Source organism: Donghicola eburneus (assembly GCF_900115865.1).
Lineage (GTDB): Bacteria > Pseudomonadota > Alphaproteobacteria > Rhodobacterales > Rhodobacteraceae > Donghicola > Donghicola eburneus.
Genome location: NZ_FOXY01000002.1, coordinates 341,067 through 549,690, shown reverse-complemented (window position 1 = coordinate 549,690; position 208,624 = coordinate 341,067). Strand labels below are relative to the sequence as shown.

Below are 208,624 nucleotides of genomic sequence, written 5' to 3'. Positions count from 1 at the left end.
AATAGGCCAATAAGCGTCGCGGGATGGAGCAGCCCGGTAGCTCGTCAGGCTCATAACCTGAAGGTCGTAGGTTCAAATCCTACTCCCGCAACCAACGCTTTCGACTGAGGTGATACAGCAATGCGCCGCTCACGGGTCGGAGCATCTAAATCACCAGAACACAGTGATAAAATCCCTGCTAGCGCCCCATGAAGCTCAATGGCGTGGTTGTTGGGCTCGTCCGCGTCAGCATGAAGAACGACTTTGTCGATAAGGCTCCGGAGGATCTCTGTCGCTTCAGAGCGAAGAAAAGGGTCGTTGAGGGTGTCGATCAGGTTGGTGATCTTCCGGGCATAAACGTCGGCCAAGCGCGGGTGCAACAAGATCGGGTCAGGATCGGGCGTGCCCGAGAGTTGTGCTTCCAGATCGGCCTTGTGCGCCTCCAGGGAGCTCATCTTCTCCTTCATACTCGCGTGAAACATCCCCTCGGTGATGGCCTCGACGAGGTTCGCGATCTGGCGTTCTGTTTTGGCCAGGTCGCTTTCCATCTGTGCGCGGTGGGCGGCGGCGGACTTGCGGGCTTTGTTCAGTTCTTCTGTATAGGCCTGTGCAAATGCGTGGACGAGATCCGGGGCCATGAGGCGGGACTTCAGGCCCGAAAGAACGCGGTCTTCAATGTCCGTGCGTTTGATGCTGCGGCGGTTGGGGCAGGTGCCTTTGTTCCGCGCGGCTGAGCAGCCCATGCGCTCTTGATTGATCATGCTGTAGCCGGAGCCGCAGTCCGCACATTCCAGAAGGCCTGACAAGAGATATGAGGGCCGTCGCGCCGTCTCGGTGCCGGGGGTATGTCCGGCGTTACGCGTCTTAAAGACCTCTTCGCGGAGTTTGGACTGGCGCAGTTTGACCTTATCCCAGAGCGCATCGTCGATTATGCGCAGGTCCGGGGTAATCCACCCAGATCTTAAGGGGATGCGGAAGTAGAATTTTCAGGGCAGGATGAACGAGGAGATTCTGACGAAGATGACACGATTTACCGAAGCGCAGATCATGGCAGTGCTGCGCTAGATGGTTGGCGGAGTGCCCGCCGCCGAGCTGTGCCGCGATCACGGGATGAGCAGTGCGACACTGTACAAATGGCGTGCGAATTACGGCGGCATGGAGGCCAGCCTCATCAGCGAGATGAAGTCCATGGCTGAGGAGAACCGGCACCTGAAGCGCATGTCAGCATGCAGAATGACCTGCTGAAGGGTAAGCGCTGTCAATGGCAGGTCAAAAATCCCCAGAACGGGCAAGTTAAGATTCCCCAGTTTGGTGTCTCGGTTGTCTGCGGGATTATAGACTGGCAGCTCCATTTTTGATTTTGGGTGGGCGCCCTCTGCGCTTTGGAGGTGGGGGCGGCGCAATGGGCGCATTTGCACGCACATGCTCTGGAATGAGATCGGCATGACCACGCAGGCGGTAGCTTGCTCCTTCGATGTGCATGACGACAGCGTGATGGAGGAGACGATCCAGCAAAGCGGTCGCCACGACTGGATCTCCAAAGACTTCACCCCACTCCGCGAAGCCACGGTTGGAGGTCAGGATCATCGCGCCTTTTTCATAGCGCGCGTTAACGAGCTGGAAGAACAGATTGGCACCACCCTGTGTGATTGGGAGGTATCCGATCTCATCGACAATCAGCAGTGAAGCGCGTGTGTAGAAGCGGATCTTCTCGATCAGCCGACCCTCTCGTTCGGCTTTCGACAGGGCTTCGACCAATTCAGCCAGGGTGGCGCGATACACACTGCGCCCCGCTTTGACGGCTGCGACCCCAAGCGCTGTGGCCAAGTGGGATTTCCCTGTGCCCGGCGGCCCCAGAAAGTGAACCACCTCAGCTCTGCGAATGAAGTCCAGCTGCGCCAGGGCGGCCACCCGCTCTCTGTCGATCGACGGCTGGAAGGCAAAGTCAAAGCCCTCCAGCGTCTTGATCGGAACAAGGCGTGCTGTCTTGAGTGCGACATCAATCCAGCGCGTCTCACGCGTGGAATATTCCTCGCTCAAGAGCGTGTCGATGGCTTCCAAGGCCGTGATTTCCCCTTGCTCGAGGCGATGCAGGGTATGATCAAGCGCCTCCAGAGCTCGAGGCATCTTCAACCCCACCAGTGCGCCGCGGACGCGGTCCAGAAGCCCGCTCATCGCGACACCTGTCCAGTTGATAGCCGACGCCCAACCGCATCGTAAAAGTCGAGGGATCGGTGAAGGCCTGATGGCCGCTCCGAGCGCACGACCTGCCGCTTCGGAGGGGCTTTGCGATGGCTCGGATCAACACGCCGTTGGTTTTTGCCCTCGAGCACAGGATGTCGGGCAATTTCCACCCCATCCTCAAAGATGCGGATATCCCGCGTATGGTTCTGGACTTCCAGCGTGCGCCTGCGTGCCGTATCCGGTACGCTGTAAAGGTTGCCATCGACCGAGATCATGCCGTCCTTGCTGACCCGGCGCTCCACACTGAGCACAGCATCATACGGCAGGGCCGGTAAGGCGATCAGCGCTGGTTGCTCCAGGGCAAAGGCGTCATCAACGACACGGCCCGTGGTCGCATGAACACGCGGGTTGGCAACGGTTGCCCGCCATGCGGAGAACTGCCCATTCAAATCCTGTAAATTGCGGAAGTTGCGTGCCAGGAAGAAGTCTTGGCGGATGTACCGGAAAGGCCGCTCAACTTTTCCCTTCGTCTTTGCACGATAGGGTTTACAAGCCTTAGGGGCAGCGCCGTAGTGCGTCAGCAAGGCCACGAGTGACCTGTTGTACGTCACCACACCTGCTGCGTCTTCGCCGATGACCCCGTCTTCATCCGGTCATACAGGATTTCTTCTGGCGTCCCTCCTAGGGCCTCGAAGGTGGCGATGTGACATCGGAGGACTGTCTGCAGGTTCTGACTGTCGGCGAACCTGCCCCACATCCAGCGGCTATGCCCAAGGACCAGACTGAAGAGCCAGACTTTGCGCACTGTATCTGGCTCGTCGGTAAAGCAAACCGGAAACTCGGCGAAGTCGACCTGCGCCTGTTGACCTGGCGGGGTCTCGAACCGGCGTTCGAAAGGCGTTTGGGCAGGTGGCCGGATCTCTCGCAAAAATCCCTTCACGGTGGAATAGCTGCCTTCATACCCAAGCTCCTTGATCTCACGGAAAAGGCGTCGCCCGGACAGCCCCGGAAACTGGGTCACGCGCTCTTGCAAATAGTGCTGGTATCCATCCAGTTTGCTCCCACGAAGGGGGCGCGGCCCATAAATCGGCGGCTCAAGTCCAAGATCAAGGTATTTGCGGACGGTCTTGCGATCGCAGCCCATCTGTCGGGCAATTGCACTTACGCTCAGCCCCTGACGCTTCAAATCATGTATCAACACAAGGTTTCTCAGTTGGATCACCCGGCAATCCTCCCATCCAATAGAGAGCATTGCGGGGTAGATTTTGGCGAAAGCCAATTCTGAGGGGGCATGCCCCCTCAGAATTGGCCACTCAGTGCCTCAACTGGGGAAAATTCACTTGCCCGTTTTGGGGAGAATAAGCCTGCCACTTACAAGCGCCGCCTGATCACCCACTGAGTTTCGGCTTGACGACACTTGGGTTGGTGGCAAGCGCTCAGCCGATAAGCTTCGCGTCGTTCATTCGTTTGATCGTGTCAGCAACGCTTGTCAGGGTGCCGATAGCACCGAAGGACTCGCTCTTGGTCATGCTTTTGTTGTTCTCAAAATATCCATGCCTTGGGTCAGCAGCGCCATGATTTGCGCTTCGTCGATGGCATTCTTGCGGAGGGCTTCGACGATGACGCCCTCTATGATCATCTGCTGAGCCGTGACTTGCCCTGCGATCACCTCGATGCTGCGCTTGAGATCTTTCATCTTGCTCATGAGTACTTTGGCCCGTTCGGCTTGAAGTTCCACGGCAGCAGGCTTTTGATGTCGTCCTGCATATGTCCGTTCAATATCTTGTCCAGCACGTGTTCCAGGTAGGCCTGCGGGTTGATGCCGTTCAGTTTGCAGGTACCGATCAGCGATGCCATGCGTGCCCATGTGACCGCCCCCTTCGTCGTTTCCCGCAAAGAGTGCATTCTTTCTTGTAAGAGGAATCGGGCGAATTGCGTTCTCTACTGCATTCGTATCCATCTCGATGCAGCCATCGTCAAGGAACCGCGTCAGGCCCACCCATCGTTTGAGGCCATACCTGATATGGCGGGCCAGATCCGAGCTTGAAGAGAGCAGGTCGCGTTGCCCTTCCAGCCAAAGACGCAGTGCAGCCACGATGGGCTTGGAAAGCTGTTTCCTGACGGCGCGCCGAACGTCCGGCGCTTTGCCCCGGATGTCAGCCTCGATCCGATAAAGCTGCGCGACGCGATTGGTCATTTCCAGACAAATCGGGGATTGTGTCGTGCGGCTATAATCGACGAACCGGCGTCGCCAATGCGTCCAGCAATAGGCCATCGTCCAAGGGGCATTGGTTTTCTTCGGATCACCTAATGCATCGTATCCGGCGTAGCCATCAACGGTCAGCTGGCGCCCCTGGAAGTCACGGAAGATCTCTTGAGCGGTTTTGGCGCTCCGGCTTCTGGAATGCTGGAACACCACAATTTGCGGATCGCCCCACTGTACGGATCACGTCCCAGCACTGTTTGGACCACCAACGCCAAATCCGCATGCCGCTTTCGGACGTCGACCGGCCGCGTTGCCAGATAGACGTGGTACGCCCCTCCAGGCAAGATCATGTGGAAGCCCGAATGGCAGACAAAATATGGCCAAGATGGTCGGGGGCAAATCTTGCCGGCACTAAGACCCGAACGCCTTCGATTTCCAGCACAATTCCATCGCATTCGTTCCGACGGGCAACACGGGCGTCGCCGTCATGCCCTTCAACGACCACAGGCACCAACCCAGGGATGTCGTCATCGGGCATTGCAAGAACCCCTTCACGGGCAGCACGACGCCAGGAATGAAGCTGCGGCGCGGAGATACCGTGCTTGCGAGCAACGTCCGCGACCGAAACCCATCACGGTAACTCTCCAGCACCAGCTCCGCCTTCACATGTTCCGGCCACCGGCGCCGGCCCGTTGGACCCATCACAACATCAATACGCCCGCCATATCCTTCTTCGGCACTGTGGCAAGTTACGTAATTTTGTACCGTATCATCCATAAGAACCCTCCATATCTGGACGGCTCCTTCTAAAAGAAACAGAAAATAACACCTACGAGAGCGATGGCGCGGCGCTTACGCTATGGTCTGCATCAGGGGTTCATTACCCCACACTGCTCGCAGCAGAATGGCATGGTCGAAAGGGTCATCCGCACCCTCAAAGAACGATGTACAACCGTCATCGCTTCGAGAGCATCCAGCACGCCACGCGCGTCATCGGCGACTGGATCAGCTTATATAATAACAGCCGCCGTCATCAGGCCCTTGCCATGCGCACGCCTGCCGAGGCATTCAGATTAACGGCTTAAACTGAGCAGAAAATGCTGGCTCATTACACCGACGCATTTGCCGGCCTTTGCGCGGCCTTCGAGGTCGCGATGGGTTTTGATCGCCAGGTCTGTGAGAAAGAGGGCATTTATGGTGCCTTTGAAGCCGATAGGGATAACCTTACGGTCCAAGCCATAAATAAAAGGCCCAGTTCCGAAATTGGAAAAGGGCCTTTCTCTTTGTTCTTGATCAGTCAGCAAGTGTCTAGAAATTGACCTCTACGCTACTGCCTACTTTTGCGCGCCCATCTCCGTCAACTGTAGCATCTGCGCGTAGGATGGTGCGGCGCAGCCTGCGGGTAATGCCGGCTGTGAACGAGCCCGTGCGGAAGGTTTCGCCTTGCTCCAGATCAAGGCGAGCATGATAGGCGAGGGGGCTGTCGTCGTCCGATTGCTCAATCTCAATGTATCCGCCATACGTGCAGCCCAATGCCTCGCCCACAAGCGGTTCGTAGCAAGCTACCCGTGGGGCTATGGCGAACTTGCCCAAGTCTTCCCAGACGCTCCATTCATGACGGATTTCGATAAAAGCACGGCCGCCGGAAATCTCGCTCAGGCTAAAGTCACCATACTGCGTGAGGTTGCCCAAGCTGGTTTTGACCTCGACCTCTGCCTCTGGCGAATAGGCGAACTCAAGCCCCCCACGTGGGGTGACAGTAACTTCTCCAAGGTCCAGATCACCGGACAAGGCGATCCCTGCAAAGCCGGCGAAGTAGGTGTAGTGTCCGTCTGCATCAATTGTCCCGATTGAGCGGTCAAAGGCCAGATCGAACTCGTGACGTCCGGCAGCTGCACCCAGATAGTAATCCAGATACAGGCCGTTTTGCAGTTGGTCCGCGCCATAAATGCCACCGTTCAGCCCAATGCCCGCAATCTCGCCGTCGGCAAGGCTGCTGATGTCGTTTTGGCTGCCATAAAGGCCAAAGAACCATCCGCGCAAGCTGGTTTCGTCGCGGAAGCGTTCGCGGCGGAAGGACAGGTTGAGCTGGCGTTGCGATTGACCGTCGTCACTTTCATGAAAGCTCAGGGCGCTTTCTACGATGGTCCACTCGTCGCGCACACAGTCATAGGTTTCACGATAGAGACCGCCATCCAGCTGCGCCTCAGTGTCGTTCGCATCCCCATCAATGCGGCGCTGAAGGGTGCCGCCATTGTGGCAGGTGCTGACCAGTGGCGCTTGGTCAATCAAGCGGAACTCCACGCGGCGGTTTTGGGCCTTACCCGCGTCCGTCGCATTCGATGTCGCAGGGCTGGTTTCTCCATAGGCGCGCGCGACGAAATCTTCGGTGTCGACACCGCGATCGGTCAAGGCGCCCAAGACAGCATTGACGCGACGTTGGCTCAGTCCGACGTTATAGGCCATCGACGCATCGCTGTCCGTGTGCCCCGCAATTTCAAAGGCAACGCCTTTGCAGGTTCCAAGGATTGAGGCGATCTCATCTAGTGTTTGACTGCTTTCCGGCTTGATGATGGCGCGGTCAGTGTCGAACAAGATTTTTTCGGCCTCTAGGTTTACAGCCTCTTGGCAGGCCGTCGCCGTGCGTGCCTTCAGACGCTGCAATCCGTCCGACGCGTATCCTTGCATGCGGGCCGCTTGCTGCGTGATCGCTGCAGCGCGGTCCTCGTTCAGAACCTTGGTCAGATCTTCTTTGATCAGGGCCAAGAGGTCGGGATCTGTGATGCGGACCTGCGCGGTTGCGCTGTCGCAGTTGGTCGGGTTCAGGATCTCGCAAATCTCGTAGGTCAGGGCATAAGTGCCTGCCGCGATACCTGCTGGGATCGTCAGAGCGCCATCCGTCGCCAGCGTAGCGCCCGTCATGCCGCCGTCGTCGGTCAGTGCGATCGTGGTAAGAGAGCCGTCGGCTGGAACGACGTTTCCGTCGATTGTGTCGTTCGTCAGGACAGGGCCGGCGGACCCCGCCACGACACTAGACCCAGCAGAGCCTGTGAAGTCATCGTCCACAGCGTCGATCACGGCCGGATTGATGCGGATCGTGACCTGAGCATTGTCACAATTGGTCGGGTTAAGAACCTCGCAGATTTCATAGGTGTATGTGTATGTCCCGGCAGAAGTGCCGGGCGCAACAATGACGTCCCCGCTTGCTGCATCAAAGGTGATGCTGCCCTGCGCTGGGACCGTATCCAACCCGATTGGGGTGGTGCCGTCTTGAGAGGATCCGCTGTTGAACACGGTCACATCGGTTGCGATCGCGGGCCCTGCCGTGCCGTCGAGGATATCGTTAGACAGCACATAAGGGATCGTCGCGCCGTCGGATCCGCTGATGGCAGCAGGCGCGTCGTCAACGGCGTCGATGGTTGCGGCATCTACAGTCACTGTGACCACGGCGGTGTCACAGTTGGCGGGGTTGAGGACCTCGCAGATCTCGTAGGTATAGAGGTACGTGCCCGCGGTTGTGCCGGGGGCGACGGTGATCTCGCCGGTGGCGGGATCAAGGGAGATGCTGCCCGCTGCGGGGGTCGCATCGAGGCCAAGAGCCGTGGTGCCATCCTGCGCGGTGCCGGTGACAGCGAGAGTAACGTCGGTGCCAATCGCGGGATCGGCCACGCCGCCAAGGGTGTCATTGGCCACCACGTTGGGGATGGTTGCTCCGAGCGCGCCATTCACCGCGGCGGGGGTGTCGTCCATGGCCACGGTGGCCTGCGGATCGGTCACAATAGTGACCACGGCGGTGTCACAGTTGGCGGGGTTGAGGACCTCGCAGATCTCGTAGGTATAGAGGTACGTGCCCGCGGTGGTGCCGGGGGCGACGGTGATCTCGCCGGTGGCGGGATCAAGGGAGATGCTGCCCGCTGCGGGGGTCACGTCGAGGCCAAGCGCCGTGGTGCCATCCTGCGCGGTGCCGGTGACAGCGAGGGTGACGTCAGTGCCAATCGCGGGATCGGCCACGCCGCCAAGGGTGTCATTGGCTACCACATTGGGGATGGTGGCGCCCAGCGCGCCATTCAAGGCGGCGGGGGTGTCGTCCATGGCGTCGACCACCGGCGGAATATCCTGAATCGTGAAGGTAGCCGTCGCAACTGGCGTCCCGATGCAGCTTGCGTCCGCGACCAGAGCTGCGGTCCCCAAATTTCCGATGCCAAAAATGATTGTCTCATCGCTTTCGCTCATTGCATCGGTCAAAAGTGTGAAATCGATGGCGAAGGGCGTGTCGGAGTAGGTGCCCGCTGGGACAGAAATGCTGTTGGTGTAGGTGAAGTCGTCACCTTCGGTCGCGGTGCCGCCAACAATGGTAATCGGAACCGTCAGGCCCCCGCTCGGGACCTCGCCCGTGACCAAGATGGACGGGCCGCTCGGAGACGCCGTGGTCTCAGACGCGCTCCAGGTTCCGGTGTTGTATTGTACGTATGGTATGAATGTCAGCGAAACGTTGTCCAGCAGGTTCCCCTCCAGAGAGAAACCGCTTCCGACTGCAGGGGACGTGCTGCGGAATTTAAAATCGACGATACCTGACGGGCCAGTGTAGGTGGTGGTCCCAGATACCTCGACCCATCCGTTGGTGGCTGTGTTGCTGTCAATGACCATGCCGCCGACCAACATCTCCACTGTCTCGGGCAGCCCTCCGGCCGTTGCTGAGGATTTGTGCCAGAAGCTATAGCCGACTGTTTCGCCGGTCTGAATGCAGATGGGTTGCGTAACGCCCGCAGGTTCAGAAGAATTCAGTTCGATATAGTGGCTGCCATCTTGGGCATCTCGGCCGTTCTTGCGGGAAAATTCGATCACTTCACCAGAGTAGCCGCAGCCTGTGGCGTTGAAGCTGGCCTCTGTCTCCCAGCCGGGAATGTCGCCAGCGGCAACGTATGCGCCCCATGTGCCTGATGTGACCACCCGAGGTGAGGCGGTACAACTGACTGGATATAAGTTCGACCCGTCCAAAGCGGGTGCGTTCTCTTCGAAGCTGCCATTCTCGAGGGCCCGCTGAGCGAGCACCGATGTGGCTGCAAAAAGCAAAATCTGAAGACTAATGAAAAATGAAAAAATAAAACGAAACATAAGCGCACCCGGACTGTGTCACTAAGAATTGATGACTCATCCATGAGTTGTATATAAAAACGTACTAGATGCTAGTAACAATACTCATACCTTGTTGATTGCATTGCCGAGATTATGCCGTTGAGGTTTTGCAGGGGAAACCCTGCATTCCTGTATGATCCTGATTATCATAGTGAATGCAAAGTGTATCGGTATGAGACGAGTATCTTGCGTGACTTGTAAGTGTTGCAGTCACAGTTGCCGATTGACGGCAAGTTTGGCTGAAGTTTAGAAATATCGAATTGGTAGATATACACGCATAGAGTGTTTTCTTCCGGACCTGCTAATGGTCGTTTTGCAGCATCTAATCGATGTAGAAATGAAAAAGGGCGCCCCAGTGGGACGCCCAATTCATGATTAATTTTTTTACGCCGCTTTGCGGTTCCGAGGGCGGCGACGCTTCTTTGCGGGGGCACCTTCGGAGCTTTTGGGCTTCTGACTGTTGGATCGCCCGCGATTGCGACCACCGCCGGGTTTGCCTGCCGGTTTTGCATCGCGGCTAGGGCGCGTGCCGCTGGCGACGGGTAGTTCGATCTTCATTAGCTTCTCGATCTGACGGAGCAGATCGGTTTCCTCGGGCGAGCAAAAGGCGATCGCTTCGCCGTCGCGGCCTGCGCGGGCGGTCCGACCGATCCGGTGGACGTAGTTGTCAGGCACCTCGGGGAGGTCGAAGTTAATCACATACGCCACGCCTGGAATGTCGATGCCACGCGCGGCGACGTCGGTTGCGACCAGAATGGTGATTTCGCCTTCGCGGAAGGCTTTGATCGCGCGGTCGCGCTGGCCTTGGCTCTTGTTGCCGTGGATAGAGGCCGCATTGTAGCCGTCAGCCACAAGTCCCTTCATCAATTTCTCGGCGCCATGCTTGGTGCGTGAGAAGACGAGTGTCAGAGCGTCCAGATCCTTTGACAGGATCTCGCGCAGCATCTTCGGCTTTTCAGGCTTGCTCAAGAAGTGGATTGACTGCGTGATCTTGTCTGCCGCCTTGCCAGGGCGCGCGACCTGAACCTTTTGTGGGTTGGTCAGATAGGCGTCGGACAATTCTTCGATCTGCTTGGGCATGGTGGCCGAAAACAGCATCGTCTGGCGCGGGGTGCCAAGGGCAGGCGCGATCTTGCGCAGTGCGTGGATAAAGCCAAGGTCCAGCATCTGGTCCGCTTCGTCCAACACCAGATGGCGCACAGTGCCCAGATCAATCGCTCCGCGATCCATCAGGTCGATCAGGCGGCCGGGAGTGGCGACCAGAATGTCGGTGCCACGAGACAGCGCGTTGATCTGACGGTTGATCGACTGACCACCCACAACAGTCACAACGCGGATACGGCTGCCGTCGGTCAGAACGCGCAGGTTATCGGCGATCTGGTTTACCAGTTCGCGCGTGGGCGCAAGGATCAGCGCCTTGGAGGTTTTGGGCAGGGGTTTGCCGGGCTGTGACAGCAGCGTGTCAATCAAGGGCAGGCCAAAGGCCATGGTTTTGCCCGTTCCGGTTTGCGCCAGGCCCATGATATCGTGGCCTTCGAGAGCAAGCGGGATCGCTTTCTCTTGAATCGGGGTGGGGGTGGTGAAGTTAGCGCCTGCAAGCGCATCAAGGAGCTTGGTCGACAGGCCAAGCGCGGTAAAATCGGTCAAAAGACGTCCTTTGCAGCCGGTCGCGTTCATGACGAGGGCCGGCATATCAGGGCAGGGCCCGCCTTTTGCGAGCCTGCGAGGGTCTGGTCGGCCTCTGGATGGGCAGGCGAGTCCTGCTTGTCCGGCCGGTGCATCAGGAACCCTGCGTGATGGGGAACTTAGAAAGTGTGTACGCTGATGCGTCCTTGGTCAGGTCGCGGCTTGCTCACGCGGCAGCGCAGCGTACGGGGTAGATGGGTTGAAACCCGCTCTACGTCAAGGGCGAGGTAGACGCCCGAAAGAGGGCCAAGAGGCCCAGAGGCGCAGAACAGTCGCAACCGCTCTGCGCCGAAACCGACAATTAGGCCAGTTCGAGGTTGGTCGCCGACTGGCGACCGTCGCGGCCTGCTTCGATCTCGAAGGAAACAGCCTGACCGTCGTTCAGCTGGGTGATACCCGCGCGCTCGACTGCCGAAATGTGAACGAAAATGTCACGGCCGCCATCTTCGGGTGCGATGAAGCCGTAGCCTTTGGTCTGGTTGAACCACTTCACGGTACCTTTGGTCATCGTGAGTTCTCCTGTTTTTCTGCCATCCGCACAACGCGATAGCTTGGCTCAGAGTCGTCGTAGGAACTACTGAGGCCGATAGGAAACAGAAGGTCGTAGAAGATGCTTAGCGCGAGTGACATACTCGGGATCACTGCAAAATTCAAGTGACCATCCTGCAGGTGCACTGCATAGCAGCAAATACCTCAGGGCATGGGGCGTTTGCATCACAGTCTTGTGCTCGTGCTTGTTTCCAGAGTTTAAGGCGGTAGTTTGAACTTCAGAAATTAGGCCGTGGGGCCCGACCGCGATCCCCACAGGTTTTTGTGACATAAGGTGAGATATATGGTCCTCAAGACTTGGCGTTTCGCGCCGCTCCTATTCGTAGCGCTTGGCGCCTGTGCGACTGCCCCGAAAACGACCGAAGAGGGCTACATCACCGAATTGCCCGAAGAGGTGGTGGCGCTGGCGGCGCCCTACCAGAACCTGAACGCTGTGCGTTTGGATCCGGCGGATGGATGCTACTGGTATCTACATCGCAATCCGGTCGAGGACACGTTCCTGCCGCTACGAACTGCGGGAGGGAACCCGATCTGCACGCGCCTCGCCACAGAGGCAGAGATCGCAGCGGCAAATACGGGCGAAACCCAGTAAATGTAAAAGGCGTCAGGATGATCCTGACGCCTTTTTTCTTTAGCTCGTGGCCGTGACGCGGTCTTCGGCTTCGTAGAGATACGCAGTAGATCCTGTCTCGACATGTTCATACAGGTCGATGATGTGGGCCATGATCATCCGGACGCAGCCAGAGCTGGCGCGACCACCAACCGACGACGGATGCGGCGTGCCGTGGATTCGCAGGTAGGTGTCACGGTTACCTTCGAACAGGTAAAGCGCACGGGATCCCAGTGGGTTGTTGGGGCCGCCGGGCATCCCGTCTTCGTGCTGTTTATAAATCTCTGGATCACGTTCGATCATCGCGGGCGTCGGTGTCCAGCCCGGCCACTTGGTCTTGCGACGGATCGTATAGGTGCCTGCCTCGTACAGGTTGCCTCTGGCGATCGCCACGCCGTAGCGCATCGCTGTGCCGTCATCGCGTACGTGGTACAGGTAGCGGGCTACAGCATCCACGTGGATGTCACCGGGAGTTAGGCCAGCCTTGGCTTCGACCCGCACAGGCAGGAAACGTGGCTGAAGGCCCCAAGGGTTCGAGGTTGCAGGATCATAATTGGGCGGGGTCACGAGGGCATCCCACTCGTCCCAGCGGCTCTGGTCGCTGATATAGGCCGCAAAGGCAGGGCTTGCGATCGGCGCGGAAAAGAGCGCGGCTGCAGTCTGAATGAAATGGCGTCTGGTCAACATGTGGCAGCTCTCCTTAATTCGCTTTCACTAACGCCCTTGTGGATGGGGCAGTGTCAACCAATGGAACGCTGAACACGCCAGAAAGATGCAATAAAATTGCCGTGTGTTGGCGATTGCGCCGCGCGATGTTGATCTTTGGCATCAATTTACGGCTCAAACCTGAACAGCAATCACGGGATCACTCCGATATTTCCGCAGCAAGCCAAGGCCCACCAAGGCGATCGCAATCAGCACTAGGGAAAAGAAAAAGAACGCCATTTTCAGTCCCCACAGATCGCTGACATACCCGACCATCACTGTGGGAATCGAGTTCGACAGATATCCTGCAACGTAAAAGCGCGCGATGTACTTTTCTCGGGTGTCCGGCGTCGCGGATTTGTTGGCCAAACCCAAGGATCCGACGAAAGCTGCCCCATAGCAAAAGCCGCAGATCGGCATAAGAGCCAGCATCACGTAGCCAAGACCGCCGGGTTCGGCCAAAATCAAGGCAATCTGCGCAAGGATCATCCCGAGAAGTCCGACGAAGACCGCCTTTTCTACCGGAAAACGTCCCCAAACGAATTGCCCCAATCCCGCAAAGAGCTGAAAGATCGCAGGCACCAGCCCAGCCAGCGCGACAGAGGGCAAGCCATAGACGCTGATTCCCAAATCGGTTCCTAACGCCATCAAAATAGAGCCAAGCATCCACGCAACACAGATCACAAGGCAGGCCAGAATGAACATCGGCAGATGAACGCCTGTCTCGGGCTCATTGGCTGTGATTGTGGGGGCGGGCTTCGGAGTCTTGCGCGGCCAATGGCTGACCGTCAGACCTGTCGCAGCGAGTGCGGAAAGCAATACGATCACGATAAAAGGCGACACCGTTGGCGCGAAGTGCAACGATAATGCGATCGAGCTTAGGATCGGCCCGCCCGCAGCGCCCCCAGTAAACGAAAGCGTCGCGAGGACGGCTGCCGTGCGCCTCTGCTCTGCAGGATATATGGAAAACAGAGCGGCAGAGGCCATGCCTGTGATCGCCCCCGTGCCAAAGCCGTTCAGAAACCGTCCAATCAGCAACAAGGATAGGCTGTCCGCCATCGCAAAGAGCGCAGCCCCCAGTGCGGTCAAGGCGAGCCCGGGAATGATCACTTTGCGCAGGTCCTCTAGTTGCCCGCCGATCTTGCCTGACACGAACAGCGCGAGCAGGGCACCCGCAGCGTAAATCGAGAAAATTGCGGTACCCACCACTTTATCTAGATCCAAGGTCACCAGATAATAGGGATAAAGCGGGCTGGGGGCTGTACTTCCCAGAAGCGCAGCAAAGATAGCCAAAGCGCAGCAGGCCCGAGCCAAGCGCGTCTGGTTGAAATTCTGGGTCATTGTGGCTTTCACAAAATTACAGGCGGTTCGGGGCAGCGTTGTGGCCACTGATCCGGCGCGGTCAACCTAGCTGACCAGAAAAGGCTGTATTCACCGAGTCAATTAACAGTGAGGTTATCCGCTAGCGGATAGATTGTGTGCGCTGAGCGACCGGAATTTGCAAAGCATTCAAGTTTTACGCGATGGCCGCGCGGGTTCTTCGGCTTCTTACTTTCAGTGAACTGATCCATCCTCAGGCCGTTCTTCTAAGGGTTGCGTGCAAGTTTGGGCGCTAACAGTTTCTGAATTTCCGGCAGATTGATTGCAGGTAGCAGGAACTCGCCAATCGACCCCTACACGATTGTCGCACCTGTAACCGCGCATCCAAATCATAACGCTATGAAAAAATTAAAGAATGTACGTCAGATGCCGTTGCGATCAAAAGTATATATAGAAAAGGATGGATATCGCTCTATGCGGGTTTTGGTAGGTCTATACCATACTTTGTAAGGTAGTAGGGCCGTGGCACAAACTGAACTGGCGAGCACGCATCGGGCAATCCCTCTGAAGAAATGGCTCTGGAACTCATACATTAGCGCGGCGCTTATCCCGCTCTTGCTCATCGAGCTGACCTTCCTCGGCATCTACTGGGGTACCGGCGAATTCGTCTACAAACGTGGGGCCGAGGCTGTAACAGAACTGTCCCAAGCCGCGCTGTCGGACGCCGCCACCCGCGAAGCGCAGACGATTTCCCGTCGTCTGGCTACTGTCGAGGCGCTGACCAAGGTTTATGCTGACGCAACCGGCGATGCCCTGCAGCAGCCCGCTGATATTACGCAAGCAGAAATGGATCGCCACGCCTACAGCCCTGACGGTGTCTTTTACACGATACGGGACAATGGCGGCGCTGCCGTCTTTTATAGTGGGATCGTTCCCATCGAAGAAGCCGAGCAGGACAAGGTTTGGCGCACTGTCCGGCTCGACCCTTTGATGAAGTCGATTGTCGGTGCAGACCCGTTAATTGCGCAGGCTTACCTGAACACACACGACAGTCTGAACCGGATTTATCCCTATTTCGACGTGCTCGATATCTTCCCGCCAAAGATGGATATCCCCAGCTACAATTTCTATTACGAAGCAGACGAGGTTCATAACCCCAAGGGCGAGGTGGTCTGGACCGATGCATACATCGATCCCGCTGGGGCAGGGTGGATGGTATCGTCGATTGCGCCGGTGATGGGTCCAGAAAAACTGGAGGCCGTGGTCGGCATCGACATCACCATCAAGACAATCGTCGATCAGGTGCTCGACATCTCTTTGGCGGGCGAAGGCTATGCGATGCTGGTGGGCCGTGACGGCACCATTCTGGCTCTTCCTCCCCAAGGTGAGAGGGACCTCGGCATCGAGGAGTTGCTGGACCACAGCTATGATCAGGCCATTCTCGACGACACCTTCAAGCCATCCGAATTCAATATTTTCCGCCGCACGGATTTGGCGGAACTGGCGCTCGCGATGCAGGACGCCGATAGCGGGATCGTGGATTTGGAATTCGATCACCCCGTCATGGCGTCATGGTCGACCGTTGAAGGGCCAGGCTGGAAGCTGATCGCAATCGCGAACTCGGACGTGCTTCTGACGCCTTCGAACAAGCTAAGAGAGGCGCTCGGCCTCGTCAGTGGGATCATGCTGGTGGCGCTGATCCTGTTCTACTCGGTCTATTTCGCCGTACTCTGGAAGCGTGCGTCCAAGATGAGTGCGTCAGTGGCGCAGCCCTTGGCTGAGCTGGAATCTGATATGGCAGACATTTCCCAAGGGGGCAGACTGTCGCAGCAACGGGTGCACTCCGTGGCTGAACTGCAGAATGTGAACAAACACCTGGTCTCGATGAGCGGGAAACTCGCTGCGGCCAGCCGTGCCAAATCAGCCTTCCTGTCGGCGATGTCCCACGAGCTGCGCACGCCGCTCAACGCGATTCTCGGCTATACGCAAATCTTGCAGATGGCCGAAGGGCAAAAGATCGACGCCAGCAAAATGGCCGACCTGGATCAGATTGCGCGCTCTTCGACGGAGTTGCTCACCATGGTTGAAGGCGTCATGGACCTGAGCCGGATCGAGCAGGGTGACCTTTCGACCAGTTTCGAGGCCGTGGACACCGTGCCCTTGGTTCGTCAGGCGTATAACGGATTGCGGTCTATGGCGCTGGAAAAGGGCGTGACCTTTGACATCGACGCACAGGCTGACATGGACACCACGGCCATGACTGACAGCGGCGCGCTGTCGCGTATTCTGTCTCAGCTGATCTCGAACGCGATCAAATATAACAAGGCTGGGGGCAAAGTGACCGTGCGCTTGCGCGACGGCGACGGGGATACTTTGCGCATTGATGTGGAAGACACAGGTGCTGGTATCGCGGAGGATCGACAGAAAGACATCTTTACCCCGTTCGAGCGTTTGGGGCGCGAAAATAGCGACATTTCCGGAGTGGGTGTCGGGTTGTCTCTGACGCGGCGTTTGGTCGAGGTAATCGGCGGCGATCTTAGCCTGAAGAGTACAGTAGGCGAGGGCTCCACGTTCTCTGTTCGCCTACCCAGACCTTAACCGGGCATTTGTGGGACAATGCAGGCCCGTTCGGTTGATCCGAGCGGGCTTTTCTGTTCACGACCCTTTTACCTGTGCATTTCAGTCGAATTTATCCCATAAAACACTGGATGGTGGCGCTAACTTAATTTCAGCTACACATGTTGTGAATTATTCTTAAAATACGTCCACTCGCAGCCCTGCTACACCCCCGCGACAAGCTGCAAAGCGTTGTGGGAGGACAGCATGACAGTAGATGACCGCGCACCTGCGCGTTCCAACGTTTCGTTGGCGCGACGGGCTTGGAACATCCGGCGCAAAGCCCTGCAAATGGGTGAAGTGCAAGGCCAAGGCTACATCGGACAGGCGTTGGGAATCGCCGATGTCTTGGCAGCCTCTTACTTTCACGCAATGGACTACCGTGCAGACGAGCCCGAATGGGAAGGCCGCGACCGTTTCCTGCTTTCGATTGGCCACTATGCCATCGCTCTTTACGCCGTGCTGATGGAAGCCGGTATCCTGCCAGAAGAAGAGCTCGAAACCTACGGAATGGATGATAGCCGGATGCCTATGTCGGGCATGGCGTCCTACACTCCGGGCATGGAAATCACCGGCGGTTCGCTGGGTCATGGTTTGGGTATCGCAGTTGGGATGGCGATGGGTCTCAAGCGCAAGAAGAACCCCGCGTTCATCTATAACCTGATGTCGGACGGCGAACTTGGCGAAGGCTCCACGTGGGAGGCCGCCATGTCCGGCGCCCACCACAAACTGGACAACCTGATCTGCCTCGTGGACTTCAACGACCAGCAGGCCGACGGGAAATCGACCGAAATGCTGTGCTCGGAGCCCTTGGGCGACAAGTGGGAAGCCTTCGGCTGGTTTACCCAGCGGGTGAATGGCAACGATCTGGACGCCGTGGTTGCGGCCATGGATGCGGCTCGAAACAGCGACCACAGCGGTCCCCGCGTGATCATTTTCGACACCACGATGTGCAAGGGCGTGCCGTTCCTTGAGCAGCGCGAGATCACCCACTTTGTCCGCGTGGATGCAGATGAATGGGGCAAGGCTCTGGACGTTCTTGAAGAAGGAAAGCCCGCATGACCATGGCATCGATGGCGCGCAAGTACGAGCCGCGCAAAGTCACCCCGAAAGAGGAACGTCAGGCCACAAGCGCGATGATCGCCTCGCTGGCCGCCGAAGGGTACGACACCGTTGCGGCCCCCTTTGGTCAAGCGCTGGTCGAGGCTGCGAAAGCGGACGACCGTATCGTCGGCCTCACGGCGGACCTTGGTAAATACACTGACCTGCACATCTTGGGCAACGAAATGCCCGACCGGTTCTACCAGATGGGGATGGCCGAGCAGATCCTGATGTCTGCTGCCGCTGGTATGGCGCGCGAAGGGTTCATTCCTTTTGCTACCACCTATGCTGTGTTCGCCTCGCGCCGCGCCTATGACTTTATCGCCATGGCGATCGCCGAAGAGAACCTGCCAGTGAAAATCTGCTGTGCGCTGCCCGGTCTGACCACCGGCTATGGCCCAAGCCACCAAGCGACCGAGGATCTGGCGATCTTCCGCGGGTTGCCGAACATGACCATTATCGACCCCTGCTGTGCTGACGACATCATGGGCATGGTTCCTGCGATGATCGAACACAACGGCCCCGTCTATTCGCGCCTGCTACGTGGCAAGGTGCCGTCGGTGCTGACCCGCCACAAGCCGGACTACAAGTTCGAACTGGGCAAGGCGCAGATGATCCGCGAGGGCAAGGACGCGTTGGTAATCTCGACCGGTTTCATGACCATGCGCGCGCTGGATGCGGCCGAGCAGTTGGCCAAGGATAACGTCGATGTGGCCGTCCTGCACTGCCCGACCATCAAGCCGCTGGACGTCGAGGCCATCGTCGCCGAGGCGTCAAAAGGGGGCCGTCTGGTCATCACCGCCGAGAACCACACCAAGGTCGGCGGTCTGGGAGAGGCGGTTGCCGGTGCCCTGCTGACCAACGGTGTTGCCCCCAAATTCCGCATGATCGGCTTGCCTGACGAATTCCTCGAGGCGGGCGCGCTGCCCACCCTACACGACATGTACGGCCTTTCGGTTTCGAAGGTCGCAGAACAGATCAAGGGGTGGCTCTAAGGCCCCCCGCGACACACCCCTAATCACTACTACTTCGGAGGAGAGGCGCTCATGGGCCTACTAGAAGGTAAATTCGCAATCGTCACCGGCGCGGCTTCGGCACGTGGCCTTGGTAAAGCGACTGCAAAACTATTCGCCGAGCACGGCGCAACCGTTGCGATCCTGGACCTGGACGAAGACGCAGCCAAGGCAGCAGCAGCCGACATCGGCGAGCAGCACGTTGGCCTGGCGTGCAACGTCATCGACAAGGACGCATGCCAAGCGGCTGTTGACGCGCTGACCGCCAAATGGGGCCGCATCGACATTCTGGTCAACAACGCTGGTATCACCCAGCCTCTGAAATCGCTCCAGATCGAAGCTGGCAACTATGACGCGGTCATGGACGTCAACCTGCGTGGCACCCTGTACATGTCGCAGGTCTGCATGCCGATCATGCAACAACAGAAATCCGGTAGTGTCGTTAACCTGTCGTCTGTGTCCGCTCAGCGCGGTGGCGGCATCTTTGGCGGCCCGCACTACTCGGCAGCAAAAGCAGGTATTCTGGGTCTGACCAAGGCGATGGCCCGCGAATTCGCCCCCGATCAGATCCGCTTCAACGCGATCTGCCCCGGCTTTATCGCGACCGATATTACGGGTGGTAAACTTACACCCGAAATGAAAGAGATGATCCTCGAAGGCATCCCGATGGGCCGCGCTGGCGAGGCATCGGATGTAGCAGGCTGCGCACTGTTCCTAGCATCGGACCTGTCGGCATATTGCACCGGCACCGAAGTCGACGTGAACGGCGGCTCGCTCATCCACTAAACCCCTCCGCAGCGCGTCCGGAGGAGTTCGCGCTGCGGTCTTCACCTAAGTTAGTAACGAGGAGAGACTAATGAAATCTGTAGTTTACGCTGCACTGGCCGCGAGCACCATGGTGGCAGGCACTGCAAACGCAGCCGAGGTCATCTTTGCCCACGGCGCAAACCCCGGTAACCCCCGCTATGTCGCGGCCGAGAAGTGGGCAGAAGTCTACGCAGAGTGCTCGGGCGACACTGTGAACCACGCACCGTCGGCCACTCTGGGTAACGACGTTGAAATGCTGACCTCTGCCACTGCAGGTGTTATTCAGGTGTCGGCGAACAGCCAAGGCGCCATGAGCCAGATCGTCCCCGAGATCGGTCTGCTGGGTCTGCCCTTCCTGTTCAACGACCTGCCGAGCGCGTGGGAAGTTCTGGACGGCGAAGCCGGTGACATGCTGGATCAGCGCGCACAGAACTCGGGTCTGAAGATCCTTGGTTTCTGGGACAACGGCATCCGTAACGTGACCCACGTTTCCAAGAATGTTTCGTCCCCCGAAGACCTGAAGGGCATGAAAATCCGCACTCCCCCGGATCAGATGACCGTCGATATCTTCGAGGCTCTGGGCGCAGCACCTGCACCTCTGGCATGGTCGGAACTGCCGACCGCTCTGCAGTCCGGCGTTTTTGACGGTCAGGAAAACCCGCTGACCAACATCTACTCGGCCAAGCTGCACGAGATCACCCCCTACGTGACCATGACCGGCCACAAGTACGAGTCGACCCCCGTGGTCGCAGGTCTTGCTTGGTGGGCAACTCTGGACGCAGACAAGCAGGAATGCGCGCTGAAGGCGACTGCCGAAGCGGGCGAACTGCAGCGCAACCTGAGCCAAGAAGGCGACACCTCGCTGCCTCCGAAAATGGAAGCAGAAGGCGCAACCTTTGCTGATGCAGACAAAGAGGCTTACAAAGCCGCGACCGCTTCCGTCTACGAAAAGTACGCAGAGACCTACCCCGAGCTGGTCAAAGCGCTGCAAGAGGCGACGGCCCAGTAATGGGTAATGGTTTCGGCGTGAGCCCGAACAATGGGGAGGGGGCGCAAACGCGTCCCCTTCACCGGTATGTCACGCAGATCATCCGTCTGATCGCGCTCTCGGGAAAGCTAATCGCGGTCGGCACCATTGTGTTTATGTTTGTGGCGCTGTTGGCCAACGTGGTCCTGCGGTATGCCTTTGGGTCCGGTATTTCTTGGGCCTATGAAATCCATGCACTGCTGCTCCCTTGGTTGGTGGCATCGGGGCTGGTGATTGCCGCATCGCGCGGTACAAACATCGCGATCACCATTTTGCCCGATTTCCTGCCCGTAGACTTGCGGCGCGGTCTTCTGGTGATGATCGAAGTCGCGATCATCGTGATTTCTGTCACAGTTCTACAGTCCAGCCAGCCAATCCTGATTGCGTCCAAGTTCCAGACTTTGTCGACGCTGGGGATCAAGCAGTACTGGGGCTACCTGAGCCTTGTTTACGCATTCGCAGGTATGGGCCTGATCTCCGTGCTCGAGATCCTGCGCCTGCTGAGTGGTGCGTCCGTGGCGACCAGCGACGTCGAACGTCGCAGTTTGAGTTAAGAGGGGGAAGCCATGACCGGACCTATGATCTGGGTATTCTTTATCCTGCTAGCGTTTGCGGTGCCGATCGGGCACGCGATGCTGGGGGGCGTTGCAGCGGCCCTGTGGCTGGATGGCAAGCCGATGGCGGTGATTGCTCAGCGCCTGTACACGCCGACGCAGAGCTTCCCGATGCTCGCGATCCCGTTCTTTATTCTTGCGGGCAACCTGATGATGTCGGGCCGGTTCGGGCAGTACCTCGTGAACATTGCGCGCCTGTTCGTTGGCAACATGAAGGGCGGTTTGGGCCAAGTCTCGATCATCGGCTCTGTCATGTTCGGCGGCGTGTCGGGTTCGGCTGTCGCGGACGCTTCGGCATTGGGGAACGCGCTGATCCCCGTACAGAAGAAGCAAGGGTATCCATCGGGTTTTGCGGCTGCGGTGAACTCGGCGTCATCGACCGTGTCGGTCCTGATCCCGCCCTCGATCCCGCTGATCCTGTTTGGCCTCGTGTCGAACGTGTCGATCGTGGACCTGTTTGTTGCGGGTGTTCTGCCCGGCATTTTGCTGGGTGTAGGCATGTTCACCACCGTTTGGTGGACCGCGCGCAAACAGAACCTGCCGCGCTCGCCGCTCGAAGGGGGATTCCACGCCTTCAAGGGGCAGCTCTTTGCTGCGATCCCAGCGCTGATCATGCCCATCTTCGTCATCGGTACCCTGCGTTTCGGCATTGCGACCCCGACCGAAGTATCGGTGATGGCCGTGGCCTACGCTCTGCTGGTATCGGGTGGCATCTACCGTGATCTCGGCCCCAAAGAGATTTGGGACGCACTTGTCGATACGGCCGCCATGACTGGTGCGGTCATGTTGATCATCATGGCGTCTTCGACCCTCCAGTGGGTGATGACCGCAGAGCGTATTCCGCAGGAACTGGCATCTTGGGTCGCCGCGACCTTTGCGGACCCTTGGATGGTCATTCTGATGCTGAACCTCGTGATGCTGGTCGTGGGGGCCTTCCTTGACCTGCCTGCAGCTGTGCTGCTGCTGGGACCGCTGTTCGTGACCATTGGTCAGTCGATCGGTCTGGATCTGGTGCAGCTGGGTCTGATGATGGTCGTGAACCTTGCTGTTGGCCTGTATACGCCGCCGGTGGGAACGACGCTGTTTATCTCTATGGGGATTGCGGACTCAAAGTTGGGGCCGACCGTCAAATCGCTCCTGCCGTTTTATGCGGTAGCGCTGATTGTGTTGATGCTCATATCGTATGTGCCGGCGCTGACGATTTACTGATCGCAGCTATCCGAGACGACAGTGAACGCGGGTCCTGTGGGGCCCGCGTTTTCGTTTGTGTGACGTAGCGTGACTTTGCCCGACCGCTGGACAGGAGGGCAGGTGGCGGATCACTCTGGCGCGGACCGGCACGGAGGAGCGTGCCGCGGACGAAACAGGGGAGAGTTTCATGTCCAGCAAAGATCCGATCGTCATTGTCGGTGCATCTCGAACAGCGATGGGCGGGTTCCAAGGCGCGCTCGAAGGGGCCCCTGGGGCTGAACTCGGGGCCAGCGCGATCAAAGGTGCTTTGACCGGTGCAGGCCTGAGCGCGGATGCAGTGGAAGAGGTGATTATGGGCTGCGTCTTGCCTGCGGGGCAGGGGCAGGCTCCGGCGCGTCAGGCGGCCTTGGGCGCGGGGCTGCCTTTGTCTGCTGGGGCAACGACTGTCAACAAAATGTGCGGATCAGGGATGAAGGCGGCGATGCTGGCACATGACCTCATCCTCGCGGGCAGCGCGGATGTCATCATCGCGGGCGGGATGGAGAGCATGTCGAACGCCCCCTACCTGCTGCCCAAAGCGCGCGGCGGCTACCGGATGGGGCACGGTCAGGTGATTGACCACATGTTTCTGGACGGCTTGGAAGATGCCTACGACAAAGGCCGCCTGATGGGCACCTTTGCCGAGGACTGTGCCGAGGCCTATCAATTCACCCGAGAGGCACAGGATGCCTATGCTATTGCGTCTTTGGACCGCGCGAATGCCGCGATCAAAGAAGGCAAGTTCGCGTCAGAGATTACGCCGATCACTGTGCGTCAGGGACGGGCAGAGGTTGAGGTCGACACCGATGAGCAGCCCGGCAACGCACGCCCTGATAAGATACCCGGCCTGCGCCCTGCCTTCCGCAAAGACGGGACGGTCACGGCGGCAAATGCGTCTTCTATCAGCGATGGCGCTGCGGCGATGGTCCTGATGAGGATGTCCGAAGCAGAGCGGCGCGGTTTGACGCCCCGTGCGATCATCCACGGGCACAGCACCCATGCCCATGAGCCGAACCTGTTCCCGACGGCCCCGATTGGGGCCATGCGCAAGCTGTCAGAGAAGTCGGGCTGGGACCTGAAGGATATTGACTTGTTCGAAGTGAATGAAGCCTTCGCCGTCGTCGCGATGGCGGCGATGCGGGACCTCGATCTACCCCATGACAAGGTGAATATTCATGGCGGGGCTTGTGCCCTGGGCCACCCGATTGGTGCGTCAGGGGCGCGTGTCATGGTCACACTGCTGAGCGCGCTTGAAACGTATGACCTGAAACGCGGGATGGCGTCCCTCTGCATCGGCGGCGGAGAGGCGACAGCAATCGCCATCGAACGTGTCAATTAGGCCCGCATAAGAATGTTGTGAGCTTTCAGTCTTTGGAGTTTTCGGCAACGGGCGCTAAGTATCCGCATGGGAAACGATTCCCGTGAATTATCGGCGATCCTTGGCTTGTCGGGTCTGGGGTCTTTCCATATATGCCGATGTCCTGTGCGGATGCGCTAACCGGAAGGCAGAGACATGCTCCAGACGCCCTATTACCTGATCGACAAATCGCGCCTGTTGCCGAACATGGAAAAGATCGCGTGGCTGCGCGAGCATTCTGGGGCCAAGGCTTTGTTGGCGCTGAAATGCTTTGCCACTTGGTCCGTGTTCGACATGATGAGCGAGTATATGGACGGCACGACCTCTAGCTCGCTTTACGAAGTGAAGCTCGGGCGCGAGAAGTTTCCGGGCGAAACCCATGCCTATTCCGTGGCGTGGGCCGATCACGAGATCGACGAAGTCTTGGCAAGTTCGGACAAGGTCATCTTCAACACCGTCGGGCAACTGAACCGTTTCGAGGAAGTTAGCCGCAACCACACGCGCGGTCTTCGCGTGAACCCGGGTGTATCGACCAGCGGCTTTGATCTGGCGGACCCCTCGCGCCCCTTTAGCCGCCTTGGTGAGCATGACCCTGCGAACATTGAGCCGGTGGTCGATCTGATCAGCGGTTTCATGTTCCACAACAACTGCGAGAACGCGGATTTCGACCGCTTTGACGCGATGCTGAGCGGCATTGAGCAGCGCTTTGGCTACCTGATCCGCCAGATGAAATGGATCAGCCTTGGCGGCGGTATCCACTTCACCGGCGAAGGCTACCCGCTGGACAAACTGGCCGAACGTCTGAAACGCTTTAGTGACCAGAACGAAGTGCAGGTTTACCTAGAGCCCGGCGAGGCCGCGATCACCAAATCCACCACGCTCGAGGTCACCGTTCTGGATACTCTGTTCAACGGCAAAAACCTTGCCATTGTGGACAGCAGCATCGAAGCGCATATGCTGGACCTGTTGATCTACCGCGAAAGCGCGCGGATGGAGCAGTCCGGTGATCAGGAATGGATGGTCTGCGGCAAGTCCTGTCTGGCCGGTGACATCTTTGGCGAATTCAGATTCCCCGAGCCGCTAAAGGCAGGGGACCGCATCAGCATTCAGGATGCAGCTGGCTATACGATGGTCAAAAAGAACTGGTTCAATGGCGTGAAGATGCCCGCTATTGCCATCCGCGAATTGGACGGAACCGAGCGTCTGGTTCGGGACTTTGATTATCAGGATTTCGCGGCAGCCTTGTCGTGATCGCGTCGTCTTCGGGCGATAGAACTTTTCCCTAAACACAGAGACAAGGGGGTTCGATACGTTGAAACAGAACGTACTCATCATCGGCGCTGGTGGCGTCGCTCAGGTCGTGGCGCATAAATGCGCGCAGAATAACGATGTGCTTGGTGATATCCATATCGCAAGCCGGACGCTTTCCAAATGCGAGGCGATCCTTGAGTCGGTCCGTGAGAAGGGCGCGATGAAGCAAGAGGGCGTTCTGGAAGCCCATCAGGTTGACGCGATGGACAGCGCGGCTGTTGCAGCGCTGATCAACAAGACCGGCGCGCAGATCGTGATCAACGTCGGCTCGGCCTTTGTGAACATGACCGTCATGGATGCCTGCATCGAAACCGGTGCGGCCTATATCGACACCGCTATTCACGAAGACCCGACCAAAATCTGCGAGACCCCGCCGTGGTACGCTAACTATGAGTGGAAAAAGCGTGACCTATGCGCCGAGAAGGGCGTGACCGCCATTCTGGGTGCGGGCTTTGACCCGGGTGTTGTGAACGCGTTTGCGCGCTTTGCGATCGACGAATACATGGACGAAGTGAAGTCCATCGACATCGTGGACATCAACGCGGGCTCGCACGGCAAGTACTTTGCCACCAACTTCGACCCCGAGATCAATTTCCGCGAATTCACCGGCGTCGTCTACTACTGGGAAGACCAGCAGTGGAAAGAGAAGAAGATGTTCGAGACTGGTCACGACTGGGAGCTGCCGGTCGTTGGAACCAGCCGCGCCTACCAGTCCGGCCACGACGAGGTGCACTCGCTTGCGACAAACTACCCGCAGGCAGATGTGCGTTTCTGGATGGGCTTTGGTGATCACTACATCAACGTATTCACCGTCCTGCAAAACCTTGGCCTGCTGTCCGAACAGCCTGTGAAGACCGCCGAAGGACAGGAAGTCGTTCCGCTGAAAGTGGTGAAGGCCGTGCTGCCCGATCCGTCGAGCCTCGCGCCGAATTATACCGGCAAAACCTGCATCGGCGATCTGGTCAAGGGCACCAAAGACGGTCAGGACGTCGAGGTGTTCGTTTACAACGTGGCCGACCACAAGGACGCCTACAACGAGGTTGGCTCGCAGGGGATCAGCTACACCGCCGGTGTGCCGCCCGTGGCTGCCGCAATGCTGGTTGCGACCGGAGAGTGGGACGCCAAGACCATGAAAAATGTCGAAGAGCTGGACCCCAAGCCCTTCTTCACCATCCTCGATAACATCGGTCTGCCGACCCGTGTGCAGGTTGGTGGCTTGGGCGGCGAGGACAAAGCCTGGAACGAATAATCTGTCTGATTGACGGACGCAGGGCGGGGGTTTCCCCGCCCTTTTTCGTTTGCGTGCCTATGACCTGATTTCTGTCGCGTGCCTGCCGGAATGCCGCTAATGAAGCGGGCATGGAATCTGAAAACACCTTCGACATCTTCTTGGTGGCCCCGCCTGGGCTGGAAAGCGTCATCGCCGCCGAGGCCCGCGAGCGCGGCTTCTCAGGCGTGACCCAGCAGGCGGGCGGTATCACCGTTCGCGGCGACTGGCCCGAGGTCTGGCGCGCCAATCTGCAACTGCGGACTCCAGTGCGGGTCTTGGCCCGTTTTGCCAGTTTTCGCGCGATGCACTTGGCGCAGCTGGACAAGCGCAGCCGCAAGATCGACTGGGCCGCACTGCTGCCGCAGGGTGTATCCGTCAAGGTCGAGGCTACATGCCGTAAATCCAAGATTTACCATGACCGCGCCGCGGCGGATCGTGTGAAGACCGCGCTGAAAGACAGTGTCAGTGCAGTCATTGATCCCGAGGCAGAGTTGGTGATTAAGCTGCGGATCGAGGATGACCTCTGCACATTTAGCATCGATACCAGCGGTGAGAGTCTGCACAAACGCGGCCACAAGGAGCGTGTGAACAAGGCGCCGATGCGTGAAAACCTTGCCGCCGCTTTCCTGCGGCAGATGGGGTATGACGGGTCGCAAGCGGTGATGGATCCGATGTGTGGGTCCGGCACCTTTGTGATCGAGGCAGCGGAAATGGCGATGGGTCTCTATCCCGGCCGAACCCGTAGTTTTGCTTTCCAGACGCTGAAGAATTTCGATCCAGCCGCGTTTGACGCGATGAAGGCCGGCGTGCAGCCCCAGAAGGTTGCCGCCCAGTTCTACGGGTCGGACCGCGATACCGGCGCTATTCACATGAGCACCGTGAATGCAGAAAAGGCGGGCGTCGCTGCCTTGACGGAATTCCGCCATGCGGCGGTGAGTGACCTACAGCGCCCAGATTGCGCACCCGGCATTGTTATTGTGAACCCGCCTTATGGTGGCCGCATTGGCAACAAGAAACAGCTTTTTGCGTTGTACGGCGCCTTGGGTAAAACCCTGTCAGAGCGGTTCAAAGGCTGGCGTGTTGGCATCATCACTACAGATGGTGGTCTGGCCAAAGCGACCGGTTTGCCGTTCCTGCCCACGACGCCGCCCGTGCCCCATGGCGGCATGCGGATCACGCTGCATCAGACAGATCCGCTATCTTAAAATCTTAGGCGGGCGTGAAGTCTACTTTCTGGTCCTTCTTGTCCGCGTCCTCGTTCAGCGACAGCTCAATTGGTGTGTCGCTGGCGACAACGAATTCGCTTAGATCGGTCTCGGGGCTCGGTTCGCCGATGTCGTCGCTCAGGCGAAAGATGCGGATCGAATCGCGCAACGTGGCGGCCTGTGCAGACAGCTCTTCGGCAGTGGACGACAGCTCCTCGGAGGCGGCATCGTTCGCCTGCGTCGAGCCATCAAGTTCCAAGATCGTCTGGCGCACGCTCTGCGCGCCCATCGAGATTTCAGCATTAGACCGCGAAATACCCGCCACAAGGTCGGATGTCTGTTCGATTGCCGTGACCAGCTTTGATAGCATTTCGCTGGCGTTCTGGGCTGCATCGACGGTGCCATGAGAGATCGCGCCGATCTCGGTTGCGGCATACTGGCTGCGCTCTGCCAGCTTGCGCACTTCCGAGGCGACAACCGCAAACCCACGGCCATGTTCCCCCGCCCGAGCGGCCTCGACCGCAGCGTTCAGGGCCAGCAGGTCGGTCTGTCGCGCGATCTCTTGGACGACTTCGATCTTGGCCAGAATGTCGTGAAGGGCAGACATGGACTGGGTCACTGCGTCGCCGCTCTGGCGTGCCTCAATCGCTGCTTCGGCTGCGAATTTCTCGGTCTCGGCGGCGTTCTCGGCTGTTTGAGCGATGTTGGCTGTCATCTGTTCGATTGCAGCAGATACACTCTCGGTCGAACTGGCTTGCGTGGTCGCTGAGGTACGCAAATCCTCGGAGGTTTGTGCCATCTGGTTCGACCCGATCGCCACATTCTGAGCACCTGTCGACACTTCGCCGACGATCCCGCGCAGACTCGTCACCATCCGGTTCAAGTTGTCCAGCAGGTCGCCAATCTCGTTTCTGTCTTTGTGTCGCGCCGTCTGCGTCAGATCCCCATCTGCTACGCGCGCGCTCAGGTCATTGGCCTTGCGAAAACCGCGGGACAGGGTGGACACGGTGCTAATTGAAGAAACGATAGAGACCAGAGCTGCGACAGCGAGAAGACCGATTGCAATCATCCGCGCTTGGTCAAAGGTCTTGGCTGATTGGACCAGTGCGGCGTCCATCGCCTTGCGTTCCTTTTCCAAGATTCCGCCGATCAGCGTGGCCATTTCGGAGTCGACGATAGAGCTGTTCATATAGAGCAACTCGCCTGCCTTGCTGGCGCCACCAAAGGTCAGGACCTGCATGACCTTCTTGTTGATCGTTTCCAACTCGTTTCGCAGACCAGAGTAACGGTCCAGCAGCGCCAGCGTCTCGGGCGAGGCCCCGTCGCGCGCTTTGGCTAAGCGGTCGTCGAGTTGCGCGCGGTTCGCCTTGAGTTCCGCCTTGAAGGAACGGCGCTGCTCTTTGGCGTCGAGCAACAGGTAATCTCGCATGATGCGCTGGATCACGGCTTGGCGTTCGGCAAGCTCATCAAAGATTTGCACACGTTTGAAATTCTCGTTCACGATGGCGTCGCTGTTGGCCTGAATGCGGCTGAGTTCATAAAGAACCAGAACCCCCATGCCGACGAGAAATGCGAATTGCAGCAGAAACGTTACCACAAGGCGAAACTTGAGAGATAGGCGCATGGATGGGCTCCAAAGCTGACGGCTACCACCATGGCGTGCCGCGTGGAACGGAAGAGTGACCTGTAGTTTAACCGCAGCTGGCAGCGTGCCGCTCCGCGCATCGGACTGCATTGCCTGTGAAAAAGTAGGCTCGCGCTGAGGGCCCCATCCAGAAGTGTGGGGCTGCGGCCGCCGACCGGACCACGCTACACAATTGACCGGAGCCGTGGAATTTGAGAGGCCTTAGCAGAGTTATTCCGGAGCATTCCTATGTCGAAACCGATTTTTGTCCTGAACGGGCCCAACCTGAATATGCTGGGGACCCGCCAACCCGAAGTCTACGGCTATGACACGCTGGCTGATGTTGAAGCCAAGTGCCGTGCATTGGCGTCGGAGCATGGGCATGATCTGGTCTTTGCCCAGAGCAACCACGAAGGCGAAATCGTCGAGCTGGTTCAGCGCGCGCGGCTCGAGGCCTGCGGGATCGTGATTAATCCCGCCGCCTACACGCACACGTCGGTGGCGATCCGAGATGCACTCGTCACCTGCGAGATGCCGATCTTTGAAGTGCATATTTCGAACGTGCATGCGCGCGAAGCTTTCCGTCACCATTCTTATGTCTCTGATATCGCGACCGCCGTGATCGCTGGTCTGGGCATCGAAGGTTATATGGCCGCGCTGCGCCGTCTGGTTCAGTTGGTCTAACGTTCCCATCGGTACGAGGCGTCCATCATCGGAAACCCCTGTTCCCATCGCAGACATCGAAACGCCCCTTTCGTCAGAAAGCGGGCGTTTTTTCGTTCCGATAGGGCAGGGGATCAGGATACTCGCCCGCACGCCTCAGGTTCGGGGTGGACCTTGGAATTGGAACAGAACGCGGATGGACGCTGCAGATACTCTTTGCCGCTCGCAACAGCGCAGGACGCTAATCGCAGGTGATCTGGCGTTTTCCGACAGATTCTTTCCAAAACGACGCGCTAGGAATTGCTTCAGGAAAGCTGCTCTGCGTCACCAAAGGGGAAACCACGCGGGCCGAGGCGCAGTTCTACGCCAACACTTATCGTATTTCACGCTCAAGACGACCGCTCAAGGATCACACGCATGACAAAGTATGCTCTGACCGTCACCTGCCCCTCGACCCGCGGGATCGTGGCCGCCATCGCAAACTACCTCGCTGACAAAGGCTGCAACATCACCGACAGCTCGCAGTTTGATGACAAGCAAACTGGCAACTTCTTTATGCGCGTCAGCTTCAGTAGCGAGCAGGGCAAAGAGCTGCCCGAGTTGGAAGAAGGCTTTGGCGGTCTGGCGGGCGAGTTCGACATGGACTTCACCTTCCATGACGAGTCCGAGAAGATGAAAGTCGTCATCATGGTCTCGCGTTTTGGCCACTGCCTGAACGACCTGCTGTACCGCTGGCGCATCGGCGCGCTGCCCATCGATATCGTAGCGGTGATCTCGAACCACATGGACTACCAGAAGGTCGTCGTGAACCATGACATCCCCTTCCATTGCATCAAGGTGACCAAAGAGAACAAGCCTCAGGCCGAGGCGCAGATCATGCAGGTCGTCACCGACACTGGCGCCGATCTGATTGTTCTGGCGCGCTACATGCAGATCCTGTCGGACGAGATGTGCCAGAAGATGTCCGGCCGCATCATCAACATTCACCACTCGTTCCTGCCCTCCTTCAAAGGGGCAAACCCTTACAAGCAGGCGTTTGAGCGCGGTGTGAAGCTGATCGGCGCGACATCGCACTACGTCACTGCCGATCTGGACGAAGGTCCGATCATCGAACAGGACATCATCCGCGTGACCCACGCGCAGAGCCCCGACGACTACGTCTCGCTGGGCCGTGACGTCGAAGCTCAAGTTCTGGCCCGTGCGATCCATGCGCACATTCACCGCCGCGTCTTCCTGAACGGCAACAAGACCGTGGTCTTCCCCGCGAGCCCGGGTTCCTACGCGTCTGAGCGCATGGGCTAAGCGTCCGCCACAATTAAACTCAGCAAGGCCTGCACCCAGTGGTGCGGGCCTTTTTCTTGCCCAATCTTCGCCTCAAAGCGGTGCGGTTGCCCGAAAACGCAGCTATGCGACCGACAAAAATACAAAATAGAGAGCAGGGCCTGAGAGCTAAATACTGCGCATCCTCGTCTATACGAAAGAGAAATGGCACGCCTCCTATCTCAAGTTGAGAGTGGGACTCTTTCTGGAGGGCCACCTGGAGTTCGTAACTATGGATAACGGATATGGTCCGGAGGGCTTCCTTTGCGGAAGGGCAGAATTCGAATTGGGCGCGAAAAACAAAAGGAAAACGACGAAATTACAGATTCGCGATGCGTCTGATCACGGATAGAAACTCGATTCTTCGGGCCTGTGGATAATCCGGAAATTCTGCGCGAGACGCCTGTGTTAGAGCAGGAAGCTCGTGCGAACCGCGCCGACTCGCGTCTGGAGAGTCTTTGCAACAATCTTTGTGATCGGAATGTGCTGTTGCAAAAATATAGATCAAACGGGCTAGCCTTCGGTGATTTCCGCCCTCCTATCCATGCGAATTGTCCGATAGAGCGTGATTTAGGCCACAATGGGCCCCGCTCCCCCAAAAATACTGGAGATTGTGTCCAAAAGGGGGTAGCTTCAGTACCAATGGTAATAAGGCCACGCGAAAAGACGGGCCTATTTGAGGCGGAGCAGAGCAATGCAGTCAGTTGACTATGTCGTCAAGGACGGCACAGGTATTTATCGTGGTGGCTTAGCAGGAGAGGGCGGCCAGACCGTTCTTCAAGTTACAGGTGGCCAGGAAATCTCTCTGAATTTGCGTCGTGATTCAGTCATGAATTACGTGCGTGAGGGGGCCAACCTTCAAATCGCGCTGGCTGACGGCCGCGTGATTGTGCTGCAAGATTATTTCAGTGGCGCGGAAAACAAGCTGTTCGTATCGGCCGACGGTGAACTGTCGCAGGTGATTATCACCGGCGAAGAAGGCGCGTCGACCTTTGGTGGATACGCAGACGTTGCGACCTGGGGCAAGTGGAGCCCATCGGACGAGCTGATCTTTGTCGATGGCGATGAGATTTTCGCCATGGCACCCGAAGATGACGAAGCCGTCGCGATGCTGGCACCCGCCGCGCTCGCGGGCCTTGGACCGGCCGGTCTGGCAGCAGCGGGTCTCTTGGGCCTGGCGGCCTTGGCCGATGGCGATGATGACGATGGCAGCGGTGATGACTCGACCAACACGCCGGTCGTGCCCACCGTTGATCCAGGTGATTACACTGTCACTTCGGACGAAGAAACGCAGTCGGTTCCGATCACCGGCACCGCGCCTGCAGGATCGACTGTTGAAGTTGTTATCGGCGACGTGACTCTGACGACCACCGCAGATGATAATGGCGACTGGCAAGTTTCGACCGAACCGGGCAACATTCCCGACGAAGGCAGCCACATTGCCGAGGTCACCATCACCGACCCCGATGGTACTGTGACCAACCTCGAGGGTCCGTCTGTCTTTGTCGACACCATCCCGCCGGAAACCATCATCACTGATGGTGCCGTTTCGACCGACGATGTCTGGAACGAAGAAGAATACGAAGATCAGGATGGTGTTCTGATCGTCGGCGAGGGCGAGCCGGGTTCCACCGTTGCACTGACCATTGACGGCACCACGCGCGACACCATCGTTGCAGACGATGGCTCTTGGAGCATTGCATTCACCTCGGACGAAGTCGCTGATGGTGATGCTAATCCCGACGGTGTCCGCAACACCCCCATCACCATCGTCTCGACCGACATCTACGGCAACTCGATCACCACGACCGATGAGCTGGCGCTCGATACCGAGACTTATGTGACCGCAGACTACGAGTCCTTTGGCAACGAAGGCACTGCGTATGATGACGACTTTACTGCGAACGCAGAAGAGGTCGCAGATGACGGCGTGACCCTGACCGGGACGGCCGAAGCAGGCGCAACCGTGACCATCCGCGTTGGCGGCGAGCAGGGCACCACCGAGTACACCGTTACTGCAGACGACACCGGCAACTGGGAACTGGTTGTGCCAGAGGACGAGGTCACTTTGGGCGACCGCTACGACGTGCCGCTCTACATCTATGCGACCGACGACGAGGGTAACACCGCAGTCGAGGGCAACCCCGATGCGGATCCCAACGATGGCACCGTCAGCGCGACCGGCACCGTCTATGTCGACACCGTTGTGACCAATCTGGCCATTGATGATCTGACCCCGACCGGCACCGTGTTCAACTCCGAAGATACAGCGGATGGCCTGACCCTGACCGGTACTGCTGAAATCGGCGCGACCGAGGTCTACGTGACCCTGAACGGCGATGACAGCACCCAGACGCTTGCCACTGTGGATCCCACCACTGGCGAATGGACTGTGACCTTCGACGCTTCGGTCGTTCCCGAAGTGAACAATGGTGAGGTTCTGGTTCAACTCGACGTCACCGATCTTGCGGGCAACACCGATGGCATCGGCGATGACTACGGCGATGACACAACCATCACCATCGACAACGTGGTCCCCGAGACGCTGAACGCTGGCTTCATCACCATTTCGCAGGACAACGTGAACACCGTTGGCTTCCGTACGACCGGCGAGAGCGAAGGTGTGCAGGTCTACTCGGTCACAGAGGGTGGTGCGGCGTCTGAGGTTGCGACCACCGCGACCGAACTGGCGACATACACCAGCGTCGACTTCGAAACCGGTATCAACGGCACCTTGGGCAACGACGCGATCCTCGAAAACTCGGATGACGCAGGCAACTCGTCTTCGGTGTATATCGCTCTGCCGGACAACGATGACACCGCAGTCGACACCGATTGGACCGGCCTTGGTGAGTTCAACATCGACACGATCGACCTGTCCTTCTTGTCGGATGCCACGCTCGAACTGACCGAAGAGCAGATCCAAGGTTTGTCGGAAAATGGCGACACTGTCACGATTGCGGGTGAAAGCGATGACACCGTCACCGTAACCGGCGCAACCGCGACCGGCGAGACCCAGACGATCGATGGCCAGACCTACGATGTCTACACAGTCGGCGACGATGGCGCGACCATCGTGGTGGACGAAGACATTCAGTTCAACACCTGATCATAACGAGCAAGACAGGGCGGCGCGGACCACGCGCCGCTCTTTGAGGCCCGCACCGAACTAAAAAATCATAACGGTGCACGAGCGGAGTTCTGAATACATGAGACGGGCAGCGACCCTCGCTGCCAGCGTTGCCGTCTTTGCGCTGGCTGGCTGTTTCGGTAAAAGTTACGAAGAGACCCAAGGGTCTCCGTTTGCGTCTGGTGCTGCCGAGCCGGATGCGGCAATGATTCAAGAGCAGCGCTCTGAAATCATTGCCACCCTTCAAGCGCGTGAAAGCCTGCTGCCTGACCAAAGCCCGTACGACACCGTGGCAGACGCGGTGATGGCTGCGAACGCACGAGCGGCCGAGGCCGAGTTGCGTGCCGCGCTTCTGCGTTCCAAGGCTGCAGACAAGAACTGGCTGCCGCAGTTGGGGCCGTCGATCTCCTTGACCAGCATGAGCGATTTCGTTGCGAGCCTGTTCATCGAGCAGGTGCTGTTCGACAATGGCAAGCGCAAGGCCGAGCGAGAGCTAGCCCGTGCTGACGTCGAAGTCGCCGCTGTCACCCTGTCCGAGGACAGCAACCGCCGTGTAATGACTGCGCTGGAGCTGTACCTTCAGGCCGAAAAGGCCCGCGCCCGTGTCGGGATTACCCGTCAGGCCGCAGCTGATATGACCGAATTCATGCGCATCATGGAAGCGCGTGTGGCGGGGGGGGTATCCGATACCTCGGACGAGCAGGTGCTACGTCTGAAACTGGACGAGGCACGCGAAACCCTGAATGCTGACTTAGAGGCAGAGCGGACCGCGCTGGCCGAATTGGCCGCGATGTCGGCGTATCCTCTGGACCACGTGTCTGGCGTGGCCGACGTGCCGATGTTCCCCGCAGGTGTGCAGCCGCTGGACGTGCTTCGTGCCCGGGCCGAGATGGAACGCGACGTCGCCGAAACCAAGATTGAGCGCGCAGGCTTCTTGCCGTCGCTGACCGCTGGCGGCACCGCGAGCAACGTGAGCACCGATTTGGGTGTCACAGTAGAAACCGACAATCTGATCGGTCTGGGGACCGGCGCCGCGTTGGGCGCCATCGAGGCAGACAAGAAAGCTGCCGCGGCCCGCATTGAACAGGCGCAAGAGGACTCGGATCGCAAGATTGCCCGCCTGCGTGAATACCTCGCGTCGCTCGACCGTCAGAGCGCGAATACTGGGACACTGGCCCGTCAATCGGTCTCGAACTATCGGACCTTTCAAGAGCAGTATGAGGCTGGCCAGCGTCAGGTGATGGATGTGGTGAATGTTTACGAAACCATGGTTTCGCGCCGGCTCGAACATGTCGGGCTGAAGTACGACGCGATCCTGACAAAACTGCAGATGGCCGAGGAATTCGGTCTGTTGGTAGACGGGGATGACGTATGAGCAGCAAGGCACCCATCGCACTGACTGTACAACCCGGTGGCAAGGACGCAGGAGGAAAAGCCAAGGCGGTTCTCCCGCCCGACGTCACGCCGCCTAAGAAGGCGGCGAATCCTATTCTGGGCATTGCGCAAATCGCGACCAAGTGGGCAACCAAGCCCAAGGCCGACCCCGAGGGCAGAGCCAAAGCGCGCGCCGATCTGGCTTCGGTCTACGCTGGATATCTGGGGGTGAACGTCCCGCCGCGTGATATTTTGGACGCTATGATGAAGTCGGGCACGGCCGATGCCACCCAGCCCAAAGCGCTGGCAGCCGGTCTGCAAACCGCCGGTCTGCACACCAAGATCATGACCGTCGGCGCATTGACGCCCGCCCATTGGCCCGCGATCGCGCAGATGGTCAGCGGTCAGTCGATCCTTGTGCTGGATCAGATCGGCAGCGAAGTGGTGATCTACGACACCTCTTGCGTCGACAATCGCGCCTATGTGCCCCTGACCGAGTTCGAACCATTCTTCGCCGGTGTCCTGATCCGAGCCGAAGTCAGCGTCGAGCAGATCAAGAAGATCCACGCCCCGACCCAGGATGAAACCCACTGGTTCTGGGGAGAATTCCCCAAGTTCAAGCGCCAGATCGGCGAGATCGCTTTGGGATCGTTGATTGCGAACATTCTGGCCGTCTCGGTCGCACTATTCTCGCTGCAGGTTTACGACCGCGTGATCCCGCACCAGTCAGAGGCAACCCTTTGGGTGCTGGCCATCGGCGCTCTGGTGGCCTTGGGCCTAGAGGCGATGATGAAGCTGGCCCGCGCGCGTCTGATGGATTCGGCCGGTCGCCAGATCGAGCTGAACATTCAGCGCATGCTAATGGAAAAGCTTTTGGGCATGCGCTCGGACCGCCGTGGGGTGTCGTCCTCGCAGCTGTTTGGGGCCATGCGCGAATTCGGATCAGTCCGTGAATTCTTCACCGCGGCGTCCATCGGCTCGCTGGCGGACCTGCCGTTCATTCTGGTCTTCCTGATCCTTGTCGCCTCGATCGCGGGTAGCGTGGTCTGGGTTCTGGTGATCGGCGGTATCCTCATGGTCGTGCCCGGCTTCTTCTTGCAAAAGAAGATGATCAAGCTGACTCGCGAGAGCCAAGGGGCGTCTACCCGCTCTTCGCGTTTGCTGCATGAGACCATCTTTGAACTCGACACCATCAAGACACAGCGCGGCGAAGATCGCATTCGCCGCCTTTGGATGGAATTGACCGGTCTGTCCTCGATCAAGTCGGGCGAACAGCGCCGCATGGCGACAGCGCTGACCTACTGGAGCCAAGGTATCCAGCAAGCTACTTACATCGCAGCGGTTGTTACAGGCACCTATCTGGTCTTTATCGGTGAATTCACCGTGGGGTCGATTATCGCGGTCGGCATTCTGACCAGCCGGACACTGGCTCCTTTGACCCAGCTCGCGGGAACCTTGGCTCGCTGGTCAAACGTTCGCGGTGCACTTGATGCACTGGACGCGATTGCCGAAGCCGAACAGGACTTGGCCGAGGGCCGCACCTACCTGCGCCGCGATCAGCTGGAAGGCAGCTTCGAGTTCCGCAACGTCCAGTTCAAGTACGACAAGGACAGCGCACCCATTCTGGACATTCGCGCCTTGGCCATCGGCAAAGGTGAGTCCGTCGCAGTTCTGGGTGTAAATGGCTCGGGCAAATCGACCTTCCTCAAGCTGCTTTCCGGCCTTTATGCGCCGACCGAAGGCCGCGTGATGATTGACGGTGTGGACATGGGCCAGATTGCGCCCCGCGACCTGCGCCGCAACATAGGCTACTTGGGTCAGGACGTGCGCCTGTTCGCAGGCACGCTGCGCGAGAACCTGAACCTGCACCAGCTAGAGCGCGACGACGAGCGCCTGTTCGAAGCCTTGGATTTCGCGGGCCTTGGCCCCTTTGTCAAAGGCCACCACAAGGGTCTTGATCTAGAGATCACCGATGGCGGGCAGGGCCTGTCCGTGGGTCAGCGCCAGTCCATCGGTTGGGCGCGGATATGGCTTCAGAACCCGCCGATCGTTCTTCTGGACGAGCCGACTGCGTCGCTGGACCAAACTCTCGAAGCCACTCTGGTCAGCCGTCTGGACAGCTGGCTTAAGGGACGCACAACGATTGTGGCAACGCACCGTCTGCCGATCCTGTCGCTGACCAAGCGCACATTGATTTTCCAGAACGGCCGTATGGCTGTGGACGGACCCCGCGAAGAAGTTGTCGCCCATCTGACAGCCAACGCGGCAGGCAAGATCACGAGGTAACCCATGACAACCCTCTCGACAGAATTCGAGGGCCGCACACGCGGCCCGAGCCGCATCATCTGGATGACAGGTGCGGTTCTTATTGCGTTTATCGTGTGGGCCGCTTTGGCACCCTTGGATGTGATCGTGCGCGGTCAGGGCGAGATGATCTCTTCATCCCGCCCTCAAATCATTCAGAACCTCGAAGGCGGCATCCTGGCCGAGCTTTATGTGAAAGAGGGCGATCAGGTTGATCGTGGGCAGATGCTGGCGCGTTTGCACGGCACCCAGTTCAAGTCCGAGGTGGACGACATCGCCGCGCAGGTCACTGCGCTGGAAATTCGCCGCGCACGCCTTGAAGCTGAGTTGGCCGGCGAGTTTTCTTTCGATGTGCCCGCCGCAATGCAAGAGGCCGCCCCCGAGATCGTGGCATCCGAACGCAAACTTCTCGAGGCGCGACAGTCAGACTACGTCAAAAGCCGTGATGGCGCGCAGCAGGTGCTGAACCAAGCCAGCGAAGAACAGGCTCTGCTTGAAAAGCTGCTGGAACGCAAAATCGTCGCGCTGATCGAGGTGACCCGCGCCCGAAAGGCGACCGCCGACGCGCAGAAGCGCTATGACGAGATCGTCACCCAGACCGATCTGCAGCGGGCAGAGAGCTATTCAGAGACGCTCAAAGAGCTGAACACCCTGAAGCAGAACCTGAAGGCGAGCCGCGACCAGTTGGACCGGACAACACTTATCAGCCCCATGCGCGGTGTGGTGAACAATCTGGCGGTGACGACCATTGGTGGCGTTGTGCGCTCTGGTGAAGAGATCATGCAGATTATCCCAATGGACGATGAGCTGTTCGTCGAAGCAAAGATCAAGCCCAAAGACATCGCTCAGGTCCGTCCGGGTCAGAAAGCCACCATCAAATTGAGCTCTTATGACTACACGATCTACGGTGCCTTGAACGGCGAAGTAGAGCTGGTGTCTGCGGACACCTTTAAGGACGAACGTTCGAGCGCGCCCGATGGCGACCCGCACTACAAGGTCACCGTGCGGGTCGATCTGAGCAACCTGACAGAACGCCAGCGCGAGATCGAGATGCGTCCTGGCATGCTGGCCACGGTCGAGCTGTACACCGGCGAAAAGACTGTCCTGCAGTACCTGCTGAAGCCCCTCTACAAGTCCCAAGAGGCGCTTCGCGAACCTTAAGTCCCCGCCCTCTTACCTCGTTGGCGGAAACACAAGGCCCAGGTGTTTGAAGCCCGGGCCTTGCGTCGTTCTGGGGAAGGGGTCAGGCCGCTGTGTCGACCCAGATGGTGACCGGCCCGTCATTACAAAGGTGCACCTGCATGTCAGCACCGAACTGACCGTTTTCTACGTGCACACCTAGCTTGCGCAGAGCCTCGCTGAAGTACTCGTACAGTGCGTTGCCCTCGTCGGGGCGGCAGGCGGTCGAGAAACCGGGACGGTTGCCGCGGCTCGTGTCGGCGGACAGGGTGAACTGGCTGACCACCAGCGCGGCCTTGTGGGTGTCCATCAGGGACAGGTTCATTTTGCCTGCGTCATCCTCGAAGATGCGCATCTTGCTGATCTTGGCCGCTAGTTTATCGGCGTCCGCTTCGGTGTCGCCTTGCATGGCGCAGATCAGGATCATCAGGCCGGCGTCAATCTTGCCGACGGTCTCGCCCGCGATATCGACGCGGGCTTCGGTAACGCGTTGTAATAGTGCTCTCATAGCTCGTGGGTCCAGGGCGGGTTGGCTCCGGCCCGGCTGACCGTGATGGCCGCCGACCGTGCCCCAAGGCTTAGCGCGTTCGCAATCACCTCGTCGGACAGGTTTGCGACCCCTTCCTTCGACAAAACGCCAGCCTGCTCCAGCGACGCAAGAACACCCGCATTAAACGTGTCGCCCGCGCCCACTGTATCGACCACCGTCACGGCATTTGCAGCCACATCTACGCGGCCATTCGCGGTGTAGCCCGATGCCCCATCTTTGCCGCGGGTGATGCAGACCAGCTTGGGGCCCATCGCCAGAACTTGTGCGGCGTTGGCGTCGATATCCTCGCCGCCCATGAGCCACGCCAGATCCTCGTCCGACAGTTTGACGATGTCAGCCATACCCATCATCCGGTCGATGCGCGCACGATATGCAGCCTCGTCCTTGATAAAGCCAGGGCGGATGTTCGGGTCGATCATGGTGACGCGGTTTGCCGCCTCGCGGGTCATCAGCGCCTCGTAGGTCGCGCCGCAGGGTTCGACCACCAGAGAGATGCCGCCAAAGAACAGCGCGTTCACATCGTCCGCCAGATCGGGTAGGGCGTCGGTGGACAGCATACGGCCTGCGGTATTCTCGTCGTAAAAGGCGTAGGTCGCATGACCGTCCACCAGTTTGACGAAAGCCACGGTGCAGGGCGCATCGGCGCGGTGGACGTACTGGGTGGACACCTTGGACGACTCCAGTGTTTCCGCCAACAGGTCGCCAAAGAAGTCAGACGCCAGACCTGTGAACATCGCCACGGGTGCCCCAAGACGGCCCAAGGCGATGGCGGTGTTGAACACCGCGCCGCCTGCATGGGGGGCAAAGGCATTTTCGCCCGTCGTTGCCTGACGGGGCAGCATGTCGATCAGGGATTCTCCGCAGCACAGGATCATTGGGGGCCTCACTTGGTCATGTTTGCGCTACCAATACTCGAAGATCGGAATTCTTCAAGTTTATTGATTTATTGCCACCAAGTATCCCACGCCTGCCGCCACGATCAAGCCAGCGATCACCGCGAGCGCAATCTTCCATGCCGAATAGGGGCGTTCCCCTTGCACACGACCCGTCCGTCCGTTCACCACAAAGCGATAAGATTTGTCGCGATACTTGTAGGCCGCCACCCACACGGGCAGGAGAACGTGCTTGAAGGTCACATCGCTGACCTGCGTGTCCATCTTGTTGATGCGCTGCCGGTCGCCGCCAATATCGAACTTCACATCGCGCTCGATCACGCGGGACATCTTGACGCGGGCCGTCTCAAACCCTTCGTCCAGCGCAACGGTGTACCCTTCGGCGCGGAAGCCAGCGAGGAATTCGGGCGAATAGGGCTCTAGCGCGGACAGATCCCACGGCTCCAACGCATCGGTGTATTTCTGGGGCAGGGATTTCGAGGCCAGCACCAGAACGTCATCGAACCAACGCGCCACGCGGCCAGAGACCGGACGCCAACGAACCTTTTGCACGGTGCGGGTTTGGGTTTTGCCATTCACCGTGACACGCCGCGTCTCGTGGTAGACGGTGCCCCGTTGCCCAGAATATTCAGTCTTGGTGTCCGCGTCGTAGGTGAAATAGGGGACGTAGACGCCCTGCATCTTGCGTCCTTTGCGAGCGTATTCCTGCAGGCCGTTCGGCGCGAACCACAAGCTGCCAAGCCAGTCATTCATCGCAACCCGTGCCCCGTCTTCATCAACGCCAAAGGGCAGCACGCCGCGCGGCTTGATGTGCCGGTGCTCGCCTGTGTCGGTGACCACGGGGGTTGCGCAGAACGGGCATTCCTTGGCGTGGGTGACCCCGTCAAATTCGACCTGAGCGCCGCAGTTCGGGCAATTCAAGACGCGGGTGACTTCGGTTTCCGCCTCGGGAAGCTGTTGGTTCAGGGCCGCTTTGAAGTCCAGTTCGGCGATTGCGGGGGCCTCGGGGCGATCCACCATGGATGCGGTGTTGCCGCAGTGATCGCAGACCAGCATCCCCCGTTCCGGTGAGTAACGAAAATCGGCACCACACTGATCACAGGGAAAGCGGTGCTCTTGGCGGTCGGAGGTCTGGGGCGCCATATATCGTGAACCTAAATGTCTTGGGTCGTTCTGAAAAGAAACCCCGCCCGCGCCGGACGGCAAGGGCAGGGAAGCGTCGCATCAGCCTGCAGGCGGCTGCGGAGGGGGCGGCGGAGGCATGACGGTAAAGAGTTGCGCCAGCTCCATCACATCCTCGGCCCGTTTCCAGCCGTCTTGGCCTGGGGTCCAGACGTAGGTGTCGCGTGTCAGTTGTCCTTCGGTTGCCATGCGGCCCATGCGCGCCTTGGAATAGGGGCCAGAGGTCGCGCCGTTCTCGGCGATGTGCCAGACATGCTCGACCGGTGGGGGCGGCGGGGCCATTGGTGCGGCCTGCGGGGCAGGGGCCGCTGCGGGCATTGCGCCCCAAGGCCCCATCTGGTGCCCCATCGCCATACCCATGCCTGCGCCCATTCCGGTGGCCATAGCCGCACCTGCGGCAGAACCGGGCGCATTCATCGCCTCGGCGGCGCGCCATTTCATATGATCGTCCAGATTGCCTGCGATGCCACGCGAGGTGCGGGCGTCCAGCGCCTTTTCTACCTCGGGCGGCAGCGAGATATTCTCGACATAGAACTCGGGCATTTCCAGCCCGTATTCGGCCAGTGTAGGCGAGACCTGCGCCGCGATTACCTTGCCCAGATCGTTAGTGTTCGCCGCCATATCCAGCAGGGGAATACCGCTCGCGGCCAAGGCCTGCGAGGCACGGGTCACGATGATGTTGCGGATCTGGAAGCTGATCTCGTCGCTGGTGAACTCGCCGTCGGTTCCGACGATTTCGGTCATAAAGCGCGCGGGATCGATGATGCGGATCGCATAGGTGCCAAAGGCCCGCAGACGCACGGGGCCAAATTCCGGATCACGCAGCATGATCGGGTTTTTGGTGCCCCATTTGAAGTCTGTGAACCGGGTGGTCGAGACATAGTAAATCTCGGACTTGAAGGGCGAGCGGAAGCCATGATCCCAATGCTGCAGGGTGGTCATGATCGGCATGTTGTTCGTTTCCAGCATATAGAGGCCGGGGGTGAACACGTCTGCCAGTTGCCCTTCGTGGATGAACACAGCTGTCTGCCCTTCGCGGACCGTCAGCTTGGCGCCGTACTTGATGGCGTGCCCTTCGCGTTCAAAGCGCCACACCATGGTATCGCGGGTGTCATCCGTCCAATGGATGACGTCGATAAATTCGCCCTTGAGAAAATCGAAAATCCCCATAATGCGAGGTCCTTCTGATAAGTATTATCCCAGCAACTCGGCCGCGATTTGTCGAACAATCGGGACAGCTTGTGCTTTGGTCATGCCCGGTTGCAGTCTGCGATCATACAGAATGCGGAGCAAGAGCTCGTCGTGTCGGGTGAGGAGGGCAAACTCCTCGTCGTCATTGAAAATCGATGGCCGCGCAGTGGGGCTGTCGTTGGGCAGACCCAGGGCCTGTGCCATTTCCTCGTGCAGGCAGGACATCTTTAGAAGTTGCGGATGTTCGGCGCGGATCATGGCCAATGCCTTGGCAAACCGTGGGCTGCCGTTCTGATCACGGAAGGTGACCGCCACACACAGCTGATTGCGCGGGGTGTATTTGAAGACGTTCATCGCCGCCGTGTCGATTTCCGGAATGGCACGCTTCAGGCTTTCGCCAAAGGGCATCCGGTCATCCTCGCCCATGAACATCACGTAGTAATTCGCGTTTTCGCGCGAGGTCATGCGGATGTCGTGGCCCGTCACGCGCGCCAAACGATTGGTGTAAGAGGTGACGGAGGCCATCATGCGCTTGCGCTCCGCAGGCGGAACAGACGCACCAAAGACGGTAAAGACGCGTACGGGCTTTTCCCAGCGGCGCAGGACACTGTCTCTGCTCTTGTGCATGCGACCGGAGCCGCCATGGATGTACTCGTTCTTGAGCGCGATCTCGACGAAATCTTTGGTTAACTGGTCAACCGTTAGCGGGATGTCTCGCCCCAGATCCTGACGCAGCTTTCCCGAGGTGAGCAGCTGGTCCTGCATACGGCTGTAATACGTGCCCACGGATTTACTTTTGTAGCTGGCAGGCACGTATTCGGGGTTTGGATCGGGCAACAGCGCTCTGGCTTCGTCACTGACCGTATTGGCGGCGCGGGGCACCGCAACTGTCGGCGAAAGCGGGTCGGGTGCACATCCTGCCAGAAGTATTCCGGCGAGGCTCGCAGCGGTCAGCAGACGGAGACAGTTGAGGTATTGTAACAAAACAGAGTGCCTTTCGGTCGTTAACTGGGGGGTACAGAGGTGCCTGCAGTATCACCAAGGCCGGTCTTCTTGGCCTTGGCTGCCGCGAGCGTATCGCGCAGTTCGGTTTCCATCGCCTTGAGGTCGGCTTCGGCAGCAGCGCGCTTGGCTTTGCCCTCGTCGGCGATCTGCAGGCTTTCTTGAATCGTCGCGATGAGGTCCGCGTTGGCGGTCTTGATCGCTTCGATGTCAAAGACGCCGCGTTCCATTTCCTGACGTACCTTGCGGTTGGTTTCGCGCAGGTTTGCAGCGTTCGCGGTCAGCAGTTCGTTGGTCAGATCATTTGCCCCGCGGATCGCATCCGCCGCTTCGGCGCTGCGCTGGATCGTGACGGCTTGTGCCAGCTGGGTTTCCCATAGCGGCACGGTGTTCACGAGGGTCGAGTTGATCTTGGTGACCAGCGATTTGTCATTCTCCTGTACGAGACGGATCGAGGGCAGGGATTGCATGGTGACCTGCCGCGTGAGCTTCAGATCATGCACACGGCGTTCCAAGTCGTCACGAGCGGCGCGCAAATCACGCAATTCCTGCGCTTTGATCACCTGATCGTTTTCCGCAGCGGCCTGAACCTCGGCCTCTTTGGCGGGGATGGTTTGGCTGTCCATTTCGGCGATCTTGGCTTCACCCGCCGCGATATAGAGCGCAAGCTCGTCGTAGAATTCCAACGTCTTGGTGTAGAGCAAGTCGAGCGACTTGATGTCCTTCATCAGCTTGTGCTCGTGGCCCAACAGGTTGTCGGTGATCTTGTCGATCTGCTCTTGCACGGTCTCATAGCGGGCAGCGAATTTGGCGGCGGGCGCGGCGCGTCCCAGCAGTTTTTCCCACCAGCTGCGGTCACGGCGGATGTCCAGCTCGCTGATCGAGAACCCGCGGATCGTGGTCACGATGTCGCGCAGGCTGTCACCGGCGGGGCCGACATCCTTGTTGCGGACACCGTCCAGCATCTGTTGCGAAATTTCCTGCAACTCGGCCTGCGCGGCAGAGCCGAACGTGACGATCGAGTTTGAATCGCTCATGTCCAGTTCCGCCATGCGGCGGGTGATTTCGGCAGAAGCAGGGGCGTCGGCAGTTTCCAAGGGCACGATCTCTTCGGTTGGGGGCGGCAGAATGGCCGCGTTCAATTGTTCAACCTCTTTAAGGTCTTGAGCCGCTTGGACGTAGGCTTTTTGCGAAGTCGGAGTGGTGGTCATGGGTCAGTCCTCTGAAATGAACTCTGAACAAAATTACTCAGTATGACGAATGCCCTCTCGGGCGAGGCGGTCGCGAAGCACGCCGATCTCGACATCCAGATCGGCTTTGTCATTGACCATGAGTTTGCGGGTGCGGTCGGCGAAATTCTGTTGCAGGTCATCCAGCAGCGACAGGTAGTCGGCGCGGGCCTCTTGGGACGGCGCGCGTTCGGCCAGATCAGCGTACTTGACCGTCGCATCGCGGGCCCCGAGTAAGTAGACGCTCAGATATTTGCGGACAGAGGTCAGGTCGCGCGGATCAGCCTCGACCGTGCGGAACAGATCGCGGGCGGTGTCGGCAAAGCCGTTGACGCGTTGTTCAATCTGGCGATCACGGGTTTGACGCGCGGCTTCGGACATGGCCGCCAAATGGGCCTCGGCCTCTTCGACGGCGCGGGCCACGCGGTCGGTCTGGAAGGTGTCGACGCCCTCGGCTGATTTGTCCCTCAGCGGGTCGATACCAAACGCCAGTACGTGCAGCACCAGTCCGACAACTGCGTAGAGCACGGGTTCGATTACGCTGCCTGAACCGGAGAGGGTACCAAGCGCGAGTCCCACGCCGATCAAAGCTGCTGCGAACATTTTGCGCGGAATTGCGGGACGTCGGGCGATGCGTCGGGCGTTGTAGGCTTCTTCGGCGATCAAACCTTCGCGGGTCAACCACGCGGCCAGTAGAAGCGCGCCCATCGCGGCCAGTTTAAAGGTCATTTCGACGGGACCAGAGCCAAAGACGGCCCCGATCATCGGCAGGGGTGTGATGAACAGCAGGTTTGCCCGCCCGCCTGCGCGCTTGCGCTTGGGCGACTTCATGGGTTTTGACGCGCTGGTCTGGCTGCCATCAGGGCTGAATTCGCCACCATACCGCTGAGCCATCACACACCCCCCGAGATTGCGACGCGCAGGATCAGGATGAACAACAGAATAAACGCAATTTTCTGCAAGGTCGTGCCGGACACCCTCTACCTCTCTTGCTGACTTGTTGGCTGATACCCGCGCGGGCTGTGAGTGGCGTCCTGCGCGATTGCGCGGACGAGACAGGGCAGGGCGGGGCTGATGTCTTTGTGTCTCACACGTACTAAGGTAGGAAACAAACAGACGGATTTCACCCCAAACGTAGGGAAAACCCGCCTAATCCGGAGGCAATTGGCGGCAACCCGCCTGCGCGGGCGCGTGATGCACACCCGATCTCTGACGCCGATCTGAGCGGCTGCCAGCATTGCGATACCTCTGCCTCACTAGAACACCTGCTAGGTGCATAGCGCAGCTTGGGCCCAAAAGATATGAAGGACTTGTGAAAAGTCAGGGTTTGCGGCGCGGCACGCGGGGCGGGCGGCGTTTCGCAGCAGGCTTGCCCGGTTTCGCGCGTGTCTCTTCGACCTCGGGTTCCGGACCCAGCCCGAGTTGGTCGCGCAGGATTCGCGGACGCACCTCTTCGACCTCGCCTTCCTTGAGTTGACCCAATTGGAAGGGGCCGTAGCTGACGCGCAGCAGACGGTTCACGTTCAACCCGATCTCCTGCATGGCGCGGCGGATCTCGCGGTTCTTGCCCTCGCGCAGGCCGACGGTCAGCCACGCATTTGCGCCCTGCTGGCGGTCGAGGTTCACGATCATGGGCTGGAAGACTTCCCCATCCGCTTCGATGCCTTTGCGCAGGGGCTCGAGCGTCGCATCGGTGGGGCGGCCGTTCACACGCACCCGATATTTGCGCAGCCAACCGGTCGAGGGCAGTTCCAGCTTGCGCTTCAACTCACCGTCGTTGGTCAGCAGCAGCAGGCCCTCGGAATTCAAATCGAGGCGGCCGACAGACATCACCCGTGGCAGATCTTCGGGCAGGTTTTCGTAGATGGTGGGGCGCCCCTGTTCGTCCTTGTGCGTGGTCACGAGGCCCGTGGGCTTGTGATAGAGCCACAGGCGCATCGGTTCCGCAGCGGCCAAGGGCTGGCCGTCTACAGTGATGCGGTCACGCGCAGTGACGTTCAAGGCGGGGCTGTCGATGACCTTGCCATTCACCGCGACAACGCCGGCTGTGATCAGCTTCTCGGCTTCGCGGCGCGATGCAACACCGGCGCGTGCCAGAACTTTGGCGATGCGGTCGCCCTCGGGGGTGCCAGCTTGGGGCTTGGCCTGCGGCTTGGGGGCGGGCTTGGCCTTGGGGCGCGATTTGAACGAGCCTTTGGGGGCGGGCTTGCCGGACCGGGGACGGTTTTGCGGTGTTTTCTGGGTCATTGGGCGCGTCTAGCGAAACTCTGTGGATTGCGAAAGGGGGAACGCTACAGATAAGCCTAACCCATGACGTTCCGTTCGCATATGCAAATCGCCCTGACCGAAGCCGAGGCCGCCGCCGCGCGAGGAGAAATCCCCGTGGGGGCTGTGTTGTTGCGGGACGGCGAGGTTCTCGCGCAGGCTGGAAACAGGACGCGCGAGTTGAACGACCCCACCGCCCATGCCGAGGTTTTGGTGATCCGCGAGGCCTGCCGTGTTTTGGGGCAGGAGCGCCTGACGGGTTGCGATCTGTATGTGACGCTGGAGCCGTGCCCCATGTGCGCGGCGACAATTTCCAACGCGCGGATCGGGCGGCTTTACTATGGTGCCTCGGACCCCAAGTCGGGCGGTGTGGGGCAGGGGCCGCGTATCTTCAGTCACCCCCAGTGCCATCATGCGCCCGAGGTTTATGACGGAATCGACGAAGCGCGATCTGCAGCGTTGTTGGCCGAATTCTTTGGGAAGTTGCGAAAATGAGCGCCTATGGCGCACAGGTTTGTTCGGGCTGACGCCCGTGCCTCCGGCGGGAGTATTTTGGCCAAGATGAAGGATTGGGCGCGGTTCGATAGGGTGGTGCGCGGTCTGATGCTTGCGGGCGCGGGCTTTGGGCGGTAAAGCCCGAGGGAAATACGAGACACACGGAGATGGCCCATGTCGATCGACACTGGCACTGCCGCAAAAGTGGCGAAACTGGCCCGGATCAAGGTCGAGGACGACCAGCTTCCTGCGCTGGCCGAAGAGTTCAACCGCATTCTGGGCTTTATCGAACAGCTTGGTGAGGTGGATGTTGAGGGCGTAGAGCCCATGACCTCGGTCACGCCGCAGCGTTTGAAGCGCCGCGAGGACGTGGTCACCGATGGCAGTTATCAGGACAAGGTCCTGTCGAATGCCCCCGACGCCCGCGAGGGCTTCTTTGCCGTGCCGAAAGTGGTGGAGTGATCCGATGACCGAGCTGAATAAACTGACGCTGGCCGAGGCGCGTGATGCGCTGCGCAAGGGTGATGTGACGTCGGTCGAGCTGACCGAAGCGTGCTTGACTGCGATTGATGGGGCTGATGCGCTGAATGCCTTTGTCCACAAGACCCCTGAATTGGCGCTGGAGCGTGCGAAGGCTGCAGATGAGCGCCTGAAGGCTGGCGACGCGCCTGCCATGTGCGGTCTGCCCATCGGCATGAAAGACCTGTACTGCACCAAGGGTGTGGCGAGCCAAGCGGCGAGCGGCATTCTGGAAGGCTTTGTCCCCGAATATGAGTCGACCGTCAGCCAGAAGCTGCAGGACGCCGGCGCTGTCATGTTGGGCAAGCTGAACATGGACGAGTTCGCCATGGGCAGCTCGAACGAAACGTCCGTGTATGGCGACTCGGTGAACCCGTGGAAGATTGATGACCGCAAGCTGACCCCCGGCGGGTCTTCGGGTGGTTCGGCTGCGGCTGTGGCGGCAGATTTGTGTCTGGCTGCGACTGGCACCGACACCGGTGGCTCGATCCGTCAGCCTGCTGCGTTCACCGGCACTGTGGGCATCAAGCCGACTTATGGCCGTTGCTCGCGCTGGGGCATCATTGCCTATGCAAGCTCGCTTGATCAGGCGGGTCCGATGACGAAAACCGTGCGCGATGCAGCGATTATGCTTGAGGCGATGGCCGGTCACGACATGAAGGATTCGACCAGCGCCGACCTGCCGGTTCCGAACTTTGAGGCCATGCTGACCGGTGATATCCGCGGCAAAGTCATCGGTATTCCCAAAGAGTACCGCCCCGAAGGGATGTCCGAAGAGATCAAGACGCTGTGGGACGAAGGCGCGGCGATGCTGAAAGCGGCTGGCGCTGAAATCCGCGAGATCAGCCTGCCGCACACCAAGTATGCGCTGCCTGCCTATTATGTGATCGCGCCTGCAGAGGCCTCGTCGAACCTCGCCCGCTACGATGGTGTCCGCTACGGCCACCGTGCAAAGCTGTCGGCTGGCGATGGCATCAACGAGATGTACGAGAAAACCCGAGCCGAAGGGTTCGGTGACGAGGTGAAGCGCCGCATCATGGTTGGCACCTACGTGCTGTCCGCAGGCTTCTACGACGCGTATTACAACAAGGCGCGCAAGGTACGCACCCTGATCAAGCGTGACTTCGAAGACGCGTTTGCGGCTGGTGTGGATGCAATTCTGGCGCCCGCAACGCCGACCTCGGCCTTTGGTCTGGGTGAGATGAAGAGCGCAGACCCCGTCGAGATGTATCTGAACGACGTGTTCACCGTGACGCTGAACCTTGCCGGTCTGCCCGGCGTCGCAGTGCCCACGGGTCTCGACTCCAAAGGTCTGCCGCTGGGTCTTCAGCTGATCGGCCGCCCGTTCGAGGAAGGTGATCTGTTGAATACCGCTTACGCGCTGGAGCAGGCTGCAGGCTTTGTTTCCAAACCGGCGAAGTGGTGGTAAGTGCTGAAATAGCACAACTTTGAGGTGAGATGATGCTTCGACACACGGGATTGGTTCTATTGGCTCTGGCTGGGTTGTCCGCATGTGGGCCAACCGTACCTGACAGCGCAGCGGGAATCACATCGAACAGCTATCGTTCAGCGCGCGAAGCGCAGCTGAACGGCGGCATCCCGTCGGCGCCCGTAGTTTCGCAAGAGACCTTGGGCAATGTGGGCACACTGACCCCAGGCCAGCCGCCCCGTGCACGCACGCTGGCCGAGGTGAAAGCCGCGTCCGAAGAGGCGATCAACACGGCGAACCTTGCTGCATCGAACAGCGGGGCTGTGCCGTTACAGGCTAGCCCGTCCAACCCTGCACCTGAATTGGCGACAACGGCCAATGGGATTTCGTCCGAGAATGATTTCTCGGCAGTCAGCAACGAGCGGAGCATCGAGGACGACAAAGAGCTGATTGAGCGCAACCGCAGCCTCTATACCGTCATTCAGCCCGAGGCTCTGCCTTCGCGTCCCGATGGCAGTGTGAATGTGGTGTCCTATGCCTTGGCCACCAACAACCGCGTGGGGCAGCCGCTGTATAAGCGCAGTTCGTTCCGAGCAGAGGCTAAGTATGCGCGCGCTTGTGCGGATTATGCCTCTGCGGATTTGGCGCAGGCGGCATTCCTCGCCAAAGGCGGTCCTGAAAAAGACCGCTTGGGTGTAGATCCTGATGGGGATGGGTTTGCCTGCACATGGGATCCGCAACCCTTCCGCAACGCGGTGCGTTGAGCCGGTCCCCCAATCACGGCCCCCGCAAAGGGGATGTGCGGCCCGACATGATCGTGCTGCACTACACGGTGATGGACTTGGATGGCTCGCTCGAGCGTCTGTGCGATCCTGAATTCGAGGTTTCGGCCCATTACGCCCTCTGTCCGACAGGGGGCGTTTTTCCGTTGGTCGACGAGGATCGCCGCGCATGGCACGCGGGGCTGTCCCACTGGGGTGGCGTGGCGGATGTGAATTCGCGGTCTATCGGAATCGAGATCGTGAATGACGGAGAGAGCCCGTTTTCCGTGCCGCAGATGGATGCGCTTGTTACATTGCTGGACCAGATTCGCGGGCGCTGGGATATCCCTGATCATCGGATTGTCGGGCATTCGGACGTCGCGCCGGGGCGCAAGGTCGATCCGGGGCGCCGATTTGACTGGTTGGGCCTGTCGCGGCGCGGACACGGGGTGTGGCCGGACGGGGCGGGGCAGGGCGCTGATACCTGCTGGCACACGTTCCTGCAGGCGCTACGGGACTATGGCTACACCGCACAGGCAGAGCCCGAGGTCTTACTGGACACCTTCCGTATGCACTTCCGCCCGTGGGCCCATGGGGCGCTGTCTGGCGCGGATGTAGCGGCCGCTGTGAACCTTGCCGACCGCTTTGCCGTTGACCGCGCGCCCGACACCCAATAAGGCCCCATGTGCGCGGAGGGCCGGATGGCCGCGGGCGGCTCCGGTCGTCCGAGGAAAGTCCGGACTCCACAAGACAAAGGTGCCGGGTAACGCCCGGCCGGGGTAACCCGAGGGAAAGCGCCACAGAGAACAGACCGCCCCGTTTATCGGGGTAAGGGTGAAACGGCGGTGTAAGAGACCACCGGGGGACTGGTAACAGGCCCCGCATGGCAAGCCCCACCTGGAGCAATGCCGAATAGGAACCTCGCGCGGCATGTCCGCAGGGTCGTCTTGGCCCGGAGGTTCGGGTTGGCAGCTAGAGGCACGCAGGCAACTGCGCGCCAAGATGAATGGTCATCCAGAGCGTTTACGCTTGGACAGAATCCGGCTTATAGGCTCTCCGCGCAATTAACCTGCTTTTTCTGCTCGATTGGTGTTGACTCTTTGCCCGCCAACCGTAAAAGGCGGGGTTCAAGAGATTACACGCGGGTGGCCGCAAACACCGCCCGACCTAGCGAAAGACGAGAGTACTATGGCGAAGCCTACCACTATCAAAATCCGTCTGAACTCGACCGCTGGCACGGGCCACTTCTACGTGACCAAGAAGAACGCACGCACTATGACCGAAAAAATGGTCGTACGTAAGTACGATCCGGTGGTGCGCAAGCATGTCGAGTACAAAGAAGGCAAAATCAAGTAAGCCTTCTGGATCACCAGACAAAAGAGCCGCACCAGCAAACACTGGCGCGGCTCTTTTTATTTTTAAAGCATGGTCGCGCCGGAGATTTCTCAAAGAAATTTTCACACGGCGAAATGGAGAGAGACCATGCCACCCTTACCTTTAATCTATACCATCAGGCCTGCCGAAATAGGTGATGCCGAGCGGGTGACCGCCCTGCTACAACTGTCCTATCCGGTGCTGCTGGAACGCGACTACCCGTCCGAGCTGTTGCGGCGCGCTTTGCCGCGCATCAGTGTGGCCCGGCCAGAGCTCTTGCGCTCTGGCTCCTACTACGTGGCAGAGACCCCACAGGGCCAGATCGTCGCTGCAGGGGGGTGGAGTTGGTCAAGCCCGCTCAGCGCCTCTACGCCCGCTGGAATGGGGCACATCCGTCATGTTGTGACCTCACCCGATTTCGTCCGCAGGGGCGTTGCGCGGGCTATTCTGGACCGTGCTATGGACCATGCGGCCGAAGAGGGCGTCAGGCGGCTGGAATGCCTGAGCACCCGCACCGCTGTCCCGTTCTACGAGGCGCTCGGCTTCAAGACTTTGGCCGAGATTGAACTCTCGCTTGGACTGGACGTCCGTTTCCCCGCTGTACACATGACCACGCTTCTATGACCCAGACCCGACGCAATAAAAAAGGGCCGGTCTTCGCGACCGGCCCTATCTATTTCTAAGCTACCGCAGTGATTATTCGCGGTTGCCCATGAACTGCAGCAGGAACATGAACAGGTTCACGAAGTCGAGGTAGAGCTGCAGAGCGCCCATGATTGCCGACTTACCCAGCCATTCCTGATCGCCCGAGTGGGCCATCTGCAGGTAGGTATTCTTGATGTTCTGGGTGTCATACGCGGTCAGACCCGCAAAGATCAGAACACCGAGGACCGAGATCGCGAACTGAAGTGCGCTCGATGCGATGAAGATGTTCACCAGCGACGCGACAACCAGACCGATCACACCCATCATCAGGAAGGTGCCGAAGCCCGACAGGTCTTTCTTCGTGGTGTAGCCATAAAGCGACAGACCCGCGAACGAGATCGCTGTCACTAGGAAGGTCTGGATGATGGACACGCCGGTAAAGACCATGAAGATCCAGCTCAGCGACAGACCCATAGCGGCCGCGTAGACGTAGAAAAACACCTGAGCAGCAGCAGCCGACATCTTGTTCAGCATCGCGCTGAACGCGAAAACCATGACCAGCGGCAGGAACATGATTACCCACTTCAGGGGCGAGTTGTACAGCGCTTGGCCCAGACCAGTCAGAACGGTGTTGCCGGTGGCCGGATCGACAGTTGTCGCAAGGCCAGAGATCGCCCAAGAGGCTGCTGCAGTGATCAGCATGCCCACGGACATCGTGCCGTAAACCTTGTTCATGTGGGCGCGCAGGCCCTCGTCGATACGAACCGCACCGGCGCTAGTGCCAGCGTGCGTCGTGCGGAATTCAGCCATTTCGATCCTCCAAAAATCCGAAGCTGTTGGGTGCACAAACAAAAACGCACACCCGTTGCCTGTGAATATCGGCAGGGATGTGCGTGATTTCAAGTACACTTGTTCGGGTTTTTGGACGATCTTCTGTCAATTAGACCCGCCAATGTGCAGGGACGTCCCAAGGGGCGCGGTCAGCTTCGGATTTTGCTTCGGTCTGGGTCAGGCCGATATCCTGAAGAAGCCGGTCATCCAGCTGGGACAGCGCGTGCCGCTGGCGCGAGATCGCCGCGTAGTTGGCAAAGGCGCCAAAAAGGGATGAGAACCAGGAAGGTCTGCTTGCGATCGCAAGTCTGCCGAGTTGAGTAGCCATGTCATTCACCATTATTTGATTGATTGCGCGTGTTGCATCAACGCGCTTGATGTATGTGGCATTTTCTGGTTCATTTTGGAAATGAATGAATGTGACGTATTTCATCAGGAGTTGTGATATGGCCAGAAATCTGGATCTGACTGCGCTGCGGTCTTTTGTGGCGGTGGCAGATGCAGGCGGGGTGACACGTGCTGCGGGGTTCCTGAACCTGACCCAGTCGGCCGTTTCTATGCAACTGAAACGTCTAGAAGAATCGCTTGCGACGAATCTTTTGGACCGAACGGCGCGCCAAATCGCGCTGACCCCTGCGGGCGAGAAACTGTTGGGGTATGCGCGCCGGATGCTGGAGCTGAACGACGAGGTTTGGTCGCGCCTGACCGATGATGTTTACGAAGGTGAAATTGTTTTGGGGGTGCCCCACGACATCGTCTACCCGGCGATTCCGCGCGTTCTCCAGCAGTTCAACTCCGAATTCCCGCGCATGCGGGTGCAGCTGATCTCGCTGTATACCAAGGGGCTCAAGGTCGCTTACAGCCGCGGTGAATGCGACATCATCCTGACCACTGAAGATGGCGTGTCGGATGGCGGTGAAACTCTGAAAACCTTGCCGCTGCTCTGGATCGGGGCACCTGGGGGATCGGCTTGGCGCCAGCGGCCCCTGCGCCTAGCGTTCGGTCGGCACTGTATTTTCCGCGCCGGTGTGATCCGACGCGTCGAAGAGGCAGGCATCCCGTGGGAATTGGCCGTGGAGTCCGAGATGGATCGCGCGATCGAGGCGACGGTTAGCGCCGACCTCGCATTGAACGCTATGCTCGAAGGCACTGAGCCGCCTCATCTGGAGCGGGTGCAGCACAAGGGCGCGCTGCCAGAACTGCCGTCAAAGAAGATCAACATGTATCTGTCCGACGCGATCAAGGGTGAGGCCGGCCTGCGGATGGCCGACCTACTTCGTCAAGCCTACGACCAGATGTAATCAGATCGTAATGACGACCTTGCCGGTGGACTTGCGGGACTTGAGCATATCGAGCCCATCGGCGACCTGGTCCAGCGGAAACGTCTCGCTGACGTGGGGCTTGATCTTGCCTTCGCTGTACCATGCAAACAGCTGCGCCATGCTGTCGGTAAGTGCCTTGGCGTTGAATTTCAGATAACCGCCCCAATACATGCCGATCACGGTCAGGTTTTTGACCAACATGTGGTTTGCGGGAATGGGCGGCACGTCGCCGCTGGCAAAGCCGATGGCCAGCAGGCGCCCGTCTGGGTTCGTCGCGCGGAACGCCGCTGTGAATTGCTCTCCGCCGACGGGATCATACACCACATCTGCGCCACCCAAGGACTTCACGACGTCGCGGATGTCTTCTTTGGTGGCGTCGATCACGTGGTCCGCGCCATAGGCTTTGGCGATCTCCAGCTTCTCGGGGCCGCGGGCGCAGGCGATGACCTTGGCGCCCATGACTTTGCCGATCTCGACGGCGGTTAACCCAACGCCGCCCGCTGCGCCCAACACAAGCAGCGTCTCGTTCGGCTGTAGTCGCGCTTTGTAATCGAGAGCTAGGTGTGAGGTCCCGTAAGCAATTTGGAAGCCCGCTGCATCGACCTCTGACATGTTGTCGGGCAGGGGGATTGCCCTTTCGACAGGAAAGCATCCGTACTCGGCCAGACCGCCTTGGCCCGCAAATAGGGCGACCCGCGTACCGATCGCAGGCTCTGAAACGCCTGGTCCATGTGCGTCAACGATGCCTGCGACCTCCATCCCCAAGGTAAAGGGTGCCTGCGGTGTGTCCTGATATTTGCCTTTGATCATCAGAAGATCGGCAAAATTGAGACCACAGGCCGTAATCCTAAGGCGTATTTCGCCTTCTGCGGGATCACCTTTTGGTAGATTGACCAGTTGCGGGGCTTCCCCAGAAGTATAAATATGATAGGCTTTCACGCGAATGTTCCTCCGTTTGAAGGTAGAACACGGTCTGCCTTTGCGTGTGTCAATGGGACATAGGGCTCTTATTATCCTTAGGAATACTCCTATCGATCATAAGGCTAGCTTGGTTTTTCCGCATAGGTTTAGTTACATATTGTCTTACATGGGTTAAGCAGGGCTTGAAGTCGCTCTGGTTGTGTGGCCTTAAGTCGCCGGTATCGCTGATGGGGGTGTGAGTGCCGGCGGATTTTGGGGAAAGATACGAAACAAAATACAGCTCGCGCAAAAATTGACGACGGGCTGACCATAATGGAGCTAAAAATGACGCACCCTGTGGATGTCCACGTTGGCCGTCGTATTCGTCACCGCCGATGGATGATCGGCATGACGCAACAACAACTGGCAGAGCGGGTTGGAATTAAATTCCAGCAAATCCAGAAATACGAAACAGGAGCTAACAGGGTTAGCGCATCCCGCTTATGGGATATCGCCACCACTCTCGAAGTTCCGGTGAGCTTTTTCTTCGAGGGCCTCGAAGGACAAGACGCACCTGCCGCAGACAAAGCCCCCGCACTGCCTGCTGATATCTTGGGCGATAAAGAAGCTCTGGACCTGATCCGCTCCTATTATGCGATTCCGGAAAACCAGCGCCGCCGTCTCTTTGATCTCGCGCGTGTTCTGAGCGACGTGGCTTGATTTGAAGCGCCCTACGGGGTAGCGCCCTTTGAAACCACTCACCAAAGGGCTGCCCCATGTCGCGTTTCACATCCGAGACCCAAACCACTCTGATTGATGTGGCTTCTGAAATGGCCGACGCTGCCCGCGCGGCCATTTTGCCGTTTTTCCGCAATCCAGACCTGATGGCGGACAACAAGGAAGAAGATGGCTTTGACCCCGTGACCGAAGCCGACCGCGCTGCCGAAGCCGCGATGCGCAACGTGCTAGAGCGCCGGCGCCCGCAAGACGGCATCTTTGGCGAGGAAATGGGCAAGCAAGAGGGCGAGAGCGGGCTGACTTGGGTCCTAGATCCCATCGACGGTACGCGCGGTTTTCTCAGCGGCACGCCGACGTGGGGCGTCTTGATTGCGCTGTCTGATGAAAACGGCCCGATCATGGGCGTCGTGGATCAGCCCTACATTCAGGAACGCTTCTTTGGTGGGTTCAACCAAGCTTGGTGTGATGGGCCCCACGGTCGCCGCAGCCTTCGGGTGCGGGGTCCGCGCCCTTTGAACGAATCGATCCTCTTTACGACATTCCCCGAGGTGGGCACGCAGGACGAGCGGCGCGCCTTCCACTACTTGGGCGACCGGATGCAATTGGTACGCTATGGCATGGATTGCTACGCGTATGCTTTGCTCGCGGCGGGCCAAATCGATTTGGTGGTCGAGGCGGGGCTGAACCCCTACGATATCCAAGGGCCCCAAGCTGTTGTCCAAGCAGCGGGTGGGATCGTCACCGATTGGCACGGAGGGCCGGCCCACAATGGTGGTCGTGTCATCGCCGCCGCGTCCGAGGCGCACCACGCCGAAGCGATGCGTCTGCTGGAAGAAGGTCTTGCGAACATCTGATTTGCGGGCTTAGAGATGTGAGAGCGGTGTATCCTTTGTCCTTCTCTGGCGCCGCGCATCTCTGATTGTGATCTGAGAAGGACATGGCTGACCAGAAGGGGAAATGCCGTGTCCGACATTCTCATTCGCAATATCGATACTCTCATCACCATGGACGACGACCGTCGCGAGTTGACCGGCGTGGATCTGCGCCTCTCTGGCGGCGTAGTTGCCGAGATCGGGCAGGGACTCGAGTCGGGTACGGCGGAAACGGTTGATGCGCGCGGCTGCGTTGTCACGCCGGGCCTCGTAAATACGCACCATCATCTGTACCAATCGATGACACGCGCCGTACCCGGGGCGCAGGACGCGTTGCTCTTTGGCTGGTTGCAGAAGCTCTATCCTATCTGGGCTGCAATGGGACCCGAAGAGATGTTTGTCTCTGCCCAAGTTGGGCTGGCAGAGTTGGCACTGTCGGGCTGTACGCTCAGCTCGGACCATTTGTATCTCTACCCCAATGGCGCAAGGTTGGATGACACTATCGCCGCTGCGCGCGAGATCGGGCTGCGGTTCCATCCGACCCGTGGGGCCATGAGCATCGGCGAAAGCGATGGCGGCCTTCCACCTGACAGTCTGGTCGAGCGCGAGGCGGACATCCTGAAGGATTGCATCCGCGTGATCGACGCCCACCATGACGCATCCGTAGGGGCAATGGTTCGTGTGGGTATCGCGCCATGCTCCCCGTTTTCCGTCAGCCGCGATCTGATGCGGGACGCGGCGCTTTTGGCGCGCGACAAGGGGGTAATGCTGCACACCCACTTGGCCGAGAACGAAGAAGATATCGCTTATAGTCTGGCAAGGTTTGGGTGCCGTCCTGGCCAATACGCTGAGGATCTGGGCTGGACCGGTCCCGATGTGTGGCATGCACACTGTGTGAAGTTGGACGGTGCCGAGATTGATCTGTTCGCCCGCACTCGGACAGGGGTCGCACATTGCCCCTGTTCGAACTGCCGCCTTGGGTCGGGCATCGCACCCGTCCGAGCAATGCGGGATGCGGGCGTTCCCGTTGGCCTTGGTGTGGACGGATCGGCCAGCAATGACGCTGGCAACCTCATCGCCGAGGCGCGGCAGTCCATGCTCTTGCAGCGGGTGCAGAACGGAGCGGACGCTATGAGCCCGCGCGAAGCGCTCGAGATCGCGACGCGGGGCGGCGCCGATGTTCTGGGGCGTCCCGAGTGCGGCCGTGTGGCGGTTGGTAGACGTGCAGACATCGCCATCTGGGATACGCGCGGGATCGAAAGTGCGGGCAGTTGGGATCCTGCGGCCTTGCTCTTGGCGGGCCCGTCCCGCGTGCGCGATCTATTCGTCGAAGGCCGTCAGGTTGTGTCAGACGGGCAGCTATCCACAGTCGACTTGGGGCAACTTGTGGAAAAACAAAACCGCCTCGCGAAGCGGTTGGCCGAACGCACCTAAAAGGTTAATAAATCGTTAACGCCTGTGGATAACTCTGTGTGGGAAATTCGCCGCAATGGCGATTTCCCTTACCTTCATTCGCCTGTGACCGGATGACCATTGACCCAAACGGATTTGATAGCGCGATCGTCGCCCATCATAATTGTTGGGAAGAGTGCTTCCCAAATGTCTTTCGCACGGGCGTGGCGTTGCGCGATTGCAGGGGTGGAGGCCAGATCCAGAACGGTGATGTCAGCCTCGCTGCCGATGGCTAACGTGCCGATGCGATCCTCGGCCTTCAGGGCGCGCGCCGAGCCTTCGGTGGCAAGCCACAAGAGTTGCGCTGGGTGCAGCGCAGTGCCCGCCAGCTGACCGATTTCGTAGGCGGCTGCCATCGTCCGCAGCATTGAGAAGCTAGACCCGCCGCCAGTGTCTGTCGCTAGCCCGACGCGAATGCCCCGCGACGCCATCTTGGCGGCCTCGAAGACCCCGGACCCGATAAAGGTATTAGACGTTGGGCAGTGCACGACCGCTGCGCCCACTTCGGCCAGACGATCCATCTCGCGCGGCTCCATATGAATCACATGACCATAAAGCGCGCGTTCCCCGAGTAGGCCAAACTGCTCATAGGTTTCTAGGTAGTCTTTTGCGTTCGGGAACAATGACTTGACCCATTCAATCTCGTCGGTCTGCTCACTAAGGTGCGTTTGCATCAGGCAGTTCGGATGCTCTGCCCACAGAGCGCCAAGCGCCTCGAGTTGTTCCGGAGTCGAGGTGGGTGAAAACCGCGGAGTGATGACGTATTCGGCACGGCCCTTGCCATGCCATTTGCCGATCAATTCTTTGCTCTGATCATAGGCGGTTTGCGGTGTGTCGCGCAGGCCATCGGGCGCATTGCGATCCATACAGGTTTTGCCTGCAAAAACACGCATTCCACGCGCTGCAGCTGACTCAAAGAAAGCATCCACACTGCACGGATGAATGGTGCAGTAGCTGACCTGCGTGGTGGTTCCATGTGCGAGCGCCAAGTCCAGCGTCAGGTCTGCACGGGCCCGTGCCTCGGCAGGATCGGCAAGGGTCATTTCCTCGGGAAAGGTGTAGGTATTCAGCCAGTCAATCAGACGCTTGCCCCAACTCGCGATCATTCTCGTCTGCGGATAATGCATGTGGGCATCTACGAAACCGGGCAGAATTAGTCCTTCTCCACAGTCCACGACGTCTGCCTGTGGGTAACTTTTTCGAAGGTCATCCGCATCCCCGCGATCTGCGACTTTTCCACCGTCGATCAGAATGCCGCCGCGCCGATGATAGCGTGCTGCATCAGCCCCGTTTTGCATGGCATCGCTATCGAACCACAGGGTTTGGCCGATCATCAGCGTTTGATTGGACATGAACGTCGCCTCCTACTTAGCGGATCAGACCATAAGTGGCGTCGCGGCAAAGGAAAAGGTGGCTTCCCTCTGTCCCTTTTTATAGTGGCTCGCTAAGGTGCCCACAAATCAGAATGGAGGGCGACATGTTGGATGACAAAGACGAGTCCGAAGTACATGACGTTCTGGACAACGAGGATCAGGCGATCCTCGACGGCAAGCGCGTGGCAGCCATTCGGCTGGCGCTGGCGGCTGGCGATTCTGAGCGTGTCTCAGCCTTGCTCGAGCCGCTGCACGCAGCGGATATTGCCGACTTCCTAGAGCAGATCGATGGCGGAGAGCGGCGCGAAATTCTGCTGCTGGCCCCTGCCTTGTTCGACGGTGAGGTGCTGTCCGAACTGGACGAGGCGATCCGCGAAGATGTGATCGAGTTTCTGCCGCGCCAGTACCTCAAGGATGCGGTCCGGGATCTGGAATCCGATGACGTTGTTGACCTGATCGAAGATCTGGAAGGCGAACAGCAGAGCGTGATCCTGCAGGCGCTGGATGGCGCTGATCGTGCCGCAGTCGAGCAGTCTCTAGGCTACCCCGAGTATTCTGCCGGCCGTTTGATGCAGCGCGAGGTCGTGTCTGCGCCCGAACATTGGACCGTTGGGCAGGCGATTGATTTTCTGCGTGCCTCCGAAGAGTTGCCAGAACAGTTTTACCACGTGACGCTCGTGGACCCTCGTATGCGGCCTGTCGGGAACGTGACCCTTGGGCGGCTCATGGGCAGCCCACGTGCGATCTACCTGAGCGACATCCAAGAAGACACCTTTCGGACGATCCCCGCGACCACTGCGCAGGGAGACGTCGCCTACGCCTTCAACCAGTACCACCTGATCTCTGCGCCGGTCGTGGATGATGATGGGCGGCTGGTTGGGATGATCACAATCGATGACGCGATGATCGTTCTGGACGAAGAGCACGAAGAAGACATCCTGCTGCTGGCGGGTGTCAGCGACGGCAGCCTGTCCGACCGCGTGATTGAGACGACCAAGCAGCGCCTACCGTGGTTGGCGGTGAACCTGCTGACGGCGATCCTTGCCAGCCTTGTGATTGCCCAATTCGAGGACGCGATTGCCACCGTGGTTGCCTTGGCTGTTCTAATGCCGATCGTTGCATCTATGGGCGGTAACGCAGGCACGCAGTCGCTGACTGTGGCCGTCCGTGCGCTCGCGACCAAAGACTTGACTGGCTCTAACGTCTGGCGGGTTATCCGTCGCGAGAGTTTCGTGGGCTTGATCAATGGGGTCGCTTTCGCGGTGATCATGGCAATTGTCGGGATCATCTGGTTTGGCAGCCCAGTGCTTGGCGGCGTGATCGCTGTCGCAATGGTGGTGAACCTCGTCGTTGCGGCGCTCGCTGGGACGGTCATCCCGATTATCATGGAGCGTGTCGGCGTCGATCCCGCTCTGGCGTCCGGCACTTTCGTGACCACCGTGACTGATGTGGTTGGCTTCTTCGCCTTCCTCGGTCTCGCCAGCGCTGTGATGCTATGACCGACCTGACCGCTATCAAGGCAGAGGCCCGCAAGGCTGCCTTTGCCCGCCGCAAAGAGGCTCATGCCAACCATCGCCCCGGACGGGCAGGGGAGCTGTCCTCGTTCCTCGCCGGGCATCGGGGGGTCCCGATTGCAGGCTACATGCCGATCCGGACCGAGATTGATCCGCTGCCCGCGATGGCAGAGGCTGCGGCCTACGGCCCCGTGGGTGTTCCGGTGATCGAGGCAGAGGGCAAGCCTTTGCAGTTCCGCGCGTGGGAGCCGGATTGCGCGATGACAGATGGCCCGTTCGGGGCCAAAGTCCCTGCCGCCGGTGACTGGATCATTCCGCAGATCGTCATCGTCCCGCTGGTGGCCTTCGACCGCAAGGGCGGGCGTCTGGGCTATGGTGGCGGGTTCTACGACCGGACTTTGGAAGTGCTACGCGCCTCGGGGCCCGTGCTCGCTGTTGGTTTTGCCTATGCTGCCCAAGAGGCGGAAGATCTGCCGCTAGAGCCGACAGATCAACCGCTCGATATGATCATCACGGAACAGGGCGTGATCAGCCTCTGATCAGGACTTGGTTGCCGCTGCGGGCGGCGTGATTTTGCGCTTTATCATGGCTTCGCGCCACGTGATGTAGCTGACCGACGCGATGATCACGCCACCGCCCAAAACGGTGAAGGGGTCGATACCCTCTCCGAACACCAGCGCTCCAAGTGCAACGGCCCACACCAATTGCAGGAATGTTGCAGGCTGGGTTACTGCGACCGGCGCCTCTTTGAACGCGAGCGTCATGGTGTAATGCGCACCCGTCGCGAGCCCCGCAACCGCCAGCAACAATCCAAGCTGGGGTAGCGTTGGGTTCACCCAGTGGGTCACCGCCATCGGCATCAGACCAATGGTGACTGCGATAGAAAGCCATGCCACCACATGCGCGGAATTCATCTGCGTGCTCAGCTGCTTGGTGATCAAGTAACTCGTGGCCAGCCCAAGCGATGTCCCGAGCATCGCAATGTGACCGGGATCCAGTTCTCGAAACCCGGGCCGCAAAATGACAACCGCGCCAAGCAGTGCAATCCCCACCGCGATCAATCTGCGCAGTGCGAGCCGTTCCCCCAGAAACAGGCTCGCGCCTAAGGTCACGTAAATTGGATTCAGGTAATTCAGCGCAGTGACATCCGCCAGAGGAATGCGCACCATCGCATAGAACCAGAGAGACACGCCGATGGTGTGCGCGACGCCGCGCGCTGCGATCAACCGCACTTGTCGGCCGGTGGGCAATGCCCGCAGGAGCGACGGCACCAAAGGGATAAAAAACACCAGCCCCAAAGCGAACCGAAGAAATGCGCTTTGATAGACCGGGATCGCCGTCCCCAGTGATTTTACCAGAGTCGTCATTCCGACGAACTGGAAACCGGTCAGAACCATCCAGAAAATGCCCCGACCGGGACGATGTGCGCGTGTGTCTTCCATTGCGCTATCACACCCGAAATCCGTGCCTGCGCAAGCCCCTAGAAACGCAGCCCCATCCCTGCAGCAGAAAACACCACTGCTTCTTTTTGCCTTAAATACTCAAAAGGGCGCGCCGGTTTGACCGGTCGCGCCCTTGATGCTTTGCAGAGATGACAATAGATCAGAGCTGCGCCATCACCTCGTCGCTGGCTTCGAAGTTGGTAGTGACGCGCTGCACGTCATCATCATCTTCGAGCGCGTCAATCAGCTTCATCAGCTTCTGCATGCCTTCCAGATCCAGCTCGGATGTGGTGGTGGGCTTCCAGATCAGCTTGGTGGATTCCGACTCGCCAAGGTCCGCTTCCAGTGCGTTCGACACTTCGGCCAGATCGGTGTCCGCTGTGTAGATGGTGTGACCATCTTCAGACGACTCGACGTCTTCGGCGCCCGCTTCGATCGCGGCCATCATGACGTCGTCAGCATCGCCGACCGACGCGGGGTAGGTGATCTCGCCCTTGCGCTCGAACATGAACCCGACCGAACCGGTTTCACCAAGGTTGCCGCCGTTCTTGCTAAAGGTCGAACGCACGGTCGATGCGGTGCGGTTACGGTTGTCAGTCATCGCTTCGACGATCACGGCCACGCCGTTGGGGCCGTATCCCTCGTAGCGGATTTCTTCGTAATCATCGCCTTCGCCCGCCTGCGATTTTTTGATGGCGCGGTCGATCACGTCCTTGGGGACAGAGTTCGACTTGGCTTCCTTGACGGCCAAACGGAGGCGCGGGTTCTTGTCCGGATCGGGGTCACCCATCTTTGCAGCGACGGTGATCTCTTTCGCGAGTTTTGAAAACAGTTTGGAGCGAGCCGCGTCCTGACGACCTTTGCGGTGCTGGATGTTAGCCCATTTAGAGTGGCCGGCCATGGGTGCCTCCGATTACCTAATTCTCAGCTTTGTGCCTCTATAAGGTAGGCACACGGTGGGCTGCAAGCGCCCCCGTGTGCACAAATCTGGCCAAGCTTAGTTATAGAGAGGCCAAATCAGCGGAATAAGCGCCGCAGAGATTAAACCGATGCTCAGGTTCAAGGGAATCCCGACGCGCATAAAGTCGGTGAACTTGTACCCACCAGGCCCGTAAACCAGCGTGTTGGTCTGATAGCCAATCGGGGTCGAGAAGCTGGCAGACGCCGCAACCATGACCGCAACAACCAGCGGCCTCGGGTCTGCGCCGATGGCTGCCCCAAGGCCAATGGCGATCGGCGTCACCACCACAGCCACCGCGTTGTTGGTCACCAACTCCGTCAGCACCGAGGTCAGCAAGAAGATCGACCAGATAATGATAAACGGCGGCATGGTTTCCAACACGGGGGCCACGCCGGACACGATCAGGTCCACCGCGCCAGAGTTCTGCAAGCCCGCTCCGATCGCGAGCATCGAAAAGATAAGTGCGAGCAGCCGTCCCTCGACGAACTCAAACGCCTCATCAGCGTCAATACAGCGCGTGACCAGCACGATCGCCACCGAAAAGACCGATAGCATGAGGATGGGCGCGACACCGATTGCGGAGAGAAAAACGATCGCGAACAGGGCGATGATCGCGATGGGAGCCTGCTTGCGGCGATACGCTCGCTCGGTCGGCTGCGCGATATCGACCAGCTCCATGTCGAGGGCGAGGCGTTGGATGTCCGCAGGCGAACCCTCGAGCAGTAGCGTGTCACCGACGCGCACCACCAGATCATCCAGCTGGCGGCCAATGTTCTGGTTTCGGCGGTGGACGGCCAAGGGGTAGACGCCGTAGCGACGACGCAGACGCATGGATCCCAGGCTGCGACCGACCATCTTGCATCCGGGGGTGATCAGGACTTCGACAGTCTGCGTTTCGACCGAGGACAGCTTGTCGACCATCTTGAGGTCTTTGGATTGCTGTAGGCCGAGAAGCTCAGTCATCTCGGTGCGTAGAACCACGCGGTCACCGGCTTGCAGGACGACAGTTGTCAGATCGCGGCGGAGCGACGCGTCCCCGCGCAGCACGTCGATCAGGCGGACGCCGTCGCGCTTGAACAGGTCAATGGACACTACATCCTGACCAATCAGGGCACTGTCTTCGGGGACCGCAACCTCGGTAAAGAACTTCATCTTTGACCGATTGCCGACCATACCAGCAAGGCTGTCCCGTTTGGGCAGCAGGCGGCTGCCGATGAACAGCATGTAAACCGCGCCCCATGCGATCAGGACAACGCCCAAAGGCGTGACTTCGAAAATGGTAAACGGCTCTAGCCCCTGATGACGGGCGACACCATCAACCAGCAGGTTGGTCGAGGTGCCGATCAGAGTGGTCGTACCCCCAAGGATGGTCGCGTAGCTCAGGGGAATCAGCAACTGAGAGGGCACCATGTTTAGGGTGCGTGACAATTGGATAAACACGGGGATCATGACAACGACCACCGGCGTGTTCGACACGAACGCGGAAAAGATCACCACAGCGATCATCAATCCGAACAGTGCTGTTTTGGGGTTTTGCTTGGCCCTGTGGTCCGCAAATTGGGTAAAGGCTGCGAGGGCTCCGGTGCGCACCAGCGCGCCCATGACGATAAACAGCGCACCAATCGTCCACGGGGCGGGGTTGGACAGGATGTCGAGCGCGCTTTGATAGGGCAGAATGCCGAGCGCCATCATCAACGCTGCACCCATGATGCCCACCACTTCGGTGGGATACGTCTCGCGCATGAACAGAACGAACATACCGATCACAATGACCAACGCGAGGATCGCCTGATAGGCGTCTGGTAGTGCTAACACTTAGACTAGTCTCCGCTCCCTAGGGCACAGCAGAGGCATTCTTTCGCAACTGATCGACCAGAGCAAGCGTGCAGTGGTCCAACATTGCAATGGAAACCGGCAAAAGTTGGCGCAATAGGCATTCTATCAGGAGGCGACCGGCCCCGAAGGCTGAAGTCGTCCGCCCTGACGCACCATGCAAACAGTTTTCGCAAGACCTGTGCGGTCGTCGGTTTCGACGTAGATGCCAGACAGGGTCGCCTCGCCATTGGCGGGGGTGTAGCGGCCCTTGGACATGCCAGTCACGAAACGGCGCAGGGGTTCGGCTTTGTCCATGCCGATCACACTGTTGTAGTCGCCGCACATGCCTGCATCCGTCATGTAGGCCGTGCCACCGGACATGATCTGCGTGTCGCCGGTGGGAACGTGGGTGTGCGTGCCGACCACAAGACTGGCCTTGCCGTCCATCCAGTGCCCAAGGCCCATCTTTTCACTGGTCGCTTCGGCGTGGACGTCCACGATCGCAGCATTCACAGTCGCGCCCAATTTGTGCGTCTTTAGCACTTGGTCAATCGCCGAGAACGGATCATCAAACGGGCGTTTCATAAACACTTGCCCGAGGATCTGCGCGACTAGCACCTTGCGCCCTCCCGGGGCGTTAAAGATGCGGAAACCGCGACCCGGCGCGGTCTTGGCAAAGTTGATCGGGCGGACGATGCGGCTGTCACTCTCGATGTGCTGGAGCATATCCTTCTGATCGAACGCGTGATCGCCAAGGGTGATGCAATCGGCACCGGCCTGAAAAATCAGGTTCGCGTGCTCTGCGCTCAGGCCCATGCCGTTCGAGGTGTTCTCACCATTCACGACCACAAAATCCAGCGCCCACTCTTCTTTCAAGCGGGGCAGGTGCTCTTGGATGGCAGCGCGTCCTGCGCGGCCTACAACATCGCCGAGGAACATAAGTTTCATGGCTCGTCCGTAGGCCCATGCCCGCCCAAGAGCAAGGCGGAATGCCGCCGCATTTTGTCACAAACCGCAATTTGTCGCCGGATCGACGCTCTTGCAGCGGTGTTCACCGGATTGTGGCTGTACTCGTGGCGTGATCGGTTAGAATGGGTCGATCAGGCAGTGCAGATAATAACAGGACTTCACATGAACACAGGCACAAAGGCGCTCGCGATTGCCCTGCTCGCTGCAGGGTGCAGCTCCACCAACCCCGAAGAAAAGGCCGTGATGGGGTATTATTCGCCGCCGTGGCAGTCGGGCCTCAAGGAAATCCGGCCCTATCCCTTCCAAAACAGCATCTGCAAAGAGATTGGCTATAATCTGGTGTCCCGAGATTTCTATGACGACTCGAAGCTGCTGGTCGGATGCCCGCGCACTGAGCAAGGCGCGATTGCAGACCGGATCGCCGAAGGCGGGGTCGAGGTTGGCTATGTCCATCACTGGACCCTTTTGCACATGCCCAAGCGCTGAGCGCAGAACGGGGGCGCGCTGACAGATGGTCGCAGCCCCCGATTGATTTTCTTGAACAATTTTTGACCACTTCGCATGCGTTGGCCGTGTTGACGCAAGGGGCATTGCGCCATTTTCCAGTTTTGTTGATTGACTAGTCAATAAAAAACCTACTTACTAAGGGCCAAGCCGAGAGGAAAGCTATGCCCAAAGTCGGAATGGAACCGGTGCGCCGCAAAGCGCTTGTCGAAGCCACAATCCACGAGATTGGTCGGGCGGGGACTCTGGACGTGACGGTCAGCCAGATCGCCAAACGCGCAGGTATGTCCAGCGCGCTGGCCCACCATTACTTTGGCGGCAAAACGCAGATTTTCATGGCGGCCATGCGGCACATCCTGTCCCAATACGGGCTCGAGGTGCGGCGCCGCCTGAAAAAGGCCAAGACCCACGAGGAACGCTTGCGCGCCTTGGTCGATGCGAACTTCGCCCCCTCAAACTTCCGCGAAGAAGTGGTGAGCGCGTGGATGAACTTCTACGTGCTGGCCCAAAATGTCGAAGAAGCGCGGCGCCTGCTGACGGTCTATTACCACCGTCTCCATTCCAACTTGGTACATGACCTGCGCCCCTTGGTCGGGGGCGAGGCGGTCATTATCGCCCGCCGGATCGAGGCGCTGATCGATGGTGTCTACCTGCGCCAAAGCTTGCGGAACGAACCCGCAAATCCGGCCACCGCGTCGGAACTGGTTCTCGGCACACTTGAAAACGAATTGGCTCGCTGCGGGTCACAGCGCCCTGCGGCCACACTCAGCCTGATTGCACAGAAGGAACGCTCCGAATGACGATCGACGTAAAGCCGACCGCCAGCCATTTCATCAACGGTGAATATATCGAAGGTGGCACCGAGGATCTGCCCGTTATCTACCCCTACACCGGCGAAGTTGTCGCGACACTGAAACTTGCCGACGATGCGCTGGTGGATCAAGCGGTTGCCGCAGCCAAAGCGGCTCAACCTGCTTGGGCCGCCATGTCTGGCGTCGAACGTGGCCGCATTCTGCGCCGTGCCGCCGACATCATGCGCGAACGGAACCGCGAGCTGTCCGAGATTGAAACCATGGACACCGGTAAACCCCTGCAAGAAACGCTGGTCGCAGACGCTGCCAGCGGGGCAGAGGCTCTGGAATACTTTGGCGGATTGGCTGCCTCTTTGGGCGGTGAACACATCCAGCTGGGGGATGATTTCGCCTACACCCGCCGCGAGGCTTTGGGCGTTTGCGTTGGTATCGGTGCATGGAACTACCCGATCCAGATCGCCAGCTGGAAATCCGCGCCCGCGCTGGCGTGCGGCAACACCATGGTCTTCAAGCCGTCGGAAACCACGCCATTGTCTGCGCTGAAACTGGCGGAGATCCTGATCGAAGCGGGTGCGCCTGCGGGCGTCTTTAACGTCGTACAGGGCAAGGGCGCTGTCGGCTCGCGCTTGGTCACGCACCCCGATGTGGCCAAGGTGTCCCTGACCGGTTCTGTCCCGACAGGCCGCAAGGTTTACGCCGCCGCTGCAGAGGGTCTGCGCCACGTGACAATGGAGCTTGGGGGGAAGTCCCCGCTGGTGATTTTTGACGACGCCAATATCGAGAATGCGGTCAGCGCCGCGATCAACGCGAACTTCTACAGCTCTGGTCAAATTTGCTCGAACGGCACCCGCGTTTTCGTCCAAAAGGGCATCAAGGAAGCTTTCCTGTCGCGTCTGGCCGAACGGCTGAAGGGCGTGAAGATGGGTGACCCCATGGACGAAGAGGTCAACTTCGGCCCCATGGTCAGCGAACAGCAGATCAGCATCGTCGAAGGCTATCAGGCGAAAGCACAGGCCGAAGGCGCCCGTCTGATTTCCGGCGGCAAACGGCTTGATGGTCCGGGCTACTGGATGGAGCCGACCGTTTACGCCGACGTCGCCGACGATATGACCATCGCCAAAGAAGAGATCTTTGGCCCCGTCATGTCCGTTCTGGACTTCGAGACCGAGGAAGAGGCGATCAAACGCGCAAATGCGACCGAATTTGGTCTGGCTGCAGGCGTGTTCACCAACGATCTGTCGCGCGGCCACCGTGTCGCCGCCGCGTTCGAAGCAGGTACGACTTGGATCAACACCTACAACCTGACGCCGGTCGAAGTGCCTTTTGGTGGCTCGAAGATGTCCGGGGTGGGCCGCGAAAACGGTCGTGCTGCGATCGAGCATTATTCCGAAATGAAAACTGTTTACGTCGCCATGGGTGACACCGAAGCGCCGTTCTAAGGAGGCCCCGATGCAAGCCGATTACGTCATCGTAGGCGCGGGCAGCGCCGGTTGTGCCATTGCCTATCGTCTGGCAGAGGCGGGGAAATCCGTGATCGTCATCGAGCATGGCGGTACGGATGCAGGCCCGTTCATTCAGATGCCCGCGGCTCTGAGCTACCCGATGAACATGCCGCTCTATGACTGGGGCTTTCAGTCAGAGCCTGAACCCCATCTGGGCGGGCGCCGTCTGGCCACTCCGCGTGGCAAGGTGGTCGGCGGATCGTCTTCGATCAACGGGATGGTATACGTGCGCGGCCACGCCCGCGACTACGACCATTGGGCCCAATCGGGCGCACGCGGTTGGAGCTATGCGGACGTCTTGCCGTACTTCAAGCGGATGGAGCAGTGGGATGACGGCGGCCATGGTGGCGACAAGGAATGGCGTGGCAAGGACGGCCCGCTGCACGTGACACGAGGTGCCCGCGAAAACCCGCTGTTTGACGCCTTTGTTCAGGCGGGGAAGCAAGCTGGCTATCCGGTCACAGGCGATTACAACGGCGAGCAGCAAGAGGGCTTTGGCCCGATGGAACAGACGGTCTACAAGGGCCGCCGCTGGTCTGCCGCGAATGCCTATCTGAAGCCCGCGATCAAGACTGGCAAAGTCGAGGTCGTGCGCGGGCTGGCTTGCCGCATCGTCATCGAAGAGGGCCGGGCCCGCGGCATCGAAATCGAGAAGGGTGGCGACAAGCAGATCATCAAGGCCACCAATGAGGTTGTGATCTCGGCATCCTCGATCAATTCGCCCAAGCTGCTGATGCTGTCCGGCATCGGCCCTGCTGAACATCTGGCCGAGCACGGGATTGACGTCATCGCGGATCGCCCCGGTGTCGGGCAAAACTTGCAGGATCACCTAGAGCTGTATCTTCAGGTCGCGTGTAAGCAGCCGATCACGCTGTTCAAGTACTGGAACCTCTGGGGCAAGGCGCTGATCGGGGCCCAGTGGCTGTTCACCAAAAAGGGTCTGGGTGCGTCGAACCAGTTCGAAAGCGCCGCATTCATCCGTTCCAAAGCTGGGGTGGAATATCCTGACATCCAGTACCACTTCCTGCCCATCGCAGTGCGCTACGATGGCCAAGCGGCCGCCGAAGGGCACGGGTTCCAAGCTCATGTCGGCCCCATGCGCAGCCCCTCGCGCGGGCATGTCACGTTGGCGTCGAGCGACCCCAAAGCCGCGCCTAAAATCCTGTTCAACTACATGTCCAGCGAACAGGATTGGGAAGATTTCCGCACCTGTATCCGCCTGACCCGCGAAATCTTTGAACAAGAAGCGTTCAAACCCTACTATAAACACGAGATCCAGCCGGGCGCGGACGTACAAAGCGACGAAGAATTGAACGCCTTCATCAGCGAGCACGTCGAAAGCGCCTATCATCCCTGCGGAACCTGCAAGATGGGCGACCGCAATGATCCGATGGCTGTTGTTGACGAAGAGTGTCGCGTGATTGGAGTGGATGGTTTGCGTGTCGCGGACAGCTCGATCTTTCCGCAGATCACCAACGGTAACCTGAATGGCCCGTCGATCATGACCGGCGAAAAGGCTGCGGACCACATTCTGGGCCGCAAGCTGCCGCGTGACGAAAGCGAGCCGTGGATCAACCCCGACTGGCAAACGTCCCAGCGATAAAGCAAAGAAAGAGGCGAGTTTGATGCGTATCAAAGTCGCCTTTTTTCTGTGCGGTTACTCTGACTGTGAACTTGAAGAGTAAGGAGTCGAGAATGTCTCACACACCGCACCAGCTGACAGAAGAATTCCCGCAGCATGTTGACGCGATCGCGCGCCTAAAGGCCGAGGACGCTCACTTTGCCAAGCTGGTCGACACCTATAACGAGGTGAACCAGCGTGTGTATCTGGCTGAAAGCAACGTCCAACCGATGGAGCAGCTGGCCGAAGAACAACTGCGCAAAGAACGTTCTCTGCTCAAGGACCAGATCTGGTCGGCGCTGTCGGCAGTTTCTGCCTGAATAACGCTGCTAGAGAACTAAGGGTCGGAGTGCCGGAGGGGGCGCTCCGACCCTTTTTATTTGTCTACGCGGTATGGCAGGATGCCGCGCTCGTCGGGAGTGATGGTCAGGCGACGCTCCAGCGGCGGGACGGAGCGTTGATGGCAATCCGTGCGCTCGCAAATTCGGCAGGATATGCCGATGGGTTCGAAGGCAGCTGAATTGGTCACATCCAAGCTGTCTGCATAGACCAGATCGCCAGCGTGGCGGACCTCGCACCCAAGACAAATCGCGTAACGACGAGTCGGCGCTCCGAACGCGCCCCCGGGTTTTGATACATCCCGCGCAAGGCAGAGATAGCGCACGCCATCGGGCGTTTCGGCCAGCTGGCGCAGGAATTGCGCGGGTGTTTCGAAGGCGCGGTGCACGTTCCAGAGGGGGCAGGCGCCACCGAAGCGAGCGAATTGCAAGCGTGTGGCCGAGTGGCGTTTGGTGATCGTGCCAGCTTGGTCTACGCGGACGAAGAAGAAGGGGATGCCCTTGTTTCCAGGCCGCTGGAGGGTCGAGAGGCGATGCGCGACCTGTTCGATCGACGCGCCGAAACGGGTGGCCAGAAGTTCTAGGTCATGCCGGTATTTCTTCGCTGCCTCGAGAAAGCGGGTGTAGGGCATGAGCGCCGCGCCCGCGAAGTAATTGGCGAGGCCGATCTTGGCGATGGATCGCGCTTCGTTCGAGTGGAAGCGGGCGAGGTCGAGCGTGGCGTCCAGCAGCTTGTTTTGCGTGATGAGCGCTAGCTGTAGCAAAATCTGGAAGCGGCGTGTCTCGGGTGCAGCTCGGTTCGAAATCGACAGCACCATGTTCTCGGAATCGAAATGGCGCAGGCGCGCGCCTTCGGTCAAGCGCAGGGTGATGCCGTTGTCATTCAGGGCGTGCTCTGCACCCAAAGGGCCCGAGAATTTCTCGGCAAAGTGTTCAGCGGCGCGGTCGACCGCGTCGATGTAGTTGTCACAATAGTGAAAGAAGTCGCGCACCTCTTCCCAAGGCGATGGCTGCACGCGGGCATCCTCGCGGCCCAAGGCTTCGTCCAGGGAAGCCAGTCGTTCGTGAGATTGCCGATAGGCGCGATGTAAATGCAGGAAGGCCCGTGCCAGAGCAGGGGCGTTGCTGGCCGCCAGTCGTAGGTCGGCCAAAGGCGGCGGTTGGTCAGTGAACACTGGGTCCGCCAACGCTTCGCGCATGTCAGACACAAGCCGCTCGCTGTCGCCCGCTGACAGCTCTGTCACATCGAACCCAAACTCTGACGCCAGCGCCAGCACGACCGATGTGCTGACAGGGCGATTGTTGTTCTCCATCTGGTTCAGATAGGGCAGGGACACGCCAAGCTTGGCGGCGAATTCCTTTTGCGTCAGGCCAAGACGCGAGCGCAGTTCGCGCAGCTTGACGCCTGCATAGAGTTTCTGGGGTGCCATCTGGGTGCCTTTGCGGGTTTGCTAATGCAAGTCATACCATTTGCAAATTACAGCCTCAACGGACCAGTTGTCGCTCTCGGTGGTAGACGTAGAAGATGGCCAGAATCGCGGCCACCGCGCTGGCGAACATGATCAGCAAAAGTGGCACTGCACCGGTTTCGAGCGTCAGGAGCGACCCAGCAAGAGCTGACAATGCCGCGCCGCCCCCGATCATGATCGCACCGCCCAAGCCGGATGCTGTGCCCGCAAGATGCGGGACCACAGACAAGGAGCCCGAGGTGGCGTTCGGAATAACCATCCCGTTGCCAAAGCCCACGGCTGTCATGAAACCAAAGAACACCAAGACAGAGCCAGCACCGCTCAAGTGGATGAGCAAGGAAATCCCGACGCCCACAGCATTCACGACCGATCCCCAGAGAATCATCCGGTTGATTCCCCAACGGCGCGAGAACTTGCCTGACATGAAGTTTCCGGCGAAATAGCCGATGGCAGGGGCACTAAAGTAGAAACCCAAAGTCTCGGGCGGGAGCTTGTAGATTTCGCTGCCCACAAAGGGTGCGCCGCCGAGATAAGCAAAGAAGGCGCCCGAGGCAGCCGCCGCAGCCAGCGCATATGCCCAAAACCGGCGCGAGGTCAGGAGCACGGGATACTCTCCGAACTGGCGAAAGAGCGAGATGTCGCGCGGGCGGCCAGTCTCCCCCAAGTCGGCCCATGTGAGCCAGAGCATCACGCAGCCCAGTAGGAACAGTCCCCAAAAGTTGGCCTTCCACCCAAAAGCCGCATCCAGCACGCCGCCAATGGCGGGGCTGATCATCGGGACCAAGGCCATGCCCATGGTCACATACCCGATCATACTGGCCGCAGAGTCTTGGTCATGGACGTCGCGGACAATGGCGCGCGACAGAACCATGCCAGTGACGATGACAGCTTGGCTCATCCTGAATACCAAGAAAAGTCCGGCGGTTGGCGCGAACAGACAGCCCAGGGTGGCCACCAGAAACAGCGCAATTCCCCAAAGCAGCACCGGTCTGCGCCCATAGCGGTCCGCGATTGGCCCGATAAACAGCTGCAGCACGGCATTCACGCCTAAATAGAGTGCGACGGATAGCTGCATCAGCCGGTAGTCGGTTTGAAAGTAGGCCGTCATGCCCGGAAGCGATGGTAGAAAAACATTCATCGATAGGGCGGCGAGTCCTGCGAGCATAATCAAGGTCGCGATGTGCGGCGCAGTATTTTTGTTGAGCATTTTAAAAGCCATCACGGATTTGGACGTAGGCCTGACGCTACGGGGTCGGGGGCTCTGATGTCCAATTCCAATTGGTGATTTAGCAGATTTGCATTTTCAATCGGAGTTGCTGCGAGGAATTTGCAAATTTGCCAATGATTGCTTTGCGGTCGCAGAAACGCACCCTATGGTCGCGTCAAAGCGGAGGGCACAGATGAAAGATATCCTGCAAGAACTCGAAGATCGTCGCGAACTGGCACGCGCCGGTGGCGGTCAGAAACGCATCGACTCGCAGCACGCCAAAGGCAAGCTGACGGCACGTGAGCGCATCGAATTGCTGCTGGACGAAGGCAGCTTTGAAGAGTTCGATATGTTCGTGGCGCATCGCTGCACCGAATTCGGGATGCAGGAAAACCGTCCCTACGGCGACGGCGTTGTGACAGGCTGGGGCACCATCAACGGCCGCATGGTCTATGTGTTCTCTCAGGACTTCACCGTCTTCGGCGGTTCGCTGTCGGAAACCCACGCACAGAAGATCTGCAAGATCATGGATATGGCGATGCAGAACGGCGCGCCTGTGATCGGCATCAACGACTCGGGCGGTGCGCGTATCCAAGAGGGCGTTGCCTCGCTGGCTGGCTATGCCGAAGTGTTCCAGCGCAACATCGAGGCGTCGGGCGTCATTCCGCAGATCAGTGTGATCATGGGCCCCTGTGCCGGTGGCGCGGTGTACTCGCCTGCGATGACCGACTTCATTTTTATGGTGAAGGACAGCTCCTACATGTTCGTCACCGGTCCTGACGTGGTGAAGACCGTGACCAACGAACAGGTCACTGCCGAAGAACTTGGGGGCGCGCTGACCCACACCAAGAAAAGCTCGGTGGCTGATGGCGCGTTCGAGAACGACGTTGAGGCTCTGACCGAAGTGCGCCGTCTGGTGGACTTCCTGCCCCTCTCGAACCGCGAAAAGGCGCCTGTACGCCCGTTCTTTGATGCGCCGGACCGCGTGGAAAACAGCCTTGATACGCTGATCCCCGAGAACGCGAACACGCCCTATGACATGAAAGAGCTGATCAACAAGATCGCAGACGAGGGTGATTTCTACGAAATTCAGGCCGAATACGCCAAGAACATGATCACTGGCTTCATCCGCCTCGAAGGTCAGACCGTTGGCGTTGTGGCGAACCAGCCGATGGTTCTGGCTGGCTGTCTGGACATCGACTCCAGCCGCAAGGCCGCGCGTTTTGTGCGCTTCTGCGACTGCTTCGAAATCCCGATCCTGACGCTGGTGGACGTGCCAGGCTTCTTGCCCGGGACTTCGCAGGAATATAACGGCGTCATCAAGCACGGCGCGAAGCTGCTGTTTGCCTACGGCGAAGCGACCGTTCCAAAGGTCACTGTCATCACCCGCAAGGCTTATGGTGGCGCGTATGACGTTATGGCGTCCAAGCACCTGCGCTCGGACTTCAACTATGCTTGGCCGACCGCAGAGATCGCGGTGATGGGGGCCAAGGGCGCGACCGAAATTCTGTATCGCAGCGAACTGGGTGATCCCGAAAAGATCGCAGCCCGCACCGCAGAATACGAAGAGCGATTCGCGAATCCCTTTGTCGCGGCAGAGCGTGGCTTCATTGATGAAGTGATCATGCCGCACAGCACCCGCCGCCGTGTGTCCCGCGCCTTTGCGGCGCTGCGCCAGAAGAAGCGCAGCATGCCGTGGAAGAAGCACGACAATATTCCTCTCTAAGGCTGGATACCCATCCAAATGGCAAAAACACGCTGGCATATCGTCAAGGACGGGCAGGGGGGCATCACTGTGTCCCGCCAACTTCCCGCCCGTTTCGACTTCGCGGTCGAAGCGACAGTGCCGGCGTGTCACCCTGTCCGGTTGGCCCATCAGGTCCGGCAGGACATGTGGCGCGCATTACAAAGCTTGCGTGGATTTCTTCCTGTGGTAGAAATCGTTTGCGATGGCAACCTTGCACGCATTCGTGCTGGCGGTTCTGTCCAAGGAAACTTGCCTTTGGCCCACGTTGAGGGTTTAGTTTCACAGTTGCTTCATGATCCCGAGCGCCGTGCGCGTTGGGTCATGCACGCGAAGCGAGCATCGTAATGCTGCGTTTCGCGAACATAGGTTTCGTCGCCCTCCTGGCAGTGGCGACCACGGTTCGGGGGCAGGAGGGGGCCCCCACCGTGCCCTCGGGCCTAGACCTGACCTTGTTTGAGTTGATTCTCGAGAATCAGCCCGACGGTCAGGTCTGGGCCCGATATCGTTTCGTGGCCCCCGATCTGCAGCAATCCGATTTTGACCGAGTCTCTGGCGATTTCCCCGAGATTTGTGCGTCGTATGCGCTGCCGGAACTGGATGCCCGTGGCACCCATCCTGCGATGATTGTCCTCAGCTATGCCGACCGCCCGATTCCATTCGGCGAGGCCGCGCCAGAGGCTGTGCAATTTGTCGAAAGCTTTCGCGTAGATCAGGGTGCTTGCATCTGGGAGGTCTATTAATGACCGCCCCTTATTTGCATTTTTCCCTTTGTACACTGGCTGATGGGGATTTTTCGCCACAGGCCAAATATGCGGAATCTGCCCCATATCAATCGGTAGAGATTCGCGCTATCGTTGCGTCGGGAGTATCCCAAGACCCCCATACCTCGAAGCAGTGGTCGGGCAAGGACGCAGAGTTAACCCCGACAAATAACGATAGAAGTACATACAGGAGACACGCATGTCGAAAGTCGTCATCACCCTTGCTGCGTTCGCAGTTGCCGCATCGGTTGCAGGCTGCGCGAAGAAGCCCGCAGAAGAAGAATACGTGGTTGTTCAGCCCGAACCCATTTCGGTGGAACCCACTTACACCGGCAAGTACAAGTAACCGTACTCTGACGAAACCGGGGCGGGCCGTCGGGCCCGCTTTCACAGGCCGCGACCATCGCCCCTATACCCAATGGGGGCTTGTATGCTGAAACATCGTGGCTTCCCGGGCCGTATGCCCGGAACTGATTATCAATTCGTAATCCGCCGCGCGAATCCGCGCGGGGTGACGCCGCTCAAGGCGCTTCGCCGCTTTCCTGACCGCAAGCCTGCGGACAAGAGAGCTGACGAATGCTTCCTTGCTGCGCTCTGGCTTCACTTTGGAGAAGAGACCTTCGAACGGGGTAACTTGGATGCCGGACGCCTGAACTGGCTGTTCGAGCGCGAAGTCGTGCCCGCCGAAGAGCCCTTTGATCCTGCGGATTACGGCGCACTGCTGCGCATCGACATGGACGAAGCAGAGCGATCCTTCCCTCAGATCTTCAACGGGAGTTCAGAATGGGTCGGCTAAGCTTTGCCCAGTGCATACAGGCAGTTAAGCGGATTTCGGCGCACGTTTTTCGTGCGCCCGCCGCCATGCTTGCAAGCACGGGCGAAGCAGCCAATCTAGGGCTGTGTAAGTCGCGCATTGCGCGGCGGACGATGTCTCTTACCGAGACCCCTTCCCCGACTTGCGCGCTGGGCTCTACAGGCCTGAGCGCGCATTTTTTCGGATTGCCTCACGGTTTCGTGTGGTCGGCTTTTAACGGGCGTGGGAACCAGGTGCAGGGGGGTGACGTTGCTTACACATCAGAACGTCGCACCCGTGTGGGTGGACACGGGATTGTTGAAAGGATTGCACAATGCTTAAGAAAACTTGGATCGTTGCTTCGGTTGCCCTTCTTGGTCTGGCCGCGTGTGGTGACACGCTTGGCGAACAGGCTCTGCTGGGTGCAGGCGCAGGCGCAGCAGCAGGTGCTGTCACCGGTGGTGACATGGTCACTGGTGCCGTCGTCGGTGGCGCAGGCAACGTCGCGTACTGCCGTACTTACCCCTCGCGCTGTAACTAAGCAGCCGCGCGGCAACGCGCCTATCCATTCTTATGGCTCTTTGGCCGCCGGACCTCGTCTGTCCGGTGGCCTTTTCTTTTGCCCGACGGCCGGCGCGACCGGCCGAGGCACAATCTGATAAGACGAAAGGGACGGAGACAAATGATCGACAAGATCCTCATTGCCAACCGTGGCGAGATCGCATGCCGCGTGATCAAAACGGCGCAGAAGATGGGCATCAAAACGGTGGCCATCTATTCGGACGCAGACAAGAACGCTCTGCATGTGAGCATGGCAGATGAGGCGGTCCACATCGGTCCTCCGCCCGCGAACCAGTCGTACATCGTTATCGACAAGGTGATGGATGCGATCCGTCAGACTGGCGCCAATGGTGTGCACCCGGGCTACGGCTTCTTGTCGGAAAACTCCAAATTCGCCGAGGCTCTGGAAGCCGAGGGCGTCGCGTTTGTTGGCCCGCCCAAAGGTGCGATCGAGTCGATGGGCGACAAGATCACCTCGAAGAAGATCGCTCAGGAAGCGGGCGTTTCAACCGTTCCCGGCTACATGGGGCTGATCGAGGACGCCGAAGAAGCTGTGAAAATCAGCAACGACATCGGTTACCCCGTCATGATCAAAGCTTCCGCTGGGGGCGGCGGTAAGGGGATGCGGATCGCTTGGAACGACGAAGAGGCCCGAGAAGGCTTCCAGTCCTCCAAGAACGAGGCGGCCAACAGCTTTGGCGACGACCGTATTTTCATCGAGAAATTCGTCACTCAGCCGCGCCACATTGAAATTCAGGTGCTCGCCGACAAACATGGCAACTGCATCTACCTTGGTGAACGCGAGTGTTCGATTCAGCGCCGTAACCAGAAGGTCATCGAAGAAGCCCCGTCGCCGTTCTTGGACGAAGCGACCCGCAAAGCGATGGGTGAGCAGGCTTGCGCATTGGCCAAGGCCGTGGGGTACGCCAGCGCGGGTACCGTGGAATTCATCGTTGATGGCGACAAGAATTTCTACTTCCTCGAGATGAACACTCGCCTGCAGGTGGAACACCCTGTGACCGAGCTGATCACTGGTGTCGACCTTGTGGAGCAAATGATCCGCGTTGCGAACGGCGAAGAGCTGTCGCTGAAGCAGGAAGACATCACCCTGAACGGTTGGGCGATGGAGAGCCGCCTCTACGCAGAGGATCCCTACCGGAACTTCCTGCCGTCGATCGGCCGTCTGACCCGCTACCGTCCCCCTGCAGAGATTGCCGAAGACACACGCGCTGTCCGCAACGACACCGGCGTTTACGAGGGCGGCGAGATCAGCATGTACTACGACCCCATGATCGCAAAGCTGTGCACATGGGCGCCGACTCGTCTGGAAGCCATCGAAGAGATGCGCGTCGCGCTGGACAGCTTCGAGGTTGAAGGCATTGGTCACAACCTGCCGTTCCTGTCGGCTGTGATGGACCACGAGAAGTTTGTCAGCGGCGATATCACCACTGCGTTTATCGCCGAAGAATACCCCGAAGGTTTCGCTGGCGTCGATCTGCCCGAAGCGGATTTGCGGCGCATCGCAGCAGCCTCTGCCGCCATGAACCGCGTTGCCGAAATTCGCCGTACTCGAATTTCGGGCACCATGGACAACCACGAGCGCAAGGTCGGTGATGACTGGGTCGTGCGTCTGGGTGGCGCAGAGTTCTCTGTCACCGTTGCCGCGGACCCCGCTGGGTCGGACGTGACCTTTGCCGACGGCACCACCCTGCGTGTCGAAAGCGATTGGACCCCTGGTGATCAGCTGGCGAAACTGTCGGTCGGTGGCAGCCCGCTGGTGCTGAAAACGGGCAAGATCACCAACGGCTTCCGCATCCGCAGCCGCGGCGCGGACCTGAAGGTGCATGTCTACAGCCCCCGTCAGGCGGAATTGGCAACCTTGATGCCCGAGAAGCTGCCGCCCGATACCTCGAAGATGTTGCTCTGCCCGATGCCCGGCGTTCTGGTGAAGATGAACGTCGAAGTGGGCGACGAGGTCCAAGAGGGGCAGGCGCTCTGCACCATCGAGGCGATGAAGATGGAAAACATCCTGCGCGCCGAGAAGAAGTCGGTCGTCACCAAGATCAACGCTGGCGCGGGTGATAGCCTTGCCGTCGACGAAGTGATCATGGAGTTCGAATAAGCCATGGTGTTGGCCGCTGGCATATCGCGCAACCTGCGGGGTGGTCAGCGGCTGTCACGGATTTCTTGTTGGCGCATCGGCATTTTGTCGATCGTCCGAGAGATTTCCCGCACGGTCCACGGGGAAGGTTTGCGCAGTTTGACGCCGCCGTCCTTGCCGATCAGCACAAAGCCGAAGCCGCGCGGATGCAACGCTTGGCGGAGAGCGGATCGGGCGTCGGGGTCGGTGTCGACCAGAACGACCACATCGCGTTCGACCAGACCGTCCAGATCATCTTTGATCAGGTCCATCTGGCGCACGAAGGCAGGATCATACGGGCTGTCTGCGAACACGATCAGCGGGCGGTGCGTCCATTTGAACTCGGCCAGATCGGCGGTTCGACCGTCAAGGATTACGGCCTCTGTCATATCCGTTTCCTGTGCCCAAACCATCGGGGCGGTGAGTGACAATAACATTGCGAACACAGCGGCAAGTCGGGTCATGGCTCCTCCTGTCGCTCTAGAGATAGGGGCGATGTCCCCGATTACGAAGCTTTTTTCCGCGGAAATGTCCAAAGGTGACAGGCCCGCGTCGATTGGAGGAACGGACAGATGACCCAAGATAAAGACGCCTGGCGCGCACTGGCCGAAAAGGAATTGCGGGGCCGGCCGCTTGAAGACCTGAACTGGCAGACGCTGGAAGGGATCGAGGTCAAGCCGCTCTACACCGCAGAGGACACCGCTGATCTGCCCCACATGGGCGGCACCCCCGGTTTCGCGCCCTTTACCCGCGGGGTAAAGGCGACCATGTACGCGGGCCGTCCTTGGACCATCCGCCAGTACGCCGGTTTCTCGACCGCCGAGGAATCGAATGCATTCTACCGCAAGAACCTTGCTGCGGGTCAGCAGGGTGTTTCGGTCGCGTTCGACCTTGCGACCCACCGTGGTTATGACAGTGACCACCCGCGCGTGGTTGGTGACGTCGGCAAGGCTGGTGTGGCGATCGACAGCGTCGAGGACATGAAAATCCTGTTCGACGGCATCCCGTTGGACAAGGTGTCGGTCTCGATGACCATGAACGGCGCGGTGATCCCGATCCTCGCGAACTTCATCGTTGCAGGCGAAGAGCAGGGCCACGATAAGTCGGTGCTGGCGGGCACCATTCAGAACGACATTCTGAAGGAATTCATGGTCCGCAACACCTACATCTATCCGCCCGAACCATCGATGCAGATCATCGCGGACATCATCGAGTACACCTCGAACGAGATGCCCAAGTTCAACAGCATCTCGATTTCCGGCTACCATATGCAGGAAGCTGGCGCGAACCTGGTGCAAGAGCTGGCTTACACGCTGGCCGATGGCCGTGAATATGTGCGCGCCGCCATCGCTCGCGGCATGAACGTGGACAAGTTCGCGGGCCGCTTGTCGTTCTTCTTTGCAATCGGCATGAACTTCTTCATGGAGGCCGCCAAGCTGCGGGCCGCGCGTCTGCTGTGGTCGCGCATCATGGATGAATTCGAGCCCAAAGACCCCCGCTCGAAGATGCTGCGCACCCACTGCCAAACCTCTGGCGTGTCTCTGCAGGAGCAGGACCCCTATAACAACGTGATCCGTACGGCCTACGAGGCGATGTCGGCTGTACTGGGGGGGACACAGTCGCTGCACACCAACGCGCTGGACGAAGCTATTGCGCTGCCCACTGAATTCAGCGCCCGCATCGCGCGGAACACCCAGCTGATCCTGCAGGAAGAGACTGGCGTCACCAACGTCGTCGATCCGCTGGCTGGTAGCTACTATGTCGAAAGCCTGACCAATGAACTGGCCGAGAAGGCTTGGGCGCTGATCGAGGAAGTCGAAGAGATGGGCGGCATGACCAAGGCGGTTGCGTCCGGCATGCCCAAGCTGCGCATCGAAGAGACCGCGGCCCGTCGTCAGGCAGATATCGACCGCGGCGACGAGGTGATCGTCGGCGTGAACAAGTACCGCAAGGACAAAGAAGACCCGATCGACATTCTGGAGATCGACAACACCAAGGTGCGCGAAGCTCAGGTCGCGCGTCTGGAGCGCATCCGCGCATCGCGTGACGAGGCAGCTTGCCAAGCCGCGCTGGAAGAACTGACCCGCCGCGCCAAAGAGGGCGGCAACCTGCTCGAGGCGGCTGTGGAAGCAGCCCGTGCTCGTGCCTCTGTCGGAGAGATCAGCATGGCAATGGAGAAAGAGTTCGGCCGCCACCGTGCCGAAGTGAAGACCTTGGCTGGCGTCTATGGCGCGGCCTATGAGGGTGACGAAGGGTTTGCGGCCATCCAGAAATCGGTCGAAGATTTCGCCGAGAAGGAAGGCCGCCGTCCCCGTATGCTGGTGGTGAAGATGGGGCAGGACGGTCATGACCGTGGCGCCAAAGTCATCGCCACGGCCTTTGCGGATATCGGGTTCGACGTTGACGTTGGCCCGCTGTTCCAGACCCCCGAAGAAGCGGCTCAGGACGCGATCGACAACGACGTGCACGTGATCGGGATTTCCTCGCAGGCGGCAGGTCACAAGACGCTGGCGCCCGCGCTGATCAAGGTGCTCGAAGAGCAGGGCGCCGGTGACATCATCGTCATCTGCGGTGGAGTGATTCCCCAGCAGGACTACGAGTTCCTGAAGGCGGCGGGTGTGAAGGCGATTTTTGGCCCTGGCACCAACATTCCGAACGCGGCGCAGGACATTCTGCGCCTGATTGAAGAAGCGCGCGCCTAAGGCTAGCGTGGCCGGGAGGGGGCTGTCTGCCCCCTCTTGGCGCATCCTGCGCCAATTCACCCCCGAGAGTATTTCGGCAAAGATGAAGTGGGTTTGGCGGAATGGCGTTTCTGGTGCGGCAGGCCTGTGCGGCGGATGCAGCGGCGATTGCTGAGTTGTGGAATGGATTTATCCGGGACACGGCAGTCACTTTCACGACATTGGAAAAGACGGAAGAAGGCATCGCGGCGGACATTGCGGCGCGGCGTCCTTGCTTTGTTGTGGCTGAAGCTGATGGGGCGCTGCTGGGGTTTGCGACCTGTTTTGCGTTCCGCGGCGGGCCCGGCTACGCGCATACCAAAGAGCATTCGGTCATGCTGGCCGAGGCTGCGCGAGGGCAGGGGGGTGGCCGCGCGTTGATGGGCGCCTTGATGGCAGCGGCGAAGGCAGAGGGCTGTCATTCCATGTTCGCAGGTGTGAGCGGCGAGAATGCCGAGGGCGTTTTGTTTCACAAAGCGATTGGATTTGCCGAAGTTGCGCGTTTGCCGCAAGTCGGACGCAAGTTCGATCGCTGGATGGACCTTGTGCTGATGCAGAAATTCCTGTGAATGCGGCCTGACAAGTTCTGCGTTCAAAGGTAGTCTGCCCGCCATGTCGATTTGGACCCGCATTTCCGAAGCACTGGCCGCCCTTGCCAAAGGCGAGGGGCTTTCTGCTGTCTTCGAGCGTCTGCGCACGCCGCCTGAGCGGACGGTGGGTTTTACCATCGCGGTGATCGCTCTGTCGGCTAAAATGGCCAAGGCTGACGGTCTGGTGACGCGCGATGAGGTAACGGCGTTTCGCGAGGTGTTTCACATCGATCCATCCGAAGAGGCAAACGCAGCGCGCCTGTTCAATCTGGCCCGCCAAGACGTCGCCGGGTTCGAGGAATATGCCCGCCGCATTCGGGCCATGTTTGATTCCGAATCCAGCGCTCTGTGCGATTTGATGGAGGGGCTGTTTCATATTGCCATGGCGGACGGCACCTACCACCCTGCCGAGGATGCTTTCCTGCGCCGAGTCGCAGATATTCTGGGGCTGGATGAGCGCCGGTTCACCTCGCTCAAGTCGCGATTTGTGCCGGGGGCAGAGGCGGACCCCTATGACGTGCTTGATGTCTCGCATGATGCGCAAAATGCAGAGGTGCGGGCCGCGTGGCGCGCAGCTGTTCGAGAGGCGCACCCCGATCAAATGATGGCGCGCGGCGTTCCGCCAGAGGCGATCAAGCTGGCCGAGGGGCGTATGCAGGCGATCAACCGCGCATGGGAAACGATCCGCGCAGAACGCGGGCTCTGACGCTCTAGGAATGGTGTGGGGCGCAGCCTATATTCCAAAACATGAAACAGACTTTGATTGTTGCGACCCTGCTGCTTTTGCCGTTCTCGGCACTGGCGCAAGACCAGAACGCGATTGAGCCCGCCGAGCCCGAGAGCGGGTTCGAACGGATGCAGCGTGGCTTTGGGATGATCTTTGACGGCCTTCGCGAAGAGGTTGATCCGACCGTGGAAAGCCTAAAGGACAAAGCGCGCGAGATGGCGCCAGAGATGCGGGATTGGGTGATGGCGATGGGGCCAGCTCTGCGTGATCTGGCGGATAAGATCGGCGATCTGAACGACTATCACGCACCGGAAAAGCTGCCGAATGGTGACATTATTCTGCGCCGCAAAGAGCGGGCGGACGACGCGCCGCAATCGGACTTGATCGCGCCGTCCGGACCGACCGATATCTAATCCGCGATAATCACTTCGTGGGTGGCATCCAGCGCTTTGGCGAGCGAGTCTAGGCGCGCGGCGGCCACTTCGGAAAAGAGATCGGCGGCGTCCTTGTGAAGCACGAGCTTCAGCGCTTTGTCTTCGGTGCTCAGCTTGAATTTCCCTGGCGCGCGGTCTTTGTGCATCCAAAGCATTGCCCCGAACCGCATAGCTTTGCCAAGAACTTCGGCCTCTCGCGTATCTTCTTCGCTTAGGAGTGGCGCGAGCGTTTCGAACTGACTGGAACTGGGCTTGTTCTTGTAGCGATAGAGCAGCGAAAGGCCGATATAGATGCGTTCGCTGTGGGACAGACCGCCAAGGTTCGCGCGGGTCGAATTGTCGAAACAGATTTCCGCACGATAGTCAGGGTGTGCGCGCCACGTGACGTCGTGCAGCAAGCAGGCGGCCTTGATGATCCGCGCTTTTTCGGGAGTCATTTTCGGAAAGAGAGGCGAGATAAAGCTGAACAGGATTTTGCCAAACCCCGGCATCCGCGCGTCTTTGATTTCCGAAAAGCGGCAGGCTTCGATCAGCGGATCCCGATCCCTCAGGTCTTGGGGCATCTGTTCGTACAGCAGCCCTTCGCGGATGCCGTAGCTCGAGATTGCGATGTCATGGGGATCAAGGCGTTTTACCACCGCCTCTAACACTTCGGCGGCCAGCGGGACCAAGGCCATACGGGCGCTGGAGATGCCGCAATCCTTGCGTAGGCTTTCCAGATCCTTGTGCTCTTTGATGAACTCTAGCGTATCCATGAGTTCTGGGCAGGTGATCTGGTATTCATGCAGAACGTGAAGCGGGTAATTCATACGCTCCATGTTGATGCGGCCGATGGCACGCCAGCTGCCGCCAACCAGAAACAGGCGGTCGTGTTGGGGGCCCAACTCTTCAAGCAGTTGGTCCAGCGTTTCTTCGATATGGGCGCGGCGGGTTTTCGCGCCGCCCTCGATATCCTGAAGCTTCAGCGGCGCGAGAGGCGAGGTCACGCATTTCCCGATCTTGCCCTTGCTGATTTCGGCCAACTCCATCGACGAGCCGCCAATGTCACACACCAGACCATAGGCACCGGGCCATCCCAGCAGCACACCCTGTGCGGACAAGCGCGCTTCTTCGGTGCCGTCGACCACATGGATGGTCATGCCGGTTTCGGATTCGATCTGCTCTTTGAATTCGGGGCCGTCTATGGCCTCTCGCATGGCGGCGGTCGCGACCACATGCAATGGTGCGCAGCCAATGCTGCGGGCCAAAGCCTGAAAACGGTGCAGCGTCGCGCGTGCTTTGACCTTGCCTTCGGGGTTCAGCATGCCGGTTTCCAGCAATCCTTTGCCCAAGCCGCACATGACCTTTTCGTTAAAGAAATAGGCAGGGCTGCGGGCCGCACCGTCAAAAATGACCAGTCGGACCGAGTTCGACCCGATGTCTACGACGCCGACCTTGGACATGGCGCGCGCCTGTGGGTCTACGATCAGTGGGCGGGCAAAGATCGCGCGGTCACCGAACATGGGTTGGCTGGTCGTCATTGGCTCGAACCTAAAAATTGCAAAGTTCTCATTCGGGGCACCTTGGGCAAAGCGCTCCCCGAGGTCAATCGCCAGTATGCGTCAGTTTGGGCACGTCCGCCGCCCCCGCAGAGCCCCGACCCGAGAGGGAGGGGTTCTCCATAAAGAAGCGGTGGCAGCTGAACGCAAACTTCCCTTCCTCGAGGTTGGCGCGCTTGAACTTGCCGTCTGGGCCCATCACCCAGCTCTGGGCTACGTCGGCCATGTTGGCGGCCATGATCTGGTCGACAATCTGCGCTTTGACCGTGGGGTTCTCGATCTCGATCAACGTTTCCACCCGGCGATTTAGGTTGCGACCCATCCAGTCGGCGGATGACATAAACACTCGCGCCTGACGCGAGGGCAGGGCATGGCCGTTGCCGAAACACGCAATCCGAGAGTGTTCGAGGAACCGGCCCACGATGGATTTCACACGGATATTCTCGGACAGGCCTTTGATGCCGGGGCGCAAGCCGCAGATGCCGCGGATCACCAGCGATACGGGTACACCCGCCTGAGAGGCGCCATACAGAGCGTCGATCACATCAGGCTCGATCAGTGAATTCATCTTGGCCCAAATACCCGAAGGACGCCCGGCACGGGCGTTCTCTGCTTCCTCTCCGATCATGCGGATCAGGTCAGCCTTCATGTTGGTGGGGCTGATCGACAGATTTTCCAGATGCTCGGGCATGGCGTAGCCCGACAGGTAGTTAAATACCTTGACCGCATCCCGCCCGATGGAAGGGTTGCAGGTGAAGAGGCTGAGGTCGGTGTAAATTTTGGCCGTAATCGGGTGGTAGTTGCCGGTGCCAAAGTGGCTGTAGGTCACCAGCTGGTCGCCTTCGCGGCGGACAACGGTGCTGATCTTGGCGTGGGTTTTCTGATCCACAAAGCCATAAACCACGTGTGCCCCCGCGCGCTCCAACCGGCGCGACTGGCGGATGTTGGCGGCCTCGTCAAAACGGGCCTTCAGTTCGACCAGCGCGGTAACGGATTTGCCATCCTCGGCGGCCTCGCACAGGGCCTCAACAATGGGGCTGTCCTTGGAAGTGCGATAGAGTGTCTGTTTGATCGCCACCACACTGGGGTCGCGCGCAGCCTGCTGCAGGAAACGCACCACCATGTCAAAGGTCTCGTAGGGGTGGTGGAGCAGCATGTCCTTCTGGCGGATTGCCTTGAAGATGTCGCCGTCGTGGTCGGTCACGCGTTCAGGGACGCGGGGCGTGAAACTGGGCCACAAGAGATGCGGCAGATCGTCGATCACGAGTTCTTTTAGGTCGGAGACACCGATCACGCCGTCTACCTCGATGACCTCTTCGTCGCTCAGGTGGAGTTCCCGCATGATGATGTCGAGCAGGTTTTTCGGCGCACCGGCCGAGACCTTCATCCGGATCACTTCACCACGGCGGCGGCGCTTCAGGGCGCTTTCGAACTCGCGGACCAGATCTTCGGCTTCTTCTTCGACTTCCAGATCGCTGTCGCGCAGCACGCGGAAGGTACAGTGCCCCTTGAGCCGGTAGCCGGGGAACAGCTGGTTCAGGTGCAGAAGCAGCAGTTCTTCGAGTGGGATATAGCGGAACTGATCGGGCTCGGAGGGCAGGCGGGTGAAACGGGGGACCTGCGCGGGAATGGGGAGTAGCGCGTGCAGGGTCTTGCCGTCGCGGCTGCGTTCCAGCTGCAGCGCCAGAGAAAAGCCGGTGTTCGGGATGAATGGGAAGGGGTGGGCGGGGTCAATCGCCAAGGGGGACAGAACCGCGAAGACTTGATTGAGGAAAACATCCGCCAGATAGTCTTCGTCCTCTTCGGTCAACGAGGCGCGGTCGTAGATGGTCAGATTGTTTTCTTCCATTTCGGCCCGCAGGTCTCGCCACGCGCTTTGTTGGCGGTCCATCAGGTCGCGGGCGTCCGCATCGATCAGTTTTAACTGCTGGGACGGGGTCAGGCCGTCTTGGGCTGGGGTCGTGTTTCCCTCGCGTTTCAGTTCGCGCAGACCGGCGACGCGGACGGTGTAGAATTCATCGAGGTTGGTGGCGGAAATCGACAGGAAACGCAGCCGTTCCAAGAGCGGCACGCGCGGGTTCTCGGCCTCTTCGAGAACGCGCATGTTGAACCCGAGCCAGCTCAGTTCGCGGTTGTATAGGCGCTTGGGGCCTTCGATCTCTTCGGCGGGCAGATCGATGGGCTCTGAAAAGCCTGCGTGCAAGAAATCAACTACGTCCACGATCAGAAGTCCTCTTGGGGTGTTATGGCCTAATCAAATTACCTGTTTCGTAGCTTGTCCAGCACCTCTGACGCAAGCTTGCGATTCACCGCGCGGTTCTGCTCCAGACCGGTTTTGTCGATAGCGGCTACGACTTTGATGGCGCTGGAAAAAGAGCGGTCCATGTGCCGAAGCAGGTAGGTGATTGTGTCGGGGCTGGGGAACAGCTGACGGTCAGCAAACAGCTTGGTCAGGACGGCGGTCAGCAGAGCGTCATCGGGGGCCTCGAGGCCGATGGACTGCGCCCCCTGCATCCGGCTCTGTAGATCGGGCAGCGTCAGGCCCCAGACCTGCGCGGGGCGGGTGTCGGTCAACAGCAGGCGATTGCCCTCGGCTAGGACCAGATTGTGCAGGTGGAACAGCAGCTCTTCGGCCGCGCGGTCATCCGCAATGGCCGAGATATCCTCGATCGCGACGTGGTTTCTTGCCAGCGATGGAATGTCGAGCCCTGCCAGATCGCGGCTGTTCAGGATTGTGGCGTTGGTTGTTTCGGCCCACACATGCGCCAAGTGGGTTTTGCCTGAGCCTTCGGGGCCATACAGCACCAGCTTGCCACCTGCCCAATTGCGCCAGCCATCCAGTAGGGCAACTGCCATCGCGTTGCCCGGCGAGACAAAGAAGTCCTCGCGGCCCAAGGCAGGGCGAACTGGCAGATCAAAGCTGAGCTGGCGTGCCATCGGTTACGGTGCGTCCCTGCCGGTCAGGCCTCTGTACAGGCGGCTGTCTTTGTATTGTGCGGCGATGTAACGGATCACAACCCCAAGAGAGGCCGCCAGCGGTACAGCAACCAGAAGGCCGATGAAACCGAAAATCGACCCAAAGACAGACAAGGCAAGGATGAGCCAGACGGGGTGCAAACCCACCGAATTGCCAATGAGCATGGGAGTCAGCACGTTGCCCTCTAGGATCTGGCCAACTTGGAACACGGCAAAGACCGCGGCGATCATCCACCAGTCCCCCCAAAACTGGAATAGCGCCAGACCAATGGACAAGACGCCGCCCACGATTGCGCCCACATAGGGGATAAAGCTGACAATGCCCGCGATGAATCCAACCACGAGGCCAAAGTTCAGGCCCACGATCATGAGGGAAATCGCGTAGTACGCGCCAAGGATCAGGCAGACGGTGCCTTGGCCCCGTACAAAGCTGGCGAGTGTCGCGTCGATGTCATTGAAAATCTTGCGAACCACTGGGGCGTGATCGCGGGGCAGTAGATCGTCAATTTTGGCGATCATGTTGTCCCAGTCCAAGAGCAGATAGAATGACACCACCGGCACCACGACAAAGAACATGGCGATGTTCAGCAGGGATGCAGCAGAGGAGAGGGCGCCTTGGAGCAGTGTGCCGCCCTTTTCCTGAATGGTTTGGCCCGCCGAGGTCAGCGCATTATGCACTGGGCTGCCGCTGGCGATCAGCTCTGGGAAGCGCGATGTCAGGCTCGACTTCAGGCGGTCCATAATCTCTGGCGCGGTTTTGAACAGGTTGACCGCTTGCTCCGTCATGGTCGGGATGATGACCAACGCTGCCGCTGCAAACACCAAAATAGCGACCAAAGTGATGACCACGGTTGCCATCGCGCGGCTCAGCCCGCGTTCTTCGAGCCAGTCGGCAACTGGATCTAGGAAATAGGCGACAGCCGCGCCCACAAAGAACGGCAACAGCGTGTCCCCAAGCACCCAAAGAATGGCAAAGAAAACGACGGAGGCGATTCCCCAATATTTTGCCTGTTGCTTTGCAGGTAGAGCCATGGGTCATCCTCCGATCGATCATTCAGGTTTTCGCCGAAGCGGCGTGATTATGCAAGCGCAGCGCCGGTTTGGCGGGGTCTGGCCCGACTTAGCTGTTTCCAAGGGGCGTTTGGCGCTTTAAACCCCTGCAAAACGAAATCACTGTTCCGAGGGTTCCATGCGCCTGTCCCGCTACTTCCTGCCCGTGCTCAAGGAGACGCCTGCCGACGCGCAGATCGTCAGCCACCGCCTGATGCTGCGGGCCGGTATGATCAAGCAAACCAGCGCCGGTATCTATTCCTGGCTGCCGCTGGGTTTCAAAGTCCTGCGCAAGATCGAAAACATCGTCCACGACGAGCAGATCAAGGCTGGCCACATCCCCATGCAGATGCCCACCCTGCAGTCGGCGGATCTGTGGCGCGAGTCCGGTCGCTATGACGGCTACGGTCAGGAAATGCTGCGGATGAAGGACCGTCACGACCGTGACATGCTGTTCTCACCTACCGCAGAAGAACTGTTCACCGACGTCTTCCGCAGCTACGTGCGCAGCTACAAAGATCTGCCGCTGACGCTCTATCAAATCCAGTGGAAATTCCGCGACGAAGTCCGCCCTCGTTTCGGCGTGATGCGTGGTCGCGAATTCTACATGAAGGACGGCTACAACTTCGACCTGACCAAAGAGGACGCGCTGCACGCCTACAACCGTCACCTTGTTAGCTACCTGCGCACCTACGAGCGTATGGGCCTGCAGGCGATTCCGATGCGGGCTGATTCCGGTCCCATTGGCGGCGATGACACCCACGAATTCCTTGTTCTGGCGGACACCGGTGAATCCGAAGTCTTCTACGATGCCGAGATCACCGATCTGACATTTGGCGACCGCGAGATCGATTTCGCGGACAAAGAGCAGTGTCAGGCCGTTCTGGAAGAGTTCACTAGCCGCTACGCCCGCACGGATGAGACCCACGACGAAGCTGTCTACAACGAAATCCCCGAAGAGCGCCGCCGCGTTGCGCGCGGGATCGAAGTTGGCCAGATCTTCTACTTCGGCACCAAGTATTCCGAAGCCATGGGCGCAACCGTTCAGGACGCCGATGGCAACAAGGTGCCGGTCCACATGGGCAGCCACGGCATCGGCGTCAGCCGCTTGCTGGGTGCGATCATCGAGGCCAGCCACGACGAGAACGGCATCATCTGGCCCGAGGGTGTGACCCCCTTCCACGTCGGTATTGTGAACCTCAAGCAGGGTGACGAAGAGACCGACGGCGCGTGCGAGAGCCTGTATGCCGAGTTGGTCGCTGCTGGTTTCGAGCCGCTGTACGACGACCGCAAGGAACGCGCAGGCGCGAAATTCGCAACGATGGATCTGATCGGTCTGCCTTGGCGCATCACCATCGGTCCGCGTGGCCTGAAAAACGGTGTGGTCGAGTTGACCAGCCGCCGCACTGGCGAAAGCGAAGAGCTGTCACCCGAAGCCGCGGTCCAAAAGATCAAAGAGATCTACGCGAAACACCCGGACCCCAAGGGTCTGTAAGGCCACATATCCATTTCGATCCAAGGCTCCGATTTCGCATCGGGGCCTTTTTTTCAACGTCGCGAATCAAATCGCCACAGAAATGACCGCGAGACTGGAAAACGCGATTGGTCGCTTCGGGAAATCCATATCCTTTCCAACGATCCAACGGGGTTTGCAGAAAACGATGGTCGCTTTCTCTTTTGGATTCCGATAAGCCTATGCGCCAGTTTTAGACGCGAAGAGGTCATGGTCCTAAGGGCATTTCTAGTCAGTTTCGGTATTGTGTCGGGCGCTGGTTTTTCCCAGTTTCCGGAGTTCTCGCAGCAGTATTTGCAGCGATTGGGCGGAGCTGTGGACGAACTCTCGACCGTGGTGAGCGACTTTGATCGCTCTGCCGCGACCTTTGGAATGACCCGTCATCAAGCTTTGGAAGAGATGAATGGCTCTCCATTTCTGCAAAGACGGCAGGCCGACCTGCGTCGGACGATTTCCCGCTACGAAGAATTGAGCGAGGCCTACATCGCCCTGCGATATGCGGGCCCCTTTACGCGGTTCTACGAGGTGCAGCACATGGGCGATCCTGAAATCCTCTCAGGCACGTGGCAAGACTATAGGCCCGCTGTCCCGCTGACCTTTGAGGGTGGTATGTTCTCGCTCTTTGGGTTCTTGATCGGCTACGGATCGCTGTCGGCGCTGATCAAAATCGTGCGCCCCAGCCGTCGCAGGAACAAACCCACGGCTGCGTGACTTGACCCACGACGCGCGATTTGCGCATCTACGCGCGACAGTCGAGGAAGAGCATGGCCCATACCACCCCCCCATTCGCACCGTTCGAATTCATGATTGCTTGGCGCTATTTGCGTGCCAAACGTGCCGAAGGCGGGGTCAGCGTGATGACCTGGATTTCGCTTCTTGGCATCACTTTGGCGGTGTTCGCACTGATCGCCACGTTGGCCGTGCGGTCTGGCTTTCGAGAAGAGTTTGTGGACACCATCCTTGGAGCCAACGCGCATATCACTGTTTACCAAGATATGCGTATCTCCGAAACCGGAGCTGCCAGCCGCAAGATCACCGAGTACACAGAGTTGGCCGAACAGATCGCCGCTGTACCGGGCGTGACGCATGCGGCGCCCTTGGTCAAAGGGCAGGTGATGGCCAGTGCGCGTGGTCGCAACGCGGGGGTCGAGGTGTTTGGCATCAGCGCGGAGGACCTGCAGGGCATCCCGCGGATTGCGAACCCCCAAGAGTCTCAAGGCAGCCTTGATAACTTCGAAGGTGGGATTGCGATCGGCTCTGGTGTGGCCCGAGAATTGGGCTTGCTGGTCGGGGATAAAGTGCAGCTGATCTCGCCCAACGGGGTAAAGACAGCCTTTGGCACCAGCCCGCGGGTCAAGGCCTATGACGTGGTCTACATCTTTACAGCGGGGCGCTATGACGTGGACCGCACGCGGGCCTATTTGCCCTTTGCAGAGGCGCAGGCCTACTTCAATTCTACCGGTGCGGCGGATGAAATCGAGGTCATGCTAGAGAGCCCGAACAACGTCGACGACATGGTTTTGCCGATCTTTCAGGCAGTAGGAGACCGCGCAATGGTCTGGACGTGGAAAGACGCCAGCGGTGCCTTCCTGAGGGCGCTTGAAGTTGAGGATAACGTGATGTTCGTCATCCTCTCGATCCTCGTTCTAATTGCGGCCATGAATATCACTAGTGGTCTGATTATGTTGGTCAAAAATAAAGGCCGCGACATTGGCATTCTGCGAACCATGGGCCTGACCGAAGGCGCTGTTCTGCGGGTATTTTTTCTGTGTGGGGCGTTCACAGGCGTACTGGGGACGATCGCCGGCGTGATCCTTGGATGTTTGTTCGCGATCTACATCGACCCGATCTTTTCGCTCGTTAACTATGTTGCGGGCGGTGGGGTATGGGATCCTCAAATCCGTGGTCTGTATAACCTGCCTGCCAAACTCGAATTGGCGGATGTGCTGAGCGCGGTGTTCCTGTCCTTGGGCCTGAGCTTTGTCGTGACGATTTTCCCGGCCCGACGCGCGGCGCGGATGAACCCTGTGGAGGCGCTGCGCTATGAGTAAGGCATTGGAATTAAATGATATTGAGAAGATATACAAGCGCGGCGAACCGGGTGAAGTGGCCGTTTTGCGCGGCGCAGAGCTGACGCTGGAAGCCGGAGAAGTTGTGGCTTTGGTCGCGCCGTCAGGGGCAGGAAAATCGACCTTGCTGCATATCGCAGGGCTCTTGGATACCCCCGATGCGGGGCAGGTCGTTGTGGGCGGTCAGGATGTGACTGGCGCCAGTGACCGGCAGCGGACGCGGGTGCGGCGGGGGGACTTGGGGTTTGTGTACCAGTTCCACCATTTGCTGCCGGAATTTACTGCTATTGAGAATGTGGTGCTGCCGCAGTTGGCCAATGGGGTGAGCGCGCGGGACGCGAAGGCGCGGGCTGAGAAGTTGCTCGATCACATGGGGCTGAGCGGGCGGATGACCCACCGTCCGGCGGCGCTTTCGGGCGGGGAGCAGCAGAGGGTTGCGATCGCGCGGGCGCTGGCGAATGGGCCCAAGGTCTTGCTGGCCGACGAGCCGACGGGCAACCTTGATCCGGGGACCAGTGAGCGGGTGTTCAACGCTTTGATGGATCTGGTGCGCGAGACCGGTTTGGCGGCGCTGATTGCCACGCATAACCCTGAATTGGCTGGGAAAATGGACCGGACGGTGACGTTGTCGGACGGGCTTCTGCGCTGAACTCTTGGGTATCCGAGGGGGTAGGGTATGTCGCCCAAAGAGAGCGCCGATTGGCCCATCGGGCATGTGGTGGCACGGCGGGGGCGTTGGTATCAATGACCTAGGAAAAGCGCTGTAAAACCACTTAGACTATCCCGGTAGTGGTCGCGGCGTTTGACTTGCGAAACTTGTTACGTTTCGCCTCCAGAACTCGAACTTTCGCCCAGGGCTTTTGCTCTGGGTGTTTTTTTGCCCGATTGCAAATTTTGAGAGTGTTAACGGGGCACGCTGCGGAAATGTCTGGTCTGGATCACGTCTGGCTGACGTATGGCTTGCGTCATGACGTTGGGCCTGACGTTGGTTTTGGCGGCGCGAATTTGCGGATGGTTAAGGACTTGGGTCAGACTGCGCGCTGGGCGGCTCTGGGCTGGGTCAGAGGTGGCTGGTGGGCGCGGGTGTGGCTGCCCGCTCGACCTTGAGTATTTTTTGCAAAAAGAAGCGTGTGGGTGGCGCTGTGGGGGGGGGCGGTCTGTCTGGCGCTGGCCGAAGGCTCGGCGCGCGGTTTTGGGGCTGTGCGGCGGCGGAGAGGGCGCGCCGGTGAGTATTTTTTCAAAGCGGAAAGAGGGGGCTGGGCGCGGGGTGTTTGACGGCTTGGCGCTGGGTGGCTGATTGCTGACCTAGCTTCTGAGCGTTGGCCGTGGGGCCTTTGCTTTGGCGTGCTGCGCTATGAGGTCAAACTCTGCGTTCGGGCTTGCCCGAACGCTGCGCCCGACCCGCCCCCCAGGGCGGGCGCATTTGCGCCCTCCCTCGGGAACGGGCGCTGACGCTTTATTTTCAGGGTATTTGAAGGTGCAGTGGGCATTTGCAAGGAAGTGGCCCTAAAATTGATTTTGGAGGATTTAAAATTTCCAACCGCCTGCAAAATAAATAATCGTAGCAAGGCAGAAGACGATTAATCCAAGTAAGGTCAAAAGAACCTTCTTGGAATGCGATTCTCGTGCTTTCGCGTCTGCTAATTCTTCGGGAGAAAGTGTGAACTCCGAGCTTTCACTGCGCTCGTTTTCGAAGGTAAAGCCCCGTTTCTTTAGTAAGCGTTTGCGGCAGAATTCGAAAAATATAACGCCAATATTCAACACCAATAAAGGTAAGAATAATGCGATTGACGACGTGCCGAAGTGCCCGCCTGTCAATTCATCATAGATGGGCGCTTCGGTGATTCCGAAAATGTATGCGGCGCAGGCTGCCGCAAGATAAAGTGCGCAAATCGCGTTATACGTCTTGGACTGGAGAATGTAGTACTGCTTGGCTTCAGACATCCACATCCTCGACGAACTTCGCGTTCTCTTGGATGTATTCAAAGCGCAGTTCCGGCTTTTTGCCCATGAGGCGCTCGACGAGGTCTCCGGTTTCGCCGGGTAGGTCTTCGTCGATGGACACGCGGATAAGTTGGCGCGTGGCGGGGTTCATGGTGGTGTCCTTGAGGTCCTTGGCGTCCATTTCACCCAGACCCTTGAAGCGGCTGACGTCGATCTTGCCGCGGCCGCCGAGGCCTTTCTTCAGCCACATGTCGCGCTCTGCCTCGTCCTGACAGTAGACGCGCTTTGCGCCTTGGGTCAGGCGGTAGAGGGGCGGGCAGGCCAGATAGAGGTGGCCGTGGTCAATCATGGGGCGCATCTGGGTGAAGAAGAAGGTCATCAGGAGCGCGGCGATGTGGGCGCCGTCGACGTCCGCATCGGTCATGATGATGATCTTGTCATAGCGCAGGTCGTCCACGCGGAAACGGGTGCCGAGGCCGACGCCGAGGGCTTGGGTCAGGTCGTTGATTTCCTGGTTCGAGCCGAGTTTGGAGCTGGCCGCGCCAAGGACGTTCAGGATTTTACCGCGCAGGGGCAGGAGGGCTTGGGTCTTGCGGTCGCGGGCCATTTTGGCCGAGCCGCCCGCCGAGTCGCCCTCGACCAGAAAGAGTTCGGTGCCGGCGCGGTTGGAGGCCGAGCAGTCCACCAGCTTGCCTGGCAGGCGCAGCTTTTTGGTGGCGGTTTTGCGGGCTGTTTCCTTTTCGGCGCGGCGGCGCAGGCGCTCTTCGGCGCGCAGGACGAGGTAGTCGAGGATGGCGCCTGCGGATTTGGTGTCGTTGGCGAGCCAGTTGTCAAAGTGGTCGCGGACCGAGTTTTCCACCCATTTGGCGGCCTCTTCGGTGGAGAGGCGGTCCTTGGTCTGGCCGACGAAAGAGGGTTCGCGGATGAAGATCGACAGGAGGGCGCAGCCGCCGGTGGTCAGATCCTCGCGGGTGATGTTGCTGGCTTTTTTGTTGTTCACCAGTTCGCCGTAGGCGCGGATGCCCTTGAGGATCGCGGCCCAGAAGCCGGATTCGTGGGTGCCGCCCTCGGGGGTGGGGACAGTGTTGGTGTAGGACTGGATGAAGCCGTCGCGGCTGGGGGTCCAGTTGATCGCCCATTCGACCGAGCCGGGGACGTTGAATTTATCCTCGAATGAGACTTTGCCCGCGAAGGGGCGGTCGGCGTAGGTGGAGGCGTCCTTGAGCGTTTCGTTCAGGAAGTCCGAGAGGCCGTTGGGGAAGTGGAAGGTTGCCTCGGTCGGGGTTTGGCCGTCGTCGATGGCGGATTTCCAGCGGATTTCCACGCCCGAGAACAGATAGGCCTTGGACTGGACCATCTTGTAGAGGCGGGCGGGTTTGAGTTTGAGCGAGCCAAAGATTTCGGGGTCCGCGTGGAAGGTCACGGTGGTGCCGCGGCGGTTCGGGGCGGCGCCGATTTTTTCCACGGGGCCTTGGGGGACGCCGCGCGAGAAGCGCTGTTCGAACAGCTCTTTGTTTTTGGCGACCTGTACGACCATCGAATCGGAGAGGGCGTTCACGACCGAGGAACCCACGCCGTTCAGACCGCCGGAGGTCGAGTAGGCCTTGTTCGAGAATTTGCCGCCTGCGTGGAGGGTGCAAAGGATGACCTCGAGCGCGGATTTGCCCGGGAATTTGGGATGGGGATCGATCGGGATGCCGCGGCCGTTGTCGCGGACCGAGATTGCGTAATCCTCGTGGAATTCGACTTCGATGCGGTTGGCGTGGCCAGCGACAGCCTCGTCCATGGAGTTGTCGAGGATTTCAGCCACCATGTGGTGCAGGGCGCGTTCGTCCGTGCCGCCGATATACATGCCGGGGCGTTTGCGCACGGGCTCCAGACCTTCGAGCACCTCGATCGAGGAGGCGTCATAGGTTTCCGGTTCGGTCCCGTTCAGAAGATCGTCGGCCATGCTGCTCGCTTTCCTTGGTAGCTTTGAGCGCTAGAGATACAGCACCTTGTAGGGGCGCTGCAAGCGGAGGGCATACGGGGAAACGGATAGAGAGCGCCTGCTGCAGCGTGGTGCCGTGAGTATTTAGGCAAAGCAGAAAGAATGAGGCATCCCGCGAAAATCGAGGGCTCAGGCGGTGCGGGCCATGACAAGCACCGCGCCGATGGCAAGGGTGATGCCGATGACGTCGCGGTGGGCGATGCGTTCTTCGAAGACTACGTGGCCGAGGGCGGTCAGGGCCAGAAGGGTAAAGATTGAGGCCGCCACACCCACTTGGGCCAGAGAGATGAACCGCATGGAGACGAACCAGAGCCCTGCTGAGGCCGCATAGAGGGCGCAGCCGAGGAGGACCTTGGGCGAGACGAGTCCCTGTCCCTCTTCTACAGCGAGTTTGAAATAGTAGTCCCCCGCGATGATGACGCAGGTCGCCATCGCGCAGAGGAAATATCCCCAGAACACGGTCATCGGAATGCCTAAAATTGCCAGTGATTGTTGGGGAGAGCTTAGCATCTGGCGGGCCGGAATGGTTACGCAAAGTGACGGTGGTCGGGAATACATGACCTTTGGCTTGGCAGTTCTGAAGGGCAGGCGCGGCAGTTTTGCAAATAGTTGCAGGGGGCGACGGACTGGGCGCGCTATGCGTCTGCGGTGCAAGAGGGCTGCGGAAATTGCAGGGGTGTGTTTGACCCATCGCAAGGCGCGCGCGGGTCCGTGCCTGCATAGTTCCGGCGTGTTGAAAAAGGAGCGCAGGATGGAAGAGGCAATGGGGTCCCTGAACGAAGAGAATGGTCTGGCGGAGGTGGTCGCCGCGCCAGTGGATGCGGTGCCGGCTGTGCCGCAAGACGCGCCGCCTGCGCTGACCAAAGAGACAGTGCGCCGGCCACATGCGGCCACGCCCGAGGAGGTGCGCCGCGCCTTTGAAACCGGCGAGTATCCGTACGACACCAAGATGTCGCGCCGCGCATATGAGCGGGAAAAGGCAAAGCTGCAGGCTGAACTGCTGAAGGTGCAACTGTGGGCACAGGAGACGGGTCAGCGGTTCGTGATGCTGTTCGAGGGCCGTGATGCGGCGGGCAAGGGCGGCACGATCAAGCGGTTCATGGAGCATCTGAACCCGCGGGCGGCGCGCGTCGTGGCCCTGAACAAGCCCACATGGGAAGAAAAGGGCCAGTGGTATTTCCAACGCTACGTCAAAGAGCTGCCCACCGTGGGCGAAATGGTTCTGTATGACCGCTCTTGGTACAACCGCGCGGGGGTTGAGCGGGTGATGGGGTTCTGTGAGCCCAGTGAATATCTGGAGTTCATGCGGCAGGCCCCCGATCTGGAGCGGATGCTGGTGCGGTCTGGGATCAAGCTGTATAAATACTGGTTCTCGGTCACGCAGGAAGAGCAGCGTCGCCGGTTCAAGGCCCGCGAGACAGACCCCTTGAAGCGTTGGAAGCTGTCGCCGATCGACAAAGCCAGCCTGAGCAAATGGGACGACTATACCGAGGCCAAGGAGGCGATGTTCTTTTACACCGATACAGCGGATGCGCCTTGGACGATTGTGAAGTCCGATGACAAGAAGCGGGCACGGATCAACTGTATGCGCCACTTCCTGAGCACCCTCGATTATCCGGACAAGGACCATCGGATCGTGAAGGCGCCGGACCCCTTGATCGTGGGGGGCGCGAGCCATGTGATCCACAAGTCAGAGCATATTCTGGGCACCGCGCTGCACCCCGATACGCGGCGCACTGGGGACGATGCGTAAGGCTGCATTTCTGCGGGCATAAAAACGCAAGAATATGTGTGCATTCGGGCAGGGGAAACATCTTGCCCGGATGGTGGGGGCGCTCTATGCCGACCACATGGTCAAAAATGTAGCACTCCCGTATTCCACCCACTTTCGCGCCACGCTGCTGCTGGGCCTGCCGCTGATCGGCGGGCATCTGGCGCAGTTTGTTGTGTGGGCGACCGACACGCTGATGCTGGGGCGCTACGGGGTCGAAGAATTGGCGGCGGTGGTTCTGGCCACCTCGCTGTTTATGACGCTGTTCATCCTTGGGTCGGGGTTCGCGTGGGCGGTGATGCCGCTGGTGGCGGCCTCGCAGGCCGAGGGGGACGAGGTCGCTGTACGCCGCCAGACGCGGATGGGGCTGTGGCTGAGTTTTCTGTTTAGCCTGCTGTGTCTGCCGTTTTTCATCTGGTCCAAGCCGCTGCTCGTCCTGATGGGGCAAGAAGAGGATCTGGCCCAGTTGGCGCAGGATTATCTGCGGATTGCGGGGTGGGGCATGTTGCCCGGCCTGTTCGTGAACGTGATGAAAAGCTATCTGGCCGCGCTGGAGCGGACGGCGGTGGTGCTGTGGATCACGATCGCGGCGGCGGTGGCGAATGCCATTGTGAACTACGCGCTGATTTTCGGGAACTGGGGCGCGCCTGAAATGGGCGTGCGCGGGGCGGCCTTGGCCTCGGTCACCGTGCAGGTTGTGTCGCTGATTGGCTGCGTGTGGTATGCCATGCGGGTGCTGCCCGAACATGCGCTGTTCCAGCGGATGTGGCGCCCCGATTGGGACGTGTTCCTGACGGTGCTGAAGCTGGGCGTGCCGATCGGTGTCACTGCCCTGAGCGAGGTGACGTTGTTCGCCTTTGCAGCGGTTGTGATGGGCTGGCTGGGGGCTGTGCCCTTGGCCGCGCACGGGATCGTGCTGCAGGTGGCGACGGCCACGTTTATGGTCCACATGGGGCTGTCTAACGCGGCGACTGTGCGCGCAGGCACGGCCTATGGGCGCAAGGACGCGGTTAATCTGGCGCGCGGAGGCATTGCGGCGATGACGCTGTCCTTTGGCGTGTCGGTGATTGCGGTGATCCTGATGCTGGCTTTCCCCGAAGAGATGATCATGCTGTTCATGCGCAAGGACGAGGTCCAGATCGAGGCTATTCTGGCGGTCGGTGTGACCCTGATGGCGATGGCGGCGGCGTTCCAGTTCGTGGACGCGGCGCAGGTGCTGGCCATCGGTTTGCTGCGCGGGCTGCAGGACACAACGCTGCCCATGTGGTTCGCGGCGTTCAGCTACTGGGGCATTGGCGCGCCGGCGGGTCTGGCGTTCGGCTTCTGGCTGGACTGGGGCGCGCAGGGCGTGTGGCTGGGGCTGGTGCTGGGCTTGGCGAGTGCGGCTGTGTTGTTGATGGGCCGCTTCTGGCTGGTCAGCATGCCAAAGATTCGCGCTGCCGAAGCGGCGCTAGAGGCTGAGGCGGCCTAGTCGTCTGAGTTTCCGGCGGCCGCTTGGGCGGCCAGAACGCGGTCTGCCTTTTTGCGGGTCAGAACGCTGCGCAGGTCGTGCATGGCGAGCAGCAGCGAATCCGAAATCTGCTCTAGCTGATCGTCGGTTGCTTTGGTCTGGGCCCAGTGGGTGGTCAGGTTCAGGTGATCGACGGTGCGCAGGATGTCGTCGATCTGGCGCTGGGCCACCGTTTCGGTGCGCTCTTTCATCCAAGCGCGGATGACACGCAGATCTTCGTCGGTCAGGGCGCGGTCGCCATGGGGTTTGACCTCGCCGTTGCGGATGTTCACAACGGCGATCTGGTCCATTTCAATCCGGCGCATGCGGTTTTCTGTGTCCACACGGAACACAAAGGCTCCGTTTTCTCGGACACGGAAATAGTATGGGGGCAGTTCGGTCGACATAAATCGCTCTCGTCTATGGGCTTATTTCAAATTCGCACAGAACCGCTGGATGCGGGTGCAGGCCTCTGTGAGGGCCTCGTCCGAGGTAGCGTAGCTGATGCGGAAGTTCGGAGACAAGCCGAACGCTGCGCCAAATACGACAGCCACGTTTTCTTCTTCGAGAAGGGCGGTGGCGAAATCTTCGTCCGTTTCGATCTTGGTCCCGCCTGCGCTGGTTTTGCCGATGCAGCCCGCGATGTTGGGGTAGACGTAAAAGGCGCCGTTGGGCACGGGGCAGGTGATGCCGTCAGCGGCATTCAGCCCCTCGACCACCAGATCGCGGCGACGTTTGAACATCACGTTGTTGGGCTCGATAAAGTCCTGCGGGCCGTTCAGCGCCTCTAGCGCGGCATACTGGCTGATCGAGCAGGGATTCGTGGTCGACTGGCTCTGGATCTTGCGCATGGCGGCGATCACCTTTTCGGGGCCTGCCGCGTAGCCGATGCGCCAGCCGGTCATGGCATAGGCTTTGGACACCCCGTTCACGGTCAGGGTGCGGTCATAGAGCTGGGGCTCGACTTGCGCAGGGGTCGCGAACTGAAAGCCATCAAAGGCGAGGTGTTCGTACATGTCGTCGGTCATCACCCAAACGTGGGGGTGCCGCAGCAGCACGTCGGTCAGGCCCTTGAGCTCGTCTGCGGTGTAGCCCGCGCCTGTGGGGTTCGAGGGCGAGTTGAAAATGAACCATTTGGTGTTCGGCGTAATCGCGGCCTCGAGCTGAGCGGGCGTCATTTTGAAGCCGTTTTCGATGCCGCACTCGACGATCACAGGCTCGCCCCCCGCCAAGCGGACCATGTCGGGATAGCTGACCCAATAGGGCGCAGGGATCACTACTTTGTCGCCCGGGTTCAGGGTCGCCATGAGCGCGTTATACAAAACCTGCTTGCCGCCGGTGCAGACGATGACCTGTGCGGGCGTGTAGCCAAGGTTGTTGTCGCGGGCAAATTTGGCACAGATCGCTTGCTTGAGCTCGGGGATGCCATCGGGGGCCGTATACTTCGTTTTGCCCGCGTCGATTGCCGCTTTCGCTGCCTCTTTGATGTGATCTGGCGTGTCAAAGTCAGGCTCACCGGCCCCGAGGCCGATCACATCCCGGCCCATTGCCGCCAGTTCCCGCGCCTTTTGCGTGACGGCGATGGTGGGCGACGGCTTTACTCGGTCAAGGGCGGTAGACAGGAAAGACATTCTTTAACCTCGGTCATTTGAAAAGCGCTCTGGCCTGTCCTAGTCTCGGCGCGATGACCAATCAAGACAGATCCGAGAAAGGGAGTCTGATGGGAGATAACTGGTATAGCCCCGAAGCTGCAACTTTTGGCGATCGCGTGGCTGCTGCCCGCGAAGCCGCCAGCATGACTCAGGTGCAACTGGCCAAACGGCTGGGTGTGAAACTGGGCACGCTGCAGGGCTGGGAAGACGACACAGCCGAGCCGCGCGCCAACAAACTGCAAATGTTGGCCGGTTTGCTGAACGTTTCGATCATGTGGCTCTTGAACGGTGAGGGTGATGGCGTAGAAGGTCCGGTAGAGGATAACGCCGTCCCCGTCGCGATCACCGACATCATGCGCGAGATGCGCGAGATGAAGATCCAGATGCAGCAGGGGGCAGACCGCCTGGCTCGGCTTGAGAAAAAGCTGCGCCTGACCCTGAAGGAGATCGAGCAGTGACAGACGTCACCGAAACCCACGAAACCCGGTTGAAGCGCCTGAACATGCGCTCCAACTATCGGGGCATCAAGGAAATGGACCTGATCCTGAAATCTTTTGCGGATCGCCGTCTGGCAGAGATGTCAGAAGCCGAGCTGGACCTGTACGAGGACCTGCTCGAGGAGAACGACCATGACCTGTACCAGTGGGTGAGCGGGCAGGGGGCAACCCCTGCGCGGTATCTGAATCTGGTGACCGATATCGCGAGCGGTTTGACGCAATTCTCGAAATAAGGCGCATTTTAGCCATCTTCTTGGGCATTTAACCGAATATTCGGCATTATCCCTTCAGTCTCTGTTTTATCGAAAAACTGCGGAGACATCAGATGGTCCTTCATTCGCCTCCGGCCAAGTCGGCCGACCAAAGCTTTATGGCGCGCTACCTTGACACCCTGTCCTTGGTAGAGCGCCTTCATCGCCTGCTGCTTGACGTCATCAAGGACGAATTCGAACGCGTCGGCGTTCTGGAGATCAATGCAGTGCAGGGCCTATTGCTGTTCAATATTGGTGAACACGAGGTCACTGCGGGCGAACTCAAATCTCGCGGATATTATCAGGGCAGCAACGTCAGCTATAACCTGAAGAAGCTGGTGGACATGGGCTACATGCACCACGAACGCTGCGCCATGGACCGCCGCGCCGTGCGCGTGCGCCTGACCGAACGGGGCCGCGCGGTGCGGGATGTGGTCGCTGACCTGTTCATGCGCCATGCGGACGGGCTTCAGTCCAAGGCCGTGCTGGATATGGACGGGGTGGACACCATCGCTGGCGCGCTAAAGCGCGTAGAACGTTACTGGACCGACCAGATCCGCTACATCTACTGACAAACGCCGGGGGGATGCTTTGTCTGCCAAATGAAAAGGGCCTCACGCGATTGCGGAGGCCCTTTTCATTGTGTCGCGGATCGTGGCTTACCAGTGACCAGTGTTTTCCATGCTGGCCCAAGGCTCTGCGGGGGCCAGTGCGTCACCCTCTTGCAGCAGTTCGATGGACACGTTGTCGGGCGAGCGGACAAACGCCATGTGGCCATCGCGGGGCGGACGGTTGATGGTCACGCCATTGTCCATCAGGTGTTGGCACATCTCGTAGATATTCGGTACGCGGTAGGCCAGGTGCCCGAAATGACGGCTGTCCGAGGGCAGCCCATCATCGCCATCCCAGTTATAGGTCAGCTCGACGGGGCACTCTTCCTGACCTTCGGGCGCCATGAAAACAAGGCTGAAGCGGCCTTTTTCATTGTCGATGCGGCGGGTCTCTTTCAGTCCGAGCAGTTCGAAAAAGGCCATGGTTTTTTCCAGATCCAGCACGCGGACCATGGTGTGCAAATAACGAACGGACATAATAACTCCTTTGTCTTTGGCACTAACGTAGGTGGCGTGGGTCTATGATCAAAGGGCCAACTGGCATTTCCTGATTTGCACCGATAGAACATCAGGCAACGACGCAGCGAACTCGGAGGCCCCCGTGCAGCAGTATCACGAGGCACTACAGACCATTCTCGACCATGGGGAACAATCGACCGACCGCACAGGCACCGGCACGATCAGTTATTTCGGGATGCAGCAGCGCTATTCCCTGGCTGACGGGTTCCCGCTGGTCACCACCAAGAAGCTGCACCTGCGGTCGATCATCCATGAACTGCTGTGGTTCCTGTCAGGGGACACCAACATCAAGTACCTCAAGGACAACGGCGTTTCGATCTGGGACGAGTGGGCGGACGAGCACGGCGATTTGGGCCCCGTCTACGGCAAACAGTGGCGCGATTTCGGCGGTGTCGACCAGATCCAGACCCTGCTGGAGATGATCAACACCAGCCCCGACAGCCGCCGCCTGATTGTGTCCGCTTGGAATCCTGTGGACGTGCCGAACATGGCGCTGCCCCCGTGCCACACCATGTGGCAGGTCCGCATTGTTGGCCGCAAAATGCATCTACAGCTGTATCAGCGCTCGGCGGATATGTTCCTTGGGGTGCCGTTCAACATCGCCTCTTATGCGCTGTTGCTAAAGATGCTGGCGCACGTAACGGGCTACGAGGCCGGCGATTTCGTCCACGCCATTGGCGATGCCCACATCTATTCCAACCACATGGAGCAGGTAAAACTGCAGCTGTCGCGCGCACCCAAGGCGCTGCCGCAGCTAAATATCACCCGCGATGTGCAGTCCCTGTTCGACTTCAAATACGAAGACTTCGAGGTGGTCGGCTACGACCCCGATCCCGCAATCAAAGCACCGGTGGCCGTATGATTTCCCTGATAGTAGCGCGCGACAAAAACGGCGCGATTGGCAAAGACAACACCATCCCGTGGGAGGCGCCCGAAGACCTGAAGTTCTTTCAGCGCGAAACCAGCGGGGCGGCGATTATCATGGGCCGGAATACGTGGGATAGCCTGCCGTTCAAGCCTCTGAAAAATCGCATGAATATCGTCGTTACCTCGCAAGAGGTCAGCGCCGAACATACCGCTGACTCGGTTCAGGACGCGATCGATATGGCGCACGCTGCAGGCCACCGCCGCGTCTACGGCATCGGCGGCGCGGGCATTTACCGCGAAATGCTGGCCTATGCAGACCGCTTGCTGATCACCGAAGTGGACACCGAAGTGACTGCGCCGGACACCCACTTTCCCGAAGTCTTGGATGCGGACTGGCGGCTGATCGGCACGACCCTGTTGCGGACCGAAGCGCCCCGCTGCGCGGTACGGGAACTCCTGCGTCGGGGCTAACGCGCAACCATCAGCCTTTTCATCTTGGAAAAAATACCCAATAAATTGCGGGCGGCCCTCCATGTGGCCGCTCTTTTGCAGTGTGCATGTCACGATTGGCCTTCCGGTATTTCCCGACATAGCCCCAAAGAGATGACCATGCAGAAATTGACGACCCTTGCCCTTGTTTCCGTTACCGCGCTGGCGGGCTGCGCGACGCCGCCCTCAAAAATCGAGCCGGCGACTGTGTTGCCTGCGGCCTACGCTGATCTGGACTGTCGCGCGCTAGAGGCGCGTAGAATCGAAGCGGCTGCCAAACTCGCCGACGCAGAAAAACGCCAGCGCGAGGCTGTGGCGGCGGATGCAGCCGGTGTTGCGATTGCCTTTGTCCCCGTGTCCAGACTGACCGGCGATGCCCACGAAGAGGTTGCGCTTCACAAAGGACAGGTGGCCACGATTCGTCAGGTGCAGTTGTCGAAGTCCTGCATCATGCGCGCCCCACAGGGCTAAGCCGCGCACAAAAAAACCGAGGCACGGAGGGCGCCTCGGATTATAAATTCAATGGGTAGAATGCCTCGAAGTCAGAGGAGGGTCAGATCGCCTGCCATCTGGCGGCCATCACGGCCTTCTTTCAGCTCGTAGCCCACTTTCTGGTTGTCAGCCAGACCGGTCAGACCCGACCGCTCTACTGCAGAGATGTGTACGAACACGTCCTTGCCGCCGCCATCGGGCGCGATAAAGCCATATCCTTTGGTGGTGTTGAACCACTTGACGGTTCCTGTGGGCATAGCCCCTTACTCCTTCTAGTCGTCTTCCCCGCGCAGCGGGGCCTTGGCGTAACTTCCACGCGACAGTCAAACGACTCGCTCCGAGGTTTCGGCTGCTTCGAGGTGGTCACAACTCCAGCGTTGCATGCCCAACGTAAAAATCAAGCAAAACACAGTTGTATTCGCCGTCACTTTCTCGAAAGTGGCAAAAAAATAGGAGAAGCGAATGATCCTCTATGGGCTAAAGACCTGTGATACTTGCCGCAAAGCGGTCAAAGCGCTGCCCGATGCCGAATACGTCGATGTGCGCAAGGATGGAGTTGCGCCAGAAGTGCTGGAGCGGGCTTATGGTCGCTTTGGCGACAAGCTGGTGAATAAGTCGAGCACCACGTGGCGGCAGTTGGACGAGGATCAGCGCGCCCGTCCGGCGCTGGATCTGATCGCCGAGCATCCGACCCTGATGAAACGCCCCTTGATCGAAGAGGGCGACAAGATGTGGCTGGGCTGGGGGAAAGACGTGCAGGCGGAACTGGTAGGATGATCACGCGCATCTACCGCGTGCGCATTCATCCCGAACTGCGGGATGAGTTCGAACCGCTGTTCCAGACGGTTGCGCTGGGGTCTGTGACCAAATTCGCGGGCTGTGCGCGGGTTGTGATCGGCGGTCCGGCAGAGGGGACGCCGGACGAATACGCGATGATCACCGAATGGACGGATGCCGCCGCCCTGACCGAATTCGCCGGAGCGGACTGGTCCGTCGCCCACATCCCGCCGGGGATGGAGAAGTTTGTGCAGGAATGCTGGGTGCACCACTTCGAGCACATGGCAGAATAAAAAAGGGCCGCTCTGATCAGAGCGGCCCTTGGTATTCTTACTTCAGGTCGGGCGGGGTGCCTTCGGCCTTCAGGGTTGTGACGATCTCGTCCAGCGTCGCCATGGAGGTCTGCTTTTCCCCCAAGCGGCGGACCGAGACGGTGCGCTCTTCGACTTCTTTCATGCCGACCGCGATGATCACAGGCACCTTGCCGAGCGAGTGCTCGCGGACCTTGTAGTTGATCTTCTCGTTGCGGAAGTCGGCTTCGGCGCGGACGCCAACGGCCTTCAGTGCGTCGACCACCTCTTGTACATAGCCGTCCGCGTCCGAAACGATGGATGCGACAACCACTTGGCGCGGGGCCAGCCAGAAGGGCAGTTTGCCTGCCGAGTTTTCGATCAGGATGCCGATGAAACGCTCGAACGAGCCAAGACAGGCACGGTGCAGCATGTAGGGCCGGTGCTTGGACCCGTCTGCGCCGATGAAGTTGGCGTCCAGACGTTCGGGCAGGTTGGGGTCAACCTGCAGGGTGCCGCACTGCCAGTTCCGGCCGATCGCGTCGGTCAGGGTGAACTCGAGCTTGGGACCGTAGAACGCGCCTTCGCCCTCAAGGATTTCGTAGTCATATCCCGCCGCGCGGCAGGCATCGCCAAGGGCCTTTTCCACAAAGTCCCAGCTTTCATCGCTGCCGATCCGCTTTTCGGGGCGGGTGGACAGTTTGATGGTCCAGTCGTGGAAGCCGAGGTCTGCATAGACCTTGGACAAGAAGGCGATGAACTTGGCGGTTTCGGACTCGATCTGGTCCTCGGCGCAGAAGATGTGGCCGTCATCTTGGGTAAAGCCGCGCACACGCATGATGCCGTGCAGGGCGCCCGAGGGCTCATAGCGGGCACAGCTGCCAAACTCGGCCATGCGCAGGGGCAGGTCGCGATAGGATTTCAGACCCTGATTGAACACCTGCACATGGCAGGGGCAGTTCATGGGCTTCAGAGCGTTGATTGCCTTTTCGCGGGCATGATCTTCGTCGACTTCGACGATGAACATGTTTTCCTGATACTTGTCCCAGTGCCCCGATTTTTCCCACAGCTTGCGGTCCACGACTTGCGGGGTGTTCACCTCGACATAGCCGTCGCGTTCCTGCTGGCGGCGCATGTAGTCCTGCAGGGTGGTGTAGATTTTCCAGCCGTTCGGGTGCCAGAAGATCTGGCCGGGCGCCTCTTCTTGCAGGTGGAACAGGCCCATATCCTTGCCAAGTTTGCGGTGATCGCGCTTGGCGGCCTCTTCCATCATGGTTTCCCATGCCTTGAGGTCTTTGCGGTTCTTGAACGCCACACCGTAGATGCGCTGAAGCATTGGGCGCGAGCTGTCCCCCAGCCAGTAGGCACCAGCCACGTGGGTCAGTTTGAAGCCATCTGCGGGCACCTGACCGGTGGTTTGCAGGTGCGGGCCACGGCACAGATCCTGCCAGTCGCCGTGCCAGTACATCCGCAGGTCTTCGCCTTCGGGGATGCGGTTGATCAGCTCGACCTTAAAGGGTTCTCCGCGATCCTCGTAGTATTTGATCGCGCGTTCGCGGTCCCAGACCTCGGTGGTTACGGCGTCGCGGGCGTTGATGATGTCCTTCATCTTGGCTTCGATCTGGCCAAGGTCCTCGGGGGTAAAGGGCTCTTCGCGGTCGAAGTCGTAGAACCAGCCGTTGTCGCGCACGGGGCCGATGGTGACTTTGACGTCGGGCCAAATTTCCTGCACAGCGCGGGCCATGATGTGCGCCAGATCGTGGCGGATCAGTTCAAGCGCTTGGGTGTCATCCTGCATGGTGTGGATGGCGACGCTGGCGTCTTCGGTAATCGGCCACTGCATGTCCCAATGCGCGCCGTTCACGGTCGCACTGATTGCTTTTTTCTGCAGTGACTTGGAGATCGATTCAGCGACTTGCGCGGGCGTCACGCCTGCGTCGTATTCGCGAGAGTTTCCATCGGGGAAGGTCAGGGAAATCTGGGCCATAAGCCTTGATGCTCCTCGTCGGTTTGGCGCCCACGGAACGCCCGGTTGCGGGTTTGGTTTCGCGGGCTATGTGACCGCATGGGGTAGGCAAGTCAAGTTTAGGTTCCGATTGATGACAAAAGACATTTCTGCAGAGGTTTTCGAAGCACTCAGCGGCGCAGATGATGATGCGCCCGACCTGAGTGACCACGCCCGACAGGCCGAGGCTCCCAACGGGCTGCGCCACATGGCATCCCTGAGCATGACCAAGGTCGCGGATGGGCTGATTGACCCGAAACTGGTGCTGAGTTGGCTGCTCAATGCCTTGGGCGCGCCTGCGGTGTTTGTGGGGCTGCTGGTTCCGATCCGAGAGGCGGGGGCGCTTCTACCGCAAATGCTGCTGGCCGGATGGGTTGGGCGACTGCGTCACAAGAAATGGGCATGGACCGTGGGCAGTGCGGGGCAGGGGATCGCGGCAGCGGTGATCGTGCTGGTCGCGCTGATGCTCGAAGGCGCTGCGGCGGGGGCGATGATTTGTGCGGCGCTGGCCGTTTTGGCCGTCGCGCGCAGTGCGTGTTCGGTCAGTTTCAAGGAAATCTTGGGCAAGACGGTTGGCAAATCGCGGCGCGGGGCAATCACGGGGACCGCAGGCACGGCCAGTTCGGGGGCGGTTCTGGTGTTTGCCGCGATCCTGATCTGGCAAGGCGCGAGCGAGGTGCTGGTGATCAGCGCCATCGCTCTGGCTGCCGTGCTTTGGCTGTTGGCGGCTGGGCTTTTTTCGACCCTGAACGAAGAGAAGAGCGAAACAGATGATCGCGGCGGGCTGCCTGATATCAAGCTCTTGTGGCAAGAGCAGGACTTGCGCCGGTTCATCATTACGCGTGGCTTGCTGGTCGGAACTGCACTGGCGCCGCCCTATCTGGTGGTGATCTCGGAGCGGGCCGAACTGGAGCAGCTTGGCGCGATGTTGGTCGCCAGCGCGGCGGCCAGTTTCCTGAGTTCGTATGTCTGGGGGCGTCTGTCGGATCGGTCCAGCCGCAAGGTTCTGGCCTTGGCCGGGTTTGTCGCGGCGCTGGCGCTGTTTGGCGGCGTGGCGCTGTCTTGGATGGGCTTCGGCGACACGCCCTATGCCATTCCGGGCGTGCTGTTTGTGTTGATGATCGCCTATCACGGGGTGCGTCAGGGACGCTCGACCTATCTGGTGGACATGGCCCCAAAGGACGAAAAGGCAGCCTATGCCGCCCTGTCTAATACGGTGATCGGAACGCTGCTGCTGGTCGCTGGACTTGGCGGCGGTTTGGCCGCGCTGATTTCGGCGCAGTGGGCGCTGGTGGTGTTCGGCGTGATGTCACTGGCGGCTGTCGCTTCGGCCCTGTCGATGCGCGAAGTCGAATAAGTTGATGCCCCCAGCGGCGCTGCATATGGTGGCGCCGCAATCAAAGGAGACACCTATGACCACCCCCAGCTTCCTGACGACCTCGACCGGTCGCAAGATCGCCTATCACCGGACCGAAGGCACAGAGCCGGGCATCGTATTTCTGGGGGGCTTCAAGTCCGATATGGACGGGACCAAGGCCGCCTGGCTGGAAGAGTGGGCCAAGTCCCAAGGGCGCGCGTTTTTGCGGTTCGATTATTCGGGACACGGGCAGTCTTCGGAAAAGTTTGTGGACGGTGCTATTGGCGATTGGGCGGCGGATGCGCAGGAGGTGATCGAAACGCTGACCTCTGGTCCGCAGGTTTTGGTGGGCTCCAGCATGGGCGGATGGATCAGCCTGCTGATGACCCAGCGCATCCCTCAGCGGGTGTGCGGTTTGGTGGGCATCGCTGCGGCGCCTGATTTCACCGAAGACGGCTTCTGGGCCGGCTTTACCGAAGAGCAGCGCGCGGCGCTGGAGGCGGACGGCCAGATCGCGCTGCCCTCGGATTACGACGAGCCCTACATCATCACCAAGCGCCTGATCGAGGATGGGCGGGATCAGTTGGTGCTACGTACCCCGCTGCCGCTGCCTTTCCCCGTTCGGTTCTTGCAAGGGACGGCGGATACTTCGGTGTCTGTTGCGACGGCCGTGAAGCTGCTTGAGCATGCGGAGGGCGCGGACATGCGACTGACGCTGGTGGATGGGGCGGATCACTCGTTCTCGGCACCAGATTGCTTGGAATTGATCGCCAATAGCATTCTGGAGGTCACGGCACGGGCCTAGCTGTCGTCCAGAGTTACGGGGAAAACACAAAAGCCTGTGGATAACTCGGTGCACAGATTTGAATAGATCTTAACATCCTATGGAAAACTTTTCCTATCGCCCTGTATCTTGTGCGTTTTCCCGTTCGGATAGGAATATATCCGAAGGATGATGCAGATTTGCGGATGTGAAAGTTAACGCGGCTGATTGGGAAAACTTTTCACGCTCAGATTGAGTGTGTAATTTCAGGTAACGAGTTCTCGGAGCCTGTGCGCAACGAAAAAGGCCAGACGCGCGAACGTCTGGCCTTTGGTGTGTTCTGTGGTGCCGATGCTTACTCAGCGGCAGCTTTCGCCTTGGTCCGCTGGTTTGCGTCGATGAATTCGAGCACGAGGGGGCGGATGTTGTTGCGCCAGCTCTTGCCCGCAAAGATGCCGTAGTGGCCTGCGTCGGGCTCCAGATGGCTGGCCTTCATGTTGTCGGGCAGGCCAGTGCACAGGTCCAAAGCTGCGACACATTGTCCAGGCGCAGAGATGTCATCCTTGGCGCCTTCGACTGTTTTGACGGCCACATCGGTGATTTTGCCGATGTCCACACGCTTGCCCGCGACCACGAATGTGTTCTTTGCCACCTCGCAGTTTTTAAAGATTCGCTCGACGGTCGACAGGTAGAATTCCGCCGGCATGTCCATCACGGCGAGGTATTCGTCGTAGAAACGGTTGTGCCGGTCGTTGTCACGAGACTCGCCCTTGGAGGCGCGCATGATCTGGTCGGTGAACGCTTTGGAGTGCGTTTCGGCGTTCATCGCCATAAAGGATGTGAGCTGCAGAAGGCCGGGGTACACCTGACGGCCGACACCGGGATATTTGAAGCCGACGCGCTGCACCATCATCTCTTCGAGTTGGCCCATGGTGACGCGATTGCCGAAATCGGTGACGTCGGTCGGGGCTGCCTCGGGGTCGATCGGACCGCCGATCAGCGTCAGCGACGAGGGCTGTGCTGCGGGGTCTTCTTCGGCCAGATACGCGGTCGCGGCAAGGGTCAGGGGCGCAGGCTGACAAACGGCGATCACGTGGGTCTGGGGACCAAGCTCTTTCATGAAGTCGACGAGGTAGAGGGTATAGTCCTCGACGTCGAATTTCCCTGCAGAAACAGGGATATCACGGGCATTGTGCCAGTCGGTGCAGTAGACTTCGCAGTCGGGCAACAGGCTGACAACGGTCGAGCGCAAGAGGGTCGCGTAGTGGCCCGACATTGGGGCGACCAGCAGCACTTTGCGCGGTTTTTCGGGGCGTCCGAGCACGTGGAAATGGACCAGATCGCCAAAGGGGCGTTCGACGATGGTGTCCACGGTGACGATGTGGTCGCGTCCATCTTCGCAGGTATACGAATGAATACCCCAGTCAGGCTTGGTGACCATGCGGGCAAAGCTACGCTCGGTCACTTCGCCCCATGCTCCCATCCACTGGAAGACAGGGTTCGGAAACGCTGCGATGGCCGGATAGCCTGCGATCGCTTTGGCTGTTGCGCCAAGCCATTGGTTCGTGTTGCGAACCGTCTCCATCAGATCATATGTCGCCATATAGCGCATGGTGTTCTCCTTCGGTTGCCGGTCGGCCCGGTTCAAATCGTCACTTTGCCCCCTCCGGCCTGCAACGCTATGGTGCAAACAGAGTAGGGGGGAATCGCAGGCATGACAACGCACGACGGCGATACTGGAACTGAGCTAGTCCGTTTGAATGAGAACATTTCGAAAATCGAAGAACTTTCCAAGCGTCTTGTTACAGCACTTTCGCATTATAAGGCCGTAAATCCTGCCCTTCAGGGCCCAGGTCAGGATCTATATATGAAGGCCGCAGTGGGCTACTGGGCAGAATGGGTACAGAACCCGACCAAGATTTTGGAGCATCAGGTCGAGTACTGGGGCAAGTCGCTTCAACACTATATGGAAGCGCAGCAAGCCCTGACCCAAGGGCTGACGGGCGGCACCGAGGAGGTCGAGCGCTCCAAGGACAAACGCTTTGCCAACCCGATGTGGCAGAGCCATCCGTATTTCAACTATGTTAAGCAGCAGTATCTGCTCAATTCCGAGGCGATCTCCAAAGCGGTCGATGATGTGGTCGATCTGGACGATGTTGATCGCAAGCGCTTGCGGTATTTCTCGCAGCAGATCGTGGATCTGATGGCGCCCACAAACTTCCTCGCGACGAACCCTGATGCGCTGGAGCGCGCGGTCGAGACCGAGGGGCAGAGCCTTGTGGATGGTTTGGAAAACCTTGTTCGCGATCTAGAAGCGAATGACGGTCGCCTCTTGGTGACATTGGCTGACGAAAAAGCATTCGAGGTGGGCGGCAATATTGCAACGTCGCCCGGCAAGGTCGTTTTCCGGAACCACATGTTCGAGCTGGTGCAGTACAGCCCGACCACCGATACCGTTCATGAAATTCCGCTGCTGATCTTCCCGCCGTGGATCAACCGGTTCTACATCCTCGACCTGAAGGAAAAGAACTCGATGATCAAATGGGCGGTTGATCAGGGCTACACGGTCTTTGTGGTGAGCTGGATCAATCCTGATGCGTCCTACCGCGATGTGAAGCTGGATGACTATATCACCGACGGCTACCTGACCGCGATCAACGAAGTGCGCGACATCTGCAACGTCAAGCAGGTGAACGCCGTGGGCTACTGTATTGCGGGTACCACGCTGTCCCTGACGATGGCGCTGTTAAAGAAGCGGGGCGAGACTCCGATCAAGTCGGCGACTCTGTTCACAACGCTGACCGACTTCTCGGATCAGGGGGAGTTCACAGTCTTCCTAGGCGATGACTTTGTGGATGGCATCGAAGAAGAGGCGATGGCCGAGGGCTATCTGAACAGTTTCTTCATGTCGCGGACCTTTAGCTTCTTGCGGTCGAATGACCTGATCTACGGTCCCGCGATCAACCGGTACATGAAGGGCGAAGCGCCGCCGGCGTTCGATCTGCTGTTCTGGAATGGCGACAGTACGAACCTGCCGGGCGCGATGGCCATCCAATATCTGCGCGACCTGTGCCAGAAGAACAAATTCGTCGACGGCGGCATGGAAGTTTGCGGCGAGGTTCTGAACATCAAGGACGTGACCGTCCCGATCTGTGCCGTCGCTTGCGAGACTGACCACATCGCGGCGTGGAAAGCCAGTTTCAACGGTGTGCGCAAAATGGGGAGCCGGTCCAAGACCTTTATCCTATCCCAGTCGGGTCACATCGCGGGCATCGTGAACCCGCCCTCCAAGGGCAAGTACGGGCACTACACCCATAGCAAGATCGCTATGGAGCCAGATGACTGGCGCGCCGAGGCCGAGTTCACGCCAGGATCGTGGTGGCCCCGCTGGGATGAATGGCTGGCGAACCGCTCTGGCAAGCAAATCCCTGCGCGGGAAGAGGGTGATTCTAATCATCCTGTGCTTGCAGACGCGCCCGGAACCTATGTGACCATGCAGTCAACCGGTTGAAGGCCATAACCTTTTCCCTGTTTTGCTGCACTGCAGAAAAAGAACTTGATTTTCTGCAGTGCAGCATCCATATTGGACTTAGCTGATCAACGGGGTGGGCCCGAACACAGCAAGAAAAGGGATTTGGAACTATGACTGCTAAGACACCTGACTTCACCGCAATGATCAAAGACATGATGGGCGCATTCCCCATGGACATGTCGGCCATGGAAGGCTCGTTCAAGTCGCAGGCTGCTCTGTCGGAGAAGCTGTCGGCTGTCGCACTGGACGCGGCTGAAAAGTCGACCGAAATTTCCACCAAGTGGACCAAAGACGCTCTGACCAAGATGAGCGAACTGACCAAAGCGAAGTCCGAGCCTGCAGACTACGCCAAAGCGATGACCGATTTCGCAAGCGCGTCTGCTGAAATGGCTGCCGAGAACATGGCTGCTTTCGCTGAAGTTGCGAAAAAAGTTCAGACCGAAACTGTCGAGCTGATGATGGCTGCCGGCAAGGACATGAGCGAAGAAATGACCGCCGCTGCTAAGAAAGCGACCACCGAGATGTCCGCGACCGCGAAAAAAGCGACCGCAGCAGCGAAGTGATGAAGGCCCGGATATAGGGTGCCCTCCCGCCCAACAATCCGGTAAGTTAAGGGCAGGCGTAAGCCTGCCCTTTCTTTTTTTATTTTTACGTCCTAGGCTTTTTGCAGCGATGCAGCATGGGAGGGGAGTCCTTGTCGGATAACGAAAAACCGCTTTTGATCAAGCGTTACGCAAGTCGCCGTTTGTACAACACGGAAACCAGTGATTACGTCACACTGGAGGACATTGCGGGGTTCATTCGCGGTGGCCGCGAGGTAAAGATTGTAGATCTGAAGTCGGGCGACGATTTGACCCGTCAGTATTTGCTCCAGATTATTGCTGAACATGAAAGCAAGGGCGAAAGCGTTCTGCCCCTAGCGGTGCTCAACGATCTGGTGCGCAGCTATACGACTCAGGCCACGAGCGTTGTGCCGCAGTTCTTGGCTATGTCTTTCGAAATGCTGCAGGACGGCCAGTCCAAGATGGTCGAGAATATGTCTGCGATGAACCCGATGGCCAAAATGCCCGGTTTCGAGGCAATGCAGGCGCAGCAACAAGCCTTTCTCAAGGCGATGACCGGTGGGCTTGCAGGCAACTGGGCCAGCAGTTCTCCGGAACGCGAGGATGGCGGCGAGCAGGGCCTTGATGACATCAAGAAACAACTCGCCGAATTGCAGGCCAAGCTTTCGAAGATGAGCAAGTAAACAATGGTCGATTCCCCGGGAAGGATCACCCTCTGGGGGATCGAGGTCTTTGTGGCCGCGGCCGAAGAAGGCGCGATCTCTGCCGCCGCGCGCCGATTGGGGACCAGCCCCTCTACCGTGTCCCAACAATTAACGAGCCTAGAGACCGCATTGGGCACCACACTGATGGTGCGCAACGCGCGACCCATGTCACTCACACCTGCAGGCGAGGTGTTTCGTCGCCGCGCAAGTGCGATCCTGAACGAAGCGGCTCTGGCGCGTGCTGAACTTGCGATGTCGGACCTATCGTCATTGACCCGCCTGCGCCTTGGCATGATCGAGGATCTGGAGGCTGACGTCACACCCGCGCTGATCACACGCCTTGCCAACGACATTTCAGGCAGCCAGTTCCTGCTGGAAACGGGGCCGTCCCACGCGCTGTATGGGCAGCTCGATGATCGGGCGCTCGACATCGTTGTTGCCGCTGAAATGGGGGCAGAGGCCGATTGGATGGAAGTTCACCCCCTGCTGACCGAGCCCTTCGTCTTGGCCGTGCCCAAGGGGCGCGTGGACCCCGAAAATGATTTGCTCGGTCAACTGCGGACGATGCCGTTGATCCAGTACTCGGCACGCTTGGCGATGGGGCGGATGATTGCTGCACATTTGGTGCGTCAGAACCTGAAGCTTTCGCATCGGTTCGAGATCGACAGCTACCATTCGGTGCTCGCACTGGTCGCGGGGCAGGTCGGGTGGTCGATCCTGACGCCTCTTGCACTGATGCGGGCGCGGCGCTGGCTGGATCGCGTTGATGTTTTCCCTCTGCCGTTTGAACCGCTGTCGCGTAATATTTCCCTGACTGCGCGCCAAGATCTGCTTGGAGACCTGCCAACGCAAATTGCAGTCCACCTCAAGGACCTGCTGTCCGCTCATGTGGTCACGCCTGCGCTCTCCGACTTCCCTTGGCTCAAGGACGCGCTGATCCTGCGCTAACGGAAAAAGGAGAGCATGCGCTCTCCTTTCTGCTTTGCAAAAATATTCAGTTTTCGACAGGCGCCGCTCAGGTCCCGTAGGCGCGCGCTTCTTCTTTGGCACTCTCTGCGGCAGCCACAAGGGTCCGTGCAATGTAATCCAGATCGTCCTTGGACAGCCGCGCGGGCAAACGCACGTCGCAGGCGTTTTCCAGCATGGCGCGGGTGCGGGGCAGGTCGGGCATCTCGGGCAGGAATTGCCAGTTCCAATAGGCACGGGCGTTGTCTGTTGACTGTCCAAACACTTGCACAGAGACACCATTTTCCTTGGCCACGCGGGCAAAGGTATTGGCCTCTTCGCTATCCATTCCAATCAAGTTGAACTGGATTGAGTCCGGTGCCCGCTCTTCGGGGGCCAGCTTTTCAGGCACCGACAGCCAAGGCGAGGTATTCAGCTGCGTAGCGACATAGTCGTGGTTCGCGCGGCCATCCCGCACGCGGCGGGCAACTTCGGGAAGTTGCGGGCGGATGATCACGGCCGATAGGTTCGACATGCGCAAGTTATACAGTGGCAGCTTGTTCTGGTGACGGGCGAACGCCTTTTCCAGATCAGAGGTGTTGTCGCCAGCGCGGCTCTTGTGCTTTTTCCAGTTGTGCTCGTAGGCACCGGACATGATGACCGCGCGGGCCACCAGATCGGCGTCGTCAGTGATCAGAATGCCGCCTTCGCCCGCGTTCACCAATTTGTAGGATTGGAAACTAAAGCAGCCGATTTTGCCGATCGTTCCGATGTTTTTGCCGTGCCATGTCGTGCCGAGCGAATGCGCGGCGTCTTCGATCACGGGAATGCCGCGCGCGTTACAGAGCGCCATGATCGCGTCCATGTCGCTGGTGTGGCCACGCATGTGGCTGATAATGACGGCGCTGATGTTTTCGTCCAGACGTGTTTCGAAATCCTTGATGTCGATGCGGTAATTCTCGCCGACTTCGCAGAGGACGGGGATGCAATCGGCATGAACGACCGACGATGGCACAGCTGCAAAAGTGAAACCGGGGATCAAAACACGTGCGTCGCGGGGCAGTTTCAGGGCCTTTAGCGATAGAAACAGAGCGGCCGAACAGGAGGACACGGCGAGCGCATATTTCGACCCCAGAAGCTCTGCGAACTCGGCTTCGAGCAGGGCAACAGGCGCGTTCTCGGGCGCGGTGTAGCGGAACAGATCCCCTGTCTGAAGCAGGCGCTCGATCTCTTGTCGGGCGGCCGCAGGGATGGGTTCGGCGTCGTAGACGTTGGGCGCTTGTGTCATGATCCTGTAGCTTTTCTGAAAACTCTTTTCGGAATTGCTAAACGCATCCGGTGTCTTCACCAAGCCTTTTCTACAGAAACAGGCGTTTCCCCGCCGTCAGATACCCAGCTTGTCCCTTAGGGCGTACCAGCTCATGGCCATGACCAAGAGCGGGGTTCGGAACGCGCCACCACCAGGAAAACGGGGCGAGGGCAGGGCGTTAAGCACATCAAAGCGTCCCATTTCGCCGCTGATTGCTTCGGCCAGTATCCGGCCAGAGAAGGTGGCGAGTGCGACACCGTGCCCCGAGTAACCCGAGGCGGCCCAAAGCCCTTGGGCGGGGCGGTCGAACACGGGCAGTCGCTGTGCGCTAATACCGAGCGTTCCGCCCCACGCGTGGGTAATCTTCACGCCCTTGAGTTGGGGGAAGACGGTTTCCAGCGGCTTGCGCACGGTGCCTTCGATATCCGACGGGAACTTGTAGCCGTAGGATTCTCCGCCGCCGAAGAGCAGGCGGCCATCGGCGGACATGCGGAAATAATTGATCACGAATTTGCTGTCGGCCACGGCGATGTCACGTGCCAGAACACTGGCGGCGCGGTCCCCCAGCGGCTCTGTCGCGGCGATGAAGTTGTTGATCGGCATGACCCGAGAGGCGACGCCGCTGACCAAAGGGCCCAGATATCCGTTGCCCGCGAGGATCACGTGTTTCGCGCGAACGAAACCCTTGTCACAGCGTACGACGGGGTCTGCGCCTGGTTCGACACGGTGTACCAGCGTATTCTCGTGGATGGTCGCGCCCGCCGCTTCGGCCTTGCGTGCGAGCGAAAGAGCAAGGGCGAGCGGGTTCACATGGCCCGCGCCCCAGTCGACACTGCCGCCCTGATAGCAGGGGCTACCGATCAGTGCCTGCATGGCATCGCGGTCCAACTTTTCGACTTGGTCATAGCCATAGTGTTTGGCCAGATGGTCCGCGTCGGCCTGTGTGTCCGGCACATCGCTGGCGTGCCATTCGGCATGGGCGACACCGGGGCGATAGGCGATTGCGGGGTCTTCGTCCGCCAATGCGCGGACCAAGGCTTTGGCATCTTGGCTCAGGTCCCACAGCAGGCGGGCATTGCCCGCACCCATGCGGGCTTCCAGCCATTCCTGACCTTTGTTGAACCCGCTGCCGACTTGGCCCCCGTTGCGGCCAGAGGCGCCCCAGCCCGCGCGGTGCGCCTCGACCACGATGACTTTGAAACCGCGCTCGGCCAATTGCCACGCCGCAGACAGACCGGTGTAGCCCGCACCCACGATGCAGACATCGGCCTGTGCTTCGCCGCGCAGCGGTGGGCGGGCATCTGGCACATCCAGAACGTCGGCATACCAGCTTGGCGGGTAGTGACCTTGGCGGTCGTTGGCAAAGAGCAGGTTCATACGTTGGTCAACAGATGCTCACGTTCCCAAGGGCTGATCACTTGCAGGAACTCTTCGTATTCGGCGCGCTTCACGATGGCGTAGACACGGGCAAAATCGATCCCGAGGATTTCGTGCAGCTTGGTGCAGTCGTCGAATTCATCCAACGCTTGCCCCAAGGTTTGCGCGAAGTCGCCGTCGCCATCATAAGCATCGCCGCGGAATTGCTTGGTCGGGCGAATGCCCTCCATCATCCCAAGATACCCAGCGGCCAAGGACATCGCGATCCCCAGATAAGGGTTGCAGTCCATCCCTGCGAGGCGGTTCTCTACACGGCGCGACTGCGCATCCGAGATCGGAATGCGGATGCCTGTCGTGCGGTTGTCGCGGGCCCACTCAAGGTTAATCGGCGCCGCATGATCTTTGACGTAGCGGCGGTAGCTATTCACGTAGGGGGCCATCACGGCAATCCCGGCGGGCAGGTAGCGCTGGAGCCCGCCGATGAAGTGATAAAATGCGTCCGTTTCCCCGCCCTGAGGACCAGAGAAGATATTTTCGCCGGTTTCGGTGTCGATCACCGAGTGGTGGATGTGCATCGCGCTGCCCGGCTCGTCCGCAATGGGCTTGGCCATGAAGGTCGCATAGCAGTTGTGACGCAGTGCGGCCTCTCGGATCAGGCGTTTGAAGTAGAACACCTCGTCCGCCAGCTTGACCGGGCTGCCGTGGCGCAGGTTGATCTCAAGCTGGCCCGCGCCGCCTTCTTGGGTGATGCCGTCAATCTCGAACCCTTGGGCTTCGGCAAAATCGTAGATGTCGTCGATCACGGGGCCGTATTCATCCACCGCCGACATCGAATAGGCCTGACGGGCGGCCGCCGGACGGCCTGAGCGGCCCATCATCGCCTCAATCGCTTTGGAGGGGTTGGTATTCGGGGCGACCAAATAGAACTCCATCTCGGGCGCGACGATCGGCTTCCAGCCTTGGGCTTTGTACAGATCGACGACCCGTTTCAGCACGTTGCGCGGCGAAAACGAGATCGGGTTGCCTGCGCGGTCAAATGCATCGTGGATCACCTGAAGCGTCCAGTCGCCTGTCCATGGCGCCGCCGTCGCGGTGCTCATGTCAGGCTTCAGGATCATGTCCCGTTCTATGAACCCTTCATCGCCTGCAGCTTCGGCCCATTCACCGGTGATGGTTTGATAGTAGATCGAGTCTGGCAGATAGAAGTGGTTCTGACGGGCAAACTTCGAGGCCGGAACGGCCTTGCCACGGGCGATGCCGGGCAGGTCAGAGATGATACACTCGACCTCGTCGAGGCGGTTATCGCCTAGGTAGGATTGAACGGCTGGCGGCAGGTTGCTCAGCGTCGCACTCATGAGATGCCCTCTCCGCGCATCAGGCGAGTCACTTTGCTCGCGATTTGCGCATTGTCATTGCGTTTGGTCAGGTGGTCTGTCGCGCTGTTCAAGAGCGCGTCGGGAACCACCCCTTTGCCGCGATACTCTATCAGGCCTTGGATGAAATCCGACTGAAATTCGGGGTGTGCCTGTGTGGTGAAAACATGGTCCCCCCACGCCAAAGCCGCGTATTTACAGAACGGGCTAGAGGCGACCACGCGTGCCTCTGGCGGTAGCTGGACCACCTGATCCTGATGCCACGCGTTCAAGTCCAGCGTCTGGTCCCCGAAATCATAGGTCTGAAGGCCGACGGACCACCCGTCCTTGAATTTCTCGACTTTGCCCCCAAGCGCTTGCGCGATGATCTGATGGCCAAAGCAAGCACCGAACATAGGCTTCTTGGCGGCGTAGATCTGGCGGATCAGATCCTCGAGCGGGGAAATCCACGGGTGATCTTCGTAGGCGCCGTGGCGCGATCCGGTGATGATATAGCCGTCCGCCGCGTCAATGGTGTCGGGGAAGTCGCCGTCCACAACGTTCCAGGTTTGGTAGTCAAAGCTGTCCTCCCCAAGCATGGCACGGAAGAGCAGAGCGTAGTCAGGGGCGATCTCTGCCATGTCGGCAGGGGTATGGCCCGTTTGCAGGATACCGATTTTCATAGGGCACCAAAGTGTTTGAGGGGTCGTGTGGGGACGTGGCCAGTGCGGCCACGTCAGACCGTATCAAGATAAATCTCAACCTGTTCGCGATCGTCCAGTTCCGCCATGTAAAATAATTCCTGACGTTTGGTCGCGACATAGTTGCGGATCAGTTCGGGGGTGAAAATACGCGCGATATGCTCGTCCTTTTCAAAGCGCTCGATGGCGCTGTCCCACGTATTTGGCACTTGCGGCAGGTCCTGATTGTAGGCGCTGCCCTTGATGGGTTCGCATGGTTCGGAGCCATCGTCGATACCGTTCATCGCCGCCCCAAGGATGCCCGCGATCAGCAGGTAGGGGTTCACGTCGCCGCCCGCTACGCGATGCTCGATCCGGCGCGCGCGTGGATCGCCCGATGGGATACGAATCGCAGCGGTGCGGTTTTCGTAGCCCCAGCAGATGCTGGTCGGCGCGTGGTTGTCTGGGACCATGCGGTCATAGCTGTTGGCGTGCGGCGCAAATAGCAGAGTGCTGCCTTGCATCGCGTCCATGCACCCTGCCACCGCGTGACGCAAATAGGCGCTGCCTTGCTGGGAGCCGTCGTCAAAGATGTTCTGGCCATTGCGGTCGATGACCGAGAAGTGGGTGTGCATCCCGCTGCCTGAATAATCGACATAAGGTTTGGCCATAAAGCTTGCGGCAAAGCCGTAGCGGCGGGCCAGGCCCTTGACCAGCATCTTGAAGAGCCACGCATCATCGGCGGCGCGCAGGGCGTCGTCGCTGTGCATTAGGTTGATTTCAAACTGCCCCAGACCGGCCTCGGAAATGGCGGTGTCGGCGGGGATGTCCATCTCTTCGCACGCGTCGTAGAGATCGGTGAAGAACTTGTCAAACATGTCCAGAGCGCGGACCGAGAGGATCTCGGCGGCTTTGCGGCGCTTGCCCGAGCGCGGGCTCGCGGGGACTTGGAACGATTTGCCCGAGTCGTCGATCAGATAGAATTCGAGTTCGACTGCGACGACGGGTTTCAGGCCCTTTTCGTCATAACGTTCCAGCACGCGGCGCAGCGCGTGACGGGGATCCCCTTCGAACGGGCGGCCATCTTCGTGGAACATCCAAAGCGGAAGCAGGGCGGTTGGCCCTTCGAGCCACGGCATGGGGACAAAGCCGCGTTCGGTCGGTTTCAGAACGCCATCACGATCCCCCGTCTCGAACACAAGGGGGCTGTCGTCGATGTCTTCGCCCCAGATGTCGAGGTTCATCACAGACATGGGAAAGCGCGTGCCGCCTTCTACCACTTTGTCTGCAAATCGGGTTGGCACCCGTTTACCGCGGGGCTGACCGTTCAAATCTGCCGCGGCCACACGGATGGTGCGCACCATGGGGTGCTTGCGTAGCCAGTTTCTCATAAATCACCTGCGTTGCCCGTTCGTCGGGCTAATTTGATCAAATTCACTGTCTCTAAGAGCCGCGATGAAATCAAGAGCTATTGTTAGCGGATCAGGCGGGGGCGTAGCTTGACCTTCTGGCGCTGGTTCTGCGGCAGATGCCGGTTCAAGCGTTTGTTAATAAATCCGAAAATGCCTATCACGATCAGCGTCAGGATGATGAAGTACATCGCGAGGATCGGGTAGGGCACAAACGGGTTGAAGGTCTTGTCCGCAAAATAATTGGCGTAATATAGGGCATCGCCCATCTGTTTGAACGCGGGAAAGCCGCTGAAATAGACCAGCGCCGTCGCATGGAACAGAAAGATCGCCTCGTTCGTGTAGGCGGGCCATGCCAAGCGCAGCATCGTTGGCCAAACCACGCGTTTGAAGCGGGGCCAACCGGTCAGGCCATAGGCATCTGCAGCCTCCAGATCGCCCTTGGGAATTGACTGGAGCGCGCCATAGAAAATCTCGCCCGAGTAGGCGGCAGTGTTCAGCAGAAGCACGACTAGCGCGCCCATCCATGCCGAGGTCAGCGGATCAAAGAAACTGCTGACGCCCTTGAGGCTAAGGAACAGAAAGTAGGCAAAGAAGAACTGGATGAAGAGCGGCGAGCCACGGAAGATAAAGATCGTCCACTCAGCCGGTTTGCGGAACAGGGGGTTCGCGCTGTTCTTGCCCACGGCGAGCAATACGGCCAGCACGAAGCCCGCGATCAGGGCGAGTGTTCCAAAGTAGATGTTCTGCAGCATGCCCGATCCGATCAGGGTGAACTGCTGGCAAAGCGTGAAGTCCGAGCGCGGCAAGAGCCGCTCGCCTAGGCCGATGGATCGGAGGCCGTAATCCGCGATGGTTTGGAGACAGCTCATGCGGCGGCCCCTTTGCGCTGTGCCTCGCCGCCCGCGGTCGCTTGGCCGTGGGTCAGTTTGCGCATGATCCGGTCAAGGAAGACTTCGGACACTTTGGTAAAGCCGAGGTAGAAAATCAGAAGCACGAGGAAGTACCACAGGCGCCAGTCAGGGTGCGGATAGTCGGTGAAGCGGGCGGTCTTGGCACCGCCAAGTTCACGGGCCCAATACACGATATCTTCGACACCCAAGAGGAACAGAAGAGGGGTGGCCTTGATCAGAACCATCCAGAGGTTCCCAAGGCCGGGCAGAGCGTAGACCCACATTTGTGGCACCAGAATGCGCCAGAAGGTCTGGCGGGGCGTCATGCCATAAGCTTCGGCTGTTTCGAGCTGCGCGCGGGGCACGGCGCGCATAGCCCCGAGCATCACGTTGGCAGCAAAGGCGCCAAAGACGATGGCAAATGTCACCACGGCGAGGGTGAAACCGTACACTTCGTGAATCCATTGGGCCGCATTGCCCAAGGGCATTTTCGCGGCGGTGCAAACAACGAAGTCGTTGCCTTGGCGGATCGGTTCGTCCCAGTCGGGGCACTTCACCTGATGGCGCAGCCACTCGATGCCCTGATCCAAAGCGATCACGAAGAACAAGAAGAACGCAATGTCCGGAACCCCGCGGACAATGGCGATGTAGATTTTCCCAAGCCAGCTAATCGGCGTGAACGAAGACCGCGCCGCCGAAGCGCCAGCAAAGCCAAAAAGCAACGCAGCGGGGGCCGTGATTGCCAGCAGCAAAAGCACGGTGCCAAAGGAATAGTAGAAGGCCATATGCTTGCCGGTCGTGAGGTAACAGGCGAGCCACTGGAATTGGCCAAGTGTGTCGGGGTCGGTGCAGAAGCTGAAAATGGCGGGCCTCTTGGCGAGGTCTGGATGTGAGTATTTCTGGCAAAAAGAAGGGAGGGGCGTGCCCTCCCTTCGGAGCGATTAGAAGGTTGCCGAGTCGGGCAGCCACTTGACGATCAGCTCGTTCAGAGTGCCGTCAGCTTTCATCGACTGGATCGCTGCGGTGAACTTGTCACGCAGTTCGCTGTCGGACTTGCGGATGCCAAGGCCGATGCCGCCACCGATCAGGACGTCTTCACCGGTCAGCTCGAGATCAGCGTTTTCCTCTGCGATGGGCGCGAGGAAGGCTTTGTCGGCGAGCACTGCGTCAGCTTCGCCGTTGCGGACGGCTGCGACGGTTTCGTCAGGCGACGCGAATTCCAGCAGGGTCGCGCCCGAGTCGGTGATGTGGCTGGCCTGAATGGTGCTGGCCTGCGCTGCGATCACGCCACCGGTGAAATCCACATCCGCGCCAGCCATCGCCATGTAGGCAGAGGGGTCGGGCTGGGTGTAGTTTTCGGTGAAGTCGATTTTTTCCATGCGCTCTTCGGTGATCGACATGCCAGCGATGATGGCGTCGTAGTTGCCCGAGACGAGGTTGGGTATGATCGAATCCCAGTCGTTGGTGACCCACTCGCAGTTCAGCTCTGCACGCTTGCACAGCTCGTCACCCAGTTCGCGCTCGAAGCCATCCACTTCGCCCGCATCGTTGATGAAGTTGTACGGAGGGTAGGCGCCCTCGGTGCCCAGACGGACAACATCGCCATGGCCTGCAGCGAACAGGCTGGTGGCTGACAGAGCCAGCGCGGCGCTGGTGATGATTAGTTTTTTCATTTGGTTAACTCCCCTTGAGTGTTGTTCAGGCAGCTGTCGTATGGCTTAGGAATTGCTGCAGCCGCTCTGATTTGGGCGCCCCGAATAGGGTTGCGGGATCGCCCTGTTCTTCGATCAGGCCTTGGTGCAAGAACACGACATGATCGGAAACATCGTGGGCCATTTTCATGTCATGGGTGACGATGATCATGGTCCGGCCCTCTTCGGCGAGGGCTTTGATGACGCGCACCACTTCTTGTTCCAACTCGGGATCTAGTGCGGAAGTGGGTTCGTCAAAGAGAAGAGCTTTGGGTTCCATGCACAGGGCACGGGCAATCGCCGCGCGCTGCTGCTGTCCGCCGGACAGTTGCGCGGGCCACGCATCGCATTTGTCGCCGATGCCGACCTTGTCCAGATACATGCGAGCTTTTTGTTCAACCTCGGCCTTGTCGCGTCCCAGAACGGTCACGGGGCATTCCATGACATTTTCAAGGATCGTCATGTGGGACCAGAGGTTGAATTGCTGGAACACCATCGAAAGGTTGGTGCGGATCCGCATGATCTGCTTGGCGTCAGCTGGACGACGGGCCAGTTCTTGGCCCTTCCATTTTACGGGCTCGCCTTCGAACAGGATTTCGCCCTTCTGGCTGTCTTCCAACAGGTTGGCGCAACGCAGAAGCGTGGACTTGCCCGACCCCGAAGAGCCGATCAGCGAAATGACATGTCCGCCCGGGGCGGTGATGTCGACACCCCGCAGAACCTCTAGCTCGCCGTAACGCTTGTGAAGGTTGCGGATTTCGATAACTGGTTGATTATTGACCACAAGAACCCTGATGGTTGCATTTGGAATGAGCGATAGTAACGCTGATAACGCCGTGAAATGCAACGGTTGGTCAAATTTGACCCTAGGTCAAACGGTAATTTCACCTGCAACGGATTGAAAGATGGGCGCGGGGCTATCCCAGAAGGTGATCAGTCACCCTGTACCCGCTGACGGGCAAGGGCACTGTCCATATCCGAAACCCCCAAAAAGCGCGAGACGGTCCGCAGAAGGGCGTCTTCGGCTTCGTCCCGTTTGCCGTCAGCCAGCACGACCTTCCATAGGGATTCGATCACCCCGAGACGGTGTTCATAGGCGACGCCCTGCTTGATGGCTGTGGTGAATTTGACGGTGTCGGGCGCTTCGGCCTCTAGCTGCTCTGCGTCGTGACGCAAGGCAGAGGCATCGTCTGCGCTGAGCCCGTAGCGTTCGGCGACAATGCTGTCGATCAGCTCGATTTCCGATTTTTGGTAATCCTCGTCCGAGCGGGCGATCCGCACGAGCAAAGCAGTCAAAGCAAGACGCGAATCCCCTTCGGTCAGGGGATCAACGGCAGGTTCGGTTAGGCGGCGTAGGAAATCGGCAAACATAATGATGATATAGGCGGGACAACTGGCCCCGCCAAGGTGTGATTACATGGAGGCGAGTGCGTGTTCGCGGGCGATCTGCGACTCGGCACGGCGAATGCCGAAGCCGCGGCGCGCGCTGTTCAGCAATTCGTCCAAGCCGCGCGTGCGGGTGTCACTGGTCAGAACGACCTCCCAAAGACCGCTCAGAACGCCAAAACGCTCTTCTGGGTCCAGCGCGTCGCGGATAGCTGTGATCATGGACTGAGGATCAATCTCGGCGCGTTCCAGCTTCTCGCCTTCGGCGCGCAGTTTCATGGCTTCGATGACGTTCAGGCCAAAGTGGCGGGCGAGGCTGCGATCAATCGCTCGGATTTCGTCGTAGCTGTAGGTGCCTTCGGATTTGGCCGCACGAACAAGTAAAGCGGCGACAGCCGTGCGGCTGTCATAGGTCGGCGCTGCATCAGCAGGGGCGGCAAAGAGTGTTTTCAGGCTGGCAAACATTGGGAACGCTCCACTTTCAGAACCGTGTGTCTTGGGTGGATAACGCTGTGGTTGCGAAAAAGTTTCGGGGCCACCCACAGAAAGTGAGCGGCCCCGTTAATTCTGGCTTTCAAGCTTGATGGATTACACCAAACGAGAGCTTTCCTTTGCTGCGCGCACGAAGTCGCGGAACAAGGGGTGCGGCTGGAACGGCTTGGACTTCAGTTCAGGGTGGAACTGGACGCCGATGAACCACGGGTGATCCTTCCATTCGACGATCTCGGGCAGGCGCCCATCGGGCGACATGCCAGAGAAGCTAAGGCCGCAAGCCTCGAGCTGTTCACGATATTTGGTGTCGACCTCATAGCGGTGGCGGTGACGCTCTTCGATCTGGGTCGCGCCGTAGATTTCTGCCACTTTGGAGCCTTCGGCGAGAGTCGCGTTGTATGCGCCAAGGCGCATGGTGCCGCCCTTGTCGTCCTTGACCGAACGCTCGACCTTGTGATTGCCCTGCACCCATTCTTTCAGGTGGTACACAACGGGGGTAAAGCGCTTCTGACCGGCTTCGTGGTCAAACTCTTCCGAGCCCGCATCGTCCACTTTGGCCACGTTACGGGCCGCTTCGATCACTGCCAGCTGCATGCCAAGGCAGATGCCGAGGTACGGCACTTTGTGTTCGCGGGCGAACTGGGCCGCTTTGATCTTGCCCTCTGTGCCACGCTCGCCAAAGCCGCCGGGCACGAGAATCGCGTCGTAGCCTTCGAGGTGGGGCGCGGGATCTTCGCGGTCAAAGATTTCCGAGTTCACCCACTCGACCTTGACCTTCACACGGTTGGCCATGCCTCCGTGGGTCAGCGCTTCGGCGATCGACTTGTAGGCGTCTTCTAGTTGCACATACTTGCCCACGATCGCGATTTTGACTTCGCCCTCCGGGTTGTAGATGCGGTCCGCGACATCGTTCCAACGCGCCAGATCGGGCTTGGGCGCGGGGCTGATCTGGAAGGCGTCTAGGACGGCCTGATCCAGACCTTCGCGGTGATAGGCCAGAGGCGCTTCGTAGATCGATTTCAGATCCTGCGCGGCGATCACGGCGTCGGGGCGCACGTTACAGAATAGGGCCAGCTTTTCGCGCTCTTTCGCGGGAATCGGGCCTTCGGAACGGCAGACCAGAATGTCGGGCGCCAGACCGATCGAACGCAGCTCTTTGACGCTGTGCTGTGTCGGCTTGGTTTTCAGCTCGCCCGACGCCTTGATGAATGGCAGCAGGGTCAGGTGCATGAACAAGCACTGGCCACGGGGCTTTTCGTTGGCGAACTGGCGGATTGCTTCGAAGAAGGGCAGGCCTTCGATGTCGCCGACGGTGCCACCGATTTCACACAGCATGAAATCAACTTCGTCTTCGCCGATCGAAATGAAGTCCTTAATTTCGTTCGTGACGTGGGGAATCACCTGAATAGTTTTGCCCAGATAGTCACCGCGGCGCTCTTTCTCGAGAACGTTCGAATAGATGCGGCCCGACGAGACCGAGTCGGTCTTGCGTGCTGCCACACCGGTGAAACGCTCGTAGTGTCCCAGATCGAGGTCGGTTTCGGCCCCGTCGTCGGTGACAAACACTTCGCCGTGCTCGAAAGGCGACATCGTGCCGGGGTCAACGTTCAGATAGGGGTCCAGCTTGCGCAAGCGGACCGAGTATCCGCGCGCCTGAAGCAAAGAGCCAAGCGCCGCCGAGGCAAGACCTTTGCCCAACGAACTCACAACGCCACCAGTGATGAATATGAATCGCGCCATTCGGTCTGCGCTCCCGTGATGTTCCGCCAAAAAGCAATGCCCGTGCGATCCCGAAGAATCGCAGCATCACGGGGTTTGAGCCTTAGCGGATTCGCAAAGTTTTAGCAACCGGACCTCAAGATGCTGTTAGGTCCGGTTCGCTATGTTCTAATGGTTGTAGCTTAGTTGGCCGAGGGCACCAAAGGAGCGTCCGACGAGGACGGCGGCAGCAGGTCAGAGCCTGCAGGTGCATCGGATTGCTCTTCGGTTGCGGTGGGGGCGGTGCCACCCAAGCGGTCCAGAACAGAGCTGTCAGACGAATTGCTTGCTGCGATCACGGTCAGGGCGATCGAGGTGCAGATGAATGCAGCCGCCAGAGCCCAAGTGATTTTTCCCAGAGCGGTCGCAGCTGCGCGGCCGGACATTACGCCACCGACACCGCCGCCACCGCCGCTGCCCATGCCAAGGCCGCCGCCTTCGGACCGCTGCATCAGAACGATACCGATCAGAGACAGTGCCAGAATGAGGTGGATAATCAGAACGACGTTTTCCATGAAGGACCTGCAGCAACTCTTTTGTTGTCCGCCCATGTAGGGAAAATCGGCGCGGGGGGCAAGCCGTGTGGCCCAGACTTTCGCCAAATCCGCTGAAAACAGCCGTAAGGATAGTGTGAACGGCGTTACTAACCCTGTTTAACTGGCCCTGCGGCTTATGGATGCGCCGGATCGGCGCAAATAGAGGTTTCGCCTGCTCAAGCACATCGCTATAGGAGGCACGGTTTGAAGATCTGACAATAGGGGATCCCTTATGGCCAACGTTGTGGTTGTCGGCGCTCAGTGGGGCGATGAAGGCAAAGGCAAGATCGTGGACTGGCTGTCCGAACGCGCAGACGTGATCGCGCGCTTTCAAGGCGGACACAACGCCGGCCATACGCTGGTGATCGATAGCAAAGTTTATAAATTGCACGCGCTGCCTTCGGGTGTTGTCCGCGGCGGCAAGCTGTCTGTGATCGGGAACGGCGTGGTTCTGGACCCCTGGCACCTGATCAAAGAGATCGAGACTGTACGCGCGCAGGGCGTCGAGATCACACCCGAGACTCTGATGATTGCGGAAAACACCCCGCTGATCCTGCCGTTCCACGGTGAACTGGACCGCGCCCGCGAGGAAGCAGCCAGCAAGGGCACCAAAATCGGCACCACCGGTCGCGGCATCGGCCCCTGCTACGAAGACAAAGTGGGCCGCCGTGCCATCCGCGTCGCCGATCTGGCCGACCGCGCGACCCTCGAGGCGCGTGTAGACCGCGCGCTGCAGCACCACGACCCCCTGCGCAAAGGTCTGGGCATCGAAAGCATCGACCGCGAAGCGCTGATCGAACAGCTGGCCGAGGTTGCCAAAGACATCCTGCCTTACGCCGCACCCGTCTGGAAGGTCCTGAACGAGAAGCGCAAGGCCGGTAAGCGAATCCTTTTCGAAGGGGCGCAGGGCTCTTTGCTGGACATTGACTTCGGCACCTATCCCTTTGTGACCTCGTCGAACGTGATCGCAGGTCAGGCATCGACTGGTGTGGGCATCGGCCCGGGCTCGATCGACTACGTTCTGGGCATTGTCAAAGCCTACACCACACGCGTGGGCGAAGGCCCATTCCCGACCGAACTCGAGGATGAGGACGGCCAGCGTCTGGGTGAGCGCGGCCACGAATTCGGCACCACCACTGGCCGCAAACGCCGCTGTGGGTGGTTTGACGCCGCTCTGGTCCGCCAGACCTGCGCGATTTCGGGCATCAATGGCATCTCGCTGACCAAGCTGGACGTTCTGGACGGCTTCGAAACTTTGAAGATTTGCGTTGGGTATAATCTGGACGGCGAACAGCTGGACTACCTGCCCACCGCAGCTGACGAGCAGGCCCGCTGCACCCCGATCTACGAAGAAATGCCCGGCTGGTCGGAATCGACCGAAGGCGCACGCTCGTGGGCAGACCTGCCGGCCAACGCGATCAAATACGTCAAGCGCGTCGAAGAGTTGATCGAGTGCCCCGTCGCACTATTGTCCACTTCACCTGAACGCGATGACACAATCCTAGTAACAGACCCGTTTGCTGACTGATGGCCCTAAGCTATAAGACACGCCGCCGCCTTTCCTTGTTGATCCTGCTTTTGGGTCTGCCGGGCTATGTGGTGGTGGCGGTCACGATCATGAGCACGATCGACCGTCCGCCGCTCTGGTTGGAATTGCTGATCTACATCGGGCTCGGGATTCTGTGGGCGCTGCCGTTCAAGGCTGTCTTCAAGGGGATTGGTCAATCCGACCCAGACGCACCGCCAAAACGGTTCGACGACGATAAATAGATGCGAAGGGGCTGCAATTTTGTAGCCCTTTTTTGTTGTGCGCGATTTTCTACCCTGAATTGTTTGGGAACACATGACAGAGTGTTCTCAAAGGGATAGGCTGACCTCATTCATTCAGAGGATTTGAAATGAGACAGATTCCCCGCAAGGCCCTGACCCTCACTCTGGCGCTGGGGCTGTCCGGCTGTATCGTGATCCCGATCCCGAACGTCCGAGACAAAGCACGTTACTGTACCGTCGAAAATGCTTATAGCGTGGCCCGCGAAACCGGCGCTGGCTTGCAAGATGTCTGCGGCGAAACGAACGCCGAAGCGCGCGCCATGGCGACGGACCGCGGCCTGAAATACTACGAGCTGTCGCGCAAGATCGAGCTCTACCAAGAACTGCTAGATGATCCAAAGCTCGAGAGCGTTCTGGCCAATGCACCGGAGCCCATTCCAAACTTCCTGCTGCGCGAGAAGATCAAGCGGCTCATTGCAGAGCGCCAGCAATATGCCATGGCGCCGGTCGTGATTCCCGCCTCTTAAGCGCGGATGTTGGTCATGAAATAGAAAAAGGCGGCTCCATTCGGGCCGCCTTTTGCGTGGTGTCGTAGAAATGGCTTATTCGCCGGACGCCATGGCGCGCGGCTGATACCGGATCGTCTCGGTGACCGTAAAACGACCGCCCTGCAGTTTCGAGATTTTCTCTTCGCGCAGCAGCTGGCCAAAGGCCCGCAGCGCATCCTCTCGGCTGAGCCCATCTTCCATCACCGACTTCAATAGCGTCATGACCTGCGGGCGGGTAAAGGGATCGCGGCCCTGAACACAAGCAGTGTAGGCCGCTGCCGCTTCGAGCAATTCCGGCAGGTTCGTCGCGCCTTTTTCCTCGGCGTAGGCAGCAAAGTTTGGGCGATCCCGGCGCGCGGCTTCGTCCGAGCCGCTCGATATGCGGCGGGGGACGATCGGCGTCGATTTGGATGTGTCGACGCGCTGTTCTTCGACCAAACGCAAGGGAGCTTCGCTCGGGCGGGGGCGCTCGGCGCGGCTGCTTTCACTGACTTGTGGGCGGCGCGGACGGATGATCTCTTTGGTTTCCGGAATGGGCTCGGGCTTGATCAGTGGTGTCGCCGCCGTTTCAGCTTCGGGCAAGTCCCGTTTGCGCACCACATTCTTCTCGGCGCGAGTCGCTGCGACCGCGGCCTTCAGATGTGCCAGCGCAGTGCGGCGGCGGTTGCTTTCAGGCGCATCCATCTCGGTCTTGGCTTTTTCCAGCAGGCGTGCTTCGGCGTCTTCGCTGGTGTCAGCCTGTTCCAAAAGCTCTCTGCCGGCAGGGCGCTCGTCGCGGACGATGATCTCTTCAGGTTCTTCCGCTTCGGGTTCTTCTGTCGGTGTCTCCGCAAGCGGATCCATTTCGGCTTCGACTTCAGCGAGCGCGCGCATCAGGTCGGCTTCGTCCTCGTCGCTCAGGGCGCTTTCGGCTTTGGCTGCAGTCTCCTGAGCGTCTTCTTCGCTTAGCGCCTTGGCCATGTCCGAGCGCTTGAGACGCAGTACACGTACGCGGCGGGGGCGATCATCGTAGGCAGCTTCGTCGTCTTGCTCTTCGATCTCTTCGGCTTTTTCGGCTGCAGGGACGGTTTGCTCGACTTGGATAACTTCGGTGCTGACTTCGATTTCTTCGACGACTTCGGCCGTTTCCTCTTCGGTGATGATGTCGGTCAGGTCGAGTGTGTCGTCTTCGGGGGCATCCTCACCAGCAGCTATTTCGGAGGCCGCTACGATTTCTGTCTCATCGGCGGCTTCGTCTTCGTCGTGGGTCAGGTTTCCCAAGACACTCGCGATGCGAAGGGCATCTTCGTCGTCCTGATTTTTGTCTTGCGCATCATCGTTGGTAGTGATCGCTTCCTCAGCCTCAGCCTCAGCCTCAGCCTCAGCCTCAGCCTCAGCCTCAGCCTCAGCCTCAGCCTCAGCCTCAGCCTCAGCCTCAGCCTCAGCCTCAGCACGTGCTGCGGCTTCGGCTGCTGCAATGGCTTCTAGATCAAAGCTTGCGGGCAGGGTGAAAGTCGGGACCTCTTCGGCCTCTTCCTCAAAGCCGTCATCGGTGGCGACTTCTGCCACCTGCGGTTCGGCTTCGATTTCCTCTTCACTTTCGGGCTCTGCGGCGACATCTTCTTCCGCTTCCGCTTCCGATTCTTCGGCCAGCAGGTTCTCGACCGCGTCGGCGTCGTCATCTGCCTCGGCGGTCAGGTCGACAGGTTCGTCCTGAACTTCGGAAGCCAGAACGTCTTCATCGGCTTCTTCCGGCGCATCTGCAGGTTCTTCGTGGTTGGCGGCTGGCTCGTCGATTTCCTCTGCTGCCATGACAGGGGTAGCGTTCATCACAGTGAGCGGTGCGTCGTCGCCAAGGTTCTCGTTGCTATCATCAAGGCCGCTGGCGGTTTCGTTGTTCATCAGAGCGCGGATGCGGCGCAATTTGGCCGCAACGCTGGCGGCTTCTGCAGCTTCTGCGGCGCGGCTTTTCTGGTTTGCAATTTGCTCTTCGGTGAACGCGACGGGTGCAGCAGAGGGCTGTTTGTATTTGCGTGCCGGTTTGGCTTTGACAGGTGCAGGCTCTGGCGCAGCTTCTGTTGTGACCGAGGGCTCGGGTTGCGGCTCTGGCTCGGCAGCCTTGGCGATGGGCGCTTCGGCTTGCGGCGCGGTGGCCTGAGCGGGCGCTGGTTGTTGCACCGGCGCGGTGATCTGGCTCTCTGCGCGCAGGACAATCCCGCCCTGTTCGGTGCGTGCTTCGACCCGGCGGGCGATTTCACGCTCCGCGATACGGGCCAACATATCTGCATCTGGGGTCGGGGGCTCTGCTCCGAAATACCGGTCCTCTGCGGCGAGATCCCGGAAATATTCGGCAATCGCCTTCATCGTGTCGAAAGACTCATCGAACCCCTCTAGGGTGCATGAGAACGTCCCATACGACACGGTGAGAATTTTGTTGTTGCCTACCATCTCTCGCTCGCTTCCTTTCGTTAGCAGAACTGTGAATACCACTTACAAAGTTGGGAAACGGATCAAAACAAAGGTCATTCCAGTATAAATCCGTGGCTCAAATGTGGCGAGTTTCTAAAAAAGATACAATAAAGGCATTATGGCAGTAATTGTTTGTTATGACGAGCCAGTAGCGCTGATTGGAGGGGGTCGTGTGACCTCTGAGGACGTCGCTTGGGCCCGAAAATATGCAAAACGCTTGATCGCGGCCGATGGGGGTGCGGATCAGGCGCTGGGATTAGGGTGGGTTCCTGACGCCGTGATCGGGGATTTCGATTCGGTTTCCGACGTGGCGCGCGAAAAAGTCGGGCCCAACAGGCTATTTCCAATATCAGAACAAGATAGCACGGATTTCGATAAATGTCTCCGGAACGTGGCGGCACCTATGATTCTGGGTCTCGGGTTCACGGGGCGGCGACTTGACCACACGTTAGCGGCGTTCTCGACCCTTTGCGCGCGGGCGAATGTGCTGTGCCTGCTCTTGTCCGAAGAAGAGGTTATCTTTCTTTGCCCGCCTGAGTTGGCGTTGGATATGCCAGAGGGGACGGCGTTTTCGCTGTACCCCATGGGGCCGGTACAGGGTCGGTCGACTGGATTGGTTTGGCCGATTGATGGCATTCCAATGCAGCCGGATGGGCGTGTTGGGACCTCAAATCGCGTGGATCAGGCTGGCCGGGTAAGCTTGACGATGGAAGGGCCGCGCATGCTGGTTATTTTGCCGCGCGGCTGTGCTGACGCTGCGGTTGCGGCGTTGAACCAGAGCACGCGTTGGCCATAGGTCAGCGCGGCGGCGTCGGTTTGTTCAGTTTCTGATCGCGGGCACGCTCGCGGGCAAAGACGTATAGGCCAGACCCCACGATGATCGCGATCCCCAGCCACGTCAGACCGTTCGGCAATTCGTCAAAGATAAGGTAGCCCACGGCCGTCGCTGACACGATCTCGAGGTATTGCAGGGGCGCGATAGTTGCTGCAGGAGCATGGCGCAACGCAAACGTGATCGAAATGTGGGAGATGGTCGCCATAACGCCGACCCCAAGCAGGGTCCAGACCGCCAGCCCGTTGGGCCAGACGGGGTCCAGCGCTGCGATCCCGCTTCCGTCGTAAAACCACAGCACGGGCGTGATCAGGACGGATGCTGCGACGGCGGTATGCAGCTGCGTGGTCACGGGATGCAGTCTTTGCGACATCATGCGGGTCAGGATCATGTAGATCGCAAAGCAAAATGCAGTCCCCAGCGGGAACAGAGCAACCGGCCCGACATTGCTGAAGCTAGGTTGGATAATCAGAAGTGCCCCGCCAAAGCCGACCACACAGGCCACAATCCGGCGCATACCGACTTCCTCTTTCAGGAACAGCGCGCCGAGAAGTGTCAGGATAAATGGCTCAACAAAAAAGATTGAAATCGCGCTGGCCAGAGGCATCTCGCGGATCGCTGTAAAGAACATCCAAGTCGCGAGCAGAAGCGATCCCGCGCGCACGAAATGCATGCCCACAGAGCGTCGATCCGGCAGAGCAAAGTTCCCCATCAGCACCGCGAGCGGCGCCAACAGCACGATTTGCAGCACAAACCGCGCCGTGATGATTTGCGCGGCTGGGATTTCGGCAGGTGTGGCTTTGGCAAAGGCATCCATGATGGGGGCCAAAAGGCAGAAGCCCACCATGTAGAGGATACCAAGGAGTGTGCGGTCGTTCGCCAATGCGGTCTCAGCAGTTCGGGATGTTGACGGCGAGCCCCCCAAGAGAGGTTTCTTTGTATTTCTCGCTCATGTCATGGCCGGTTTGGCGCATTGTTTCAATACAGGCGTCAAGCGGGACCAGATGCTTGCCGTCGCCGCGTAGGGACAGGCTGGCCGCGCTCACCGCCTTGATCGCGCCAAGGCCGTTGCGTTCAATGCAGGGCACCTGCACCAAGCCTTTGACCGGATCGCACGTCATCCCGAGGTGGTGCTCCAGCGCGATTTCGGCCGCGTTTTCAATCTGCTCGGTCGTGCCGCCCATCACGGCGCACAGCCCCGCAGCCGCCATGGCGCTTGCGCTGCCAACCTCGGCCTGACAACCAGCTTCGGCTCCGCTGATGCTGGCGTTGAATTTAACCAAGCCGCCAATCGCAGCCGCGGTCAGCAGGAATTCGGGGATGCGCGTGCGCGTCGCGCCCGGCACGTGGTCCAGCCAATAACGTATGGTCGCGGGCAACACGCCTGCCGCGCCGTTCGTTGGGGCCGTCACGACCTGACCGCCCGCCGCGTTCTCTTCGTTCACGGCCATGGCGTAAGTGCTCATCCAGTCGTTGATCGTATGCGGCGCGGTCAGGTTCATTCCGCGCTCGGCCATCAGTGCGTTGTAAATTCCCGCCGCGCGGCGACGCACATTCAGACCACCGGGTAGGATCCCTTCGTTCGCGAGCCCACGGTTGATACATCCGTCCATCACCTGCCACAGGGCATCAAGGCCGCGATCTACCTCGGCATGGCTCCGGCGGGTCAACTCGTTCGCCTTCTTCATCTCGGCAATCGTTTTGCCGGACTTTGCGGCCATTTCCAGCATCTCGGCAGCAGACTTAAAGGGGTAGGGAACAGGGGCGCCCTCATCCTTGTCTGCACCATGCTCCAACTCGTCAGCCGTCAGGACAAATCCTCCGCCGATCGAGTAGTAGGTCTCTTGCAGAATGACGTCGCCTTGTTTGTCGGTCGCCATCAGGATCATACCGTTCGCGTGTCCGGGCAGGTTTGGACCGTAGTCGAACTTCAGGTCATCTTTTGGCGCAAAGACCATTTCGGGCAGGTCTGGTGGATTGATGCGGCCCGTGGTTTCAATCTCGGCCATTACCTCTGCGGCGCGGTCGGCGTCAAACTCGGCAGGCGTGAAACCGGCAAGGCCGAGAATGGTCGCGCGGTCTGTGTGGTGACCTACGCCTGTGAAAGCCAGAGATCCGTGAAGCGATGCCTTTAGACCATCTGCGGTAAAGGGGGCTGCCCGCAGCAATTCCAGAAAGCGGCCCGCAGCCACCATGGGGCCCATGGTGTGGGAAGACGAGGGGCCAACCCCGATCTTGAAGACATCAAAGACCGAAATAAACATGCATCCTCCAATCGGGCAAATCGCGCAGTCTGATCTCAGCATGACCCAGCGCGCAGAGCCAAACCGCTCTAAATACGACCGTCCCAAGTGGGATGGCGTCACGCCTTCATAGCTTGGCCCAAACCCAGTCAAAATCGCAGCCTCGGCAACTCCGCTCTTGCGGTTTCGGGCGATGCGCTGAGCTTTGCCCGCTTCTTTTTGCTGAAAATACTCAATGCGCAGTCGCCGACGCCCTTGGTGAAGTGAAAGAAGAAGCTGCTGTCAAACCAGCGAAAGCAGCGAGTCAGTCTAGCCTGATACCTCAAGTTATCTATGAAACGCTGCGGAAAGCGGCCTTCGCACTCGCGAAGCAGGGGGAACCATTCTATAAGCAGGACAAACAGTATGGAGTCTGTCGATGACCGGAGAACTTTCGCCTATTGATAAGGCAAAATTCGTCGCGGCCAAACGAGCGGTTGAGTTTGTAGAAGATGGTATGCGTGTGGGGCTCGGAACCGGCAGTACGGCAGCCTGGATGGTGCGATGTCTCGGGGAGCTTGTCCGCGAACATGGGCTGCGGGTGACAGGCATTCCCACATCGACACGCACCGCAGAACTTGCCCGCAATGTGGGGATCAAGGTCGTGTCTCTGGACGAGGCGAAGTGGCTGGACCTGACCATCGACGGCGCAGACGAATTCGACGGCGATCTGAACCTGATCAAAGGCGGCGGCGGCGCGCTCCTGCAGGAAAAGATTGTGGCGACGGCCAGCGACCAGATGGTTGTGATCGCGGACGCGGCCAAGGGGGTTGATACCTTGGGTGCTTTCCCATTGCCGGTCGAGGTCATTCCCTTTGGCTGGCAAACCAGCAAAGCCCTGATCGAAGAGATGGTCGCGAGCCTTGATGTGATGGGCAGCCAGACCGCGCTGCGCATGAATGGCGACACGCCCTACATCACCGACGAAGGCAATTACATCATTGATTTGCATCTGAAACGCATAGGAAATGCGCGTCAGCTCGCAATGGTGTTGAATCAGGTGCCTGGTGTGGTTGAAAACGGGCTGTTCATTGATATCTGCGATCGGGTGGTCATCGGATACGGCGACGGTCGTGTCGAAACCCGGGACATTAACAACGGCACCGTCGAAGAGTCGCTGATCGAGTTTGTCGAGTCCGACAACCTCTTTCGCGACATTTGAACAGGCGCCGACAGAGAGAGAGTAAGAGATGGATTTCGACTACGATCTGTTCGTGATCGGCGGAGGGTCGGGCGGTGTGCGCGCGGCCCGCGTCGCGGCAGGCGAAGCAGAGGCCAAGGTTGGCCTGGCAGAGGGCGATCGCTACGGCGGCACCTGCGTGATCCGGGGCTGTGTACCCAAGAAGCTGATGGTGTTCGCAAGCGAATACAGCGGTATGGCAGACGAAGCCGAGGCGTATGGCTGGCAGGCCAGCATCACCGACTTCAACTGGGGCACTTTCAAGGGCAAGTTGAACGCAGAACTCGATCGCCTCGAAGGAGTCTATCGTAAATTGCTGGCTGGCTCTGGCGTCGACACATTTGACCAGCGCGCGCGGATCGCGGATGCACATACGGTTGAACTGGCTGACGGCACCCAAAAGACCGCCAAAACAATCCTGATCGCCACCGGCGGCACGCCCATGCGCCCCGATATTCCGGGTGTGGAGCTGGGGATTGTGTCGGACGATATCTTCCATCTGGATGAGCTGCCCAAGAAGATGCTGATCGTCGGCGGTGGCTACATTGCTTGTGAATTTGCCTGCATCATGAACGGCCTTGGCGTCGAAGTGACCCAATACTACCGCGGTGCGCAAATCTTGCGCGGCTTTGACGACGAAGCGCGCGGCCTGATCGCTGACGAAATGGTCGCCAACGGCATCAAACTTCACACCGGCACCAACGTGCTGGAGATGAAGGAAGAGAACGGCCAGATCTGGACCAAAGCGACCAACGGCGACACCAACACCTATGACAAAGTGATGTTCGCGACCGGCCGTCTGCCTGCGACCACGAACATGGGTCTCGAAGAGGTCGGCATTGAACTCGGCCGCTCGAACGAGGTGATCGTGGACAAGTACAGCCAGACCGCTGTGCCATCGATCTACGCGATTGGCGACGCGACCAACCGGGTGAACCTGACACCCGTTGCGATCCGCGAAGGCATGGCCTTTGTCGAAACGGTGTTCAAAGGCAACAAGACCGCTGTCGATCACGACCTGATCCCCAGCGCTGTCTTTACCCAGCCCGAGATGGGCACTGTCGGCCTGAGCGAAGAGGCCGCAGCGGCGCAGGAACCGATCGAAGTCTATGTGACATCGTTCCGCCCAATGCAGACCGCCTTTGCGGGCAGTCAGGCGCGCGTCCTCATGAAGTTGATTGTCAGTCAGGAAACCCGCAAGGTGCTGGGGTGCCATATCGTCGCGCCCGGGGCGGGCGAAATGATCCAACTTGCGGGGATCGCCGTTAAAATGGGTGCAACCAAAGAGGACTTTGATCGCGTGTGCGCCGTACACCCGACCATGTCCGAAGAACTTGTGACCATGCGGAATCCAACCCGCACGGCTTGAATTCTCAGGCTTTGCCCTCACCTTAGGGCAAAGCCTAACAGAAAAACGAAAGGGAAGAGGCTATATGGCTGGAAACGGGAGCGGCCCCTGGGGCGGCGGAGGCTCTGGTGGCGGTGGCAACCGCGGATCGAACGGAGGGGGTGGCGACAACAATGGCCAGCGTCCTCCTAAGGGCAATGACCAAATCCCCGAAATCGACGAACTGGTGAAAAAGGGCCAAGAGCAGCTGCGCGTCCTGATGGGCGGTCGCGGTGGCAACGGTGGCTCGACCGGTGGTGGCAATGGCGGCGGCGGACCAAGCTTGGGCCGCGGCACCATTGGGCTCGGCGTATTGGCGGCAGTTGCCTTGTGGGCGTTCGGCAGCTTTTACACCGTGAAACCCGAAGAACAGTCTGTTGAACTGTTCCTTGGCGAATATTACAGCACTGGCAATCCTGGTCTGAACTTCGCGCCTTGGCCGCTGGTGACTGCAGAAGTTATCAATGTGACCTCGGAACGGACCGAAGACGTGGGCGTCTCGCGCGGCGGAAATGGCAATGGCCTGATGCTGACCACTGATGCAAACATCGTGGACATCGACTTCCAAGTCGTTTGGAATATCAACGACCCCGCGAAATTGCTGTTCAACATCCGTGATCCCCAGTTGACGGTTCAGGCTGTGTCCGAGTCGGTCATGCGCGAAATCATCGCGGCCTCGACCCTTGCGCCGATCCTGAACCGTGACCGTGGTCTGATTGCGGATACCGCAATGCAGAACATTCAAGCGACGCTGGACGAATATGACAGCGGCATCAGCGTTGTGCGTGTGAACCTTGATCGTGCAGACCCGCCGAGCGAAGTGATTGATGCCTTCCGCGAAGTGCAGGCTGCTGAGCAAGAGCGTGATCGTCTGCAGCGTCAGGCGGATGCCTATGCGAACCGTGTTCTGGCGGAAGCCCGCGGTGAAGCGGCTCAGACCCTCGAAGAGGCCGAAGGCTACCGTGCCCGCGTAGTGAACGACGCCTTGGGTGAAGCATCGCGCTTCAGCGCTGTTTTGGCCGAGTACGAGAAAGCGCCCGAAGTGACCCGCCGCCGTCTCTATATCGAGACGATGGAAAAGGTCCTTGGCAGTGTCGACAAGACCATTCTGGACGAGGCGCTGGTCAGCGGTGAAAACGGCGGCAATGTCGTGCCTTACCTGCCGCTTAATGAACTGAATCGAAACAGCTCGCAGGGAGGTAACTAAGATGCGTAAATCAGCCATCATCCTGCCCGCCATCGTCGTCGTTATCGCGGTTATTCTGTCCTCGCTCTATGTGGTCGACGAACGCGAGAAGGCGCTTGTCTTGCAGTTCGGTCAGATCAAAGCGGTCAAGGAAGAGCCCGGCCTCGCGATCAAGATTCCGCTGATCCAAGACGTTGTGAAATATGACGATCGCATCTTGTCTCTGGACACCGATGTGATCGAGGTCACGCCGTCGGATGATCGTCGTTTGGTCGTTGACGCATTCGCGCGCTACCGCATCGCCGATGTCGTGCAGTTCCGTCAGGCCGTTGGTGTAGGGGGCATTCGTGCCGCCGAAGACCGCCTGAGCTCGATCTTGAACGCGCAGATCCGCGAAGTCCTGGGTGCTGATCAGGTCACCTCGGACACCATCCTCTCCGAGGAGCGCGGCTCGCTGATGCTGCGTATTCGCGACAACGCCCGTGTCCAAGCGCGTAGCTTGGGTCTGGACGTGGTGGACGTGCGCCTGAAGCAGACCAACCTGCCGATGCAGAACCTTGAGGCCACCTTTGCCCGTATGCGCGCCGAGCGTGAACGCGAAGCCGCTGACGAGATCGCCCGTGGTAACGAAGCGGCGCAGCGTGTGCGTGCGACCGCAGATCGTACCGTGGTGGAAACCCTGTCCGAGGCAGAGCGCGAAGCGCAAATCGTTCGCGGTGAAGCTGACGCGCAGCGGAACAATGTGTTCGCCGAAGCATTTGGCGCTGACCCAGAGTTCTTTGCCTTCTACCGGTCTTTGCAGGCCTATGAGAACGCCCTTCAGGGTGGCAACAGCAGCATGGTGATGACTCCGAACAGCCAGTTCTTTGACTATCTGAAGAACGACAATCCAGAGGCCGGAGCCAACTGATGCAAACTGCCATTCTGGCCATAGGGCTGGTTCTGGTGATCGAGGGGCTGGCCTATGCGCTGGCCCCTTCGCTTATTGAGCGTATGCTCGAAGCCATGAGGCAGCTGTCGACAGAAGACCGCCGGATGATGGGTTTGGCGGCGATGGCGGTCGGTGTCGCGCTGGTTGCGATAACCTTCGATGCCTTGCCGCAGTGAAGTTTCATCTCATCACATCGTCTTGAGATAATCTTACCGGCCTTTGTGTTGCGTTAACGCGACCCTAGGTGTTCAACAATGCACACGGCTCGTGTTCCAGAAGGAGACCCCAATTGAATTCCCAGACTCAGACGATTGCACGCCGCAGCACGACTTCGGCTCGGATGGTTGTCATGGCGGGGCTGGTCGCGGTTATGACGATGGCCCAAGGTCTAGCGACCACCGTCAAAGCGGCCCCCGATAGCTTTGCCGATCTTGCCGAGCAAGTCAGTCCTGCGGTGGTGAACATCACCACGTCGACCATGGTCGAGGTCAATACCGGCCCCGGTCCTCAGGTGCCCGAAGGTTCGCCCTTCGAAGACTTTTTCCGCCAGTTCCAGAACCCGAACGGTCCCCAGCAGCCGCGTCGTAGCTCGGCCCTCGGGTCTGGCTTCGTGATCAGCGAAGACGGCTTTGTGGTGACCAATAACCACGTGATCGAAAACGCAGACGAGATCATGATCGAATTCACCAGTGGCAAGAATTTGGCCGCAGAGGTGATTGGCACTGATCCCAAAACCGATATTGCCCTCCTGAAGGTAGAAGCCGAAGAGCCGCTGCCGTTTGTGCCCTTCGGTGACAGCGACACCGCCCGCGTCGGCGACTGGGTGCTGGCCGTTGGCAACCCGCTGGGGCAGAGCTTCTCTGTGTCGGCTGGTATCGTCTCGGCCCGCAATCGCGAGCTGTCGGGCAGCTATGATGACTACATCCAGACCGACGCAGCGATCAACCGCGGCAATTCCGGCGGCCCGCTGTTCAACATGACTGGTGAAGTCGTTGGTGTGAACACCGCGATTCTTTCGCCCAACGGTGGCTCAATCGGCATTGGTTTCTCGATGGCATCCAACGTCGTGTCCAAAGTTGTCGATCAGCTGCAAGAGTTTGGCGAAACCCGCCGTGGCTGGCTGGGTGTCCGCATTCAGGACGTGACGCCTGATGTGGCCGAAGCAATGGGCCTCGAAGAGGCTAAGGGTGCTCTAGTCACCGACGTACCTCCGGGTCCTGCCGAGGATGCTGGCATTCTGGCAGGCGATGTGATCACCAGCTTTGACGGTGTCGAAGTCGAAGACACCCGTAGCTTGGTCCGTCAGGTCGGCGATACCCCCGATGGCAAAGCAGTCCGCGTGGTCGTGTTCCGCGAAGGCAAGAGCCAGACCATTCTGGTGACGTTGGGCCGCCGCGAAACAGCCGAAGGCAGCGAAGCTACCGCACCTGCGGAAATGGCTGAACCGTCGAGCGCCGAAGTTCTAGGCATGAGCCTGTCGGAATTGACCGACGAAGTACGCTCGGAACTGGAACTGCCGCCCGCAAGCAAAGGCCTGGTCATCACAGAGGTCGCAGAAGATAGCGAAGCCTATGAAAAGGGTCTGCGTGCAGGCGACGTAATCACTGAGGCTGGCCAGCAGCCGATCGAAGCGATCGATGACCTGCAAACCCGCATCGAGGAAACCCGCGATGCTGGCCGCAAGTCGCTGCTGTTGCTGATCCGCCGCATGGGCGAGCCACGCTTTGTCGCGCTGACCGTCGAACAGGACTAATCTGGTCTGCGCCAAAAAAAACAGGGAGGAGGGCGCGTACTTCGGTCGCGCCCTTTTTTACGTTTACCGGGCTGACGGTCGCGTCTCGGCAACGCCGAATTCTTCTCGGCCATAGGCGACAAGCCCCAGTTGCCGCGCAGCGCGCATACTCAGGACATCGCTGTCCAGCCCGAAATCCCGTTGAAAAGACTGGATGGCCCGCTTGGTTCGAATGTCTAAAACCCCGTCAGGGTTTCCCCGCAAATAGCCCCGCAATTCCAGCGCCCGTTGTAGCGATGCGATGAAGTCTGGGGTCAAATCCTTTTCGCAAGGTGTCTCGAACCACTGCTCTCCGCGGTCCTGCACAATCTCTTGCCGCGTGGTGGTGCGATAGACGGGCGGCTGGGGGGTGCCGTCTGGCAAAGTGCTGGCCGGTGCCACAAGGATATCTTCGGTCACAGTCTCAATGACGGCCGGGGTGAACTCCACCCCCCAGCAGGTTCCGGGGGCTGCCCCCGCCGGACCATCACTGTGATACCCGATGCTGTCGGGCTCGGACAGGTAAGCTGTTGTAATCACTCCGCCGCCGCAGCCTTGGACCAGCATCGCGAGTCCCAGCGAAAACAGCTGTAAATTTAACCTTGTCACCACTCTTCCTCGACCGTGTGTTCACCGGTTTTCAGGCAAAGATACCTTGAAACAATGACTTGGCCTAGTCCAGTGATCCTGCGCCGATTTTCCTACTGGCGAGACCCGTCTTCATTGTCTAGGTACTAAAGAGGACTTGAAAGGGAAGACCAGCAAGATGGCGAAAATTACATACATCGAGCATAACGGCACACAGCACGTGGTCGATGTGGCGAATGGCCTGACCGTGATGGAAGGCGCGCGCGACAACGGCATTCCGGGGATCGAGGCAGACTGCGGCGGGGCTTGCGCCTGCTCGACCTGCCACGTTTACGTTGCCCCCGACTGGGTTGAAAAGCTGCCTGCAAAAGACCCGATGGAAGAAGACATGCTGGACTTCGCCTACGAGCCCGATCCTGCACGCTCGCGTTTAACCTGCCAGATCAAGGTGTCTGACGCGCTCGACGGTCTTGTTGTGCAAATGCCCGAGAAGCAAATCTGATGCTGCGCTCGGTCACACTGGCTCTGGCCCTTGGGGCATCGCCGGCACTGGCCGAGACAATCACGTGGGCGGGCTATGATGGCCCGACCACGCGCTATGATCATGAGGTCCTTGGCGATCCGGTCGAATACACCAAGCTGATCGTGCGCACGGACGAGGATCGCGAATTCTCGCTCGAATGGGCCAAGCAGATCGTGTTCGAAGACACCGAGCCGCTCATCGTTGATCTCGACAACGACGGCAGCGCCGAACTTCTGACGGTCGAAAGCCACGAGGAACTCGGCTCGCGCCTTGCGATTTACGGTATCTCGACAGGCACATTGTCGATGCTAATCGCGACCCCCTTTATCGGCAGAAAGCACCGCTGGCTCGCGAAGATCGGCGCAGAAGATCTGGATGGCGACGGCAACATGGAAATTGCCTATATCGACCGCCCGCATTTGGACAAAACCCTGCGCATCTACCGCTATACGCGGATCGAACATTCAAAGACCGAGAGCACGGTGCGTCTGACGCCCATCGCGGACCAAGATGGCCTGACCAACCACCAGATCGGGTGGCCTTATATCGTTGGTGGCATCCGCACATGCGAAGGGGACGGCACGCCCGAGATCGTCACTGCAAATGGCGACTGGAGCCAAGTCATCGCGACCACTTTGGTCGATGGTGAACTCAAATCGCGCCGTCTTGCGAAATACGAAGACCCCCAAACGATTCAGAGCGCGCTTTCCTGCGCGCCCTGATCTTCATCTCGGCAAAAATACCCCAGGGGTGAATTGGCCTCGGCCCGAGGCCAAGAGGGGGCAGCGCCCCCAGCCCGCTCAACGCTGCAGCTGACGCCAGCCGATATCACGGCGGCAGAAGCCTTCGGGCCATTCCACCCGATCTACCATAGCATAGGCACGATCGCGGGCTTCTTGCAGGCTCTCACCGCGCGCAGTCACGTTCAATACGCGGCCACCGGTAGCCAAGACCTTGCCGCCTTCGGCTTTGGTGCCCGCGTGAAAGACGACGTTCATGCTGTCGTTCTCGATTGCGTCGAGCCCTTTGATTTCGGTGCCTTTGACGTAGCTGCCGGGATAGCCCTCGGCAGCCATGACAACGGTCATCGCGTGATCGTCAGCCCAGTTCACGGTGACTTCTGAGAGGCGGCTCTCGGCACAGGCTTGGATGAGGTCCAGCGCCTGCGCGCCAAGGCGCAGCATCAGCACCTGACATTCGGGATCGCCAAAGCGGACGTTATATTCCACCAGACGCGGCTGCCCATCTTCGATCATCAGACCCACGTACAGAACGCCCGAATAGGGCATGCCGCGACGGGCCATCTCGGCCATGGTTGGACGCACGATCTCTTCCAGTGCTTTGTCGGTCACAGACGCGTCCATGATCGGGGCAGGCGAATAGGCACCCATGCCGCCGGTGTTCGGGCCGGTGTCGCCTTCGCCCACGCGCTTGTGGTCTTGGGCGGTGCCAACAGGCAACACGTCTTCGCCATCGACCAATACAAAGAAGCTGGCCTCTTCGCCGGTCATGAATTCTTCGATCACGACCTCTGCGCCAGCCGCACCGAATGCGCCGCCGAACATGTCGTCAATCGCCGCCAGCGCTTCGTCCACTTCCATCGCGACGATCACGCCTTTGCCCGCCGCCAGACCGTCGGCCTTGACCACGATGGGTGCGCCTTGCTCGCGGATATAGGCTTTGGCAGGCTCGGCATCGGTAAAGCGAGCATAGGCAGCTGTGGGCGCGCCAACCGCGTCACAGATTTCCTTGGTAAAGCTTTTCGAGGCCTCCAGACGGGCCGCCGCTGCATTGGGCCCGAACACGGGAATTTGGGCCTCGCGCAGGCGGTCTGCGACGCCCGCAGCCAAGGGCGCTTCGGGGCCGATGATGACCAGATCAATGGCTTCGGCTTCAGCGAACTGCACGACCGCTGCGGGGTCCTCGGCGTTCAGTGTGGCGCAGGTGGCGATCTGTGCGATGCCCGCGTTGCCGGGGGCGACGATCAGTTTATCGCACTTGGGGTTCTGCGACACGGCCCACGCCAGCGCATGTTCGCGGCCACCGCCGCCAAGGATCAGGATGTTCATGGGCTACTCCCGCTTGGGTTTTCGTTGCTGGCGTTCTAGTTTGGGATCAACCAAAGAACAAGCGAGGCAAGTATGGACCTGTTCGAGGACGAGGCACCGGGCGGCAATGCCCCAGAATTCACCGTCTCCGAGGTGTCAGGCGCGGTAAAGCGCATGATCGAGGGCGAATTCAGCCATATCCGGATTCGCGCAGAAATCGGGCGGGTGTCCTTTCCGCGGTCAGGTCATGTCTATCTGGACCTGAAAGACGACAAATCCGTTCTGGCCTCGGTTATCTGGAAGGGCGTCGCAAGCCGTTTTCCCACCCGCCCCGAAGAAGGGCTGGAGGTTATCGCTACGGGCCGTCTGACCACATTTCCCGGACAGTCGAAATATCAGATGGTGATCGAGGATATGCGCCCCGCCGGTGTGGGCGCTCTGATGGCCATGCTTGAGGCCCGCAAGAAGAAGCTGGAGGGGGAGGGGCTGTTCGATCCCGCCCGCAAGCGGCCTTTGCCCTATCTGCCAGAGATCATCGGTGTGGTGACCTCGCCCTCTGGCGCGGTGATCCGCGATATTCTGCACCGCCTGCGCGACCGCTTCCCGCGCAAGGTCTTGATTTGGCCCGTCGCCGTGCAGGGTGAAAAATGCGCCCCCGAAGTGGCCCGCGCGATCGAAGGGTTCAACCGCCTGACTCCCGGCGGTGCTATGCCGCGTCCCGATGTGCTGATCGTCGCGCGCGGCGGCGGCTCGCTCGAGGACCTCTGGGGTTTCAACGAAGAAATCGTTGCGCGCGCCGCCGCTGCCTCTGACATCCCGCTGATTTCTGCGGTGGGGCACGAGACCGACACCACGCTGATCGACTTTGTCAGTGACCGCCGTGCGCCAACCCCCACCGCAGCGGCGGAAATCGCGGTGCCCGTGCGCACGGATCTGATGTTTGCTCTGGATGATTTCGCCGCGCGTTTGGGACGTGGCCTGACCCGAGGGCTTGATCTGCGCGGCCAACGCCTGCGCGATCTGTCCCGCGCCCTGCCGCGCCCTGAACGGTTGGTCGAACCCGCCCGTCAGCGTCTGGACTATGCCTCCGAACGTTTGCCCGCTGCCCTGCGCCGTAGCGTCGATGCGCGCCGCCTTCGTCTGTCCGAAGCGGGCGGCTCCTTGCGCCCCGCCACCTTGCGCCGCGCCATTCAGACCGAAGCGGACCGGACCACCAAACTGGCTGCGCGCCTGACACCAGCTCAAACTCGGCTTAGCGCCAACCGCAAAGATGCCTTCCTTGCGCGCGCCGCCCGTTTGCGCCCCGAGGCGCTGAGCGCCGAGATTACGCGCCAAACCGCAGATTTAGACCGTCTGACGCAGCGCTTGGCCGATAGCCACAAACGCCTGAGCGACAAACGCGCCGAAAGACTGGATGCAGCAGGCCGCCTGCTAGAAACCCTCAGCTATCGCAAAACGCTGGAACGCGGCTATGCCGTGGTCCGTGCCGACAGTCACGTCGTCACGACCAAAGAGGCAGCGCAAAACGCAGGTGCGATCGAGATCGAATTCGCCGATGGCCGCATGAGAATCGGTGGTGCCGCGAAACCCGCGAAAAAGCCCAAGGACAGCGGCCCCACGCAAGGCAGCCTATTTTAAACGCCGACCTCTGGACCCGTGCAATAGAGCGGCCCTTCTCCCCGATCGACCTCGTACAGGCTGTCATCGGCAGGATCGCTCAGAAAATCGGCACGGATGCCTGCGCCAGAGTCAAAGAACTTCCAGCACTGCGGTGTGGGGGTGTCCTGATAGACAAAGCAGATCGCGTCGCCTTCGGGATACCAGAACCCCTCGTCGCATTCGCCATCCAGAAAAGACCAGCGCACGCGGCGATCGGGCAGGTACTCTTCCGCGCCATAAGGCTCACCTGACAGACCGTAGGTCAGCACTTTGCCCTCGACGCGGGCGGCAAATTCCTCGGCGCTGAGAAGGGTTTCGGCATGCCCGAGGGCGGGAAAAATCAAAGCAATAAAAGTAATAAGGCGCAGCATAAAAACTCCGGAGGTTTGCGCGCAGCATAGGACGGTATTTTTCGAGTGTCCCGCGCCTTTTCTTTCATCCACAGAAGGTTTACCTCTGTCGCGGATAGAAAAAGGGGTGCCCATGGCGTTTTTCCGCAAGCTCCGCGACCGGATGTTCAAATCTTCCTCCAAACTCGATCAGGGTCTGGAGGCGTTGATCGAGGATGGCGCAGAAGAAACCACCGAGGCACAAAGCCCCGAGCCTACACCTGCGCCGACGCCTGCACCCGCGCCAGAACCGGCCCCATCGTCTGAACCGGCACCTGCGCCAGCGCAGCCCGCCGCGCCCGCGCCCGCAAAAACGGGCATTTTGGGGCGACTCACGGGTGCCGATACTGGCCCAAAGAGGACCCTCGACGATGACATGCTCGAGGAGCTCGAGGATTTGCTCGTCGCTTCGGACATGGGGGTCGAAACCGCGCAGCGTGTCGCGGCCAACATTGCCCAAAGCCACCTTGGTCAGCGCGTCAGCCAGACCCAGATCAAAGAACTTCTTGCCCGTGAAATCACCCGCATCATGGAGGGTGTTGCGCGTCCCCTGCCGCTCTACCCCAAAAAGCCGCAAGTCGTTCTGGTCGTCGGCGTCAACGGATCGGGCAAAACCACTACCATCGGTAAACTTGCCAGCCAGTTCAAAGCTGCGGGCAAAAACGTGGTGATTGCTGCGGGTGACACCTTCCGTGCCGCTGCGGTCGAGCAGCTTCAGGTCTGGGGCCAGCGCGCCGACGTGCCCGTTCTGACCGCACCCGAAGGCTCGGACCCCGCAAGCCTCGCCTACGAGGCGATGACCAAGGCCGAGGCCGAAGGCGCAGACCTTCTGATGATTGACACCGCTGGCCGCCTGCAAAACCGCGCCGATCTCATGGAAGAGCTCGCGAAAATCGTTCGCGTGATCCGTAAAAAAGACCCTGACGCACCGCATAACACGCTGTTGGTGCTGGACGCGACGACAGGTCAGAACGCGGTCACGCAGGTCGAAATCTTCAAACAAATCGCCGACGTCTCTGGCCTCGTGATGACCAAGCTCGACGGCACCGCACGCGGCGGTGTCTTGGTCGCGCTCGCGGACAAGTTCGGTCTGCCGATCCACGCCATCGGTGTGGGCGAGCAGATTGATGACCTCGACGCCTTTGATCCCGAAGATTTCGCCAAGGCGCTCGTCGGCCTCGAGTAACCCTTTCATCTTTGCCCAAATACTCCGGGGGAGTCCGCGATAGCGGGCGGGGGCAGCGCCCCCATTCCCGGTCCCCGAAAGGCGCACCTCTTGAGCAATTGGCTCCTCTCTCTCGAAGGCACCGAAGCGGGCCATCACCTCGCCCTGATCCTCGCCGTTTCCGCCGCAATCCTGCATGCATTCTTCGGCGCGTTGCAAAAGGGGCGTCACGACCCGTGGCTTAGCCGCGGCGCGATGGACCTGAGCTATGGTCTGATGGCGATGCCTTTCGCTCTTTTCGTCGTCCCGTGGCCCGAAGCGCATATGTGGCCAATCTTTGCGGGCATGTTCCTGATCCATTTGGCTTACAAAGTCCTGCAGGCGATGGCGTACACGCGCGGGGCCTATACGGTCGTTTACCCCGTAGTGCGCGGCACAGGTCCCTTGTTCACGGTGGTCGCCGCCTTCCTGATCTTTGGAGAGACCTTTGCCCCAACCCAATGGCTCGGGGTTGGCATTTTGCTGGCGGGTATCTTCGGCCTTGCGCTCTATAACTACATCCACATCGACGTGGACCGCGAGACACTGCTGCCCGCGTTGGGGCTTGCCTTTATCACAGGCGCGTTTGTGGCGCTTTACACCACTTATGACGCCTACGGTATTCGTGCGACAGCAGACCCTTTCACCTTCTTGGCATGGTTCTTCTTCATCGACGGGATTGCGATGCCGATCTACGCGGCAAAACGCTGGCGCGCGATGGAGGTGAAGCCTGACTTCGGTCCGCTCGCCCTCCGAGGTGTGATCGGCGGACTGGTTGCATTCGGCAGCTTCGGCACCATTATGCTGGCAACTCGTCTGGACAAGGTCGGCGAGGCTGCGGTTCTGCGCGAGACCTCGACCGTGTTTGCCGCCCTGATCGGATGGATCGTCCTAGGCGAGAAAGTCGGCCCCCGCCGCATCGCTCTTATGTCCTTGATTGCCCTCGGGGCGGTCGTCGTTGAATTCGGAGGTTAACCCCATGGCAGAGCCCAAACCCGTCAGCCCTATGGTCAAAGGCGTGCTCGAATACGGGCCGGTGCTGGCGTTCTTTGTGGCCTATGTCCTGCTCAAGGATCGCACCTTCACCTTCGGCGGTGAAGAATACAGCGGCTTTATCGCCGTGACAGCGGCCTTTGTACCGCTGATGGTGATCTGTTCGGGCCTTTTGTGGAAACTGACTGGTCACATGTCCAAGATGCAGATCGTGACCTTGGTGCTGGTGGTCGTGTTCGGCGGCCTATCTGTGTGGCTCAACGACGAGCGGTTCTTCAAGATGAAACCGACGCTCATCTACCTGATCTTTGGCGGCATTCTGGGCTTCGGTCTGCTGCGCGGCCAAAGCTACCTGCGTGTCGTGATGGAAGAGGCGCTGCCGATGCAGCAAGAGGGTTGGATGATCCTGACGCGCCGCGTTTGCGCCTTCTTCTTTGGGCTTGCTGCTCTGAACGAGATCATCTGGCGCACCCAGAGCACAGAAACCTGGGTCAGCTTCAAAACCTTTGGGCTGACCATCGCGATCTTTGCGTTTTTTATGCTGCAAGGGAAACTCTTCCAGCAGTACGGGATCGAAAAGACCGAGGATTAATCCGACTCTGCGATGGCCCGTGCGCAGGCCATCGCCGAGGACCACGCCCACTGGAAATTGTATCCGCCGAGCCAGCCGGTCACGTCCACACATTCCCCAATCGCATAGAGGCCAGGGACATCCTTGGCCTCCATCGTTTTTGACGACAGACCATCTGTGTCGATCCCGCCAAGGGTGACTTCGGCGGTCCGGTAGCCTTCGGACCCTGTGGGGGTCAGTTCCCAATCCGCCAGCAGTTCGGCGACCTCGGCCAGACGTTTGTCCGTGGTGTTGGCCAGTTGGTCCTGTAGGCCCCACGCCTCGTCCAGATGCTGCGCCAGTTTCTTGGGCAGGTGTTCGGCCAGCGCTGTGCCGATCTGCCGGCGTGGGGTATCGCTGCGGGCCTGCCGCAGAATCGCCATCCAGTCGTTTTCAGGGCACAAGCTCAGGTGCACGCTGTCGCCCTCGGTCCAATAGGACGAGGCCTGCAGGATCGCAGGGCCGGACAGGCCGCGATGTGTAAACAGCACTGCCTCGTCAAAGCTTCCGTTTCCGGCGCGTACACGGCCTGGAATGGCGGTGCCAGAGATCGGCGCAAAGGGCTGTGCGCTGAACGTCAGCGGCACGAGGGCAGGGCGGGTCTCCGTGACCTGCAGGCCAAAGCTTTCTGCGATCTGATAGGCAATGCCGGTGGCGCCCATTTTGGGGATCGACTTGCCCCCTGTCGCCAGCACAACCCGCCGCGCGGACACAGTCAAAGGCTTGCCGCCTCTAACAAGACGCGCGTGGAACAGCCCGTCCGATTGGCTGACGCTTTCAACTGCGGTTTCCAGCCACAATTGCGCCCCCGCTTTGTCCATCAAATCGCGCAGCAAGGCGATGATGTCCTTTGCGCTATTGTCGCAAAACAGCTGCCCGAGCGTTTTTTCGTGCCACTTGATCCCGTAGCTGTCGACCAATGAAACAAAGTCCCATTGGGTGTAGCGGGCCAGCGCTGATTTGCAGAAATGCGGGTTTTGGCTCAGGAAATTCGCAGGCTCTGCGTACATGTTGGTGAAGTTGCAGCGCCCGCCGCCAGAGATGCGGATCTTCTCTCCTGCGGCTTTGGCGTGGTCGATCACCAGCACGCGCCCACCACAGTGGGCGGCGCACATCATTCCGGCCGCTCCGGCCCCAAGGATCAGCGTGTCATAGGTCATACCGGCGGATTGTCGCGAAATCGCCTTGGAATCAAGAGGACTCTGGCCATGAAGCAAGTTTCACGATAGAATCGCTTGCAGATCCCGCAAAGGGACAGGGCAGAGGCAAATCGGCAGGTCATCCCATGACAGAAATGGTCTATGGCGCAGTACGCGTCCAAACCGGCGAACCTATCCTTCCGCGATGGTGGCGCACGGTTGATAAGTGGACGCTGAGCTGCATCGTTTCACTGTTTGGTATCGGTCTATTGCTGGGGTTCGCAGCATCTCCGCCGCTGGCGGGGCGCAATGGCTTGGACGCGTTCTACTACGTACAGCGTCAGGCGTTCTTTGGCGGCGTGGCGCTGACGGTCGCAATGGTGGTGTCGATGATGTCGCCCCAAGTGATCCGACGCTATGCGGTGCTGGGGTTTGTCATGTCGCTCATTGCACTGGCGCTGCTGCCTTTTTTGGGCACAGACTTCGGCAAAGGTGCGGTGCGGTGGTACTCGCTTGGCTTTGCGTCGTTCCAGCCCTCTGAATTCCTTAAGCCCCTGTATATCGTCACCGCTGCGTGGTTGATGGCCGCAGGACAAGAGCTAAATGGCCCGCCGGGCAAGCTGATTTCCTTTGGCCTGACAGGTTTTATCGTGCTGTTGCTGGCGTTGCAGCCGGATTTCGGCCAGTCGGCGCTGGTCCTGTTTGCGTGGGGCACAATGTACTTTGTGGCGGGCGCACCGATGCTGCTGCTGTCGGGCATCGCGGGGATGGTCGTCTTGGGCGGCATCTTCAGCTATCACAATTCGCAGCACTTCGCGCGGCGCATTGACGGCTTCCTAAGTCCCGACGTTGATCCGCGTACCCAGCTGGGTTACGCGACCAACGCGATCCGCGAGGGCGGGTTCTTTGGCGTTGGCGTGGGTGAGGGCGAGGTGAAATGGTCTTTGCCGGACGCACATACGGATTTCATCATTGCGGTCGCAGCCGAAGAATACGGGCTCGTTCTGGTGGGCCTGATTATTGCGCTCTATTCCGTCGTTGTGGTCCGGTCGCTGATCCGCCTGATCAAAGAACGCGATCCCTTTATCCGCCTTGCTGGCACGGGTCTGGCTTGTTCGTTTGGCGTGCAGGCGATGATCAATATGGGCGTGGCGGTGCGGCTTTTGCCTGCCAAAGGCATGACTTTGCCGTTCGTCAGCTATGGTGGCTCTTCTTTGATCGCGATGGGTATTGCAGTCGGGATTCTTCTGGCGTTTACCCGCAAGCGGCCGCAGGGCCAAATCGGTGAACTTTTGCGAGGACGAGGGCGTCTATGACCCAACCACTTTTGCTGATCGCTGCCGGAGGGACCGGCGGGCACATGTTCCCCGCTCAGGCACTGGCCGAGGCGATGCTGGCAAAAGGATGGCGGGTCAAACTTTCGACCGACGCACGGGGTGCGCGCTACACAGGCGCGTTCCCTGACGCTGTTCATATTGAGGAAGTCAAAAGCGCGACCTTTGCGCGTGGCGGGCCGCTGGCGAAGCTGCTCGTGCCGTTCAAGATCATTGGCGGGATCATGTCGGCCCGTAGCGCGATGTCCAAGGACAAACCGGCGGTCGTCGTCGGCTTTGGCGGGTATCCGTCGATCCCTGCGATTTCGGCGGCGACTTGGATGAGCTTGCCGCGCATGATCCACGAGCAGAATGGTGTCTTGGGGCGGGTCAATCGGGTATTTGCTGCCAAAGTGAATAAGGTGGCGTGTGGAACTTGGCCGACAGATCTGCCCGAGGGCGTCGAAGGCATTTATACTGGGAACCCCGTCCGCAGCGCCGTTCTGGACAAAGCCGCCGCGCCTTATGTTGCGCCCGAAGGAGACGTCAGTCTCTTGGTGATCGGCGGCTCGCAAGGTGCGCGCATTCTGTCAGATGTCGTGCCTGCCGCGATTGCCGCATTGCCCGCCGATTTGCGTGGTCGGATCACAGTCAGCCATCAGGCGCGGGGCGAGGATGAAACGCGCGTCAAAGCGTTTTACCAAGAAGCGGGTATCACAGCCGACGTTCAGCCCTTTTTCAGTGATGTCCCCGAGCGCATGGAGCGCGCGCAGCTGGTGATCAGCCGCTCTGGCGCGTCTTCTGTTGCGGATGTGACCGTGATCGGACGCCCCGCGATCCTCGTGCCATTCGCTGCGGCGACTGGGGATCACCAAACCGCCAATGCGCGCGGCGTGGTTGAGGCTGGTGGCGCCGTCGCTCTGTCTGAAAACCAATTCACTGTGGACGCCGTTGCCACAGCGATCACCGATATTTTGACACAGCCCGCGCGGGCCCATGACATGGCCCAAGCCGCCTTGTCCATTGGCCGCCCCGACGCGACCGAGCGCCTTGTCGCGCTGGTCGAAGAGCTGGCACACTCCTGACGAAGAAAGACCTTCTACCATGAACGCTGCGACCAAGCTGCCCACCGATGTTGGCCCCATTCATTTCGTCGGGATCGGCGGGATCGGGATGTCGGGGATTGCCGAGGTTCTGATCAACCACGGCTACACCGTTCAGGGCTCTGACCAGAAAACCAGCAAAATTACTGATCGTTTGGCGGGCATGGGCGCGACCATTTTCGAAGGCCAGCGGGCCGAGAATCTGGAAGGGGCCGAGGTTGTTGTGATCTCTTCTGCGATCAAGCCAGGCAACCCAGAGCTGGACGAAGCGCGCCGCCGCGGTCTGCCTGTTGTGCGCCGCGCCGAGATGCTGGCCGAACTGATGCGGTTGAAGTCGAACATCGCGATTGCGGGCACCCACGGCAAAACCACCACGACCACGATGGTCGCTGAATTGTTGGTTGCTGGTGGGATCGACCCCACCGTGATCAACGGCGGCATCATCCACGCCTATGGCTCGAATGCCCGCATGGGGCAGGGCGAGTGGATGGTCGTCGAGGCAGACGAGAGCGACGGCACCTTTAACCGTTTGCCCGCGACCATCGCCATTGTCACCAACATCGATCCCGAGCACATGGAGCATTGGGGCGATTTCGACACCCTGCGCGAAGGCTTCTACCAGTTCGTGTCCAATATCCCGTTCTACGGTCTGGCGGTTTGCTGCACTGACCACCCGGAAGTTCAGGCGCTGGTGGGCAAAATCACCGACCGCCGCGTGACCACCTATGGCTTTAACGCCCAAGCGGACGTCCGTGCGATCAATCTGCGCTATGAGGCCGGCGTCGCCCACTTCGACATCCGGCTGCAACAAGAAGACATGACAATCGAGGGCTGCACGCTGCCCATGCCCGGTGATCACAACGTCTCGAACGCCTTGTCTGCGGTCGCTGTGTCTCGCCATCTGGGCATGAAGGTCGAAGAAATCCGCGAGGCGCTGGCCAAATTTGGCGGCGTGAACCGCCGCTTTACCAAGGTTGGTGAAGTCAACGGGGTCACGATCATCGACGATTACGGTCACCACCCTGTTGAGATTGCCGCTGTCCTCAAGGCCGCGCGTCAGGCGACCACAGGCCGCGTGATCGCTGTGCACCAGCCGCATCGCTACAGCCGACTGCACAGCCTGTTCGATGATTTCTGTAGCTGCTTTAACGATGCGGATGTCGTTGCGATTGGCGAAGTCTTTGCTGCTGGCGAAGCGCCCATCGAAGGCGCGAGCCGAGATGATCTGGTCGCGGGTCTGATCCGTCATGGTCACCGCCACGCCCGCGCCCTGCACAACGAAGAGGATCTGGAGCGTCTGGTGCGCGAGCAGACCCAGCCCGGTGATATGGTCGTTTGCCTTGGGGCAGGGACCATCAGCGCGTGGGCAAATAACCTGCCGAACCGTTTGGCCGACTAAGAGGAGCGACAATTGATGACTGCCGCGGATCTGGGAATGGGCGCGGCATGCGTCTGGGTGCTGAGCGCCGCTCTGATGACCATGCTCTTCAAGGGGCAAAAGCTTTGGCTCTGTGCATATGGGCTGATCGCGACGGGCATTCCTATGCTCGTCGCTTTGTTTTTCACGAATGGCCCTTGGATCGCGCTGGCGTTTCTGGCAGCAGGTCTGTCAATTCTGCGCTGGCCGGTGATCTACCTGTGGCGCTGGCTGACCGGAAAACGGAGGACCCCCGATGCAGATGCCTGAGGTGCGAGGAAATTTGACCCCCAACCGTCCACTGGCAGACCTGACATGGTTACGGGTCGGTGGCCCCGCAGACTGGTTCTATCAGCCTGCAGACCTCGAAGACCTCTGCGCCTTTCTAAAGGCCCTTCCGAGTGATGTGTCAGTTTTTCCGATGGGTGTCGGGTCCAATCTGATCGTGCGCGATGGTGGAATCAGGGCTGTCGTGATCCGCATGGGGCGCGGTTTTAACGGCCTGAGCATCGAGGGCACTCGTGTAACTGTAGGTGCGGCGATGCTCGATTCCATGGCCGCGCGCAAGGCGGCGTTAGCGGGCCTTGATCTGACATTTTTGCGCACCATTCCAGGCTCGATTGGCGGGGCAATCCGTATGAACGCAGGGTGCTACGGGACCTATGTGGCCGACCATTTGGTTTCCGCGCAGGCCGTCTCACGGAATGGTGAAGTGGTTATGCTGAGCCCCGAAGATCTCCAATTCGGATATCGTCACAGTCACTTGCCCGAGGGGTGGGTGCTGACCGAGGCGGTGTTCGAGGCGCCGACTGGTGACCCCGCAGAACTGGAACAGAAAATGGCCGATCAACTGGCCAAACGGGATGCGACCCAACCGACAAAAGATCGCACTGCGGGAAGTACTTTTCGCAATCCTGCGGGCTTTTCAAGCACAGGGCGCGCGGATGATATTCATGATCTGAAAGCATGGAAGCTGATCGATGATGCAGGCATGCGCGGCGCAACCGTAGGCGGTGCGCAAATGAGCCCGAAGCATTCGAACTTTCTAGTGAATACAGGCGATGCGACGGCGAGCGATCTCGAAAGGTTAGGCGAGCTTGTCCGAAAAAGCGTTTTCCAATCGAGCGGATTAGAGCTAGAATGGGAAGTGATCCGTGTGGGTGACGAAACCTAACCATCCTCGCGATTTGTAAGATAAATTAACTAAAAATCTGTGGCATTTTGAGAGCATTTAGGCTCTTGTGTTGGCAGTAGACAAAAACAGGCCGAAACGGCCGAGAATACAGAGGCAGATGTGGTGATGTCGAGCAGGGCTCACCCGACTGTAGCGGTCCTATTGGGCGGCCCCTCCGCAGAGCGAGAGGTGTCGTTATCCAGTGGAAAAGAGTGCGCCGCTGCACTTCGGGACGAAGGATTCGAAGTGGTCGAGCTGGATGCTGGCCCCGACCTGCCCACACGCCTTGCAGAGATTCGCCCTGACGTTGTGTTCAACGCGCTCCACGGTCGGTGGGGCGAGGATGGCTGTGTGCAAGGCATTCTTGAATGGATGGGTATCCCCTACACGCATTCAGGCGTTCTGGCCTCTTCGCTCGCAATGGACAAAGCCCGTAGCAAGGATGTGTACCGCGCCGCAGGTCTGCCGATTGTCGAAAGCGTTCTGGCCAGCCGTGATGAAGTCCGCACCCGCCATGTGATGCCCGCGCCCTATGTGGTGAAGCCCAACAACGAAGGGTCCAGCGTCGGCGTCTATCTGGTGATGGACGGCGCAAACACGCCGCCACAACTGTCCGACGAAATGCCAGAGACCGTGATGGTCGAGACCTACGCGCCGGGCCGGGAACTGACGACCACTGTGCTCGGGGATCGTCCCTTGGCCGTGACCGATATTCTGACAGACGGCTGGTACGACTACAGCGCCAAGTACGAAGTGGGCGGGTCGCGCCACGTGGTGCCCGCCGATGTTCCCGACGCCATCCGCGATGCCTGCTATGACTATGCCGTTCGTGCGCATAACGCCTTGGGCTGCCGTGGCATGAGCCGCACAGATTTCCGCTGGGACGAGACCCGTGGTGTGGATGGTCTGATCCTGCTCGAGACCAACACCCAGCCCGGCATGACGCCCACTTCGCTGAGCCCTGAACAGGCAGGCGTCGCTGGCATGAGCTTTGGCGCCCTGTGCCGGTGGCTGGTGGAGGACGCATCGTGCAACAGATGACGCGCCGCGCCGATCCCGCTCCTAGTCGTTGGGCCTATAAGGTCCAGCGCATGTGGCTGACCCCCAGCTTCCGTATGGGGCTGCGCATGGGGTTGCCCGTGATGGTGGTGGCTTTGGCAGCAGCGACTTATCTGGGCAACGAACAGCGCCGCACTGATTTGTTCGCAAGCATCGAAGCGGTAAAGCGCGACTTTCAAGAACGTCCCGAATTCATGGTCCAGATGATGGCCGTGGACGGTGCGAATGACAAAACGTTGAAAACGATTCAAGAGCTTATGCCAGCGAGTTTCCCGCTGAGCTCGTTCGACCTGAACCTCAACGATCTGCGTGATGAAATCCGCAAGATCGACGCGGTCAAGGACGTGTCCCTACAGATCCGTTCCGGCGGTGTTTTGCAGGTTGATGTGATAGAGCGCCAGCCCGTTGCTCTGTGGCGCGGGCCCGAAGGCGTGGAAGTGATCGACGAGGAGGGCGTGCGCGCGGACAAGCTGGATGCGCGGATCGAACGTCCTGACCTCCCCCTGATCGTTGGGGACGGGGCCAACAAGAATGTCACCCAAGCGTTGGAATTGATTGCAGCTGCTGCCCCCATCCGTGAACGGGTGCGCGGCGTGGTGCGTGTCAGCAACCGACGCTGGGATTTGGTACTGGATCGGGATCAGCGCATTTTGCTGCCCGAAAAAGACGCTGTGCGCGCGCTGGAACGCGTGATCGCACTGGAGCAGGCAAAAGAACTTTTGACCCGCGACGTGACGGTCGTGGACATGAGACTGGCCGACAGGCCGACAATCCGGATGACACAAGTGGCACGTAAAGAATTGCTGCGCGTCCGGGGGTATGAAGCTGAGGATTGAGGCAGATGATCGAGCTTTATGAAACACAGCGCGCTATGCGCGGACTACGGAAGGCAGCACTACAGCGTGGCGTGATCGCCATTCTGGACGTTGGAACTTCGAAGATCGCGTGTCTGGTGCTGCGGTTTGATCGCACAGATGCCTTTGTCGAAGGCGAGGATATCGGGTCCATGGCAGGGCAGGCGGGCTTCCGCGTTGTCGGTGCAGCGACAACTCGGTCTCGCGGCGTTCGGTTTGGTGAGATTGACGCGATGGCCGAGACCGAGCGGGCGATCCGCACTGTCGTTCAGGCGGCGCAAAAGATGGCAGGTGTCCGCGTCGACCACGTGATCGCGACATTCTCTGGCGCGCGTCCCCGCAGCTACGGCTTGGCAGGCGCGGTCGAGCTTGATGGCCAGCAGGTCAGCGAAGAGGATATCGGCAGCGTTCTGGCGTCGTGCGATGTGCCCGATTACGGCGCAGGCCGCGAGGTGCTGCACGCACAGCCCGTGAACTTCGCATTGGATCACCGCTCGGGACTGAATGATCCGCGTGGCCAGATCGGCAATACACTCAGCTGTGATATGCACATGCTGACAGTTGATGCCAGCGTGATCCAGAATCTGGCATACTGCATCAAGCGTTGCGACTTGGAACTGGCTGGTGTCGCAAGCTCTGCTTACGTGTCTGGCACGGCGGCACTGATCGAAGATGAAAAAGAATTAGGTGCAGCGTGCATCGATATGGGGGGCGGCACCACTGGCGTGTCGATCTTCATGCGCAAGCACATGATTTATGCGGACAGCGTGCGGATGGGGGGTGACCACGTCACCAGCGACATCTCTATGGGCCTTCAGGTTCCCATGACGACTGCAGAACGTATAAAGACTTTCCACGGTGGCGTCTACGCGACCGGCATGGATGACCGCGAATTGATCGATCTGGACGGAGACTCTGGTGATTGGGAGCATGATCGCCGCACCGTCAGCCGTACCGAATTGATCGGGATAATGCGTCCGCGTGTCGAAGAAATTCTAGAGGAAGTGCGTGCGCGGTTGGACGCGGCAGGCTTTGACCATATGCCGAGCCAGCAAATCGTGCTCACGGGCGGTGGAAGTCAGATTCCCGGCCTTGACGGGCTGGCCAGTAAGATATTAGGGCAGCAGGTGCGGCTGGGTCGACCTTTGCGCGTACACGGACTTCCTCAGGCCGCAACAGGGCCGGGATTTGCCAGCGCAGTGGGGCTTTGCTGCTTTGCAGCGCATCCACAGGACGAATGGTGGGACTTCGACATGCCGGTCGAAAGATACCCCGCCCGATCATTGCAGCGCGCGATGAAATGGTTCAAGGATAACTGGTAAGCCCAATATCTGGTGCATTTAGGCGAAATGCCGCCTTTTGGGGCATCTTTGTGGCCAGATTTTGTGTTGACAGGCTGACTTTTTGGATGACGTCGCCGTTTATGGCGCGTAGAATGATATGTAATCAGGGACAAAACTGCCCGGTGGCACGGGCGACAAGCAGGCGGACAGATCATGACTTTGAACCTTTCGATGCCCGGACACGATGAATTGAAGCCCCGCATCACCGTGTTCGGTGTGGGCGGCGCCGGCGGCAACGCGGTCAACAACATGATCGAGAAACAGCTCGAGGGTGTGGAATTCGTTGTGGCGAATACCGACGCACAAGCCCTTCAGCAGGCCCAAGCAACCAACCGCATCCAGCTGGGTGTGAAAGTGACCGAGGGTCTGGGTGCTGGCGCAAAGGCAAGCGTAGGCGCTGCCGCAGCTGAAGAGAGCATCGAGCAGATTGTCGATCATCTGGCAGGCGCACACATGTGCTTTATTACCGCAGGCATGGGCGGCGGCACCGGCACCGGTGCAGCGCCAATCATCGCGCAGGCTGCACGTGAACTTGGTGTGCTAACCGTTGGCGTTGTGACCAAGCCCTTCCAGTTCGAAGGCGGTAAGCGCATGCGTCAGGCCGAGGAGGGTGTCGAAGCCCTTCAGAAGGTCGTCGACACGCTCATCATCATCCCGAACCAGAACCTTTTCCGTCTGGCGACTGAAAAGACCACCTTTACCGAAGCGTTTAGCTTGGCTGACGATGTTCTGTACCAAGGTGTCAAAGGCGTGACCGATCTGATGGTCTGCCCCGGTCTGATCAACCTCGACTTTGCGGACGTTCGCGCCGTGATGGACGAGATGGGCAAAGCCATGATGGGCACCGGCGAAGCGACCGGCGAAGATCGCGCCATTCAGGCGGCAGAGAAGGCTATCGCGAACCCCCTGCTGGACGAAATCAGCCTGCGCGGTGCGAAGGGCGTTCTGATCAACATCACCGGTGGTCACGACCTGACCCTGTTCGAACTGGACGAGGCGGCCAACCGTATCCGCGAAGAAGTAGATCCCGACGCGAACATCATCGTTGGTTCGACCCTGGATACATCGCTCGAAGGCGGTATGCGTGTCAGTGTTGTCGCAACTGGTATCGACGCATCGGCCAAAGCTCTGGAAGAGCCCGCGCCCCGTCGTACTTTGGCAGAGCCGCTCACCCAGCAGGTGAGCGCTGAACAGCCTGCGCCCGCTCCGCAGCAGCCCGCGCCTCAAGCGCCGACTGCCGCTGCGCCGCAGCCCCAGTATCAGCAGCCGCAATACCAACAGCCTGCACCGCAGCAGCCGACCAGCTACCAGACTCCTGCACCTCAGCAGCCCAAGCGCCCTGCGCCGCTGCCGCAGGAATCCTACCAGCAGCCTACGCAGCAACCGCGCATTGCAGCACCTCAGTACCCCGCCGAGGATGTTCCCGCACCCGCGTACCAGCCGCGTGCCGAAGAGTATCAGCAGCCTGCGCCCGAAGCGCATCAGGGGGATGACTTTGTTGCGCCCCAGCGCCCTGTCGCAGGTGCTGCAAGCCCCGAGACGATGGCACGTCTGAAGGCAGCGGTGAACCACAGCGGCACCCAGCAGCAGCGCCCGATGGGCAGCACCCAGCCGCAGGCGCCCGCGCGCCCCGCTGCTCCGGCTGCGCCCGAGAAGTCGCGCTTTGGGATCAACTCGCTGATTAATCGCATGACCGGTCACAACGAGCAGCCCGCTGCTCCGGCCCGTCCGCAGCCTCAGCCCGAGCGCAATGCGCCTCAGACTGCGCGTCGTGTGGCACCACCTGCGCCGTCTTTTGAAGAGGATGTTGATAACGATCCGGCACAAGACAAGATCGAGATTCCTGCGTTCCTGCGCCGTCAGGCCAACTGATCCGTGTGAATCGAAACATTCAAGGCCGCCTTCGGGCGGCCTTTTTGTTTTTGAGAATCAAGGCCTTGATCCTGTAAATAATCCTTAGGCGTATTTTTGCCCGCCTTTTAGGATGGGATGTTTCACCGTGTTGCAAAGATTGAATTGTGACTCTGGGGGGTGAGCGTTAACTGTCTGTTCAACAAAGCGATACATTCGCGCAGACAATTGGGGCCATTGTGCAAACCACGATCCGAAATCAAGTCAGCTTCAACGGCGTTGGCCTTCACTCCGGTCAACCTGTGCGACTGACGATCCGTCCTGCTTCGGCCGGACACGGAATCTGGTTCACGCGTACCGACATTGTGGACCGTGACCCGCTGATCCCTGCACGCTGGGACGTTGCCGAACATTCACCTCTCTGCACCAAATTGGTCAACACCGACGGCGTCAGCCTGTCGACGGTCGAGCACGTGATGGCTGCGCTGGCGGGCTGCGGTATTCACAACGCCCTGATCGAAGTGAATGGCCCAGAAGTTCCAATCCTTGATGGCAGCTCCGCCCCCTTTGTTCGCGGGATTGTGAAGCAGGGCATCCGTATGCTGGCAGAGCCTCTGTTCGCGATCGAAGTCCTGAAGCCGGTGACGGTTGAGAAGGCTGACGCCACAGCCACTCTGACACCTGCCGACTCGCTGAAAATTGATTTTGAGATCGACTTCGCCGACGCAGCCATTGGCCGTCAGCGCAAGAGCCTGCACATGGCGAACGGCACGTTCGTCCGCGAGCTGTGCGACAGCCGCACCTTCTGCCGCGCCGCAGATGTCGAATTCATGCGTGAAAATGGTCTCGCGCTTGGCGGAACCATGGAAAACGCCGTAGTTGTTGACGGAGAAGAGGTTCTAAGCCCCGGTGGCCTGCGCCATTCGGACGAGCCTGTTCGTCACAAAATGCTAGATGCCCTTGGCGATCTGGCTTTGGCAGGTGCGCCGATCCTTGGTCTTTATACCGGATACAAGGCGGGCCACACCCTAACCAACATGCTCTTGAGGGCGCTCTTTGCCGACCCGACCGCCTACCGCATCGTCGATTGCGACGCGGCATGCATCGCCCGTTTGCCCGGCGTTGGGCTGCATGTCTCGGACCTTGCTGCCGTCGCATGATTGCGTAAGGGTGGCAAAGGCATTTTGCACCGGAATTTTCTGTGCTAACACGCCGTTGACCAGAGGCATCACGGCCTCGTGGATCCTGAATTATTGTGGGCAGGTATGAGCATGGGCAAAGCGTTTAAGACGATTTTCGGGACAGTATTTATCAGCCTCAGCGTCGCGGGCTGTTCCGATTTTTCCGCGCGGCCCTTTGCCAACAACAACAGTTTCGCCGAAGGGGGCCAATCGGGCGAACCTTTGGAAAACTTCACTGCCGAAGAGATTTATGCCCGCGGTGAATACGAGCTTGCCGACAACGATGCCGATCAGGCCGCTGTCTACTTTGGCGAGATTGAGCGTCTGTATCCCTATTCCGAATGGGCGAAGCGCGCGCTGATCATGCAGGCCTTTGCCTACCATCAGGATCAGGACTACGAAAACAGCCGTGCCGCCGCGCAGCGGTACATCGATTTCTACCCCGCAGACGAAGATGCAGCTTACGCGCAATATCTGTTGGCGCTGTCCTACTACGACCAGATCGACGACGTGGGCCGTGACCAAGGTTTGACGTTCCAAGCGCTGCAAGCCCTGCGTACGGTGATCGAGCGCTATCCCGACAGCGAATACGCAGAAAGCTCGATCCTGCAGTTCGACCTCGCCTTTGACCACTTGGCGGGCAAGGAGATGGAAGTTGGTCGCTACTATCTGAAGCGTCAGCACTATGCCGCCGCCATCAACCGTTTCCGCGTCGTGGTGGCGGATTTTCAGACCACTACCCACACCGCCGAGGCGCTGCACCGCTTAGTAGAAAGCTACCTGTCGTTGGGCCTGACCGACGAAGCGCAGACTGCCGGGGCTATTCTGGGCTATAACTATCAGGGCAGCGAGTGGTACGCAGAGACTTATGAACTGCTGACCAACGCGGGTCTGAAACCCGAGGCCAAGGGTGACAGTTGGCTGGCCAAAATTTACCGCCAGATGATCAAGGGCCAGTGGCTCTGATCACGCATCTAGGCGGGCAACCGGACATTCTACATGCTGCGAACGCTTGATATTCGGGATGTGTTGCTGATCGACAGACTGCAATTGGATTTCCAGCCGGGACTGAATGTCCTGACAGGGGAAACAGGTGCGGGTAAGTCGATCCTCTTGGACAGCTTGGGCTTTGTTCTGGGCTGGCGCGGGCGTGCCGAGTTGGTGCGTGCTGGCGCGGACCAAGGCGAAGTGATCGCTGAATTCGACTTGCCCACCGATCATGCCGCGCACCGCATTCTGGCCGAGGCTGGGGTCGAGGCGGATGGCGAATTGATCCTGCGCCGCGTGAACACCGTGGATGGCCGCAAGACTGCATGGATCAATGATCGCCGCGTGTCAGGGCAGGTGCTGCGCGACCTGTCCGAGACTTTGGTTGAATTGCATGGACAGCACGATGATCGCGGCCTGCTGAACCCGCGCGGTCACAGACAGCTGCTGGACGAGTTCGCTGGACACGGGGTCTTGTTGGCGGATCTGCGTGGGTTGTGGCTAGCGCGCAGCCGCGCGACCAAAGCGTTGGCCGAGGCCGAGGAAAAGCTGGCCGCGATGCGGAGCGAAGAAGAGTTCTTGCGCCATTCCGTCGCCGAATTGGATCAACTCGACCCGCAACCGGGCGAGGACGCAGAGCTGGACACGAAGCGCCGCCGGATGCAAGCCGCCGAGAAGATCCGCGATGATCTGGCGCGCGCGTTCCAGATCCTTGGGCTCGAAGGGGCCGAGGGCGCAATGGGTGACGGCATGCGTTGGCTGGACGGTATCGCTGCAGAAGCGGACGGTCAGTTGGATGAACCGATTGCGGCACTTGGGCGGGCGCTGAACGAGCTTGGCGATGCAACGCAAGGGGTTGAACGTGTTCTCGGGAACCTCGACTTCAACCCCGCGGAACTCGAAGCAATCGAAGAGCGCTTGTTCGCGATCCGCGGTTTGGCGCGAAAACATGGGGTAACGCCGGACGATCTGGGGACCTTTGCCGAAGAATTGCGCACGCGCCTTGGCCAACTGGATGCGGGCGAGGGGGACCTGAACCGCTTGCGCGCAGACGTCAAAGCGACTGATGCCGCCTATTCAGACGCTTCGGCGGCGTTGACAGAGTCGCGTACCGAAGCTGCGGCGCGATTGGATCGTGCCGTGATGGACGAGCTGGCCCCCCTTAAAATGGAGCGGGCGGTCTTTCATACCCAGATTACCGAGGGGGATGTCGGTCCTGAAGGGCGCGACAATGTCTCGTTCACCGTCGCCACCAACCCGGGTGCTCCCGCAGGCCCCTTGGCCAAGATTGCCTCGGGCGGCGAACTCTCCCGCTTTCTTTTGGCGCTCAAGGTTTGCCTGTCCCAAAACACATCCGGCGTGACAATGATCTTTGACGAGATTGACCGTGGGGTGGGTGGCGCAACGGCAGACGCCGTGGGTCGCCGTCTGGCGCGACTGGCGAGCGAAGGTCAGGTGCTTGTGGTGACACACTCGCCGCAGGTCGCCGCCTTGGGGCAGCATCATTGGCAGGTCAGCAAGTCCGTGCAGGATGGCCAAACCCTGAGCCGCGTGGTGCCCTTGGACGCAGGAGAGCGCGTGGACGAGGTTGCGCGCATGATCTCTGGTGACACGATCACCGAAGCTGCGCGAGAGGCGGCGCGAGCTCTGATCGAGCAAAAATAAAAGGGCCAAGCGGCCCTTTCTTTTTTCAATCACTCATCGACTTGGGTTTATTCCCCGAACCGCACCACCTTGCCCGGGTTCATGATGTTCATCGGATCCAGCGCGGCCTTGATCTGCGCCATGACGTCCCAGCCTTCGCCGTGCTCCATGGGCATATACTCCAGCTTGCCGTAGCCGACGCCATGCTCGCCGGTGACAGTTCCCCCCATGAACAACGCCCGCTTCACCATACGGTCCGAAAGCTCTTTGGCGCGATCCAGTTCTTCGGGTCTCTCTGGATCGATCATCAGGATCGCGTGGAAGTTGCCATCCCCGACGTGACCGAGAATAGGGCCTTGCAGGCCACTTTGGTCGATGTCCGTGCGCGTGGCTTCGACCGCTCCGGCAAGGCGCGAGATTGGCACACACAGATCTGTGACGACCGCGCGGCATCCGGGGCGGCTGTTCAGGATCGCCCAATACGCGTGGTGGCGTGCGTGCCAGAGCGCCTTGCGGTCTTCGGGCGCGGTTGCCCAGTCAAACCCTTTGCCGCCATGCTCGGCCAGAATTCCCCCAAAAACTTCGGCCTGTTCGGCCAAGGCGGCTTCGGAGCCGTGGAATTCGACCAAGAGGTGCGGGGTCAGGGGCAGCTCAGAGCCGGAATAGGCGTTCACAGCCGCAGCCGTGGCAGCGTCGATGAATTCGATCCGCGCCATGGGAAGCCCAAACTGGATGGTCTCAATCACAGTGGCGACAGCGTCAGAAATGTTGTCGAACGCGCAGACAGCGGCGCCTACAGCCTCGGGCTGGCCCTGCAGTTTCAGGGTCAGTTCTGTGATCAGGCCCAAGGTTCCCTCAGCCCCGATCATGAGGGCGGTTAGGTCAAAGCCCGCAGCGGATTTTTTCGCGTGGCTGCCCGTGCGAACGATACGCCCATCGGGCATGACCACCTCGAGCGCCATAACGTTGTCCCGCATCGTGCCATAGCGCACCGTGGTTGTCCCACTTGCACGAGTCGAGGCCATGCCTCCGATCGTGGCATTGGCGCCTGGATCAACTGGAAAGAACAGGCCCGTGGCACGCAATTCCTCGTTTAGTGCTTCGCGTGTGATGCCGGGTTGGACGGTGACGCTCATGTCTTCGGCGTGCAGATCGTAAATCTGATTCATATTCCGAAAATCCACGATGACGCCGCCCTGCTTGGCCAGTGCGTGTCCCTCGAGCGAAGTTCCAGCGCCCCAGCCGATCACCGGTAGGCCGTGCCGTCCGCAGATTTTCACGATCTCGCTGACCTCTTCGGTGCTGTCTGGAAATGCGACAGCATCGGCGAGGGTGGTCGGAAAATAGGATTCGCTGCGCCCATGCGCTTCAAGTTCAAACTTGGAGGTCGAGAGACGTTGTCCTAGTAAGGTGCTAAGCTCATGGAGTGCATCGGGTTTTGTCATGCCGGCCTTCTTTCTGGTTGTAGGCAACATACGCATGCTCATGTCTGTGGAAAAGGTAAACGCGCAATGGCGGGCGAACGTGAAAGAGTTTTTTAAAGAATCTCTCAACGATCTACGCGAGGAAATCGGCAGGTCTTATGATCTGGTCCGGACCAAGGGGCCGAGCCAGTTTCAATTCTGGCTGATCGCGCTGGTGGTGGGGGCTGCCTCTGGCTGCGCCGCGGTGGCGTTCCGACTCGGGATCGAGCTGTTGCAAAGCACGCTCTACCGGACCGACGACATTAACCATCTTCACACGCACCTTGGGACCGTGAACTGGATTTGGGTCATCCTGATCCCGACTGTGGGCGGGCTTCTGGTGGGGCTCTTGCTACAGCGATTCACGCCGGACGGGCGGGTGCGGTCCGTGGCAGATGTGATCGAGGGCGCCGCGCTGAATGGCGGACGGGTTGAGGTCAAAGAGGGTCTGGCCTCTGCCTTAGCATCGCTTATCACGCTATCGAGCGGCGGATCGACGGGCCGAGAGGGGCCTGTTGTGCACCTTGCTGGTGTTCTCGCGACGCGGATGAGCGGTTGGATTCACGCTGACGCCATTAGCGGGCGGAACCTCTTGGGGTGTGCTGTGGCTGCGGCGGTGTCTGCCAGCTTTAACGCGCCGATTGCGGGGGCGCTTTTTGCGCTGGAGGTCGTGCTGCGTCACTTCGCGATCCATGCCTTTGCCCCCATCGTTGTTGCCAGCGTCGCAGGCACGGTGGTGTCACGTCTGACGTTTGGCGATGTGAGCGAGTTTGTCCTGTCGTCGCGTACATTCTTGCAGTTCTACGCTGAACTGCCTGCGTTCTTTATCCTCGGGTTGGTAAGCGGTTTGGTTGCGGTCGTTCTGATGCGCGCCATCTTCTGGGCAGATCAACTCGGTAACCGACTGGAGGCGGCGCTGCAGTTCCCCGCATGGTCGCGGCCAATGATCTCTGGTTTCTTGCTGGGGGGCATTGCGCTGATGTTCCCGCACATCATTGGTGTGGGATACGAGACGACCGCCCGGGCCCTGGCGGGAGACATGCTCCTGTACGAAGCCTTGGTCTTTGTCGTGCTCAAGATCATTGCGGTGTCGATCACCATGGCGGGCCGCATGGGGGGCGGGGTGTTTTCGCCCGCGTTGATGGTGGGTGGCTTGACGGGGCTGGCCTTTGGCCTGATCGCGACGGGTATCTTCCCCTCGGTCTCGGGCGAGGCGACACTTTATGCGTTGGCAGGCATGGGCGCGGTGGCGGCGGCCGTGCTCGGCGCGCCGATTTCCACGACGCTGATCGTGTTTGAACTGACAGGGGACTGGCATACGGGGCTTGCTGTCATGGTGGCTGTGTCCATGTCGACCGCGCTGTCCAGCCGCATGGTCTCTCAGTCCTTCTTTCTGACGTTATTGGCGCGGCGCAACCTACAACTGGCCGCAGGGCCGCAGGCCTACTTGATGGGGATGTACGGCGTGGCGACCGTGATGCGTCCGCTTGATCATGAACACGCCGCCCCCTTTGACCAACTCGAAGCATTGGTGGCCGAAGGGACTGTCCTGCAAACGGGCCAGACACTGCGCGACGCGATGCCGATCTTTGACCGTACTGGCGCGGCCTTTGTCCCGGTGGTTAAGTCCGCACGCGGTGAAGAAGCGCCCGACATCGTCGGAGCGGTATTTCAAGTGGATGCCCTGCGGACCTTTAACCGCGCGCTAGCAGCGACAGCCGCAGAAGAGCACAGCTAGAAACGTCATACATTGAAACGACAAAGGGCGCGCCAGTGGCACGCCCCGTCACAGCCCCAATCGGCCGATGGATTACAACTCTTCGATCGCGAGCTGTGGGCTGGCGTGGAAGGCCAGATACCCTTTGATCTGCTCCAGACCACTCGCCGGATCCTCGTAGGACCAAGCTGCGTTCTCGATGGTCGTGCTCTTGGTCACGATGTTGTAGTACTGAGCCTCGCCCTTGAACGGGCAAGTCGTGCGCTGGCTGGATTGGTCGAGAAAGGCCATAGCGATGTCTTCCCGAGGGAAATAAACCACCGGCGTGTAATCGCCTTCTACCAACTCCAAAGTGTTCGAGCTTTCGCCCAACACAGCACCGCCTGCGCGTACAACATAAGTCCCTGCGTTTGCATGGATCTTGATGTTCGCTGTCATGCGTAGTCCCCCTGTGTTTTTTATCGCTGTGCCAGTCTTTGATGACACTCTCGTGTCAGAGCGGCGCAGTCATGCTCTCTAACCACGTTTTGGCCTCCGGCGACAGTCTTGACGAAAGATTCTCCCAACATGTCGCATGGTAAGTATCTAGCCACGCACGTTCTTGTGGTGTCAAAAGGGCGGTTTCTATCAGCCTGCGATCAATCGGTGTCCATGTGAGTGTTTCAAATCCGTACATGGTACGGTGATCGTCGCCGCCCTCTGGCGTGTCCACAGGAGAGACCACAATCAGGTTCTCGATCCGGATGCCGTAGGCGCCTTCTTTGTAATAGCCAGGCTCGTTCGACAGAATCATCCCTGGCTCCAGTGGCAGCGTCGAGGCGCGCGAGATGCGCTGAGGCCCCTCGTGTACGCTCAGGTAAACACCAACGCCATGGCCGGTGCCGTGGTCATAGTCCAGTCCCACTTGCCACAGCGCGTTGCGGGCCAGAACGTCCAGATCACGGCCTGCAATCCCCTTGGGAAAACGCGCCATGCTGATTGCGATCATCCCCTTGAGCACGCGGGTAAAGCGGTCTTTGTGCTCTGCTGTGGGGGTGCCGATGGGCATAGTGCGGGTGATGTCTGTGGTGCCGTCGGTGTATTGCGCGCCGGAATCAACCAGCAGCAGGTCACCGTCTTGGGCTGTTCGGTTCGACTCCTCGCTCACACGGTAATGGACGATTGCGCCATTCGGTCCGCTGCCAGAGATGGTCTCAAAGCTGATCTCGCGCAACTGGTTTGTGGCCGCACGAAAGCCCTCTAGCGCTTTGACGACATCAATTTCGGTAAAGGTCCCGGGCGTCTGCTGATCGAGCCAACACAGGAATTCCACCATCGCTGCACCGTCGCGCAGGTGCGCGGCGCGGGTTGCGGCGATCTCGGCGTCAGTCTTGCAAGCTTTGGGCAGGACACAGGGGTCATCGCCCCAAGCAATGCTGATCTCGAAGCTTTCCAAAACCTGCTGGACCAGCACAGGGACAGAGGTTTTGTCGAGCCGAACAGGCCCGCTAAGCTGTCCTAATGCCCCCTCAAAGGCGTCGAGCGGCGCGATGCTGATGTCGGGATCAGGACCAAGAGCTTCGAACTTTGCAGGGCCCGCGAACAGGGCAACACACGCGTCGTCAAACACAATCGCAAAGCATTGGACAACTGGGTTGTGCGCGATATCCGCGCCGCGAATGTTCAGCATCCAGCAGATGCTGTCGGGCAGTGTCAGGACGCACGCAGCATGGCCTGCCTTTCGCAGGGCCTCTGCCACCATCTCGCGCTTCTCGCCAGAAGTCAGGCCCGCGATCTCGACGGGGAAGGCTTCGGCAGGGGCCGTGGGTCGGGCAGGGCGATCAGCCCAGATGCGGTCGACAAGGTTATCGACCGGCTTCAGACCGATTTCGGTGCCTGCCAGCGCGGCTTCGATCGTTTCGATCTCGCGCGGGGTGTGGAGCCACGGGTCATAACCGACCAAGCCGCTATCTAGGTTTTCTAACAGCCAGTCTCCCGCCTTGGTTTCAGGCCAAGGCACGGGGGTAAAGCAGTCGGCGACCTGCGACTTGACCTGCACACGGTAGCGCCCGTCGATAAAGACGCCTGCTTTGTCCGCCAGCACCAGCGCAAAACCAGCCGAGCCCGTGAACCCTGTCAGCCAGGCCAGTCGGTCATCGCAAGGCGCCACGTATTCACCCTGATGGGCATCGGCGCGGGGCACCAGAAATCCGGCCAGCCTTTCGGCAGCCATTTGTTCGCGCAAAGCAGCCAGACGCGGCGGCCCCTGTTCCGGCCGCGCGGTGACCGCGAAATCTTGAAAACTCATCCAGCTCTCCGGGTGCTGTTCTTGATCCCCATTACGCGCGCACGCGCACGGGGGTCGGAGTCAAAGAGGCTCGCCAGCTGTTCGGTCATCGCACCGGCCAACTGTTCCACATCAGTGATCGTGACCGCACGTTCATAATAGCGGGTCACGTCGTGCCCAATGCCGATCGCCAAGAGCTCCACCAGCTTGCGCTTCTCGACCATTGCAATCACGTCACGCAGGTGCTTCTCAAGGAAGTTTGCGGGGTTCACCGACAGGGTGCTGTCATCCACGGGTGCGCCGTCCGAAATCACCATCAGGATCTTGCGCGCCTCGGGGCGGGCCAGCATTCTGCGGTGAGCCCATTCCAGCGCCTCACCATCGATGTTTTCCTTCAGCAGGCCCTCTTTCATCATCAACCCGAGGTTCGGACGCACGCGGCGCCACGGGGCGTCGGCATGTTTGTAGATGATGTGGCGCAGATCGTTCAGACGACCGGGCTGCTGGGGGCGTCCCTGTTGCAGCCACGTCTCGCGGTTCTGGCCGCCTTTCCAGGCACGGGTGGTGAAGCCCAAAATCTCGACCTTGACGTTGCAGCGCTCTAGCGTGCGGGCCAGAACGTCGGCGCAGATGGCCGCAATGCTGATCGGACGGCCGCGCATCGAGCCGGAGTTGTCCAAAAGCAAAGTTACAACGGTATCGCGGAATTCAGTGTCTTTCTCGACCTTGAAGGACAGGGGTGTCGTGGGGTTTGCAACCACGCGGGCTAGACGACCAGCGTCCAGAATGCCCTCTTCCATATCGAAAAGCCAACTGCGGTTCTGCTGCGCCTGTAGACGGCGCTGCAACTTGTTCGCTAGACGGCTGACAGCCCCCTTCAGCGGCTCGAGTTGCTGGTCCAGATAGGCGCGCAGGCGTTCGAGTTCTGCGGGGTCGGCCAGATCTTCGGCGCGGATTTCCTCGTCGAATTTGGTCTCAAAGACCTTGTAGTCGGGATCGGCCTCGGAATGCGGGGCAGGGGGCGGAGGGTCCATGGGCGCGTCGCCCTCTGGCAACTCGGTCTCCTCGTCCAGCTCCAGCTCGGAGTCTTCCTCCATCGAGACTTGGGCCTGCGCCTGATCCATCTGCTGATCCTGAGACCGCTCTGGTTCAGCTTCGCCCTCGTCGCTTTCGCTTTCCTCGTTGCCGTCGGACTCGGGGCTTTCGTCCTCTTCCTGTTCTTCTTCCTGCGCCTCGTCATCTTCGGACTCGTCGTCCAGATCGTCGGGGTCTTCACCCAACTGGTCGCCATAGCCCAAATCGGTGATGAACTGGCGGGCGAACTTGGCAAAGGCCTGCTGGTCGGACAACACGTCGTCGATGCCTGTCAGAGTCTCGGACCCTTGGCCCTCGAGGAAGTCGCGCCATAGGTCGAGCGCGTTGTCCGCGCCCGCGGGCAGGTCGCGACCCGTGGCTAGATTGCGTACCAGATAGCCGGCAGCGACGGACAACGGAATGTCCTTGGCCTCGGTCACCTGTTCATATGCGCGGGTCTTGGCTTCGTGGGCGATTTTGGCGTCGATGTTGCCTGCAGTGCCGGGCATGTCGCGCGCGCCCATTGCCTCGCACCGCGCAGTTTCCATCGCCTCGTAAATGCCACGGGCCATGTCACCTTGGGGGATATAGCGCGCTGCGACCGACGCATCGTGGTAGCGGCTACGCATGGCGAGCGCGTCCGCTGTCCCGCGCGCGATCAGGACCTCGTCCCGGGTCATGCGGCGGGAAATTTGGGGCAGGCGCATCGAGTCGCCGGACATTCCTGCCGGATCGACCGAATAGCTCACGGTCAAATCGGGGTTTTCCGACATGACGCGGGTGGCTTCGGCCAGAGCCTTCTTGAACGGATCGGCGGGGTTGTCGGACTTCTTCATGGTGCCAGCTTTCGGAGGACGTCGTTCATCCTCCGCAACCTAGACCCACAAGGGCGGCTTGACCATAGCACCTGCCTAAATCCTTAGGACAAAAGCAGACCTTCGCATTCTTCGATCCGCTTCCCGAGCATGTCGGACGCCCGCCGCACTCGGCCGGGATCGACAGAGTATTGCACCTCTGTCAGTAGATGCGCGATTTCGGACCAGCCGGTCGCCTTCCACTTCACGGGCATGTTTTCCGGCATCTCCTCGGCCAGTGCGTCCGGCAGAAGAGCATCGACAAGGGATTGGAACCCTTCGACCTGATTGCGCATGGCGCTGCGTTTGCCTCGGTCCATCTCGCGATGATCCAATGACATGGCTTCGTAACGACCCGCACAGGTCGCGAATAACTGGACCCGTTGATGGGCCCAAAAAGGAAGGGCGGAGGGTGCTGTCCCTAATACACACAAGAGGGCCGCAGCACCGATCCGGCATAGGGCTCTGTGTTTCATGTAACAAGCGTATGACGCTTGTCCAAAAGGTCAAATAAGCCAATCGTCGGAAAACCTATCCAAATGGGGATGCCCTCTGGTTTTCCTGACCTCTATGCCGCGGCGCAGCCAAGAAAAAAGGGCCGCCCGTTGCCGAGCGACCCTCTCAATTCCGTATTTTGGCCTTAGGCCAGAGCGACGCTTGCTGCGCTTTCGGGCAGTTCTTCGTTGAAGAGGCGCTGGTAGAACTCGGCAACGGTCTGGCGTTCCAGTTCGTCGCACTTGTTCAGGAATGTCAGGCGGAACGCATAGCCCACATTGCGGAAGATTTCTGCGTTCTGGGCCCATGCGATCACGGTACGGGGGCTCATCACAGTGGACAAGTCGCCGGACATGAATGCTTTGCGTGTCAGGTCGGCAACGGTGACCATCTGCTTGATGGTCTTGCGGCCTGCCTCGGTGTTGTAGTGCGGGTTTTTGGACAGAACGATGTTGGTCTCGGCGTCGATCGACAGATAGTTCAGGGTCGCGACAAGCGACCAGCGGTCCATCTGCGCCTGGTTGATCTGCTGGGTGCCGTGATACAGGCCGGTGGTGTCCCCCAGACCCACAGTGTTCGCAGTCGCGAACAGGCGGAAATAGGGGTGCGGCTTGATGATTTCATTCTGGTCCAGCAGCGTGAGCTTGCCGTCGGTTTCCAGAACACGCTGGATCACGAACATCACGTCTGCGCGGCCCGCGTCATATTCGTCGAACACGATCGCGACGTTGTTGCGCAGCGCCCAAGGCAGAATGCCCTCGTGGAATTCGGTGACCTGCTTGCCGTCTTTCAGCTTGATCGCGTCTTTGCCGATCAGGTCGATCCGGCTGATGTGACTGTCAAGGTTGACGCGCACGGTGGGCCAGTTCAGGCGGGCTGCGACCTGCTCAATGTGGGTCGATTTGCCGGTCCCGTGGTAGCCCTGCACCATCACGCGGCGGTTCTTTTCAAAACCTGCAAGGATCGCCAGAGTGGTGTCGGGATCGAACTTATAGGTGGGGTCGAGCTCTGGGATGCGGTCGTTTTCCTCGGCAAAGCCGTGGACGATCATGTCCGTATCAATGCCAAAAACATCACGTACGGAAATCTGTTCGGTCGGTTTCACCACAGCTTCTTTGCGGTCGCCCATCGCTGTCACCTTCTTGCTTTCAAACCTTCACTTGCGTGGTGCACCATAATGCGCGGGGCTACAAGGGAAAGAGCAATCTGCGAAGTTTCTTAGACGCAGATTGGTGGTGGGCCGCTTATGTGCTGGGTTGGTGAGCACGGCCGACGTGGTGCCGTGAGTATTTTCGCAAAGCAGAAAGGGCAGTGGAGCAGCAAAAAGGCCGCCTGAAAGAGGCGGCCTGTTCACAATTAGCGGAAGTTCCGGCTGTCCTTGATTTGGTCCCAAGCCCAGACGACCTCTTGCAGCTTTTCCTCGTCCGAGCGGTCACCGCCGTTCATGTCAGGGTGCAGGACCTTGATGAGTGCCTTGTAAGCTTTGCGGATCTCGGCCTTGGTCCAGTGGTCCTTGGCTTCGAGGATCTCGATCGCTTTGCGTTCGGTCGGGGGCAGTTTGCGCGTGTGGCCGTTGGCCGACTTGCCGGGATTGCGGGTCGCGTTTTGGCCCAGAACCTGGTGGGGGTCCTCAATGCCAAGGCGGGCCCAGGCCCGCTGCTCGGGGTCGGACATCGGCTTGGTCTTGCGTTCCCAGACTCGGTCCTTGCTGCGCTGCGCGTTCAGCTCTGCCTCTGTGGTGCCATCAAAGAATGACCATTTCTGGTTATACTCGCGCACGTGGTCTTTACAAAACCACAGGTATTCATCCAGCACATCGGGCGCTCGGGGCGCACGGTACTTTCCGGCCTCTTCGCAGCCGGGGTGTTCGCAGTTGCGGGTAGATGTCTCGGATGCACCGGACATCCCGCGGCGACCGCGCGGGTTTTTCTTCTTGGCAGAAGAGACGGACATATCGAAACCAAAGGGGTCGTCGCGTTTGATCATGGGCATTCCCTTTTCGACTCGGACGAGAGAGTTTAAACCGACTGACGCCGGATTGAAGGGGGTAGACGAAAAAAATGTCTAATACGGATGGGCCTGTTGCGGCCGAGATGCGGTCAAGGTTGGAAGCGGCGTTTAAACCGCAAGTGATTGAAATTGTGGACGATAGCGAGAGCCATCGCGGCCACGGCGGCTATCAGGAAGGTGGGGAGAGCCATTTTATTGTGACTCTGGTGAGTTTGGAGTTTGCGGGGATGGGGCGTGTGGCCCGTCACCGTGCGGTGCATGCAGCGATTGGCAAGGACCTGATGGGTCGCATCCACGCGCTGGCGCTGAACCTGAGCGACGGGCGCTGACGCTTAGTCCTTTTTCTTGGGTGATGCAAAGAGCCGCTGGGCACGAGACAAGAGGACGTCATTCGGGGCGTCCTCTTTGTCCAAGGTCGGCTCGTCGGGTTCGAATTCGCGGATTTTCTGGCCTTCTTGGACGGTCACCTTGGCGTTGCTCAGCTTGGGCGAGACGCGCACATTGGTGATCGTCGTTTTCGCACGCTCGGCCTTCAGAGGCTTCTCTTCCTTGGGTTCGGGCGCAGGCTCGGGATCGGCCTTCATGGTCGCGCCAAGGGGCTGGGGCGTGATGGTTGTGACTTCGGGTTCTGCTACGATTTCAACGTCTTCGGACGGAATCTCGCGGCGGAAAACCAAGAGGCTCTGGAACACGGTCTTGGTGCCGCGCAGGCCCTCGCGGACCTCCATGGGCAGGGTGTCGGCGCGGTGATACATCCAGCCATCCTGCGCTAGATCGTTCATCAGTTCCTCGACCGCATGGGCGTAACGCGCCTCGTTGGTCTTGAGGCCGGGGACCTTGGGACCTTTGGTCGGCGCGGGAATCACGCGGAATTCGTACTGGGCCATGGAAACTGTCCTCTTGTGAACCGAGGCCGCTGTATATCTGCTCATGCTGCACCCGCCAAGGGTTCGCGAACGCCTTCACACAACTTTGCGGCAGGTTGCTGCCGACTCAGGAGCGGTCTGTTCATTCCTTGTTACAGATGCTGTGCAGAGCAGCACTCTGGGGCCCGTGTTGGACCCTTGGGTCAGGGCTGTTTTGCGTATGGTTTACGTATGGCTGACGTATGTACGTTGGGTGTGGTAGAAAACAAGAATATTGAATCTCACTTCTATATTGAGTCATATCGAGTTGAGTGGTCCGCTTTTGTCTTTGGATTGGAACTCGAGATGTTTTCTTCAAATCTGAGTGAGCAGGAGATTCTGCTTCGAATTTATGAGTTCAGAAAGAAAGTTCGAGCTGGAATCAGTGACAAAGAATGCTTGGATGCAGTTACAGGAATTTTTGGTGACGTTTACTCGTTTCCGACGAAAACTGGTGTATACCCAGTCGGCCAACACTTCATGCGCGCGAGACCTATTGGCGATAACGAAACCCAAATTCCATATTCTACCATCAAGACAGTTCACGATGCTTGGGAGCCACCTAGGGATCGTGTGTGTTACCAGGGTAGGTTAAATTCAATCGGTGAGAGTCTCTTGTATTGCTGCCCGAATGATCCAATTCTCGCGATACAGGAAGCTCGTGCTGAGGAAACAAAGCAGGTGGCATTGATGGTTTACCGCAGCACCAGACCAATCAACGTTGCTACGATAGGGGGCTACAGGGCATCGCGATTGCCAAAAGATAAATTGACCGAAATGTTCTATCTCTTTTTAGAAGAAGAGTTCGGTCGAGATGTGCCTAAGGGGCAAGAGCAAATATATTCAATTACAAGAAATATTGCGCAAACTTTCTTCTGCCATCCGGAGCAGGATGCGTATTGCTATCGATCAGTTCAAAGCTCTGAGAAGTTCAATGTAGCGTTTCTGTCTGGGAGGGCGAAGTCATGCTTGGATTTGCGTGGTGTCCTTATTTGCGATAATCAAGCCTCTACTGACAAGGAGTTGAATGTTAGATTTGTCGTCTCCTTTTTGAATTCTGGGGAAGCCGTGTATCATCGAGTAGGTTCCATTGCGCAAAAGGCTCTTTTTCCTGAAATAGGGTAGCGTATTCGATTGATCGAGAATGCTCGCACCCTCGATGGGAGAGAATAAAAAGGCGCCCCGATCGGAGCGCCTTTCGCATTTCCAGATGTCGCCTGAAATCAGAGGCCCAGTTTGGCCATGACCAGCTCGTTGACGGCCTTGGGGTTGGCCTTGCCGCCGGTGGCTTTCATGACCTGACCCACGAACCAGCCCGCCAGTTTGGGGTTGGCTTTGGCCTTTTCGACCTGCGCGGGGTTGGCCTCGATCACTTCGATCACGGCGGCCTCGATGGCGCCGGTGTCGGTGACCTGCTTCATGCCGCGCTCTTCGACGATGGCTTCGGGGTCGCCGCCTTCGGTGTAGACGATTTCAAACAGATCCTTGGCGATCTTGCCCGAGATGGCGTCCGAGGAGATCAGGCCGACGATCTTGCCCAGTTGCTCGGGCGAGACGGGGCTGTCGGTGATGTCCTTGTCGTCCTTTTTCAGGCGGCCAAAGAGTTCGTTGATGACCCAGTTCGCGGACAGCTTGCCGTCGCGGCCTGCGGCCACGGCTTCGAAGTAGTCGGCGGCCTCGACCTCGGCGGTCAGAACGGAGGCGTCGTACTCCGACAGGCCCAGTTCGGTGACAAAGCGGGCTTTCTTCTGGTCGGGCAGTTCGGGCAGCGAGTCGCGGATGTCGTCGATGAAGCTGTCATCGATTTCCAGCGGCAGCAGGTCGGGGCAGGGGAAGTAGCGGTAATCGTGCGCCTCTTCCTTGGAACGCATGGAGCGGGTTTCGCCCTTGTCCGGATCGTAGAGGCGGGTTTCCTGATCGACTTTGCCACCGCCCTCGACGATCTGGATCTGCCGGCGTGCCTCGTACTCGATGGCCTGCTGGATAAAGCGCATGGAGTTCATGTTCTTGATCTCGCAGCGGGTGCCGAGGTGGCCGAAATCGCCGGTTTCGATGAACTTCTCGTAGGCGCCCTGACGGCAGATCGACACGTTCACGTCGCAGCGCAGGTTGCCGTTCTGCATGTTGCCGTCACAGGTGCCCAGATAACGCAGGATCTGGCGCAGTTTGCCGACGTAGGCTGCGGCCTCTTCGGGGCCACGGATGTCGGGGCGGCTGACGATTTCCATCAGCGCGACGCCGGTGCGGTTCAGGTCCACGAAGGACATGTTGGGGTCCATGTCGTGGATCGACTTGCCCGCGTCCTGTTCCAAGTGGATGCGTTCAATGCGGACTTTGCGCGCGACGCCGGGGCCCATGTCCACGATGATTTCGCCCTCGCCCACGATGGGGTGGTAGAGCTGGCTGATCTGGTAGCCCTGCGGCAGGTCGGGGTAGAAGTAGTTCTTGCGGTCAAAGGCCGACCACTTGTTGATCTCGGCATTGATGCCCAGACCGGTGCGCACGGCCTGCGCCACGCAGTATTCGTTGATCACGGGCAACATGCCGGGCATGGCCGCGTCCACGAAGGCCACGTTGCTGTTGGGCTCGTTGCCGAATTTGGTCGATGCGCCCGAGAACAGTTTCGCGTTCGAGCTGACCTGCGCGTGCACCTCAAGACCGATGACCAGTTCCCAATCGTATTTGGCACCGGCGATGACTTTGGGTTTCGGGGGCTCGAAGGTCAGATCAAGCATGGGGGCCTCGTTTGGCTAGCGGAATCCAATGGGAGGCGCGGGTGCGCCTGCTGTTGCCAGAGGGATTAGCCCATGCGTGCGGGGGGATCAACGGGCGCTGTGGTTTGTGGCCCGTGTTAGCCCAGCTGTTTCACCCATTTCGGGCGGCGGGTGTTCTGCCAGAGGTCCACGGTGGGGGCATAGCGGCCGCCCAAAGCCAGCGTCGCCTCGCGCAGCATTTCGATGCCCTCTTCGGATTTGACGGGCAGGGCGCGGGCCGAGATCGGTTCGCCCACGGTGATGCGGAAGGGCTGGCGGTGCTTGTTCAATGTCTCGTGGAACAGGGTGATGTCCCGCAAGGTCGGGTGGATGAAGTCGAACAGGTAGAACAGCGCCGAGTTGCGGGCGCGGATGTTCACCGGAATGACGGGCAGATCGAACTTGCGCGCGATCATCGCGGCCGAGGCCATCCACGGGCGTTCGTGCAATTTCAGTTTGCGACGCTTTGCCAGACGGCCCGAGGGGAAGATCACCCCAAGGCGGCCTGCGTCCACGGCCTTGCGCGTGTAGGCCATCGTTTCGCGGGTTTTGCCGTGGCTGCGTTTGTCCTTGCGCCATTCGACGGGAGCGATCATCGCGTCGAACTGGGGCAGGATGCGCAGGATGTCCGAGTTGGCGTAGAAATACGCATCTTCACGAACGTTCTGGATCACGTGCTGCAGGATGATCCCGTCTGCGATCCCCGTGGGGTGGTTCGCCACGATCAGGGCAGGGCCAGAGGCGGGGATATTGTGCAGGCCGGATGCTTCGACGTCGCGGGCCAAGAGGCCGGCCATATGCTCCATAATCTGCGGGGCGGGCATGTTCTGGACATGCTCGCCGATGCGGATGGTGCGGTCATAGCTGAGCATGGAATTCAGAAGGCCCCGCGCCACACGGGTGCCGGGGCGGTCTGCGAACAGCCAAGGGGCGCGTTCCGAAATCAGAGGGTCAATGCGATCTTTCATGTCCGAGTCAGACACCAGAAATTCTTGAAGGTAATGTGACAACCGCGAAGTAGGGCGATTGTTTCCTAGGCTAGTAAAAATGGTGTGACGGGCAAAGCGCTGTGCCGCGATTTGCCCGCCGTGGGCGAGGTTATGCCGCCATAATACGTTCAACCATCTCTGTTACGTCGCGGGACAGGTCGGGTTTTGCCGCGATGCGTTCCAGCTGGTCGCGAATCATGGCCTGACGGTCGGCGTCATAGCGTTTCCACGTGTCGAACGCGCTGCACATGCGGGCGGTGGTCTGGGGATTTACCGTGTCCAGTTTGATCAGCCAGTCGGCCATGGTCCGGTAGCCATCGCCCGAGGGATGGTGGAATCCGGCGGGGTTTCCGGCCAGTGCGCCAAAGACCGCGCGGAAGCGGTTGGGGTTCTTCATGTCGAAGTCGGCGCGTTCGGTCAGGGTCTGGGCGACCTGTGCGGCGTCCTCTGGCTCTGCCAGCATGACCTGAAGGCCGAACCATTTGTCCATGACCAGACGGTCGCCGTGCCACTGCTGTTCGAACTTGGCGAGCGCGTCGGCGCCAGCCCCTGCGCGGATCAGGCAGGACAGGGCCGACAGCTGCTGGGTCATGTTGTCGGCAGCGTCGTATTGGGCCTGTGCGGCTGCGCCGCTGTCGAGCTTGGTCAGCAGGGACAGGGCGGTGTTGGCCAGCGCGCGTTTGCCCGATTGCTCGGCATTGGGCAGGTAGGATTCGGTGACCGTGTTCGCTTCTAGCAGGGCGGGAAGGTCGTCCTTCATATGCTCTGCGATGGCGCGGGACAGGGTTTTGACGGCCGCGTAGATCGCCATGGGATCGGGGGTCACGCCGCTGGAAAACAGGGTCTGCGCGATATCGTCTTGGGACGGCAGGGCCATGGCCAGGGCGCGGAACGCGGGGTCTTGGGTGTCGTCGAGGGCCATTTGGCGCAGCGCGTCAAGGAAGCCTGTGTCGGGCTTGGTCCCTTTGGTGATCATGCGCACCAGCACGTCCTTGGCCAGCGCGCGGCCCGCCTCCCACTTGTTGAAGGGATCGGTGTCGTGCGCCAAGAGGAAGGCGCGTTCCTGATTGTTGGTGTCGCGGTGCAAGACCACGGGCGCGCTGAATTCCCGCAGGATCGAGGGGATGGGGCGTTCGGTCAGGCCGTCAAAGCTGAAGGTCTGCGCGGCCTCGGTCATTTCCAGCAGCGTCGTCGGCACGATTTCGGAGCCGTCATGGGCCAAGAGGCCGACCGCGATGGGGATGACCAGCGGCAGTTTGTCGGGCTGGCCGGGGGTTGGCTTGGTCTCTTGCTTGAAGTGCAGGTTGTATTTGCCGTTCACCCATTCCTCGGTCACGGTCAGGTGGGGGGTGCCCGCCTGCGTGTACCAGCGCTTGAATTGGGTCAGGTCGCGGCCGGTGGCATCCTCGAACACGGCGATCCAGTCTTCGATGGTGCAGGCCTGCCCGTCGTGGCGCTGGAAGTACATGTCGAGCGCGCGGTAGTAGTCGGTTTCGCCCACCAGACGGAAGAGCATCCCGATGACTTCGGAGCCCTTATCGTAGACGGTCGCGGTGTAGAAGTTGTTGATTTCCTGATAGGATTCGGGGCGCACGTTGTGAGCCAGCGGGCCTGCGTCCTCTCGGAACTGGCGGGCGCGCAGCATCAGCACGTCGCTGATCCGTTTCACCGGTTCACTGCGCATGTCCGAGGTGAACTGCTGGTCTCGGAAGACGGTCAGCCCCTCTTTCAGACAGAGTTGGAACCAGTCGCGGCAGGTGATGCGGTTGCCGGTCCAGTTGTGGAAGTATTCGTGGGCGATGATGCCCTCGATCCGTTCGAAATTGGCGTCGGTCGAGGTTTCGGGAGAGGCCAGAACGGCAGAGGAGTTGAAGATGTTCAGCCCCTTGTTCTCCATCGCGCCCATGTTGAAATCGTCCACGGCCACGATGTTAAAGAGGTCGAGGTCGTATTCACGTCCGTAAACATCCTCGTCCCATTTCATCGAATCCTTCAGCGCTTGCAGGCCGAATTCGGTTTTGCCCTCGTCGCCCGGACGGACCCACAGGTTCAGGGCCACCTCGTTGCCGGAGCGGGTGGTAAAGGTGCCGCTGGTGGCGCGCAGATCGCCCGCGACCAGCGCGAACAGATAGGCGGGTTTGGGCCACGGGTCGGACCATTCGGCCCAGCCCTCGCCCTGATCCACGGGGTTGCCGTTGGACAAGAGGACAGGCAGGTCGCCCTCGATCCGGACGTGGAAGGGGGCCATCACGTCGGGGCGGTCGGGGTAGTAGGTGATCTTGCGAAAGCCCTCGGCCTCGCACTGGGTGCAGTACATGCCGTTCGACATATAGAGCCCCTCGAGCGCGGTGTTGGTGGCGGGGCTGATCTCGACTTCGGCTTCCCACGTGAATTCGTGGTCCGGCACCTCGGCGGTTAGGCCTTGGGCGGTCAGGGTCGGATTGGCGTCGTGCCCATCAATCTTGGCGCTGATCAATTTCAGCTGTTCGCCATGCAAAAAGAAGCTGCGATCGGTGGTGTCGGGGTTGGGCACAAAGTGGATGCGGCTGATAACGCGGGTTGCCTCGGGCGCCAGTCGGAAGGTCAGGCTGACCTCGTCGATCAGGAACGCGGGGGGCGTGTAGTCGGACAAATAGAATGTCTGGGGGGCAGCGTCTTTCATCGCGTCTCCTAAAGTCTTTTGGGTTCGAGTGTGGAACCTGACCCCGACTCTATGTGTTGTTTTGTGGAATGGAACCACCAACTCGGAACAAAGGAGAATTTTCTCATGTCTGCACCGGACACCAACCTTGACCGCCAGAAGAAGCAACATAAACCCTCTTTGTGGGGCATCGGTGCCGCCGGTGTTTTCGGCGTCGCGCTTCTGTTGGTGATCGTCATGGTTTCTGTTGGCGCGAACGAGAAAGTCGCCGAAGATGGCGCGCCGTCTGACACTGCCCCCTCTGCTGTTGGCGTCGAAGAATAACGGGGGGCCTGTTGGCCGCAATCGTCTGGTTCAAAAGGGATTTACGGGTTGTTGACCACCCTGCGCTGACCTATGCGGCGGCGCGGGGCGACGTCTTGGCTCTGTATATCGTTGAGCCGGAGCTCTGGGCGCAGAGTGATGCGTCCGGTCGCCAATGGGCATTTGTTTTAGAGAGTTTGAGAGAGCTGCATGTGGCCTTGAAAAGGCTGGGTGTGGCTCTTTGTGTCCGTGTGGGGGACGCGGTGGATGTGCTGGAGGATTTGCGCGTCCGGCACAAGATCACAGAGGTCGTCGCCCACGAAGAGATCGGCAATGGTTGGACCTATGCCCGCGATCTGCGGGTCGGCGCTTGGGCGCGGGGGACGGGTGTTCAGTTCACGGAATTGCCCCAGACCGGCGTTGTGCGGCGGCTGACCTCTCGCAATGGCTGGGCGGGTCTGCGGGACCGGTTCATGAGGCAGGATGTTCTGCCTGCGCCCGTGGGTCTGCGCGGGATTGCGGCAGCGTCCGATCCGATGCCTGATCTGGGGCTCGTCGATCCTTGCCCCGATCGGCAGAAGGGCGGGCGGTATGAAGGGCTGGCCTTGCTGGACAGTTTCCTGACCCTGCGCGGCGAGCATTACCAGCGGCAGATGTCGACGCCCTTGCAAGGGGCCGTCGCCTGTTCGCGGATCTCGCCGCATCTGGCGTGGGGGACACTGTCTGCCCGAGAGGCGGAGGCAGCGGGCGCCGCGCGCAAGCGGACCGCTGTTGGCGGGTGGAAAGGGTCCCTGAGGGCGTTTGAGTCGCGGCTCGCGTGGCGGGACCACTTCATGCAGAAGCTTGAGGATGAGCCCGCGATTGAATACCGCGCCATGCACCCAGCTTACCAAGGTTTGCGAGAGGACGACCCGACTCTCCGCCGCGCATGGGAGCGGGGCGAGACGGGGCTGCCGTTTCTGGACGCTTGTATGCGGTCGCTGGCCGCGACGGGGTGGCTCAATTTCCGCATGCGATCGATGGTGATGGCGGTGGCGAGCTATCACCTTTGGCTCGATTGGCGGCACACGGGGGCCCATCTGGCGCGGCAGTTCACCGATTACGAGCCGGGGATCCACTGGTCTCAGGTCCAGATGCAGTCGGGCACCACGGGGATCAACACGCCGCGCATATATAACCCGATCAAACAGGGGCATGATCAGGACCCCACGGGCACGTTTACCCGACGGTGGCTGCCGGAATTGGCTGCTGTACCCGATGCCCTGCTTCAAGAGCCTTGGAAGTGGGAGGGCGCGGCCAAGCTGGCCTATCCCGCGCCTGTGGTGGACGTGCCTGCCGCTGCGCGCGCGGCCCGCGACCGCATCTGGGCGATCCGGCGCGATGCGGGGCACGCCCCCGCAGCCGCCCGCGTGATTGAACGGCACGCCAGCCGTCAGGACAGCGCCCGCCGGTTCGTCAACGACCGCAGCCCGCGCAAACGCGGCGGCGATTCCCGACAGATGTCATTGGACCTGTGATCATGGCCAAGATGCGCCGCAAATCCGATCTGCCGTCAAAAACCTGCGTCACCTGTGGGCGCCCGTTCTCATGGCGTAAGAAATGGGCGAAGGTCTGGGACGAGGTCCGCTATTGCTCTGATCGGTGCAGGGCCGAACGCCCCAAAGCTGGCCAGCCCCCAGAGCGCCAGTAGCACCAGATGGAACGCGCAGATGCGGTTCAAGCGGCGGGCAAAGGGTTGTTTCGTCGTCTTGTGGGTGAACACTTTCTGACCCGCTTTGGCCCCAACACTGCCGCCGATAAAGGCCAGAAAAAGCAGGCGAAATTCCGGTGTGCGGCGCTTTTTCAGAATGGCGCGCAGCTTGTCCCAGCCGAACAGCAGGAACGTCAGGCCGTTCAGGGCCAAATAGGCGATCACTGCCCAAGTTTGCGGCGCCACGTCTAAAAGTCCGGAAAATCCCTGCACAGCCCACCCTTTACTTGCGCACTTTCTTAGCGGCGCCGAAAAGCCTATCTTTCTTTTGACCCAATCGGAGGAACACTATGCCCCGGCCCGTTGTCGGCATCATTGGAAACCACGCCCTGCTGGACACCAGCTATCCGGTCCACGCCGGAGGCACCATGAATTCAGAGGCCGTCGCCGATGTGTGTCGCGCGATCCCGCTGATCGTGCCTGCCGATCCGCGCTACGTGTCCGTCTGCGATCTGATGGAGGCGTGCGACGGCTTTCTATTGACCGGCGGGCGGCCGAACGTCCACCCCGAAGAATACGGGGAAACCTGGACCGAAGCCCATGGCACGCCCGACCGCGCCCGCGACGCGATCACTTTGCCTTTGGTGCGGGCCTGCGTGGAACGCGGTCAGCCCATTCTGGGAATTTGCCGTGGTTTCCAAGAGGTGAACGTGGCCATGGGTGGATCGCTTTATCCCGAAATCCGCGATCTGCCCGGGCGGGATAACCACCGGATGCCTCCCGATGGCACGATCGAAGAAAAGTTCGCCCTGCGCCACGAGGTCAGCTTTACCGAGAATGGCCCGTTTCACCGCATGATGGGCGCGCAAAAGGTGATGACGAACACCTTGCATGGCCAAGGGATCAAGGACGCAGGCCAGCGCATCGTGATCGACGGCTACGCCCCCGACGGCACGCCCGAAGCCATCTATGTCAAGGACGCACCGGGCTTCACAATGTCCGTCCAATGGCACCCCGAATGGAACGCCGCAAACGATCCGGTCTCACGCCCGCTCTTCCAAGCGTTCGGCGAGGCTTTGGCCGCGTGGCACGCCCACCGCAGACCGCAAAAGCTGACGGCCTAAGCACTCTGGGCTTCTTTTTTCCTCAAATTCTCTGCGGCTCTGCGCGCGCCGCAGTCTCAGCGTTTGTGGATCACCGCAACCTGATCACGGCGCTTCTTGTCGTACCTGACCTGAAACATGAAAACGCCAGAGATATCTTGGCGATGCTTGGCAAATTCCGCTGAAATCTCGGGATCGGAATGGGTAAAGACACCTGTTTTTGCATATTCCGAAAACAAGGCTGCGGTCTTGGTGATCCCGGGTTTTTCATAGGGCCGCGGCTGCCAGCGCAAATCCTCGATAATATACAGACCTCCGGAGGTCAGTTTCGGGAATAACTCCAGAAAGGCATTCTGCTGATGGTGCGAGGCATGGGATGCGTCGTCCAGTATGACATCCAGTTCGGGCAGGGCGTCCTTGGCCTCTGCGATTTTGGCGCGGTCATCCATGTCGCAGCGGATGAACTGGAAACGCGGGGCTTCGAACCAGCTGAAGTCAGAGACATCCAGCCCGTAAATTTCGGCTCGGGGGAAATATTCCAACCACATCCGGATTGAAGGGACATCGGTCGTTTTGCGATCCGCAGATTCGCCCATCTCTGGACCGCCGATCTGCAAGCCCATCTCGAGAAACCGCAGCGATTTGTCCCTTAGGGGCAAAAAGAGCATTTGGTAGAGTTCGCTATACCGATGCTTGGTGCTGCCTTTGTCAGAGCCATATCTGTCGGCAAGGTCGGTCAGGTTGACCTGCCCGATCCCAACGCGGGCCGAGGCAGGCAGGGGTTTGCTGTCTGGATACGTCGTGCCGCTCATCTGATGGTGCCCCTGTACTTGGTCTGCTCAAATTAACCCTTTGTTAACTTTTACAGTGGCAGTGGCATGGGGCTGCAATCAATCGCTTTGCGATATTATGGTCGAATTCTATCCATCTGGCGGTGCCTTAAGTGTTATGTCACCGCCGCGCGCGCTTTGTATTCGGGGCGGTCCCAGAGGCGGTTCTGCATGACATCTGCGATAATTTCGACCGCACGGGTGACATCTTCCATCCCGATATAGAGCGGGGTGAAGCCAAAGCGCATGATGTCCGGCGCGCGGAAGTCGCCGACCACACCTCGGGCGATCAAGGCCTGCATGGCGGCGTAGCCTTCGTCAAAGCGGAAAGACACTTGGCTGCCGCGCTGGGCGGGGTCGCGCGGCGAGGCGAGGGTCAGGTCGGGGCAGGCGGCTTCGACCCCTGCGATAAAGGCTTCGGAGAGGTCTATCGACGCGGCGCGCAGGGCACTCATATCGACGGTATCCCAAATGTCGAGCGCGGCGCCCAAGGCGGACAGCTGGATCACCGGCGGCGTGCCGCAACGCATACGGGCAATGCCTTCGCCCGCGCGGTAGGCCTGTTCAAACGCAAAAGGGGCAGCGTGGCCGAGCCAACCCGACAGGATCGGGCGGGCCATCTCTGCGTGCTGGGGGGCGACGTAGATAAAGGCGGGCGCGCCGGGGCCGGCGTTCAGGTATTTATAGGTGCATCCCACGGCGAAATCCGCATGAGCGCCGATCAGATCCACGGGGACCGCTCCGGCAGAGTGGGCCAGATCCCAGACGGTCAAAGCGCCAACTGTGTGGGCTTGGGCGGTCAGAGCGGCCATGTCGTGCATGCGGCCTGTGCGGTAGTCGACCTCGGTCAGCATCAGGACGGCGATCTCGTCGGTGATGTGCGCGGCGACGTCCTCGGGGGCGACGACTCGCAACTCGTAATCGGGGCCCAGTGCGCCAAGCAGCCCTTCGGCCATATAAAGGTCCGAAGGGAAGTTTCCGCTGTCGGAAAGCACGACTTTCCGATCTGGGCGCATTTGCAGGGCGGCGGCGAGGGCTTGGAAGACTTTGATCGACAATGTGTCGCCGACCACCACGTGGCCTGCGGGGGCACCGATCAGACGTCCGATCCGGTCGCCAAGGGCTGCCGGTTGCGCCATCCATCCGGCCTTGTTCCATCCGCCGATCAGCATCTGGCCCCATTCTTCGGTCACCGTGCGGGCGACACGGTCTGCGGTGGCGCGGGGGAGGGGGCCAAGAGAGTTTCCGTCCAGATAAACAAGCCCTTCGGGCAGATCAAAGAGCGCGCGGGTGGCGGTGAAATCGGTCATGAAAGCTCCTTTGGCGTCTGGGGGTGGATCGTGACCCGAGGACAAAGGGCCCGCAAGAGGGGACGCGGCGGCATGTGCCCCTCTGGGCATAGGCGCTGACCGCAACAATCTGCGAAAAAAGATGCATTACAGTCACGGAATTGCGACCTTGTGCCACGATCCGATGGTCTGACTTGCACCCATGCTGCCATGCGGCAAGACTGCGCGAGCGTTGCTAGGAGAGGGAGGTCAGTTTGCGCAGTCCGGTTCAATGGATCGATATGCCACCTGTGTGGCTGTTGGCGGCCATCGTGGCGGCCTATGCCATCGGTGTTGTCGAGCCGATGTGGTTGACCTTTGGCGGGCAATGGGCGCGGCTGGTGGCGGGCGTGTTGATCGGCGGGGGCCTGATCCTGCTGGCTCTGGCGATCTATGAGATGCGCAGCAAACGGACGACAGTGATTCCCCACCAAGAGGCGGATCATCTGGTCACTTCCGGCATCTTTAGCCGCTCTCGAAATCCCATCTACGTGGGGGATATGTTGATTTTGGCAGGGTTTATTCTGCGGTTTGACGCAGTGCTAGCGCTAACCCTCTTGCCAGTCTTTGTCTGGGTGATTGAACGTCGCTTTGTCATTCCCGAGGAGGATCGTCTAAGGCGAAAGTTCAGGGCGGAATACGCGCGATATTGTCTTAAAACCCGCAGATGGATCTGACGAAGTTTCAATCATAATGATCATGAAAATTGCGTGCTTGTGAAATAATCTTGCGCAAGTTACACGAAATCTATCCGTAATAACCTCTTCCAGAGGTGGTTTACGTTAAGTGAAGGGGGACTATACCTGTGAAAATCGGAACACCAAAAGAAGTGTTCGAGGGGGAGCGTCGCGTTGCGATGACTCCGGACTCAGCACTTCAGCTGCAAAAGCTGGGGTACGAGTGTGCCATCGAAACCGGCGCTGGTGAGGCCGCTGGCTTCTCCGATGCAGCGTACGAAGCGGCGGGTGTCGAAATTCTGCCCACCGCGGCGCAGCTGTTCAAAGCCGCGGACATCATTGCCAAGGTTCGTGAACCCAACGAAACCGAAGCCAAACGTCTGAGCGCTGACAAAACGCTGATCAGCTTCTTCTGGCCTGCCCAGAACGCAGAGATGCTGGAGCTGTGCAAATCCAAAGGCGCAAGCGTCATCGCGATGGACATGGTGCCCCGCATCAGCCGCGCTCAGAAGATGGACGCCCTGTCGTCGATGGCAAACATCGCCGGTTACCGCGCGGTTATCGAAGCGGGTAACAACTTTGGCCGCTTCTTCACCGGTCAGGTGACTGCGGCGGGTAAAGTGCCCCCCGCCAAAGTGCTGATCGTTGGCGCCGGTGTGGCCGGTCTGGCCGCGATCGGGACCTCGACCAGCCTGGGTGCGATGACCTACGCGTTCGACGTGCGCCCCGAAGTGGCCGAGCAGATCGAATCCATGGGTGCCGAATTCGTCTATCTGGATTTCGCAGAAGAGACCCAGGACGGCGCGGCCACCGGCGGCTACGCGGCCCCTTCGAGCCCCGAGTTCCGTGAAGCCCAGCTGAAAAAGTTCCGTGAACTTGCGCCCGAGATGGACATCGTCATCACCACCGCTCTGATTCCGGGCCGTGATGCACCTGTCCTGTGGACCAAGGACATGGTCGAAATGATGAAGCCTGGCTCGGTCGTTGTTGACCTTGCAGCCGAAAAGGGCGGCAACTGCGAGCTGACCGAAAAGGACCAGCGCGTTGTTTCCGACAATGGCGTTGTCATCATCGGCTACACCGACTTCCCCAGCCGTATGGCGACACAGGCGTCGACCCTGTACTCGACCAACATCCGTCACATGATGACCGACCTGACCCCTGAAAAGGACGGTCAGCCGAACCACAACATGGAAGACGACGTGATCCGCGGTGCGACCGTGACTCACGAGGGCGAGATCACCTTCCCGCCGCCGCCGCCCAAGGTGAAGGCCATCGCGGCCCAGAAGCCCAAGGAAAAAGCGCCGGAACTGACGCCCGAAGAAAAGCGTGCAGCCGAAGTCGCGGCCTTTAAGAAAGAGACCAAGACCCAAGTGACGCTGCTGGCCGTAGGCGGCCTGCTGCTGCTGGCGGTTGGTCTGGTTGCGCCCGCAAGCTTCATGCAGCACTTCATCGTGTTCGTTCTGTCGGTCTTTATCGGTTTCCAGGTCATCTGGAATGTCAGCCACTCGCTGCACACTCCGCTGATGGCTGTGACCAACGCGATCTCGTCGATCATCATTCTGGGCGCGCTGATGCAAATCGGTTCGGGCTCGTTCTTGGTGATCCTCCTTGCCGCGCTGTCGGTCTTTATGGCTGGCATCAACATCTTTGGCGGCTTCCTCGTGACACGGCGCATGCTCGCCATGTTCCAGAAATCGTAAGGAGTAGACGATTATGGACTTTGGTTTCACTACGGCGGCATACGTCGTCGCGGCCATCCTGTTTATCCTGTCGCTGGGCGGTCTGTCCGGTCAGGAAAGCGCAAAGCGCGCTGTGTGGTACGGTATCGTCGGCATGGCACTGGCGGTTTTCGCAACGCTGGTTGGCCCCGGTTCGGGTCTGTGGCTGCTGTCGCTGATCCTGATCGCGGCGGGCGGCGCCATCGGCTTTGTGGTCGCCAAGCGCGTTCAGATGACCGAGATGCCCCAGCTGGTTGCTGCGATGCACTCGCTGGTGGGTCTGGCGGCTGTGTTCGTCGGTTTTAACGCGCACATCACTATGAACGCTGTTGCGGGTGGTGACGTGTCTGGTGCCTTTGCCGATCTGATCGCGCACAAGTCGCCGGTCGAGCTGAACATCCTGCGTGTTGAGCTGTTCCTTGGCATCTTTATCGGTGCTGTGACCTTTACCGGTTCGGTGATCGCATACGGCAAGCTGGCGGGCAAAGTATCGTCGGCGGCAACCAAGCTGCCCGGTGGCCACATCCTGAACGCAAGCGCTGCGGTCATCTCGCTGCTCTGCCTGTTCTGGTACTTTGGCACCGGTGGCTTCTTCCCGCTGTTCATCATGACCCTGCTGGCGCTGTTCATCGGCTACCACCTGATCATGGGTATTGGCGGCGCGGACATGCCCGTTGTGGTTTCGATGCTGAACTCGTACTCGGGTTGGGCCGCGGCTGCGATCGGCTTCAGCCTTGGCAACGACCTTCTGATCGTTGTGGGTGCGCTGGTCGGTTCGTCCGGTGCGATCCTGTCGTACATCATGTGTAAGGCGATGAACCGTTCGTTCATCAGCGTGATCCTTGGTGGCTTTGGCGGCACCTCTGGTCCCGCGATGGAAGTCGAGGGCGAGCAGATCGCAATCGATGCAGACGGTGTTGCCACCGCTCTGAACGAAGCAGACAGCGTCATCATCATCCCCGGCTACGGCATGGCGGTGGCTCAGGCGCAGCAGTCGGTTTCGGAAATGACTCGCAAGCTGCGTGCGGCTGGCAAAGAGGTGCGTTTCGCGATCCACCCCGTTGCAGGTCGTCTGCCCGGTCACATGAACGTTCTGCTCGCAGAGGCCAAAGTGCCCTACGACATCGTTCTGGAGATGGAAGAGATCAACGACGACTTCCCCGAGACCGATGTTGTCATCGTGATCGGCTCGAACGACATCGTGAACCCTGCCGCACAAGAAGATCCCAACAGCCCCATCGCCGGCATGCCGGTTCTGGAATGCTGGAAGGCCAAGCAGGTGTTCGTCTCGAAGCGTGGCCAGGGTACCGGCTACTCGGGCATCGAAAACCCGCTCTTCTACAAAGAGAACACCCGTATGTTCTACGGCGATGCGAAGGCGTCGATCGACAGCCTGCTGCCGATGCTGAAGTAATTACTAACCGATTGGTTAGTAAATTTGGGCCGCTTCCGGAGACGGGAGCGGCCTTTTTCGCGCCTAAGGATTGGGCAGTAAGGTCTTTGATCTCAATCAAAAAAGGGAAAAGTCTCAGTCTGAGACACGCGCAAAGCAAGGATTGCAAGGTTGTGTAATTGCAGAAGTGGATACATCCAATAGTCTAAAACAGGCAGCCGGACAGGCGTTATGAAGAATGGTAGGACAAACTACCGTGCATGTCCGACGAAGATGACATCGTTAAAGGGTCGCCGCAGACCGTGCAATTGCGAGTTCCGCCCCCGTTTTTGGGCCACTGAGGATTGGAAGTAGGAACTCGATATGTCCGTATCTTATGCACTGTTGAACCGCATCGAAGAGCGCCGCGCTGCTGCGCCTGTTGTGCCTGACCTGCAGCAGGAATACGTGATTGTGTTGGCGGAGAATGGCGGTGAAACCCGCGAGCTGATTATGCCCCGCGCGCCCGACATCCAGACACTGGCGCGGATCGCGCCGAACGCCGTTCTGGCCGAAGTCCGTGTGCGCAGCAATCGGTCGCACCCTGGCGGACGCGACCCGTTTTTCGCGCATAAATAAACACTTAGGGGTGTGCGGGCTGTCATTTACGCTTCGGTATACAGTCGCGCACATATAACCCACTGAAAATGCGAACTATTTTCTTGTAAGGCGGCCGGAAATCGGTAGCTTGCATAGAAAGATAAAAGGTTCGCTGATGACTACCATTTCCGATCACCCGCTGCGTTACGCCTTAGCGAACGAATTGCATGCCCGCCCGTTTCCAATGTTGGCGGCGCCGTGCCGTGCGGTTTTCTTGGCGGTCAAAAAGCAAAAGGATGCGGCCAGTCGCGACAAGTCGCAGGATCGGGATCATCTGCTGGCGCTGCTTGACCGCTATGGGGCCCCCCATCCGCAACCGGGTGCGACCCATTGGTCGGGGCAGATTGGCAAACACATCCTGAAATGGGAACAGCACACCGAGTTCATGACCTTTACGGTCTTTCTCGAAGGGCTGGGGGAGCGTCCCTTTGACCCCGCCGATTTCGAGGTGTTTCCCGAAGGCTGGCTGAACGATGCGCCGGGTGTGCGCGTGACCTCTGCGATGGTGCGAATCGAACCCGAGGGATCGCCCGAGGAGATGCAGCGCAAGTGCGACGACTGGTTCGTGGCAGAAAGTATGGCGATCAGTACCGTTTTGGACAACGCAGCGACCATCGCGGGCGATTTCCGAATCGATCCTGCGGGGCATATGCGGTTCGTGATCTTCCCCGCCGAGCACACGGGGGAGCGCCGGATCGGGCGCATCTTGCAGCGCCTGTGCGAGATCGAAACCTATAAGAGTATGTCGATGCTGGGGCTGGCGCGGGTGCGCGCGATGTCTGATCAGCTGGGAGAGGTGGACGCGCGTCTGACCCGTTTGATGTCGGACATGAGCAGCGCGACCCATGACAAACCCGAAGAGACCCTGCATTCGCTACTGACGATCTCTGCCGAGCTAGAGAGCCTGCAAACGCAGGCCGCGTTCCGGTTCGGGGCAACAGGGGCCTATGAGGCGATTGTTAACCAAAGGATCGAGGTGCTGCGCGAGGCGCGGGTGTGGGGCCGTCAGACCTTTGCCGAATTCATGATGCGGCGGTACGACCCGGCAATGCGGACGGTGAAGTCGACGGAACGGCGCTTGGCCACCATGTCGGATCGCGCGATCCGCGCTGCGCAACTGCTGCAGACCCGTGTGGATGTGGACCGTTCGGCCCAGAACCAAGCGCTGCTCGAAAGCATGGATCGCCGCGCCGACCTGCAACTGCGTCTGCAAGAGACTGTCGAGGGCCTGTCGGTCGTGGCGATCAGCTATTATGCGGTCAGCTTGGCGACTTATCTGCTCGCCCCCGTGGGCAAGCTGGTCCATCTGGAAAAGACCGAGCTGACGGCTTTGGTCACTCTGCCGGTTGTAGTGATTGTGTATCTGATGATCCGGCGTATCCGGAACCAAGTGCACTAGTCCGGTCCACGAAGCGGGCAGCAATCGCGCCGCCTGCTGCGATGGACAGGATCGCGATAATCGCGGCCAGTCCCAAGGTGGGCACGCCCGACAGACCTGCGCCGATGGTGCAGCCGCCCGCCAGAACACCGCCAGCGCCCATTAGTGCGCCACCGGTCAGGTAACGGCCCATCTGTGTGGGGCTGTCAAAGCTTTGCCATGCAAAGCGGCGACCGATCAGGCTGGCGACGAGCGCGCCGACCAGAACACCCGCGACCACGCCGCCGCCAAAGCTTGGCGAGACAGCCGTGCTGGCGATCACGTAGAACAGGCTGTCGGCCATGGGCGCAGTGAAGGCGAGGCTTTCGAGCGCAATCGGGTCAAACTCGTCCAGCAGCACGTAGCCGGTGCCAACCCAAGCCGCGGGGATCAGCAGGCCGATGATTGCGCCAGCGATCAGGGTTATGGGCTTGATGCGAGCCGTGATCCCGTAGGCCAGCGCGGGGACAGCGATCAGCAGGCTCCAGACCAGAGCGCCTCCGGGCAGGTCGGATAGGGTGCTGATGCCAGGCTCGACTGTGACGCTGCCGAGCGCCAAACGCAGGGGGGCCAAGACGCCTTTGAGTGTGGCGTGGGCGACGATGGCAAACACGACCATAACGACCAGTGCACGCAGGTTGCCGGTGGCGCTCAGGATCGTCAGGCGGGTAATGCAGCCGCGGGTCAGGACCATGCCGATGCCAAAGGCCAAACCGCCAAAGACGAGCGCCAGAATGGGCAGGGCGGTATTCGTGTAGCGGTGGCCGCCGAAATCGATCAGGCCTGCCATGACGGCGCCTTGGGTGCCAAGGATCGCAAAACCCAGAGCCCAGAGCCACAGACCACCTGCCGAGCGGCGCTCTGTACGGGGGCCAGCGACGGCGCGGCGGAAGCAGAAACGGGTCGGCTCTGCCAAGAGGCCAAAGAGCAGGCCTACTGCAAGTGCCAGCCAGACGCTGGCTTCGCGCGGGGTGATGTCCCCCAGTCCCAGTTGTTCAAACATCGCGCACCCTTTCGGAAATTCGGAATTCTGTTCTCAAATGCTTGGGTATTAACAGTCTGGCAAGACTTTACACTATGGGGTCTAGGAGTCCGTGTGGGAAACTGTTCCGATTGCGCCATGTTGCGCAGGACAAGCGTTGTGATGGCCTTCGGCTCGGGTGATGGTGGTCGGCAGAAGCAGGGGCGGGGCAGTGGGACTGTCCTTTTCTGCCCTGAACACTGGAAGTCGCGCTCTGCGGGCGTAGCTTTGCCCCAGACTAAATCGGAGAGCGTAATGCCGCTGAAGAATCGGTTTGCCGAAATGTTGCCAGAGATCACCGCGTGGCGGCGGGATTTCCACGCCAATCCAGAGCTGCTGTTCGACGTGCACCGGACCGCCGACACCGTGGCCGACAAGCTGCGGGAATTTGGCTGCGACAAGGTCGTGACGGGGATTGGCCGTACTGGCGTTGTGGGCATTATTAAGGGCCGCGAAGAGGGGCGGACGATTGGCCTACGCGCTGACATGGATGCTCTGCCGATCACAGAAGCGACGGGCAAACCCTATGCCAGCCAGAACGCTGGCAAGATGCACGCCTGCGGGCATGACGGGCATACCTCAATGCTGCTGGGGGCTGCGAAATATCTGGCCGAGACGCGGAATTTCGCAGGTACAGCTGTGGTCATTTTCCAGCCCGCCGAAGAGGGCGGTGGCGGTGGCCGCGAGATGTGCGAGGACGGCCTGATGTTCCGCTTTGGCATCGAAGAGGTCTACGGCATGCACAACTGGCCGGGCATTCCGGCGGGCAAGTTCGCGATCCGTCCGGGCGGTTTCTTTGCCGCGACGGACCAGTTCGAGATCATCATTCACGGGCGCGGCGGCCATGCGGCGAAACCCCACGAGACGACCGATCCGATCGTGACCGCGTCCCATGTGGTGACGGCTATGCAGACGATTGCCTCGCGCTCTGTGGACCCTGTGCATCAGGTTGTGGTCTCTGTGACCTCGATCGAGAGCAGCTCCAAGGCGTTCAATGTGATCCCCGAAAAGGTCACGATGAAGGGCACTTTCCGCACCTTGGACAAGGATGTGCGTCATCAGACTGAAGAGCGCATCAAGGCGGTCGCAACCCAGTCGGCAGCGGCCTTGGGCGCGGTGGCAGAGGTGAAGATCTACCACGGCTATCCGGTTATGGTGAACGCGGACGAAAACACCGTCTATGCGGCGGATGTGGCGCGGTCGCTGACGGGCCAGTGCGACGAGGCCCCGCTGATCATGGGGGGCGAAGATTTCGCCTATATGCTAGAGGAGCGGCCGGGGGCCTATATCCTCGTGGGGAACGGCGACAGCGCGCCGGTGCACCATCCCGAGTACGACTTCAACGACGAGATTATCCCAGCGGGTTGCAGCTGGTTCGTTGGCATGGTCGAGGCGCGCCTGCCGCTGAGGGCCTAAGATTTTCGGAACCTTTTGGGGCTTGCGTGGTTGTATCTGCAAGACACGAACGCAACCCCGAAAGGACAAGAAGTCATGGATATCATTCGCATTATCGTCGCAATCTTCCTGCCCCCGCTGGGTGTTTTTCTGCAGGTGGGTATCGGTAAATCCTTCTGGATCAACATCCTGCTGACCCTGCTGGGCTACATCCCCGGCATCGTCCACGCCGTCTACGTCATCGCGACTGTCGGTCCGGATCATCGCCACGCATGATCGACGAAAATCAAATAAGACGGCTTGAGAGAGCCGAGCGTATGGCGCGGTTGATGGACCGCGCCTTTCGCGTGCCCGGCACGTCGATCCGGTTCGGGTGGGACTCTATTCTGGGTCTCGTTCCTGGGGTCGGGGATACGGTGGCGCTGATCCCGTCGCTTTATATTCTGGGGTTGGCCCATGGGTCCGGCGCCCCTATCGGTTTGCTGGCCAAGATGGTCTGGAACATGATTCTGGACTGGTTCATTGGCCTGTTTCCCTTGGTCGGCGACCTGCTGGACGTCGGGTTCAAAGCAAACATCCGCAACGCCCGCCTGTTGCGCGATCATCTCGAGTCTCAGCCCGCGTGATTTGCCAAATGCGCCCCGCCACGATAAGCCGCTGATCATCACGGACCATCAGCGGGGCGATCATGCAGCCGGCCAACATTATCTGCATCAAATGGGGCACCTTGTTCGGCCCCGAATATGTGAACCGGCTCTATTCCGGTGTGCGCCGGAACCTGGATGTGCCCGTGCGGTTTTTCTGTATGACAGAACATTCCGAAGGCTTTCACCCCGACATCGAAGTTCTGGATCTGCCGTCCGAGCCGTATCAGGCCGAGATGGACGCGGCGCTCGCTGTGGCGAACCGTCAAGGCGCGATGCGCAAAACCTCTTTGTTCAGGTCCGGTCTGATCCCTGATCTGCAGGGGCCGATCTTGGGCTTCGATCTGGATGTGGTGATCACAGGCGATCTAACCCCGATCTGGGAGATGGCGCCGGGCAAGGTTGCCATGCGCCATGACTGGACCGAAAAGCGCAAGGGCCGTCCCACAGGCCACGGCAGTGTCTTCCGCTATGATCCCGCGGTGCACGGCTACCTCTATGACGAGTTGGCCACCGACACCTACAAGGTCGTGGAAGAGGCGCGCGGATCAGAGCAGCGCTATACTTCGCACAAGGCGATGGAAAAGGGTGATTTCGCCTACATTCCCGATGATCTGGTGGTCAGCTACAAATACGACTGCCTTGGTCTGCCGCCCGTGAACTATTTGCGCGATCCGATCCTGCCCGAAAACGCGCGGGTCGTGTGTTTCCATGGACGCCCCAAAATGCCCGAAGCGATTGCTGGGTACAAAGGCTCTTTGATCCGATACTCGCGTCCCTGTGCGTGGCTGCAGGACCATTGGGTCGACCGCGCCCGTGCCGACTTGGGCGACAGGTGGGCGTGACCTCTGCATAACTGCACCTTTGGTGCCCTTGCGTTCTGCTGCGGGATGGTGCCACGATCCCCGCAGGAGGACCCCTATGACAGACCGTTTCGAAGACATCCCCGAGCGCGCATTGACGTGGCATCGCGCGGGCCGCGGCGCTGCGCTGGCCACTGTGGTCGAGACGTGGGGCAGTGCGCCCCGCCGCGTCGGCAGCATGCTGGCGATTTCGGGCGATGGCGAGATGGCAGGCTCGGTCTCTGGGGGCTGCGTCGAGGGGGCGGTGGTCGTCGAGGCGATGGAAGCCCTAGAGGACGGCAAGCCGCGTCTGTTGGAATATGGTATCAGCGATGGTGATGCGTTCGCGGTGGGCCTTGCCTGTGGCGGAACAATTCGCGTTTTGGTGCAGCCCGTTGGGTCGGCTTTGCCCGAAGAAGTGTTGGCAGAGCTCGTCGAGCGCCGTGCTGCGCGCACGCAGGTTGCCTTGGTGGCGGATCTCGAAGAGGGCGGGCCGCGCCTGAGCACCGATGGCTATGCGGACCGTTTCCGAATGGACCGCTCTGGCGTCGAAGAGGACGGGCGCACTTTTGTCGCCGTCCACAATCCGCCCTTGCAGATGGTGATCGTGGGCGGTGTCCATATCGCCCAAGCGCTGGTGCCGATGGCGCGGATCGCTGGGTTCGACCCAATCATTCTCGACCCCCGCGAAAGCTTTGCGAATGCCGCACGGTTTCCCGACACCCGTATTGTCACTGAATGGCCGGATGAGGGGATCGAGCTGATTGGCATCCACGCCCGCACGGCCTTGGTCCTGTTGACCCACGACCCGAAACTGGACGATCCGGCGCTCATGCGCGGTTTTGACAGTCCGGCGTTCTACATCGGGGCCTTGGGATCCAAGCGGACTCACGCCAAGCGGGTTGAGCGATTGACCGAGGCGGGCGTCTCTGCTGCAAACATCGCTCGGATTGACGCGCCGGTTGGCATGGATATCGGCGCCTCTGGTCCTGCGGAAATCGCAGTTTCTATTCTGGCGCAGGTCATCGCGTCCCTGAGGCTTGGTTGATGCAATTCGGACTAGTCCCGCTAAAGCTCGCAGTTGGTGCAATCCTCGCGCATTCGGTTGGTACGGCCTCGGGGCGCCTGCGCAAAGGTTTGGTGCTGACAGAAGAGCACATCGAAACCCTGCGCAGCGAAGGACAGGAGCAAATCATTGTCGCCAAGCCCGAGCACGGCGACATCCCCGAAGACGTTGCGGCTGATCGTTTGGCCAAAGCGATGGCAGGCCCGAATGTCCTGCGGACCGATGCCTTCACCGGCCGCGTCAACCTGATTGCGCCGGGGCCGGGGGTTGCTGTCCTGAACGCTCAGGCGATCCGGCAGTTGAATGGGATCGATCCAATGATCTCTTGCGCCACCGTGCCAGAATTCCAACAAATGGCGCAGGGTGGAATGATCGCGACGGTCAAAATTATTTCCTACGCGGTCAACGGTGCCAACTTGGAGGCCGCCTGCGAAGCCGCGCGGCAGTCCATCGATTTTGCGCCAGTGACCCTCGGGACTGCCGATCTGTTTATCACAGAGGTGCCCGGCGGACCCGGGTCTGCAGGCGAAGATGCCATTCGCGGACGTCTTGAGGCACTGGGAATGACCTTGAGCGCAGTCCAGACCTGCCCGCACAAAACAGAGCCACTGTCATCGCGTATTGCGGCCAGCACAGCAGACCTGATCCTTGTGCTCACGGGCTCTGCGACCTCGGATCCAAACGACGTGGCACCCTCGGCCCTGCGCGCGGCGGGCGGAACGGTGACCCGCTTTGGCATGCCTGTTGATCCGGGAAACCTGCTGTTTGTTGGGGACCGGAACGGCACGCCCGTCATCGGGTTGCCGGGGTGCGCCAGATCGCCTGCGTTGAACGGGGCGGACTGGGTTCTGTCGCGCATTGCTTGCGGGCTCCCCGTGAGCTCTGATGATATCGCGTCTATGGGGGTTGGCGGCTTGCTCAAGGAAATCCCCACCCGCCCGCAGCCACGCGCGCGTCGGCTACCGAAAGCGGCGTCCTGATCAGCTCTTTCTTGGTGAAAATACCCACGGCGCGATGTGTTCCAAGGGCGCAGTGCTCATAGAAAAAGGCGGCCTCGCGAGAAGCCGCCTTTGTTATTGATATGGGTCTGCCTTACAGGTCGAGCGCGCCGCGCAGTTGGGCCAGCACTTCTTCCAGTGCCTCGGGCGAATTCTGAGCTTGTTCCAGAGCCGCCTCAAGGGTTGTCTTCTGCAGGTCGTTCAGACCAGCACCTTGGATGATGTCCATCACACGTGCCATATCAAAGCCTTCGACCGACAGCAGAGCTTCAAGACCTTCTTCGTCTGTGCCTGCGTTGGCCTGTGCGGTCGCTGCGTCGATTTCGTCGAAATCGAGCGCTTCCTGAGCAGCTTCACCAGCTTCGGTGGTGGTGATCAGGTCACCCTCGCGCAGTTCGTTGGCACCTTCTTCGGCTTCGTCAGCGGCGGCGTCCACCGCATTTGCGGTCGCAGCGGCTGCGTTCTCGACAGTGTTTTCGATCGCCTCGCCCGCTTCGGCAGTCTCTTCAGCGATTTCATCACCGGCTGCGTCTGCGGCTTGGGCCACATCTTCTGCGGCCTCTTCAGTGGCTTCTTCCGCGTTTTCAGCAGCGCTGTCCAAAGCGGCGACAGCTTCGCCGGTTTCTTCTGCAATCTCGTCGCCGGCGGCATCGGCCATCTGGGCTGCGTCTGCTGCAGTTTCTTCGATCGCTTCTTCTGCGTTCTCAGCTGCGATTGCAGCGTCTTCGGTCAGTTCCTGAGCGCTGTTTGCGGCGTCTTCATACGCGTTTTCGATAGCGTTGCCCGCTGCATCCAATGCTTCGCCAGTTGCTGCGACGGCGTCGTTTGCGGCATCCGATACAGCGTCAGCTGCGTTGCTCGCGGCGTCTGCGATGGCGTCGCCCGCTTCGGAGACGGCTTCGCCGGTTTCCTCGGCGGCTTCATCCATGGTGGCTTCGGCGGCGGCTGCATTTTCCTGAACGCCTTCGCGGATGTCTTCTTCGCCCGGACCCGTGTACAGCGTGTAGACACCCAAGGCCACAAGCACAGCGACAAGTGCGATTGCCAAATTCTTCATGAATATGATCCTCTCTTTCGTATGGCCTCCCAACGTATGCCCGAGCCCGCTGGTTCCATTGTCCAATCAATTCTTGTCGATTGGAGCGATTTCCCCAGAAAACACGGCGGTTTCGCGAATCCCCGCTTGAAAGCCGGACGGTCTGGCCTTACCTTCCGCACTCAATTTCCCGTTCATGATTGAAGGAACACAGCCATAGGACGCAGACCGCATAACGCGCCGCCCACCCGTGAAACCGGCCCCCGTATCAACGGAGCCATTCGCGGACCCGAGATTCGCCTGATTGGTGCCGACGGAGAGAACGTAGGCCTGATCCACCCTGCCAAAGCTTTGGACATGGCAGTTGCAGCGGGTCTCGATCTGGTGGAGATTTCCCCCAACGCCAAACCCCCCGTGTGCAAGATCATGGACTTTGGCAAGTTCAAGTACGAACAGCAAAAGCGGGAATCCGAGGCGCGCAAGAAGCAGAAAATCATCGAAGTCAAAGAGGTGAAGTTCCGTCCCAACACGGACACCCACGACTACGACGTGAAAATGCGCAACGTTCTCAAGTTCCTGGAGAAGGGCGATAAGGTCAAAGTGACCCTGCGCTTCCGTGGCCGCGAGATGGCTCACCAGAACCTCGGCCGCGAACTCCTTGAGCGGGTCGCCGCTGACGTGAAGGAACTGGGCAAGGTCGAGAATATGCCGAAGATGGAAGGTCGCCAGATGATCATGGTGATCGGTCCGCTTCCCAAGTAATCGGATTTCCGGTTCAAAGAATGCGAGCGCGTCCTTTTGGGGCGCGCTTTTTTCTTTTTTTATGGCGGCGTTGATGGCCGCGCCGTGAGTGTTTCAGGCAAAAAGAAACCGCGGTCGGGCAGTGTCCTGACCGCGGTTTTTGATGTTTCGTTCGGATGTGCGTTAGCCGACGAAGGCTTTTTCCACCACGAATTCTGCGGGCTCGGAGTTTGCGCCTTCGCGCAGGCCAGCGCCTTCGAGAATCTCCATGATGTCCTTGTTGAAGGGCAGGGAGCCGCAGACCATGCCGCGGTCAGTCTCGGGCGAGAGGCCCTCGATGCCGAGGTCTTTGAAGACGGTGCCGTCCTTCAGCAGGTCAGTGATACGGCCCATCTTGGGGCTCTCTTCGCGGGTTGTGGTCGGGTAGTAGACCAGCTTGTCCGCGAATCCTTCGCCCATCAGTTCGGACAGGAGTTCGTCAGTGCGGACCGACTCCACCAGTTCTTTGCCGTACTGCAGCTCGCTGACTTCACGGGTGGTGTGGGTCAGGATGATCTGGTCGTAGTCTTCGTAAGTTTGGGGTTCGCGGATCAGCGAGGCGAACGGTGCGATGCCGGTGCCAGTCGCGAACAGCCACAGACGCTTGCCGGGCAGCAGGGCATCGTGCACGAGCGTGCCCACGGGCTTGGGGCGCAGAATGATCTGATCGCCCGGCTGGATGTGCTGCAGCTTCGAGGTTAGCGGGCCGTCCTGCACTTTGATCGAGTAGAACTCCAGCTCTTCGTCCCAAGCGGGCGAGGCGATGGAGTATGCGCGAAGCAGGGGCTTTTGCTTGCCGGTTTCGGGGTGCGGATCGCCCAGCAGGCCGATCATGACAAATTCGCCCGAGCGGAAGCGCAGCGACGCGGGGCGCGTCACGCGGAACGAGAACAGGCGGTCATTCCAGTGCTTGACCGAGGTGACGGTCTGCGCATCGGGAAGAATGACTTTCGAAACGGGTTGCTCGGTCACGGCGGTTTGTTCGGTCATCGTGTATCTCTTTTCTCTGCCGCCCTAAACATAGCGACACATTCTTAATTTTGAAAGTGACTTAGCTGGCGCGGAGGCGCGACTGATAGTCATGCGCCTGCCAGTTGGCGCGGAACTTCCATTGGTCTTCGGGCTGGCGGGCGGCGAGCTCGGAACTGATTTCAACCTCATCAAAGCCGCAGCGGCGCGCCATTGCATATTGGTCAGCGATAACATGGCCCTGAGCGCGCAGGCGGCCCGTGTAGCCCATGTCTCTCAAGCGACGTGCGATACCAAATCCGCGGCCGTCTGCAAAGGAGGGAAATGCCACACGAATAAGCGCAAGCTCGTTAAAGCGGGTTTGAATGCCTGTTAGATCGGCATCTGACGCCAAATCCGCCACATCAGCGCGGTCTTCGAAGCCACCGGTCCAGTCATCTGCGGCGAAACCCGCGTCGGTCACGATTACAGTCATGCGTTCACTCCTTTGCGGACCATTTTGCCATTCACGAAATGGATGCCGCATTCGGTTTTGTCCTGCCCACGCCAGCGGCCGGCACGGGGGTCTTCGCCTTCCTTCACCGGCGAGGTGCAGGGCGCACAGCCGATCGAGGGATAGCCTTTGGCCACCAAGGGGTGACGGGGCAGGCGGTTTTCTTCCATGTAGTTCTTGATGTCCTCGGGCGCCCATTTGGCCAGAGGATTGACTTTGATGCGGCCGGTGCCCTCTTCGACCTCGAAGAAATCGAGGGCGGCGCGGGTGCCTGCCTGAAACCGTTTGCGGCCGGTGATCCAGCCGTCAAACCCTTTGAGTGCGTTTTCCAGCGGCACGGTCTTGCGCAGGGCGCAGCACGCGTCGGTACTGAACTGATGCAAGGTGCCGTCAGGGTCGTTCCGGGCGATTTCCGACTCCGCAGCGCGGATGACGCGCATGTCGGTGAACGCCAGACGTTCGGCCAGATCGGACTGGTAGGCCAGCGTTTCGGCAAACAGCATCTGGGTGTCGATAAAGATCACAGGCGTGCTGCGATCGATGATCGACACAAGGTGCAAGAGCACAACCGACTCGGCGCCAAAGCTGGACACCAGCGCCAGCTCCCCCGCTTGGGGGTCCTGAAGCGCCTGTTCCAGCACGGAGGTTGCCCCGTGGTGTTTGTAGCGTTCGTTCAGTTCGGAAACGCGGGCGCGCAACTCTGCATCGTCCGTGCCCGTATCGGGCACGGCGTCAGGCACGCCGCCAAACAGAACATCGCTTTTGCGATCAGGCTGCATTCGCCTTTTCCTCTGCTTCGGGGTAGAGCGCCGCCTTGAAGGGGGCGGGGCCCACACGCCGATATGCGTCGATGAAGCGTTCCTCGGCCGAGGTGCGCAGCTCCAGATAGGCCAGCATCAGACGCTCGATCGCAGGAACGATCTGGTCATAGCTGAAGCCGGGTCCCGCACGTTCGCCAACCACTGCGTTCTCGGTGTGATCGCCGCCCAGAGTGACCTGGTAGTTTTCAACACCGGCGCGATCCAGACCCAGAATGCCGATATGGCCCACGTGGTGGTGACCACATGCGTTGATGCAGCCCGAGATCTTGATCTTCAGCTCGCCAACTTCGTGCTCGATTTTCAGCTCTTCGACGCGGGTCGCGATCTGTTGAGCGATCGGGATCGAACGCGCGGTAGCCAGTGCGCAGTAGTCCATGCCGGGGCAGGCGATGATGTCCGACGCCAGACCGATGTTCGCGGTGCCAAGGCCAGCCTCTTTCAGGGCTTTGTGCAGCGCGGGCAGGTCCGACTTGTGCACGTGGGGCAGGATCACGTTCTGCTCGTGGCTGATGCGCAGCTCGCCATAGGCGTAGTTGTCCGCCAGATGAGCCATCAGACGCATCTGGTCGGCGCTTGCGTCGCCGGGGGTCTTTCCGTGCTCTTTGATCGAGATGGTCACAATGGCGTGGTCCGCCTGCTTGTGCTCGGTCAGGTTGGTGTCGGCCCATGCGCGGAACACGGGGTCGTTGTCGTAGGCCACGGTGTAGGCGGTGGTTTCGGCGTTGCGGAAGGCGGGCGGCAGGAAGTGCTGCTCGATATCCGCCAGCAGCTTCTGGTCGAAACCGCCGAATTGGTCGCGGATCACAGCATAGCGCGCCTCGACCTTCTCGCGGAAGGTATCCAGACCCTGCTCGTGCACGGTGATCTTGATGCGCGCCTTGTACTTGTTGTCGCGGCGGCCTTCGATGTTCCAAACGGACACGATCGCCTCGAGGTACGGCAGCAGGTCTTCTTTGCTGACGAACTCGTTGATGACTTTGCCGATCATCGGGGTCCGGCCAAGGCCGCCACCAACGATGACTTCAAAGCCGATCTCGCCGTTCTTTTCGACTGCGCGCAGGCCAATATCGTGGGCCTTGGTCACAGCGCGGTCATTCGGCGATCCGGTGATCGCGATCTTGAACTTGCGGGGCATGAACTGGAATTCGGGGTGGTCGGTGGACCACTGGCGCAGCAGTTCAGCCACAGGGCGCGGGTCGATCAACTCATCCTTGGCGGCGCCGGCGAAATGGTCGGCGGTCACGTTGCGGATGGTGTTGCCCGAGGTCTGGATGGCGTGCAGGCCAACCTCGCCCAATGCGTCCAGCATATCGGGGATATCAGGCAGTTTGGGCCAGTTGTACTGGATGTTCTGACGGGTGGTGAAGTGGCCGTAGCCCTTGTCCCACTTTTCGGCCAGCAGAGCCAGCTGGCGCATCTGGTCCGACGACAGGGTGCCGTAGGGGATCGCGACACGCAGCATGTAGGCGTGCAGCTGCAGGTAAACACCGTTCATCAGACGCAGGGGACGGAATTCATCCTCGGTCAGCGATCCGTCAATGCGGCGCTCAACCTGACTGCGGAACTGGGCATTGCGCTCTGCCAGAAAGGCGGCGTCGAATTCGTTATACTTATACATGCGCTTATACCTCGGCGTTGGCGGCTTGCTTGCCGTGGAAGTAGTTCGAGGGTCCGGTGCGGCGGAAATCCTCGCGGAAGTGGGTGGGCTCGGGGCCGTTCTCGCCGGCAACCGCGTCGGCCAAATAGGCACCTACGGTGATTTCGGGCTGTGCCTGAGCGTGCAGCAGGCGGACCTGTGCGTGGGCCTCGTCCTCGATCAGCTCGGCCTCGCACATGAGGCGGGTCCAGCGGTCATCTGCGGTCAGGTAGATTACATCTCCTTCCAGCAGGTGGTTTGCGGTCACGACCTTGGGTGTGAATTTGCGGGCCATATCAGGCGAGCTCCTGTGTCAAAACAAAGTGGCTGTTTGCACGTGCAGCGAGGTGGGTCGCGGCGTCGCGTGTCCCGCTCAGGTCTGCAATGTCGTGCATCTGTGCCATTCGAGAGATTCCGGTTTGGGTGATCTTGGTCTTTACATAGGAAATTTTCCCCCATAGTGGCTATACGGCGCGGCCAATAAGGATGTTTGTTCCGTTTGGTGGGCTAAGTGGAACGCAGGTTTTCCAAAAC

197 protein-coding genes, 1 tRNA gene, 1 other RNA gene and 4 pseudogenes are annotated in these 208,624 nt (G+C 59.6%); 118 read left to right on the top strand and 85 right to left on the bottom strand.

Features of this window, described 5'->3' with window-relative positions:
* The first annotated feature begins 17 nt into the window (after window positions 1–17).
* Window positions 18–94: transfer RNA gene (locus BM225_RS05295), tRNA-Met, on the top strand.
* On the opposite strand, the gene BM225_RS22395 is transcribed toward BM225_RS05295, so the two are convergent.
* Window positions 51–740: a hypothetical protein gene (locus tag BM225_RS22395; RefSeq protein ID WP_420809847.1), complete on the bottom strand. Its 690-nt coding sequence runs from the start codon at window positions 738–740 to the stop codon at window positions 51–53. The two genes, BM225_RS05295 and BM225_RS22395, sit on opposite strands and share 44 nt — an antisense overlap.
* 304 nt (window positions 741–1,044) lie before the next feature.
* On the opposite strand from BM225_RS22395, the pseudogene BM225_RS05285 reads away from it, so the two are divergent.
* A pseudogene (locus BM225_RS05285) lies at window positions 1,045–1,206 on the top strand (transposase); the annotation flags it as partial.
* Window positions 1,207–1,311: 105 nt separating this feature from the next.
* Here the strand turns inward: BM225_RS05285 and istB are convergent.
* The 5 genes and pseudogenes from istB to BM225_RS05260 form a co-directional block, all read right to left on the bottom strand.
* The gene (istB, locus tag BM225_RS05280; protein WP_072707539.1) at window positions 1,312–2,154 is read right to left on the bottom strand and encodes an IS21-like element helper ATPase IstB; all 843 of its coding nucleotides are present in this window, start codon (window positions 2,152–2,154) and stop codon (window positions 1,312–1,314) included.
* Window positions 2,151–3,385 (bottom strand): annotated as a pseudogene (gene istA, locus BM225_RS05275) (IS21 family transposase). Before istA ends, istB begins: the two are co-directional and overlap by 4 nt.
* Window positions 3,386–3,688: 303 nt before the next feature.
* Window positions 3,689–3,868 carry a hypothetical protein gene (locus BM225_RS05270; protein WP_083595726.1) on the bottom strand — a complete coding sequence of 60 codons (180 nt, stop codon included), beginning with the start codon at window positions 3,866–3,868 and terminating at the stop codon, window positions 3,689–3,691.
* Window positions 3,865–4,597 (bottom strand): annotated as a pseudogene (gene tnpC / locus BM225_RS05265) (IS66 family transposase); the annotation flags it as partial. The gene BM225_RS05270 and the pseudogene tnpC, both read right to left, overlap by 4 nt.
* A gap of 118 nt (window positions 4,598–4,715) precedes the next feature.
* Window positions 4,716–4,964 carry an IS66 family insertion sequence element accessory protein TnpB gene (locus tag BM225_RS05260; RefSeq protein WP_245780424.1) on the bottom strand — a complete coding sequence of 83 codons (249 nt, stop codon included), beginning with the start codon at window positions 4,962–4,964 and terminating at the stop codon, window positions 4,716–4,718.
* A gap of 349 nt (window positions 4,965–5,313) precedes the next feature.
* On the opposite strand from BM225_RS05260, the gene BM225_RS22390 reads away from it, so the two are divergent.
* Complete coding sequence (locus BM225_RS22390; RefSeq protein ID WP_218157046.1) at window positions 5,314–5,454, top strand: integrase core domain-containing protein; 141 nt, start codon at window positions 5,314–5,316, stop codon at window positions 5,452–5,454.
* Between the two features lie 223 nt (window positions 5,455–5,677).
* On the opposite strand, the gene BM225_RS05245 is transcribed toward BM225_RS22390, so the two are convergent.
* From BM225_RS05245 to BM225_RS05235, 3 genes are all read right to left on the bottom strand, one after another.
* On the bottom strand, window positions 5,678–9,421 hold the full coding sequence (locus tag BM225_RS05245) for an OmpA family protein (RefSeq protein WP_177218571.1): 3,744 nt from the start codon (window positions 9,419–9,421) through the stop codon (window positions 5,678–5,680).
* Window positions 9,422–9,889: 468 nt separating this feature from the next.
* Window positions 9,890–11,152, bottom strand: a complete 1,263-nt coding sequence (locus tag BM225_RS05240; RefSeq protein WP_072707532.1) for a DEAD/DEAH box helicase — start codon at window positions 11,150–11,152, stop codon at window positions 9,890–9,892.
* Window positions 11,153–11,492: 340 nt separating this feature from the next.
* The gene (locus tag BM225_RS05235) at window positions 11,493–11,699 is read right to left on the bottom strand and encodes a cold-shock protein (protein WP_072707507.1); all 207 of its coding nucleotides are present in this window, start codon (window positions 11,697–11,699) and stop codon (window positions 11,493–11,495) included.
* 324 nt (window positions 11,700–12,023) lie between these two features.
* Here BM225_RS05235 and BM225_RS05230 point away from each other — a divergent pair, with 324 nt between their 5' ends.
* Window positions 12,024–12,332, top strand: a complete 309-nt coding sequence (locus tag BM225_RS05230; RefSeq protein ID WP_072707505.1) for a hypothetical protein — start codon at window positions 12,024–12,026, stop codon at window positions 12,330–12,332.
* A 39-nt stretch (window positions 12,333–12,371) separates the two neighbouring features.
* Here the strand turns inward: BM225_RS05230 and BM225_RS05225 are convergent, their stop codons facing one another.
* Both BM225_RS05225 and BM225_RS05220 read right to left on the bottom strand, forming a co-directional pair.
* Window positions 12,372–13,037, bottom strand: coding sequence for a L,D-transpeptidase (locus tag BM225_RS05225; protein ID WP_072707503.1), 666 nt, complete (start codon window positions 13,035–13,037; stop codon window positions 12,372–12,374).
* A gap of 153 nt (window positions 13,038–13,190) precedes the next feature.
* Complete coding sequence (locus tag BM225_RS05220) at window positions 13,191–14,396, bottom strand: MFS transporter (protein WP_072707501.1); 1,206 nt, start codon at window positions 14,394–14,396, stop codon at window positions 13,191–13,193.
* 501 nt (window positions 14,397–14,897) lie between these two features.
* On the opposite strand from BM225_RS05220, the gene BM225_RS05215 reads away from it, so the two are divergent.
* The 11 genes from BM225_RS05215 (at window position 14,898) to BM225_RS05165 (ending at window position 27,926) form a co-directional block, all read left to right on the top strand.
* Window positions 14,898–16,973, top strand: a complete 2,076-nt coding sequence (locus BM225_RS05215; RefSeq protein ID WP_072707499.1) for a sensor histidine kinase — start codon at window positions 14,898–14,900, stop codon at window positions 16,971–16,973.
* Between the two features lie 225 nt (window positions 16,974–17,198).
* Complete coding sequence (locus BM225_RS05210) at window positions 17,199–18,053, top strand: transketolase (RefSeq protein ID WP_072707497.1); 855 nt, start codon at window positions 17,199–17,201, stop codon at window positions 18,051–18,053.
* A complete protein-coding gene (locus BM225_RS05205; RefSeq protein ID WP_092463920.1) occupies window positions 18,050–19,087 on the top strand; it encodes a transketolase family protein in 1,038 nt (345 codons plus the stop codon). Before BM225_RS05210 ends, BM225_RS05205 begins: the two co-directional genes overlap by 4 nt.
* Window positions 19,088–19,138: 51 nt before the next feature.
* A complete protein-coding gene (locus BM225_RS05200) occupies window positions 19,139–19,891 on the top strand; it encodes an SDR family NAD(P)-dependent oxidoreductase (protein WP_072707495.1) in 753 nt (250 codons plus the stop codon).
* A 70-nt stretch (window positions 19,892–19,961) separates the two neighbouring features.
* A complete protein-coding gene (locus BM225_RS05195) occupies window positions 19,962–20,921 on the top strand; it encodes a TRAP transporter substrate-binding protein (RefSeq protein ID WP_092463917.1) in 960 nt (319 codons plus the stop codon).
* The gene (locus BM225_RS05190) at window positions 20,921–21,493 is read left to right on the top strand and encodes a TRAP transporter small permease (protein WP_072707491.1); all 573 of its coding nucleotides are present in this window, start codon (window positions 20,921–20,923) and stop codon (window positions 21,491–21,493) included. The genes BM225_RS05195 and BM225_RS05190 overlap by 1 nt, the downstream gene beginning before the upstream one ends.
* Window positions 21,494–21,505: 12 nt before the next feature.
* A complete protein-coding gene (locus tag BM225_RS05185) occupies window positions 21,506–22,762 on the top strand; it encodes a TRAP transporter large permease (RefSeq protein WP_072707489.1) in 1,257 nt (418 codons plus the stop codon).
* Between the two features lie 169 nt (window positions 22,763–22,931).
* Complete coding sequence (locus BM225_RS05180) at window positions 22,932–24,122, top strand: acetyl-CoA C-acyltransferase (RefSeq protein WP_072707487.1); 1,191 nt, start codon at window positions 22,932–22,934, stop codon at window positions 24,120–24,122.
* A gap of 174 nt (window positions 24,123–24,296) precedes the next feature.
* The gene (locus BM225_RS05175; RefSeq protein WP_072707484.1) at window positions 24,297–25,391 is read left to right on the top strand and encodes a carboxynorspermidine decarboxylase; all 1,095 of its coding nucleotides are present in this window, start codon (window positions 24,297–24,299) and stop codon (window positions 25,389–25,391) included.
* Window positions 25,392–25,452: 61 nt separating this feature from the next.
* Window positions 25,453–26,700, top strand: a complete 1,248-nt coding sequence (locus BM225_RS05170; protein ID WP_072707482.1) for a saccharopine dehydrogenase family protein — start codon at window positions 25,453–25,455, stop codon at window positions 26,698–26,700.
* 110 nt (window positions 26,701–26,810) lie between these two features.
* On the top strand, window positions 26,811–27,926 hold the full coding sequence (locus tag BM225_RS05165) for a THUMP domain-containing class I SAM-dependent RNA methyltransferase (RefSeq protein ID WP_072707480.1): 1,116 nt from the start codon (window positions 26,811–26,813) through the stop codon (window positions 27,924–27,926).
* A gap of 4 nt (window positions 27,927–27,930) precedes the next feature.
* Here the strand turns inward: BM225_RS05165 and BM225_RS05160 are convergent, their stop codons facing one another.
* Window positions 27,931–29,550 carry a methyl-accepting chemotaxis protein gene (locus BM225_RS05160; RefSeq protein WP_072707478.1) on the bottom strand — a complete coding sequence of 540 codons (1,620 nt, stop codon included), beginning with the start codon at window positions 29,548–29,550 and terminating at the stop codon, window positions 27,931–27,933.
* Window positions 29,551–29,799: 249 nt separating this feature from the next.
* Between BM225_RS05160 and aroQ the strand changes: the two genes are divergently transcribed.
* From aroQ to BM225_RS05130, 6 genes are all read left to right on the top strand, one after another.
* A complete protein-coding gene (aroQ, locus tag BM225_RS05155; RefSeq protein ID WP_072707476.1) occupies window positions 29,800–30,234 on the top strand; it encodes a type II 3-dehydroquinate dehydratase in 435 nt (144 codons plus the stop codon).
* Window positions 30,235–30,630: 396 nt separating this feature from the next.
* Window positions 30,631–31,515, top strand: coding sequence for a formyltetrahydrofolate deformylase (gene purU, locus BM225_RS05150; protein ID WP_072707474.1), 885 nt, complete (start codon window positions 30,631–30,633; stop codon window positions 31,513–31,515).
* Between the two features lie 712 nt (window positions 31,516–32,227).
* Window positions 32,228–34,642, top strand: coding sequence for an Ig-like domain-containing protein (locus BM225_RS05145; protein WP_072707472.1), 2,415 nt, complete (start codon window positions 32,228–32,230; stop codon window positions 34,640–34,642).
* A gap of 100 nt (window positions 34,643–34,742) precedes the next feature.
* Window positions 34,743–36,038 (top strand): TolC family protein, encoded by a 1,296-nt coding sequence (locus tag BM225_RS05140; RefSeq protein WP_092463914.1) that lies wholly within the window; start codon window positions 34,743–34,745, stop codon window positions 36,036–36,038.
* On the top strand, window positions 36,035–38,323 hold the full coding sequence (locus BM225_RS05135) for an ATP-binding cassette domain-containing protein (RefSeq protein WP_083595721.1): 2,289 nt from the start codon (window positions 36,035–36,037) through the stop codon (window positions 38,321–38,323). Before BM225_RS05140 ends, BM225_RS05135 begins: the two co-directional genes overlap by 4 nt.
* A gap of 3 nt (window positions 38,324–38,326) precedes the next feature.
* The gene (locus BM225_RS05130) at window positions 38,327–39,502 is read left to right on the top strand and encodes an HlyD family type I secretion periplasmic adaptor subunit (RefSeq protein ID WP_072707468.1); all 1,176 of its coding nucleotides are present in this window, start codon (window positions 38,327–38,329) and stop codon (window positions 39,500–39,502) included.
* 82 nt (window positions 39,503–39,584) lie between these two features.
* On the opposite strand, the gene dtd is transcribed toward BM225_RS05130, so the two are convergent.
* From dtd to BM225_RS05090, 8 genes are all read right to left on the bottom strand, one after another.
* Window positions 39,585–40,028 carry a D-aminoacyl-tRNA deacylase gene (gene dtd / locus BM225_RS05125; RefSeq protein WP_072707466.1) on the bottom strand — a complete coding sequence of 148 codons (444 nt, stop codon included), beginning with the start codon at window positions 40,026–40,028 and terminating at the stop codon, window positions 39,585–39,587.
* Complete coding sequence (locus tag BM225_RS05120; protein WP_072707464.1) at window positions 40,025–40,945, bottom strand: carbohydrate kinase family protein; 921 nt, start codon at window positions 40,943–40,945, stop codon at window positions 40,025–40,027. Before BM225_RS05120 ends, dtd begins: the two co-directional genes overlap by 4 nt.
* Window positions 40,946–41,005: 60 nt before the next feature.
* Window positions 41,006–42,106: a TFIIB-type zinc finger domain-containing protein gene (locus tag BM225_RS05115; RefSeq protein ID WP_072707462.1), complete on the bottom strand. Its 1,101-nt coding sequence runs from the start codon at window positions 42,104–42,106 to the stop codon at window positions 41,006–41,008.
* 81 nt (window positions 42,107–42,187) lie between these two features.
* Window positions 42,188–43,315: an SPFH domain-containing protein gene (locus tag BM225_RS05110; RefSeq protein WP_072707460.1), complete on the bottom strand. Its 1,128-nt coding sequence runs from the start codon at window positions 43,313–43,315 to the stop codon at window positions 42,188–42,190.
* Between the two features lie 24 nt (window positions 43,316–43,339).
* Window positions 43,340–44,320 (bottom strand): DUF2927 domain-containing protein, encoded by a 981-nt coding sequence (locus BM225_RS05105; protein WP_083595720.1) that lies wholly within the window; start codon window positions 44,318–44,320, stop codon window positions 43,340–43,342.
* Between the two features lie 20 nt (window positions 44,321–44,340).
* Window positions 44,341–45,549 (bottom strand): toxic anion resistance protein, encoded by a 1,209-nt coding sequence (locus BM225_RS05100; protein WP_092463911.1) that lies wholly within the window; start codon window positions 45,547–45,549, stop codon window positions 44,341–44,343.
* 33 nt (window positions 45,550–45,582) lie between these two features.
* A complete protein-coding gene (locus BM225_RS05095; protein ID WP_092463909.1) occupies window positions 45,583–46,461 on the bottom strand; it encodes a 5-bromo-4-chloroindolyl phosphate hydrolysis family protein in 879 nt (292 codons plus the stop codon).
* Between the two features lie 426 nt (window positions 46,462–46,887).
* Window positions 46,888–47,814 carry a pseudouridine synthase gene (locus BM225_RS05090; RefSeq protein WP_083595719.1) on the bottom strand — a complete coding sequence of 309 codons (927 nt, stop codon included), beginning with the start codon at window positions 47,812–47,814 and terminating at the stop codon, window positions 46,888–46,890.
* A gap of 63 nt (window positions 47,815–47,877) precedes the next feature.
* Between BM225_RS05090 and BM225_RS05085 the strand changes: the two genes are divergently transcribed.
* The 8 genes from BM225_RS05085 to BM225_RS05050 all read left to right on the top strand — a co-directional run bounded on the left by BM225_RS05085 (window position 47,878) and on the right by BM225_RS05050 (window position 53,034).
* A complete protein-coding gene (locus BM225_RS05085; RefSeq protein ID WP_072707454.1) occupies window positions 47,878–48,327 on the top strand; it encodes a nucleoside deaminase in 450 nt (149 codons plus the stop codon).
* 174 nt (window positions 48,328–48,501) lie between these two features.
* On the top strand, window positions 48,502–48,789 hold the full coding sequence (gene gatC / locus BM225_RS05080) for an Asp-tRNA(Asn)/Glu-tRNA(Gln) amidotransferase subunit GatC (RefSeq protein ID WP_072707451.1): 288 nt from the start codon (window positions 48,502–48,504) through the stop codon (window positions 48,787–48,789).
* Window positions 48,790–48,793: 4 nt separating this feature from the next.
* The gene (gene gatA, locus BM225_RS05075; protein ID WP_072707449.1) at window positions 48,794–50,275 is read left to right on the top strand and encodes an Asp-tRNA(Asn)/Glu-tRNA(Gln) amidotransferase subunit GatA; all 1,482 of its coding nucleotides are present in this window, start codon (window positions 48,794–48,796) and stop codon (window positions 50,273–50,275) included.
* Window positions 50,276–50,304: 29 nt separating this feature from the next.
* Entirely contained in the window at window positions 50,305–51,039 is a 735-nt protein-coding gene (locus BM225_RS05070) for a hypothetical protein (RefSeq protein WP_072707447.1), read from the top strand.
* Window positions 51,003–51,713 (top strand): N-acetylmuramoyl-L-alanine amidase, encoded by a 711-nt coding sequence (locus tag BM225_RS05065; RefSeq protein ID WP_245780418.1) that lies wholly within the window; start codon window positions 51,003–51,005, stop codon window positions 51,711–51,713. Before BM225_RS05070 ends, BM225_RS05065 begins: the two co-directional genes overlap by 37 nt.
* Window positions 51,714–51,725: 12 nt before the next feature.
* An RNA gene (rnpB, locus tag BM225_RS05060) (RNase P RNA component class A) lies at window positions 51,726–52,100 on the top strand.
* A 124-nt stretch (window positions 52,101–52,224) separates the two neighbouring features.
* Window positions 52,225–52,392, top strand: coding sequence for a 50S ribosomal protein L33 (gene rpmG, locus BM225_RS05055; protein ID WP_007814563.1), 168 nt, complete (start codon window positions 52,225–52,227; stop codon window positions 52,390–52,392).
* A 126-nt stretch (window positions 52,393–52,518) separates the two neighbouring features.
* Window positions 52,519–53,034, top strand: coding sequence for a GNAT family N-acetyltransferase (locus BM225_RS05050; RefSeq protein ID WP_092463903.1), 516 nt, complete (start codon window positions 52,519–52,521; stop codon window positions 53,032–53,034).
* A gap of 72 nt (window positions 53,035–53,106) precedes the next feature.
* On the opposite strand, the gene BM225_RS05045 is transcribed toward BM225_RS05050, so the two are convergent.
* Together BM225_RS05045 and BM225_RS05040 are read right to left on the bottom strand one after the other, a co-directional pair.
* Window positions 53,107–53,865: a Bax inhibitor-1/YccA family protein gene (locus BM225_RS05045; RefSeq protein ID WP_072707441.1), complete on the bottom strand. Its 759-nt coding sequence runs from the start codon at window positions 53,863–53,865 to the stop codon at window positions 53,107–53,109.
* Between the two features lie 130 nt (window positions 53,866–53,995).
* Window positions 53,996–54,319, bottom strand: coding sequence for a DUF1127 domain-containing protein (locus BM225_RS05040; RefSeq protein ID WP_245780417.1), 324 nt, complete (start codon window positions 54,317–54,319; stop codon window positions 53,996–53,998).
* Window positions 54,320–54,332: 13 nt separating this feature from the next.
* Here BM225_RS05040 and BM225_RS05035 point away from each other — a divergent pair, with 13 nt between their 5' ends.
* The gene (locus BM225_RS05035; protein WP_072707440.1) at window positions 54,333–55,187 is read left to right on the top strand and encodes a LysR family transcriptional regulator; all 855 of its coding nucleotides are present in this window, start codon (window positions 54,333–54,335) and stop codon (window positions 55,185–55,187) included.
* On the opposite strand, the gene BM225_RS05030 is transcribed toward BM225_RS05035, so the two are convergent.
* Window positions 55,188–56,147 carry an NADPH:quinone oxidoreductase family protein gene (locus BM225_RS05030; RefSeq protein ID WP_072707439.1) on the bottom strand — a complete coding sequence of 320 codons (960 nt, stop codon included), beginning with the start codon at window positions 56,145–56,147 and terminating at the stop codon, window positions 55,188–55,190. It abuts the gene before it with no gap.
* 306 nt (window positions 56,148–56,453) lie between these two features.
* Here BM225_RS05030 and BM225_RS05025 point away from each other — a divergent pair, with 306 nt between their 5' ends.
* The 3 genes from BM225_RS05025 (at window position 56,454) to BM225_RS05015 (ending at window position 59,152) form a co-directional block, all read left to right on the top strand.
* Window positions 56,454–56,828 carry a helix-turn-helix domain-containing protein gene (locus tag BM225_RS05025; protein WP_072707520.1) on the top strand — a complete coding sequence of 125 codons (375 nt, stop codon included), beginning with the start codon at window positions 56,454–56,456 and terminating at the stop codon, window positions 56,826–56,828.
* Window positions 56,829–56,884: 56 nt separating this feature from the next.
* Entirely contained in the window at window positions 56,885–57,700 is an 816-nt protein-coding gene (hisN, locus tag BM225_RS05020) for a histidinol-phosphatase (RefSeq protein ID WP_072707437.1), read from the top strand.
* A gap of 108 nt (window positions 57,701–57,808) precedes the next feature.
* Entirely contained in the window at window positions 57,809–59,152 is a 1,344-nt protein-coding gene (locus BM225_RS05015) for an 8-oxoguanine deaminase (RefSeq protein WP_072707434.1), read from the top strand.
* Between the two features lie 74 nt (window positions 59,153–59,226).
* Here the strand turns inward: BM225_RS05015 and guaD are convergent, their stop codons facing one another.
* A complete protein-coding gene (gene guaD, locus BM225_RS05010) occupies window positions 59,227–60,522 on the bottom strand; it encodes a guanine deaminase (RefSeq protein ID WP_072707432.1) in 1,296 nt (431 codons plus the stop codon).
* Between the two features lie 125 nt (window positions 60,523–60,647).
* Between guaD and mgtE the strand changes: the two genes are divergently transcribed.
* Both mgtE and BM225_RS05000 read left to right on the top strand, forming a co-directional pair.
* The gene (gene mgtE / locus BM225_RS05005; protein ID WP_092463939.1) at window positions 60,648–62,042 is read left to right on the top strand and encodes a magnesium transporter; all 1,395 of its coding nucleotides are present in this window, start codon (window positions 60,648–60,650) and stop codon (window positions 62,040–62,042) included.
* Complete coding sequence (locus BM225_RS05000) at window positions 62,039–62,596, top strand: 5-formyltetrahydrofolate cyclo-ligase (RefSeq protein WP_072707430.1); 558 nt, start codon at window positions 62,039–62,041, stop codon at window positions 62,594–62,596. Before mgtE ends, BM225_RS05000 begins: the two co-directional genes overlap by 4 nt.
* Here the strand turns inward: BM225_RS05000 and BM225_RS04995 are convergent, their stop codons facing one another.
* From BM225_RS04995 to BM225_RS04980, 4 genes are all read right to left on the bottom strand, one after another.
* Window positions 62,597–63,499 carry a DMT family transporter gene (locus BM225_RS04995; protein ID WP_072707428.1) on the bottom strand — a complete coding sequence of 301 codons (903 nt, stop codon included), beginning with the start codon at window positions 63,497–63,499 and terminating at the stop codon, window positions 62,597–62,599.
* Between the two features lie 160 nt (window positions 63,500–63,659).
* Window positions 63,660–64,400 (bottom strand): YebC/PmpR family DNA-binding transcriptional regulator, encoded by a 741-nt coding sequence (locus tag BM225_RS04990; RefSeq protein ID WP_072707427.1) that lies wholly within the window; start codon window positions 64,398–64,400, stop codon window positions 63,660–63,662.
* Between the two features lie 96 nt (window positions 64,401–64,496).
* Window positions 64,497–66,218 (bottom strand): SLC13 family permease, encoded by a 1,722-nt coding sequence (locus BM225_RS04985; protein WP_083595724.1) that lies wholly within the window; start codon window positions 66,216–66,218, stop codon window positions 64,497–64,499.
* 183 nt (window positions 66,219–66,401) lie between these two features.
* Window positions 66,402–67,223: a TIGR00282 family metallophosphoesterase gene (locus BM225_RS04980; protein WP_072707424.1), complete on the bottom strand. Its 822-nt coding sequence runs from the start codon at window positions 67,221–67,223 to the stop codon at window positions 66,402–66,404.
* 183 nt (window positions 67,224–67,406) lie between these two features.
* Here BM225_RS04980 and BM225_RS04975 point away from each other — a divergent pair, with 183 nt between their 5' ends.
* The 5 genes from BM225_RS04975 (at window position 67,407) to BM225_RS04955 (ending at window position 72,003) form a co-directional block, all read left to right on the top strand.
* Window positions 67,407–67,730, top strand: coding sequence for a hypothetical protein (locus BM225_RS04975; protein ID WP_072707422.1), 324 nt, complete (start codon window positions 67,407–67,409; stop codon window positions 67,728–67,730).
* A gap of 182 nt (window positions 67,731–67,912) precedes the next feature.
* Window positions 67,913–68,548, top strand: coding sequence for a choline-binding transcriptional repressor BetI (betI, locus tag BM225_RS04970; protein ID WP_072707421.1), 636 nt, complete (start codon window positions 67,913–67,915; stop codon window positions 68,546–68,548).
* Window positions 68,545–69,999, top strand: coding sequence for a betaine-aldehyde dehydrogenase (betB, locus tag BM225_RS04965; RefSeq protein ID WP_072707420.1), 1,455 nt, complete (start codon window positions 68,545–68,547; stop codon window positions 69,997–69,999). Before betI ends, betB begins: the two co-directional genes overlap by 4 nt.
* Before the next feature lie 10 nt (window positions 70,000–70,009).
* Window positions 70,010–71,665 (top strand): choline dehydrogenase, encoded by a 1,656-nt coding sequence (gene betA / locus BM225_RS04960; protein ID WP_072707419.1) that lies wholly within the window; start codon window positions 70,010–70,012, stop codon window positions 71,663–71,665.
* Window positions 71,666–71,757: 92 nt separating this feature from the next.
* Complete coding sequence (locus BM225_RS04955) at window positions 71,758–72,003, top strand: HP1242/YdcH family protein (RefSeq protein ID WP_072707416.1); 246 nt, start codon at window positions 71,758–71,760, stop codon at window positions 72,001–72,003.
* Between the two features lie 56 nt (window positions 72,004–72,059).
* Here the strand turns inward: BM225_RS04955 and BM225_RS04950 are convergent, their stop codons facing one another.
* Together BM225_RS04950 and BM225_RS04945 are read right to left on the bottom strand one after the other, a co-directional pair.
* Window positions 72,060–73,451 (bottom strand): helix-turn-helix domain-containing protein, encoded by a 1,392-nt coding sequence (locus BM225_RS04950; RefSeq protein WP_072707414.1) that lies wholly within the window; start codon window positions 73,449–73,451, stop codon window positions 72,060–72,062.
* Between the two features lie 55 nt (window positions 73,452–73,506).
* Entirely contained in the window at window positions 73,507–74,697 is a 1,191-nt protein-coding gene (locus BM225_RS04945; RefSeq protein ID WP_245780416.1) for a multidrug effflux MFS transporter, read from the bottom strand.
* Window positions 74,698–74,890: 193 nt separating this feature from the next.
* Here BM225_RS04945 and BM225_RS04940 point away from each other — a divergent pair, with 193 nt between their 5' ends.
* The 7 genes from BM225_RS04940 (at window position 74,891) to BM225_RS04915 (ending at window position 80,681) form a co-directional block, all read left to right on the top strand.
* Window positions 74,891–76,423, top strand: a complete 1,533-nt coding sequence (locus BM225_RS04940; protein ID WP_072707410.1) for an acyl-CoA carboxylase subunit beta — start codon at window positions 74,891–74,893, stop codon at window positions 76,421–76,423.
* An 18-nt stretch (window positions 76,424–76,441) separates the two neighbouring features.
* Complete coding sequence (locus BM225_RS04935) at window positions 76,442–76,789, top strand: hypothetical protein (RefSeq protein ID WP_072707408.1); 348 nt, start codon at window positions 76,442–76,444, stop codon at window positions 76,787–76,789.
* Window positions 76,789–77,184 (top strand): DUF6497 family protein, encoded by a 396-nt coding sequence (locus BM225_RS04930; protein ID WP_072707406.1) that lies wholly within the window; start codon window positions 76,789–76,791, stop codon window positions 77,182–77,184. The genes BM225_RS04935 and BM225_RS04930 overlap by 1 nt, the downstream gene beginning before the upstream one ends.
* A 220-nt stretch (window positions 77,185–77,404) precedes the next feature.
* Window positions 77,405–77,551, top strand: coding sequence for a hypothetical protein (locus BM225_RS21775; RefSeq protein ID WP_177218570.1), 147 nt, complete (start codon window positions 77,405–77,407; stop codon window positions 77,549–77,551).
* A gap of 84 nt (window positions 77,552–77,635) precedes the next feature.
* The gene (locus BM225_RS04925) at window positions 77,636–78,001 is read left to right on the top strand and encodes a hypothetical protein (protein WP_072707403.1); all 366 of its coding nucleotides are present in this window, start codon (window positions 77,636–77,638) and stop codon (window positions 77,999–78,001) included.
* Window positions 78,002–78,332: 331 nt separating this feature from the next.
* A complete protein-coding gene (locus BM225_RS04920) occupies window positions 78,333–78,539 on the top strand; it encodes a hypothetical protein (protein ID WP_072707401.1) in 207 nt (68 codons plus the stop codon).
* A 141-nt stretch (window positions 78,540–78,680) separates the two neighbouring features.
* On the top strand, window positions 78,681–80,681 hold the full coding sequence (locus tag BM225_RS04915) for an acetyl-CoA carboxylase biotin carboxylase subunit (RefSeq protein ID WP_072707400.1): 2,001 nt from the start codon (window positions 78,681–78,683) through the stop codon (window positions 80,679–80,681).
* Between the two features lie 44 nt (window positions 80,682–80,725).
* Here the strand turns inward: BM225_RS04915 and BM225_RS04910 are convergent, their stop codons facing one another.
* On the bottom strand, window positions 80,726–81,163 hold the full coding sequence (locus BM225_RS04910; protein ID WP_072707399.1) for a DUF4174 domain-containing protein: 438 nt from the start codon (window positions 81,161–81,163) through the stop codon (window positions 80,726–80,728).
* Between the two features lie 108 nt (window positions 81,164–81,271).
* Between BM225_RS04910 and scpA the strand changes: the two genes are divergently transcribed.
* From scpA to BM225_RS04890, 4 genes are all read left to right on the top strand, one after another.
* Complete coding sequence (scpA, locus tag BM225_RS04905; RefSeq protein WP_072707398.1) at window positions 81,272–83,401, top strand: methylmalonyl-CoA mutase; 2,130 nt, start codon at window positions 81,272–81,274, stop codon at window positions 83,399–83,401.
* A 101-nt stretch (window positions 83,402–83,502) separates the two neighbouring features.
* Window positions 83,503–83,988, top strand: coding sequence for a GNAT family N-acetyltransferase (locus BM225_RS04900; RefSeq protein ID WP_072707397.1), 486 nt, complete (start codon window positions 83,503–83,505; stop codon window positions 83,986–83,988).
* Window positions 83,989–84,031: 43 nt separating this feature from the next.
* Entirely contained in the window at window positions 84,032–84,715 is a 684-nt protein-coding gene (locus BM225_RS04895; protein ID WP_072707396.1) for a molecular chaperone DjiA, read from the top strand.
* 41 nt (window positions 84,716–84,756) lie between these two features.
* Window positions 84,757–85,149 carry a hypothetical protein gene (locus tag BM225_RS04890; protein ID WP_072707395.1) on the top strand — a complete coding sequence of 131 codons (393 nt, stop codon included), beginning with the start codon at window positions 84,757–84,759 and terminating at the stop codon, window positions 85,147–85,149.
* Here BM225_RS04890 and BM225_RS04885 read toward each other — a convergent pair.
* The 4 genes from BM225_RS04885 to BM225_RS04870 all read right to left on the bottom strand — a co-directional run bounded on the left by BM225_RS04885 (window position 85,146) and on the right by BM225_RS04870 (window position 90,716).
* A complete protein-coding gene (locus BM225_RS04885) occupies window positions 85,146–86,690 on the bottom strand; it encodes a Ppx/GppA family phosphatase (RefSeq protein ID WP_072707393.1) in 1,545 nt (514 codons plus the stop codon). The two genes, BM225_RS04890 and BM225_RS04885, sit on opposite strands and share 4 nt — an antisense overlap.
* A gap of 64 nt (window positions 86,691–86,754) precedes the next feature.
* The gene (locus tag BM225_RS04880; protein WP_072707390.1) at window positions 86,755–88,929 is read right to left on the bottom strand and encodes an RNA degradosome polyphosphate kinase; all 2,175 of its coding nucleotides are present in this window, start codon (window positions 88,927–88,929) and stop codon (window positions 86,755–86,757) included.
* Window positions 88,930–88,967: 38 nt separating this feature from the next.
* Window positions 88,968–89,645, bottom strand: coding sequence for a P-loop NTPase family protein (locus tag BM225_RS04875; protein WP_072707388.1), 678 nt, complete (start codon window positions 89,643–89,645; stop codon window positions 88,968–88,970).
* Window positions 89,646–89,648: 3 nt separating this feature from the next.
* Complete coding sequence (locus BM225_RS04870) at window positions 89,649–90,716, bottom strand: AI-2E family transporter (RefSeq protein WP_072707386.1); 1,068 nt, start codon at window positions 90,714–90,716, stop codon at window positions 89,649–89,651.
* Window positions 90,717–90,873: 157 nt separating this feature from the next.
* Between BM225_RS04870 and proS the strand changes: the two genes are divergently transcribed.
* The 4 genes from proS to BM225_RS04850 all read left to right on the top strand — a co-directional run bounded on the left by proS (window position 90,874) and on the right by BM225_RS04850 (window position 94,965).
* Window positions 90,874–92,229 (top strand): proline--tRNA ligase, encoded by a 1,356-nt coding sequence (gene proS, locus BM225_RS04865; RefSeq protein WP_072707384.1) that lies wholly within the window; start codon window positions 90,874–90,876, stop codon window positions 92,227–92,229.
* Window positions 92,230–92,457: 228 nt separating this feature from the next.
* Entirely contained in the window at window positions 92,458–92,958 is a 501-nt protein-coding gene (locus BM225_RS04860) for a DUF2937 family protein (RefSeq protein ID WP_092463900.1), read from the top strand.
* 53 nt (window positions 92,959–93,011) lie between these two features.
* Entirely contained in the window at window positions 93,012–94,298 is a 1,287-nt protein-coding gene (locus tag BM225_RS04855) for a lipoprotein-releasing ABC transporter permease subunit (protein WP_072707379.1), read from the top strand.
* The gene (locus BM225_RS04850; RefSeq protein WP_072707377.1) at window positions 94,291–94,965 is read left to right on the top strand and encodes an ABC transporter ATP-binding protein; all 675 of its coding nucleotides are present in this window, start codon (window positions 94,291–94,293) and stop codon (window positions 94,963–94,965) included. The genes BM225_RS04855 and BM225_RS04850 overlap by 8 nt, the downstream gene beginning before the upstream one ends.
* Window positions 94,966–95,843: 878 nt before the next feature.
* Here BM225_RS04850 and BM225_RS04845 read toward each other — a convergent pair.
* From BM225_RS04845 to BM225_RS04835, 3 genes are all read right to left on the bottom strand, one after another.
* Window positions 95,844–96,260: a hypothetical protein gene (locus BM225_RS04845; RefSeq protein ID WP_072707375.1), complete on the bottom strand. Its 417-nt coding sequence runs from the start codon at window positions 96,258–96,260 to the stop codon at window positions 95,844–95,846.
* On the bottom strand, window positions 96,253–98,211 hold the full coding sequence (gene parE, locus BM225_RS04840; RefSeq protein ID WP_092463898.1) for a DNA topoisomerase IV subunit B: 1,959 nt from the start codon (window positions 98,209–98,211) through the stop codon (window positions 96,253–96,255). The genes BM225_RS04845 and parE overlap by 8 nt, the downstream gene beginning before the upstream one ends.
* Before the next feature lie 168 nt (window positions 98,212–98,379).
* Window positions 98,380–98,715: a hypothetical protein gene (locus tag BM225_RS04835; RefSeq protein ID WP_072707371.1), complete on the bottom strand. Its 336-nt coding sequence runs from the start codon at window positions 98,713–98,715 to the stop codon at window positions 98,380–98,382.
* Window positions 98,716–99,001: 286 nt separating this feature from the next.
* Here BM225_RS04835 and ppk2 point away from each other — a divergent pair, with 286 nt between their 5' ends.
* Both ppk2 and BM225_RS04825 read left to right on the top strand, forming a co-directional pair.
* Complete coding sequence (gene ppk2 / locus BM225_RS04830; protein WP_218157045.1) at window positions 99,002–100,003, top strand: polyphosphate kinase 2; 1,002 nt, start codon at window positions 99,002–99,004, stop codon at window positions 100,001–100,003.
* Window positions 100,004–100,073: 70 nt separating this feature from the next.
* Window positions 100,074–101,492, top strand: coding sequence for an MATE family efflux transporter (locus tag BM225_RS04825; RefSeq protein WP_245780415.1), 1,419 nt, complete (start codon window positions 100,074–100,076; stop codon window positions 101,490–101,492).
* On the opposite strand, the gene BM225_RS04820 is transcribed toward BM225_RS04825, so the two are convergent.
* Complete coding sequence (locus tag BM225_RS04820) at window positions 101,489–101,917, bottom strand: hypothetical protein (protein WP_072707369.1); 429 nt, start codon at window positions 101,915–101,917, stop codon at window positions 101,489–101,491. The two genes, BM225_RS04825 and BM225_RS04820, sit on opposite strands and share 4 nt — an antisense overlap.
* A 21-nt stretch (window positions 101,918–101,938) precedes the next feature.
* Window positions 101,939–103,141 carry a pyridoxal phosphate-dependent aminotransferase gene (locus BM225_RS04815; protein WP_072707367.1) on the bottom strand — a complete coding sequence of 401 codons (1,203 nt, stop codon included), beginning with the start codon at window positions 103,139–103,141 and terminating at the stop codon, window positions 101,939–101,941.
* A gap of 89 nt (window positions 103,142–103,230) precedes the next feature.
* On the opposite strand from BM225_RS04815, the gene BM225_RS04810 reads away from it, so the two are divergent.
* From BM225_RS04810 to BM225_RS04800, 3 genes are all read left to right on the top strand, one after another.
* Window positions 103,231–103,620 carry a helix-turn-helix domain-containing protein gene (locus BM225_RS04810; protein ID WP_072707365.1) on the top strand — a complete coding sequence of 130 codons (390 nt, stop codon included), beginning with the start codon at window positions 103,231–103,233 and terminating at the stop codon, window positions 103,618–103,620.
* A gap of 44 nt (window positions 103,621–103,664) precedes the next feature.
* Window positions 103,665–103,892, top strand: a complete 228-nt coding sequence (locus BM225_RS04805; protein ID WP_072707513.1) for an FAD assembly factor SdhE — start codon at window positions 103,665–103,667, stop codon at window positions 103,890–103,892.
* A gap of 92 nt (window positions 103,893–103,984) precedes the next feature.
* The gene (locus tag BM225_RS04800) at window positions 103,985–104,482 is read left to right on the top strand and encodes a MarR family winged helix-turn-helix transcriptional regulator (RefSeq protein ID WP_072707363.1); all 498 of its coding nucleotides are present in this window, start codon (window positions 103,985–103,987) and stop codon (window positions 104,480–104,482) included.
* An 87-nt stretch (window positions 104,483–104,569) separates the two neighbouring features.
* Here BM225_RS04800 and BM225_RS04795 read toward each other — a convergent pair whose 3' ends face one another.
* Window positions 104,570–104,998, bottom strand: a complete 429-nt coding sequence (locus BM225_RS04795) for a VOC family protein (RefSeq protein ID WP_072707361.1) — start codon at window positions 104,996–104,998, stop codon at window positions 104,570–104,572.
* Between the two features lie 124 nt (window positions 104,999–105,122).
* Between BM225_RS04795 and BM225_RS04790 the strand changes: the two genes are divergently transcribed.
* The 3 genes from BM225_RS04790 to BM225_RS04780 all read left to right on the top strand — a co-directional run bounded on the left by BM225_RS04790 (window position 105,123) and on the right by BM225_RS04780 (window position 106,867).
* Window positions 105,123–105,902: a thymidylate synthase gene (locus tag BM225_RS04790; protein WP_072707511.1), complete on the top strand. Its 780-nt coding sequence runs from the start codon at window positions 105,123–105,125 to the stop codon at window positions 105,900–105,902.
* Complete coding sequence (locus BM225_RS04785) at window positions 105,899–106,378, top strand: dihydrofolate reductase (protein WP_072707359.1); 480 nt, start codon at window positions 105,899–105,901, stop codon at window positions 106,376–106,378. Before BM225_RS04790 ends, BM225_RS04785 begins: the two co-directional genes overlap by 4 nt.
* A gap of 138 nt (window positions 106,379–106,516) precedes the next feature.
* Window positions 106,517–106,867, top strand: a complete 351-nt coding sequence (locus tag BM225_RS04780) for a hypothetical protein (protein ID WP_072707357.1) — start codon at window positions 106,517–106,519, stop codon at window positions 106,865–106,867.
* A 71-nt stretch (window positions 106,868–106,938) separates the two neighbouring features.
* Here the strand turns inward: BM225_RS04780 and BM225_RS04775 are convergent, their stop codons facing one another.
* Entirely contained in the window at window positions 106,939–107,145 is a 207-nt protein-coding gene (locus BM225_RS04775) for a cold-shock protein (protein ID WP_072707354.1), read from the bottom strand.
* A 205-nt stretch (window positions 107,146–107,350) separates the two neighbouring features.
* On the opposite strand from BM225_RS04775, the gene BM225_RS04770 reads away from it, so the two are divergent.
* Complete coding sequence (locus tag BM225_RS04770) at window positions 107,351–107,665, top strand: ArsC/Spx/MgsR family protein (RefSeq protein ID WP_072707352.1); 315 nt, start codon at window positions 107,351–107,353, stop codon at window positions 107,663–107,665.
* Window positions 107,662–107,958: an antibiotic biosynthesis monooxygenase family protein gene (locus tag BM225_RS04765; protein ID WP_072707349.1), complete on the top strand. Its 297-nt coding sequence runs from the start codon at window positions 107,662–107,664 to the stop codon at window positions 107,956–107,958. Before BM225_RS04770 ends, BM225_RS04765 begins: the two co-directional genes overlap by 4 nt.
* A gap of 37 nt (window positions 107,959–107,995) precedes the next feature.
* On the opposite strand, the gene thrS is transcribed toward BM225_RS04765, so the two are convergent.
* Window positions 107,996–109,942, bottom strand: a complete 1,947-nt coding sequence (gene thrS / locus BM225_RS04760) for a threonine--tRNA ligase (protein ID WP_072707348.1) — start codon at window positions 109,940–109,942, stop codon at window positions 107,996–107,998.
* A gap of 112 nt (window positions 109,943–110,054) precedes the next feature.
* Here thrS and BM225_RS04755 point away from each other — a divergent pair, with 112 nt between their 5' ends.
* Entirely contained in the window at window positions 110,055–111,317 is a 1,263-nt protein-coding gene (locus BM225_RS04755; protein WP_072707346.1) for an MFS transporter, read from the top strand.
* A gap of 55 nt (window positions 111,318–111,372) precedes the next feature.
* The gene (locus BM225_RS04750; RefSeq protein WP_092463895.1) at window positions 111,373–112,122 is read left to right on the top strand and encodes an alpha/beta fold hydrolase; all 750 of its coding nucleotides are present in this window, start codon (window positions 111,373–111,375) and stop codon (window positions 112,120–112,122) included.
* 313 nt (window positions 112,123–112,435) lie between these two features.
* On the opposite strand, the gene phaZ is transcribed toward BM225_RS04750, so the two are convergent.
* On the bottom strand, window positions 112,436–113,692 hold the full coding sequence (gene phaZ / locus BM225_RS04745; RefSeq protein WP_072707342.1) for a polyhydroxyalkanoate depolymerase: 1,257 nt from the start codon (window positions 113,690–113,692) through the stop codon (window positions 112,436–112,438).
* 102 nt (window positions 113,693–113,794) lie between these two features.
* Here phaZ and BM225_RS04740 point away from each other — a divergent pair, with 102 nt between their 5' ends.
* From BM225_RS04740 to BM225_RS04725, 4 genes are all read left to right on the top strand, one after another.
* On the top strand, window positions 113,795–115,591 hold the full coding sequence (locus BM225_RS04740) for a PHA/PHB synthase family protein (protein WP_092463892.1): 1,797 nt from the start codon (window positions 113,795–113,797) through the stop codon (window positions 115,589–115,591).
* Window positions 115,592–115,722: 131 nt separating this feature from the next.
* Window positions 115,723–116,175: a phasin family protein gene (locus tag BM225_RS04735; protein WP_072707338.1), complete on the top strand. Its 453-nt coding sequence runs from the start codon at window positions 115,723–115,725 to the stop codon at window positions 116,173–116,175.
* 131 nt (window positions 116,176–116,306) lie between these two features.
* Window positions 116,307–116,858 carry a polyhydroxyalkanoate synthesis repressor PhaR gene (gene phaR, locus BM225_RS04730; protein ID WP_072707336.1) on the top strand — a complete coding sequence of 184 codons (552 nt, stop codon included), beginning with the start codon at window positions 116,307–116,309 and terminating at the stop codon, window positions 116,856–116,858.
* A gap of 3 nt (window positions 116,859–116,861) precedes the next feature.
* On the top strand, window positions 116,862–117,827 hold the full coding sequence (locus BM225_RS04725; protein ID WP_072707333.1) for a LysR family transcriptional regulator: 966 nt from the start codon (window positions 116,862–116,864) through the stop codon (window positions 117,825–117,827).
* A 67-nt stretch (window positions 117,828–117,894) separates the two neighbouring features.
* On the opposite strand, the gene BM225_RS04720 is transcribed toward BM225_RS04725, so the two are convergent.
* The 13 genes from BM225_RS04720 to secG all read right to left on the bottom strand — a co-directional run bounded on the left by BM225_RS04720 (window position 117,895) and on the right by secG (window position 130,686).
* Window positions 117,895–119,112 (bottom strand): DegT/DnrJ/EryC1/StrS family aminotransferase, encoded by a 1,218-nt coding sequence (locus tag BM225_RS04720; protein WP_092463888.1) that lies wholly within the window; start codon window positions 119,110–119,112, stop codon window positions 117,895–117,897.
* Window positions 119,113–119,208: 96 nt separating this feature from the next.
* Complete coding sequence (locus BM225_RS04715) at window positions 119,209–120,510, bottom strand: NAD(P)/FAD-dependent oxidoreductase (RefSeq protein ID WP_072707329.1); 1,302 nt, start codon at window positions 120,508–120,510, stop codon at window positions 119,209–119,211.
* On the bottom strand, window positions 120,507–121,865 hold the full coding sequence (locus BM225_RS04710) for a glutamine synthetase family protein (protein ID WP_072707327.1): 1,359 nt from the start codon (window positions 121,863–121,865) through the stop codon (window positions 120,507–120,509). The genes BM225_RS04715 and BM225_RS04710 overlap by 4 nt, the downstream gene beginning before the upstream one ends.
* Window positions 121,862–122,545, bottom strand: coding sequence for a type 1 glutamine amidotransferase (locus tag BM225_RS04705; RefSeq protein ID WP_072707325.1), 684 nt, complete (start codon window positions 122,543–122,545; stop codon window positions 121,862–121,864). The genes BM225_RS04710 and BM225_RS04705 overlap by 4 nt, the downstream gene beginning before the upstream one ends.
* A 53-nt stretch (window positions 122,546–122,598) precedes the next feature.
* The gene (locus BM225_RS04700) at window positions 122,599–123,933 is read right to left on the bottom strand and encodes a glutamine synthetase family protein (protein WP_072707324.1); all 1,335 of its coding nucleotides are present in this window, start codon (window positions 123,931–123,933) and stop codon (window positions 122,599–122,601) included.
* Between the two features lie 83 nt (window positions 123,934–124,016).
* Window positions 124,017–124,823 carry an ABC transporter permease gene (locus BM225_RS04695; protein WP_072707322.1) on the bottom strand — a complete coding sequence of 269 codons (807 nt, stop codon included), beginning with the start codon at window positions 124,821–124,823 and terminating at the stop codon, window positions 124,017–124,019.
* Window positions 124,820–125,629 (bottom strand): ABC transporter permease, encoded by an 810-nt coding sequence (locus tag BM225_RS04690; RefSeq protein WP_245780414.1) that lies wholly within the window; start codon window positions 125,627–125,629, stop codon window positions 124,820–124,822. The genes BM225_RS04695 and BM225_RS04690 overlap by 4 nt, the downstream gene beginning before the upstream one ends.
* A 156-nt stretch (window positions 125,630–125,785) precedes the next feature.
* Complete coding sequence (locus tag BM225_RS04685; RefSeq protein WP_072707317.1) at window positions 125,786–126,517, bottom strand: transporter substrate-binding domain-containing protein; 732 nt, start codon at window positions 126,515–126,517, stop codon at window positions 125,786–125,788.
* Between the two features lie 25 nt (window positions 126,518–126,542).
* Window positions 126,543–127,319: an ABC transporter ATP-binding protein gene (locus BM225_RS04680; protein WP_072707315.1), complete on the bottom strand. Its 777-nt coding sequence runs from the start codon at window positions 127,317–127,319 to the stop codon at window positions 126,543–126,545.
* A 149-nt stretch (window positions 127,320–127,468) separates the two neighbouring features.
* Window positions 127,469–127,906, bottom strand: coding sequence for a tellurite resistance TerB family protein (locus tag BM225_RS04675; protein ID WP_072707313.1), 438 nt, complete (start codon window positions 127,904–127,906; stop codon window positions 127,469–127,471).
* Window positions 127,907–127,948: 42 nt separating this feature from the next.
* Complete coding sequence (locus tag BM225_RS04670; RefSeq protein ID WP_072707311.1) at window positions 127,949–128,386, bottom strand: tellurite resistance TerB family protein; 438 nt, start codon at window positions 128,384–128,386, stop codon at window positions 127,949–127,951.
* Window positions 128,387–128,509: 123 nt separating this feature from the next.
* Window positions 128,510–130,153, bottom strand: a complete 1,644-nt coding sequence (locus BM225_RS04665) for a CTP synthase (protein WP_072707309.1) — start codon at window positions 130,151–130,153, stop codon at window positions 128,510–128,512.
* 161 nt (window positions 130,154–130,314) lie between these two features.
* Window positions 130,315–130,686 (bottom strand): preprotein translocase subunit SecG, encoded by a 372-nt coding sequence (gene secG / locus BM225_RS04660; RefSeq protein WP_072707306.1) that lies wholly within the window; start codon window positions 130,684–130,686, stop codon window positions 130,315–130,317.
* A gap of 253 nt (window positions 130,687–130,939) precedes the next feature.
* Here secG and BM225_RS04655 point away from each other — a divergent pair, with 253 nt between their 5' ends.
* The 3 genes from BM225_RS04655 (at window position 130,940) to BM225_RS04645 (ending at window position 133,004) form a co-directional block, all read left to right on the top strand.
* Window positions 130,940–132,235 carry an adenylosuccinate synthase gene (locus BM225_RS04655; RefSeq protein WP_072707304.1) on the top strand — a complete coding sequence of 432 codons (1,296 nt, stop codon included), beginning with the start codon at window positions 130,940–130,942 and terminating at the stop codon, window positions 132,233–132,235.
* The gene (locus BM225_RS04650) at window positions 132,235–132,477 is read left to right on the top strand and encodes a DUF2842 domain-containing protein (RefSeq protein ID WP_072707302.1); all 243 of its coding nucleotides are present in this window, start codon (window positions 132,235–132,237) and stop codon (window positions 132,475–132,477) included. The genes BM225_RS04655 and BM225_RS04650 overlap by 1 nt, the downstream gene beginning before the upstream one ends.
* A 128-nt stretch (window positions 132,478–132,605) precedes the next feature.
* Window positions 132,606–133,004 carry a hypothetical protein gene (locus tag BM225_RS04645; RefSeq protein WP_072707300.1) on the top strand — a complete coding sequence of 133 codons (399 nt, stop codon included), beginning with the start codon at window positions 132,606–132,608 and terminating at the stop codon, window positions 133,002–133,004.
* Between the two features lie 75 nt (window positions 133,005–133,079).
* On the opposite strand, the gene BM225_RS04640 is transcribed toward BM225_RS04645, so the two are convergent.
* On the bottom strand, window positions 133,080–135,452 hold the full coding sequence (locus tag BM225_RS04640) for a hypothetical protein (RefSeq protein WP_092463885.1): 2,373 nt from the start codon (window positions 135,450–135,452) through the stop codon (window positions 133,080–133,082).
* Window positions 135,453–135,591: 139 nt separating this feature from the next.
* Between BM225_RS04640 and BM225_RS04635 the strand changes: the two genes are divergently transcribed.
* A complete protein-coding gene (locus tag BM225_RS04635; RefSeq protein ID WP_092463882.1) occupies window positions 135,592–136,269 on the top strand; it encodes a thiamine diphosphokinase in 678 nt (225 codons plus the stop codon).
* A 1-nt stretch (window position 136,270) separates the two neighbouring features.
* On the opposite strand, the gene BM225_RS04630 is transcribed toward BM225_RS04635, so the two are convergent.
* Together BM225_RS04630 and BM225_RS04625 are read right to left on the bottom strand one after the other, a co-directional pair.
* Complete coding sequence (locus BM225_RS04630; RefSeq protein WP_245780412.1) at window positions 136,271–137,188, bottom strand: DMT family transporter; 918 nt, start codon at window positions 137,186–137,188, stop codon at window positions 136,271–136,273.
* A gap of 7 nt (window positions 137,189–137,195) precedes the next feature.
* Window positions 137,196–138,569: an L-serine ammonia-lyase gene (locus tag BM225_RS04625; protein WP_072707225.1), complete on the bottom strand. Its 1,374-nt coding sequence runs from the start codon at window positions 138,567–138,569 to the stop codon at window positions 137,196–137,198.
* Between the two features lie 397 nt (window positions 138,570–138,966).
* Between BM225_RS04625 and rpiA the strand changes: the two genes are divergently transcribed.
* From rpiA to BM225_RS04595, 6 genes are all read left to right on the top strand, one after another.
* Window positions 138,967–139,749: a ribose-5-phosphate isomerase RpiA gene (gene rpiA, locus BM225_RS04620; protein ID WP_072707223.1), complete on the top strand. Its 783-nt coding sequence runs from the start codon at window positions 138,967–138,969 to the stop codon at window positions 139,747–139,749.
* A gap of 28 nt (window positions 139,750–139,777) precedes the next feature.
* Window positions 139,778–141,136, top strand: a complete 1,359-nt coding sequence (gorA, locus tag BM225_RS04615) for a glutathione-disulfide reductase (protein ID WP_072707221.1) — start codon at window positions 139,778–139,780, stop codon at window positions 141,134–141,136.
* 64 nt (window positions 141,137–141,200) lie between these two features.
* Window positions 141,201–142,361 (top strand): FtsH protease activity modulator HflK, encoded by a 1,161-nt coding sequence (hflK, locus tag BM225_RS04610; RefSeq protein WP_072707219.1) that lies wholly within the window; start codon window positions 141,201–141,203, stop codon window positions 142,359–142,361.
* Between the two features lies 1 nt (window position 142,362).
* Complete coding sequence (gene hflC, locus BM225_RS04605) at window positions 142,363–143,250, top strand: protease modulator HflC (RefSeq protein ID WP_072707217.1); 888 nt, start codon at window positions 142,363–142,365, stop codon at window positions 143,248–143,250.
* The gene (locus BM225_RS04600) at window positions 143,250–143,447 is read left to right on the top strand and encodes a DUF2065 domain-containing protein (protein ID WP_072707215.1); all 198 of its coding nucleotides are present in this window, start codon (window positions 143,250–143,252) and stop codon (window positions 143,445–143,447) included. Before hflC ends, BM225_RS04600 begins: the two co-directional genes overlap by 1 nt.
* Before the next feature lie 113 nt (window positions 143,448–143,560).
* Entirely contained in the window at window positions 143,561–145,024 is a 1,464-nt protein-coding gene (locus BM225_RS04595; protein WP_420809845.1) for a DegQ family serine endoprotease, read from the top strand.
* A 63-nt stretch (window positions 145,025–145,087) separates the two neighbouring features.
* Here the strand turns inward: BM225_RS04595 and BM225_RS04590 are convergent, their stop codons facing one another.
* Window positions 145,088–145,651: a peptidoglycan-binding domain-containing protein gene (locus BM225_RS04590; protein ID WP_245780411.1), complete on the bottom strand. Its 564-nt coding sequence runs from the start codon at window positions 145,649–145,651 to the stop codon at window positions 145,088–145,090.
* 157 nt (window positions 145,652–145,808) lie between these two features.
* Here BM225_RS04590 and BM225_RS04585 point away from each other — a divergent pair, with 157 nt between their 5' ends.
* Window positions 145,809–146,132, top strand: coding sequence for a 2Fe-2S iron-sulfur cluster-binding protein (locus tag BM225_RS04585; protein ID WP_072707211.1), 324 nt, complete (start codon window positions 145,809–145,811; stop codon window positions 146,130–146,132).
* Window positions 146,132–146,875 (top strand): FG-GAP repeat domain-containing protein, encoded by a 744-nt coding sequence (locus BM225_RS04580; protein WP_072707209.1) that lies wholly within the window; start codon window positions 146,132–146,134, stop codon window positions 146,873–146,875. The genes BM225_RS04585 and BM225_RS04580 overlap by 1 nt, the downstream gene beginning before the upstream one ends.
* A gap of 78 nt (window positions 146,876–146,953) precedes the next feature.
* On the opposite strand, the gene purD is transcribed toward BM225_RS04580, so the two are convergent.
* On the bottom strand, window positions 146,954–148,222 hold the full coding sequence (purD, locus tag BM225_RS04575; protein ID WP_072707207.1) for a phosphoribosylamine--glycine ligase: 1,269 nt from the start codon (window positions 148,220–148,222) through the stop codon (window positions 146,954–146,956).
* A gap of 72 nt (window positions 148,223–148,294) precedes the next feature.
* Between purD and xseA the strand changes: the two genes are divergently transcribed.
* Window positions 148,295–149,839, top strand: coding sequence for an exodeoxyribonuclease VII large subunit (gene xseA / locus BM225_RS04570; protein ID WP_072707205.1), 1,545 nt, complete (start codon window positions 148,295–148,297; stop codon window positions 149,837–149,839).
* Here the strand turns inward: xseA and BM225_RS04565 are convergent.
* Window positions 149,836–150,231: a hypothetical protein gene (locus tag BM225_RS04565; RefSeq protein ID WP_072707202.1), complete on the bottom strand. Its 396-nt coding sequence runs from the start codon at window positions 150,229–150,231 to the stop codon at window positions 149,836–149,838. The two genes, xseA and BM225_RS04565, sit on opposite strands and share 4 nt — an antisense overlap.
* A 112-nt stretch (window positions 150,232–150,343) precedes the next feature.
* On the opposite strand from BM225_RS04565, the gene ftsY reads away from it, so the two are divergent.
* The 3 genes from ftsY to BM225_RS04550 all read left to right on the top strand — a co-directional run bounded on the left by ftsY (window position 150,344) and on the right by BM225_RS04550 (window position 153,038).
* Complete coding sequence (gene ftsY, locus BM225_RS04560) at window positions 150,344–151,435, top strand: signal recognition particle-docking protein FtsY (RefSeq protein ID WP_072707200.1); 1,092 nt, start codon at window positions 150,344–150,346, stop codon at window positions 151,433–151,435.
* 90 nt (window positions 151,436–151,525) lie between these two features.
* Window positions 151,526–152,428, top strand: coding sequence for an EamA family transporter (locus tag BM225_RS04555; RefSeq protein WP_072707198.1), 903 nt, complete (start codon window positions 151,526–151,528; stop codon window positions 152,426–152,428).
* A gap of 4 nt (window positions 152,429–152,432) precedes the next feature.
* Window positions 152,433–153,038 (top strand): inner membrane-spanning protein YciB, encoded by a 606-nt coding sequence (locus BM225_RS04550; RefSeq protein WP_072707196.1) that lies wholly within the window; start codon window positions 152,433–152,435, stop codon window positions 153,036–153,038.
* On the opposite strand, the gene BM225_RS04545 is transcribed toward BM225_RS04550, so the two are convergent.
* Complete coding sequence (locus tag BM225_RS04545; RefSeq protein WP_072707194.1) at window positions 153,035–154,216, bottom strand: BaiN/RdsA family NAD(P)/FAD-dependent oxidoreductase; 1,182 nt, start codon at window positions 154,214–154,216, stop codon at window positions 153,035–153,037. The genes BM225_RS04550 and BM225_RS04545 overlap by 4 nt on opposite strands.
* Window positions 154,217–154,341: 125 nt before the next feature.
* Between BM225_RS04545 and ftsW the strand changes: the two genes are divergently transcribed.
* From ftsW to recN, 12 genes are all read left to right on the top strand, one after another.
* The gene (gene ftsW, locus BM225_RS04540; protein ID WP_072707193.1) at window positions 154,342–155,511 is read left to right on the top strand and encodes a putative lipid II flippase FtsW; all 1,170 of its coding nucleotides are present in this window, start codon (window positions 154,342–154,344) and stop codon (window positions 155,509–155,511) included.
* Window positions 155,508–156,593 (top strand): undecaprenyldiphospho-muramoylpentapeptide beta-N-acetylglucosaminyltransferase, encoded by a 1,086-nt coding sequence (gene murG, locus BM225_RS04535; protein ID WP_072707191.1) that lies wholly within the window; start codon window positions 155,508–155,510, stop codon window positions 156,591–156,593. The genes ftsW and murG overlap by 4 nt, the downstream gene beginning before the upstream one ends.
* A gap of 19 nt (window positions 156,594–156,612) precedes the next feature.
* Window positions 156,613–158,010 (top strand): UDP-N-acetylmuramate--L-alanine ligase, encoded by a 1,398-nt coding sequence (murC, locus tag BM225_RS04530; RefSeq protein WP_072707189.1) that lies wholly within the window; start codon window positions 156,613–156,615, stop codon window positions 158,008–158,010.
* Between the two features lie 15 nt (window positions 158,011–158,025).
* Window positions 158,026–158,298: a DUF2484 family protein gene (locus BM225_RS04525; RefSeq protein ID WP_072707187.1), complete on the top strand. Its 273-nt coding sequence runs from the start codon at window positions 158,026–158,028 to the stop codon at window positions 158,296–158,298.
* Window positions 158,285–159,202, top strand: a complete 918-nt coding sequence (murB, locus tag BM225_RS04520) for a UDP-N-acetylmuramate dehydrogenase (RefSeq protein WP_072707185.1) — start codon at window positions 158,285–158,287, stop codon at window positions 159,200–159,202. Before BM225_RS04525 ends, murB begins: the two co-directional genes overlap by 14 nt.
* Before the next feature lie 126 nt (window positions 159,203–159,328).
* On the top strand, window positions 159,329–160,243 hold the full coding sequence (locus tag BM225_RS04515; RefSeq protein ID WP_072707183.1) for a D-alanine--D-alanine ligase: 915 nt from the start codon (window positions 159,329–159,331) through the stop codon (window positions 160,241–160,243).
* Complete coding sequence (locus BM225_RS04510; protein ID WP_072707171.1) at window positions 160,240–161,097, top strand: cell division protein FtsQ/DivIB; 858 nt, start codon at window positions 160,240–160,242, stop codon at window positions 161,095–161,097. Before BM225_RS04515 ends, BM225_RS04510 begins: the two co-directional genes overlap by 4 nt.
* Before the next feature lie 5 nt (window positions 161,098–161,102).
* A complete protein-coding gene (gene ftsA, locus BM225_RS04505; RefSeq protein WP_072707169.1) occupies window positions 161,103–162,437 on the top strand; it encodes a cell division protein FtsA in 1,335 nt (444 codons plus the stop codon).
* A gap of 174 nt (window positions 162,438–162,611) precedes the next feature.
* Window positions 162,612–164,330 (top strand): cell division protein FtsZ, encoded by a 1,719-nt coding sequence (gene ftsZ, locus BM225_RS04500; RefSeq protein ID WP_072707168.1) that lies wholly within the window; start codon window positions 162,612–162,614, stop codon window positions 164,328–164,330.
* 218 nt (window positions 164,331–164,548) lie between these two features.
* Complete coding sequence (lpxC, locus tag BM225_RS04495) at window positions 164,549–165,469, top strand: UDP-3-O-acyl-N-acetylglucosamine deacetylase (RefSeq protein WP_072707167.1); 921 nt, start codon at window positions 164,549–164,551, stop codon at window positions 165,467–165,469.
* 105 nt (window positions 165,470–165,574) lie between these two features.
* On the top strand, window positions 165,575–166,456 hold the full coding sequence (locus BM225_RS04490) for an outer membrane protein assembly factor BamD (protein ID WP_072707166.1): 882 nt from the start codon (window positions 165,575–165,577) through the stop codon (window positions 166,454–166,456).
* A 33-nt stretch (window positions 166,457–166,489) separates the two neighbouring features.
* Window positions 166,490–168,142: a DNA repair protein RecN gene (gene recN / locus BM225_RS04485; protein WP_092463879.1), complete on the top strand. Its 1,653-nt coding sequence runs from the start codon at window positions 166,490–166,492 to the stop codon at window positions 168,140–168,142.
* A 47-nt stretch (window positions 168,143–168,189) separates the two neighbouring features.
* On the opposite strand, the gene BM225_RS04480 is transcribed toward recN, so the two are convergent.
* On the bottom strand, window positions 168,190–169,566 hold the full coding sequence (locus BM225_RS04480) for an FAD-binding oxidoreductase (protein ID WP_072707164.1): 1,377 nt from the start codon (window positions 169,564–169,566) through the stop codon (window positions 168,190–168,192).
* Between the two features lie 40 nt (window positions 169,567–169,606).
* Here BM225_RS04480 and BM225_RS04475 point away from each other — a divergent pair, with 40 nt between their 5' ends.
* On the top strand, window positions 169,607–171,322 hold the full coding sequence (locus tag BM225_RS04475) for a chloride channel protein (RefSeq protein ID WP_083595717.1): 1,716 nt from the start codon (window positions 169,607–169,609) through the stop codon (window positions 171,320–171,322).
* A 72-nt stretch (window positions 171,323–171,394) separates the two neighbouring features.
* On the opposite strand, the gene BM225_RS04470 is transcribed toward BM225_RS04475, so the two are convergent.
* The 6 genes from BM225_RS04470 to BM225_RS04445 form a co-directional block, all read right to left on the bottom strand.
* Window positions 171,395–171,739: a DUF427 domain-containing protein gene (locus tag BM225_RS04470; protein ID WP_072707163.1), complete on the bottom strand. Its 345-nt coding sequence runs from the start codon at window positions 171,737–171,739 to the stop codon at window positions 171,395–171,397.
* Between the two features lie 55 nt (window positions 171,740–171,794).
* Window positions 171,795–173,588: an aminopeptidase P family protein gene (locus BM225_RS04465; protein WP_072707162.1), complete on the bottom strand. Its 1,794-nt coding sequence runs from the start codon at window positions 173,586–173,588 to the stop codon at window positions 171,795–171,797.
* Window positions 173,585–175,477 (bottom strand): cobaltochelatase subunit CobT, encoded by a 1,893-nt coding sequence (gene cobT / locus BM225_RS04460; protein WP_072707161.1) that lies wholly within the window; start codon window positions 175,475–175,477, stop codon window positions 173,585–173,587. Before cobT ends, BM225_RS04465 begins: the two co-directional genes overlap by 4 nt.
* 83 nt (window positions 175,478–175,560) lie before the next feature.
* Window positions 175,561–175,815, bottom strand: coding sequence for a hypothetical protein (locus tag BM225_RS04455; RefSeq protein ID WP_143095346.1), 255 nt, complete (start codon window positions 175,813–175,815; stop codon window positions 175,561–175,563).
* A gap of 320 nt (window positions 175,816–176,135) precedes the next feature.
* Window positions 176,136–177,119, bottom strand: coding sequence for a cobaltochelatase subunit CobS (gene cobS, locus BM225_RS04450; protein WP_072707159.1), 984 nt, complete (start codon window positions 177,117–177,119; stop codon window positions 176,136–176,138).
* Window positions 177,120–177,346: 227 nt separating this feature from the next.
* Window positions 177,347–177,973, bottom strand: coding sequence for a DnaJ domain-containing protein (locus BM225_RS04445; protein WP_072707287.1), 627 nt, complete (start codon window positions 177,971–177,973; stop codon window positions 177,347–177,349).
* A gap of 77 nt (window positions 177,974–178,050) precedes the next feature.
* On the opposite strand from BM225_RS04445, the gene BM225_RS04440 reads away from it, so the two are divergent.
* Entirely contained in the window at window positions 178,051–178,329 is a 279-nt protein-coding gene (locus BM225_RS04440) for a BolA family protein (protein ID WP_072707158.1), read from the top strand.
* A 3-nt stretch (window positions 178,330–178,332) separates the two neighbouring features.
* Here the strand turns inward: BM225_RS04440 and BM225_RS04435 are convergent, their stop codons facing one another.
* The gene (locus BM225_RS04435; protein ID WP_072707157.1) at window positions 178,333–178,887 is read right to left on the bottom strand and encodes a hypothetical protein; all 555 of its coding nucleotides are present in this window, start codon (window positions 178,885–178,887) and stop codon (window positions 178,333–178,335) included.
* A 210-nt stretch (window positions 178,888–179,097) separates the two neighbouring features.
* On the opposite strand from BM225_RS04435, the gene BM225_RS04430 reads away from it, so the two are divergent.
* A complete protein-coding gene (locus BM225_RS04430) occupies window positions 179,098–180,030 on the top strand; it encodes a hypothetical protein (protein WP_072707156.1) in 933 nt (310 codons plus the stop codon).
* 98 nt (window positions 180,031–180,128) lie between these two features.
* Here BM225_RS04430 and gatB read toward each other — a convergent pair whose 3' ends face one another.
* The 3 genes from gatB to pepN form a co-directional block, all read right to left on the bottom strand.
* Window positions 180,129–181,640 (bottom strand): Asp-tRNA(Asn)/Glu-tRNA(Gln) amidotransferase subunit GatB, encoded by a 1,512-nt coding sequence (gene gatB, locus BM225_RS04425; RefSeq protein ID WP_072707155.1) that lies wholly within the window; start codon window positions 181,638–181,640, stop codon window positions 180,129–180,131.
* A gap of 116 nt (window positions 181,641–181,756) precedes the next feature.
* Window positions 181,757–182,626 (bottom strand): 1-acyl-sn-glycerol-3-phosphate acyltransferase, encoded by an 870-nt coding sequence (locus BM225_RS04420; protein ID WP_072707285.1) that lies wholly within the window; start codon window positions 182,624–182,626, stop codon window positions 181,757–181,759.
* Between the two features lie 130 nt (window positions 182,627–182,756).
* Complete coding sequence (gene pepN, locus BM225_RS04415) at window positions 182,757–185,309, bottom strand: aminopeptidase N (protein ID WP_092463876.1); 2,553 nt, start codon at window positions 185,307–185,309, stop codon at window positions 182,757–182,759.
* A gap of 105 nt (window positions 185,310–185,414) precedes the next feature.
* Between pepN and BM225_RS04410 the strand changes: the two genes are divergently transcribed.
* From BM225_RS04410 to BM225_RS22070, 3 genes are read left to right on the top strand one after another with little or no spacing between them, the layout of a single operon-like run.
* Window positions 185,415–185,612, top strand: coding sequence for a hypothetical protein (locus BM225_RS04410; RefSeq protein ID WP_072707153.1), 198 nt, complete (start codon window positions 185,415–185,417; stop codon window positions 185,610–185,612).
* Window positions 185,613–185,623: 11 nt separating this feature from the next.
* The gene (locus BM225_RS04405; protein WP_338060986.1) at window positions 185,624–187,108 is read left to right on the top strand and encodes an FAD-binding domain-containing protein; all 1,485 of its coding nucleotides are present in this window, start codon (window positions 185,624–185,626) and stop codon (window positions 187,106–187,108) included.
* Window positions 187,109–187,110: 2 nt separating this feature from the next.
* The gene (locus BM225_RS22070; RefSeq protein ID WP_072707151.1) at window positions 187,111–187,281 is read left to right on the top strand and encodes a DUF2256 domain-containing protein; all 171 of its coding nucleotides are present in this window, start codon (window positions 187,111–187,113) and stop codon (window positions 187,279–187,281) included.
* A 51-nt stretch (window positions 187,282–187,332) separates the two neighbouring features.
* Here BM225_RS22070 and BM225_RS22065 read toward each other — a convergent pair.
* Window positions 187,333–187,506: pseudogene (locus BM225_RS22065) on the bottom strand (DUF1294 domain-containing protein); the annotation flags it as partial.
* Window positions 187,507–187,631: 125 nt separating this feature from the next.
* Between BM225_RS22065 and BM225_RS04390 the strand changes: the two are divergent.
* Window positions 187,632–188,405 (top strand): gamma-glutamyl-gamma-aminobutyrate hydrolase family protein, encoded by a 774-nt coding sequence (locus BM225_RS04390; RefSeq protein WP_072707149.1) that lies wholly within the window; start codon window positions 187,632–187,634, stop codon window positions 188,403–188,405.
* Between the two features lie 56 nt (window positions 188,406–188,461).
* Here the strand turns inward: BM225_RS04390 and BM225_RS04385 are convergent, their stop codons facing one another.
* Together BM225_RS04385 and kynU are read right to left on the bottom strand one after the other, a co-directional pair.
* Window positions 188,462–189,196 (bottom strand): class I SAM-dependent methyltransferase, encoded by a 735-nt coding sequence (locus BM225_RS04385; RefSeq protein ID WP_245780409.1) that lies wholly within the window; start codon window positions 189,194–189,196, stop codon window positions 188,462–188,464.
* 134 nt (window positions 189,197–189,330) lie between these two features.
* Entirely contained in the window at window positions 189,331–190,524 is a 1,194-nt protein-coding gene (kynU, locus tag BM225_RS04380) for a kynureninase (RefSeq protein WP_072707148.1), read from the bottom strand.
* A gap of 260 nt (window positions 190,525–190,784) precedes the next feature.
* Here kynU and BM225_RS04375 point away from each other — a divergent pair, with 260 nt between their 5' ends.
* The 5 genes from BM225_RS04375 to BM225_RS04355 all read left to right on the top strand — a co-directional run bounded on the left by BM225_RS04375 (window position 190,785) and on the right by BM225_RS04355 (window position 196,371).
* Window positions 190,785–191,219 carry a methyltransferase family protein gene (locus BM225_RS04375; protein ID WP_072707281.1) on the top strand — a complete coding sequence of 145 codons (435 nt, stop codon included), beginning with the start codon at window positions 190,785–190,787 and terminating at the stop codon, window positions 191,217–191,219.
* 128 nt (window positions 191,220–191,347) lie between these two features.
* The gene (locus BM225_RS04370; protein ID WP_072707147.1) at window positions 191,348–192,922 is read left to right on the top strand and encodes a Re/Si-specific NAD(P)(+) transhydrogenase subunit alpha; all 1,575 of its coding nucleotides are present in this window, start codon (window positions 191,348–191,350) and stop codon (window positions 192,920–192,922) included.
* 13 nt (window positions 192,923–192,935) lie between these two features.
* Complete coding sequence (locus BM225_RS04365) at window positions 192,936–194,354, top strand: NAD(P)(+) transhydrogenase (Re/Si-specific) subunit beta (protein ID WP_072707146.1); 1,419 nt, start codon at window positions 192,936–192,938, stop codon at window positions 194,352–194,354.
* Between the two features lie 342 nt (window positions 194,355–194,696).
* On the top strand, window positions 194,697–194,951 hold the full coding sequence (locus BM225_RS04360; RefSeq protein ID WP_072707145.1) for a hypothetical protein: 255 nt from the start codon (window positions 194,697–194,699) through the stop codon (window positions 194,949–194,951).
* 136 nt (window positions 194,952–195,087) lie between these two features.
* On the top strand, window positions 195,088–196,371 hold the full coding sequence (locus BM225_RS04355) for a DUF3422 family protein (protein ID WP_072707144.1): 1,284 nt from the start codon (window positions 195,088–195,090) through the stop codon (window positions 196,369–196,371).
* On the opposite strand, the gene BM225_RS04350 is transcribed toward BM225_RS04355, so the two are convergent.
* The gene (locus BM225_RS04350; protein ID WP_072707143.1) at window positions 196,307–197,392 is read right to left on the bottom strand and encodes a YeeE/YedE family protein; all 1,086 of its coding nucleotides are present in this window, start codon (window positions 197,390–197,392) and stop codon (window positions 196,307–196,309) included. The genes BM225_RS04355 and BM225_RS04350 overlap by 65 nt on opposite strands.
* Before the next feature lie 273 nt (window positions 197,393–197,665).
* Between BM225_RS04350 and BM225_RS04345 the strand changes: the two genes are divergently transcribed.
* The 6 genes from BM225_RS04345 (at window position 197,666) to BM225_RS04320 (ending at window position 202,337) form a co-directional block, all read left to right on the top strand.
* Window positions 197,666–198,826 (top strand): M20 aminoacylase family protein, encoded by a 1,161-nt coding sequence (locus BM225_RS04345; protein WP_072707142.1) that lies wholly within the window; start codon window positions 197,666–197,668, stop codon window positions 198,824–198,826.
* 75 nt (window positions 198,827–198,901) lie between these two features.
* Window positions 198,902–199,081 carry a YqaE/Pmp3 family membrane protein gene (locus BM225_RS04340; RefSeq protein ID WP_072707141.1) on the top strand — a complete coding sequence of 60 codons (180 nt, stop codon included), beginning with the start codon at window positions 198,902–198,904 and terminating at the stop codon, window positions 199,079–199,081.
* A complete protein-coding gene (locus tag BM225_RS04335; protein ID WP_072707140.1) occupies window positions 199,078–199,431 on the top strand; it encodes a DUF4112 domain-containing protein in 354 nt (117 codons plus the stop codon). The genes BM225_RS04340 and BM225_RS04335 overlap by 4 nt, the downstream gene beginning before the upstream one ends.
* 59 nt (window positions 199,432–199,490) lie before the next feature.
* A complete protein-coding gene (locus tag BM225_RS04330; protein WP_083595710.1) occupies window positions 199,491–200,294 on the top strand; it encodes a glycosyl transferase in 804 nt (267 codons plus the stop codon).
* A 76-nt stretch (window positions 200,295–200,370) separates the two neighbouring features.
* Window positions 200,371–201,339 (top strand): XdhC family protein, encoded by a 969-nt coding sequence (locus tag BM225_RS04325; RefSeq protein WP_072707138.1) that lies wholly within the window; start codon window positions 200,371–200,373, stop codon window positions 201,337–201,339.
* Window positions 201,339–202,337 (top strand): molybdopterin-binding protein, encoded by a 999-nt coding sequence (locus tag BM225_RS04320; protein ID WP_072707137.1) that lies wholly within the window; start codon window positions 201,339–201,341, stop codon window positions 202,335–202,337. The genes BM225_RS04325 and BM225_RS04320 overlap by 1 nt, the downstream gene beginning before the upstream one ends.
* 112 nt (window positions 202,338–202,449) lie before the next feature.
* On the opposite strand, the gene BM225_RS04315 is transcribed toward BM225_RS04320, so the two are convergent.
* Entirely contained in the window at window positions 202,450–203,412 is a 963-nt protein-coding gene (locus BM225_RS04315) for a hypothetical protein (RefSeq protein WP_072707136.1), read from the bottom strand.
* 195 nt (window positions 203,413–203,607) lie between these two features.
* On the opposite strand from BM225_RS04315, the gene infC reads away from it, so the two are divergent.
* On the top strand, window positions 203,608–204,153 hold the full coding sequence (infC, locus tag BM225_RS04310) for a translation initiation factor IF-3 (RefSeq protein WP_072707135.1): 546 nt from the start codon (window positions 203,608–203,610) through the stop codon (window positions 204,151–204,153).
* Window positions 204,154–204,315: 162 nt separating this feature from the next.
* On the opposite strand, the gene BM225_RS04305 is transcribed toward infC, so the two are convergent.
* The 5 genes from BM225_RS04305 to BM225_RS04285 all read right to left on the bottom strand — a co-directional run bounded on the left by BM225_RS04305 (window position 204,316) and on the right by BM225_RS04285 (window position 208,385).
* A complete protein-coding gene (locus tag BM225_RS04305; RefSeq protein WP_072707134.1) occupies window positions 204,316–205,161 on the bottom strand; it encodes a ferredoxin--NADP reductase in 846 nt (281 codons plus the stop codon).
* A 61-nt stretch (window positions 205,162–205,222) separates the two neighbouring features.
* A complete protein-coding gene (locus tag BM225_RS04300; protein WP_072707133.1) occupies window positions 205,223–205,615 on the bottom strand; it encodes a DUF934 domain-containing protein in 393 nt (130 codons plus the stop codon).
* A complete protein-coding gene (locus tag BM225_RS04295; RefSeq protein WP_083595709.1) occupies window positions 205,612–206,412 on the bottom strand; it encodes a phosphoadenylyl-sulfate reductase in 801 nt (266 codons plus the stop codon). Before BM225_RS04295 ends, BM225_RS04300 begins: the two co-directional genes overlap by 4 nt.
* Window positions 206,402–208,072: a nitrite/sulfite reductase gene (locus BM225_RS04290; RefSeq protein WP_072707132.1), complete on the bottom strand. Its 1,671-nt coding sequence runs from the start codon at window positions 208,070–208,072 to the stop codon at window positions 206,402–206,404. Before BM225_RS04290 ends, BM225_RS04295 begins: the two co-directional genes overlap by 11 nt.
* A gap of 4 nt (window positions 208,073–208,076) precedes the next feature.
* A complete protein-coding gene (locus BM225_RS04285; protein ID WP_072707131.1) occupies window positions 208,077–208,385 on the bottom strand; it encodes a DUF2849 domain-containing protein in 309 nt (102 codons plus the stop codon).
* Between the last annotated feature and the right edge of the window lie 239 nt (window positions 208,386–208,624).

What these genes read in the sequence shown, in the direction of transcription:
- BM225_RS05175 (WP_072707484.1), top strand. Translation starts at nt 24,297, where the DNA reads ATGCTCCAGACGCCCTATTACCTGATCGACAAATCGCGCCTGTTGCCG.
- BM225_RS04475 (WP_083595717.1), top strand. Translation starts at nt 169,607, where the DNA reads ATGTCTGTGGAAAAGGTAAACGCGCAATGGCGGGCGAACGTGAAAGAG.
- BM225_RS04975 (WP_072707422.1), top strand. Translation starts at nt 67,407, where the DNA reads ATGAACACAGGCACAAAGGCGCTCGCGATTGCCCTGCTCGCTGCAGGG.
- rpmG (WP_007814563.1), top strand. Translation starts at nt 52,225, where the DNA reads ATGGCGAAGCCTACCACTATCAAAATCCGTCTGAACTCGACCGCTGGC.
- BM225_RS04685 (WP_072707317.1), bottom strand. Translation starts at nt 126,517, where the DNA reads ATGAAAAAACTAATCATCACCAGCGCCGCGCTGGCTCTGTCAGCCACC.
- BM225_RS04565 (WP_072707202.1), bottom strand. Translation starts at nt 150,231, where the DNA reads ATGCTGCGCCTTATTACTTTTATTGCTTTGATTTTTCCCGCCCTCGGG.
- BM225_RS22390 (WP_218157046.1), top strand. Translation starts at nt 5,314, where the DNA reads ATGTACAACCGTCATCGCTTCGAGAGCATCCAGCACGCCACGCGCGTC.
- BM225_RS05180 (WP_072707487.1), top strand. Translation starts at nt 22,932, where the DNA reads ATGTCCAGCAAAGATCCGATCGTCATTGTCGGTGCATCTCGAACAGCG.
- BM225_RS04955 (WP_072707416.1), top strand. Translation starts at nt 71,758, where the DNA reads ATGTCTCACACACCGCACCAGCTGACAGAAGAATTCCCGCAGCATGTT.
- gorA (WP_072707221.1), top strand. Translation starts at nt 139,778, where the DNA reads ATGGATTTCGACTACGATCTGTTCGTGATCGGCGGAGGGTCGGGCGGT.
- BM225_RS04345 (WP_072707142.1), top strand. Translation starts at nt 197,666, where the DNA reads ATGCCGCTGAAGAATCGGTTTGCCGAAATGTTGCCAGAGATCACCGCG.
- BM225_RS04705 (WP_072707325.1), bottom strand. Translation starts at nt 122,545, where the DNA reads ATGAAAATCGGTATCCTGCAAACGGGCCATACCCCTGCCGACATGGCA.
- BM225_RS04355 (WP_072707144.1), top strand. Translation starts at nt 195,088, where the DNA reads ATGACTACCATTTCCGATCACCCGCTGCGTTACGCCTTAGCGAACGAA.
- betA (WP_072707419.1), top strand. Translation starts at nt 70,010, where the DNA reads ATGCAAGCCGATTACGTCATCGTAGGCGCGGGCAGCGCCGGTTGTGCC.
- BM225_RS05115 (WP_072707462.1), bottom strand. Translation starts at nt 42,106, where the DNA reads ATGGCGCCCCAGACCTCCGACCGCCAAGAGCACCGCTTTCCCTGTGAT.
- BM225_RS04510 (WP_072707171.1), top strand. Translation starts at nt 160,240, where the DNA reads ATGACGCGCCGCGCCGATCCCGCTCCTAGTCGTTGGGCCTATAAGGTC.
- BM225_RS04640 (WP_092463885.1), bottom strand. Translation starts at nt 135,452, where the DNA reads ATGGTAGGCAACAACAAAATTCTCACCGTGTCGTATGGGACGTTCTCA.
- guaD (WP_072707432.1), bottom strand. Translation starts at nt 60,522, where the DNA reads ATGTCCAATCAAACGCTGATGATCGGCCAAACCCTGTGGTTCGATAGC.
- BM225_RS04810 (WP_072707365.1), top strand. Translation starts at nt 103,231, where the DNA reads ATGGGAGATAACTGGTATAGCCCCGAAGCTGCAACTTTTGGCGATCGC.
- ppk2 (WP_218157045.1), top strand. Translation starts at nt 99,002, where the DNA reads ATGGAAGAGGCAATGGGGTCCCTGAACGAAGAGAATGGTCTGGCGGAG.
- BM225_RS04420 (WP_072707285.1), bottom strand. Translation starts at nt 182,626, where the DNA reads ATGAAAGATCGCATTGACCCTCTGATTTCGGAACGCGCCCCTTGGCTG.
- BM225_RS04350 (WP_072707143.1), bottom strand. Translation starts at nt 197,392, where the DNA reads ATGTTTGAACAACTGGGACTGGGGGACATCACCCCGCGCGAAGCCAGC.
- hisN (WP_072707437.1), top strand. Translation starts at nt 56,885, where the DNA reads ATGTCGCGTTTCACATCCGAGACCCAAACCACTCTGATTGATGTGGCT.
- mgtE (WP_092463939.1), top strand. Translation starts at nt 60,648, where the DNA reads ATGTTGGATGACAAAGACGAGTCCGAAGTACATGACGTTCTGGACAAC.
- BM225_RS04365 (WP_072707146.1), top strand. Translation starts at nt 192,936, where the DNA reads ATGGACTTTGGTTTCACTACGGCGGCATACGTCGTCGCGGCCATCCTG.
- BM225_RS21775 (WP_177218570.1), top strand. Translation starts at nt 77,405, where the DNA reads ATGTCGAAAGTCGTCATCACCCTTGCTGCGTTCGCAGTTGCCGCATCG.
- BM225_RS04825 (WP_245780415.1), top strand. Translation starts at nt 100,074, where the DNA reads ATGGTGGGGGCGCTCTATGCCGACCACATGGTCAAAAATGTAGCACTC.
- BM225_RS04890 (WP_072707395.1), top strand. Translation starts at nt 84,757, where the DNA reads ATGAAACAGACTTTGATTGTTGCGACCCTGCTGCTTTTGCCGTTCTCG.
- rpiA (WP_072707223.1), top strand. Translation starts at nt 138,967, where the DNA reads ATGACCGGAGAACTTTCGCCTATTGATAAGGCAAAATTCGTCGCGGCC.
- murB (WP_072707185.1), top strand. Translation starts at nt 158,285, where the DNA reads ATGCAGATGCCTGAGGTGCGAGGAAATTTGACCCCCAACCGTCCACTG.
- istB (WP_072707539.1), bottom strand. Translation starts at nt 2,154, where the DNA reads ATGAGCGGGCTTCTGGACCGCGTCCGCGGCGCACTGGTGGGGTTGAAG.
- BM225_RS05270 (WP_083595726.1), bottom strand. Translation starts at nt 3,868, where the DNA reads ATGAGCAAGATGAAAGATCTCAAGCGCAGCATCGAGGTGATCGCAGGG.
- ftsY (WP_072707200.1), top strand. Translation starts at nt 150,344, where the DNA reads ATGGCGTTTTTCCGCAAGCTCCGCGACCGGATGTTCAAATCTTCCTCC.
- BM225_RS04300 (WP_072707133.1), bottom strand. Translation starts at nt 205,615, where the DNA reads ATGACTGTAATCGTGACCGACGCGGGTTTCGCCGCAGATGACTGGACC.
- betB (WP_072707420.1), top strand. Translation starts at nt 68,545, where the DNA reads ATGACGATCGACGTAAAGCCGACCGCCAGCCATTTCATCAACGGTGAA.
- purD (WP_072707207.1), bottom strand. Translation starts at nt 148,222, where the DNA reads ATGAACATCCTGATCCTTGGCGGCGGTGGCCGCGAACATGCGCTGGCG.
- BM225_RS04980 (WP_072707424.1), bottom strand. Translation starts at nt 67,223, where the DNA reads ATGAAACTTATGTTCCTCGGCGATGTTGTAGGCCGCGCAGGACGCGCT.
- BM225_RS04820 (WP_072707369.1), bottom strand. Translation starts at nt 101,917, where the DNA reads ATGTCGACCGAACTGCCCCCATACTATTTCCGTGTCCGAGAAAACGGA.
- proS (WP_072707384.1), top strand. Translation starts at nt 90,874, where the DNA reads ATGCGCCTGTCCCGCTACTTCCTGCCCGTGCTCAAGGAGACGCCTGCC.
- BM225_RS04335 (WP_072707140.1), top strand. Translation starts at nt 199,078, where the DNA reads ATGATCGACGAAAATCAAATAAGACGGCTTGAGAGAGCCGAGCGTATG.
- BM225_RS04315 (WP_072707136.1), bottom strand. Translation starts at nt 203,412, where the DNA reads ATGAAGAATTTGGCAATCGCACTTGTCGCTGTGCTTGTGGCCTTGGGT.
- BM225_RS05220 (WP_072707501.1), bottom strand. Translation starts at nt 14,396, where the DNA reads ATGACCCAGAATTTCAACCAGACGCGCTTGGCTCGGGCCTGCTGCGCT.
- BM225_RS04410 (WP_072707153.1), top strand. Translation starts at nt 185,415, where the DNA reads ATGTCTGCACCGGACACCAACCTTGACCGCCAGAAGAAGCAACATAAA.
- BM225_RS04325 (WP_072707138.1), top strand. Translation starts at nt 200,371, where the DNA reads ATGACAGACCGTTTCGAAGACATCCCCGAGCGCGCATTGACGTGGCAT.
- BM225_RS04775 (WP_072707354.1), bottom strand. Translation starts at nt 107,145, where the DNA reads ATGCCCACAGGAACCGTCAAGTGGTTCAACACCACCAAAGGATATGGC.
- BM225_RS04465 (WP_072707162.1), bottom strand. Translation starts at nt 173,588, where the DNA reads ATGAGTTTTCAAGATTTCGCGGTCACCGCGCGGCCGGAACAGGGGCCG.
- BM225_RS05195 (WP_092463917.1), top strand. Translation starts at nt 19,962, where the DNA reads ATGAAATCTGTAGTTTACGCTGCACTGGCCGCGAGCACCATGGTGGCA.
- BM225_RS04375 (WP_072707281.1), top strand. Translation starts at nt 190,785, where the DNA reads ATGCCACCTGTGTGGCTGTTGGCGGCCATCGTGGCGGCCTATGCCATC.
- BM225_RS04340 (WP_072707141.1), top strand. Translation starts at nt 198,902, where the DNA reads ATGGATATCATTCGCATTATCGTCGCAATCTTCCTGCCCCCGCTGGGT.
- BM225_RS04710 (WP_072707327.1), bottom strand. Translation starts at nt 121,865, where the DNA reads ATGAGTGCGACGCTGAGCAACCTGCCGCCAGCCGTTCAATCCTACCTA.
- BM225_RS05225 (WP_072707503.1), bottom strand. Translation starts at nt 13,037, where the DNA reads ATGTTGACCAGACGCCATTTCATTCAGACTGCAGCCGCGCTCTTTTCC.
- BM225_RS05140 (WP_092463914.1), top strand. Translation starts at nt 34,743, where the DNA reads ATGAGACGGGCAGCGACCCTCGCTGCCAGCGTTGCCGTCTTTGCGCTG.
- BM225_RS05050 (WP_092463903.1), top strand. Translation starts at nt 52,519, where the DNA reads ATGCCACCCTTACCTTTAATCTATACCATCAGGCCTGCCGAAATAGGT.
- BM225_RS04490 (WP_072707166.1), top strand. Translation starts at nt 165,575, where the DNA reads ATGAGCATGGGCAAAGCGTTTAAGACGATTTTCGGGACAGTATTTATC.
- BM225_RS04845 (WP_072707375.1), bottom strand. Translation starts at nt 96,260, where the DNA reads ATGTCTGAAGCCAAGCAGTACTACATTCTCCAGTCCAAGACGTATAAC.
- BM225_RS04440 (WP_072707158.1), top strand. Translation starts at nt 178,051, where the DNA reads ATGTCTAATACGGATGGGCCTGTTGCGGCCGAGATGCGGTCAAGGTTG.
- xseA (WP_072707205.1), top strand. Translation starts at nt 148,295, where the DNA reads ATGGACCTGTTCGAGGACGAGGCACCGGGCGGCAATGCCCCAGAATTC.
- BM225_RS04990 (WP_072707427.1), bottom strand. Translation starts at nt 64,400, where the DNA reads ATGGCCGGCCACTCTAAATGGGCTAACATCCAGCACCGCAAAGGTCGT.
- BM225_RS04785 (WP_072707359.1), top strand. Translation starts at nt 105,899, where the DNA reads ATGATTTCCCTGATAGTAGCGCGCGACAAAAACGGCGCGATTGGCAAA.
- BM225_RS05120 (WP_072707464.1), bottom strand. Translation starts at nt 40,945, where the DNA reads ATGATCCTGTGCTGCGGAGAATCCCTGATCGACATGCTGCCCCGTCAG.
- BM225_RS22070 (WP_072707151.1), top strand. Translation starts at nt 187,111, where the DNA reads ATGGCCAAGATGCGCCGCAAATCCGATCTGCCGTCAAAAACCTGCGTC.
- BM225_RS05095 (WP_092463909.1), bottom strand. Translation starts at nt 46,461, where the DNA reads ATGGCTCAGCGGTATGGTGGCGAATTCAGCCCTGATGGCAGCCAGACC.
- phaZ (WP_072707342.1), bottom strand. Translation starts at nt 113,692, where the DNA reads ATGCGCTATATGGCGACATATGATCTGATGGAGACGGTTCGCAACACG.
- BM225_RS04715 (WP_072707329.1), bottom strand. Translation starts at nt 120,510, where the DNA reads ATGAACCTGCTCTTTGCCAACGACCGCCAAGGTCACTACCCGCCAAGC.
- BM225_RS04875 (WP_072707388.1), bottom strand. Translation starts at nt 89,645, where the DNA reads ATGGCACGCCAGCTCAGCTTTGATCTGCCAGTTCGCCCTGCCTTGGGC.
- BM225_RS04945 (WP_245780416.1), bottom strand. Translation starts at nt 74,697, where the DNA reads ATGCTCAACAAAAATACTGCGCCGCACATCGCGACCTTGATTATGCTC.
- BM225_RS04525 (WP_072707187.1), top strand. Translation starts at nt 158,026, where the DNA reads ATGACTGCCGCGGATCTGGGAATGGGCGCGGCATGCGTCTGGGTGCTG.
- hflC (WP_072707217.1), top strand. Translation starts at nt 142,363, where the DNA reads ATGCGTAAATCAGCCATCATCCTGCCCGCCATCGTCGTCGTTATCGCG.
- BM225_RS04655 (WP_072707304.1), top strand. Translation starts at nt 130,940, where the DNA reads ATGGCCAACGTTGTGGTTGTCGGCGCTCAGTGGGGCGATGAAGGCAAA.
- kynU (WP_072707148.1), bottom strand. Translation starts at nt 190,524, where the DNA reads ATGACCGATTTCACCGCCACCCGCGCGCTCTTTGATCTGCCCGAAGGG.
- BM225_RS04635 (WP_092463882.1), top strand. Translation starts at nt 135,592, where the DNA reads ATGGCAGTAATTGTTTGTTATGACGAGCCAGTAGCGCTGATTGGAGGG.
- BM225_RS04920 (WP_072707401.1), top strand. Translation starts at nt 78,333, where the DNA reads ATGCTTAAGAAAACTTGGATCGTTGCTTCGGTTGCCCTTCTTGGTCTG.
- BM225_RS04885 (WP_072707393.1), bottom strand. Translation starts at nt 86,690, where the DNA reads ATGACGACCAGCCAACCCATGTTCGGTGACCGCGCGATCTTTGCCCGC.
- BM225_RS04910 (WP_072707399.1), bottom strand. Translation starts at nt 81,163, where the DNA reads ATGACCCGACTTGCCGCTGTGTTCGCAATGTTATTGTCACTCACCGCC.
- BM225_RS05205 (WP_092463920.1), top strand. Translation starts at nt 18,050, where the DNA reads ATGACCATGGCATCGATGGCGCGCAAGTACGAGCCGCGCAAAGTCACC.
- BM225_RS04550 (WP_072707196.1), top strand. Translation starts at nt 152,433, where the DNA reads ATGGCAGAGCCCAAACCCGTCAGCCCTATGGTCAAAGGCGTGCTCGAA.
- BM225_RS04645 (WP_072707300.1), top strand. Translation starts at nt 132,606, where the DNA reads ATGAGACAGATTCCCCGCAAGGCCCTGACCCTCACTCTGGCGCTGGGG.
- BM225_RS04305 (WP_072707134.1), bottom strand. Translation starts at nt 205,161, where the DNA reads ATGACCGAACAAACCGCCGTGACCGAGCAACCCGTTTCGAAAGTCATT.
- ftsZ (WP_072707168.1), top strand. Translation starts at nt 162,612, where the DNA reads ATGACTTTGAACCTTTCGATGCCCGGACACGATGAATTGAAGCCCCGC.
- BM225_RS04515 (WP_072707183.1), top strand. Translation starts at nt 159,329, where the DNA reads ATGTCGAGCAGGGCTCACCCGACTGTAGCGGTCCTATTGGGCGGCCCC.
- BM225_RS04695 (WP_072707322.1), bottom strand. Translation starts at nt 124,823, where the DNA reads ATGAGCTGTCTCCAAACCATCGCGGATTACGGCCTCCGATCCATCGGC.
- BM225_RS04855 (WP_072707379.1), top strand. Translation starts at nt 93,012, where the DNA reads ATGGCCCATACCACCCCCCCATTCGCACCGTTCGAATTCATGATTGCT.
- BM225_RS04740 (WP_092463892.1), top strand. Translation starts at nt 113,795, where the DNA reads ATGACAACGCACGACGGCGATACTGGAACTGAGCTAGTCCGTTTGAAT.
- BM225_RS04995 (WP_072707428.1), bottom strand. Translation starts at nt 63,499, where the DNA reads ATGGAAGACACACGCGCACATCGTCCCGGTCGGGGCATTTTCTGGATG.
- purU (WP_072707474.1), top strand. Translation starts at nt 30,631, where the DNA reads ATGACAAAGTATGCTCTGACCGTCACCTGCCCCTCGACCCGCGGGATC.
- BM225_RS05165 (WP_072707480.1), top strand. Translation starts at nt 26,811, where the DNA reads ATGGAATCTGAAAACACCTTCGACATCTTCTTGGTGGCCCCGCCTGGG.
- BM225_RS04755 (WP_072707346.1), top strand. Translation starts at nt 110,055, where the DNA reads ATGACAAAAGACATTTCTGCAGAGGTTTTCGAAGCACTCAGCGGCGCA.
- BM225_RS04900 (WP_072707397.1), top strand. Translation starts at nt 83,503, where the DNA reads ATGGCGTTTCTGGTGCGGCAGGCCTGTGCGGCGGATGCAGCGGCGATT.
- BM225_RS05130 (WP_072707468.1), top strand. Translation starts at nt 38,327, where the DNA reads ATGACAACCCTCTCGACAGAATTCGAGGGCCGCACACGCGGCCCGAGC.
- BM225_RS04870 (WP_072707386.1), bottom strand. Translation starts at nt 90,716, where the DNA reads ATGGCTCTACCTGCAAAGCAACAGGCAAAATATTGGGGAATCGCCTCC.
- BM225_RS05230 (WP_072707505.1), top strand. Translation starts at nt 12,024, where the DNA reads ATGGTCCTCAAGACTTGGCGTTTCGCGCCGCTCCTATTCGTAGCGCTT.
- BM225_RS04600 (WP_072707215.1), top strand. Translation starts at nt 143,250, where the DNA reads ATGCAAACTGCCATTCTGGCCATAGGGCTGGTTCTGGTGATCGAGGGG.
- BM225_RS04580 (WP_072707209.1), top strand. Translation starts at nt 146,132, where the DNA reads ATGCTGCGCTCGGTCACACTGGCTCTGGCCCTTGGGGCATCGCCGGCA.
- BM225_RS05045 (WP_072707441.1), bottom strand. Translation starts at nt 53,865, where the DNA reads ATGGCTGAATTCCGCACGACGCACGCTGGCACTAGCGCCGGTGCGGTT.
- BM225_RS04665 (WP_072707309.1), bottom strand. Translation starts at nt 130,153, where the DNA reads ATGGCGCGATTCATATTCATCACTGGTGGCGTTGTGAGTTCGTTGGGC.
- BM225_RS04290 (WP_072707132.1), bottom strand. Translation starts at nt 208,072, where the DNA reads ATGTATAAGTATAACGAATTCGACGCCGCCTTTCTGGCAGAGCGCAAT.
- BM225_RS04690 (WP_245780414.1), bottom strand. Translation starts at nt 125,629, where the DNA reads ATGGCCTTCTACTATTCCTTTGGCACCGTGCTTTTGCTGCTGGCAATC.
- BM225_RS05090 (WP_083595719.1), bottom strand. Translation starts at nt 47,814, where the DNA reads ATGACCCAGAAAACACCGCAAAACCGTCCCCGGTCCGGCAAGCCCGCC.
- BM225_RS05160 (WP_072707478.1), bottom strand. Translation starts at nt 29,550, where the DNA reads ATGCGCCTATCTCTCAAGTTTCGCCTTGTGGTAACGTTTCTGCTGCAA.
- aroQ (WP_072707476.1), top strand. Translation starts at nt 29,800, where the DNA reads ATGTCGAAACCGATTTTTGTCCTGAACGGGCCCAACCTGAATATGCTG.
- BM225_RS04545 (WP_072707194.1), bottom strand. Translation starts at nt 154,216, where the DNA reads ATGACCTATGACACGCTGATCCTTGGGGCCGGAGCGGCCGGAATGATG.
- BM225_RS05085 (WP_072707454.1), top strand. Translation starts at nt 47,878, where the DNA reads ATGACGTTCCGTTCGCATATGCAAATCGCCCTGACCGAAGCCGAGGCC.
- BM225_RS04835 (WP_072707371.1), bottom strand. Translation starts at nt 98,715, where the DNA reads ATGACCGTGTTCTGGGGATATTTCCTCTGCGCGATGGCGACCTGCGTC.
- murC (WP_072707189.1), top strand. Translation starts at nt 156,613, where the DNA reads ATGAACGCTGCGACCAAGCTGCCCACCGATGTTGGCCCCATTCATTTC.
- dtd (WP_072707466.1), bottom strand. Translation starts at nt 40,028, where the DNA reads ATGAGAGCACTATTACAACGCGTTACCGAAGCCCGCGTCGATATCGCG.
- BM225_RS04930 (WP_072707406.1), top strand. Translation starts at nt 76,789, where the DNA reads ATGCTGCGTTTCGCGAACATAGGTTTCGTCGCCCTCCTGGCAGTGGCG.
- murG (WP_072707191.1), top strand. Translation starts at nt 155,508, where the DNA reads ATGACCCAACCACTTTTGCTGATCGCTGCCGGAGGGACCGGCGGGCAC.
- BM225_RS05110 (WP_072707460.1), bottom strand. Translation starts at nt 43,315, where the DNA reads ATGGGGATTTTCGATTTTCTCAAGGGCGAATTTATCGACGTCATCCAT.
- BM225_RS05070 (WP_072707447.1), top strand. Translation starts at nt 50,305, where the DNA reads ATGATGCTTCGACACACGGGATTGGTTCTATTGGCTCTGGCTGGGTTG.
- BM225_RS04895 (WP_072707396.1), top strand. Translation starts at nt 84,032, where the DNA reads ATGTCGATTTGGACCCGCATTTCCGAAGCACTGGCCGCCCTTGCCAAA.
- BM225_RS04750 (WP_092463895.1), top strand. Translation starts at nt 111,373, where the DNA reads ATGACCACCCCCAGCTTCCTGACGACCTCGACCGGTCGCAAGATCGCC.
- BM225_RS04675 (WP_072707313.1), bottom strand. Translation starts at nt 127,906, where the DNA reads ATGTTTGCCGATTTCCTACGCCGCCTAACCGAACCTGCCGTTGATCCC.
- betI (WP_072707421.1), top strand. Translation starts at nt 67,913, where the DNA reads ATGCCCAAAGTCGGAATGGAACCGGTGCGCCGCAAAGCGCTTGTCGAA.
- parE (WP_092463898.1), bottom strand. Translation starts at nt 98,211, where the DNA reads ATGGCCGACGATCTTCTGAACGGGACCGAACCGGAAACCTATGACGCC.
- BM225_RS05065 (WP_245780418.1), top strand. Translation starts at nt 51,003, where the DNA reads ATGGGATCCGCAACCCTTCCGCAACGCGGTGCGTTGAGCCGGTCCCCC.
- BM225_RS05135 (WP_083595721.1), top strand. Translation starts at nt 36,035, where the DNA reads ATGAGCAGCAAGGCACCCATCGCACTGACTGTACAACCCGGTGGCAAG.
- BM225_RS04935 (WP_072707408.1), top strand. Translation starts at nt 76,442, where the DNA reads ATGGCAAAAACACGCTGGCATATCGTCAAGGACGGGCAGGGGGGCATC.
- pepN (WP_092463876.1), bottom strand. Translation starts at nt 185,309, where the DNA reads ATGAAAGACGCTGCCCCCCAGACATTCTATTTGTCCGACTACACGCCC.
- BM225_RS04795 (WP_072707361.1), bottom strand. Translation starts at nt 104,998, where the DNA reads ATGTCCGTTCGTTATTTGCACACCATGGTCCGCGTGCTGGATCTGGAA.
- BM225_RS05210 (WP_072707497.1), top strand. Translation starts at nt 17,199, where the DNA reads ATGACAGTAGATGACCGCGCACCTGCGCGTTCCAACGTTTCGTTGGCG.
- BM225_RS05035 (WP_072707440.1), top strand. Translation starts at nt 54,333, where the DNA reads ATGGCCAGAAATCTGGATCTGACTGCGCTGCGGTCTTTTGTGGCGGTG.
- BM225_RS04480 (WP_072707164.1), bottom strand. Translation starts at nt 169,566, where the DNA reads ATGACAAAACCCGATGCACTCCATGAGCTTAGCACCTTACTAGGACAA.
- BM225_RS04860 (WP_092463900.1), top strand. Translation starts at nt 92,458, where the DNA reads ATGGTCCTAAGGGCATTTCTAGTCAGTTTCGGTATTGTGTCGGGCGCT.
- BM225_RS04815 (WP_072707367.1), bottom strand. Translation starts at nt 103,141, where the DNA reads ATGTCTTTCCTGTCTACCGCCCTTGACCGAGTAAAGCCGTCGCCCACC.
- ftsW (WP_072707193.1), top strand. Translation starts at nt 154,342, where the DNA reads ATGACAGAAATGGTCTATGGCGCAGTACGCGTCCAAACCGGCGAACCT.
- BM225_RS04650 (WP_072707302.1), top strand. Translation starts at nt 132,235, where the DNA reads ATGGCCCTAAGCTATAAGACACGCCGCCGCCTTTCCTTGTTGATCCTG.
- BM225_RS04585 (WP_072707211.1), top strand. Translation starts at nt 145,809, where the DNA reads ATGGCGAAAATTACATACATCGAGCATAACGGCACACAGCACGTGGTC.
- hflK (WP_072707219.1), top strand. Translation starts at nt 141,201, where the DNA reads ATGGCTGGAAACGGGAGCGGCCCCTGGGGCGGCGGAGGCTCTGGTGGC.
- BM225_RS04285 (WP_072707131.1), bottom strand. Translation starts at nt 208,385, where the DNA reads ATGGCCCGCAAATTCACACCCAAGGTCGTGACCGCAAACCACCTGCTG.
- BM225_RS04770 (WP_072707352.1), top strand. Translation starts at nt 107,351, where the DNA reads ATGATCCTCTATGGGCTAAAGACCTGTGATACTTGCCGCAAAGCGGTC.
- BM225_RS04780 (WP_072707357.1), top strand. Translation starts at nt 106,517, where the DNA reads ATGCAGAAATTGACGACCCTTGCCCTTGTTTCCGTTACCGCGCTGGCG.
- ftsA (WP_072707169.1), top strand. Translation starts at nt 161,103, where the DNA reads ATGATCGAGCTTTATGAAACACAGCGCGCTATGCGCGGACTACGGAAG.
- BM225_RS22395 (WP_420809847.1), bottom strand. Translation starts at nt 740, where the DNA reads ATGATCAATCAAGAGCGCATGGGCTGCTCAGCCGCGCGGAACAAAGGC.
- BM225_RS04720 (WP_092463888.1), bottom strand. Translation starts at nt 119,112, where the DNA reads ATGACACAAGCGCCCAACGTCTACGACGCCGAACCCATCCCTGCGGCC.
- BM225_RS05040 (WP_245780417.1), bottom strand. Translation starts at nt 54,319, where the DNA reads ATGAAATACGTCACATTCATTCATTTCCAAAATGAACCAGAAAATGCC.
- BM225_RS05235 (WP_072707507.1), bottom strand. Translation starts at nt 11,699, where the DNA reads ATGACCAAAGGTACCGTGAAGTGGTTCAACCAGACCAAAGGCTACGGC.
- BM225_RS04735 (WP_072707338.1), top strand. Translation starts at nt 115,723, where the DNA reads ATGACTGCTAAGACACCTGACTTCACCGCAATGATCAAAGACATGATG.
- BM225_RS05145 (WP_072707472.1), top strand. Translation starts at nt 32,228, where the DNA reads ATGCAGTCAGTTGACTATGTCGTCAAGGACGGCACAGGTATTTATCGT.
- cobS (WP_072707159.1), bottom strand. Translation starts at nt 177,119, where the DNA reads ATGGGCGACCGCAAAGAAGCTGTGGTGAAACCGACCGAACAGATTTCC.
- BM225_RS04385 (WP_245780409.1), bottom strand. Translation starts at nt 189,196, where the DNA reads ATGAGCGGCACGACGTATCCAGACAGCAAACCCCTGCCTGCCTCGGCC.
- BM225_RS04765 (WP_072707349.1), top strand. Translation starts at nt 107,662, where the DNA reads ATGATCACGCGCATCTACCGCGTGCGCATTCATCCCGAACTGCGGGAT.
- BM225_RS04625 (WP_072707225.1), bottom strand. Translation starts at nt 138,569, where the DNA reads ATGTTTATTTCGGTCTTTGATGTCTTCAAGATCGGGGTTGGCCCCTCG.
- BM225_RS05025 (WP_072707520.1), top strand. Translation starts at nt 56,454, where the DNA reads ATGACGCACCCTGTGGATGTCCACGTTGGCCGTCGTATTCGTCACCGC.
- gatA (WP_072707449.1), top strand. Translation starts at nt 48,794, where the DNA reads ATGACCGAGCTGAATAAACTGACGCTGGCCGAGGCGCGTGATGCGCTG.
- BM225_RS04320 (WP_072707137.1), top strand. Translation starts at nt 201,339, where the DNA reads ATGCAATTCGGACTAGTCCCGCTAAAGCTCGCAGTTGGTGCAATCCTC.
- gatC (WP_072707451.1), top strand. Translation starts at nt 48,502, where the DNA reads ATGTCGATCGACACTGGCACTGCCGCAAAAGTGGCGAAACTGGCCCGG.
- scpA (WP_072707398.1), top strand. Translation starts at nt 81,272, where the DNA reads ATGACCCAAGATAAAGACGCCTGGCGCGCACTGGCCGAAAAGGAATTG.
- cobT (WP_072707161.1), bottom strand. Translation starts at nt 175,477, where the DNA reads ATGAAGAAGTCCGACAACCCCGCCGATCCGTTCAAGAAGGCTCTGGCC.
- BM225_RS04985 (WP_083595724.1), bottom strand. Translation starts at nt 66,218, where the DNA reads ATGTTCGTTCTGTTCATGCGCGAGACGTATCCCACCGAAGTGGTGGGC.
- BM225_RS05200 (WP_072707495.1), top strand. Translation starts at nt 19,139, where the DNA reads ATGGGCCTACTAGAAGGTAAATTCGCAATCGTCACCGGCGCGGCTTCG.
- BM225_RS04700 (WP_072707324.1), bottom strand. Translation starts at nt 123,933, where the DNA reads ATGAGAAACTGGCTACGCAAGCACCCCATGGTGCGCACCATCCGTGTG.
- BM225_RS04800 (WP_072707363.1), top strand. Translation starts at nt 103,985, where the DNA reads ATGGTCCTTCATTCGCCTCCGGCCAAGTCGGCCGACCAAAGCTTTATG.
- BM225_RS05100 (WP_092463911.1), bottom strand. Translation starts at nt 45,549, where the DNA reads ATGACCACCACTCCGACTTCGCAAAAAGCCTACGTCCAAGCGGCTCAA.
- BM225_RS04435 (WP_072707157.1), bottom strand. Translation starts at nt 178,887, where the DNA reads ATGGCCCAGTACGAATTCCGCGTGATTCCCGCGCCGACCAAAGGTCCC.
- recN (WP_092463879.1), top strand. Translation starts at nt 166,490, where the DNA reads ATGCTGCGAACGCTTGATATTCGGGATGTGTTGCTGATCGACAGACTG.
- BM225_RS04725 (WP_072707333.1), top strand. Translation starts at nt 116,862, where the DNA reads ATGGTCGATTCCCCGGGAAGGATCACCCTCTGGGGGATCGAGGTCTTT.
- BM225_RS04360 (WP_072707145.1), top strand. Translation starts at nt 194,697, where the DNA reads ATGTCCGTATCTTATGCACTGTTGAACCGCATCGAAGAGCGCCGCGCT.
- BM225_RS04940 (WP_072707410.1), top strand. Translation starts at nt 74,891, where the DNA reads ATGAAAGATATCCTGCAAGAACTCGAAGATCGTCGCGAACTGGCACGC.
- thrS (WP_072707348.1), bottom strand. Translation starts at nt 109,942, where the DNA reads ATGGCCCAGATTTCCCTGACCTTCCCCGATGGAAACTCTCGCGAATAC.
- BM225_RS04805 (WP_072707513.1), top strand. Translation starts at nt 103,665, where the DNA reads ATGCGCTCCAACTATCGGGGCATCAAGGAAATGGACCTGATCCTGAAA.
- BM225_RS04430 (WP_072707156.1), top strand. Translation starts at nt 179,098, where the DNA reads ATGGCTGACGTATGTACGTTGGGTGTGGTAGAAAACAAGAATATTGAA.
- BM225_RS05185 (WP_072707489.1), top strand. Translation starts at nt 21,506, where the DNA reads ATGACCGGACCTATGATCTGGGTATTCTTTATCCTGCTAGCGTTTGCG.
- BM225_RS04950 (WP_072707414.1), bottom strand. Translation starts at nt 73,451, where the DNA reads ATGGCACCCCAGAAACTCTATGCAGGCGTCAAGCTGCGCGAACTGCGC.
- BM225_RS04925 (WP_072707403.1), top strand. Translation starts at nt 77,636, where the DNA reads ATGCTGAAACATCGTGGCTTCCCGGGCCGTATGCCCGGAACTGATTAT.
- BM225_RS04295 (WP_083595709.1), bottom strand. Translation starts at nt 206,412, where the DNA reads ATGCAGCCTGATCGCAAAAGCGATGTTCTGTTTGGCGGCGTGCCTGAC.
- BM225_RS04670 (WP_072707311.1), bottom strand. Translation starts at nt 128,386, where the DNA reads ATGTTTGCCAGCCTGAAAACACTCTTTGCCGCCCCTGCTGATGCAGCG.
- BM225_RS04470 (WP_072707163.1), bottom strand. Translation starts at nt 171,739, where the DNA reads ATGACAGCGAACATCAAGATCCATGCAAACGCAGGGACTTATGTTGTA.
- gatB (WP_072707155.1), bottom strand. Translation starts at nt 181,640, where the DNA reads ATGCTTGATCTGACCTTCGAGCCCCCGAAACCCAAAGTCATCGCCGGT.
- BM225_RS04915 (WP_072707400.1), top strand. Translation starts at nt 78,681, where the DNA reads ATGATCGACAAGATCCTCATTGCCAACCGTGGCGAGATCGCATGCCGC.
- secG (WP_072707306.1), bottom strand. Translation starts at nt 130,686, where the DNA reads ATGGAAAACGTCGTTCTGATTATCCACCTCATTCTGGCACTGTCTCTG.
- BM225_RS04455 (WP_143095346.1), bottom strand. Translation starts at nt 175,815, where the DNA reads ATGGACCGAGGCAAACGCAGCGCCATGCGCAATCAGGTCGAAGGGTTC.
- BM225_RS04850 (WP_072707377.1), top strand. Translation starts at nt 94,291, where the DNA reads ATGAGTAAGGCATTGGAATTAAATGATATTGAGAAGATATACAAGCGC.
- BM225_RS05190 (WP_072707491.1), top strand. Translation starts at nt 20,921, where the DNA reads ATGGGTAATGGTTTCGGCGTGAGCCCGAACAATGGGGAGGGGGCGCAA.
- BM225_RS04390 (WP_072707149.1), top strand. Translation starts at nt 187,632, where the DNA reads ATGCCCCGGCCCGTTGTCGGCATCATTGGAAACCACGCCCTGCTGGAC.
- BM225_RS05000 (WP_072707430.1), top strand. Translation starts at nt 62,039, where the DNA reads ATGACCGACCTGACCGCTATCAAGGCAGAGGCCCGCAAGGCTGCCTTT.